General features: G+C 70.7%; 202 protein-coding genes, 2 tRNA genes, 4 pseudogenes and 1 riboswitch (1 of these 209 running past the window's edge). Of the genes and pseudogenes, 120 read left to right on the forward strand and 88 right to left on the reverse strand.

The features are described from left to right. From ACIQBL_RS00735 to ACIQBL_RS00755, 5 genes and pseudogenes are all read left to right on the forward strand, one after another. Positions 1-405: pseudogene (locus ACIQBL_RS00735) on the forward strand (hypothetical protein); the annotation flags it as partial. Next, on the forward strand, positions 402-1,331 hold the full coding sequence (locus ACIQBL_RS00740; RefSeq protein ID WP_401935348.1) for a 4-(cytidine 5'-diphospho)-2-C-methyl-D-erythritol kinase: 930 nt from the start codon (positions 402-404) through the stop codon (positions 1,329-1,331). The pseudogene ACIQBL_RS00735 and the gene ACIQBL_RS00740, both read left to right, overlap by 4 nt. Positions 1,332-1,523: 192 nt before the next feature. Continuing rightward, positions 1,524-2,303 carry an MHYT domain-containing protein gene (locus ACIQBL_RS00745; RefSeq protein WP_401935350.1) on the forward strand — a complete coding sequence of 260 codons (780 nt, stop codon included), beginning with the start codon at positions 1,524-1,526 and terminating at the stop codon, positions 2,301-2,303. Between the two features lie 153 nt (positions 2,304-2,456). Further along, positions 2,457-4,454 carry a nitrate- and nitrite sensing domain-containing protein gene (locus tag ACIQBL_RS00750; protein ID WP_401935352.1) on the forward strand — a complete coding sequence of 666 codons (1,998 nt, stop codon included), beginning with the start codon at positions 2,457-2,459 and terminating at the stop codon, positions 4,452-4,454. A gap of 240 nt (positions 4,455-4,694) precedes the next feature. Further along, positions 4,695-5,729, forward strand: coding sequence for an N-acetylmuramoyl-L-alanine amidase (locus ACIQBL_RS00755; protein ID WP_401936953.1), 1,035 nt, complete (start codon positions 4,695-4,697; stop codon positions 5,727-5,729). Here the strand turns inward: ACIQBL_RS00755 and ACIQBL_RS00760 are convergent. From ACIQBL_RS00760 to ACIQBL_RS00770, 3 genes are all read right to left on the reverse strand, one after another. Continuing rightward, positions 5,707-6,159, reverse strand: a complete 453-nt coding sequence (locus ACIQBL_RS00760) for an NUDIX hydrolase (protein WP_401935354.1) — start codon at positions 6,157-6,159, stop codon at positions 5,707-5,709. The two genes, ACIQBL_RS00755 and ACIQBL_RS00760, sit on opposite strands and share 23 nt — an antisense overlap. A gap of 347 nt (positions 6,160-6,506) precedes the next feature. Then, complete coding sequence (locus ACIQBL_RS00765) at positions 6,507-6,725, reverse strand: hypothetical protein (protein WP_401935356.1); 219 nt, start codon at positions 6,723-6,725, stop codon at positions 6,507-6,509. After that, entirely contained in the window at positions 6,722-6,925 is a 204-nt protein-coding gene (locus ACIQBL_RS00770) for a hypothetical protein (RefSeq protein ID WP_401935357.1), read from the reverse strand. Before ACIQBL_RS00770 ends, ACIQBL_RS00765 begins: the two co-directional genes overlap by 4 nt. A 166-nt stretch (positions 6,926-7,091) precedes the next feature. Here ACIQBL_RS00770 and ACIQBL_RS00775 point away from each other — a divergent pair, with 166 nt between their 5' ends. The 6 genes from ACIQBL_RS00775 (at position 7,092) to ACIQBL_RS00800 (ending at position 15,375) form a co-directional block, all read left to right on the forward strand. Continuing rightward, positions 7,092-7,847, forward strand: coding sequence for a DUF6879 family protein (locus tag ACIQBL_RS00775; RefSeq protein WP_401936954.1), 756 nt, complete (start codon positions 7,092-7,094; stop codon positions 7,845-7,847). A 9-nt stretch (positions 7,848-7,856) separates the two neighbouring features. Beyond that, complete coding sequence (locus ACIQBL_RS00780) at positions 7,857-8,708, forward strand: helix-turn-helix domain-containing protein (protein WP_401935359.1); 852 nt, start codon at positions 7,857-7,859, stop codon at positions 8,706-8,708. A gap of 168 nt (positions 8,709-8,876) precedes the next feature. After that, positions 8,877-10,679, forward strand: a complete 1,803-nt coding sequence (locus tag ACIQBL_RS00785) for an ABC-F family ATP-binding cassette domain-containing protein (RefSeq protein WP_401935361.1) — start codon at positions 8,877-8,879, stop codon at positions 10,677-10,679. A 191-nt stretch (positions 10,680-10,870) separates the two neighbouring features. Further along, positions 10,871-12,640, forward strand: coding sequence for a PQQ-binding-like beta-propeller repeat protein (locus ACIQBL_RS00790; protein ID WP_401935363.1), 1,770 nt, complete (start codon positions 10,871-10,873; stop codon positions 12,638-12,640). A gap of 43 nt (positions 12,641-12,683) precedes the next feature. Further along, positions 12,684-14,444 (forward strand): PQQ-binding-like beta-propeller repeat protein, encoded by a 1,761-nt coding sequence (locus tag ACIQBL_RS00795; RefSeq protein WP_401935365.1) that lies wholly within the window; start codon positions 12,684-12,686, stop codon positions 14,442-14,444. Positions 14,445-14,682: 238 nt separating this feature from the next. After that, complete coding sequence (locus ACIQBL_RS00800) at positions 14,683-15,375, forward strand: LuxR C-terminal-related transcriptional regulator (RefSeq protein ID WP_401935367.1); 693 nt, start codon at positions 14,683-14,685, stop codon at positions 15,373-15,375. Between the two features lie 18 nt (positions 15,376-15,393). Here ACIQBL_RS00800 and ACIQBL_RS00805 read toward each other — a convergent pair whose 3' ends face one another. Continuing rightward, on the reverse strand, positions 15,394-15,672 hold the full coding sequence (locus ACIQBL_RS00805; RefSeq protein WP_401935369.1) for a DUF397 domain-containing protein: 279 nt from the start codon (positions 15,670-15,672) through the stop codon (positions 15,394-15,396). Positions 15,673-15,680: 8 nt separating this feature from the next. Next, on the reverse strand, positions 15,681-16,532 hold the full coding sequence (locus ACIQBL_RS00810; protein WP_401935370.1) for a helix-turn-helix domain-containing protein: 852 nt from the start codon (positions 16,530-16,532) through the stop codon (positions 15,681-15,683). Positions 16,533-16,759: 227 nt separating this feature from the next. On the opposite strand from ACIQBL_RS00810, the gene ACIQBL_RS00815 reads away from it, so the two are divergent. Together ACIQBL_RS00815 and ACIQBL_RS00820 are read left to right on the forward strand one after the other, a co-directional pair. Next, on the forward strand, positions 16,760-17,173 hold the full coding sequence (locus tag ACIQBL_RS00815; protein ID WP_401935372.1) for an ATP-binding protein: 414 nt from the start codon (positions 16,760-16,762) through the stop codon (positions 17,171-17,173). Between the two features lie 42 nt (positions 17,174-17,215). Beyond that, a pseudogene (locus ACIQBL_RS00820) lies at positions 17,216-18,093 on the forward strand (hypothetical protein). Positions 18,094-18,147: 54 nt separating this feature from the next. Here ACIQBL_RS00820 and ACIQBL_RS00825 read toward each other — a convergent pair. Next, entirely contained in the window at positions 18,148-18,480 is a 333-nt protein-coding gene (locus tag ACIQBL_RS00825; RefSeq protein WP_401935374.1) for a hypothetical protein, read from the reverse strand. 21 nt (positions 18,481-18,501) lie between these two features. Then, entirely contained in the window at positions 18,502-20,190 is a 1,689-nt protein-coding gene (locus ACIQBL_RS00830) for a sodium:solute symporter family protein (protein ID WP_401935376.1), read from the reverse strand. Positions 20,191-20,337: 147 nt separating this feature from the next. Here ACIQBL_RS00830 and galT point away from each other — a divergent pair, with 147 nt between their 5' ends. Genes galT through galK form a run of 3 tightly spaced genes read left to right on the forward strand, consistent with a single transcriptional unit; the run spans position 20,338 to position 23,550 of the window. Then, a complete protein-coding gene (galT, locus tag ACIQBL_RS00835) occupies positions 20,338-21,420 on the forward strand; it encodes a galactose-1-phosphate uridylyltransferase (RefSeq protein ID WP_401935378.1) in 1,083 nt (360 codons plus the stop codon). Next, positions 21,420-22,382, forward strand: a complete 963-nt coding sequence (galE, locus tag ACIQBL_RS00840) for a UDP-glucose 4-epimerase GalE (RefSeq protein ID WP_401935380.1) — start codon at positions 21,420-21,422, stop codon at positions 22,380-22,382. Before galT ends, galE begins: the two co-directional genes overlap by 1 nt. Positions 22,383-22,407: 25 nt before the next feature. Next, positions 22,408-23,550, forward strand: coding sequence for a galactokinase (galK, locus tag ACIQBL_RS00845; RefSeq protein ID WP_401935382.1), 1,143 nt, complete (start codon positions 22,408-22,410; stop codon positions 23,548-23,550). A 324-nt stretch (positions 23,551-23,874) separates the two neighbouring features. Here galK and ACIQBL_RS00850 read toward each other — a convergent pair whose 3' ends face one another. The 4 genes from ACIQBL_RS00850 to ACIQBL_RS00865 all read right to left on the reverse strand — a co-directional run bounded on the left by ACIQBL_RS00850 (position 23,875) and on the right by ACIQBL_RS00865 (position 31,419). Beyond that, positions 23,875-27,852, reverse strand: a complete 3,978-nt coding sequence (locus ACIQBL_RS00850; protein WP_401935384.1) for a polymorphic toxin-type HINT domain-containing protein — start codon at positions 27,850-27,852, stop codon at positions 23,875-23,877. A gap of 185 nt (positions 27,853-28,037) precedes the next feature. Continuing rightward, positions 28,038-28,763: a DUF6193 family natural product biosynthesis protein gene (locus tag ACIQBL_RS00855; protein WP_401935386.1), complete on the reverse strand. Its 726-nt coding sequence runs from the start codon at positions 28,761-28,763 to the stop codon at positions 28,038-28,040. A 63-nt stretch (positions 28,764-28,826) separates the two neighbouring features. Next, positions 28,827-30,986: a trypsin-like serine protease gene (locus tag ACIQBL_RS00860; RefSeq protein WP_401936957.1), complete on the reverse strand. Its 2,160-nt coding sequence runs from the start codon at positions 30,984-30,986 to the stop codon at positions 28,827-28,829. Between the two features lie 55 nt (positions 30,987-31,041). Beyond that, on the reverse strand, positions 31,042-31,419 hold the full coding sequence (locus tag ACIQBL_RS00865; RefSeq protein WP_401935387.1) for a hypothetical protein: 378 nt from the start codon (positions 31,417-31,419) through the stop codon (positions 31,042-31,044). A gap of 493 nt (positions 31,420-31,912) precedes the next feature. Between ACIQBL_RS00865 and ACIQBL_RS00870 the strand changes: the two are divergent. Beyond that, a pseudogene (locus tag ACIQBL_RS00870) lies at positions 31,913-32,101 on the forward strand (galactokinase); the annotation flags it as partial. Between the two features lie 43 nt (positions 32,102-32,144). Here ACIQBL_RS00870 and ACIQBL_RS00875 read toward each other — a convergent pair. The 4 genes from ACIQBL_RS00875 to ACIQBL_RS00890 form a co-directional block, all read right to left on the reverse strand. After that, positions 32,145-32,618 carry a hypothetical protein gene (locus tag ACIQBL_RS00875; RefSeq protein ID WP_401935389.1) on the reverse strand — a complete coding sequence of 158 codons (474 nt, stop codon included), beginning with the start codon at positions 32,616-32,618 and terminating at the stop codon, positions 32,145-32,147. Positions 32,619-32,685: 67 nt separating this feature from the next. Further along, a complete protein-coding gene (locus tag ACIQBL_RS00880) occupies positions 32,686-33,054 on the reverse strand; it encodes a sulfotransferase (protein ID WP_401935391.1) in 369 nt (122 codons plus the stop codon). Beyond that, the gene (locus ACIQBL_RS00885) at positions 32,988-33,530 is read right to left on the reverse strand and encodes a sulfotransferase (RefSeq protein ID WP_401935393.1); all 543 of its coding nucleotides are present in this window, start codon (positions 33,528-33,530) and stop codon (positions 32,988-32,990) included. The genes ACIQBL_RS00880 and ACIQBL_RS00885 overlap by 67 nt, the downstream gene beginning before the upstream one ends. A gap of 139 nt (positions 33,531-33,669) precedes the next feature. After that, a complete protein-coding gene (locus tag ACIQBL_RS00890; protein WP_401935395.1) occupies positions 33,670-34,125 on the reverse strand; it encodes a GNAT family N-acetyltransferase in 456 nt (151 codons plus the stop codon). 261 nt (positions 34,126-34,386) lie between these two features. Between ACIQBL_RS00890 and ACIQBL_RS00895 the strand changes: the two genes are divergently transcribed. Continuing rightward, on the forward strand, positions 34,387-35,154 hold the full coding sequence (locus ACIQBL_RS00895; RefSeq protein WP_033284298.1) for a response regulator transcription factor: 768 nt from the start codon (positions 34,387-34,389) through the stop codon (positions 35,152-35,154). Here ACIQBL_RS00895 and tamR read toward each other — a convergent pair. Next, the gene (tamR, locus tag ACIQBL_RS00900; protein WP_019066624.1) at positions 35,113-35,610 is read right to left on the reverse strand and encodes a MarR family transcriptional regulator TamR; all 498 of its coding nucleotides are present in this window, start codon (positions 35,608-35,610) and stop codon (positions 35,113-35,115) included. The two genes, ACIQBL_RS00895 and tamR, sit on opposite strands and share 42 nt — an antisense overlap. Before the next feature lie 89 nt (positions 35,611-35,699). On the opposite strand from tamR, the gene ACIQBL_RS00905 reads away from it, so the two are divergent. Next, entirely contained in the window at positions 35,700-36,515 is an 816-nt protein-coding gene (locus tag ACIQBL_RS00905; protein WP_401935397.1) for a trans-aconitate 2-methyltransferase, read from the forward strand. A 3-nt stretch (positions 36,516-36,518) separates the two neighbouring features. Further along, positions 36,519-36,899, forward strand: a complete 381-nt coding sequence (locus tag ACIQBL_RS00910) for a VOC family protein (RefSeq protein ID WP_401935398.1) — start codon at positions 36,519-36,521, stop codon at positions 36,897-36,899. On the opposite strand, the gene ACIQBL_RS00915 is transcribed toward ACIQBL_RS00910, so the two are convergent. Genes ACIQBL_RS00915 through ACIQBL_RS00930 form a run of 4 tightly spaced genes read right to left on the reverse strand, consistent with a single transcriptional unit; the run spans position 36,874 to position 39,105 of the window. Further along, complete coding sequence (locus tag ACIQBL_RS00915) at positions 36,874-37,122, reverse strand: type II toxin-antitoxin system RelE/ParE family toxin (protein ID WP_401935400.1); 249 nt, start codon at positions 37,120-37,122, stop codon at positions 36,874-36,876. The two genes, ACIQBL_RS00910 and ACIQBL_RS00915, sit on opposite strands and share 26 nt — an antisense overlap. After that, entirely contained in the window at positions 37,119-37,373 is a 255-nt protein-coding gene (locus ACIQBL_RS00920) for a type II toxin-antitoxin system Phd/YefM family antitoxin (protein WP_329251290.1), read from the reverse strand. The genes ACIQBL_RS00915 and ACIQBL_RS00920 overlap by 4 nt, the downstream gene beginning before the upstream one ends. 41 nt (positions 37,374-37,414) lie before the next feature. After that, a complete protein-coding gene (locus ACIQBL_RS00925) occupies positions 37,415-38,092 on the reverse strand; it encodes a TetR family transcriptional regulator (protein ID WP_401935402.1) in 678 nt (225 codons plus the stop codon). Next, the gene (locus tag ACIQBL_RS00930) at positions 38,089-39,105 is read right to left on the reverse strand and encodes an acyl-CoA desaturase (protein ID WP_401935404.1); all 1,017 of its coding nucleotides are present in this window, start codon (positions 39,103-39,105) and stop codon (positions 38,089-38,091) included. The genes ACIQBL_RS00925 and ACIQBL_RS00930 overlap by 4 nt, the downstream gene beginning before the upstream one ends. 304 nt (positions 39,106-39,409) lie before the next feature. Between ACIQBL_RS00930 and ppc the strand changes: the two genes are divergently transcribed. Beyond that, on the forward strand, positions 39,410-42,142 hold the full coding sequence (gene ppc, locus ACIQBL_RS00935; RefSeq protein ID WP_401935406.1) for a phosphoenolpyruvate carboxylase: 2,733 nt from the start codon (positions 39,410-39,412) through the stop codon (positions 42,140-42,142). Between the two features lie 64 nt (positions 42,143-42,206). Here ppc and ACIQBL_RS00940 read toward each other — a convergent pair whose 3' ends face one another. The 6 genes from ACIQBL_RS00940 to ACIQBL_RS00965 form a co-directional block, all read right to left on the reverse strand. Continuing rightward, positions 42,207-42,653 (reverse strand): hypothetical protein, encoded by a 447-nt coding sequence (locus tag ACIQBL_RS00940; protein ID WP_401935407.1) that lies wholly within the window; start codon positions 42,651-42,653, stop codon positions 42,207-42,209. A 63-nt stretch (positions 42,654-42,716) separates the two neighbouring features. Continuing rightward, positions 42,717-43,319, reverse strand: a complete 603-nt coding sequence (gene pth, locus ACIQBL_RS00945; protein WP_401936959.1) for an aminoacyl-tRNA hydrolase — start codon at positions 43,317-43,319, stop codon at positions 42,717-42,719. A 113-nt stretch (positions 43,320-43,432) separates the two neighbouring features. Beyond that, entirely contained in the window at positions 43,433-44,017 is a 585-nt protein-coding gene (locus ACIQBL_RS00950) for a 50S ribosomal protein L25/general stress protein Ctc (protein WP_401935409.1), read from the reverse strand. A 193-nt stretch (positions 44,018-44,210) separates the two neighbouring features. Further along, positions 44,211-45,191 (reverse strand): ribose-phosphate diphosphokinase, encoded by a 981-nt coding sequence (locus tag ACIQBL_RS00955; RefSeq protein WP_401935411.1) that lies wholly within the window; start codon positions 45,189-45,191, stop codon positions 44,211-44,213. Between the two features lie 77 nt (positions 45,192-45,268). Further along, positions 45,269-46,714 carry a bifunctional UDP-N-acetylglucosamine diphosphorylase/glucosamine-1-phosphate N-acetyltransferase GlmU gene (gene glmU, locus ACIQBL_RS00960; RefSeq protein WP_401935412.1) on the reverse strand — a complete coding sequence of 482 codons (1,446 nt, stop codon included), beginning with the start codon at positions 46,712-46,714 and terminating at the stop codon, positions 45,269-45,271. Positions 46,715-46,889: 175 nt separating this feature from the next. Further along, positions 46,890-46,961, reverse strand: a tRNA-Gln gene (locus ACIQBL_RS00965). Between the two features lie 194 nt (positions 46,962-47,155). Here ACIQBL_RS00965 and ACIQBL_RS00970 point away from each other — a divergent pair. Continuing rightward, positions 47,156-48,472: a sensor histidine kinase gene (locus ACIQBL_RS00970; RefSeq protein WP_401935414.1), complete on the forward strand. Its 1,317-nt coding sequence runs from the start codon at positions 47,156-47,158 to the stop codon at positions 48,470-48,472. Positions 48,473-48,677: 205 nt separating this feature from the next. Here the strand turns inward: ACIQBL_RS00970 and ACIQBL_RS00975 are convergent, their stop codons facing one another. Both ACIQBL_RS00975 and ACIQBL_RS00980 read right to left on the reverse strand, forming a co-directional pair. After that, positions 48,678-49,172 (reverse strand): SUKH-3 domain-containing protein, encoded by a 495-nt coding sequence (locus ACIQBL_RS00975; RefSeq protein WP_401936960.1) that lies wholly within the window; start codon positions 49,170-49,172, stop codon positions 48,678-48,680. Positions 49,173-49,257: 85 nt separating this feature from the next. Then, positions 49,258-49,794, reverse strand: coding sequence for a YwqJ-related putative deaminase (locus tag ACIQBL_RS00980; RefSeq protein ID WP_401935416.1), 537 nt, complete (start codon positions 49,792-49,794; stop codon positions 49,258-49,260). Between the two features lie 248 nt (positions 49,795-50,042). On the opposite strand from ACIQBL_RS00980, the gene ACIQBL_RS00985 reads away from it, so the two are divergent. The 3 genes from ACIQBL_RS00985 (at position 50,043) to ACIQBL_RS00995 (ending at position 55,124) form a co-directional block, all read left to right on the forward strand. After that, positions 50,043-51,068: an SMI1/KNR4 family protein gene (locus ACIQBL_RS00985; RefSeq protein WP_401935418.1), complete on the forward strand. Its 1,026-nt coding sequence runs from the start codon at positions 50,043-50,045 to the stop codon at positions 51,066-51,068. Between the two features lie 8 nt (positions 51,069-51,076). Beyond that, the gene (locus tag ACIQBL_RS00990) at positions 51,077-54,025 is read left to right on the forward strand and encodes an SUKH-4 family immunity protein (RefSeq protein ID WP_401936963.1); all 2,949 of its coding nucleotides are present in this window, start codon (positions 51,077-51,079) and stop codon (positions 54,023-54,025) included. 211 nt (positions 54,026-54,236) lie between these two features. Beyond that, the gene (locus ACIQBL_RS00995; protein WP_401935420.1) at positions 54,237-55,124 is read left to right on the forward strand and encodes a cellulose-binding protein; all 888 of its coding nucleotides are present in this window, start codon (positions 54,237-54,239) and stop codon (positions 55,122-55,124) included. A gap of 98 nt (positions 55,125-55,222) precedes the next feature. Here ACIQBL_RS00995 and ACIQBL_RS01000 read toward each other — a convergent pair whose 3' ends face one another. From ACIQBL_RS01000 to ACIQBL_RS01020, 5 genes are all read right to left on the reverse strand, one after another. Beyond that, complete coding sequence (locus ACIQBL_RS01000; RefSeq protein ID WP_401935422.1) at positions 55,223-55,801, reverse strand: hypothetical protein; 579 nt, start codon at positions 55,799-55,801, stop codon at positions 55,223-55,225. Then, the gene (locus ACIQBL_RS01005; RefSeq protein WP_401935424.1) at positions 55,798-57,507 is read right to left on the reverse strand and encodes a PHP domain-containing protein; all 1,710 of its coding nucleotides are present in this window, start codon (positions 57,505-57,507) and stop codon (positions 55,798-55,800) included. The genes ACIQBL_RS01000 and ACIQBL_RS01005 overlap by 4 nt, the downstream gene beginning before the upstream one ends. A 148-nt stretch (positions 57,508-57,655) precedes the next feature. Continuing rightward, complete coding sequence (locus ACIQBL_RS01010) at positions 57,656-59,269, reverse strand: cation acetate symporter (protein WP_401936966.1); 1,614 nt, start codon at positions 59,267-59,269, stop codon at positions 57,656-57,658. Between the two features lie 32 nt (positions 59,270-59,301). Further along, the gene (locus ACIQBL_RS01015) at positions 59,302-59,736 is read right to left on the reverse strand and encodes a DUF485 domain-containing protein (RefSeq protein ID WP_401935426.1); all 435 of its coding nucleotides are present in this window, start codon (positions 59,734-59,736) and stop codon (positions 59,302-59,304) included. Positions 59,737-59,922: 186 nt separating this feature from the next. Next, positions 59,923-61,419 (reverse strand): MFS transporter, encoded by a 1,497-nt coding sequence (locus tag ACIQBL_RS01020; protein WP_401935428.1) that lies wholly within the window; start codon positions 61,417-61,419, stop codon positions 59,923-59,925. Positions 61,420-61,820: 401 nt separating this feature from the next. On the opposite strand from ACIQBL_RS01020, the gene ACIQBL_RS01025 reads away from it, so the two are divergent. The 3 genes from ACIQBL_RS01025 (at position 61,821) to mfd (ending at position 69,006) form a co-directional block, all read left to right on the forward strand. Next, positions 61,821-62,609: an ABC transporter ATP-binding protein gene (locus ACIQBL_RS01025; RefSeq protein ID WP_033284318.1), complete on the forward strand. Its 789-nt coding sequence runs from the start codon at positions 61,821-61,823 to the stop codon at positions 62,607-62,609. Continuing rightward, positions 62,606-65,179: an ABC transporter permease gene (locus tag ACIQBL_RS01030; protein ID WP_401935430.1), complete on the forward strand. Its 2,574-nt coding sequence runs from the start codon at positions 62,606-62,608 to the stop codon at positions 65,177-65,179. The genes ACIQBL_RS01025 and ACIQBL_RS01030 overlap by 4 nt, the downstream gene beginning before the upstream one ends. Positions 65,180-65,451: 272 nt before the next feature. Continuing rightward, complete coding sequence (gene mfd / locus ACIQBL_RS01035) at positions 65,452-69,006, forward strand: transcription-repair coupling factor (RefSeq protein WP_401935432.1); 3,555 nt, start codon at positions 65,452-65,454, stop codon at positions 69,004-69,006. Positions 69,007-69,067: 61 nt separating this feature from the next. Here the strand turns inward: mfd and ACIQBL_RS01040 are convergent, their stop codons facing one another. After that, positions 69,068-69,676, reverse strand: a complete 609-nt coding sequence (locus ACIQBL_RS01040) for a TetR/AcrR family transcriptional regulator (RefSeq protein ID WP_401935434.1) — start codon at positions 69,674-69,676, stop codon at positions 69,068-69,070. Between the two features lie 118 nt (positions 69,677-69,794). Here ACIQBL_RS01040 and ACIQBL_RS01045 point away from each other — a divergent pair, with 118 nt between their 5' ends. Beyond that, positions 69,795-70,703 (forward strand): hypothetical protein, encoded by a 909-nt coding sequence (locus tag ACIQBL_RS01045; RefSeq protein WP_401935436.1) that lies wholly within the window; start codon positions 69,795-69,797, stop codon positions 70,701-70,703. 220 nt (positions 70,704-70,923) lie between these two features. Continuing rightward, positions 70,924-71,676, forward strand: coding sequence for an HNH endonuclease family protein (locus ACIQBL_RS01050; RefSeq protein WP_401935438.1), 753 nt, complete (start codon positions 70,924-70,926; stop codon positions 71,674-71,676). A 166-nt stretch (positions 71,677-71,842) separates the two neighbouring features. Here the strand turns inward: ACIQBL_RS01050 and ACIQBL_RS01055 are convergent, their stop codons facing one another. Together ACIQBL_RS01055 and ACIQBL_RS01060 are read right to left on the reverse strand one after the other, a co-directional pair. Next, positions 71,843-72,607 carry a hypothetical protein gene (locus ACIQBL_RS01055; protein WP_401935440.1) on the reverse strand — a complete coding sequence of 255 codons (765 nt, stop codon included), beginning with the start codon at positions 72,605-72,607 and terminating at the stop codon, positions 71,843-71,845. 171 nt (positions 72,608-72,778) lie between these two features. Continuing rightward, positions 72,779-73,495, reverse strand: coding sequence for a hypothetical protein (locus tag ACIQBL_RS01060; RefSeq protein WP_401935442.1), 717 nt, complete (start codon positions 73,493-73,495; stop codon positions 72,779-72,781). A 239-nt stretch (positions 73,496-73,734) separates the two neighbouring features. On the opposite strand from ACIQBL_RS01060, the gene ACIQBL_RS01065 reads away from it, so the two are divergent. The 6 genes from ACIQBL_RS01065 (at position 73,735) to ACIQBL_RS01090 (ending at position 81,201) form a co-directional block, all read left to right on the forward strand. Then, positions 73,735-76,110: an N-6 DNA methylase gene (locus ACIQBL_RS01065; protein WP_401935444.1), complete on the forward strand. Its 2,376-nt coding sequence runs from the start codon at positions 73,735-73,737 to the stop codon at positions 76,108-76,110. A 131-nt stretch (positions 76,111-76,241) separates the two neighbouring features. Then, positions 76,242-76,832 carry a hypothetical protein gene (locus ACIQBL_RS01070; protein WP_401935446.1) on the forward strand — a complete coding sequence of 197 codons (591 nt, stop codon included), beginning with the start codon at positions 76,242-76,244 and terminating at the stop codon, positions 76,830-76,832. A gap of 38 nt (positions 76,833-76,870) precedes the next feature. Beyond that, complete coding sequence (locus ACIQBL_RS01075; RefSeq protein ID WP_401936968.1) at positions 76,871-78,358, forward strand: protein kinase; 1,488 nt, start codon at positions 76,871-76,873, stop codon at positions 78,356-78,358. A gap of 83 nt (positions 78,359-78,441) precedes the next feature. Further along, complete coding sequence (locus ACIQBL_RS01080; RefSeq protein WP_401935447.1) at positions 78,442-79,269, forward strand: glycoside hydrolase domain-containing protein; 828 nt, start codon at positions 78,442-78,444, stop codon at positions 79,267-79,269. Between the two features lie 147 nt (positions 79,270-79,416). Continuing rightward, positions 79,417-80,064, forward strand: coding sequence for a SurA N-terminal domain-containing protein (locus tag ACIQBL_RS01085; RefSeq protein ID WP_401935449.1), 648 nt, complete (start codon positions 79,417-79,419; stop codon positions 80,062-80,064). A gap of 87 nt (positions 80,065-80,151) precedes the next feature. Further along, positions 80,152-81,201, forward strand: coding sequence for a nucleoside triphosphate pyrophosphohydrolase (locus ACIQBL_RS01090; protein WP_401935450.1), 1,050 nt, complete (start codon positions 80,152-80,154; stop codon positions 81,199-81,201). A gap of 108 nt (positions 81,202-81,309) precedes the next feature. On the opposite strand, the gene ACIQBL_RS01095 is transcribed toward ACIQBL_RS01090, so the two are convergent. Next, a complete protein-coding gene (locus tag ACIQBL_RS01095) occupies positions 81,310-82,044 on the reverse strand; it encodes an alpha/beta hydrolase (protein ID WP_401935452.1) in 735 nt (244 codons plus the stop codon). 444 nt (positions 82,045-82,488) lie between these two features. On the opposite strand from ACIQBL_RS01095, the gene ACIQBL_RS01100 reads away from it, so the two are divergent. From ACIQBL_RS01100 to ACIQBL_RS01130, 7 genes are all read left to right on the forward strand, one after another. Further along, the gene (locus tag ACIQBL_RS01100; protein ID WP_401935454.1) at positions 82,489-83,853 is read left to right on the forward strand and encodes a cytochrome P450; all 1,365 of its coding nucleotides are present in this window, start codon (positions 82,489-82,491) and stop codon (positions 83,851-83,853) included. 126 nt (positions 83,854-83,979) lie between these two features. Then, positions 83,980-84,954, forward strand: a complete 975-nt coding sequence (locus ACIQBL_RS01105; protein ID WP_401935455.1) for a transglycosylase family protein — start codon at positions 83,980-83,982, stop codon at positions 84,952-84,954. Positions 84,955-85,147: 193 nt separating this feature from the next. Further along, positions 85,148-85,320: riboswitch (cyclic di-AMP (ydaO/yuaA leader) on the forward strand. Between the two features lie 9 nt (positions 85,321-85,329). Then, on the forward strand, positions 85,330-86,025 hold the full coding sequence (locus ACIQBL_RS01110) for a transglycosylase family protein (protein WP_401935457.1): 696 nt from the start codon (positions 85,330-85,332) through the stop codon (positions 86,023-86,025). Positions 86,026-86,346: 321 nt separating this feature from the next. Then, on the forward strand, positions 86,347-87,633 hold the full coding sequence (gene eno, locus ACIQBL_RS01115) for a phosphopyruvate hydratase (protein ID WP_033284339.1): 1,287 nt from the start codon (positions 86,347-86,349) through the stop codon (positions 87,631-87,633). A gap of 117 nt (positions 87,634-87,750) precedes the next feature. Beyond that, entirely contained in the window at positions 87,751-88,227 is a 477-nt protein-coding gene (locus ACIQBL_RS01120) for a septum formation initiator family protein (protein WP_401935459.1), read from the forward strand. Between the two features lie 35 nt (positions 88,228-88,262). Then, the gene (locus ACIQBL_RS01125) at positions 88,263-88,883 is read left to right on the forward strand and encodes a DUF501 domain-containing protein (RefSeq protein ID WP_401935461.1); all 621 of its coding nucleotides are present in this window, start codon (positions 88,263-88,265) and stop codon (positions 88,881-88,883) included. Further along, positions 88,880-89,857, forward strand: a complete 978-nt coding sequence (locus tag ACIQBL_RS01130) for an exopolyphosphatase (RefSeq protein WP_401935463.1) — start codon at positions 88,880-88,882, stop codon at positions 89,855-89,857. The genes ACIQBL_RS01125 and ACIQBL_RS01130 overlap by 4 nt, the downstream gene beginning before the upstream one ends. On the opposite strand, the gene ACIQBL_RS01135 is transcribed toward ACIQBL_RS01130, so the two are convergent. Continuing rightward, entirely contained in the window at positions 89,854-90,855 is a 1,002-nt protein-coding gene (locus ACIQBL_RS01135) for a zinc-binding dehydrogenase (RefSeq protein WP_401935465.1), read from the reverse strand. The two genes, ACIQBL_RS01130 and ACIQBL_RS01135, sit on opposite strands and share 4 nt — an antisense overlap. 554 nt (positions 90,856-91,409) lie before the next feature. Here ACIQBL_RS01135 and ACIQBL_RS01140 point away from each other — a divergent pair. Together ACIQBL_RS01140 and ACIQBL_RS01145 are read left to right on the forward strand one after the other, a co-directional pair. Continuing rightward, complete coding sequence (locus tag ACIQBL_RS01140; protein ID WP_401935466.1) at positions 91,410-92,807, forward strand: NAD(P)/FAD-dependent oxidoreductase; 1,398 nt, start codon at positions 91,410-91,412, stop codon at positions 92,805-92,807. Positions 92,808-93,018: 211 nt separating this feature from the next. Further along, a complete protein-coding gene (locus tag ACIQBL_RS01145; protein ID WP_401935468.1) occupies positions 93,019-94,311 on the forward strand; it encodes a class I SAM-dependent methyltransferase in 1,293 nt (430 codons plus the stop codon). 66 nt (positions 94,312-94,377) lie between these two features. Here ACIQBL_RS01145 and ACIQBL_RS01150 read toward each other — a convergent pair whose 3' ends face one another. Continuing rightward, entirely contained in the window at positions 94,378-96,906 is a 2,529-nt protein-coding gene (locus ACIQBL_RS01150; RefSeq protein WP_401935470.1) for an ABC transporter permease, read from the reverse strand. Positions 96,907-96,999: 93 nt separating this feature from the next. Then, positions 97,000-97,770 (reverse strand): ABC transporter ATP-binding protein, encoded by a 771-nt coding sequence (locus ACIQBL_RS01155; protein ID WP_401935472.1) that lies wholly within the window; start codon positions 97,768-97,770, stop codon positions 97,000-97,002. A gap of 461 nt (positions 97,771-98,231) precedes the next feature. Here ACIQBL_RS01155 and ACIQBL_RS01160 point away from each other — a divergent pair. Then, positions 98,232-98,315: transfer RNA gene (locus ACIQBL_RS01160), tRNA-Leu, on the forward strand. A gap of 25 nt (positions 98,316-98,340) precedes the next feature. Here ACIQBL_RS01160 and ACIQBL_RS01165 read toward each other — a convergent pair. Together ACIQBL_RS01165 and ACIQBL_RS01170 are read right to left on the reverse strand one after the other, a co-directional pair. Further along, on the reverse strand, positions 98,341-98,580 hold the full coding sequence (locus tag ACIQBL_RS01165; protein ID WP_401935474.1) for a hypothetical protein: 240 nt from the start codon (positions 98,578-98,580) through the stop codon (positions 98,341-98,343). Positions 98,581-98,775: 195 nt separating this feature from the next. Further along, positions 98,776-99,171 carry a helix-turn-helix domain-containing protein gene (locus ACIQBL_RS01170; protein WP_401935476.1) on the reverse strand — a complete coding sequence of 132 codons (396 nt, stop codon included), beginning with the start codon at positions 99,169-99,171 and terminating at the stop codon, positions 98,776-98,778. A 253-nt stretch (positions 99,172-99,424) separates the two neighbouring features. Here ACIQBL_RS01170 and ACIQBL_RS01175 point away from each other — a divergent pair, with 253 nt between their 5' ends. The 6 genes from ACIQBL_RS01175 to ACIQBL_RS01200 all read left to right on the forward strand — a co-directional run bounded on the left by ACIQBL_RS01175 (position 99,425) and on the right by ACIQBL_RS01200 (position 105,335). Next, positions 99,425-99,640: a hypothetical protein gene (locus tag ACIQBL_RS01175; RefSeq protein ID WP_401935478.1), complete on the forward strand. Its 216-nt coding sequence runs from the start codon at positions 99,425-99,427 to the stop codon at positions 99,638-99,640. Positions 99,641-99,708: 68 nt separating this feature from the next. Next, positions 99,709-99,927: a hypothetical protein gene (locus ACIQBL_RS01180; protein ID WP_401935480.1), complete on the forward strand. Its 219-nt coding sequence runs from the start codon at positions 99,709-99,711 to the stop codon at positions 99,925-99,927. Between the two features lie 107 nt (positions 99,928-100,034). Beyond that, complete coding sequence (locus tag ACIQBL_RS01185) at positions 100,035-101,957, forward strand: hypothetical protein (RefSeq protein ID WP_401935482.1); 1,923 nt, start codon at positions 100,035-100,037, stop codon at positions 101,955-101,957. Positions 101,958-102,220: 263 nt separating this feature from the next. Next, positions 102,221-102,907 carry a hypothetical protein gene (locus ACIQBL_RS01190; protein ID WP_401935484.1) on the forward strand — a complete coding sequence of 229 codons (687 nt, stop codon included), beginning with the start codon at positions 102,221-102,223 and terminating at the stop codon, positions 102,905-102,907. 172 nt (positions 102,908-103,079) lie between these two features. Further along, a complete protein-coding gene (locus tag ACIQBL_RS01195) occupies positions 103,080-104,276 on the forward strand; it encodes a 4-hydroxybenzoate 3-monooxygenase (RefSeq protein WP_401935486.1) in 1,197 nt (398 codons plus the stop codon). Between the two features lie 171 nt (positions 104,277-104,447). Then, entirely contained in the window at positions 104,448-105,335 is an 888-nt protein-coding gene (locus tag ACIQBL_RS01200) for a Bax inhibitor-1/YccA family protein (RefSeq protein WP_401935487.1), read from the forward strand. A gap of 95 nt (positions 105,336-105,430) precedes the next feature. On the opposite strand, the gene ACIQBL_RS01205 is transcribed toward ACIQBL_RS01200, so the two are convergent. Continuing rightward, positions 105,431-105,661 carry a DUF4287 domain-containing protein gene (locus ACIQBL_RS01205; RefSeq protein ID WP_026151524.1) on the reverse strand — a complete coding sequence of 77 codons (231 nt, stop codon included), beginning with the start codon at positions 105,659-105,661 and terminating at the stop codon, positions 105,431-105,433. A 102-nt stretch (positions 105,662-105,763) separates the two neighbouring features. Between ACIQBL_RS01205 and ACIQBL_RS01210 the strand changes: the two genes are divergently transcribed. Then, complete coding sequence (locus ACIQBL_RS01210) at positions 105,764-106,075, forward strand: hypothetical protein (protein ID WP_329553369.1); 312 nt, start codon at positions 105,764-105,766, stop codon at positions 106,073-106,075. A gap of 151 nt (positions 106,076-106,226) precedes the next feature. Here ACIQBL_RS01210 and ACIQBL_RS01215 read toward each other — a convergent pair whose 3' ends face one another. The 3 genes from ACIQBL_RS01215 to ACIQBL_RS01225 all read right to left on the reverse strand — a co-directional run bounded on the left by ACIQBL_RS01215 (position 106,227) and on the right by ACIQBL_RS01225 (position 109,864). Further along, positions 106,227-107,006: a hypothetical protein gene (locus ACIQBL_RS01215; protein ID WP_401936970.1), complete on the reverse strand. Its 780-nt coding sequence runs from the start codon at positions 107,004-107,006 to the stop codon at positions 106,227-106,229. Positions 107,007-107,289: 283 nt separating this feature from the next. After that, the gene (locus ACIQBL_RS01220; protein WP_401935490.1) at positions 107,290-108,510 is read right to left on the reverse strand and encodes an acetyl-CoA C-acetyltransferase; all 1,221 of its coding nucleotides are present in this window, start codon (positions 108,508-108,510) and stop codon (positions 107,290-107,292) included. 283 nt (positions 108,511-108,793) lie between these two features. Then, entirely contained in the window at positions 108,794-109,864 is a 1,071-nt protein-coding gene (locus tag ACIQBL_RS01225) for an SGNH/GDSL hydrolase family protein (RefSeq protein WP_401935492.1), read from the reverse strand. Between the two features lie 148 nt (positions 109,865-110,012). Here ACIQBL_RS01225 and ACIQBL_RS01230 point away from each other — a divergent pair, with 148 nt between their 5' ends. Next, positions 110,013-111,404, forward strand: coding sequence for a cystathionine beta-synthase (locus tag ACIQBL_RS01230; RefSeq protein WP_401935494.1), 1,392 nt, complete (start codon positions 110,013-110,015; stop codon positions 111,402-111,404). A gap of 354 nt (positions 111,405-111,758) precedes the next feature. Here the strand turns inward: ACIQBL_RS01230 and ACIQBL_RS01235 are convergent, their stop codons facing one another. After that, a complete protein-coding gene (locus tag ACIQBL_RS01235) occupies positions 111,759-112,586 on the reverse strand; it encodes a helix-turn-helix transcriptional regulator (protein WP_401935496.1) in 828 nt (275 codons plus the stop codon). A gap of 149 nt (positions 112,587-112,735) precedes the next feature. On the opposite strand from ACIQBL_RS01235, the gene ACIQBL_RS01240 reads away from it, so the two are divergent. After that, positions 112,736-113,497, forward strand: coding sequence for an SDR family oxidoreductase (locus ACIQBL_RS01240; RefSeq protein WP_401935498.1), 762 nt, complete (start codon positions 112,736-112,738; stop codon positions 113,495-113,497). 12 nt (positions 113,498-113,509) lie between these two features. Here ACIQBL_RS01240 and ACIQBL_RS01245 read toward each other — a convergent pair whose 3' ends face one another. The 7 genes from ACIQBL_RS01245 to ACIQBL_RS01275 all read right to left on the reverse strand — a co-directional run bounded on the left by ACIQBL_RS01245 (position 113,510) and on the right by ACIQBL_RS01275 (position 119,853). Then, positions 113,510-113,941, reverse strand: coding sequence for a hypothetical protein (locus tag ACIQBL_RS01245; RefSeq protein ID WP_401936972.1), 432 nt, complete (start codon positions 113,939-113,941; stop codon positions 113,510-113,512). Between the two features lie 19 nt (positions 113,942-113,960). Further along, positions 113,961-115,559 carry a SulP family inorganic anion transporter gene (locus tag ACIQBL_RS01250; protein ID WP_401936975.1) on the reverse strand — a complete coding sequence of 533 codons (1,599 nt, stop codon included), beginning with the start codon at positions 115,557-115,559 and terminating at the stop codon, positions 113,961-113,963. 44 nt (positions 115,560-115,603) lie between these two features. Beyond that, positions 115,604-116,269, reverse strand: coding sequence for a carbonic anhydrase (locus ACIQBL_RS01255; protein ID WP_401935500.1), 666 nt, complete (start codon positions 116,267-116,269; stop codon positions 115,604-115,606). A 154-nt stretch (positions 116,270-116,423) separates the two neighbouring features. Beyond that, positions 116,424-117,359, reverse strand: coding sequence for an ABC transporter substrate-binding protein (locus ACIQBL_RS01260; RefSeq protein ID WP_401935502.1), 936 nt, complete (start codon positions 117,357-117,359; stop codon positions 116,424-116,426). A 150-nt stretch (positions 117,360-117,509) separates the two neighbouring features. Next, positions 117,510-118,181 carry an ABC transporter permease gene (locus ACIQBL_RS01265; protein ID WP_401936977.1) on the reverse strand — a complete coding sequence of 224 codons (672 nt, stop codon included), beginning with the start codon at positions 118,179-118,181 and terminating at the stop codon, positions 117,510-117,512. After that, entirely contained in the window at positions 118,181-118,822 is a 642-nt protein-coding gene (locus tag ACIQBL_RS01270; RefSeq protein WP_401935504.1) for an ABC transporter permease, read from the reverse strand. Before ACIQBL_RS01270 ends, ACIQBL_RS01265 begins: the two co-directional genes overlap by 1 nt. After that, positions 118,819-119,853, reverse strand: a complete 1,035-nt coding sequence (locus ACIQBL_RS01275; RefSeq protein WP_401935506.1) for an ABC transporter ATP-binding protein — start codon at positions 119,851-119,853, stop codon at positions 118,819-118,821. The genes ACIQBL_RS01270 and ACIQBL_RS01275 overlap by 4 nt, the downstream gene beginning before the upstream one ends. Before the next feature lie 142 nt (positions 119,854-119,995). Between ACIQBL_RS01275 and ACIQBL_RS01280 the strand changes: the two genes are divergently transcribed. From ACIQBL_RS01280 to ACIQBL_RS01290, 3 genes are all read left to right on the forward strand, one after another. Beyond that, complete coding sequence (locus ACIQBL_RS01280) at positions 119,996-121,534, forward strand: aromatic amino acid ammonia-lyase (RefSeq protein ID WP_401935508.1); 1,539 nt, start codon at positions 119,996-119,998, stop codon at positions 121,532-121,534. Positions 121,535-121,596: 62 nt separating this feature from the next. Next, the gene (locus ACIQBL_RS01285; RefSeq protein WP_401936980.1) at positions 121,597-122,439 is read left to right on the forward strand and encodes a MurR/RpiR family transcriptional regulator; all 843 of its coding nucleotides are present in this window, start codon (positions 121,597-121,599) and stop codon (positions 122,437-122,439) included. 136 nt (positions 122,440-122,575) lie between these two features. After that, the gene (locus ACIQBL_RS01290) at positions 122,576-123,169 is read left to right on the forward strand and encodes a hypothetical protein (protein ID WP_401935510.1); all 594 of its coding nucleotides are present in this window, start codon (positions 122,576-122,578) and stop codon (positions 123,167-123,169) included. Between the two features lie 13 nt (positions 123,170-123,182). Here the strand turns inward: ACIQBL_RS01290 and ACIQBL_RS01295 are convergent, their stop codons facing one another. The 5 genes from ACIQBL_RS01295 to ACIQBL_RS01315 all read right to left on the reverse strand — a co-directional run bounded on the left by ACIQBL_RS01295 (position 123,183) and on the right by ACIQBL_RS01315 (position 126,903). Continuing rightward, a complete protein-coding gene (locus ACIQBL_RS01295; protein ID WP_401935511.1) occupies positions 123,183-123,557 on the reverse strand; it encodes a hypothetical protein in 375 nt (124 codons plus the stop codon). Between the two features lie 22 nt (positions 123,558-123,579). Further along, positions 123,580-124,092, reverse strand: coding sequence for a roadblock/LC7 domain-containing protein (locus tag ACIQBL_RS01300; protein ID WP_401935513.1), 513 nt, complete (start codon positions 124,090-124,092; stop codon positions 123,580-123,582). 34 nt (positions 124,093-124,126) lie between these two features. Next, a complete protein-coding gene (locus ACIQBL_RS01305; RefSeq protein WP_401935515.1) occupies positions 124,127-124,945 on the reverse strand; it encodes a transcriptional regulator in 819 nt (272 codons plus the stop codon). After that, positions 124,942-125,340, reverse strand: a complete 399-nt coding sequence (locus ACIQBL_RS01310) for a hypothetical protein (RefSeq protein ID WP_199827530.1) — start codon at positions 125,338-125,340, stop codon at positions 124,942-124,944. Before ACIQBL_RS01310 ends, ACIQBL_RS01305 begins: the two co-directional genes overlap by 4 nt. Positions 125,341-125,523: 183 nt before the next feature. Next, the gene (locus tag ACIQBL_RS01315) at positions 125,524-126,903 is read right to left on the reverse strand and encodes a diaminopimelate decarboxylase (protein WP_401935517.1); all 1,380 of its coding nucleotides are present in this window, start codon (positions 126,901-126,903) and stop codon (positions 125,524-125,526) included. A gap of 174 nt (positions 126,904-127,077) precedes the next feature. Here ACIQBL_RS01315 and hutU point away from each other — a divergent pair, with 174 nt between their 5' ends. The 5 genes from hutU (at position 127,078) to ACIQBL_RS01340 (ending at position 133,293) form a co-directional block, all read left to right on the forward strand. Beyond that, on the forward strand, positions 127,078-128,757 hold the full coding sequence (gene hutU, locus ACIQBL_RS01320) for a urocanate hydratase (RefSeq protein ID WP_401935518.1): 1,680 nt from the start codon (positions 127,078-127,080) through the stop codon (positions 128,755-128,757). Positions 128,758-128,882: 125 nt separating this feature from the next. Beyond that, on the forward strand, positions 128,883-130,097 hold the full coding sequence (locus tag ACIQBL_RS01325; RefSeq protein WP_401936981.1) for an allantoate amidohydrolase: 1,215 nt from the start codon (positions 128,883-128,885) through the stop codon (positions 130,095-130,097). After that, a complete protein-coding gene (locus tag ACIQBL_RS01330; RefSeq protein ID WP_401935520.1) occupies positions 130,094-131,452 on the forward strand; it encodes a formimidoylglutamate deiminase in 1,359 nt (452 codons plus the stop codon). The genes ACIQBL_RS01325 and ACIQBL_RS01330 overlap by 4 nt, the downstream gene beginning before the upstream one ends. Positions 131,453-131,535: 83 nt before the next feature. After that, positions 131,536-132,711, forward strand: a complete 1,176-nt coding sequence (hutI, locus tag ACIQBL_RS01335) for an imidazolonepropionase (RefSeq protein WP_401935522.1) — start codon at positions 131,536-131,538, stop codon at positions 132,709-132,711. Between the two features lie 171 nt (positions 132,712-132,882). Next, the gene (locus ACIQBL_RS01340) at positions 132,883-133,293 is read left to right on the forward strand and encodes a hypothetical protein (protein ID WP_401935524.1); all 411 of its coding nucleotides are present in this window, start codon (positions 132,883-132,885) and stop codon (positions 133,291-133,293) included. A 271-nt stretch (positions 133,294-133,564) separates the two neighbouring features. Here the strand turns inward: ACIQBL_RS01340 and ACIQBL_RS01345 are convergent, their stop codons facing one another. The 3 genes from ACIQBL_RS01345 to ACIQBL_RS01355 all read right to left on the reverse strand — a co-directional run bounded on the left by ACIQBL_RS01345 (position 133,565) and on the right by ACIQBL_RS01355 (position 135,892). After that, positions 133,565-134,749: a serine hydrolase domain-containing protein gene (locus ACIQBL_RS01345; RefSeq protein WP_401935525.1), complete on the reverse strand. Its 1,185-nt coding sequence runs from the start codon at positions 134,747-134,749 to the stop codon at positions 133,565-133,567. An 88-nt stretch (positions 134,750-134,837) separates the two neighbouring features. Further along, positions 134,838-135,032: a DUF397 domain-containing protein gene (locus tag ACIQBL_RS01350; RefSeq protein WP_401935527.1), complete on the reverse strand. Its 195-nt coding sequence runs from the start codon at positions 135,030-135,032 to the stop codon at positions 134,838-134,840. A gap of 8 nt (positions 135,033-135,040) precedes the next feature. Further along, positions 135,041-135,892: a helix-turn-helix domain-containing protein gene (locus ACIQBL_RS01355; RefSeq protein ID WP_401935529.1), complete on the reverse strand. Its 852-nt coding sequence runs from the start codon at positions 135,890-135,892 to the stop codon at positions 135,041-135,043. A 191-nt stretch (positions 135,893-136,083) separates the two neighbouring features. Here ACIQBL_RS01355 and ACIQBL_RS01360 point away from each other — a divergent pair, with 191 nt between their 5' ends. From ACIQBL_RS01360 to ACIQBL_RS01370, 3 genes are read left to right on the forward strand one after another with little or no spacing between them, the layout of a single operon-like run. Continuing rightward, on the forward strand, positions 136,084-136,485 hold the full coding sequence (locus ACIQBL_RS01360) for an ATP-binding protein (RefSeq protein ID WP_401935531.1): 402 nt from the start codon (positions 136,084-136,086) through the stop codon (positions 136,483-136,485). Between the two features lie 42 nt (positions 136,486-136,527). Next, the gene (locus tag ACIQBL_RS01365; protein WP_401935532.1) at positions 136,528-137,451 is read left to right on the forward strand and encodes a hypothetical protein; all 924 of its coding nucleotides are present in this window, start codon (positions 136,528-136,530) and stop codon (positions 137,449-137,451) included. A 3-nt stretch (positions 137,452-137,454) separates the two neighbouring features. Then, positions 137,455-137,706 (forward strand): hypothetical protein, encoded by a 252-nt coding sequence (locus tag ACIQBL_RS01370; protein WP_401935534.1) that lies wholly within the window; start codon positions 137,455-137,457, stop codon positions 137,704-137,706. Here ACIQBL_RS01370 and ACIQBL_RS01375 read toward each other — a convergent pair. The 3 genes from ACIQBL_RS01375 to ACIQBL_RS01385 form a co-directional block, all read right to left on the reverse strand. Then, positions 137,675-138,433, reverse strand: a complete 759-nt coding sequence (locus ACIQBL_RS01375; RefSeq protein WP_401935535.1) for a DUF5995 family protein — start codon at positions 138,431-138,433, stop codon at positions 137,675-137,677. The genes ACIQBL_RS01370 and ACIQBL_RS01375 overlap by 32 nt on opposite strands. Before the next feature lie 91 nt (positions 138,434-138,524). Continuing rightward, the gene (locus tag ACIQBL_RS01380) at positions 138,525-140,021 is read right to left on the reverse strand and encodes an RICIN domain-containing protein (protein WP_401935537.1); all 1,497 of its coding nucleotides are present in this window, start codon (positions 140,019-140,021) and stop codon (positions 138,525-138,527) included. 218 nt (positions 140,022-140,239) lie between these two features. After that, positions 140,240-141,124: an RNA polymerase sigma factor SigF gene (locus ACIQBL_RS01385; RefSeq protein ID WP_401935538.1), complete on the reverse strand. Its 885-nt coding sequence runs from the start codon at positions 141,122-141,124 to the stop codon at positions 140,240-140,242. Between the two features lie 280 nt (positions 141,125-141,404). Between ACIQBL_RS01385 and ACIQBL_RS01390 the strand changes: the two genes are divergently transcribed. From ACIQBL_RS01390 to ACIQBL_RS01450, 13 genes are all read left to right on the forward strand, one after another. Continuing rightward, positions 141,405-141,776, forward strand: a complete 372-nt coding sequence (locus ACIQBL_RS01390; RefSeq protein WP_401935540.1) for an STAS domain-containing protein — start codon at positions 141,405-141,407, stop codon at positions 141,774-141,776. A gap of 130 nt (positions 141,777-141,906) precedes the next feature. Continuing rightward, positions 141,907-142,434, forward strand: coding sequence for an ATP-binding protein (locus tag ACIQBL_RS01395; protein WP_401935542.1), 528 nt, complete (start codon positions 141,907-141,909; stop codon positions 142,432-142,434). Positions 142,435-142,620: 186 nt separating this feature from the next. Beyond that, positions 142,621-143,313: an LPXTG cell wall anchor domain-containing protein gene (locus ACIQBL_RS01400; RefSeq protein ID WP_401935544.1), complete on the forward strand. Its 693-nt coding sequence runs from the start codon at positions 142,621-142,623 to the stop codon at positions 143,311-143,313. Positions 143,314-143,347: 34 nt separating this feature from the next. Beyond that, on the forward strand, positions 143,348-144,193 hold the full coding sequence (locus ACIQBL_RS01405) for a hypothetical protein (protein ID WP_401936983.1): 846 nt from the start codon (positions 143,348-143,350) through the stop codon (positions 144,191-144,193). Continuing rightward, complete coding sequence (locus ACIQBL_RS01410) at positions 144,190-145,296, forward strand: hypothetical protein (RefSeq protein WP_401935545.1); 1,107 nt, start codon at positions 144,190-144,192, stop codon at positions 145,294-145,296. The genes ACIQBL_RS01405 and ACIQBL_RS01410 overlap by 4 nt, the downstream gene beginning before the upstream one ends. 38 nt (positions 145,297-145,334) lie before the next feature. Beyond that, positions 145,335-146,618 carry a hypothetical protein gene (locus ACIQBL_RS01415; protein WP_401935547.1) on the forward strand — a complete coding sequence of 428 codons (1,284 nt, stop codon included), beginning with the start codon at positions 145,335-145,337 and terminating at the stop codon, positions 146,616-146,618. Between the two features lie 1,017 nt (positions 146,619-147,635). Beyond that, complete coding sequence (locus ACIQBL_RS01420) at positions 147,636-148,007, forward strand: holo-ACP synthase (RefSeq protein WP_401935549.1); 372 nt, start codon at positions 147,636-147,638, stop codon at positions 148,005-148,007. A 137-nt stretch (positions 148,008-148,144) separates the two neighbouring features. Continuing rightward, the gene (locus ACIQBL_RS01425) at positions 148,145-149,581 is read left to right on the forward strand and encodes an NAD(P)H-hydrate dehydratase (protein ID WP_401935550.1); all 1,437 of its coding nucleotides are present in this window, start codon (positions 148,145-148,147) and stop codon (positions 149,579-149,581) included. A 185-nt stretch (positions 149,582-149,766) separates the two neighbouring features. Beyond that, positions 149,767-150,663 carry a L,D-transpeptidase family protein gene (locus ACIQBL_RS01430; RefSeq protein ID WP_401935552.1) on the forward strand — a complete coding sequence of 299 codons (897 nt, stop codon included), beginning with the start codon at positions 149,767-149,769 and terminating at the stop codon, positions 150,661-150,663. A gap of 63 nt (positions 150,664-150,726) precedes the next feature. After that, the gene (alr, locus tag ACIQBL_RS01435; RefSeq protein WP_401935554.1) at positions 150,727-151,968 is read left to right on the forward strand and encodes an alanine racemase; all 1,242 of its coding nucleotides are present in this window, start codon (positions 150,727-150,729) and stop codon (positions 151,966-151,968) included. Continuing rightward, entirely contained in the window at positions 151,965-153,203 is a 1,239-nt protein-coding gene (locus tag ACIQBL_RS01440; protein WP_401935556.1) for an alpha/beta fold hydrolase, read from the forward strand. The genes alr and ACIQBL_RS01440 overlap by 4 nt, the downstream gene beginning before the upstream one ends. After that, entirely contained in the window at positions 153,169-153,690 is a 522-nt protein-coding gene (gene tsaE, locus ACIQBL_RS01445; RefSeq protein WP_401935558.1) for a tRNA (adenosine(37)-N6)-threonylcarbamoyltransferase complex ATPase subunit type 1 TsaE, read from the forward strand. Before ACIQBL_RS01440 ends, tsaE begins: the two co-directional genes overlap by 35 nt. A gap of 138 nt (positions 153,691-153,828) precedes the next feature. Beyond that, on the forward strand, positions 153,829-153,999 hold the full coding sequence (locus tag ACIQBL_RS01450) for a hypothetical protein (RefSeq protein ID WP_401935560.1): 171 nt from the start codon (positions 153,829-153,831) through the stop codon (positions 153,997-153,999). 12 nt (positions 154,000-154,011) lie between these two features. Here the strand turns inward: ACIQBL_RS01450 and ACIQBL_RS01455 are convergent, their stop codons facing one another. Continuing rightward, positions 154,012-154,569 carry a hypothetical protein gene (locus ACIQBL_RS01455; protein WP_401935561.1) on the reverse strand — a complete coding sequence of 186 codons (558 nt, stop codon included), beginning with the start codon at positions 154,567-154,569 and terminating at the stop codon, positions 154,012-154,014. A 110-nt stretch (positions 154,570-154,679) separates the two neighbouring features. Here ACIQBL_RS01455 and tsaB point away from each other — a divergent pair, with 110 nt between their 5' ends. From tsaB to ACIQBL_RS01485, 6 genes are read left to right on the forward strand one after another with little or no spacing between them, the layout of a single operon-like run. Further along, positions 154,680-155,333 (forward strand): tRNA (adenosine(37)-N6)-threonylcarbamoyltransferase complex dimerization subunit type 1 TsaB, encoded by a 654-nt coding sequence (gene tsaB, locus ACIQBL_RS01460; protein ID WP_401935563.1) that lies wholly within the window; start codon positions 154,680-154,682, stop codon positions 155,331-155,333. Continuing rightward, the gene (gene rimI, locus ACIQBL_RS01465; RefSeq protein ID WP_401935565.1) at positions 155,330-155,857 is read left to right on the forward strand and encodes a ribosomal protein S18-alanine N-acetyltransferase; all 528 of its coding nucleotides are present in this window, start codon (positions 155,330-155,332) and stop codon (positions 155,855-155,857) included. Before tsaB ends, rimI begins: the two co-directional genes overlap by 4 nt. Then, positions 155,850-156,941, forward strand: a complete 1,092-nt coding sequence (gene tsaD / locus ACIQBL_RS01470) for a tRNA (adenosine(37)-N6)-threonylcarbamoyltransferase complex transferase subunit TsaD (RefSeq protein WP_401935567.1) — start codon at positions 155,850-155,852, stop codon at positions 156,939-156,941. The genes rimI and tsaD overlap by 8 nt, the downstream gene beginning before the upstream one ends. Before the next feature lie 14 nt (positions 156,942-156,955). Then, positions 156,956-157,195, forward strand: coding sequence for a hypothetical protein (locus ACIQBL_RS01475; protein ID WP_401936984.1), 240 nt, complete (start codon positions 156,956-156,958; stop codon positions 157,193-157,195). A 24-nt stretch (positions 157,196-157,219) separates the two neighbouring features. Then, positions 157,220-157,492 (forward strand): hypothetical protein, encoded by a 273-nt coding sequence (locus ACIQBL_RS01480; protein ID WP_401935568.1) that lies wholly within the window; start codon positions 157,220-157,222, stop codon positions 157,490-157,492. Beyond that, positions 157,489-157,881 (forward strand): type II toxin-antitoxin system VapC family toxin, encoded by a 393-nt coding sequence (locus ACIQBL_RS01485; RefSeq protein ID WP_401935570.1) that lies wholly within the window; start codon positions 157,489-157,491, stop codon positions 157,879-157,881. The genes ACIQBL_RS01480 and ACIQBL_RS01485 overlap by 4 nt, the downstream gene beginning before the upstream one ends. Positions 157,882-157,895: 14 nt before the next feature. Here ACIQBL_RS01485 and ACIQBL_RS01490 read toward each other — a convergent pair whose 3' ends face one another. The 4 genes from ACIQBL_RS01490 to ACIQBL_RS01505 are packed head-to-tail and all read right to left on the reverse strand — an operon-like array spanning position 157,896 to position 163,347. Then, positions 157,896-160,208 carry a glycoside hydrolase family 3 N-terminal domain-containing protein gene (locus ACIQBL_RS01490; RefSeq protein ID WP_401935572.1) on the reverse strand — a complete coding sequence of 771 codons (2,313 nt, stop codon included), beginning with the start codon at positions 160,206-160,208 and terminating at the stop codon, positions 157,896-157,898. Between the two features lie 34 nt (positions 160,209-160,242). Further along, a complete protein-coding gene (locus ACIQBL_RS01495) occupies positions 160,243-161,142 on the reverse strand; it encodes a carbohydrate ABC transporter permease (RefSeq protein WP_401935574.1) in 900 nt (299 codons plus the stop codon). A gap of 4 nt (positions 161,143-161,146) precedes the next feature. Further along, entirely contained in the window at positions 161,147-162,022 is an 876-nt protein-coding gene (locus ACIQBL_RS01500; protein WP_401935576.1) for a carbohydrate ABC transporter permease, read from the reverse strand. Beyond that, a complete protein-coding gene (locus tag ACIQBL_RS01505; RefSeq protein WP_401935578.1) occupies positions 162,019-163,347 on the reverse strand; it encodes an ABC transporter substrate-binding protein in 1,329 nt (442 codons plus the stop codon). The genes ACIQBL_RS01500 and ACIQBL_RS01505 overlap by 4 nt, the downstream gene beginning before the upstream one ends. A 108-nt stretch (positions 163,348-163,455) precedes the next feature. Between ACIQBL_RS01505 and ACIQBL_RS01510 the strand changes: the two genes are divergently transcribed. From ACIQBL_RS01510 to ACIQBL_RS01535, 6 genes are all read left to right on the forward strand, one after another. Next, complete coding sequence (locus ACIQBL_RS01510; protein WP_401935580.1) at positions 163,456-164,514, forward strand: LacI family DNA-binding transcriptional regulator; 1,059 nt, start codon at positions 163,456-163,458, stop codon at positions 164,512-164,514. Between the two features lie 137 nt (positions 164,515-164,651). Beyond that, positions 164,652-165,986, forward strand: a complete 1,335-nt coding sequence (locus ACIQBL_RS01515) for an endo-1,4-beta-xylanase (protein ID WP_401935582.1) — start codon at positions 164,652-164,654, stop codon at positions 165,984-165,986. Between the two features lie 121 nt (positions 165,987-166,107). Next, complete coding sequence (locus ACIQBL_RS01520) at positions 166,108-167,160, forward strand: LCP family protein (RefSeq protein ID WP_401935584.1); 1,053 nt, start codon at positions 166,108-166,110, stop codon at positions 167,158-167,160. A gap of 119 nt (positions 167,161-167,279) precedes the next feature. Further along, positions 167,280-168,617 carry an FG-GAP-like repeat-containing protein gene (locus ACIQBL_RS01525; RefSeq protein WP_401935585.1) on the forward strand — a complete coding sequence of 446 codons (1,338 nt, stop codon included), beginning with the start codon at positions 167,280-167,282 and terminating at the stop codon, positions 168,615-168,617. A 208-nt stretch (positions 168,618-168,825) separates the two neighbouring features. Then, positions 168,826-169,182 carry a YciI family protein gene (locus ACIQBL_RS01530; protein WP_366316481.1) on the forward strand — a complete coding sequence of 119 codons (357 nt, stop codon included), beginning with the start codon at positions 168,826-168,828 and terminating at the stop codon, positions 169,180-169,182. Positions 169,183-169,281: 99 nt separating this feature from the next. Beyond that, positions 169,282-170,553, forward strand: a complete 1,272-nt coding sequence (locus tag ACIQBL_RS01535; protein WP_401935587.1) for an RNA polymerase sigma factor — start codon at positions 169,282-169,284, stop codon at positions 170,551-170,553. A 106-nt stretch (positions 170,554-170,659) separates the two neighbouring features. Here ACIQBL_RS01535 and ACIQBL_RS01540 read toward each other — a convergent pair whose 3' ends face one another. After that, the gene (locus ACIQBL_RS01540; protein ID WP_401935589.1) at positions 170,660-171,898 is read right to left on the reverse strand and encodes a methyltransferase domain-containing protein; all 1,239 of its coding nucleotides are present in this window, start codon (positions 171,896-171,898) and stop codon (positions 170,660-170,662) included. A gap of 101 nt (positions 171,899-171,999) precedes the next feature. On the opposite strand from ACIQBL_RS01540, the gene ACIQBL_RS01545 reads away from it, so the two are divergent. The 4 genes from ACIQBL_RS01545 (at position 172,000) to groL (ending at position 176,100) form a co-directional block, all read left to right on the forward strand. Beyond that, complete coding sequence (locus ACIQBL_RS01545) at positions 172,000-172,953, forward strand: polysaccharide deacetylase family protein (protein ID WP_401935590.1); 954 nt, start codon at positions 172,000-172,002, stop codon at positions 172,951-172,953. Then, entirely contained in the window at positions 172,950-173,678 is a 729-nt protein-coding gene (locus tag ACIQBL_RS01550) for a hypothetical protein (protein ID WP_401935592.1), read from the forward strand. Before ACIQBL_RS01545 ends, ACIQBL_RS01550 begins: the two co-directional genes overlap by 4 nt. Positions 173,679-174,050: 372 nt before the next feature. Further along, positions 174,051-174,359 (forward strand): co-chaperone GroES, encoded by a 309-nt coding sequence (gene groES, locus ACIQBL_RS01555; protein ID WP_401935594.1) that lies wholly within the window; start codon positions 174,051-174,053, stop codon positions 174,357-174,359. A 115-nt stretch (positions 174,360-174,474) separates the two neighbouring features. Then, positions 174,475-176,100 (forward strand): chaperonin GroEL, encoded by a 1,626-nt coding sequence (gene groL, locus ACIQBL_RS01560; protein ID WP_401935596.1) that lies wholly within the window; start codon positions 174,475-174,477, stop codon positions 176,098-176,100. Between the two features lie 83 nt (positions 176,101-176,183). Here groL and ACIQBL_RS01565 read toward each other — a convergent pair whose 3' ends face one another. The 3 genes from ACIQBL_RS01565 to ACIQBL_RS01575 form a co-directional block, all read right to left on the reverse strand. Further along, positions 176,184-176,891 (reverse strand): ester cyclase, encoded by a 708-nt coding sequence (locus ACIQBL_RS01565; protein WP_401935598.1) that lies wholly within the window; start codon positions 176,889-176,891, stop codon positions 176,184-176,186. A gap of 71 nt (positions 176,892-176,962) precedes the next feature. Further along, complete coding sequence (locus ACIQBL_RS01570) at positions 176,963-177,736, reverse strand: SDR family NAD(P)-dependent oxidoreductase (RefSeq protein ID WP_401935600.1); 774 nt, start codon at positions 177,734-177,736, stop codon at positions 176,963-176,965. Positions 177,737-177,844: 108 nt separating this feature from the next. Further along, positions 177,845-178,513 (reverse strand): MOSC domain-containing protein, encoded by a 669-nt coding sequence (locus ACIQBL_RS01575; protein WP_401935602.1) that lies wholly within the window; start codon positions 178,511-178,513, stop codon positions 177,845-177,847. An 80-nt stretch (positions 178,514-178,593) separates the two neighbouring features. Between ACIQBL_RS01575 and ACIQBL_RS01580 the strand changes: the two genes are divergently transcribed. Continuing rightward, positions 178,594-179,493, forward strand: a complete 900-nt coding sequence (locus ACIQBL_RS01580) for a LysR family transcriptional regulator (protein WP_401935604.1) — start codon at positions 178,594-178,596, stop codon at positions 179,491-179,493. A 77-nt stretch (positions 179,494-179,570) separates the two neighbouring features. Here the strand turns inward: ACIQBL_RS01580 and ACIQBL_RS01585 are convergent, their stop codons facing one another. After that, complete coding sequence (locus tag ACIQBL_RS01585; RefSeq protein WP_401935606.1) at positions 179,571-179,900, reverse strand: WhiB family transcriptional regulator; 330 nt, start codon at positions 179,898-179,900, stop codon at positions 179,571-179,573. A gap of 381 nt (positions 179,901-180,281) precedes the next feature. Here ACIQBL_RS01585 and ACIQBL_RS01590 point away from each other — a divergent pair, with 381 nt between their 5' ends. From ACIQBL_RS01590 to ACIQBL_RS01605, 4 genes are all read left to right on the forward strand, one after another. Then, the gene (locus tag ACIQBL_RS01590) at positions 180,282-180,893 is read left to right on the forward strand and encodes a response regulator transcription factor (protein WP_003948568.1); all 612 of its coding nucleotides are present in this window, start codon (positions 180,282-180,284) and stop codon (positions 180,891-180,893) included. 266 nt (positions 180,894-181,159) lie between these two features. After that, positions 181,160-181,747: a sigma-70 family RNA polymerase sigma factor gene (locus ACIQBL_RS01595; RefSeq protein WP_262056184.1), complete on the forward strand. Its 588-nt coding sequence runs from the start codon at positions 181,160-181,162 to the stop codon at positions 181,745-181,747. A 190-nt stretch (positions 181,748-181,937) separates the two neighbouring features. Next, on the forward strand, positions 181,938-183,443 hold the full coding sequence (gene guaB / locus ACIQBL_RS01600) for an IMP dehydrogenase (protein ID WP_401935608.1): 1,506 nt from the start codon (positions 181,938-181,940) through the stop codon (positions 183,441-183,443). Between the two features lie 105 nt (positions 183,444-183,548). Then, positions 183,549-184,673, forward strand: coding sequence for a GuaB3 family IMP dehydrogenase-related protein (locus tag ACIQBL_RS01605; RefSeq protein WP_355923078.1), 1,125 nt, complete (start codon positions 183,549-183,551; stop codon positions 184,671-184,673). Between the two features lie 669 nt (positions 184,674-185,342). Here ACIQBL_RS01605 and ACIQBL_RS01610 read toward each other — a convergent pair. Both ACIQBL_RS01610 and ACIQBL_RS01615 read right to left on the reverse strand, forming a co-directional pair. Next, positions 185,343-185,918: a hypothetical protein gene (locus ACIQBL_RS01610; RefSeq protein ID WP_401935610.1), complete on the reverse strand. Its 576-nt coding sequence runs from the start codon at positions 185,916-185,918 to the stop codon at positions 185,343-185,345. A gap of 136 nt (positions 185,919-186,054) precedes the next feature. After that, positions 186,055-187,263 carry a nucleotide sugar dehydrogenase gene (locus ACIQBL_RS01615; protein ID WP_401935612.1) on the reverse strand — a complete coding sequence of 403 codons (1,209 nt, stop codon included), beginning with the start codon at positions 187,261-187,263 and terminating at the stop codon, positions 186,055-186,057. Positions 187,264-187,534: 271 nt separating this feature from the next. On the opposite strand from ACIQBL_RS01615, the gene ACIQBL_RS01620 reads away from it, so the two are divergent. Next, positions 187,535-189,250 carry a glycerol-3-phosphate dehydrogenase/oxidase gene (locus ACIQBL_RS01620; protein WP_401935614.1) on the forward strand — a complete coding sequence of 572 codons (1,716 nt, stop codon included), beginning with the start codon at positions 187,535-187,537 and terminating at the stop codon, positions 189,248-189,250. A gap of 76 nt (positions 189,251-189,326) precedes the next feature. Here ACIQBL_RS01620 and ACIQBL_RS01625 read toward each other — a convergent pair whose 3' ends face one another. Further along, positions 189,327-190,517 (reverse strand): serine hydrolase domain-containing protein, encoded by a 1,191-nt coding sequence (locus tag ACIQBL_RS01625; protein WP_401935616.1) that lies wholly within the window; start codon positions 190,515-190,517, stop codon positions 189,327-189,329. A 170-nt stretch (positions 190,518-190,687) separates the two neighbouring features. Between ACIQBL_RS01625 and ACIQBL_RS01630 the strand changes: the two genes are divergently transcribed. The 6 genes from ACIQBL_RS01630 (at position 190,688) to ACIQBL_RS01655 (ending at position 200,868) form a co-directional block, all read left to right on the forward strand. Continuing rightward, a complete protein-coding gene (locus tag ACIQBL_RS01630) occupies positions 190,688-193,210 on the forward strand; it encodes a protein kinase (RefSeq protein WP_401935618.1) in 2,523 nt (840 codons plus the stop codon). 164 nt (positions 193,211-193,374) lie between these two features. Next, complete coding sequence (locus tag ACIQBL_RS01635) at positions 193,375-196,611, forward strand: protein kinase (RefSeq protein WP_401935620.1); 3,237 nt, start codon at positions 193,375-193,377, stop codon at positions 196,609-196,611. A 157-nt stretch (positions 196,612-196,768) separates the two neighbouring features. Beyond that, positions 196,769-198,514 carry a protein kinase gene (locus ACIQBL_RS01640; protein WP_401936986.1) on the forward strand — a complete coding sequence of 582 codons (1,746 nt, stop codon included), beginning with the start codon at positions 196,769-196,771 and terminating at the stop codon, positions 198,512-198,514. A 29-nt stretch (positions 198,515-198,543) separates the two neighbouring features. After that, the gene (locus ACIQBL_RS01645; protein WP_401935622.1) at positions 198,544-200,271 is read left to right on the forward strand and encodes a serine/threonine-protein kinase; all 1,728 of its coding nucleotides are present in this window, start codon (positions 198,544-198,546) and stop codon (positions 200,269-200,271) included. A 34-nt stretch (positions 200,272-200,305) separates the two neighbouring features. Further along, positions 200,306-200,524, forward strand: coding sequence for a hypothetical protein (locus tag ACIQBL_RS01650; protein ID WP_401935624.1), 219 nt, complete (start codon positions 200,306-200,308; stop codon positions 200,522-200,524). Next, positions 200,521-200,868, forward strand: a complete 348-nt coding sequence (locus ACIQBL_RS01655) for a hypothetical protein (protein ID WP_401935625.1) — start codon at positions 200,521-200,523, stop codon at positions 200,866-200,868. Before ACIQBL_RS01650 ends, ACIQBL_RS01655 begins: the two co-directional genes overlap by 4 nt. A 7-nt stretch (positions 200,869-200,875) precedes the next feature. Here the strand turns inward: ACIQBL_RS01655 and ACIQBL_RS01660 are convergent, their stop codons facing one another. Then, positions 200,876-201,772 carry an AraC family transcriptional regulator gene (locus tag ACIQBL_RS01660; protein ID WP_401935627.1) on the reverse strand — a complete coding sequence of 299 codons (897 nt, stop codon included), beginning with the start codon at positions 201,770-201,772 and terminating at the stop codon, positions 200,876-200,878. 102 nt (positions 201,773-201,874) lie between these two features. On the opposite strand from ACIQBL_RS01660, the gene ACIQBL_RS01665 reads away from it, so the two are divergent. From ACIQBL_RS01665 to ACIQBL_RS01680, 4 genes are all read left to right on the forward strand, one after another. Further along, on the forward strand, positions 201,875-202,768 hold the full coding sequence (locus tag ACIQBL_RS01665) for an MBL fold metallo-hydrolase (RefSeq protein WP_401935629.1): 894 nt from the start codon (positions 201,875-201,877) through the stop codon (positions 202,766-202,768). A 44-nt stretch (positions 202,769-202,812) separates the two neighbouring features. Beyond that, positions 202,813-204,384 carry a serine/threonine-protein kinase gene (locus ACIQBL_RS01670; protein ID WP_401935631.1) on the forward strand — a complete coding sequence of 524 codons (1,572 nt, stop codon included), beginning with the start codon at positions 202,813-202,815 and terminating at the stop codon, positions 204,382-204,384. Positions 204,385-204,532: 148 nt separating this feature from the next. Next, positions 204,533-206,164 (forward strand): succinic semialdehyde dehydrogenase, encoded by a 1,632-nt coding sequence (locus ACIQBL_RS01675; protein ID WP_401935633.1) that lies wholly within the window; start codon positions 204,533-204,535, stop codon positions 206,162-206,164. Positions 206,165-206,236: 72 nt separating this feature from the next. Continuing rightward, entirely contained in the window at positions 206,237-208,015 is a 1,779-nt protein-coding gene (locus tag ACIQBL_RS01680) for a GMC oxidoreductase (protein ID WP_401935635.1), read from the forward strand. A 114-nt stretch (positions 208,016-208,129) separates the two neighbouring features. Here ACIQBL_RS01680 and ACIQBL_RS01685 read toward each other — a convergent pair whose 3' ends face one another. Further along, entirely contained in the window at positions 208,130-209,140 is a 1,011-nt protein-coding gene (locus ACIQBL_RS01685) for a cell wall protein (RefSeq protein WP_401935637.1), read from the reverse strand. Between the two features lie 176 nt (positions 209,141-209,316). On the opposite strand from ACIQBL_RS01685, the gene ACIQBL_RS01690 reads away from it, so the two are divergent. Beyond that, positions 209,317-210,486: a hypothetical protein gene (locus ACIQBL_RS01690; protein ID WP_401935639.1), complete on the forward strand. Its 1,170-nt coding sequence runs from the start codon at positions 209,317-209,319 to the stop codon at positions 210,484-210,486. Positions 210,487-211,127: 641 nt separating this feature from the next. On the opposite strand, the pseudogene ACIQBL_RS01695 reads toward ACIQBL_RS01690, so the two are convergent. Further along, positions 211,128-211,388 (reverse strand): annotated as a pseudogene (locus tag ACIQBL_RS01695) (chorismate mutase); the annotation flags it as partial. A 468-nt stretch (positions 211,389-211,856) separates the two neighbouring features. Between ACIQBL_RS01695 and guaA the strand changes: the two are divergent. Further along, a complete protein-coding gene (gene guaA / locus ACIQBL_RS01700) occupies positions 211,857-213,425 on the forward strand; it encodes a glutamine-hydrolyzing GMP synthase (RefSeq protein WP_401935640.1) in 1,569 nt (522 codons plus the stop codon). A gap of 13 nt (positions 213,426-213,438) precedes the next feature. On the opposite strand, the gene ACIQBL_RS01705 is transcribed toward guaA, so the two are convergent. Beyond that, positions 213,439-213,912 carry a pyridoxamine 5'-phosphate oxidase family protein gene (locus ACIQBL_RS01705; RefSeq protein ID WP_401935642.1) on the reverse strand — a complete coding sequence of 158 codons (474 nt, stop codon included), beginning with the start codon at positions 213,910-213,912 and terminating at the stop codon, positions 213,439-213,441. A gap of 119 nt (positions 213,913-214,031) precedes the next feature. Between ACIQBL_RS01705 and ACIQBL_RS01710 the strand changes: the two genes are divergently transcribed. After that, a complete protein-coding gene (locus ACIQBL_RS01710; protein WP_401935644.1) occupies positions 214,032-214,826 on the forward strand; it encodes a class II aldolase/adducin family protein in 795 nt (264 codons plus the stop codon). A 20-nt stretch (positions 214,827-214,846) separates the two neighbouring features. Here ACIQBL_RS01710 and ACIQBL_RS01715 read toward each other — a convergent pair whose 3' ends face one another. Continuing rightward, positions 214,847-215,740: a DUF4429 domain-containing protein gene (locus tag ACIQBL_RS01715; protein WP_401935645.1), complete on the reverse strand. Its 894-nt coding sequence runs from the start codon at positions 215,738-215,740 to the stop codon at positions 214,847-214,849. Between the two features lie 218 nt (positions 215,741-215,958). On the opposite strand from ACIQBL_RS01715, the gene ACIQBL_RS01720 reads away from it, so the two are divergent. Next, on the forward strand, positions 215,959-217,239 hold the full coding sequence (locus ACIQBL_RS01720; protein WP_401935647.1) for a hypothetical protein: 1,281 nt from the start codon (positions 215,959-215,961) through the stop codon (positions 217,237-217,239). 134 nt (positions 217,240-217,373) lie between these two features. Beyond that, positions 217,374-217,904, forward strand: coding sequence for a DoxX family protein (locus ACIQBL_RS01725; protein ID WP_401935649.1), 531 nt, complete (start codon positions 217,374-217,376; stop codon positions 217,902-217,904). Here ACIQBL_RS01725 and ACIQBL_RS01730 read toward each other — a convergent pair whose 3' ends face one another. Together ACIQBL_RS01730 and ACIQBL_RS01735 are read right to left on the reverse strand one after the other, a co-directional pair. Beyond that, on the reverse strand, positions 217,905-218,147 hold the full coding sequence (locus tag ACIQBL_RS01730; protein WP_401935651.1) for a hypothetical protein: 243 nt from the start codon (positions 218,145-218,147) through the stop codon (positions 217,905-217,907). It abuts the gene before it with no gap. Continuing rightward, positions 218,134-219,555, reverse strand: a complete 1,422-nt coding sequence (locus ACIQBL_RS01735; RefSeq protein ID WP_401935652.1) for a PspC domain-containing protein — start codon at positions 219,553-219,555, stop codon at positions 218,134-218,136. The genes ACIQBL_RS01730 and ACIQBL_RS01735 overlap by 14 nt, the downstream gene beginning before the upstream one ends. Before the next feature lie 155 nt (positions 219,556-219,710). On the opposite strand from ACIQBL_RS01735, the gene ACIQBL_RS01740 reads away from it, so the two are divergent. Beyond that, positions 219,711-221,003, forward strand: coding sequence for a PspC domain-containing protein (locus ACIQBL_RS01740; protein ID WP_401935654.1), 1,293 nt, complete (start codon positions 219,711-219,713; stop codon positions 221,001-221,003). Continuing rightward, positions 221,000-221,719 (forward strand): LuxR C-terminal-related transcriptional regulator, encoded by a 720-nt coding sequence (locus ACIQBL_RS01745; RefSeq protein WP_401935656.1) that lies wholly within the window; start codon positions 221,000-221,002, stop codon positions 221,717-221,719. The genes ACIQBL_RS01740 and ACIQBL_RS01745 overlap by 4 nt, the downstream gene beginning before the upstream one ends. Positions 221,720-221,732: 13 nt before the next feature. Here the strand turns inward: ACIQBL_RS01745 and ACIQBL_RS01750 are convergent, their stop codons facing one another. Then, the gene (locus tag ACIQBL_RS01750; protein WP_401935658.1) at positions 221,733-222,815 is read right to left on the reverse strand and encodes an NlpC/P60 family protein; all 1,083 of its coding nucleotides are present in this window, start codon (positions 222,813-222,815) and stop codon (positions 221,733-221,735) included. Between the two features lie 414 nt (positions 222,816-223,229). Between ACIQBL_RS01750 and ACIQBL_RS01755 the strand changes: the two genes are divergently transcribed. Beyond that, positions 223,230-223,583, forward strand: coding sequence for a hypothetical protein (locus tag ACIQBL_RS01755; protein WP_401935660.1), 354 nt, complete (start codon positions 223,230-223,232; stop codon positions 223,581-223,583). On the opposite strand, the gene ACIQBL_RS01760 is transcribed toward ACIQBL_RS01755, so the two are convergent. Further along, complete coding sequence (locus ACIQBL_RS01760) at positions 223,561-223,734, reverse strand: hypothetical protein (RefSeq protein WP_401935662.1); 174 nt, start codon at positions 223,732-223,734, stop codon at positions 223,561-223,563. The two genes, ACIQBL_RS01755 and ACIQBL_RS01760, sit on opposite strands and share 23 nt — an antisense overlap. Before the next feature lie 143 nt (positions 223,735-223,877). Next, the gene (locus ACIQBL_RS01765) at positions 223,878-224,726 is read right to left on the reverse strand and encodes an NlpC/P60 family protein (RefSeq protein ID WP_401935664.1); all 849 of its coding nucleotides are present in this window, start codon (positions 224,724-224,726) and stop codon (positions 223,878-223,880) included. Positions 224,727-224,959: 233 nt separating this feature from the next. Here ACIQBL_RS01765 and pcrA point away from each other — a divergent pair, with 233 nt between their 5' ends. Further along, a protein-coding gene (pcrA, locus tag ACIQBL_RS01770; protein ID WP_401935665.1) for a DNA helicase PcrA crosses the window boundary here: on the forward strand, positions 224,960-227,356 show its 5' portion. 105 nt of this gene lie beyond the right edge of the window; the window shows 2,397 of its 2,502 coding nt (coding positions 1-2,397); the start codon lies at positions 224,960-224,962; the stop codon falls past the right edge of the window.

Consider the following 227,356-nt stretch of genomic DNA (forward strand, 5'->3'; position numbering starts at 1 on the left):
GCTCAGCGCGAGGCCCGTGCGGCGGAGGTCGTGGGCGACGCCCAGGCCGGCAGTGCTCTGCGCGAGGCCGGTCCGGCGGAGTCGGCGAGCCCCGGTCGGGCGGGCAACGCCCCGAGCGCGAGCCGTGCGGCGGAGACCGCGAACACCGTCCGATCCGGCGACGCTCAGCGCGAGGCCCGTGCGGCGGAGGTCGTGGGCGACGCCCAGGCCGGCAGTGCTCTGCGCGAGGCCGGTCCGGCGGAGTCGGCGAGCCCCGGCCGGGCGGGCAACGCCCCGCACGAGGGACGCCCGGCGGAGGCAGTGAGCGACGCCCAGGCCGGCAACGCCCTGCGCGGGGCCCACCCGGCGATGCCCACGAGCGATGCCCACGCCGACGACACCCAGCCCGAGGAGCCCCGTAAGTGAGCGTCACCGTCCGCGTCCCCGCCAAGGTCAACGTCCAGCTCGCGGTCGGCGCCGCGCGCCCCGACGGTTTCCACGACCTGGCCAACGTCTTTCTCGCGGTCGGCCTGTACGACGAGGTCACCGTGACCCCGGCCGACGGACTCCGCGTCACCTGCGCGGGCCCGGACGCGGCCGAAGTACCGCTGGACCGTACGAACTTGGCGGCGCGGGCGGCCGAGGCGCTCGCCGCGCGGTACGGCCGTAGCGGCGCCGTGCACATCCATATCGCCAAGGACATCCCCGTCGCGGGCGGTATGGCGGGCGGCAGTGCGGACGGCGCGGGCGCGCTGGTGGCGTGCGACGCGCTGTGGGGCACCGGTGCCTCGCGGGCCGAACTGCTCGACATCTGCGCGGAGTTGGGCAGCGATGTGCCGTTCAGCCTGGTGGGCGGGGCGGCGTTGGGCATCGGGCGGGGGGAGAAGCTCACGGCCATGGAGGTCGGCGGCACCTTCCACTGGGTGTTCGCGATGGCCGGGCGGGGGCTGTCGACCCCGGCGGTGTTCCGGGAGTTCGACCGGCTGGGGGAGGGGACCGGCATCCCGGAGCCCGTGGCCTCCCAGCCGCTCCTCGACGCGCTCGCGAAGGGCGACCCGGACGCGCTCGCCGCCGCCGTCTCCAACGACCTTCAGCCCGCCGCCCTTTCGCTCTTCCCGGAACTGGCCGACACCCTCGCCGCGGGCCACACCGCGGGCGCCCTCGCCGCGCTGGTCTCCGGCTCGGGCCCGACGACGGCGTTCCTCGTCCGCGACCCCGAGTCGGCGGCGAAGGTGGCGCAGGCGCTGGCGGCCTCCGGGACATGCCGGACGGTACGTACGGCGGCGGGGCCTGCGGCCGGGGCGACCGTGATCGACCGACCTTCACACGAGGTCCACGAATCACCCGCCTGACCTGCATAAACATACGTGCGGGGTGTTATCCAAACCACAGTGAATTAATGTTCATCAATCGACCCCATGGTCCCTTTCGCGCCCTCTGTCCCAGAGGAACGGCTGGCATGATCAGCCGACCCCGGTCCTAGTTACCGGCGGTACTCCCTGCGCGCGCGGTCTCGCCGCGCCACGCCCGAGAGGAACCTCCCCATGGGCCACATGGACCACTTCAGCGCGGGCTGGGTCACCCCGGTCCTGTCCTACGCGATGGCCTGCGTCGGCGCCGCGCTCGGACTGCGCTGCACCGTAAGGGCACTTGAGGCGGACGGCGCCTCCAAACGGAACTGGCTGACCCTCGCCTCCGTCGCCATCGGCTCCGGCATCTGGACCATGCACTTCGTGGCCATGCTCGGCTTCAGCGTCGAAGGCACCCCCATCCGCTACGACGTCCCGCTCACCGTCCTGAGCCTGCTGATGTCCATCGGCGTGGTCGCCGCCGGCGTCTTCACCGCCGGCTACGGCCGCTCCCGCGTCACCTCGGTCGCCTTCGGTGGCATCGGCACCGGCCTCGGCGTCGCCGCCATGCACTACACCGGCATGGCCGCGCTCGACCTGCACGGCGAGATCGACTACGACCCCCGGCTGGTCATCGCCTCCGTCGTGATCGCCGTCGTCGCCGCGACCGCCGCGCTCACCCTCACCCTGATCGTGCGCGGTCCGGTCCTCGCCACGCTCGCCGCCCTCGTCATGGGGCTCGCGGTGAGCAGCATGCACTACACCGGCATGTACGCCGTGAGCGTCACCCTCGCCCCCAGCGGCGCGACCCTGGCCGGCGCCACCGCCACGGAGTTCATCTTCCCGCTCGCCGTCGTCCTCGGCTCCTTCCTCTTCCTCGCGTCCGCCTACGTCGCCCTCTCCCCGACCGGCAAACGCCACGAGTCCGCCATCGCCGCGGAGTTGCTCCGCGAGGTCGAACTCGCCACGGTCTGAACCGACTTGGGCCACCCTGACTTCAACTTCCCTGACTTCAACTGCCCTTACGGCAACGGCCCCCGCCTCTCCGGGGTGTGGGTGCCGACCGTCGATCGGTAGATCGAACGCGCCGTACGAACCACCCCGCACTTCCCCCGAACGAGGTCCCTCATGCGTGTCCTGCGCGCGCCGGCCCGACTGCGCCCCAGATCGGTCCGCGCGAAGATCGTCGCCCTGCTGATGCTGCCCATCGTGTCCCTGATGGCCCTGTGGGGCTTCGCCGCGGTGACGACCGCGTCGAGCATCGCCGACACCGAGACCGCCAAGGACGTCAACTCCGAACTCCTCACCCCCGTCGCCGAGTTCGTCACCGCGATCCAGGGCGAGCGGACCGCCGCCCTGCGTCACGCGGACGCCCCGGCCGCCTTCAGGGCCGCCGCCGCGGCCACCGACAAGGCCGCCGCCGCCCTGCGCGGCGGCGTCAACGACTCCAGTTCGGACGCGGCACTGATCGACTCCACGCTGCCGGGCCGTATCGACAAGCTGGAGACCGACGCCGACGGACTGGCGGCGCTGCGCGCGGAGGCCACCGCCAAGGGCTCCAAGTCGACGGCCACGTACGGCGGTTACTCGACGATCGTCGAGCACGGCTTCTCCGTCACCGGTGCGCTCACCGACGACAGGACCGCCTCCGACGCCTCCGACGCCCGCGTGGTGCTCGAACTGTCCCGGGCCCGCGAGGCCCTCGCCCAGGAACAGGCGCTGCTCGGCGCCGCCCGCACCGGGGGCGAGCTGACGAAGGAGCAGTACGCGCTGTTCGTCGGCGCCGTCGCCACCCAGCGCGCACTGCTCGCCCCCGCGGTCGCCGACCTCAAGCCCGAGCACCGGACGGCGTACCGCACACTCCTCGGCAGCACCCAGTACACCCGACTCCAGGCGGTCGAGAACCGGGTCCGCAGCGCGGGCCCCGGCACCTCCGCCGCGTCCGCGGGCTTCCTGCGCGGCTGGGACGCCACCGCGAGCGGAGTCCTCACCGGCCTCGACGCGGCGGAGACCGCGGCCGGTACGGGAGCCACGGCCGCCGCCGACCCGTTCGGCTGGGACACCCTCGGCGCCTCCGGGATCGCCGTCGTGCTGGGCCTGGTCGGCGTGCTGCTGTCGCTGCTGGTCTCCGTGCTCGTCGGCCGCGGCCTCATCGTCGAACTCCTCGACCTGCGCAACTCCGCCCTCGAAGTGGCCGGCCGCAGCCTCCCGCGGGCCATGCGCCGACTGCACGCCGGCCAGGGCGTCGACATCGACGCCGAGGCCCCCATGCGCCGCCTCGCCGGTGACGAACTCGCCCAGGTCGGCACCGCGTTGACCGCCGTCCAGCGCGCCGCACTCAAGGCCGCCTCCGAACGCGCCGAACTCCTCAGCGGCATCTCCGGCGTCTACGTCAGCCTCGCCCGCCGCAGCCAGGTCCTCCTGCACCGCCAACTCGACCTGCTCGACGGGATGGTGCGCAGACAGCGCGACCAGGCCGAACTCCACGACCTCTACCGCGTCGACTACCTCGCCACCCGCATGCGCCGGCACTCCGAGAGCCTGCTGATCCTGTCCGGGATCGCGCCCGGCCGGGGCTGGCGGGACCCGATCCCGCTGGCCGACATCCTGCGCGCGGCCGTCGCCGAGATCGAGAACTCGACCCGGGTGCGGATCTGGGCCGTACCGAAGGTGTCGCTGACCGGCGGTTCCGTCGCCGACGTGATCCATCTGCTCGCCGAACTCGTCGAGAACGCGACCGCGTTCTCACCGCCCAGCACCCAGGTGCAGCTGCGCGCGGCCCGGATGCGGGAGGGCGTCCTCATCGAGGTCGAGGACAGCGGCTTCGGCATGAACGAGGACGCGATCGCCGACGCCAACCGCAAGATCCAGTCCGAGAAGGTCGACCTCCTCGACGCCAAGCAGATCGGCCTCTTCGTGGTCAACCGGCTGCGCGAACGGCAGGGCCTGCGCGTGGAGATACGCCACTCGCAGACCGGCGGCGTCACGGCCGCCGTGCTCATCCCCGAGGGCGTGATGCGCGACGACATGCCGGTAGGGGAGCAGCAACACGCCTCCGGAGGCCGGGGGTTGGCGCCCGCGTCGGCCCTGGTCCCGCAGCAGCGGCTGCGCGGGGCGGGTGCCTGAGGCCGGGGCATTCTTCGCACCATCTCCACACAGATGTACCGCGATCGCAGTACAGGTGGGGCGGAGGGGACGGATAGGTTCGTTTGATACTTCAAGTGCACTGCTGGAAGGGTCAGTTCCGTGTCCGAAACCCCCACACCGCCGTCCCCCACACCGCCGTCCCCCACACCGCCGTCCCCCGCACCGCCGTCCCCCGCACCGTCCCACCGCAGGAAGCGGTCCCTCTCGCGTCGCGGCGCGATAGGGGCCGCCGGCGCCGTAGCCGCCGGAGCCGCCTTGACCCCGGCGGTGTTCGCGGCCACCGACTCGGGCTCCACCCCCGACCCCACCCCCTCGGGCACGACGCCGGAGACCTTCCCGGCCACCCGCACCGAGACCGCCACCGGCACCGCCCCGGCCACCACCGCCTTCGCCGCGTCCTACGTCGGCCTGCGCTGGACCGGCGACCAGGACGGCGCGGGCATCCGTTTCGCGGACGGCGCCTGGCAGAGCACCGGCACCGGCTGCGCGACCGTCGACGGCGGCGGTACGGCCCTGGTCGCGGCCGACGCGGCCACCAGCTACGAGGTGAGGGCACCGGCGGGCGCGACCGACGTCCGCACGGTCGCCATCGACTGCACCCGCGGCCCCGACCGCACCTTCCACGTGCCGACCGAGGCGACCCGCGTCCGCGGCGTCCGCTACCTCTCGCGCCCGGCCTGGGGCGCCGACGAGTCGAAGCGGTACAAGGACGGGCAGGTCAACTCACCCGAGAAGTACTACCCACTCCAGTCGATCACGGTCCACCACACCGACACCCCGAACGCCGACCCCGACCCGGCCGCGACCGTCCGCGGGATCTACGAGTACCACGCGGTCACCCTCGACTGGGGCGACATCGGCTACCACTTCCTGATCGACGAGGCGGGCGTCGTCTACGAGGGCCGCTACTCCGGCGACGACCTCGTCCCCGCCTTCAACCCCGACGGCAACCTGGTCACCGCCTTCCACACAGCGGGTTTCAACTCCGGCAACCTCGGCATCGCCCTGCTCGGCACCTTGGTGGCCCAGCCTCCGACGGACGCGGCAAAGGCCTCCCTGATCCGCCTCATCAAGGTCATCGCCCGCTTCAAGGGCCTCGACCCCCAGGCCGAGATCACCTACACGAACCCGGTGAACGGCGTAAAGAAGGACAACGAGACGATCAGCGGCCACAGGGACTGGCTCCAGACGGATTGCCCCGGCCAGACGATGTACGACCTCCTGACAGAGGTCAGGTCAGCAGCGGCCCGCTGACCTGCTGGGCGAGCAGCAGTGCCAGGGGGCCGCCCTGGAGCAGGAAGCGTCCCTCTGCGGCAGCCTGGATCGCATCGTCCATAGGCCACCACATCAGCTTGAAGTCCGCTTCGCTCGGCATGAGTTGCTGCGGTCCCAGGGTGAGACCCTCGGCCAGGAAGAGGTGGATGCGGGCGGTGGAGTTGAGGGTGATGGCGTACGCGCCGAGGGGGCGCCAGGTTTCGGCGATGACGCCGGCTTCCTCGCGCAGCTCGCGTCGCGCGCACTCTTCCGGGCTCTCGTCACCTTCGCGGCGTCCCCCGGGCAGGAACACGTACTCGCCGCCGTGCTCGGGGAATTCGGCGGTCAGAACGGCGACCATGCCGTCCGCGTCCCGGGCCACGATGACGGAGGCGTCGCGCATCGGCCGCCGCTGGGATGGGTCGTTCATGGGCCGGGAGCGTAGCTTCTACAGGGCGAGCGTGGCGGCGAACGGCGCGTTCAGCAGGGTGGGAAGTGCGACATGGGCGAGTGCGACATGTGAGGCGGACCTCAGAAAACGAAGCCCCGCCGGGACTCAACACCGGCGGGGCGTCGCGTTGCCGGGGCGTGGCGACGCGTCAGCCTTCCTGTACAGATGGCACGTGCATCCGCACCGCTGCTGAAGCAGCAGACCGCCACCGTGGGGGAGCGGGATGTCCTTGGTCTGAGTGCACAGGTCGTGCACCTCGCCGTAGCCGCGCCGCTGTCCGACGGTGCACTCCGGGGACAGTTCGACGTCATCGGCCGTCGACGCGCTCACAGCTCGCCCCGGCTCCGCGCGTTGGCCACGGCCACGCCCGCCGACAGCCGCTCGGCATCCGTCGGAGGCCGCAGCGGACCGGACGCGTCCCACTCGCGCCCTCCACCGACCGGCCGGAGCTGCCGGTACGGACCCTCATGCCCCATCATCCGGCCGACCTGACGGGTCGCCTCGTCGAACACGAGATCGCCGACCTCCGGCGTGAACTCGCTCATGCGCACCCCTGGCGCAGAGCGTCAGCGAGCCGGAGCGCGACGTCCGCACGCACCCGCCCCAGCTCGATCAGGTTCAGGTCGGGGGAGGCCGTGTCGGCTCCCAGGGACGGCAGGACGATCCCCGCCGCCGTCAGCGCTCCGCGCAGCACTTCGACCGCCTCGACGGCTTCGGCTGTGCCCGACTTCTGTGCAGTGGTCATGAACTCACCGTCGCGGCGGGGCAGTTGAGTCGGCTAGCGGATATTCATGGATATTCTTGGGTAGGGGTGAAGAATTCACAGGGTTTCTGATGTCGCGGCAGGTCAGGCGTAGCCGACGAGCAAGCGGTGGCGCAAGGCTGATCCGAAACCCTATGAGAGGGGCACGATCATGAGGCGATTGCGCTTCAACGGAACCGGCAGCGGCGAGGGCGGCTGCCCGTCCGTGCACGAAGACGTGGACAGCGGCGAGGTCATCGTTCACGGCCCGCCGCTCACCGACCCCGACGACATCGCTCAGCTCCGGCACCTCGGGGAGGGAGAGGTGCCGATCGTCGTACCTCGTGAACTGATCGTGGACTGGGGGCCCAAAGACGTGACGCGTGACGCGAGGATCATCGATCTGGACGCGTTCGGACAGCTCTTCGAGCGGTTCGAGCACACCGCCTGGCGGCTGGAGACCCGGCGCCGGTACGCGTCGGACGAGGCGACCGACACGTGGACACAGTTCGTCCAGGGCGAGGTAATGACGTGGGACCTGACCACGCCGTGGTCGGTGACGGTCCGTGAGAAGACCGCAGGCGGCGCGCGGGTCGGAAGGGTGCGCATCGTCGACGATCCGGCCACCCAGGGACAGCGCTATCTGCTCGCGTACGCCGAGAAGAACACGGCCCTGGGCGAGGACATCCGCAACCTCTCGCGGGCCGAGGCTGATCGCCTGAGCCTCCCGGCCGAGGATTTCTGGATCTTCGACTCCCGGCTCGTTGCGCTGCTCCGCTTCGACGCCGACGACAACTTCACCGACGTGGAGCTGATCACCGAACCGGCCGAGGTGGTCAGGTACGCCATGGTCCGGGACGCGGCCATGCACCACGCTGTCCCGTACGAGGAGTTCGTGGCCGGTATGAGCACCAGGGAGCAGTGATCAGGACCGGTGAGCACCGACTTCCAGCAGGCCCGCGCGGCGCTCGGTGAGCGTCTCCGCGAGCTGCGCGAATCCGCCCCCGGCGGTCGGCTCACCGGCACAGTTCTGGCGCAGCGGCTGGGCTGGCCCCAGTCGAAGATCAGCAAGCTGGAGAACGGCAAGCAGACGGCCACGGCCGACGAGCTGAGGGCCTGGGCCGAGGCCACCGGCCGGCCGGAGGCGGACGGGGAACTCCTGGCCCGCCTCCGGGGACTTGAGTCACACATCCGCTCATGGCGGCGCCAGCTCGCCGCCGGCCACAAGGCCGTCCAGGACGCGCACAACGAGGCTCAGGCGCGGGCGGCGGTGCTGCACGCATGGGAGTCGTCGTGGATTGTCGGCGTGCTCCAGACGCCCGATTATGCGCGCGCGATTCTCAGCCGATTCACCGAACTGCACGGCTCCGTCCGGGACATCGAGGAAGCCGTACGCTCCCGCATGAAGCGCCAGGAGGGCCTCTACAGCGGCGGCCGGAGGTATCACATCCTCCTCTGGGAGCCCGTGCTGAGCGTGTTTATCTGTCCGCCCTCGGTGCTGGCCGCGCAACTCGACCGGCTCTCCGGCGTGATCGGCCTGGACACGGTGGAGCTCGGGATCGTACCCATCGGCGCGTCTCTGAAGATCCCGCCCGGCGGTGGCTTCTGGGTCTACGACGAACAGCGGGTCGTCGTCGAGAACTGGCACGCGGAACTCTGGCTCGACGACGGGGACAGCGTCGCCACGCACCTCAAGGTCTGGCGCACCCTGCGCGAGTCCGCCGTCTTCGGCACCGACGCCCAGAACCTGATCAGCCACGCGCGCCGGGCGCTCACCGTCGCCTGACAGGCACCCGCCCGTCTGATCACCTACGCCCGTGCGGCTCCGCCACACGGGCGCGACCAGCCGCAACGGAGCCGCAGACACCCGCCGGCCCCCCTGACCTGCACGGATCCCCAGCCCCCCGCCGCGCATTACCCTGGGAGGCTGACCGTCCCCCCTGTCAGGAGAGAAATGGCCGTCAACCTGGTCAATGTCGAGAACGTCAGCAAGGTGTACGGCACCCGTGCCCTGCTCGACGGTGTCTCGCTCGGTGTCTCCGAAGGGGACCGGATCGGGGTCGTGGGCCGCAACGGAGACGGCAAGACCACGCTCATCCGGATGCTCGCCAAGCTGGAGGAGTCCGACACCGGCCGCGTCACCCACTCCGGAGGACTCCGCCTCGGCGTCCTCACCCAGCACGACTCCCTCGACCCGGAGGCGACCGTCCGCCACGAGGTCATCCGGGACATGGCCGACCACGAGTGGGCGGGCAACGCCAAGATCCGCGACGTACTGACGGGGTTGTTCGGCGGGTTGGACATGCCCGGCTTCCCGCAGGGCCTCGACACCGTCATCGGCCCGCTCTCCGGCGGCGAGCGCCGCCGTATCGCGCTCGCCAAGCTGCTCATCGAGGACCAGGACCTGGTCGTCCTCGACGAGCCGACGAACCACCTCGACGTCGAGGGCATCGCCTGGCTCGCCCAGCACCTGCGCGAGCGCCGTTCCGCGCTCGTCTGCGTGACGCACGACCGGTGGTTCCTGGACCAGGTCTGCACCCGGATGTGGGACGTGCAGAAGGGCGACGTCTACGAGTACGAGGGCGGCTACACCGACTACGTCTTCGCCCGCGCCGAGCGCGAGCGCATCGCCGCCACCGAGGAGACCAAGCGGCAGAACCTGGTCCGCAAGGAGCTGGCCTGGCTGCGCCGGGGCGCCCCCGCCCGTACGTCGAAGCCGCGCTTCCGCGTCGAGGCCGCCAACGAACTGATCGCGGACGTGCCGCCGCCGCGCGACACCAGCGAGCTGATGAAGTTCGCCTCCTCGCGCCTGGGCCGGACCGTGTTCGACCTGGAGGACGTGACCGTCCAGGCCGGCCCGAAGGTGCTCCTGAAGCACATCACCTGGCACCTCGGCCCCGGCGACCGCATCGGCCTGGTCGGCGTCAACGGCGCCGGGAAGACCTCCCTGCTGCGGGCCCTCGCCGAGGCCGCCCGCAGCGACGGCGACACCCAGCCCGCGGCCGGCAAGGTCGTCGTGGGGAAGACGGTGAAGCTCGCCTACCTCTCCCAGGAGGTGGCCGAACTCAAGCCCACGCTGCGGGTGTTGGAGGCCGTGCAGCAGGTGCGCGAGCGCGTCGACCTCGGCAAGGGGCGGGAGATGACCGCCGGGCAGCTGTGCGAGACGTTCGGTTTCAACAAGGAGAAGCAGTGGACGCCGGTCGGGGACCTGTCCGGCGGTGAGCGGCGCCGGCTCCAGCTGCTCCGCCTCCTCATGGACGAGCCGAACGTCCTCTTCCTCGACGAGCCCACCAACGACCTCGACATCGAGACCCTGACCCAGCTGGAGGACGTCCTCGACGGCTGGCCCGGGTCGATGATCGTGATCTCCCACGACCGGTTCTTCGTCGAGCGCACCACCGACAAGGTGTACGCCCTCCTCGGCGACGCCACGCTGCGGATGCTGCCGCGCGGAATCGACGAGTACCTGGAGCGGCGCCACCGTATGGAGGAAGTGGCCGCCGCGGCCGTCCCGCTGGTGGAGAAGGCCGCGCCCGCCGTGAGCGCCGCCGACCAGCGGGCCGCGAAGAAGGAACTCCAGAAGATCGAGCGGCAGTTGGACAAGGTCTCCGAGAAGGAGGCCAAGCTGCACGCCCAGATCGCCGACAACGCCACGGACTTCGCGAAAGTGGCCGAACTGGACGCCCGGCTGCGGGACTTGGGCGGCGAGCGGGACGAGCTGGAGATGCGGTGGCTGGAACTCGCCGAGGACGCGTGAAGGGTGCGTGAAGGCGCATAACGGGGCCATCACGGGCCGGTCCTCCCTTGGGAACAGGGGAGAACCGGCCCGTTGTTCGTGGACAGCCGAGTGATAGAAAGGGCCGTCTGAGACCTGTTTGAACGCGCCTCCGGGTCCTTCGCGGAACCTCGGGGCGTGGCTAGAAGTCAGTGAACGAGGGGGAACCGCTGATGACGCAGCCGCCCGACCAGCCGCCGTCCGGCGGTTACGGAGCGCCGCCGAACCAACCGCCACAGCCACCGCCGGGCGGCTTCGGCGCCCCGGTTCCGCCGGCGCCGGGCTACGGCTACCCGCAACAGCAACAGCAACAGCCGGGCCCGTACGGCCAACAGCCCGGCCCCTACGGGCAGCCGCACCAGCCCGGCCCCTACGGGCAGCCCCAGCAACCCGGCCCCTACGGGCAGCCCCAGCAGCCGGGCTCCTACGGTCAGCAGCCCCCCTACGGCGGCTACGGATACCCGCCGCCCCAGCCGCAGTTCAGCCCGCCCCCGCCCCCGCCCCCGCCTCCCGGTGGCGGCCCCTTCAAGGGGAAGCCCGCGCTGGTGATCGCGGCGGCCGTGGCCGGACTGCTCGTCGTGGGCGGCACGGTGTGGGCGGTCACGAGCGGCGGCGGCGACAAGAAGCCGGTGGCGGAGCGGAGCGGCAGCCCGAAGCCCACCGGCGGCAGCGACGACCCCGCCAACCCCGGTGACGGCAGCGGTGACGGCGGCAAGGACCCCGAGAACCTCAACGCGGGCCGCAAGTCCGGCGAGGCGAAGGTGCTCTGGTACAAGGAGGCGCCGGACGCGCCCGGTTCCGGCGCCGACGCCCCCGGCATGTGGATCACCGGCAAGACGGCGGTGAAGGCCGCGTACAAGGAACTCGTCGCCTACAACGTGGGCAACGGCAACCCGACCTGGCCCACGATCACCTTCCCGCAGAAGATCTGCGCGGTCACCCCGCAGAAGTCGGCCGACGACAAGATCGTCGTGGCGTACGAGAGCGGTGTCAGCGACAACGCCAAGTGCAACCACCTCCAGCAGATCGACCTGAACACCGGGGCGAAGGGCTGGGCCGGGACGGTCGCGGACGGTGCCCTGTTCGACAGCGCGATCACCGTCGGCCTGTCCCTCACCGGCAGGACGCTGATGGTGGGCCGCTCGGAGTCCGGGGTCGCCTACGACCTCGACACCGGCAAGCAGCTCTACGAGAAGAAGAAGTACGGCTCGGCCTGCTTCCCGGGCTCGTTCGCGGGCGGCGCCAGGCTGATCTCGGTCGCGTCCTGCGGGGCGGGCACCTCGACCGAGCACGACGAGGTGCAGGAACTGGACCCGGCGACCGGGAAGGCCAAGTGGACCAAGGCGATCCCCAAGGGCTGGACGGTCGCCCGCACGTACTCCGTGGACCCGGTCGTCCTCTACATGACCGACGCGGACAACAAGCACTGGAACATCTCGACGCTGAAGAACGACGGTTCGGTGCGGTCGCAGGTCGACTCCAAGGCCGCCTTCGCGCCCTCGTGCGGTCTGACGATCCTCGACCGGGACCTCCAGGGCTGCCAGGGCGTCGCGGTCGACGCGACCTCCCTGTACCTGCCGACGCGGGCGACGACCGGCGCCAACCAGATCGTCGCGATCAGCCTCGCCACCGGCAAGGAGGAGTGGCGGGTCAAGTCCCCCGCGGACGAGTCGATGGTGCCGATCAGGGCCGGGGGCGGCAAGCTCCTCGCCTACGTCGAGCCGTCGTACGACGCGGGCGGCCGGATCGTCGCCGTCCCGACGACCGGCTCCTCGCACCCGACGACGAAGCTGCTCCAGATGCCGGCGGCCACCGCGCAGATCGAGTCGAGCTTCTACTCGCGGGACATCGACTACGTCGGCGGACGCTTCTACATCTCGTCGACCCGGCTGAACGGCAATGACGACACGAAGGAGAAGTTGATGCTCGCCTACGGCAAGTAACCCTTTCCTGCGCTTCCGTCGACCCGTCCCCGAGGTACTCGTCATGACCCAGCCGCCCCCGCCCCCACCGAACCAGCCCCCGCAGCAGGGCGGCTTCGGCCCGCCCCAGGACCAGCCCCCGCAGCAGCCCCCGCCCCCACCGGGCTACGGCTACCCGCAGGCACCGCCCCCGCCCCAGCAGCCGGGTTACGGCTACCCCGGCCAGCAGCCCAACCCGTACGCCCAGCCCCCGCAGCCGCCGTACGGGCAACCGCCCAACCCCTATGGCCAGCAGCCCGGTTACGGCTACCCGGGGCCGGGGTACCCAGGGCAGCCGACCATGCCGCTGCACCCGCAGCCGGGCCAACCGGCGGGCGGCGGGCGGAAGTTCGGGGCGCCCGCGGTGATCATCACCGCCGCGGTGGTGGCGATCGCGCTGATCGTCGGCGGCGGGATCTGGTACGCGTCCTCGTCCGGCAAGGGCGGCAAGAACGACGACAAGAAGAACAGCGCTGATGCGACCGGCGGCACCAAGAACAAGGGCGGCACCACCTCCGGCGGCAAGGAGAAGGTGCCCGCCGACACCGCCTCCAAGGTCCTCTTCCAGGTCCCGATGCCCAAGGTCGGCGACACCATGGTGACGTCCGGCTCCTGGCTCACCGACAAGGTGTACGCCAAGAGCGGGGCCGCCGAGGTCGACGGCTACGACCGTGCCACCGGCGCCAAGAAGTGGACGATCAAGCTCCCCGGCCCGGTGTGCCAGGCCACGAAGCACACCACCACCGACGGCAGGACGGCGATCATCTACGAGCCCGCCATGCCGACCAAGGACAAGCCCTCCCACGGCTGCAGCCAGATCGCCGCGATCGACCTGAACGCGGGCACCAAGCTGTGGACGAAGACGGCCGACTCCGGTGACCAGCCGATCAGTTTCGAGAACGTCACCGTCAGCGCGAACACGGTCGCCGTCGGCAGCACCGACGGCGGCGCCGCCTTCGACATCTCCACCGGCAAGGTCCTGTGGAGCCCGAAGGTCACCGACTGCTACGACGCCGGCTACGGCGGCGGCGCCAAACTGGTCGCGGTGCGCAGGTGCGGGACGTACGACTCGCCCACCCTCCACATCCAGACCATCGACCCGGTCTCCGGGAAGGTGATCTCCGACTACAAGATGGCCCAGGGCATCGAGTACGCGAGCATCGTGTCGACCGACCCGCTGGTCGTCGCGGCCGACGTCGGCAACAGCGCGGGCGACGGCAGCGGCATCTCGGACTTCTTCTCCATCGACAACGGGACGGGTGCGCTGCGCGCGCACATCCCGGCGCCGGGCAAGCAGTACGCGGGCCGCTGCGACGGCATCACCCGCGTCGAGTACTGCACCGAACTGGCCGTGGGGAACGACCGGTTGTACGTGCCGACCGAGCAGCACGACGGCTCCGGCGACTCCTACAGCAAGACCAACGAGATCGTCGCCTTCGACCTCGCCACCGGCAAGCAGACCGGCCAGCGCGCCGACGCGGGCGACGGCTATACCATCACCCCGCTGCGTATGGACGGCAGCAACCTCCTGGCCTACAAGTCCCCGCCCTACGACAAGGGCGGCCAGATCGTCAGCGTCGACGGCACCTCCTTCAAGGAGACGAAGCTGCTGGAGAACCCGAGCACGGAGACGGTACGGGCCACGGAGACCAGCTTCCTGCCGGACTACGCGGAGATCCTCTACGCGCAGGGGCACCTCTACATGTCGGCGGTCTACGCGGACAAGGCCTCGTCGTCGTCCACCGAGGACAAGGACCTGGCGATCGCGTTCGGCACAGCAGGCTGACCCCCCACCACTACCCTCACTACTCCCGCTACCCCCACCACCCCCATCACTCCCGAATGGCAGGAATGCGAAAAAGTCCATCGATCCGGGGCACTTCTCTCCAGTAGGGGCAGCGCAACGTCGAACAAGCGTGTAGCTTCCGGGGGCATGAAGAGCGGGGGTGCTGGGGGCCCTCTGTTCTCGGTGACCGGTGGGCAGCCATAGTGGGCATCCATTGGGGGGACTGGGGGGTTGCTCGATGGGAGTGCGGCTGATGGTGGTCGACGACCACCGATTGCTCGCCGAGGCACTGGCCTCGGCACTGAAGCTGCGGGGACACCGGGTGCTCGCGGCGGCGGCGCCCGCGGCGGGCGCGGCGGAACTGGTGATCACCCGCGCACCCGAGGTGTGCCTGATCGGTACGGCGACACCGGCCGAGCCGGGCATCTTCGACCCGGTGGTGAAGATCAAACGCGAGCGTCCGCAGGTCGCGGTCCTGGTACTGGGCCCTGTCCCCAGCCCCCGCGGCATCGCGGCGGCCTTCGCGGCAGGCGCCTCGGGTTACGTACGGCACGACGAGCGCATCGAGGGCGTGGAGCGCGCGATCATGAAGGCGAGGGCGGGCGAAGCGGCCGTAGCACCGCAGTTGTTGCAGGGCGCCTTCAGCGAACTCCTGAACCCGGCGGCCCAACCCGACGACGAGGGCCAACGCCTGTTGCAGATGCTGACGCCGAGGGAGGTGGAAGTCCTGGTCAGGGTGGCTGACGGCGAGGACACCCGCCTGATCGCGGCGGGCATGGGCATCGCCCCGTCCACGGCCCGCACCCACGTCCAGCGCGTCCTGATGAAACTGGGGGTGGGTTCGAGGCTGGAGGCGGCGGCGCTGGCGGCGAGGACGGGCCTGCTGGACAGGGCGGGCCCACTGAACAGCACCGCCGGGACCGACTTCTGAGGGGCGCGGGGAAACGGGTCAGCCGTGATGGTCGACACGGTCGGCGGTCAGTGTTCGGGACCGTATGCCGTGGAGGAGGGCGGCTAGGGCTGTGGGGGTGGTGGTGAGGTGCGTCGCGGGGGCGTCACTTTCGCGGAGGTGGAAGGCGGTGGGGGTGGTGGCGAGTTCGAGGCAGGCGTTGCCGTCGCCGCCGCCGGAGAAGGACGACTTCTGCCAGGTGCTGGCGAGTTCGATGCAGTTGTTTCCGTCGCCGCCGCCGGAGAATGACGACTTCTGCCAGTTGGCCGGGGGTGTCATGGTGCGCCTCACAGTTCCTTCGTCAGCCTGTGGATGAAGTCACGCGAGCGTTCGGGGTCGAGTGACACACCCTCCACTCTACGGAAAAGCGTTCGAAAGCTGCCGAGTTGTGCCTCGGAGTCGACGAAGGCAGAACCATGGGGTGCGTCCTGCACGACCGTGTCCAGCTTGAGCATGGTGCCACCCACATACATCATGGCGCTTCCGGCATCGATGAATCCGTCCAGGTCGAACGGGATGACACGTACGGTCACGTGGTCCGCTTCCGAGAGTTCCAGGATGCGGGTGAGCTGAGCTCGTGACGCGGCACGGTCGCCGACCCGGATCCGCAGGGCCCCCTCGTGCACTACGGCTTCGTACGGCGTCGGTTGGGCACCCTCGATGATGCGGTGTCGCTTCATCCGGTGTTCGGCCCGCAGTTCGAGGTCTCTCGGGGGAAGCGCGGGCACTCTGTGCGAGAAGACTGCGCGAGCGTAGTCCTTCGTCTGGAGCAGGCCGGGGACATGGAGGAAATCCACGTCCCAGCGGTAGGTGGCGTGGTGCTCCAGCTCGGACAGGTCCAGGAACGACGTGGGCAGCAGTCCCCGGTACTCCTCCCACCAACCGCATGTCCGATCGGTGGCCATTGCGACCAGCGCATCGATCAACTCCGTGTCCTCGCAGGAGTAATTGGCGGCGAGGCTGCGTACGCGTTCCTCGCTCACTCCTGCGATTCCGGACTCCATCTGACTCATCTGGGCGGAGTCGGACCCGACCAGCGTGGCGGCTTCCCGTGCTTTGAGTCCTGCTGTCTCACGCAGCTTCCGCAGTTCAATGCCCAGGCGTTCCTGGCGCGCGGTGATTTGTCGTCTGCGTGGCATGGCTTCCTCTCTCACCCCAACTGCCGTGGGGCGGTGACTCGTTCGGGGGGCAGATTACGACAACGACTTGCACTGTTCCAAATTTTACCCGTACCGTCGGTGACGCGACGCACACCCTGCGGAACCCCGGGACCCCGGAAGCGCACCACCCCGTCCTGCCATGACGGCGTGACAGGCCACCGCCCGTGAACCGCATCAACTCCCCACACCGCCAACGGAGTTCACGCATGCCCGAAACCGAGCCCGAACCCTGGGAGTACTCCCTCTCCGTCCCGCACGACCGCCGTGCCGTCACCGTCTGCCGCCGTACCCTGCGCCTGGTCCTCACCGTGCATGGCCTCATCCGGGTCGCGGACACCGCTGAACTCGTCGCGACGGAGCTGGTGGCCAACGCCGTACTGCACACGAAGGGACCGGTCATGCTCCGCGTGAGCTGGTCGGCGGGGGTGCTGCGCGTCGGCGCGTGGGACGCGGACCCCGAACCACCCGAACCGCCGGGCCAGTTGACGAACCTCTTGGAGGCCGAGGCGGGGAGAGGCCTCGCGTTGGTGCGGGCCTGCGCCGATCTCTGGGGCTGGCAGCCGCTGTCGAGGAACGGCCGGCACGGCAAGTACGTGTGGTGTGACCTGAACGCCGCCTAGATCGTTGATCACCTCGAATAGATCGGACAGAAAGGAGAGCTGATGGTCGGCTCGACGCACGAGGCGCTGCACCGGAGAAGGATCCCGCGCTTCTGACCCGTGCCCTACAGAACGTCTTAGGGATCCCCTTCCCCGAGCCGCGCGACTTCGCCGCCATGAACGTGGATCTCACGGAGATCGAACCGGTCGAGAAACGGGTGGACACGTTGCTCCGCGCGGAGACCGACGACGGGGCCTACCTCCTGGTCGTCGAATCGCAGGGCAAGCCGGACAAGCGGAAGCGCGGCAGTTGGCCGTACTACCTCAGCTACCTGCACGAGAAGTACCACTGCGAACCCGTACTCATCGTCATCACCCAGAGCCACGCCACGGCCCGCTGGGCGGCGGAGCCCATTCATCTCGGGGTGCGCGGGTGCCCCTCGCTGACGGTACGACCCTTCGTCCTCGGTCCGGACAACGTGCCGGTGATCGCGGACGAGCGGGAGGCCGAACGGGACGTACCCCTTGCGGTGCTTTCGGCGATGACACATGGCAAGGGTCCGCAGGCCGCCGTCATACTGGAATCCCTGGCAACCGCCCTGCGGACCATCGACCCGGACAGTGCCGCGGTCTTCGTGCAGTTCGTCGACTCATGCCTGGCCGACCGCCAGGCCCAGCAGATGTGGAGGGACCTGATGACGGCGATCCAGTACTTCTGGCGGCACCCGCTGGCGGAGCAGGTGCGGGAGGAAGGACGCGAGGAGGGGCGCGTCCAGGCGACGGCGGAGATGCTTCTTCGTATTTTCGGGTGGCGTCAGATCGACGTCCCCGAGTCCATCCGCGACCGCATCCTCGCCTCCACGGACCTGGACGAACTCAACGCCTGGCTGGACCGCGCGAACCACGTCACCGACGCGTCGGAACTGTTCGTGGGGGAATGAACGGAAGCGGAAACGGGGCCGGGAGCGAACCCCGGCCCCAGCCTCGCGCCGCTGTTACTCGGTGGGCCGTTCCCCGTCCGGAACCGGCACCGGCACCGTAGGCCGCAACTTCACCCACCCCAGAAAGAAGATCCCCAGCAACAACATCGCGATCCCGGTCCACAGATTGATGTTGACGCCCTCGGACTTGTCCAATGACGAGTCCGACGGGTTGATCCCGGCGATCGTGACGATGACGCCGTAGACGACGAACAGCCCGCCGATGATCACGCGCAGGTCGAACAGGCGGGACGCGGTCGTGGACTTGCTCTCCAGCTCACTGACCTCACGCTGGACGTCCTGCCCGGAGCGCTCTGCGTGTCCTGACTGTCCTGAGTGTTCAGACATGGTCTCTCGATCCTCCCGCGGCTAGAACGAGAACGGGATGTAGCAGAGGGCGGCCAGGGCCACCGCGCCCCAGCCGAGCAGGGCCGGTCGCCGGTACCACGCGTCGTCGCCGGCGGCGGGCGCCTCGGTCATGCCGGGGGACGTCGTGCCGTAGACCAGCCCCTGGAGCTGTTCCGCCGGCTTGGGCCGGGTGAACAGGGACACCACGAACATGACCACCGCACCGGCGACGAACCCGGCGATCGCGGAGACGAAGTTCGCGCCCTGGTCGGAGGGGATGGAGATGATCCCCCGCTTGTAGATCCAGAAGTAGTTCACCATCGCGGTGACCGTGCCCGCGAGCAGGCCCCAGAAGCCGGACTTCGGGGTGGCGCGCTTCCAGAACATGCCGACGATGAAGACGACGAACATCGGCACGTTGAAGAAGGAGAAGAGCGTTTGGAGGTAGCTCATGATGTTCGAGAACGACGAGGCCAGGAACGCCGTGCCTACCGACGCCGCTACGCCGATCACCGTGATGAGGCGGCCGAAGCGGACGTAGTACTCGTCCTCGCGGCCGGTGACGACGTACCGGCCCCAGATGTCGTTGGTGAACACGGTGTTGAAGGACGACACATTGGCGGCCATGCCCGCCATGAACGCCGCCAGGAGACCCGTCACCGCGATGCCGAGGACGCCGTTGGGCAGCAGCTCCTGCATCAGGTACGGGATGGCGTCGTTGTACTGGAGGTCCGAGCCGCTGGTGCCGATCTTCGGGACGAGTGCCGCGGCGACCAGCCCCGGGATCATCACCAGGAAGACGATGAAGACCTTCGGGTACGCGGCGATCAGCGGGGTGCGCTGGGCGGCGGACAGGTTCTTCGCGGAGAGGGCGCGCTGCACCTCCGCGAAGTTGGTCGTCCAGTAGCCGAAGGAGAGGACGAAGCCCAGGCCCAGCACGATGGTCAGCCAGTTCGCGCCGAGCGGGTTGACGCTGCCGATGCCGGTGCCGCCCCACGCGGTGGTGAAGTTGTGGCCGTGGGCCGCGTCGAGCCTGTCGGTCAGCCCGTCCCAGCCGCCGACCTTCTTCAGGCCGAGGTAGGAGAGGGGGATGAGGGCCGCGAGGATCACGAAGAACTGGAGCACTTCGTTGTAGATCGCCGACGACAGACCGCCGAGGGTGATGTACGCGAGCACGAAGGCGCCGGCGACGACGATCGCCACCCACTGCGGCCAGCCCAGCAGCGCCTCGACGACGATCGCGAGGGCGTACAGGTTCACGCCGGCGATCAGGATGGCGGCGAAGGCGAACAGGACCGAACTCAGCAGATGCGCCCACTTGTCGAAGCGGAGGAGGAGGAACTCCGGGACCGAGCGCACCTTCGAGCCGTAGTAGAAGGGCATCATCACCAGGCCGAGGAAGACCATCGCCGGGATGGCGCCAATCCAGTACCAGTGCACGGTGTACGCGCCGTACTGCGCGCTGTTGGCGGCCATGCCCAGGATCTCGGTGGCGGCCAGGTTGGCCGAGATGAAGGCGAGACCGGTGATCCACGCGGGCAGGGAGCGCCCGGAGAGGAAGAAGTCGAGGCTGGTCCTCACCGATCTGCGGGCGGCGAAACCGATGCCCAGGACGACCACGAAGTAGATCGCCAGGATCGTGTAGTCGAGCCCGTTCGTGGGGAGTCGGAGCCCGGCGGCGAGAGAGGTGGGGGGCTGCAGGGTCTGCATCAAGCGCTCACCTTGGTCGATGTTCTCCGGTTGGTGTTCTTTGTTTGATTTTGGTGGTGACGGCTGGGGGGATCGGTGGTTTGATGTGTTTAGTTCTGTGTGAAGCCCGGATGCGGCGTGGATGTATGTACGGATGGAGAGCCCGGCGTGAAGAAGACCTCGACCCGGTTGGCCGACGGTCGTGAGCTCATCTACTACGACCTGCGGGACGACACCGTGCGCGACGCGGTCGACCGACGCCCGCTGGAGCGCACGGTCACCACTTCGGAGGTACGGCGGGACGTGCTGCTCGGCGACGCGGTGGCGATCGCCTCGCACCGCCAGGGCCGCACCTACCACCCGCCGGCCGACCAGTGCCCGCTCTGCCCGACCACGGGCGACCGGCTCAGCGAGATCCCGGACTCGTCGTACGACGTCGTCGTGTTCGAGAACCGTTTCCCCTCGCTGGCCGGCGACTCCGGCCGCTGCGAGGTGGTCTGCTTCACCTCCGACCACGACGCGTCCTTCGCCTCGCTGACCGAGGAGCAGGTGGCCCTCGTCCTCGACGCGTGGACCGACCGGACGTCGGAGCTGTCGCATCTGCCCTCCGTCGAGCAGGTCTTCTGTTTCGAGAACCGCGGCGAAGAGATCGGTGTGACCCTCGGTCATCCCCACGGCCAGATCTACGCCTACCCCTTCACCACCCCGCGCACCGCCCTGATGCTGCGCTCGCTCGCGGCCCACAAGGAGGCGACCGGCGGGGAGAACCTCTTCGACTCGGTCCTGGAGCGTGAACTCGCCGGTGAGCGGGTCGTCCTTGAGGGTGAACACTGGGTCGCCTTCGTGCCGTACGCGGCGCACTGGCCCTACGAGGTCCACCTGTACCCGAAGCGCCGGGTGCCCGATCTGCTCGGTCTGGACGAGGCGGCCCGCACAGAGTTCCCCAAGGTCTATCTGGAACTCTTGAGGCGCTTCGACCGGATCTTCGATGGGCGCGATGGAGGGAAAGAAGGGGCGGGCGAGCCTCCGACGCCGTACATCTCCGCCTGGCACCAGGCGCCGTTCGGCACACTGGAGGAGTTCGACGGGGTGAGCAGGGACGACTTCGCTCTCCACCTTGAGCTTTTCACCATTCGCCGCACTTCCGGCAAGCTGAAGTTTCTCGCGGGCTCCGAGTCCGGCATGAGCGTGTTCATCAACGACGTGCCGCCGGAGCGCGCGGCCGAGCGACTGCGAGAGGTAGCGAGTTGATGAGCGGTAAGTACCTGGTGACGGGCGGCGCGGGTTACGTGGGCAGCGTGGTCGCCCAGCACCTGCTGGAGGCGGGCCACGAGGTCACCGTCCTGGACAACCTCTCGACGGGCTTCCGCGAGGGGGTACCGGCGGGCACCACGTTCATCGAGGGCGACATCAGGGACGCGGCCAAGTGGCTGGACCCGTCCTACGACGCCGTCCTCCACTTCGCCGCGTTCTCCCAGGTCGGCGAGTCGGTCGTCAAGCCGGAGAAGTACTGGGAGAACAACGTCGGCGGCTCGATGGCCCTGCTGGCGGCGATGCGCGAGGCGGGCGTCCGCACCCTCGTCTTCTCTTCCACGGCGGCCACGTACGGCGAGCCGGAGGAGGTCCCGATCGTCGAGACGGCCCGCACCTCCCCGACCAACCCCTACGGTGCCTCCAAGCTGTCGGTCGACTTCATGATCACGAGCGAGGCGCAGGCCCACGGTCTCGGCGCCGTCTCCCTCCGCTACTTCAACGTCGCGGGCGCGTACGGCAGTTGCGGCGAGCGGCACGCCCCCGAGTCGCACCTCATCCCGCTCGTGTTGCAGGTCGCGCAGGGCAAGCGGGACGCGATCTCCGTCTACGGCGACGACTACCCGACGCCGGACGGCACCTGCGTCCGTGACTACATCCACGTGGCGGACCTGGCCGACGCGCACCTGCTCGCGCTGAAGGCCGCGAAGCCCGGCGAGCACCTGATCTGCAACCTCGGCAACGGAGAGGGCTTCTCCGTCCGCCAGGTCATCGAGACCGTCCGCCAGGTCACCGGGCACCCGATCCCCGAGGTCGTCGCCCCGCGCCGCGGCGGCGACCCGGCGACCCTGGTCGCCTCGGCGGCGCGGGCCAAGGAGCGCCTCGGCTGGAACCCGTCCCGCGCGGATCTCGCGGGCATCGTCGCGGACGCGTGGGCGTTCGCGCAGAACGTATCGAACTGACTGATCGAAGGGCTGGGGATAGCACGTGGGTGTACGTGAGGGCTTCGAGGAGCTGTACGGGACCGCTCCCGAGGGCGTCTGGGCCGCGCCGGGCCGGGTCAACCTGATCGGCGAGTACACCGACTTCAACGAGGGCTTCGTGATGCCGCTCGCCCTGCCGCACACGGCGGTGGCGGCGGTGTCCCGCCGCAGCGACGGCGTCCTGCGCCTCCACTCGGCGGACATCGAGGGCCCGGTCGTGGAACTGCACGTGGCGGAACTCGCCCCGCGCACGAACACCAGCTGGGCCGCGTACCCGGCGGGAGTGGTGTGGGTGCTGCGCGAGGCGGGCCACGAGGTAACGGGCGCGGACATCCACCTCTCCTCCACGGTCCCGACGGGCGCGGGCCTGTCGTCGTCGGCCGCCCTGGAGGTGGTCACGGCCCTCGCCCTGAACGACCTGTTCGAACTGGGCCTGTCCGCACCGGAGTTGGCGCGCTTCTCGCAGCGCGCGGAGAACGACTTCGTCGGCGTCCCCTGCGGCATCATGGACCAGACGGCCTCGGCCTGCTGCGAGGAGGGCCACGCGCTCCACCTCGACTGCCGCGACCTGTCGATCCGTCAGATCCCCTTCGACCTGGCGTCGGAGGGGCTGTCGTTGCTGGTCGTCGACTCCCGCGTGAAGCACGCCCTCGGCGACGGCGCGTACGCCGAACGCCGGGAGGGCTGCGAGGAGGGCGCCCGCCAACTGGGCGTGCCGTTCCTGCGGGACGTGGCCTACGAGGACCTGGAGTCCTCCCTGGCCCGCCTGTCCGACGAGCGCATCCAGCGCTACGTCCGCCACGTCGTCTCCGACGACCACCGGGTCGACCAGGTCATCGGCCTCCTCGACGCGGGAGACGTACGGGCGATCGGCCCGGTCCTCACCGAGGGCCACGCCTCCCTCCGCGACGATCTGCGCATCTCCTGCCCGGAGTTGGACCTCGTCGTCGACACGGCGGTCGGCGCGGGGGCGCTCGGCGCCCGGATGACGGGGGGCGGCTTCGGCGGCTCCGCGGTCGTACTGGTGGAGGCCGCGGACGCGGACACGGTCACGAAGGCGGTGGAGGAGGCGTTCGCGACCGCCGGGTACACGGCACCCCGGGTGTTTCCCGCGGTGCCTTCGGCGGGGGCGCGGCGGGTGGAGTGAACGGTCGCGGCGAAGACGCCCCGGGCTGACCGGGGCGTCCAGCTCACCTGGGTATGTCGTCGCAGAACTCTCCCCGGGGCGCTTACGCAGGACTCTGGCCAGACAGCTGAGGTAACCGGTGAGGTGGCGCGGAGCCAGGAGGCCGTGGACGGTACGGCTGTATGTTCAGGCCCCGGACGGGTTCACGAGCCGCACCTGGATCGTCGGTGAGCCGGAAATCCGGAACCGGATCATGGCCGGTGCGCTGCTGCTGTTCGTCGTCGCGTTGGCTGCCGCGCCCGGCGGGTGGGGCAGCGACCCTGGCGGGACGCTGCCCCGGCGTGCTTACTCGGGCGGGTCGATGTCCACCTTTTTGCCGTTGTCGTCATAGAAGGTCACATTGTCCCAGTCCAGAACGCCCCTCTTCTTGTATTTCGCGATCTGGGCCATCTCCCATTCCGCGCCACGCCAGATACCTCCCGGTTGTCCGTTCGCCACGGCACGGTCGAACCTGTCTTGATACGAGACGCCGTCGAAGCCCTTCAGGCTCACGGCGACCTTGCCGTTGTCCCGCAGCACGCCGTCGACTTCGGACATCCACCTGGTGTACGGAATGCCGCCGGGCAGGTAGGCCTGCACTTCCAGGTAGCGGTCGTCCATGAGGTTGTAACCCTTGAGCTGCGTCGTCAGGTCCCCGACGTTTTCCCTCGTGCCGAGAACCAGGGGCTTGCACTCGGAGTTGTGGACCAGGACCGGGGTCTTCCCGGCCAGGACGTAGAAGGAGTGCAGCCCCGCGACCGTGAGGCTGTATGTGACGGTTGTACGGGTGTAGGGGCGGTTGGCGAGCACGGTGGCGGTCCCGCCGCTGTCCGTGCGCAGGGTGTCGCCGGGGCGCAGGTCCTCGGCGGGCACCCAGGAGTAAAGAGCGGTGCTCCAGAAAGGGTGCTCGTAGGTGGCCGAGAGCTCGTTGACGTCGCCGGTCGGTCCTCGGATGGTGAGGGCCGCGAGGTACTTGTCGTCGTACTCGGTGACGATCTGCTGCGTGACCCGTCGGGCCGCGGTCTCGCCGGTCTCCGGGTCGGTGGCCCGGACCAGGTCACCGGCCTGGATCTTCTCGATCGGCTCGGTGCTGCCGTCCGACATGAGGACCCGGGTGCCGGGCAGGAAGCACTGGGTGCAGCCGCGCCGCAGCACTTGCAGCGTCCGGTAGGCGGCGCCCAGCATGCGGAACTTGGACGCCATGATCGCATCCTTGTTCAGCTCCCAGCACGCTTCGAGATCGCCCTTACGGGCGCAGTTCTCCAACTCGGTGAGCCCGGTGATGGCGTTGATGATGTCGTTCAGCTGCTTCATGCTCGCCTCGAAGGCGGGTCCCTGGGAGAGCACATCGCAGTAGGCGTCGTGGTGCTGGCACCACCGGCCGGGGTTGTCGATCGCCTCGCAGCCGAGGATTCCGCACCGGTAGAGCTCGGCTGCTGTGACGCCGTCCTTCTCCTGGGCCTCCTTCGCGGCGACGGCCGCGCGACGGCGGGTCTCCTCCTCCTCACGGTACTTCTGGACGGCGGTCACGAACGCCTCGGTCGCGGCGGTCGCCGCCTCGGCCGCGCTCTTGCCGGCCTGCTCCGCCGAGGTCTGGGCCTGGGCGGCCGAGGCCCACGCCGACCCGGCGGAGGTCTGGGCGAGTTCCGCGGACATGGTCGCGTCGCTGGCGGACCTGGCGGCATTCTGCGCCGCCGTGTCGGCCCGGTTCGCCGCGGCACGTGCCGTCTTCGCCGATTCCGCCGCCTGTGCCGCGGAGGCCGCGGCGTCCTTGGCGTACTGGTCTGCCTGCGCGGAGTAGCCGTCGGCCTTTTCGGATGACGTCTTCGCCTGCGCCGCCCAGTCCTTCGCCTCGGCCGACGCCTTGCGGGCTGTCGCTGCGGTGGCCTGGGCGGTGGCGGCGTCGTGCTGTGCCTGCGCGGCCACCTGGGCGGCCTCGGTGACGAGCTGCTGGACCTGCAGCTGGTGGGTCAGGGACAGGAAGTCCTTGCGCTGGGCGGTGTACTGCCCGGACTGCACGAACCGGTGCAACAGGTCGGCGGGGCCCTCCAGGGCGATCCTCGCGGCGGACTTCACCTCCGGGTCGCCGCTGTCGACCAGCTGCGCGGCGGTCACCCGGTCGTCCTGCACCTGGGCCTCGGCCAGGGTCTTGGTGAGGAAGGTGCGGAAGGCGTCGATGGTGCCGGCGCTCAACGCCGCGCGCGCCTTGTCCTGGACGTTGGGGCCGCCGACGTCGGCCGCCTGAGCGATCGCCACCCGGAACGCCTCCCGGCCGGCCTCGTACTGCCCCTCCTTCAGGAACGCGCTGACCGTGGCCGCGTCACCGTCCAGCGCGGTCTCCGCCGCGTCCCGCACCTCCTCGACGGAGCTCTCCTCGGCGAGGCGCTCCACCTCTGTGCGGTCGTCCTGGGCCTTGGCCTCGGCCCGGCCGGTGCGGACGTACGCGACGACTCCGGCGGTGTCACTGCCCAGTGCCTCCTGAGCGGCCTCGCGCAGCCAGGCCTCGCCGTTCTTCATGTCGAGCAGGGCGAGGTGACGGCCCTGCTCCGCGATCTCCTCGTCGTCGGTGCCGGCCTGAGCCGCCTGCGCCAACTGCTCAGCGCTGGCTTGCTGTTCGGCGAGGTCGGCGGCTTCCTGCTCGCGCTGTTCCTGCTCCTGCGTCTCCTGCGCCTTGAGGTCGCGGGCGTTCTCGATGCCGGCGTTGGTCCGGCCGAGCAGCTCCTCCGCCTCGACCTCGCGGGCCAGTGTGTAGACGGTCTGAGCCTGTGCGGCGGCCGCGGTGGCGACCTTCGCTGCCTCGGTGGCCGCGTTGGCGTGGGCGGTGGACTTTGCGGCTGCGGTGGACGCGTCGACCGCGCTGTCTGCGGCCTCCTGCGCGGCCTTCGCCGCGTTCCTGGCGTGTTCGGCGGCCGACCGTGCCGCGTCCCGGGCGTCGCCGGCCGCTGTGGCCGCCTTACGGGCGAGCGACTCGGCCTGGCCAGCGGCCCGGTTGGCCTCGGCGGCCTGCCGGTGCGCCGAGGCCGCGGCGGCCCGGGCGTTCGCCGCCGCGGAGCTCCCCGCACCGGCGTACTGGCTGGCGGTCACCGCCGCGTCGGCTGCCGCGGCGGCGTTGGTGCCCGCACTGGCGGCGGACGCCGCGGCGTCACCGGCGGCGTTGGCGGCCTTCACGGCCTGGTCGGCGGCGTCCGCCGCCTTGTCCGCGCCCTTGGCGGCGTCACTGGCCTTGGTCGCGGCCTTCCTGGCGGCGTCCGCGTTGGCGGCGTCCGTCGAGGCGGCGGCCGCCGCGTTGCGTGCGTCGGAGGCCGCGTTGGCGGCGCCGACCGCGGCTGCTGCGGCCTGGGCCGCGGCTGCCGCCGCCGTCCGTGCGGACTGCTCGGCGGAGTTGGCCGCGGAGATGGCCCGCTGCGCGGCCTTCGCTGCTCCGGACGCGGCGCTCGCCGCCCGGTTCGCTGCGCGTGCCGCGTCCTCGGTGTCAGCCTGGGTGGCCTCGGCCTCCGCGGCTGCCGTCTGCGCGGCTTTTTTCGCCTGTGCGGCGGCTTCGACGGCCTCTTTGGAGGCATCCTCGGCCTTGGCGGTCTCCGCCGTGGCGAGCTTGCCCGCCCGCTCCGCCTGGGCCGCGAGTTCCGCGACGCTCGCGTGCTCCTCGTCGCGGTTGCGGGCGACGAACTGTCCGACGTCCAGGAACTCCCGTACGTCGTCGATGGTGCCGCTCAGTGCGAGCCGTCCGGAGGCCCGCACGTTGGTGCCGCCGGCGGCGATGAGCTGGGCCAGCAGGACCCGGTCGTCCTGTTCCTGGGCCTCCGTCAGCCCCGTGTCCAGGAAGGTCTGGATGTCCTCGGTGGTGCCGGCGAGCGCGGTCCGGCCACGCTCCTGCACCTCGGGGCCGCCCACGTCGATCGCCCGAGCGACCAGGACCCGCTGGTCCTGTTCCAGAGGCTCCTTCCAGCCCGACTTCATGAAGGCGGCGAGGTTGCCCTCGCTGCCGGTCAGCGCGGTGCGTACGGCTTCGAGGGTGTTCTCCCCGCCGATGGCGGCCAGTTGGGCCGCCTCGACCCGGTAGTCCTGTACCTGCTGGTCCCCGTAGTTCGTGAGGAAGGCGGCGATGTTGTCAGCGCTGCCCACCAGAGCGGCTTCGGCGGACGCCCGGACCTCGGTGCCGCCGGACGCCCAGACGTCCACCGCCTGCTGACGGAAGGTGCGGGATATCGGTACGACGGTGTCGTCGGCCGTGTCGGCGGCGGCCGGATACGCGGCAAGCAGCCCCGCCAGCACGGCCAGGGCCACGGAACCGGCTGTGCGTCTGAAAGCGCCCCTGCGTATGCCGGAGCGCCCCGGTTGTTTTCCTCTCACAAACGCCCTCTTCTATTCCATGAATAGCGGCCGAATCAGGCTGCTATTTCCTTTTTTCGAACACTGGATATTGCCATGGAAAGCATAACCAGATGAGCGTGGAAAAGGGCTGAAGAAAGTCAGCGATGCCTTCCGGTGAAACCAGCCACAGCCGGACCGACAGATTCCGGGAGATGCGCCAGGGCGAGCGCCACCGCCTCTTCCACGGTGGGTACCTCGGCGATCATCCCGACGTTGGCGTGTTGGAGGACGATGTACGGTCGGCCGGGCTGCGGGGCGATCGCGATCTCGTCCCGGTAGGGACGCCCGGTGCAGGAGCTGAAGGCGACCGTCCAGTGGCTGGTGAACGGGAAGAGCTGCCGTAGCCGGGGTTCTTCGTACGCCACCTCCACCAGTCGGCCGAACTCGCCGAAGTCCGGAGCGCCGACCGCCTGCTCCCGCAGCTGGTCCCACCGCGCCGCGACCGCTGCCTCGGGGCCGCGTTCATGGGCCTCGGCGAGCTCGTCGAACAGAAGGAAGGGCTGTGTGCCGCGCATGAGCGACGCCGGTGTGCCCGCCGCCCAGGCCGCGCCCGCCCGGACGATCTCCCGGAGCTCGTCCGTCTCCCCTCTGACGATGTCGACCTCTCCGGACCGGCCGATGACCTGGAAGCCACGAATGTCGGTGCGGAGGAAGATCGTGAGCGGCTGTCGTCCGGGAGCCGTGGTGGCGATACCGACCGAATCTGCTATTTCCTTTCGGCCAGGAACGAGAACGAGAGGGATATCGAGATCGGTCGCCATTTGCTTTAGAGCGTTCGCCAGGCCGCCGGCCTCGATCACGTCCGCATAGAATTCAGAATTCACTCGGACATTATGTCACCGCGGAACCGGCCGTACCACCCGCTCGGTGGTACAGCCGGAATACTTTTACCGTGCCGCGTAACCGAAACTGACGTCCGCAGCCGGCAGATCGCCCGCACCCGGCTGGTACGTCGTGACCGCGGCGACCGTGCCGCCGGCTGTCACGTTGGACAGTGGAAGGGCGTACAGAGTGCCGTAGATCGACGGACCGTAGGGCAGCCCGACGTACAGGTTCGTACCGGTGTAGTGGATGCTGCTGCCGAGGTGCTGGCCCGCAGCCGCGGTGCCGGGGATGCCGTCGCCGTCGCCGATCTCGGTCCAGCGGTCGTTGGCACCGGGCGAGCCGAGCAATGAGAAGGTGCTGAACGCGCCCGCGCCCGCCGTGGTGCCGATGGCTTCGTCCGGGATACCGACGGCCAGTTTGAGGGTGTCGGTGGTGCTCACCGCGCGGGGTGCGGTGTTCACCGCGCTCAGGGTTTGGCCGAAGTGGTCCCCGACCTCGGAGGTGCCGGACACGTCGTCGCTGTCGGTCCCCGACTGGTACGAGTTGAGCTGGGTGTAGGTTCCGGTGGAGGCGATCTCGAAGGTCAGGACGTTGCCCACCTCGGCCTTGGCGACGGAGTCGATGGTCAGGCCCTCGCCCGGCGAACCGACAGCGAGGATCGACTCGTTGGCCGTGGCGGCCCCGGACGGGCGGTAGGGCACGAGCGCCACCGAGCGGCCGAACTCGTCACCGGACTCAGCGCTCCCGCTCACCGTGTCCAGATCCTGGTCGAGGCCGAACAGCGGGGTCGGGCGGCTCTCGGCGTTCAACGCGTTCGGGTCGAAGACGGCGAGGTTGCCGGCGCCGGTGGCTGCGGTGCCGATGGTCTCGCCCGGGGCGCCGATGACGATGTGGTTGGAGTCGGCCGCGACGGCGCCGCCGAAGCCGTCGTTCGGCTCCACGGAACCGGGGACGTCGAGACTGTCCTGGTGGACGGAGACGTTGGCGCTGCCGTGGACGTAGAAGGCCTCGCCGGCGTCGGCGGAGGTGCCGAGGTCCTCGCCGGGGCTGCCGATCACCACGAACGGTTCACCGGCGTTGGTGACTCCGGCCGCGAGCGAAGCGCCCAGCTGGTCGCCTGTCTCGTAGCTGGAGGCGGCCAGTGAGCCGGTGCCCAAGCCCTGCTGGAGGTTGGTGTCCGTCACGGTGCCGGTGCCCAGGCCTCCGGTCGCGCCGTACAGGATGTCGGCCATACCCGCGTCTGTGGCGGTGCCGAGGTCTTCGGCCGGGGTGCCGACGACCAGGTCGGTGCAGCCGTCCGCGTCGTAGTCGACGGCGTCGATGGCCTGGCCGAACCCGTCGCCGGCCTCCGCGCTGCCATTGACCCAGTCGAGGGCCTGGTTGATCTCGGCGGTGCCCTTGCCGCCGCCGTAGACGATCCGGACCAGGCCCGCCTTGGCGTTGCCGCTCACGGTGGCCTCGGGGTCGGAGATCGCGATGTCCTCGACGCCGTCGCAGTTCAAGTCGGTGACGGGCGCTGGGCCGGTGGTGGCGGTCACCCAGGACGACAGATCGTCGGCGCGGGCGACGACGGCGCCTGTGCGGGTCTCCGTCTCGCCCATGCAGCCGCCCTGCCAGGACCGGCTGCCGACGCCGATCAACTGGACGGTGCCGCTCGTCTCGCGCAGCAGGGGGCCGCCGGTGTCGCCCTGGCACAGTGCGCTGTCCAGGCCGGTGACATTGAGGTCGTCGGTGCCTACGGCGTCCACGCCGAAGGTGGTGGTGTGCGGGCTGTCCGGCACCCACTCGGCCGCGGTACGGCCGTAGCCGACCGCGCGCAGCTGGTCTCCCGTGGTGGGCGCGGTGGAGGCGACGGTCACCGGTGTCACACCGGTGGCGGGCCGTGCGAGGCGGGCCAGCACCAGGTCACGGCCGGACTTCGGCACCAGCTGCACCACGGTGCTCGTCCTCCCGCCGACGGTGGCGGTGGCCGCCATGGCGGGCTTGCCCGCCGCGACGGTCGGCACCTCGGGGTCGGTGGCGAAGCAGCTCGCCGCAGTGAGGATCCAGTCCGAGGCGACGAGGGCGCCGCTGCACGCGCGGGCAGTGTCGTCGGCGCCGAGGGACACCTTGGCGGTGAAGGCATAGGAGCCGGCCGTCACGGTGTCGCCCGCGACGGCATGGGCCGGTACGGCGATCAGGGCGCCGGCGGTGGCGACGGCCGCCACCAGGGCCGCACCCATGGAAGAACGCAGGAGGGTCACGTTTCTCGATTCCTTGACGCTGGGCACGGCCGGGTCAGCCGGTGACACGGATCTCGACGAGCACAGAGCGGGCGCCGTCCGAGGTGCCCTCGCCGACGCTCTCGAAGCCGCCCTCGGCGACATCGACGGTGGTCGTGGCACCGTTCGCGGTCAGGTCGGCGCTGATGGGGTGGTCGCCGGTCTGCAGGGCGAAGACGCGGGGCAGCGAGAGCGTGAGATAGCCGGACGCGGCCGTGGCCTTGAAGCAGTAGTCGCCCTTGCGGCCTACGGTGCTGTCCTTGACCGTGTAGACCCGGATCTGGTCGGCGGAGCCGTCGCAGGTGGCGAGCAGGATGTGTCCGTCACCCTTTTTCAGTTCGATGCCCTCCGACGTGAGAATGCCTGCCGCGCCGGGATAGGAGAACTGCTCCACCGCGATGGGCGGAGTGTCGGCCGCAGAGGCTGAGGAATCATCGGCGACTGCGAGAGGAACGGCTATCGCCGTTCCCAGAGATACAGCCAGCCCTGCAAAAAGAAGATTTCGAGCACGGAAAAACACCGCACCCTCCTTTCGGGTGCGGCAATTCCATGCCGAAAGCCGCTCCCCCCGTGAAACTGGATCACCAACGACGAGTCATAAGTTAACCGTAAGTAAGTAAACCGTCAACGTAATTAACTCGCGACTATTACGCTGGTTGTGTAAGTAAGAGTGCAGTATGCAAACATATAGCTAGATAGCCGCTAGATTTTGATATGAGGCATTTGTCGAGTGGGCGAGTGGAACCCTTGCTTCGAACGGACTCGAAGGCGTTGGCCGGGGATGCGCCACGGCCGCTTCGAGTTCCATGAGGTGGTCCGGTGATGCCGTTGCGGCCGACGAGCCGGTGGTGTTGGACATCACTGAAAATGCCTATGAGTGCGGCACTTTGGACACGGCGGTCGGCGCGGGCGCCCTCGGCGCCCGGATGACGGGCGGCGGCTTCGGCGGCTCGGCGGTCGTCCTGGTCGAGGCCGCGGACGCGGAGACGGTCACGAAGGCGGTCGAGGAGGCGTTCGCCACGGCGCCACGGGTGTTTCCGGCGGTGCCTTCGGCGGGGGCACGACGGGTGGAGTGAGGTCCGTCGGCGAAGACGCCCCGGGCGAACCGGGGCGTCCCGCTCACCGAGGCATCCCGGCTACGTCCTCGCGCACGGGATCCCCGGCGGAGACGCTCTTGCCCAGCCGGTGCAGCGCGCCGTGGGCCACTGCGCGCAGTCGCGCCGCGGTCAGCGTGGACGCGGGGTCGTAGGTGAGGATCCGCACGACGTCGACGCGCAATCGGTCGACCTCGCCGAGAGCTGGGAGACCGGCGAGCAGCTCATGGCCGGGCCGCTTCGTCACCGCGTCGCCCATGTCGGCCAGCCGGAGCCGCCCGATCAAGTCCGATGTGTACGGCCGCCCTTGGGCCATCGCGTCCAGCACGAGGGAATGGATGCCCAGCGCGAGCAGCGTCCGCACCACCGCGTCGCCCGAATCCGGGTGGACCCACCAGTCCTCGTATCGCCGGCGCCGTATGTGACGGTAGCTGGGCAGCAGTTCGGCGGCCGCCAGGAGGCGACGACTCCACGCCGAGCAGTCCGACCAGACGTCCACGGATGTTCCTTGCCTTCGTCGACAAGCCGTGACCGAGCGATGAAGTGAGCGTCGCAGCAAGGGGAGTTCAGAGGTACCCCCACGCCCGGCACATCGCCCGCAGCGCCTCCGGGATCTCCTCCGGCGCCGGGGTCGGGCGGTCCGGCTGGACCTGGCCGGTGCGGATCTTGTCGGTCCAGTCGCCGAAGCCGACGCCCAGGACGGCGCCCTCCAGGCTGCTGCCGTAGTCCGTCATCCCCGGTTCGTAGGGGAGGTCCAAGTAGGCGCAGAGGGACCGGAGTTCGGCGGTGGGGTCGGTGGTGAGGTCCTCGTAGCGGAGGATGTGGCCGCCCAGTTCCGCGTGGGCCTCTTCCATGGACTCCATGTATTTCAGGACACGTTGGGCCGCCTCCTCGCGGGTCCGGTCGGGTACGGCCTTGTGCCAGGAACGGGCCACCGCGCCCGGGTGCCGCCGCAGGAAGACGAAGCGCGCGTCGGGCCAGGTCTCGGCGATGCGGCGCCATGGAAGGCGTTGCCCGGGGTCTTCTCCACGATGAACTGCTTGCCGGACTTGACCAGTTCACGGTGCAGGGCCCGGTCCCAGAGCAGGCCCTCCAGCTGTTCGTGGCCCAGGCCCAGGGTGCGCAGGGAGCGTTCCGTGGGGGTGCCCGACTTGAAGTAGACCTCGATACCGGTCAGATGGAGTTCGTGCGCCGCGTGCAGCCGGGGGTGCGCCCCCAGCATCATGCGCAGCAGCGTCGACCCGGAACGTACCGAGGTCAGGATGAACACCGGGCGCTCCAGCAACCGGTCGACGGCCGGGTCCACCGTCGCCGTCTCCGGTACGGGTTCGGGGCGCGCGGGGCGTGAACCGCGCGGCGCGGGAATCGCCCCCAGGAAGCCCGCCGTCGTCGCCGTGGGTGGTGTGGGCACCCGGCGTATCTGGTAGCCGGTCGCTCGGCGAGCTTGGAGTTCAGCTTCCGCAGCATGCTCATGGCGGGCACGGTAAAGGGGGTGTCTGAGACTGGGCTGGGTGTCCCGTTGACCCCGGAGGTGTTCACCCCCGGTTCGGTCACCCCAGGTTCTTGGTGAGGGTGTACTCCGTGACCCCCGGCGGATAGTCCCGGATCACGCACACCACCTCGTACCCCCGCTTCTTGTAGAACTCCGGCGCCTGGAAGTCCCACGTCTCCAGCCGGGCCGCGCCGCAACCGCGCTGCTCGCGGGCGATGCGCTCCGCCTCCGCGAGCACCCGGGAGCCGAGTCCCGTCCCGCGGTGGCGGCCGTCCACCCACAGGTACGTCACATGGAGCCAGTCCGCCCAGGTGTGGCAGACCGCGCCGCCCGCCAGATCGCCGGCGGCGTCCAACGCCCAGACGTGAAGCGGAACTTCACGTTCGCGAGGGGTTCCGCGCAGCGCCCGCAGCACCGGTGACGCGGCCGTGTTGGTCTCGAGCAGCCGGGCGCGGAGCAGATCGCGTCGCTCTCTGTCTACTTCCGTCTCAATACGAAACATGCGGCTCACCATAAACGGGCCGGACAGTCAGTTCTGCAAATTGGGTTCCGCTGCCGCGCCCCGGCCGTACGCTGTGAACAGCACCGGTGGGGGCCGGTGCTGATCAGGGGGCGAGACAAGTCGGGTACGACGCCCGATGTGGGGGTAGCAGTGTCTGCACGGCGGCGGCCGTGCGGCTTCGGCCGCTCCCGGGCGTCGTACCCGCAACCATCGCTTCGTCTCCCGACGATGAGGTATCCCCTGCTCCACCAGGAGCCTGGGGAAGGGGGTTTCGTGGTTCGCATCCGAGTCCTGGTCGTCGACGACCATCGCATCTTCGCCGAATCGCTCGCCGCGGCACTGGCCGCCGAGCCCGATGTCGACGTGTCCGCGGCCGGCAGCGGTCCCGCCGCGCTGCGCTGCATGGAGCGCGCGAACGCCGAGGGCCGCAGATTCGACGTCCTGCTCGTGGACGCCGACCTGGGCGGCAATGTGCCAGGTGTCCGGCCCGCGGTGCCCGTACAGGCGGGGAACGAGGACGGGCTGGTGGACGGGATCTCCCTGGTCGCCGGGGTCCGTTCCGCCCAGCCGAGTGTACGGATGGTCGTGCTGGCGGAGAAGGACGATCCGCGCCGGGCCGCGCTGGCCCTCCAGGCCGGTGCCTCCGGCTGGGTCGCCAAGGACTGCTCGCTGTCCAGGCTTTTAACCGTCATCCGAGGTGTCCTGCGCGACGAGACGCATCTGCCGCCGGCCCTGCTGACCGGGGTCCTGCGCGAGCTGACGGCCGCGCGCAAGCACCGCACCGAGAGCGAGCGCCTGGTGGAGTCCCTCACGCCGAGGGAACGCGAAGTGCTGCGCTGCATGGTGGCCGGACTGGGACGCAAGGCGGTCGCCGAGCGGCTGTTCCTCTCCCCGCACACAGTCCGGACGCATATGCAAAACGTGCTCGGCAAGTTGGGCGTCCACTCGACCCTGGCCGCGGTGGCTCTCGCCCGGCGCGCGGGCGTCGGGCCCGTCGACCTAGCCGGGGATGTTGTCGAACGGGGCGGTCAACTGGCGTAGCAGTCCGGCCAGTTCGCCCCGCTGGGCGCGGGAGAGTTCCGCGAGGATCGCGCGCTCCTGGGCGAGCAGGCCGGCCAGTGCCTGGTCCGCGCGGTCCTGGCCCTCCTCGGTGAGGCGGACCAGCACACCCCGGCGGTCACTGGGGTCGGGGAGCCGCTCGACCAGGCCCTTCTTCGCGAGGCGGTCGATACGGTTCGTCATCGTGCCGGACGTGACCAGCGTCTGCGTCAGCAGCTGGCCGGGGGAGAGCTGGTAGGGGCTGCCCGCGCGCCGGAGCGCCGTCAGCACGTCGAACTCCCAGGGCTCCAGGCTGTGCTCGGCGAACGCCAGCCGGCGGGCCCGGTCCAGGTGCCGGGCCAGTCGGCTCACCCGGCTGAGCACCTCGAGTGGCTCCACGTCGAGGTCCGGGCGCTCCCGGCGCCACGCTGCGACAAGCCGATCGACCTCGTCCTCCATGACGATCAGTGTAGTGGTTGTGTCGATGTGAAGTCTCTTGATGTCAAGTCTCTTGACATCAAGAGACTTGGCGCGGAAAGGTGTACGTCATGACTTTCGCCTCGCCCGTGTGGGACCCCGCCCAGTACCTCCGCCACGCCGACCACCGCGCCCGCCCCTTCACCGACCTGCTGGCCCGGGTCACCGCGCTGCCCGCGGAGCGCCCCCGCGTCGCCGACCTCGGCTGCGGCCCCGGCAACGTGACCGCCGTCCTCGCCGACCGCTGGCCCACCGCGCACATCACCGGCTACGACAACTCACCCGAGATGCTGGCGAAGACCGCGCCCTACGCGGGCCCCACGCCCGGCGGCGGCAGCCTCGACTTCGCCCACGCGGACGCGGCGAACTGGACGCCGACGGAGCCGTACGACCTGATCGTGTCGAACGCGGCGCTGCAGTGGGTGCCGGGGCACCTGGACCGGTTCGGCGACTGGGTGGCCGCGCTGGTGCCCGGCGGCACCTTCGCCTTCCAGGTGCCGGACAACATCGACGCGCCCCTGCACGCCCTGATGCGCGAACTCGCCGCCACCGCCCGCTGGAAGAGCCGGCTGGGCGAGGTCCTGCGCCACGAGGACTCGGTGCACACACCCGGTGTCTATCTCGACCGCCTGGCCCGCCTCGGCTGCGCGGCCGACGTCTGGCAGACGACGTACGAGCACATCCTCCCCGGCGCCGACCCCGTCCTCGACTGGGTCAAGGGCACCGGCCTGCGCCCGGCCCTCACCGCCCTCGCGGACGACCCGGAGGCGCGGGACGCGTTCGTGGCGGAGTACCGCGACCTGCTCCGCGAGGCGTACCCGACGGCGGAGTACGGCACGGTGCTCCCCTTCCGGCGGCTGTTCGCGGTGGCCCGCAAGGGGGCGTGAGGGATGCTCGCGGCCGTGGACCATGTGCAGTTGGCGGCTCCGGCGGGGTCGGAGGACGCGCTGCGCGCCTATTACGTCGACGTCCTCGGCATGACCGAGATCCCGAAGTCGGCAGCACTGGCGGCGCGGGGCGGGTGCTGGTTCGGGGCGGGGGCCGTGCAGCTGCACCTGGGGATCGAGGCCGACTTCCGGCCCGCGAAGAAGGCCCACCCCGGGCTGCGCGTCACCGGCATCGAGGCGTACGCGGCCCGGCTGAAGTCCCTTGGGGCGCCCGTCACTTGGGACGACGATCTGCCGGGGTACCGGCGTTTCTACTCGGCGGATCCGGTGGGGAACCGGCTGGAGTTCCTGGAGGCGGTCAGGCCGTCCGGCCCAGGTGGGTGACGAGGATGTGGATCACTTCGTCGTCGATGACGTACAGGACGCGGTAGGCGCCGACGCGGAGGCGCCGGATGCCGACGCCGTAGGCGACGGAGTTGACGGGGCGGGGGTTGTGCGCCAGCTCGTCGATCGCGTCCAGGGCCGCGGACAGGCCCTTAGGGTCCTCTTCCAGGAAGCGAGTGGCGGCGTCGAGGGCGTGAGGCTCGAAAATGATCTCGTAAGTCACTTCTTCTCAAGCCCCAGTCGCCTGCGCACCTCGGCCATGGGGATGCCCGGACCCAGCGTGCCCTCCGCCTTGCGCCGCTGGTAGTCCGAGACGGCGAGGGCGTCCTCAAGATCCTCTATCACCTGCGGAGAGACGAGCAGCGCGGCCACGTGCCCGTGGTCCGTGAGGGCGATGGTCTCGCGGCTGTGGGCGGCGCGGCGCACCAGGTCGCCGAGCTGGGCGCGGGCGGCGCTGATCGTGATCTCAGTCATGAATCCAGTGTGGCACAAGGTTAATCTAGAGGAATGTTCATTCACTGCTTCCGTCGCCCTATCAGGTGAGGCTTCGCCTCCAGCCCGTCCAGCCCGTGCCACGCCAGGTTCACCAGATGGGCCGCCACCTCCGCCTTCTTCGGGCGGCGGACGTCCAGCCACCACTGGCCGGTCAGCGCGACCATGCCGACCAGGGCCTGGGCGTAGAGCGGGGCGAGTTTCGCGTCGAAGCCGCGGCTCTTGAACTCGCGGCCCAGGATGTCCTCGACCTGCGTCGCGATGTCCGAGATCAGGGACGCGAAGGAGCCCGTCGACTGGGGGATGGGGGAGTCGCGGACCAGGATGCGGAAGCCGTCCGTGTACTCCTCGATGTAGTCGAGGAGGGCGAAGGCCGCCTGTTCGCAGAGTTCGCGGGGGTGGCCGGCCGTCAGCGAGCTGGTCACCATGTCGAGGAGGCGGCGCATCTCGCGGTCCACCACCACCGCGTACAGGCCCTCCTTGCCGCCGAAGTGCTCGTACACCACCGGCTTGGAGACCCCGGCCTTCGCCGCGATCTCCTCCACCGACGTGGCCTCGAAACCCTTCGCCGCGAAGAGCGTGCGACCGACTTCCAGCAGCTGGGCCCGGCGTTCCGCTCCCGTCATCCGGGTGCGGCGCGCGCGTCGGGGCTTCTCAGTGCTCGGGGTACTGCTGGGATCGGTCGCCACGGCGTCAATCATGCCGCCTCCGCCGACTCCTTCCGGGGCCGAGAGCTGTCCGGACCGGAGATACGGCGCGAATCGATACGCGAGCGTGACGGCCAGCGCACGTCAGAGGCCCAGCCGAGCTGCTCGCACCAGCGGATGATCCGCGCCGAGGAGTCCAGCTGGCCGCGCTCCACACCGTGCCGCGCGGACGTCGGGTCGGCGTGGTGCAGGTTGTGCCAGGACTCGCCGCAGGACAGGATCGCCAGCCACCACACGTTGCCGGAACGGTCCCGCGACTTGAAGGGGCGCTTGCCGACCGCGTGGCAGATCGAGTTGATCGACCACGTGACGTGGTGCAGCAGCGCCACCCGGACGAGCGAGCCCCAGAAGAAGCCGGTGAAGGCGCCCCACCAGGACATCGTCGCCAGGCCGCCGATCAGCGCGGGCAGCGCGAGCGACAGCATCGTCCAGTAGATGAACTGGCGGGAGATCGTCCGGATCGCCCGGTCCTTGATCAGGTCCGGCGCGTACTTGTCCTGCGGGGTGCGCTCCTCGTCGAACATCCAGGCGATGTGCGCCCACCACAGGCCCTTGATCAGCGCCGGCACCGTCTCGCCGTAGCGCCACGGCGAATGCGGGTCGCCCTCCGCGTCGGAGAACTTGTGGTGCTTGCGGTGGTCGGCGACCCAGCGCACCAGCGGCCCCTCGACCGCCATCGACCCGGCGATCGCCATGGCGATCCGCAGCGGCCGTTTCGCCTTGAAGGAGCCGTGCGTGAAGTAACGGTGGTAGCCGATCGTCACGCCGTGGCAGCCGAGGTAGTAGAAGAACACCAGCAGGCCGAGGTCCAGCCAGCTCACACCGCCCCAGCTCCACGCCAGCGGCACCGCCGCGAGCAGGGCCAGGAACGGGACGGTGATGAAGAGGAGAAGAGTGATCTGTTCCAGCGACCCCTTCCGCTCGCCGCCCAGGGTGGCGGCGGGGAGCGGAGTGCCGTCGTCGTTCGCCCGCGGGGCGTCGTCGATCACATCGGAGCTCGTGGTCATGGGCGTCCCCTGTGGGGTTCGGAGATGGAGGCGGAGCTTCGGACTGCGGGAGCCGAGTACGAGTTCACCATGGACTTCCCTACGGTTCCGTAACCTACGGCAACGTAAGTATGGCAGTGCGTCGACCGGTGGACGAAGCCCGTGAGACCGCGCGTCAGAGTGGACACCTATCCTTGGTGTCGGTCGGACAGCGCGGTCCGCTCTGTTTTCTTCCCGGATGTCCGTCCCGTATGCGGCAGCCGCCGCGGGACCGCCGTCCGGGTTCCCTCCAGACGAGCTTCAAACACTGCAAGGAGCCGCACCTGTGAGCAGTGCCGACGACCAGGCCACCACGACCAACAATGAGTTGCGCGCCGACATCCGGCGACTGGGCGACCTGCTCGGCGAGACCCTCGTCCGCCAGGAGGGCCCCGAGCTGCTCGAACTGGTCGAGAAGGTCCGCCGCCTCACCCGCGAGGACGGCGAGGCCGCCGCCGAGCTGCTGCGCGGCACCGAGCTGGAGACCGCCGCCAGGCTGGTCCGCGCGTTCTCCACCTACTTCCACCTGGCCAACGTCACCGAGCAGGTCCACCGGGGCCGTGAGCTGCGCGCCAGGCGTGCCGCCGAGGGCGGTCTCCTCGCCCGTACGGCCGACCGCCTCAAGGACGCCGACCCCGAACACCTGCGCGAGACCGTCAAGAACCTCAACGTCCGCCCGGTCTTCACCGCGCATCCGACGGAGGCGGCCCGGCGTTCGGTCCTGAACAAGCTGCGGCGCATCGCCACGCTCCTGGAGACCCCGGTCATAGAGTCCGACCGCCGCCGCCACGACACCCGGCTGGCCGAGAACATCGACCTGGTGTGGCAGACGGACGAGCTGAGGGTCGTACGGCCGGAGCCCGCCGACGAAGCCCGTAACGCCATCTACTACCTGGACGAGCTGCACGCCGGCGCCGTCGGTGACGTCCTGGAGGACCTGACGGCAGAGCTGGAGCGCGTCGGCGTCAAGCTGCCCGACGACACCCGCCCGCTCACCTTCGGCACCTGGATCGGCGGCGACCGCGACGGGAACCCGAACGTCACCCCGCAGGTCACCTGGGACGTGCTGATCCTCCAGCACGAGCACGGCATCAACGACGCGCTGGAGACGATCGACGAGCTGCGCGGCTTCCTCTCCAACTCCATCCGCTACACGGGTGCGACGGAGGAGCTGCTGGAGTCCCTCCGGGTCGACCTGGAGCTGCTGCCGGAGATCAGCCCCCGCTACAAGCGCCTCAACGCCGAGGAGCCCTACCGGCTGAAGGCCACCTGCATCCGGCAGAAGCTGGAGAACACCAAGAGCCGCCTGGCCAAGGGCACCCCGCACGAGGACGGCCGCGACTACCTCGGCACCGCCGAGCTGCTGCACGACCTCACCCTGATCCAGACCTCCCTGCGCGCCCACCGCGGCGGCCTCTTCGCCGACGGCCGCATGGACCGTACGATCCGCACGCTCGGCGCGTTCGGCCTTCAGCTCGCGACCATGGACGTACGCGAGCACGCGGACGCCCACCACCACGCGCTGGGGCAGCTCTTCGACCGGCTCGGTGAGGAGTCCTGGCGGTACTCCGACATGCCCCGCGAGTACCGCGCCAAGCTGCTCGCCAAGGAACTGCGGTCGCGCAGGCCGCTGGCTCCGACGCCGGCGCCCGTCGACGCGGCCGGGGAGAAGACCCTCGGTGTGTTCGAGACGGTCAAGAAGGCGCTCGCCGTGTTCGGGCCCGAGGTCATCGAGTCGTACATCATCTCGATGTGCCAGGGCGCCGACGACGTGTTCGCCGCCGCCCTCCTGGCCCGCGAGGCCGGGTTGATCGACCTGCACGCCGGGTGGGCGAAGGTCGGCATCGTGCCGCTGCTTGAGACCACCGACGAGCTGAAGGCCGCCGACACGATCCTGGAGGACATGCTCTCCGACCCGTCCTACCGGCGGCTCGTCGCGCTGCGCGGGGATGTCCAGGAGGTCATGCTCGGGTACTCGGACTCGTCGAAGTTCGGTGGCATCACGACGTCGCAGTGGGAGATCCACCGGGCGCAGCGGCGCCTGCGTGACGTCGCCCACCGGTACGGCGTACGTCTGCGGCTCTTCCACGGTCGCGGCGGAACCGTCGGCCGCGGTGGCGGCCCGTCCCACGACGCGATCCTCGCCCAGCCCTGGGGCACGCTGGAGGGCGAGATCAAGGTGACCGAGCAGGGTGAGGTCATCTCCGACAAGTACCTCGTGCCGTCACTGGCGCGGGAGAACCTGGAGCTGACGGTCGCCGCCACCCTCCAGGCCTCCGCCCTGCACACCTCGCCCCGCCAGTCCGACGAGGCGCTGGCCCGCTGGGACGCGGCGATGGACCTGGTCAGCGACGCCGCCCACGCCGCCTACCGCCGGCTGGTCGAGGACCCGGACCTGCCGACCTACTTCCTCGCCTCCACGCCGGTGGACCAGCTCGCCGATCTGCACCTGGGCTCGCGGCCCTCCCGCCGCCCCGGCTCGGGCGTCTCGCTCGACGGACTGCGCGCGATCCCGTGGGTGTTCGGCTGGACCCAGTCCCGGCAGATCGTGCCCGGCTGGTACGGCGTGGGTTCAGGGTTGAAGGCGCTGCGCGAAGCCGGTCTCGACACCGTGCTCGACGAGATGCACGAGCAGTGGCACTTCTTCCGCAACTTCATCTCCAACGTCGAGATGACGCTGGCCAAGACGGACCTGCGGATCGCCCAGCACTACGTCGACACCCTCGTCCCGGACGAGTTGAAGCACGTCTTCGACACGATCAGGGCCGAGCACGACCTGACCGTCGCCGAGGTGCTCCGCGTCACCGGTGAGACCGAACTCCTCGACGCCACCCCGGTGTTGAAGCAGACCTTCACCATCCGCGACGCCTACCTCGACCCGATCTCCTACCTCCAGGTCACCCTCCTCAAGCGCCAGCGCGACGAGGCGGCGGCCGGCGCCGAGCCCGACCCGCTGCTGAGCAGGGCCCTGCTCCTCACCGTCAACGGTGTGGCGGCGGGCCTGCGCAACACCGGCTGAGCAGCACGGAACAGGGTGCCCCCGAGCTGTCGTAGCGGCTCGGGGGCACCCTCGCTTTCGTCCGTCAGAGTGCTACGAAGGCTGCCGTCAGCAGGGCGATTCCCGAGCCGGCCAGCACCCATCCCGCCCGGGGCAGGCGCAGGCCGCCGGCGACGACCACCGAGGCCAGCAGGAGGGCGCCGCCGAGGGGGACCCAGGCGTAGAGGATCCCGGCGGGGCCGGAGCGCATGACCTCGTCGGTGCCGGGCTTCACGACGACGGAGTACGTCCGGCCCTTCTTCACCGCGACGGTGTGGTCGATGACGACCTTGGCGCGGGCCTTCGACCCGGCCGAGACCGGAGTGTAGGGACCCGTGCAGGTGTCGTCGCCGCACGCGGTGACCTCGATGGTGCCGCTCTCGCGGCCCTTGGTCAGCATCACGTTGTGCGCGGTCGGCCAGGAACCCCACACGCCGGCGATCAGGAGCAGCACGGTGACCGTGCCCATCGCCGCGAGCCGTCCGAAGTTCATGGCGGGGATCATTGGCCATACCCGCACACGCGGTCAACTCCGGTGACCGACAAGTCGGTCGAGTCAGGAGTTGTACGCGCTCTGCGCCCGCTCCAGGCCCTCGCTCACCAGACACTCCACCGAGTCGGTGGCGCGGTCCACGAGGAAGTCCAGTTCCTTGCGCTCCGTGGACGAGAAGTCCTTCAGCACGAAATCGGCCACCTGCATACGGCCCGGCGGGCGCCCGATCCCGAACCGCACCCGGTGGTAGTCCGGGCCCATCGCCTTCGTCATCGACTTCAGGCCGTTGTGGCCGTTGTCACCGCCGCCCAGCTTGAGGCGCAGGGTGCCGTAGTCGATGTCCAGCTCGTCGTGCACGGCGACGATGTTCGCGAGGGGCACCTTGTAGAAGTCGCGCAGCGCGTTGACCGGACCGCCCGACAGGTTCATGTACGACGTCGGCTTCACCAGCACGACCCGGCGGCTCGCCGGACCCGGCGCCCCGATCCGGCCCTCCAGGACCTGCGCCTGCGCCTTCCCGGCCCGCTTGAACTTCCCGCCGATCCGCTCGGCCAGCAGGTCGGCCACCATGAAGCCCACGTTGTGCCGGTTGTTCGCGTACTCCGGACCCGGATTCCCGAGCCCCACGATCAGCCACGGGGCGTTGGCGTCGGTCGTCACGTCGATGTCTCCTTGCTGCGTTCTCCCGGGGGCGGTCCCCCGGCCCCCCAGCAGCCAGCCGCTGCTCCCGTACCGGTGGAGGACGGGAACAGCGGCTGACACCGCGATGAAGGTGAGGATCAGGCCTCGGTGCCCGCGGCCTCGGCGTCGGGCGACGCCTCCTCGGCCTGCGCGGCCAGGACCTGGAGGACGACGGCGTCCTCGTCGATCGCCAGCGTGGTGCCCTTGGGGAGCGGGATGTCCTTGGCGGCGATGGAGGCACCGGCCTCCAGGCCCGCGATGGACACGGTGACCGACTCGGGGATGTGCGTGGCCTCGGCCTCGACGGTGATCGTGCTCAGCACGTGCTCCAGCAGGAAGGAGCCCGGGGCCAGCTCGCCCTCGGTGTGGACGTAGACCTCGACGGTGACCTTCTCGCCGCTCTTCACGGTGAGCAGGTCGACGTGCTCCAGGAAGCCCTTGATGGCGTCACGCTGGACGGCCTTCGGGATCGCCAGCTGGGTCTTGCCCTCGATGTCCAGGGTCAGCAGGACGTTCGGGGTACGCAGGGCGAGCTGGAGCTCGTGGCCCGGCAGGGTGATGTGCAGCGGGTCGACACCGTGGCCGTAGACCACGGCGGGGACCTTCTTGTCACGGCGGATACGGCGGGCGGCGCCCTTGCCGAACTCGGTGCGGGTCTCGGCGGCGAGCTTGACGTCGGCCATGGTCACTCCTCGTAGAAACGTTGGGGAAGGTGGTCACCCGGCCGAACATCGGCCTGCTACGAAGAGCGCGTCGATAACGGACCGCCGTACCTGGATATCGGTACGGCCTCCCTCGCCGAGCAACTTGGGCAGCTTACTCGGCGGGGAGGCCGTAACAGAAATCGATCTAGGGATCGATCTATGACGTGCGGGGTCAGTGCTCGTCGAAGAGGCTCGTCACCGAGCCGTCCTCGAAGACCTCGCGGACCGCGCTCGCGATGGTGGGGGCGATCGACAGGACCGTGATCTTGTCGAGGTCGGCGCCCACCTCGCCCGGGGTGGGGAGGGTGTCGGTGAGGACGAACTCGCTGACGCGGGAGTTCTTCAGGCGGTCCGCGGCGGGGCCGGAGAGCACGCCGTGGGTGGCCGTCACGATGACGTCCTCCGCGCCGTGCGCGAACAGGGCGTCCGCTGCGGCGCAGATCGTGCCGCCGGTGTCGATCATGTCGTCGACCAGGACACAGACGCGGCCCTTGACCTCACCGACGACCTCGTGGACGGTCACCTGGTTCGCCACGTCCTTGTCGCGCCGCTTGTGCACGATCGCGAGCGGCGCGCCGAGGCGGTCGCACCAGCGGTCGGCGACGCGCACGCGGCCGGCGTCCGGGGAGACGATGGTCAGCTTGTCGCGGTCGACCTTGCCGCCCACGTAGTCCGCGAGGAGCGGGAGGGCGAAGAGATGATCCACGGGGCCGTCGAAGAAGCCCTGGATCTGGTCGGTGTGCAGGTCGACGGTGAGGATGCGGTGCGCACCCGCCGTCTTCATCAGGTCCGCGATGAGCCGCGCCGAGATCGGCTCACGGCCGCGGTGCTTCTTGTCCTGCCGGGCATAGCCGTAGAACGGCACGATCACCGTGATGGAGCGGGCCGACGCGCGCTTCAGCGCGTCGATCATGATGAGCTGCTCCATGACCCACTGGTTGATCGGAGCCGTGTGGCTCTGGATCACGAAACAGTCCGCCCCGCGCACCGACTCCTCGAAACGGACGTAGATCTCGCCGTTCGCGAAGTCGAAGGCCTTGGTCGGGACGACCCCGACACCCAGCTGCTGGGCGACCTCCTTGGCAAGCTCGGGGTGGGCGCGGCCGGAGAAGAACATCATCTTCTTCTCGCCGGTCGTCTTGATCCCGGTCACAGCACTGTCTCCTCAGAGGTCATTCAACTGGGTGTGCGTTTATCACGGTACGCCGTGTTCGACGCGCCCGTTTCCGGTCAGTTCTCGCTCTCGCCCTGGCGGGAAGCCGTTTCCGCGGCCTTCGCCGCCGCGCTCCCCGGACGCTTGCGGGCCACCCAGCCCTCGATATTCCGCTGCTGGCCACGGGCCACGGCCAGCGAACCGGGCGGTACGTCCTTCGTGATCACGGAGCCGGCGGCGGTGTACGCGCCGTCCCCGACCGTGACGGGTGCCACAAACATATTGTCCGAACCCGTGCGGCAATGCGACCCGACGGTGGTGTGGTGTTTGTCCTGTCCGTCGTAGTTGACGAACACGCTTGCCGCTCCGATGTTGGTGTATTCGCCGATCGTCGCGTCCCCGACGTAGGAGAGGTGCGGGACCTTCGTGCCCTCGCCGATGGCGGCGTTCTTGGTCTCGACATACGTCCCGATCTTGCCCTTCGCGCCGAGGCGGGTGCCGGGGCGGAGATAGGCGTACGGTCCGACGGTCGCCTGCGCCCCGACGTGCGCGCTGTCGGCGACGGTGTTGTCGACGCGGGCGCCGGCTTCCACGACGGTGTCCTTGAGGCGGCTGTTGGGGCCCACCTCGGCACCTTCACCGATGTGGCTGGTGCCCTGCAACTGTGTGCCGGGGTGGACGATCGCGTCCTGGCCGAACGTGACGGTGACGTCGATCCAGGTCGTCGCCGGGTCGATGACGGTGACCCCGCCGAGCATGGCCTCGGTCAGCAGCCGGTCGTTCAGGATGCGGCGGGCCTCGGAGAGCTGCACGCGGTTGTTGATGCCGGCGATCTCACGGTGGTCGCCCGCGACGGAGGCGCCGACGCGGTGCCCGGCCTCGCGCAGGATGCCGAGCACGTCGGTGAGGTACTCCTCGCCTTGGCTGTTGTCCGTCCGCACCTTCCCCAGCGCGTCCGCGAGCAACTGCCCGTCGAACGCGAAGACCCCGGAGTTGATCTCGCGGATCGCCCGCTGCGAGTCGGAGGCGTCCTTGTGCTCGACGATCGCGGTCACCGCGCCGGACGCGCCGTCGCGGACGATACGGCCGTAGCCGGTCGCGTCCGGGACCTCGGCGGTCAGCACGGTCACCGCGTTGCCGTCGGCGGTGTGGTGGGCGGCGAGGGCGCGCAGCGTCTCACCGCGGAGGAGGGGGGTGTCGCCGCACACGACGATGACGGTGCCGTCCACGGTGCCGAGTTCTTCGAGTGCCATGCGTACGGCGTGGCCCGTGCCGTTCTGCTCTGCCTGGACCGCGGTCCGTACGCCGGGGTCGGTCTCGCCGAGGTGGGCGGTCACCTTCTCGCGGGCGTGACCCACGACGACGACCAGGTTCTCCGGCTCCAACTCGCGGGCGGCGGCCAGCACATGACCGACGAGGGTCCGGCCACAGATCTCGTGCAGGACCTTCGGTGTGGCCGACTTCATACGGGTGCCCTCACCCGCTGCGAGGACGACGACGGCTGCCGGGCGAATGGCGCTCACGGGTTTGCCCTTCGGCTTCGGAATGCTGGGGGGTGGACATTCGCAGGATACCGGGGCGTTTCATGGGGGACATGAGAGTGGGCCCTGACAGTGCTGTCAGGGCCCGAAGAGGGGTGCTGGGAGAGGGGGTTGGTCAGTTGTCGATCCGTTGTCGCTCAGTCGCGAGCGGATTTTGCTCCCCCGCCAGGACTCGAACCCGGACAAATGGCACCAAAAGCCACGGTGCTGCCAATTACACCACGGGGGATCAAACTCGTGAGAACCGGACATTTAGCCTGGTCGCCGAGTGGGCACAGAACACTATGCCGTACGCGATGGGTTCCGTGCGACGGTACTTGTCGTGGGTGATCGGTTTCGTCACTGTTCGGCTACGCGCGGTGGTGTAGGCCAGTCGTGGAAACTCGCCGGAAAAGCGGGGCCCGGCGCCCGTAGGCTGGAGGCATGACCACGACGGGGGAAGACCATGCCACGGCCCGGGGAGGGCCGTGGTGGTGGACCAGGTGGCGAAGTGCGGTGCTGGACGCGGTGCTCGCGGTGGCGTCCGCGGCGGAGTGCGGTGCGGAGGGGGTGCGGTTCGCGCGGGACGCGGGGGTTCCGGCGGCCGTGGGGGTCGTCTTCGGGGTGCTGGCCGGGTCCGCGCTGATCGTCCGGCGGAAGTGGCCGATCGCCGTTGTCCTTGTCTCTATTGCCATCACCCCGGCCCAGATGGGCTACCTGATGGGCATCGTGGGGCTGTACACCCTCGCCGCGTCCGAACTGCCGCGCCGGATCATCGGGTCGCTGGCCGGGATGTCGTTCCTCGGGATGCTGATCGTCATGTTCGTGCGGGTACGGCAGGACATGCAGCGGGGGACGTGGGAACTGGGGGACTGGTTCGTCCCGTTCGCCTCCATCACCACCGCGGTCGGGATGACCGCGCCGCCCGTGCTGCTCGGGCTGTACGTGGGTGCGCGGCGGCGGTTGATGGAGAGTCTTCGGGAGCGGGCCGACAGTCTGGAGCGCGAGCTGCAACTCCTCGCCGAGCGCGCCGAGGAGCGGGCCGAGTGGGCGCGGGGTGAGGAGCGGACCCGGATCGCGCGGGAGATGCACGACGTCGTCGCGCATCGGGTGAGTCTGATGGTCGTGCACGCGGCGGCTTTGCAGGCCGTTGCCCGGAAGGATCCGGAGAAGGCCGTCAAGAACGCTGCCCTGGTGGGAGACATGGGGCGGCAGGCGCTCACCGAGTTGCGGGAGATGCTCGGGGTGTTGCGGAGCGGGGACGGGGCGGGTGCGCGGGAGCGGGCCGCGGTGCCGCTCGTCGCGGTGGGGGTGGCCGCCGCCGCGGCGGCCTCTCGGGCCGTCGACCAGGAGGGTGCGGCCGAGGGGCCCTGTCTGTCGGACGTCGACGAGTTGCTCGGGCAGTCCGCGGCGGCCGGGATGGTCGTCGACCTGTCGGTGGAGGGGGAGACCCGGTCGTACGCGGCGGAGATCGAGCAGACCGCGTACCGGGTGGTGCAGGAGGCGTTGACGAACGTCCACAAGCACGCGGCGGGTGCGAAGACGCATGTGCGGCTCGCGCACCGGGTGTCGGAGATCGCGATGCAGGTCGAGAACGAACCGCCGCCCGAGCTCGCGTCCGCGTCGGCGGCGCGGTTGCCGTCGGGGGGTAATGGGCTGGTGGGGATGCGGGAGCGGGTGCTCGCGCTGGGCGGGGTGTTTGTTTCGGGGCCTACGGATGCGGGTGGGTTTCGGGTGTCCGCGGTGATTCCGGCGGCTTGAGGGTGCGGGTTTCGGCGGGTGCGGCTTTGCGCCTGCGGTTCGGTGGTGGGTCGGGGCCGCGCCGGGGGGTGTCCGTCCTCGGAACGGCGCGGAATCGGGTGCCTACCAACGCGCTCGCGTTGACGCGCCAACCGCTGCGGGCGGACACCCCCCGACACGGCCCCTTCTCGCCGTACGCGGCTGACTGCCCGCGCTCCCGACGGGGTCAGCCTGCTGTCAGGCGTACTGGCTCGATGCCTGAGACGAGTGCCGCCAGGGCCTGGTCGATGTCCGGGCCGAGGTACCAGTCGCCGGTGTGGTCCAGGGCGTAGACGCGGCCCTCGGTGTCGATGGCCAGGAGGGACTGGGTGTCGGGTTCCTCGCCGAGGGGGCTGACGTCGGTGTCCAGGGCGCGGCCGAGGTCGCCGAGGGTGCGGGCCATGTGGAGGCCGTGCAGGGGGTCGAGGTGGAGGGACGCGGGGGCGATCTGGCGGCCGGGGCCCGTGGGGGTGATGTGCAGACCGCCGAATTCGGCCCAGACCTCCACGGCTGCCGGGAAGACGGCGTGCTGGTGGCCGGCGGGCGAGGTGTGGTCGCGCAGGGTGTCCGCCCAGATCTCGGCCTGCTTTATGTCCCAGCGGCCGGGCTGCCAGCCGGCGGCGCGCAGGGCGGCGTCCACGGGTACGGAGAAGCGGGTGGTGGAGTGGCGGTCGGCGTGCATCTGCCCTTCGATCGTCGGCGACATGGGTCACGTGCTGGTGCTGGTGCTGGTGGTGGTGGTGCTTCGTGCGGAGAAAGGAGGGGTGTCAGCCGTTCTCTGTCGTGGGGTCCACGACTCGGACGCCGAAGTGGGCGCTCAGGGCTGTGCAGGCCCGGCACGGTGTGGCGAAGCTGCCGTGCAGGGGGTCGCCGTCCTCGCGGATGCGGCGGGCGGTGAGCTTGGCCTGCTTGAGGGTCTTGCGGGCCTCGCCGTTGGTCATCGGCTTGCGCGCGGCGCGCTTGCTGCGGTCGGCGTCGGCGGCGGCGATGTGGCGGGAGATGAGGATCGCCTCGGCGCAGCGGCCGGTGAACCGGTCGCGCTGGGCGCTGGTGAGGGTGTCGAGGAAGTCCTGGACGAGCGGGTGCAGCTCCGGTGCCTGGTCGCTGCGGGCGGCGGTGCCGGTGAGGGTTTCGCCGCGCACGGAGAGGGCGGCGGCGACGGTCGGGAGTATGCCGTCGCGGCGGTGGTTGAGGGCGGGCGCGTGTGCCGCCCCGGTGGCGCTCCAGCCGACCCGTGGGTCGCCGGACGGCCCGGTGTGCGCCCCCGTGGGCGGTCCCGTCTGCGTCGCGTTCATGATCGTCATCCCCTCCCGTGCATCCCCCGGAAGGACACAGAGTGCCAAATGCCGTGGCGGGTGCGGAAGCTGGGGCGCGCGACACGCCCGGGCTTCGGCGGGCTGTCACGACGGGGTGACGGCTGGTCACGGAGGAGGGGGTGCGGCCGAACACCGCCGGTGACCGGTGTCCCCGTACCGCATAGGCTGTCCGCACCGCGATCCGCGCGGTCGACGCGTGGAGACATTCGTACTGAGTGCCGCAGGGGGCAACCGCCATGACGACAGGTCGGCTCGGGCAACAAGCCGCGCCACCGAACGCGGCCTACGCCGGGCAGGTCGTGCACTTCCCGGACCCGGTCCGGGCGGCCCGTCACCCGAGAGGGGTGCGGATGGACGAGCACGGCTACCCCGAGTTCTCGCCGTACGCGCGCGCGGCTGCGGAGATCGCCGAGCCGCCGGAGGGCTTCGGGGTCGACGAACTGCGCCTGACGGACTACGTGTCGGCGAACGCGGCGCTCGCCGCGACCGGGCACGAGCTGTGGGACACGGTGCCCGCGGTGGCCACCCCGCACGGCTGGACCTGGCACCACGTGGTCGGCACCCGGCGCCTCGAACTCGTCCCCGTGGACGTGAAGGCGCTGCTGCGGCACCACGGCGGGATCGCCACGGCGGCCGTCGACCACGACAAGCGCGGCACCCGCCCGCTCCAGGAGACCCGCCCCGCGCACTTCGGACTGCCGAAATCCTCGGTGTCGGTCACCGAGGCGCAGGTGCAGGGCGTCGAGGAGGACCTCGGCTACCGACTCCCGGGCGCCTACCGGTCGTTCCTCAAGGCGGCCGGCGGCTCCGCGCCCGTCGGCACCGCGCTGGACGCCGAGCTGGGGCTCCTGATCGACCAGCCGTTCTTCACGGTCCGCGACGAGGCGGCCGTCAACGACCTCGTCTACGTCAACAAATGCCTGCGCGACCATCTCACCAAGGACTACCTGGGTATTGGGTTCGTCCAGGGCGGGCTGCTCGCCGTCAAGGTCAAGGGCCAGCGGATCGGTTCCGTGTGGTTCTGCGCCTACGACGACGCCCGCGACGTCGACCCGTCCTGGGCGCCGGCCGCCCGCGTGGAGCGGCTGCTGCTGCCCGCCGGGGACGACTTCGATCAGTTCCTGGCCCGACTCGCCGGAAATCCACCGGAGTTGGAGACGGTGGCGAACCTGATGGTGGACGGCGGGTTCGCCCGGTCCGTTCCGGTGTCGTCCGCGGCTTCGGCGGCTTCGGCGGCTTCGGCGTCTTCGGTGGGGGAGTGAGCGAGACGATGGTGACCTTCGCGCAGGCGCAGGAGCGCGCCGAGGAGTGGATCAACGGCGACGTGCCGTCGTACCAGCATCGCGAGGTGCGGGTGCGGGAGTTCGAACTCGGCTTCGTGGTCTGGGCCGAGGACCGCGCCGACGGGCCGCGTTCGGACGGCGGCGCGCAGCGGCTGGTGCTCGCCCGTGACAGCGGCGAGGCCACACTGTGGCCCGCACTGCCGGTGGGCGAGGTCATCCGCCGCTACGAGGAGGAGTACGGCCGCCCCGACGAGGTCGCCGACGCGGTACCGGTGCCGGCGGCCCGGGTGGACCTCAACCAGACCTCGTTCCTGCTGAGTCCGCCGGAGTGGTTGCAGGAGGCGGCGGACAAGCTGGGGATCGCGGACCGGCGGGGGGCGGGAACTTCCGCCGGGGGGGCGGGGGTTGGGCCCTCGGCTCCCACTTCGGCTCCGGCGCCCGCTCAGGCTCAGGTTTCGGCTCCCGCTCCGGTGCCCGCCGCCCGTTCGCTTCCGGAGACGCAGGCCGGGGTGCCGGCCGCTTCGGCTTGGCCGGACGCCGGGGGAGTTGGGGTGCAGGACGCGCATCGTGTGCCTGACGGTGCCACTCCGTGGGCGGGCACCGACACCAACGCGGATGCCGGCGAGGACCGTTCGGTACCGCTGCCCGCGACCGTGTTCGCGCCGCCGCTGAACGAGAACGACGACTCGACCCCGGCCGACGCCCAGACCGCCCTGATGCCCGGCGGCAGCCAACTCCCGCGCACGGCCGTGGCACCGGCGATGGGGGAGCCCAACGCCGGTGGTGGGGTGGGGGGTTCGCGGCAGCAGCACGGTGCGGGTGCTCCGCAGGGCAGCACGCCTCCGGCTCCGGCCGCTCCGCCGTCGTACGGGTATCCCCAGGGGCAGGTACAGGGACAAGGGCAGGGGCAGGGGGCGCCTGGTGTTGCGGCGCCTCCGGGGGGTCCGCAGGGGGCGCCTTCGGGGGGGCCGTCGTCGTACGGGTATCCCCAAGGGGACGGTGCTCCGGGGACCCCGCCTCCTCCCGGTGGTCCGCAGGGTGCGTCCTCGCCGGGGGCGTCGTCGTACGGGTATCCCCAGGGTGCGCCTTCGCCGGCGCCGGCCGCGTACGGGTATCCGCAGGGGCCGGGCGGTGCCGGTAACGTGCCGCCTCCTCCCGGTGGGCCGGGTGTGCCGGGGCGGGCGCTCGCGGCCAACGCCGAGGACATCGCCGACGCCGCCACCAGCAAGGCGGCGCCTCCGCCGCGCCGGGCGCGGGGTGGTGGTTCGGTCACGCCTCCGCCGCCGGGTGCGCCGGGGACGCCGGGTGCGCGGCCGGGCGGTGCGCCCGCGTCGCCTCCTCCGCCGCCGCCCGGTGGGTATGTGCCGACGCAGATGGTCTCGGCGCTCGGTCCTGAGGGGCCCGAGGGGGCGGTCGGTCCCGGGGCTCCGCAGCCGCCCGGCCCGCCTGGTGCGCCGGGTGCGCCCGGTGTGCCGAATACGCCCGGCGGTCCGCCTCCGGGTGGGGTTCACCATGCGGCGACGATGTTTGCCGACCCGGGGCGGAGTGGGCCCGCGGGGCCGGGTGTGCCGCAGCCGCCGGGTGCCCCCGGTGCCCCTGGTGTGCCGTACGCGCCCGGTGCTCCTGGTGGGCCCGGCGCGCCTCAGGCGCCGGGCGCCCCCGGGATGCCCGGTGCGCCCGGTGCTTCCGGTCCGCAGGGTGGCGCCCCCGGTGTCGTACACCATGCGGAGACCATGCTGGCCGGGCCGCCGATGGGTGGGCCCGGGGCGCCTCCGGCGCCGCAATTCCCGGGTGCGCCCGGTGCGTTGGGGGCGCCGGGTATGCCTCCGGGGGCTCCGCCGCAGGCGATGCCGCCGGGTGCGGTGCCTCCCGGCGCCGTGCCGCCGCCCCCGGGACAGCAGCTGCCCGGTCAGCCCTTCCCCGGTCAGCAGCAGCCTGCCTACGGCTATCCGCAGCAGGGGCAGCCGACCGTGGGACCGGGGTATCAGGCCGTGTTGCGGTACCGCGCGCCGGACGGTTCCGAGCAGCAGCTGATCCGGCGGTCCGCGCCGGGGACGCCGCACCCGGAGTGGCAGATCTTCCACGAGCTGCGCGGCATGAACATCCCGCCGGACCAAGTCCTGGAACTGCACACGGAGTTGGAGTCGTGCGAGCTGCCGGGCGCGTACTGCGCGCGGATGATCCGGGAGCAGTGGCCGCAGGCGCGGATCGCGAGCATCGCGCCGTACGGCACGGATCACGCGAGCCGGCAGCAGGGGATGCGGGAACTCCTCGCCCACCAGGGCGAGTTGCACCAGGTCGCCGACGGGCCGGCCCGACTCGCCCCGGTGCGGGCGCCGTTGCCGCCGGTGCAGCCGACGCCGCCGATTCCGCCGGAGGCGATCGCGCAGGAACTGGCGGGCGCGTTCGGGCCGGGCGTGTTCCGGTTCGAGCAGGCGGCGGTGTCCCGGCAGGGCGTACCGCCGATCGTGGCGCACACGCTGGTCGCTGCGGGGCTGCCGATGGACATGGGCCCGTTCTTCTGGGCGCAGGCACAACCCGGGCGCCCGGTACCGACGTTGGCCGAACTCGCGCAGGAGCGCGGGGTGCGGCCGTCCGCCGACGCGGGCTCGTACCTCGTCATGGGCAGCGACTTCGGCCGGGCGATCTGCGTCCAGTACGGTACGGCGAACATCGTCGCGGTGCCCGTGGAGGCGGGGCCGGGCGGTGCCGCCGTACCGCCGCAGTTCGTGAACACGGGGCTGCCCGAGTTCGCGCGCTGTCTGGCGCTGCTGGGCCGGATGTGGCGGCTGCGGTACGGGCTCAACCAGGAGCAGGCGGGCCGCTGGACCGTCGACTTCCAGGCGCAGCTCGCCTCGCTGGACCCGGCGGCGCTGGGGTCGCCGGAGAGCTGGTGGTCGGTGTTGCTGGAGCAGATGTGGGACGGGTTGCTGTGACCCCGGTCCGCTGAACAGGCTGTAGGGAAGAAGGGTCGGACCCGGTCGTGTGATCGGGTCCGGCCCTTTTGTGTGCGCGGGTGGCCGTTCACGTTCGCGTGATGCCCGTGACCTGTCTGCGGAGTGTCGCGTTATGAACCCTTATGCCCGATACATCAAGATGTGCGCGAAATCGTCATTTCATGTCCGTCGGGTGGAGAGGGGTTCCAGGATGAGCAGCGCATCGGTGTCGCCACGTGGCTTCGTGGCAGTACGGGGGCGCGGCTACCGCCCCGACCAGGTCGACGCGTACGCGGCGGCGCTCTCGCGGCACCGGGACGCCGCGTGGGAACGGGCCGCGCGGCTGACCGTACTGGCCAAGGACATGGAGGCGGACGCCGAGCGGCTGCGGGAGACGGTGGCGCGGCTCGCCCCGCAGACGTACGAGACGCTCGGCGAGCGGGCGCGGCGGTTGTTCGAGCTGGGGGAGGAAGAGGCCGCCGCCGTACGGGAGTCCGCGCGGCTCGCGGCGCGGGAGGAGGTCGCGCGGGCCGAGGCGCACGCCGCGAGCGTGCTCCAGGCGGCGCGTGAGGACGCGGACGCGCTCCGCGCGGAGGTCGAGGAACGTGCCCGTCAGCGGCTCCTCGCGGCGCGTGCCGAGGCCGACGACATTCGCATCGGCGCGCGGCGTGAGGTGAAGGAGGGGCGTACGGAGGCGCTGTCCGCGTTGCGTGAGGTGCGGCAGCGGACCGGCGGGATGCTGGGGGACCAGGCGAAGGAGCATGCGGAGCGGTGGGCCGCGGTGGAGCGGTTCGAGGAGGAGCGGGTGGCTGCGGTGGATGCGCGGTGCGCCGAGCGGGTGGCTCGTGCGGAGGCGGCGCTCTCCGAGGCGCAACAGGCTTTTGCCGAGGCCGAGTTGTCGGATCGGCGGCGGCAGGAGGAGGCGGCGGAGCGGGCGGCGGAGGTGTTGGCGGAGGCTCGGGTGCGGGAGGAGCGGGTTGCTCGGGAGACGGAGCGGGTGCTGCGCGAGCATGGGGAGACGTGGGATGTTGTGCGGGCGCATATGGATCATGTGCGGAGTAGTTTGACCGCGCTTACTGGGCGGGCGGCGGCGGAGTGACTGGGTGGGTGCGGTTGTCGTCATAGTGCGGGTGCGTGGGGGCTGGGCGCGCAGTTCCCCGCGCCCCTAGGTGGGGACGGTCGTCCAGCGCTCCCAGGTCACCCGTGATCTGCGCAGCACGGTGTCGGGTTGGGGACCTCGAACGGGGTCAGGGTGTTGCCCGGTGCCGGGACCAGGGCCAGTACCAGGTGGCCCTCGCGCCATTCCGGGCGTACGTGGTCCTGGGTGTGTACGGGGGTGACGGGGGCCGGGGTCTCGCCTGATGTGGCGCCGACCACGATCACTCGGTCGATGGCCGTTCGTTCCAGCAGGTCGGACAGGGGGATTGTCCCCGTGAGGTGTTCCGCGCCGGGGAACAGGACCGCTCGGCCCGAGCGGCGGGCGGTGTGTTCGGCGGCTGCCTCGGCGGCGGCCTGCTGGTCGCCCTGGGGAGTCTCGGACTCCGTGAGGTGCCGCCAGGCTTCCGCGGCCGATTCGGGGTCCGGGAGTTCCAGTGATACGGCCGTTCCGCGGCGCGTGTCCGTGCGGATCAGGTGGGTGCAGGCCACCGTGCCCGGCGGTAGCGCGAGCGAGGTCGTCAGGTCGCGGATCAGGTGGTCGGCCTCGCGGAGGGTCGTCGTGCCGGCGTCCACCCCGATGACGGGGTGGACGCCGGACGGGTCGTAGGACGTGGTCATGCGGGGAGGACCCACATCGGGTTGGAGTAGAACCAGAGGTCCTTCCACGGGTCGGCGTCGCCGAGGACGTCCATCGCGGGGCCTACGGGGTCTACGGCCGCGCCGCCGACGCCCACGGCGGAGCGGTTGCCGTCGGTGCCGCGGAGGCGGACGTAGACCGGCTTGTCGAGGCGGCCGAGGGAGTACGTGAGGCGGACGGTGCCCGACGACTTGTCGATCTCGAAGGACTTGACGACCTTCGTCTGCGGGGTGGCGAAGGTGTCCTTGTCCGTGACCGGTCCTGTGACATCGCCCTGGACGACGTCGACGCGGGCCAACGAGGGCTGGAACTGGGCCCAGTTGGGGCCGTTGGCCAGGCTGATGCGGATGACCAGGTCGACCTGGGCGCCCCGGCGGACGTGCAGTGAGCCGCCGAGGGTCGTCTCGCGGCCACCGGAGACCAGGCGGGCGTCGAGGGCGCTGATCAGGCCGCCGTGGTCGACCCAGACGCGGCCCGCGCGGATGCCGTCCATGACCGCCTTGTAGGCGAAGGAGGACGCGCCGACGTGGGTGCGGGAGTACTGGCCGGGCCAGAAGTCGGTGTCGGTGAGGCTGATGCCGCCGCCGTAAACCGGGTCGTTGTAGCGGCCGTTGGCGTTGAAGTCGCCGCCCGGGCCGCGCAGGGCGGTGTCGGCGTAGACGTTGTGGGAGTCGGAGTTGGCGGTGATCCACCAGGGCTTGCCCTCGGCGAGGAGGCTGTCCCACAGGCCGCCGACCGTGGCCGTCATCCAGTCGAAGCCGCCCCAGGTGCGGTAACTCTCCAGCGGGTAACCGGGGAAGGAGTCGGCGCTGGGGCTGTTGTCGTAGATGCCGCGTCCGCTGCCCGGGCCGTTCGGCTTGGGGATGCCGCCTGCCTGGTGGCCGGGGGCGCCCTCCATGCCGACGGCGATCGTGGGCTGCGCGTCGCGCCAGCCGCGGATCTCGTGCGGGGAGTCGATGCCCTTGCGCGCCGGGTGGTTGGCGAGGAACAGGGCGTCCTTGACCTTGCGGCGGCGGACCTGGTCGGCGAGGAAGTCGACGCCCGCGATGGCGAGGGCCTCGTTGGCGGGCGAGTTGCCGCTCGCGCCCTTGACGCTGCCGTCGAAGGAGTTCTCGAACTCCTTGAGCACGGCGACCTCGTGGGAGCCGGGGTGCACGAAGACCGTGCCGTGCTCGGCGCCCGGGATGTTCCACTCCAGACCCTGGAAGACGAGGGTGTCCCCGGTCTGGTCGCGGGCGGCGACGATGTCCGGATTGACCTTCTCCACACCGATCTTGGCGTGTGCGACGCTGCCGTGGTCGGTGATGACCATCCAGTCCAGGCCGTGCGCGTTCGCCTGGCGTACGTGGTCGATGACCCGGTACCTGGCGTCACTGCTGTACTGGGTGTGGATGTGGTGGTCGCCGGCCAGCCACAGGTAACCGCTGTTGCCCTTCGGTGACTTGGCCGTGTGCTCCTGGACCGACGCGGCTGCCTCCCCCGCGCCGGCGAGCACACTGCCCGCCGCGAGTCCCGCGCCGAGCAGGCCCGTTCGGCGCAGCATGCCTCTTCGGGACAGCTGACTGGGCGTCAACTCCTCGTCCGGTACGGACGTGTCGAGGGCGGGCGGCAGCGACGAGCCGTCCCCGTCCCCGTGGTGGTGGTGATGGTGGTGACCGTGATCGCCGTGACTGTGGCCGTGGCTCATGCTCAACTCCCGCTGAATGCAGGGACCTTCACGCTCGGACGTGCAGAGTCTGAAAAGGACCGGTGAACGGCGGGAGTCGGGGCGGTGGTGTGGCAAAGAACGAGTCATGCACGGCTACAGCGCCGGTCATGTGAGGCTCTGCGGTCGGTCATCCGGCGTCGCGCCGTACCGCTCCCGCCAGGATCCAGCCCTCCAACGCCTCGTACCGGCGGCGCTGTTCCTCCTCCTTCTCCCGGCCCGAGGCGACCGTACCGAGCCAGCCGAAGGCGAAGCCGAGGGGGATGGTGACCAGGCCCGTCGTGGTGAACGGGAACCAGTTGAAGTCGGCGTGCGGGAAGGCGGCGGTCGCCGAGCCGGAGACCAGGTTCGTGCCCGGCATCAGCAGCAGCACGGAGAGGGTGCCGCCAATGAGCGTGCTGAGCAGGCCCGTTCGGGTGTAGCGGCGCCAGAAGAGGCTGTAGACCAGGGCGGGCGCTATGGCCGAGGCGCCCAGGCAGAAGGACAGGGTCACCAGGGGTTGCAGGCCCCGGTGCTGGACCAGTGTCGCCAGCAGGATCGCCGGGACGCCCACCGCCAGCGCCGAGTAGCGGGCCAGTGTCATCTCGCGGCGGACCGGCATCTCCTGGACGCGGGTCGCGAAGACGTCGTGGGCCAGGGAGTTGGCGCAGGCGAGGATCATCCCGGCGACCGAGGCGAGCAGGGTCAGGAAGACGGCCGTGGTGACGGTGGTGAACAGGAGGGTCTCCGTCGTCGACACGTCGGCGCCGAACACCGCCCGCGAGCCCAGCAGATACGCCGTGTTGCCCTGCGGGTCGGCCTGCGCGATCGCCGCGCGGCCGATCAGCGCGGTGGCACCGAACCCGACGATCGTCACGATCACCACGAACAGCGCCACGCTCGACACCGCCCACGACATCGAGCGCCGCACCTGCCGGGCACTCGACGCCGTGTACATGCGCATGGTGATGTGCGGGAGGCAGGCGCCGCCGAGGACGACCGTGAGCTGTGAACTGATCATGTCCAGCCGGGGACTCGGGCCTCCGGCGAACTCGAGTCCCGAGTGCAGGAAGGCCGGTCCGACCCCGCTCTGTCGTGCCGCCGTGTCGAAGAAGGCGCCCAGGTCCCAGTGGAAACGGTTCAGTACGAGGACGGCGATCACCGCTCCCGAACCGAGCAGCATCACGATCTTCAGGATCTGGATCAGCGCGGTGCCCTTCATACCGCCGATCGCCGCGTAGCTGATCATCAGTGCGCCCAGGCCGATGATGCAGCCGGTCTGGAGGAAATCGCTGGAGAACCCGAGGATGAACGCCAACAGCTGTCCGGCGCCCGCGAGTTGGACCAGCATCAGCGGCAGCAGCGCCACGATGGTCACCGCGCACGCGACGACACGTACCGACCGGCCCGGCATACGGCGGGCGAGCGCGTCGCCCATCGTGAACCGGCCCGCGTTGCGCAGCGGTTCGGCCAGCAGGAACATCAGCAGCATCAGCGACAGGGCCGTACTGAGGGCGAGGACCACCCCGTCGTAGCCGCACAGCGCGATCACCCCGCCCGTGCCCAGCACGCTCGCCGCGGAGATGTAATCACCCGCTATGGCAAGGCCGTTGCGCAGCGGGGAGAGGGAACCGTACCCCGTGTAGAACTCGTCGAGGTCGTCGCGGTCGGGGCCCGTCATCACACAGAGCAGGAGCGTGATCGTGGCGACGGTGGAGAACGCCACCAGCGACATGGTCTGCGAGGAGTCCCTGAGGCCGGTCATCGCGGTCGGCACGGCCGCGGTCGGTGGCGCGGTCATCGTGCCGCCTCCCGTCTGGCGTCCAGTTCGGCCTGCTTGCGGATGCGGTCCGCGAGGGGGTCGACGCGCCGTCGGGCCGTGTGCTCGTAGAGCGCTATCGCCAGCCAGGTGACGGGCAGTTGGACCAGCGCGAGCAGCAGCCCGGTGGGCACACCGTCGGTGACGGTGCTCGACATCAGCGAGGGCGCGAACGCGGAGAGACCGAGGAAGAGGCAGAAGTAGCCGAGCGCGGTGAGGGTCGCCACGCGCCGCTGACGGCGGTACGCGCCGCGCAGGACGCGCAGATCGCGGTGGTTGCCGAGGGCGGGGCGACGGGGCGGGCGGCGGCGTTCGGGCGGGGGCGGGGGTGGCTGCCAGGGGTAGGTGAGGCGGGGCGGGGGCGGGTCGTGCGGGGCGTACGAATCATGCGGAGGGTACGGGTCGTAGGACATCCCGTGCTCCTTGCGTGGCTCGGGTCCGTGGCGGCGGACCGCAGGGAGTGGGCGGCGCGAGCCACGCACGTTACTCGCCGGTTGGGGGATGTGGGTGCTTTTCGCCGAACTGGGCGGTCGGTACGTGCCGCCGTCTCAGCGCCCGCTGACCTCGGGTATTACCGGGATTGACCAACTCGGCCCGTTTCACTGCTCGTTGAGGACCGGGAACCTTCGTGGTGCCAGGAACAGCAGCGCCAGGAAGGCCACGCCGGCGGCGCAGCCCGCGCCGATGTACACCGCGTGCACGGCGTCCGCGATCGCCCGCCTTGTCGCCTCGGGCACCGCGCCCGCGGCGAGGCCCCGCGTCACCGAGTCCAGGTCGCTCGCGCCGCCGAGCCGGGACGCCAGTACGCCGTTGGCGACCGCGCCGAAGACGGACGCGCCGATCGTCTGGCCGGTCTGGCGGCAGAACAGCACGGACGCGGTCGTCACGCCCCGCTCCTCCCACCCGACCGTCGACTGCACCCCGACGATCAGGGGCAGTTGGAAGAGCCCGAGGGCCGCGCCGAGCAGCAGCATCAACGTCATCGGCTGCCAGGCCGCGCCCGGATACGGCAGGAACGGGAACGCGAACAGGATCAGCGTCGCCGTCCCGATCCCCAGCATCGCCGTGTTGCGGAAACCGATCCGCCGGTACACGTGCTGGCTCAGCGCCGCCGACACCGGCCAGCTCAACGTCCAGACGGACAGCACGAATCCGGCCATCACCGGCGCCAGACCGAGCACCGACTGCGCGTACGTCGGCAGGAACACACTCGGCGCCACCATCAGCAACCCCAGTGCGCCGAGGGCCAGGTTGACCGCCGCGATGGTGCGGCGCCGCCACACCCATCCGGGGATGATCGGTTCCGCCGCCCGGCGTTCGATCACGACCACCAGTCCGGCCAGGCCAAGTCCCGTACCGAACAAGGCCATTGAGGGCGCCGACAGCCAGGGCCACGCCACACCGCCCTGCACCAGGGCCGTGATCAGTACGCCTCCGCAGGCGAACACGGCCAGCGCGCCCGCCCAGTCGACGCGGGGGCGGGAGTCACGGGTCCGTTCGGGTTCGTGCAGGTGGCGGACGATCAGCCACAACGCCACCGCCCCGACAGGGAGGTTGACGAGGAAGATCCAGCGCCAGCCCGCGTACGCGGCGAGCAACCCGCCCACACCCGGGCCCGCGACCGCCGACACCGCCCACACCGTGGACAACTTCGACTGGATCTTGGGGCGTTCCTTCAGCGGGTACAGGTCGGCGGCGAGCGTCTGCACCGTGCCCTGCAACGCCCCGCCGCCCAGGCCCTGCACGATGCGGAACGCGATCAACGCGCCCATGTTCCAGGCCGACGCGCACAGCAGCGAACCGGCGAGGAAGACCGCCGCGCCCGTGATCAGCACCGGTTTGCGGCCGAAGGTGTCGGAGAGCTTGCCGTAGACGGGGAGCGTGACCGTCACGGCCAGCAGATAGCCGGAGAACAGCCAGGAGAAGACCGAGAAGCCGCCGAGATCGCCGACGATCTGCGGTACGGCCGTGGCGACGATGGTCGAGTCGAGTGCGGCCAGGGCCATCGCGAGCATGAGGGCCGCGACGACGGCGCCCCGCCTGTCCGGCGTGGTTCCCTGCGCGGCCGCACGTATCGCGGGTCTCGTGTTGCCCACGCGGATTCCTTCCCCCTGCATCTATCTGCCGGACGACACTCTCCCACTTGACCCTCACGTAGCGGCAGGGCGGAACCTGGTCGGGCCGGTGGGTGGACCGGACCCCGAGACCGACTCCACCCGGCGGTGGAGACCCCCTAAGGGTCTCTCCGTACTACGTCCCGGGGACGGTTCGTACCGGCGGAGGAGGAGAAGGGTGAGGGGGCGTCCTTAACCTGGCTTTATGCCGCTGGGGGGCGGCACACCGCACCGGCGGGGGTGGGGTTTTCCCCAGGAAAAGACTGCGCTGAGCACCAGCGCGCCGGACCCCCTCCCCCCGACAGACTCATCGTCGTCACCACTTGAACCGCATCGACCGGGCACCGGCACGCTCGTCTGCCGACCGACTTAGGAGACATACCGTGACATCGGCTGTGACCATTCCCAGGCACGGGGGCACTGGAGGGCGTACGGCCGTTGCCGCGCGAGCGCGGCAGGTCGTCAAGGCGTACGGGGCCGGGGAGACCCGCGTCGTCGCCCTCGACCATGTCGACGTGGACATCGCCCGCGGCCAGTTCACCGCGATCATGGGCCCCTCGGGGTCCGGCAAGTCCACGCTCATGCACTGCCTCGCCGGGCTCGACACCGTGACGTCCGGGCAGATCTACCTGGACGAGACCGAGATCACCGGCCTCAAGGACAAGAAGCTCACCCAACTGCGCCGGGACCGGATCGGGTTCATCTTCCAGGCCTACAACCTGCTGCCGACGCTGAACGCGCTGGAGAACATCACCCTCCCCATGGACATAGCCGGCCGCAAGCCGGACAAAGGGTGGCTGGCGCAGGTCGTGGAGACGGTCGGGCTGTCCAGCCGGCTCAAGCACCGGCCCAACCAGCTCTCCGGCGGCCAGCAGCAACGCGTCGCCGTGGCACGGGCGTTGGCGGCCCGACCCGAGATCATCTTCGGTGACGAGCCGACCGGAAACCTCGACTCCCGTGCGGGCGCAGAGGTGTTGGGCTTCCTGCGCCGGTCCGTCGACGACCTCGGCCAGACCATCGTGATGGTCACGCACGACCCGGTGGCCGCCTCGTACGCGGACCGTGTCCTGTATCTCGCGGACGGCCGGATCGTCGACGAGATGTTCAAGCCGACCGCCGACACCGTCCTCGACCGCATGAAGGACTTCGACGCGCGGGGGCGTACGTCATGACCGTCGTGAAGACCTCGATGCGCAACTTCTTCGCGCACAAAGGGCGGATGGCGCTCTCGGCGATAGCCGTGCTGCTGTCGGTGGCGTTCGTGTGCGGCACGCTGGTGTTCACCGACACGATGAACACGACCTTCGACAAGCTCTTCGCGGCCACCGCGTCCGACGTGACGGTCCTGCCGAAGACGGCCAAGGCCGACGGCGGCACCCCGCAGAACGGACTGCCCGAGTCGCTGCCGGCCGCCACGGTCGCGCGGGTGGCGAAGGCCCAGGGCGTCAAGTCCGTTGAAGGCGCCGTCAGTTCGATGAACGTGACCGTCGTGAACAGCGCCAACAAGAACATGGGCTCGTCGACCGGAGCGCCCACCATCGCGGGCAACTGGACGAAGAACGACCTGCGTTCGATGGAGATCACCTCCGGCCACGCCCCGCGCGGCCCGACCGAGGTGATGGTCGACGCCGACACCGCCGACAAGCACCACCTGAAGATGGGCGACTCGCTGCGCACCATCTCGCAGACCGGTGACTTCACCGCGCGGATCGTCGGCATCGCCACCTTCAAGGTGACCAACCCCGGTGCGGCCGTCGTCTACTTCGACACCGCCACCGCCCAGCGCGAACTCCTTGGCGCCACCGGCCGGTTCACCCAGCTCGGCGTCACCGCCGCGAGCGGTGTGACCGACACGCAGCTCAAGCAGAACGTGGCGCGGACCCTCGCCCCGTCGGGGACGTACAAGATCCAGACGGCCAAGGAGAACGCCGACGAGAACCGCCAGGGCGTCGGCCAGTTCATGAACGTCATCAAGTACGCCATGCTCGGCTTCGCCGGGATCGCGTTCCTGGTGGGCATCTTCCTGATCATCAACACCTTCTCGATGCTGGTCGCCCAACGGACCCGCGAGATCGGCCTGATGAGGGCGATCGGCTCCTCCCGCAAGCAGGTCAACCGTTCGGTGCTGGTCGAGGCGACCCTGCTCGGGATCGTCGGCTCCATCCTGGGCGTGGGTGCCGGTGTCGGGATCGCCGTGGGCCTGATGAAGCTGATGAGCGCGGCGGGCATGGACCTGTCGACGCGGGACCTGACCGTGAAGTGGACAACTCCGGTGCTCGGCCTGCTCCTCGGTGTGATCGTCACCGTCCTCGCCGCCTACCTCCCGGCCCGCCGGGCCGGCAAGGTCTCCCCGATGGCCGCGCTGCGCGACGCCGGTACACCGGCCGACGGCAAGGCCGGCTGGATACGGGGGCTGATCGGCCTGGTGCTGACGGGGGCGGGTGCCGCGGCCCTGTTCGCGGCGGCCACCGCGAAGAAGGCGACGGACGGTTCACTGGTCCTGGGCGCGGGTGTCGTGCTCTCGCTGATCGGCTTCGTGATCATCGGCCCGCTGCTCGCCAACGGGGTCGTACGGGTCATCAGCGTCGTCCTTCTGCGGGGCTTCGGACCGGTGGGGCGCCTGGCCGAACGCAACGCGCTCCGCAACCCCAGGCGTACGGGTGCTACGGGTGCGGCCCTGATGATCGGCCTCGCGCTCGTCGCCTGCCTGTCGGTGGTCGGCTCCTCGATGGTCGCCTCGGCGACGAGCGAACTGGACAAGTCCGTCGGCGCCGACTTCATCGTCCAGGGCAACCAGCGGATCGTGCCGCAGGCGGAGAAGGCGATGGAACAGGCGCCCGACCTCGTCCACGTCACCCGCTACAAGGTCCTCGACGCCACCCTCACCTCGCCCGACGGACAGAAGGACACCGACGGCCTCACCGCCGCCGACCCGTCCTACGCCCAGGACCTGCGCCGCGCCACCACGGCCGGCGACCTGTCCGCCGCCTACGGCACCAACGCGATGTCGGTCGGCTCCAAGTACGCCAAGAAGCACGGCGTCCACGTCGGCGACACGATCAGCGTCGCCTTCAAGGGCGGCGGGACGGCGAAGCTGAAGGTCGCGGCGATCACGGACGACGACGTGGCCATCGACCAGGGGGCGCGGTACACCAGCATCGCGACGATGAAGAAGTACGTCCCCGCGAACAGGATCCCGCCCAACGAGATCATGTTCGCCAAGGCCAAGGACGGCCAGGAGAAGCAGGCGTACGCGGCCCTGAAGAAGGCCATGGAGCCGTACCCGCAGTACCAGGTGCGCGACCAGACCGACTACAAGCAGGAACTCAAGGACCAGATCGGCCAGCTCCTGAACATGGTCTACGGTCTGCTGGCCCTGGCGATCATCGTGGCGGTCCTGGGGGTCGTGAACACCCTGGCCCTGTCGGTCGTCGAGCGGACCCGGGAGATCGGCCTCATGCGGGCGATCGGCATGTCCCGTCGCCAGCTCCGCCGGATGATCCGCATGGAGTCGGTCGTGATCGCCCTCTTCGGAGCGCTGCTCGGCCTCGGCCTGGGGATGGGCTGGGGCGCCACCGCCCAGCAGCTGCTCGCCCTGGAGGGGCTGAAGGTCCTGGAGATCCCCTGGGGCACGATCATCGCGGTCTTCGTCGGGTCGGCGTTCGTGGGCCTGTTCGCCGCGCTGGTCCCGGCGTTCCGGGCGGGCCGGATGAACGTCCTCAACGCGATCGCCACGGACTAGCCACCGCCTACGGGGGAGCCCGGCGCCGAGAAGTCACGGGGGACTTCTCGGCGCCGGGTTTGTTCGTTGTCCGTTGAGGGCGACTTTTCGGTTGGCAGTAAACGGGTGGTGGGCGGGCAAAGGCTTTTCGGGGGTCCAGGGGGCGGAGCCCCCTGGTACGCGAGCACCAACCCCGGCCGAGCCACCGTCGTCGTACGCTGGAAGCCCCCGGCCCACAACACCCCGCGTCGGGCCCTTCGTGTTGCCCACCCCCCGGACGGAAGCGCCCCTCCATGAGCCTGCACGGTCTGCTCGACGCCGTAGTCAAGGACCCCGCCCTCGCGGAAGCGACCAAGGCGGCGACCGACGGCAACCGCATGCACGTCGACCTGGTCGGCCCCCCGGCGACCCGCCCCTTCGCCGTCGCCGCGCTGGCCCGCGAGACCGGCCGCACCGTCCTCGCGGTGACCGCGACAGGGCGTGAGGCGGAGGACCTGGCGGCAGCCCTGCGCTCGCTGCTCCCGCCGGACGGCGTCGTGGAGTACCCGTCCTGGGAGACCCTCCCGCACGAGCGCCTGAGCCCGCGCAGCGACACCGTGGGCCGCCGCCTCGCCGTGCTGCGCCGCCTGGCCCACCCGAGGGACGACGACCCGGAGACGGGCCCGGTCTCCGTCGTCGTAGCGCCCGTGCGGTCCGTGCTGCAGCCGCAGGTCAAGGGGCTGGGAGACCTGGAGCCCGTCGCCCTGAGGACCGGCACGACGGCCGACCTGAACGCGGTCGTGGACGCGCTCGGCGCCGCCGCGTACGCGCGCGTGGAGCTCGTCGAGAAGCGCGGCGAGTTCGCCGTGCGCGGCGGCATCCTGGACGTGTTCCCGCCCACCGAGGAACACCCCCTGCGCATCGAGTTCTGGGGCGACGACGTCGAGGAGATCCGCTACTTCAAGGTCGCCGACCAGCGCTCCCTGGAGGTCGCCGAACACGGCCTGTGGGCACCCCCCTGCCGTGAACTCCTGTTGACGGAAGACGTCCGTACGCGCGCGCGTGCCCTCGCCGAACAGCACCCCGAACTGGGCGAGCTGCTCAACAAGATCGCCGAGGGCATCGCCGTGGAAGGCATGGAATCGCTGGCCCCGGTGCTCGTCGACGACATGGAGCTGCTGCTCGACGTGCTGCCCAAGGGCGCGATGGCCGTCGTATGCGATCCGGAGCGGGTACGCACGCGTGCCGCCGATCTCGTCGCCACCTCGCACGAGTTCCTGCAGGCATCCTGGGCGGCCACCGCGGGCGGCGGCGAGGCGCCCATCGACGTCGGCGCGGCCTCCCTGTGGGCCATCGCGGACGTACGGAACCGGGCACGCGAGCTGGACATGATGTGGTGGTCCGTCTCGCCCTTCGCCGCCGACGGAGAGCTCACGGACGTGTTTGCCGCTGACGCGGCGGGGGACACCCTCAAGCTCGGCATGCACGCCCCCGAGACCTACCGCGGCGACACCGCGAAGGCCCTCGCCGACACCAAGGGCTGGCTCGCGGACGGCTGGCGCACGGTCTTCGTGACCGAGGCCCACGGCCCCGCCGCCCGCACCGTGGAGGTCCTCGGCAGCGAGGGCGTCGCGGCCCGCCTGGAGACGGACCTCGGCGAGATCGCCCCCTCCGTGGTGCACGTGGCGACCGGCTCGATCGACTACGGCTTCGTCGACACGGCGCTCAAGCTCGCCGTCCTCACCGAGACCGACCTCTCCGGGCAGAAGGCCGCCGGCAAGGACGGCGTCCGGATGCCGGCCCGCCGCCGCAAGACCATCGACCCGCTCACCCTGGAGGCGGGCGACTACATCGTCCACGAGCAGCACGGTGTGGGCCGCTACATCGAGATGGCGCAGCGCACGGTGCAGGGCGCCACGCGCGAGTACCTGGTCGTCGAGTACGCCCCCGCCAAGCGCGGCCAGCCCGGCGACCGGCTGTACATCCCCACCGACCAGCTGGAGCAGATCACCAAGTACGTCGGTGGCGAGGCCCCGACCATGCACCGCCTGGGCGGCGCCGACTGGACGAAGACCAAGGCGCGCGCCAAGAAGGCCGTCAAGGAGATCGCGGCCGACCTCATCAAGCTGTACTCGGCCCGGATGGCGGCCCCGGGGTACGCGTTCGGCGCGGACACGCCCTGGCAGCGCGAGCTGGAGGACGCCTTCCCGTACGCGGAGACCCCCGACCAGCTGACCACGATCGCCGAGGTCAAGGACGACATGGAGAAGTCGGTCCCCATGGACCGGCTGGTCTGCGGCGACGTCGGCTACGGCAAGACCGAGATCGCGGTCCGGGCCGCCTTCAAGGCCGTCCAGGACGGCAAGCAGGTCGCGGTCCTCGTCCCGACGACTCTCCTGGTGCAGCAGCACTTCGGGACGTTCAGTGAGCGGTACTCGCAATTCCCGGTCAACGTAAGGGCGTTGAGCCGCTTCCAGACCGACACCGAGGCGAAGGCGACCCTGGAGGGCCTGCGCGAGGGCTCCGTGGACCTCGTCATCGGCACCCACCGCCTGTTCTCCTCCGAGACCAAGTTCAAGGACCTCGGCCTGGTCATCGTCGACGAGGAGCAGCGCTTCGGCGTCGAGCACAAGGAGCAGCTGAAGAAGCTGCGCGCCAACGTCGACGTCCTGACGATGTCCGCCACCCCGATCCCCAGAACCCTGGAGATGGCGGTCACGGGCATCCGCGAGATGTCCACGATCACGACGCCCCCGGAGGAGCGTCACCCTGTGTTGACGTTCGTCGGACCCTACGAGGAGAAGCAGATCGGTGCCGCGATCCGCCGCGAACTGCTGCGCGAGGGCCAGGTCTTCTACATCCACAACCGGGTCGAGTCGATCGACCGCGCGGCGGCGAGGCTGCGCGAGATCGTCCCGGAGGCGCGGATCGCCATCGCCCACGGCCAGATGACGGAACAGGCCCTGGAACAGGTCGTCGTCGACTTCTGGGAGAAGAAGTTCGACGTCCTGGTGTCGACGACGATCGTCGAGTCGGGCATCGACATCTCCAACGCGAACACGCTGATCGTTGAACGAGGCGACAACTTCGGTCTGTCGCAGCTGCATCAGCTGCGCGGCCGAGTCGGGCGTGGTCGCGAGCGTGGCTACGCCTACTTCCTGTACCCCCCGGAGAAGCCCCTCACGGAGACGGCCCACGAGCGCCTCGCGACGATCGCCCAGCACACGGAGATGGGCGCGGGCATGTACGTCGCCATGAAGGACCTCGAAATCCGGGGCGCGGGCAACCTGTTGGGCGGCGAACAGTCCGGCCACATCGCGGGCGTCGGCTTCGACCTGTACGTCCGCATGGTCGGCGAGGCGGTCGCGGACTACCGCGCCTCCCTGGAGGGCGGGGTCGAGGAGGAGCCGCCCCTGGAGGTCAAGATCGAGCTTCCGGTCGACGCCCACGTCCCGCACGACTACGCCCCCGGCGAGCGGCTGCGCCTCTCCGCCTACCGGTCCATCGCCTCCGCCAACACGGAGGAGGACATCAAGGCCGTACGCGAGGAACTCGTCGACCGCTACGGCAAGTTGCCCGAGCCGGTGGAGAACCTGCTGCTGGTGGCGGGCCTGCGCATGCTCGCCCGCGCGTGCGGCGTCGGCGACATCGTCCTCCAGGGCACCAACATCCGCTTCGCACCGGTGGAGTTGCGCGAGTCGCAGGAACTGCGCCTCAAGCGCCTCTACCCGGGCACCGTGATCAAGCCGGCCGCCCACCAGGTGCTGGTACCGCGTCCGAAGACGGCCAAGGTGGGCGGGAAGCCGTTGGTCGGGCGGGAATTGCTGGGATGGGTGGGGGAGTTCCTGGCTTCGATCCTGGGCTCGTAGTCGTAGTCACAGGGGTCGTAGTCACAGGGGTGCCGGCCGGGCGTCCGGGGGCGTGGCGGAGTCAGTCGGGGGCGGGCCGGAACAGCATGCCCGCCAGTTCCCGGAACACCTCCTCCGGGTCCCGCTCACCCACCGCCGCGTCCAGGTTGTGGCCCAGGAGCAGCGTCGCGAAGCCGTGGGCCAGGGACCAGGCGGCGACACCGGCGAGGCGGGTGTCGGGGCCGCGGCCCTCGGGGGGCACGGCGGAGACGGCGTGCCCCAGGGCGTCGGCGGCGAGGGCGCGGGCCGTGGTGAGTTCGAGGTCGCCGCCGCGCAACAGCTCCGGCGCGAACATCACCTGGAAGTGCGCGGGACGCTCGCGCGCGAAGCGCACGTACCGCACGCCCGCGTCCTTCAGGTCCGCCGCCTTCCCGATCGCGCCCGCCAGCAGCCCGAACCCCTCCGCAGCGATCGCGGTCAACAACCCCGTTCGATCCTTGAAGTGATGCGCGGGCGCCGCGTGCGAGACACCGGCACGGCGGGCGAGGTCGCGCAGGCTCAGCGCGGACGGGCCGTCGGCGGCGATGGCGTCGAGCGCGGCGGTGAGGATGGCGCGGCGCAGATCACCGTGGTGGTACGGGCCCTTGGCGGGCCTGGGCGCAGGTGGGTTCGCGGGCTCGGTCGTACTCATGGGCAGCAGCGTACGCCGAATCTAGGCATTGACAAGTTCGGGCGGCTCGGGCAATCTTGTCAGTGTCAAGTTGCGGGCGGCCGGGATGCGCCGAAGAGTCACGACGAGGAGTTACGCCATGTCGGAAAACGTGCGTGAAGTGGAGACCGCGACAAGCCCCACCCCCGTGGAGCCGGGCCGCGTGCGCCAGCTCTGGCACCTGCTCGAACCCCTGCACGCGGTGCTGTACTACGCGCCGGAGGTCGTCGAGGAGGCCGCCGCACTCGGATACGGCACCGAGGAGCGCTGGCCGAGCTACTTCCCGCTGCGCGCCGCCCCGTTGGGCCCGGTCGGCGGCGAGCGCGTGACCTCCGCCTTCTACAGCTTCAGCCCCCGCATGGTCGCCGAGCACATCGGCCCGGCGTGGAGCGTCGCGAGCCCGGACGCCGTACTGAAGGCGCGGCTGCGCGGAATGGACCGGGCCTACCGCGCGATATTCGGCGACCGTGTCGACAGCCCCGAGCTGGCGGAGGCCGCCGCCCTCGCCCGCCGCGCCGCAGAGTCGGCCGACACCGCGGGCCGCCCGCTCGCCGCGGCCAACGCCGAGTCGGCCTGGCCGGAGGAGCCCCACCTCCAGCTGTGGCACGCGGCGACGATCCTGCGCGAACACCGGGGCGACGGCCACCTCGCCGCCCTCCTCGTCGCCGGCCTCGACCCCGTAGAGTCCCTGGTCTCCTTCGCCGCGATCGGCGCCGCCTCCGTCCAGCGCTTCGAGAGCAGGGGCTGGAGCCCGAAGGAATGGACGGCGGCACGCGAACGGCTGGTCGCGCGCGGCGTGATAGACGACATGGGTACGGCGACGAGGGCGGGCCGCGACCTGCGCCAGGAGGTCGAACACCGCACCGACCGACTGGCCGCCGCGCCCTGGCAGTTCCTCGGCCGGACCGACACCGACCGACTCGGCGACCTGCTGGGGGAGTTCTGGGTCGCCGTACTGGGTTCCGGGCTGCTGCCCTCGGAGTCGACGTTGGGCATCGGCAAGGTCTGAAGGGGGGGCGTCTGCGGGGGGTGTTGGGGAGGGAGTGCGGGAAGGGAGTGCGAGGTGGGGGCGCCTTCACCCACTCGGTCGCGGCCATACACCCCAGTTGTGCGCCATATGCCTCCGGGCCCCATATGTCGGCGACATCTCCGCCGCTAACGTGGGCACCAGGTCACTATCCGCCCCCGCAGGGGCGGGGGCCGGGTGAACAAGGGGAGGGGCGCACGTGATGCGTCTGAGGGGTGGGGCGGCGATCGCCGTCCTGATCATGCTGTCCGTCGCGGGCTGCAAGCAGGACACCACGGGAAAGGGCGGCTCCGAGCACGAGGCGACGGCCGGCGGGAACACCGGCGGCGGCTCCGGCGGGGGCTCCGGTGGGGGCGCGGCCCTGACCGCCGCCGAGTCCCTGACGGTCAAGGGGCGGGCACCGAAGACCGGATACTCCCGCGAACGGTTCGGCACCGCCTGGGCCGACACGGACTCCAACAGCTGTGACACCAGGGACGACATCCTCAAACGGGACCTGAAGCAGGTGAAGTTCACCGGCGGCACCTGCAAGGTGTCGTACGGCGTCCTCGCATCCGATCCGTACTCCGGCAAGGAGGTCACCTACCAGCGGGGCCGCAGCCTCGTCGACATAGACCACCTCGTCGCCCTCTCCGACGCCTGGCAGAAGGGCGCCAAGTACTGGGACGCCAGCAAGCGCATAGCCCTCGCCAACGACCCCCTCAACCTCCTCACCGTCGACGCGAGCGCCAACCGCAGCAAGGGCGACGGCGACACGGCGACCTGGGTACCGCCCAACAAGGCGTACCGCTGCACCTATGTCGCCGCGCAGGTCGCCGTGAAGAAGAAGTACGGGCTGTGGGTCACCGCGGCGGAGAAGGCCGCGATGGTGAAGGTCCTCTCCACCTGCTCGGGGCAGAAGCTCCCGACGGGGGGCAACCCGACGAACGCGCCGGCCAGGTTCCACGCGAACTGAGCTGACCCGGCCGCGACTTGACTTGACGCCGGGGCGCGCTGGGGCGCCCGGTGGCGGGATGCCCGGCGCGGACGTGCCCGGCTTCGTGCCCAACGGCCTTGTGGGCGACGCCCTGTGAACGTCCAGTAGGCGCAAGCCCGTTGGGGCACCTCAGTCGCTCAGTCGGTCAGTCGGTCAGCGCGTCCAGGTCCAGGATCTTGCCGGCGGGCTTCTTCGCCGGCACGGGCTTCTCGTACTCGCCGAACGCGAGTGTCCCCGGGTCCTTGGCGGAGACGCTGTCGATGCGCAGCACATACGGCTTGCCCTCGGTCGCCACGTACAGCGTGTAGGTGTCCTTGCCGTCCTTCTCGTGCAGGACGATCGCCGGGGTGCCGTCGACGGTGGTCGTCTTCCCGCGCGTCGCGTCCGAGGTGCCGTCCTGGGCGCCGCCGAGCACCGAGCCGAGGTCGCAGAAGCTCGCGATGTCCTTGGCGTCCTTGCCCTTCGCGGACATCTTGGTCCACTTGCCGGCCATCATGTCCACGACCGCCTGGGTGTCCGCCTTGGACTCACCGTCGCTCTGCGCGCGCAGGAACGCCTCGTCGTACTTCATGTAGATGGTGTCGCCGGTCTTGATCAGCTCGGCCGTGCCCTTGCCCTTGCCGCCCATGCTCAGCGTGCCGGCGCACTCGCCCTTCTTGTTCAGCGCCATGTCGATCACGATCGTGCCGCCGCTCTCGTCGTCGGCCACATCGCCCTTCATCCGCAGCGACGCGGCACCGGTGGTGGCGGTCATGGACCGGTCGACGATCTCGCCCCCGGTCAGCCCGGCGAACGGTCCCTTCGGCGTGCTGGGCTTGCTGTCCGCCCTGTCCGCACCGGGCAGACACCCGGTGAGTCCCGCGGCGGTCACGGCGGTGAGGCAGAGAGCGGCAAGTGCGGTACGACGCATGACAGTTCCTTGATGACGAGGTGAGAGGCGAGAGGTGAGAGGTGAAGCGATGCTGAGGAGGCGAAGGGGTGGCCCGAGGCGAGGCCCGGCGAGAGGACGAGAGAACGCGAGAGGGCAAGAGAGCGAGAGGGCAAGAGAGCGAGAGGGCAAGAGAGCGGGAGAGGGCGAGAGTCAGCCCGTTTTCGTCCAGCCCTTGCAGCCCGCCGTCTTGAAGTAGGCGTCCTGGGCGCTGATCGTGACGACGGCCGTGCCGGTCACGTTGTCGTTCGCGAGGATCGAGTTCGGCCCGTGCTCGGCGTCCTTGGTGCGCTCCCAGTAGCACAGGTCATCCGTGTTGCCGCTGGACTTGTAGGTGCCGGGGGCGATGTCCACGCCGACTCTGAACATGCCGCCGTCGCCGGCCATCCTCGTGGCGGGGGAGCCCTGCGCCTTCGCGCCGACGGCCTCCCAGTCCGTGCAGCCGCTCGACTTGAAGAACTTGTCGGTGGCCTTGACGGTGACGTAACCGGTGCCGCTCACCTTGTCGTTGGCCAGCAGCGAGTCCGTGTCGCCGGAGGAGTCCTCGGCCCGCTCCCAGTAGCACACGCCGTCGGTGTTGCCGCTGCTGCGATACGTACCGGGCTCGATGTCCGAGCCGACCCGGAAGTCGCCGTCCCCCTGGAACGCGGGCTTCTTCTTCCCGGCGGTCTCTGCCGTGCCCGAGTCCTTCTTGCCGGCGGTCTTGTGCTCCGCGGGCGCCGAAGAGCCCTTGCCGCTGCCAGTGGAACCGCCGCTGTCGCCGCCGTCCCGACCGCCCCCGCCGTTGCCATTGCCGGCGTTCGCCGAGACGACCCCGATGACGACGACCCCCACGACGGCGCTCAGCGCGAGCCTGCCCTTCATGCCCATGGCTGTCCCCTCCCCGATGTGGCGACCACCTCCCCGGCGGGCGCCCGTTCGCTGGGTCAATAAGAACAGGGGCTGTGAATCGAGTCAACACGATTCACGGGTTGGGGTGTGTACACGACTGTGAAGGGTCAGATCTTGTGTGCGTCGGTATGCTCGGCGTCACAGGCGGGACGACAGGCGCGACAGCAGGCGCAATGGGGTCGGCGCAATGCGTCGGCGCGACGAGGGGAGCGGGGCCGGTGCAGGACAACGCGACAGAGGTGACCGCCGCCGGTATCGCACGGCTCGCCGGCGTGGGCCGGGCCGCCGTCAGCAACTGGCGCCGTCGCCACGCCGACTTCCCCAAACCGGTCGGCGGTACCGAGACCAGCCCCTCCTTCGCCCTCGCCGAAATCGAGTCCTGGCTGCGTGAGCAGGGCAAACTCGCCGAGGTGCCGTTGCGGGAACGGGTCTGGCAGCAACTCGTCGGCCACCCTGAAGGCCCGGTCACCGCCCTGGTGTACGCAGGCTGCGCCCTCCTGCTCATTCATGAACGCCCCACTGTCTGGCTGGACGTGAGCGCCGGTTCCGACGAGCGGTTGGCCGCGATGCTGCCGGGTGAGTTGGAGCAGGTGATCGTGCCACGCTTCGGCGCGGGGCGCGGACGCGGTGTTCACAGCGGGCGAGGGGCAAGCGCGGACGCGGCTGTGAACACCCCGAACACCCCGAACACCCCGAACGCTGTGAACTCGCCGAACGCGGTCGACCCGTCGGCCGGCACGACAACGTCACCGGCCTCCGTGAACACCGCACCGGCCGCGCCCGCTGTGAACACCGCGCCCGCTGTGCCCGCCGTGAACACCGCGCCCCCTGTGAACACGTTCCCGGCCACGAACACCGCCCCCGCTGTTCACGCACCGCCCGCCGTGAACCCGGCCTCCGCCATGAACCCCACCCCCACCACGCCCTCCACCCCCACCACGCCCTCCACCCCCACCCCCGCCGTTCACACCCCCACCGGCCCCCAGCTCCTCCCCTCCGCCCCCCTCCTCCGCGGTGCCGCCGAACTCGCCGCCGAGACGGGTGCGCGGCAGACCTTCGAGTTCCTGCTCGGGCGCCATCTCGACGCCAACCCGCGGCAGTACACGCTCACCCCGGCCGAACTCGCCCGCCTCATGGCCGAGTTGGCCGGCCCGGCCGGTACCGTGCTCGACCCTGCCTGCGGCACCGGCGCCCTGTTGCGGGCCGTCGCCCCCCGCCCCGGCCAGCAGCTGTACGCCCAGGACAACGCCCCCGAACTCGCCGCGCTCACCGCGCTCCGGCTCGCCCTGCACGCGCAGGTCACCGTGCGCGGCACGGCCGGCGACACGCTGCGCGCCGACGCGTACCCGGCGCTGCGGGCCGACGCCGTCCTGTGCCATCCGCCGTTCAACGAGCGGAACTGGGGACACGACGAACTCGCCTACGACCCCCGCTGGGAGTACGGCTTCCCGGCGCGCAACGAGTCCGAGCTGGCCTGGGTGCAGCACGCGCTGGCCCGGCTCAAGGACGGCGGCACGGCGGTGCTGCTGATGCCGCCGGCCGCGGCCTCCCGGCGTTCGGGCCGCCGTATCCGGGCCGACCTGCTGCGGCGCGGGGCGCTGAAGGCGGTCGTGGCGCTGCCGATCGGGGCGGCGCCGCCGTACAACATCCCGCTGCATCTGTGGGTGCTGCGGCGGCCGGAGCGGGCGCCCGCGCAGCCGGAGGTGCTGCTGGTGGACACCGGGCGGTTCGCCACCGAGGGGCGGGGCGGGCCGGACTGGCAGGCCGTGCGGGGGGCGGTGCTCGACGCCTGGAAGGCGTTCGACCGGGCGGGACGGTTCGACGAGGAGCCGGGGCTGGCGCGTTCCGTGCCGGTCATCGAACTCCTCGACGACGACGTCGACCTGGCCCCGGCCCGCCACCTCCCGCCCGCGACCGCGGCCGACGGCGCCGACCAGCTCACGGCCGTCCGCGAGCGGCTCGGTGAGACGCTCCGGCTGACCGCCGACCTCACCCCGCCGCCCGTCGACCACTCCGCCGACCCCGCACCGCCCACGCGCTGGCCGCTCACCACGATCGGTGAACTCGCGCGCGGGGGCGCCCTGGTGATGCGTACCGGCGGAAACGGCGGGCACGCGCGCGTGCCCGTTCTCACCGACCACGACGTCCTCGCCGGAACGGCCCCTTCCGGGATGCTCCCCGAGAGCGACGAGGAAGCCGTCCTCACCGAGCCCGGCGATGTCGTCGTCCCGGTGCTCGGCGGCGGCTCGATGGCGCGCGTCATCGACGACACGACCCGGGGCGCCGCCCTGGGCCGCAGCCTGGTGCTGCTGCGGCCCGACCCCGCGTCGCTGGACCCGTGGTTCCTCGCCGGGTTCCTGCGCGGCACCGCCAACAACCGCCAGGCCAGCAGCTACGCGTCGACGGCCACCCGACTCGACGTACGCAGGCTCCAGCTGCCGCGGCTGCCCCTGGACGAACAGCGTCGCTACGGCGCCCGGTTCCGCGCTCTGGAGGACTTCGAGCGGGCGCTGCGGCAGGCGGGCAGGCTCGGCGAGCAGCTCGTGCGCGGGATGTACGACGGGCTGACGGACGGGACGGTCGCGCCCGGCTGAGGAGTCGTGGGAGTCGTGGGAAGTGATCGGCACGACAACGGTTCGGTGCAACCCGGGACCGTTGTCCGTGTCGGCCTATACGCTCGGACCCTGCACTTACGTTCGTCCCATTCAGGTCTCCAGGAGCAGCCATGCAGGGCCAGGGCTACGCCCCGCCTCCGCCGCGTCGACCCTCGACCGCGGTGTTGGTCGTGCTGCGTGTGATCTTCGCGGCGGTGCCGATCCTCAGCATCGGATTCCTGGCGTGGGTGGCGACGCTGCGGGCCGCGATCGTGACCCGCAGGCGTGCCGACTGGTGGATCTTCGTCGGATCGTTGGTGGTCCTCGGTATCAGTTTCGCCTTCCTCAGCACCGACGACACCGACGACTTCAGCACGCCGAACGGCAACGCGGGCATGGCCATCCTGCTGTTCAACGCCGTGGCCTGCACCGCCTACTACCTGTACGCGGACATACGCCACCACCAGCCGCACCCCACCGGCTATCCGGCGCCCCCCGCCCAGGGCGTGGGCTACGGCTACCCGCAGCCCCCGTCGCCGTACGCGGCCACGTACCCGCAGGCCCCGACGGCACCCACCCCCGCGCCCAACGCCCCCGCCCCCAACACCTTCGCACCGCCGCCCCCGCAGCAGCGCCCCGCACCCGCCCGTATCGACCAAGTGCGCGCCGAGCTCGACGAGTTGAGTGACTATCTGCGCAAGCACGACGAGGGCGGACGGTGACCGTGGCGACAGGACGTGTCGTCGCCGACCGCTACGAACTGTCCACGCTCATCGGGCAGGGCGGCATGGGCCAGGTCTGGACGGCGTACGACCGGCGGCTCGACCGGCGCGTGGCGGTGAAGCTGCTGCGCCCCGACAAGGTGGCGGGCCAGGAGGCCGACGAGCTGCGCCGCCGCTTCGTGCGCGAGTGCCGGGTGACCGCGCAGGTCGACCACCCCGGCCTGGTCACGGTGCACGACGCGGGCAGCGAGGGCGAGGAGTTGTTCCTCGTCATGCAGTACGTCGACGGCGCCGACCTCTCTGACCACCTCGCCGAGCACGACCCGTACCCGTGGCAGTGGGCGGTCTCGGTCGCGGCCCAGCTGTGCGCGGTGCTGAGCGCCGTGCACGCCGTGCCGATCGTCCACCGCGACCTGAAGCCGCGCAACGTGATGGTGAAGCAGGACGGCACGGTCACCGTCCTCGACCTCGGTGTCGCCTCCGTCATGGACGCCGACACCACCCGCCTCACGCACACCGGCACGCCGATCGGCTCGCCCGCCTACATGGCCCCCGAGCAGGCGATGGGCGGGGCGGTCGGCCCGTACACCGACCTGTACGCGCTCGGTGTGCTCCTGCACGAACTCCTCAGCGGGGACGTGCCGTTCGCGGGTTCGACGGCCCTCGGCGTGCTGCACCGGCACCTGTACGAGCCGCCGGTGCCCGTCCGCCGTATCCGCCCCGAAGTCCCCGAGTCGCTGGAGGCGTTGGTCCTGCACCTCCTCGCCAAGGACCCACAGCACCGTCCCGGCTCCGCACAGGAGGTCTACGAGCGCCTGGCGCTGCTGCTGCCCGCGCGCGGGATGCCCAGCGGGGCGCCACTCGACCCGACGCGCCCGTTCCTGCGCCCGCACGCCCCCTGGCCGGACCGCGCCCGCACGTTCGCGCCGCAGCCCGCCCCGCTCGCGCCGCCCGCCGCCGAGAAGCCCGATGTCGCCGCCGCCGTCGACGAGGTCAAGCGGCTGCTCGGCGAGGGCCGTATCACGCAGGCCGTCGACATCCTCGGCGCGATCCTGCCCACGGCCGCCGAGCAGCACGGCGTGCACTCCCCGGTCGTCCGCACCCTGCGCAAGCAGTACGCGGCCACGCTCATGGACGACGGCCAGTACCGGCGCGCACTGCCCGAACTGCGCCGCCTCGCCGACGAACGCGCCGCCGAGGCCGGCCCGTCCGACCCGCAGTCCCTGCGCTACCGCTACGAGGCCGCCCAGTGTCTGGAGTCGCTCGGCGAACCGGCCGCGGCCCTCGCGGAGTACCGCGCGCTCCTGCCGTACTACGAGAACCAGTACGTGGCCGGCGACCCCGAACTCGCCCACGAGGTCCGCCGCCGCATCGGCCACCTGCTGCTCGCGCTCGGCGACCGGGGCGCGGCCCACGAGACCCTCGCCCGCCTCCTGGTCGACGTCGAACGCCGCCACGGCCCCGGACACCCGCTCGCGGGGGACATCCGACGGACGTTGCAGTGGCTGGGGCAGGTGCGGGGCTAGCGCACCGGGCAGCTAGATTCTGCTCAGCAGGAACGCTTCAGCCAACACATACCAACGCGCACCGACCAGGGGTGGGGTCTTTTATGTCCGAGCACAGGCAGTCGAAGAAGCGCAGATACATCGCCTGGGGCGTCGCCGGTGCCGCCGTCGTCGCCGGAGGCGGTATCGCCGCGCAGACCTCGATGGCAGCCACCGCCTGGCCCGCGCAGAAGACCTACACGGGCCGCGCGTTCGACACCTGCGCCGCGCCCTCCCTCGCCGCGATGAAGGCCTGGCACACCGACGGGGCCTACGGCGCCGCCGCCGTCTACATCGGCGGCAAGAACCGCGGCTGCAGCCAGCCCAACCTCACCGCCTCCTGGGTCAAGACCCTCAGCACGGTCGGCTGGAAGTTCATCCCGCTCTACGTCGGCTCGCAGCCGTCCTGCGGTTCCGGCGGCTCGGTGAAGATCAGCGCCTCCACCGCCGCGTCCGTCGGCAAGTCCGAGGCGGACGACGCGGTCGCCAAGGCCGCCGCGCTCGGCATGAAGGCCGGCAGCCCGATCTACCTGGACATGGAGTCGTACGACACGACCAACACGGCCTGCAACAACGCCGTCCTGACGTACGTGCGCGCCTTCGACAAGGAACTGCACGCCAAGATCTACCGCACCGGCTACTACGGCTTCACCAGCTCCAGCGCCAAGGCGATCGCGACCGCCACCGACAAGACGGACCTGCCGGGCAACCTCTGGTACGCGCTGTGGGACAAGACGTACACCACCACCTCGGACTGGCCCTGGGGCTCCACCCAGTTCACCAACCACAGCCGCGCCCACCAGTACCTGGTCAACAGCAAGGAGACGCGCGGCGGTTACACGATCACCGTGGACCGCGACGCGTGGGACGCGCCGGTGGCCATCACCGGCTGAGCCCCACGCGCGCGTGCCCCGTGCGTGCCGGTGCCCGAAGTCCCGGTGAATCGTTGGTCGAATGGGTTGGCCACAGGCGACCCACTGCCTAACATCGATCACCGCAAGACTTTGTGCACCGTCGCACAATCTCCTCAGGAGGCTCCCTTGCACAGCCGCCGTCGCACCGCGCTCGTCCTCACCGCCGTGATCGCCGCTACGGCACCCGCCCTGACCGCCTGCGGAAGCGACGCGCATCCGGGCGCGGCGGCCGTCGTGGGCGGGCAGCGCATCACCGTCGGGCAACTGCAGAGCAGGGTCAACGAGGTGCGCACGGCCCAGCGGGCGGCCGTACAGGACCAGGCACAGTACGAGCGGGCCATCGCCACCACCGGGGGTCTCACCCGCGAGACGCTCTACGGCATGGTCTTCGACAAGGTCGTGCACCGCGCCGCGCAGGACGCCGGAGTCACGGTCACCCGCAAGGACATCCAGGACATGCGGGCAGGCCTCGCCCAGCAGGCGGGCGGTTCCAAGGCCCTGGAGGCGACCTGGCTCGCCCAGTACGGCGTCCCCCCGAAGCGCCTCGACGAGAACCTCCGCCTCCAGGTCGAGGGCCGCAAACTCGCCGCCCGGCTCGGCACCGACACCAGCCAGCCCGCCTTCTGGAAGGCCCTCTCCACCGCCTCCAAGGAACTCCACGTCGACCTCAACCCGCGCTACGGCACGTGGGACGTGGAGAAGAGCAGCCGGGTGGACGCCAAGACGCCGTGGGTACGGGAAGTCACCGCGACGCAGAGCCGGCAGTCGGCGTAACGGTACGGCGGGCACGATGCCCGCACGCTGATCACCGGCCTGTGGATAACTTGAGGGGCTGTCGGCGGCGTGGGTTACGTTCGGAGGGTGAACGCAACCAGTGCCAGCCCCGCTCCCGAGGGCACCCCCGCCCCCACCCCCGGCCGCGTCGTCCTGCTCACCACCAGCCACCGCGTCGCCCCCGGCCTGCTGTCCTGGCCCGCCTGGCAGGCGCTGCGCGACGCCGACCGAGTGCTGTGCGCGGACGGTACGCATCCGCAGCTGCCGTATCTGCAGGAGGCCGGGATACAGGTGGACGAGGCGTCCCCGACCGCCGAGGAACTGGTCGCGGCCTGCGCGGGCGGCCACACGGTGGTCGTGATCGCGTCGGGCGAGGGCGAACCCGCCCTCACCGACGGCCTGGCCCGCCTCGCCGGCTCCGGCCGGGTCCAGATGCCCGAGCTGGAACTCCTCCCCGCCTCCTACGACCTGCCGGGCGCCCGCCTCCTCGACCTCGTCCAGGTCATGGACCGCATCCGCGCCGAGTGCCCGTGGTCCTCCCAGCAGACCCACAAGGGCCTCGCGAAGTACGGCATCGAGGAGGCGTACGAACTCGTCGAGGCGATCGAGGACGGCGACCGCGACGAACTGCGCGAGGAGCTGGGCGACGTCCTGCTCCAGGTCGTCTTCCACGCCCGCATCGCCGAGGAGGACCCCGACACCCCCTTCTCCGTCGACGACGTGGCCGCCGGCATCGTCACCAAGCTGATCCACCGCCACCCGCACGTCTTCGGTGATGAAACCGCGTCGACTCCCGAGGAGGTCAAGGCGCATTGGCTGCGCACGAAGGCCGAGGAGAAGCGCCGCACCTCCGTCACCGAGGGCGTCCCGATGGGCCAGCCCGGCCTCGCCCTCGCGGCGAAGCTGGCATCACGCGTGCGGACGGCGGGACTTGAGGTGCCGCTGCCGAGAGGCGACGACGGCATCGGGTACGAGTTGCTGGCGTTGGCGGTGCGGGCGGAGGCGGACGGGGTCGATCCGGAGGCGGCGTTGCGGGCGGCGGGGCGGGCTTATCGGGATGCGATCAGGGAGAGGGAGAGGGAGAGGGAGAGGGAGAGGGAGAGGGAGACGGGTACGGGTACGGGGACCGAAGGCTGACCACGACGTCTGCCGTCTGCCGCCGTCGAGGAGGGCCGGGGCGCGTCCTCGACGGCGGCGGTCAGGCCGACGCCGCCCGGCGTCCGGTCCTGGCCCGACGGTCCGGCCCTACTTCAGGTGCCGGGTGAAGAACTGGGTCGCGGAGTCCCCGGCGAACTGCGGGACGCCGGTGTGCCCGCCCATGTTGGCGTGCAGGGACTTCTCCTCGGAGCCGAAGGCGTCGAACAGGTCCAGGGCCGCCTGCCGGTCGTTGCCCTCGTCGTCCCACTGCAGCAGGACGTGCAGGGGAATGGTGACCCGGCGGGCCTCCTCGAACATGGCGCGAGGCACGAGACTCCCGGCGAAGAGACCGACGGCCACGATGCGCGGCTCGACCAGCGCGAGCCGGATTCCGATGGAGATCACTCCCCCCGAGTACCCGACCGGGCCGCCGATCTCGGGCAGCGACAGGAGGGCGTCCAGGGCGGCCCGCCATTCCGGGACCGCCCTGTCGACCAGCGGCAGGACGAGGGCGTCGACGATCTCGTCGCTGACCGGCCCGCCGGCCTCCATCGCCCGGCGAAGGGCGGCGCGGGCCTGCTCGGCGGCGTCCCAGCGGGGCCGGTCGCCGCTCCCGGGGAGCTCGATGGTGGCCGTGGCGAAACCCTCCGCGGCGGCCTGCCGGGCCCGTGCCACCAGCCGGGGGTACATCCTGCGCAGTCCGAGCGGGGGGTGGCCGAGCAGGATCAGCGGCGCCGGTGAGGAGGAGGATGCGGGCGTCCACAGGATGCCGGGGATCTCGCCGAGGGTGAATTCGCGTGCGAGGACGCCGTCGTCGAGGCGTTGTTCGGAAGTGAAGCGCATGGTCATGCCTTTCGGGAGCGCTCGGAGCGGCGCTCCCGGACGACCTATCGCCCGGCCGTGACCCCGGAGGGGAGCACCCACGTCGATACTGTGTCCACGGGTACCACCTCCTCGTTCTCTCGCACGGCCTCCCGGAAAGTAGCAGCGGTCGCCGTGGCCCGCCAACGGGTTTTCGCGCGCCGGGACGTACGCACGACGTACGTATGTAGAGGGGCCCGTCCGGTACGGACGGGGGTGGCGAATCCGCCGGCGGCCGGGGCCCAGTTCCGCGAATGTGACACTCCCGGTGGGAAGTGTCACATTTTCGGCGACAGCATCCAGGACCCCCGGCACGCACTCACGGTGACCCGGATCGCCGAGGCGGAATCGGCCCACGGCATCCGATGCGGAGGAGCCCCTCCATGTACCGGAGGAGCACTTCCGCCCGCTGCATAAAGTCGGGCCATGCACCACGACGAGCCCCGCGCCGCCCCCGAACTCTTCACCTGGGAGTTCGCCACCGACCCCTACCCCGCCTACGCCTGGCTCCGCGAGCACGACCCCGTGCACAGGACGCGGCTCCCCAGCGGGGTCGAGGCCTGGCTGGTCACCCGGCACGCCGACGCCAAGCAGGCCCTCGCCGACCCGCGCCTCTCCAAGAACCCCGCGCACCACGACGAACCGGCGCACGCCAAGGGCAAGACCGGTATCCCGGGCGAACGCAAGGCCGAGTTGATGACGCATCTGCTCAACATCGACCCGCCGGACCACACCCGCCTGCGCCGGCTGGTCAGCAAGGCGTTCACGCCCCGCCGGGTGGCCGAATTCGCCCCGCGCGTGCAGGAGTTGACGAACGACCTCATCGACCGCTTCGCGCGGACCGGTTCCGCCGACCTCATCCACGACTTCGCCTTCCCGCTCCCCATCTACGCCATCTGCGACCTGCTCGGCGTCCCCCGCGAGGACCAGGACGACTTCCGCGACTGGGCGGGCATGATGCTGCGACATACAAAAGCAGGCCACGGCGGCGGACCGCGGGGCGGGGTCGCCCGGTCCGTGAAGAAGATGCGCGACTATCTCGCCGACCTCATCCACCGCAAGCGCGAGGCCCTCCCCGACAGCCCGGAACCCCTCCCCGGCGAGGACCTCATCTCCGGCCTCATCCGCGCCTCCGACCACGGCGAACACCTCACCGAGAACGAGGCCGCCGCCATGGCCTTCATCCTGCTCTTCGCCGGGTTCGAGACGACCGTCAACCTCATCGGCAACGGCACCTACGCCCTCCTCACCCACCCCGAGCAGCGCGCCCGCCTCCAGAAGTCCCTGGCCGCCGGCGAACACGGCCTCCTCGAAACCGGCGTCGAGGAACTCCTGCGCTACGACGGCCCGGTGGAGCTGGCGACCTGGCGCTTCGCCACCCGCCCCCTCACCCTCGGCGGACAGGACATCGCGGCCGGCGACCCCGTACTCGTCGTCCTGGCCGCCGCGGACCGCGATCCGGAACGGTTCGCCGATCCCGACGTCCTCGATCTGGGACGGCGTGACAATCAACACCTCGGCTACGGCCACGGCATCCACTACTGCCTCGGCGCCCCGCTCGCCCGCCTGGAGGGCCAGACCGCGCTCGCCACCCTCCTCACCCGCCTCCCCGACCTCCAACTCGCCGCGGACCCGGCCGACTTGCGCTGGCGCGGCGGGCTCATCATGCGCGGACTGCGCACCCTGCCCGTGGAGTTCACCCCCGAGCGGGCACTCCGCCCCGGTGAACCCGAACCTGAACCCGCAATCCCACCCCGTAAACCCGAAGATGACACTTCCTCAACTCTGTGATCTTCACGTGATCTACGTGGCATTGACTTGTGACAAGTGATCGAGTGCGGCTACGTTCACGTACCAGCGCGGCGCCCCGCACCACCCGCCGCGCGGTCCCCCCGCCGTCACGCGAAAGGCCTCCGCATGCTCTCCGGGAACGGTCGTCACCGTCGCCCCCGTCAGGCTCCGGCACTCCTCGTCGCGGCCGGCGTCACCGGCTCCGCCATCGCCATCCCGCTCCTCGGCGCCGCCGCCGCGAACGCCGCCGACGGCACCACCTGGGACAAGGTGGCCCAGTGCGAGAGCGGCGGCTCGTGGAGCGAGAACAGTGGCAACGGCTACTACGGCGGCCTGCAACTGTCCCAGGACGACTGGAGCAAGTACGGCGGCCTCGACTACGCCCCGAGCGCCGACCTGGCCAGCCGCTCCCAGCAGATAGCCGTCGCCGAGAAGATCCTCGACGACCGGGGCACCTCGCCCTGGATGACCTGCTCCCTGCTCTCCGGTCTCACCACGACCTCGGGTTCGACGAACGTCGACACGGGCGTCGCGAGCGACTCGCCGTCGACCGGCACGACGGACTCCTCCGGCTCGACGGACTCCTCCGGCTCGACGGACTCCTCCCCTTCCTCGGCGTCCTCCGGACTGTCCGACTCCAGCAACACGGACTCGACTTCGTCCGATACGTCCGACTCCTCCACCGGCGACCCGTCGAGCAGCCCCTCGCCCGCCGCGACGAAGGACTCCGCGAGCTCCGCCAAGTCCGACAAGTCCGCCGCCCCTTCCGTGAGCGACGACTCGGCGACCGCATCTCCGAAACTCGATGAATCGGACAACTCGGCGCAGGCGGCGGGCAAGTGGAGCCTCGTCGACACCGGTGCGCTCGGGAGTGGGTCGAGCGCAGGCAAGCACCGCGGAGCCGGTGCCGAGGAAGGCGTCACGGCGCAGACGTACACGGTCCGCGCCGGTGACTCCCTCGCGTCCATCGCCGACTCCCTTGGCTACGACGGCGGATGGCGTGCGCTCTACGCCGAGAACAAAAAGGTGATAGGCGCCGATCCGACCCGGATCGCCGCCGGTCAGACCTTGGACGTCGGTACGGAAACGGGCGAAAAGTAGCAGGAGGGCAGCGGGAGTTCACGTCACGCTTCGCGTCGAATGTCCGGTTTGATCAAAGTGTGGGATGAGTCTCAGAAGCCCTGATCGTCTTTGAAATTCCGCCGATTCCGTGTCTACGGTCAAGGCCGCTCGTCACCACGAGCCCCGGCTGCCGCACACGCCGAGTCCTGCCAGCGGCCTCCGGGAACATTCGTCGCGTCAAGCGCCGTAGGCAGGAGCGGGGGACCCAAGGTAAGCGCCGGGCCCGGGAGTCGAGAGACACCGGAACCGGCTTGGGGTTAAGCCGCGCACCGAGAGGTGTGCGGCCGGGCAACTCACACGGCCCGAACCCGACAGCTCACCTCGTAGGCGTCGGTGAGGGGATTGGGATTTTCCATGCTGTTTTCCAGCAAGGGCAAGCACCGCCGTCCGTCCAAGGCCACTCGCGTCGCCACGCTCGCCGGCGTGACCGGCGTCGCCATCGCCGCCCCGCTCATGGCGGCCAGTGGCGCCTCCGCCGCCACCGCGTCCGAGTGGGACACGGTCGCCAGCTGCGAGTCCGGCGGCAACTGGTCCATCAACACCGGCAACGGCTACTACGGCGGCCTGCAGTTCTCCGCCTCGACGTGGGCCGCGTACGGCGGCACCGCCTACGCCTCCACCGCGAACCAGGCCTCCAAGTCCCAGCAGATCGCCGTCGCCGAGAAGGTTCTCGCGGCCCAGGGCAAGGGCGCCTGGCCCACCTGCGGCACCGGCCTCTCCAGCGCCACCTACTCGGGCGGCAGCTCCTCGAGCGGCAACAGCTCGTCGAGCGGCAGCTCCTCCAGTGGCAGCACCAGCACCCGCTCGACGGACACGACGGCCTCCCGCTCCGCCGAGCGCCCGGCCGCCAAGAAGACCGTCACCACCCCGACCGGCAAGAAGGTCAAGAAGGGTGACGGCGAGTACAAGGTCGTCAAGGGCGACAGCCTCAGCTCCATCGCCGAGAAGCACAAGGTGAAGGGCGGCTGGCAGCAGCTGTTCAAGCTGAACAAGGACATCATCGACGACGCCGACGTCATCTTCCCGGGCCAGCAGCTCCACCTGAAGTGACATACGCGGCTCGTAGCTTAACCACAGCGCCCTCACAGCCGTGGTGTCCACTATGGAGACCTCGTGAGGGTCACCCCCGTCCCCCACGGGCTCCCCGCTCCGGTGCGTGTTCCCCCGTACGCACCGGGGCGGGGCTTTTTTTGTGCCCGCCGGTGATTTTGTGCGCTCTTTGGCGAAGCGCTTTGTTCCGTTCGGAAACAATTTACTCTCGGTTCTGTCCATCAGGCGGCCGACCGGATGGCCAATCGCCCCGAGCCGGTTAGGCTCGTCTCGCAGAGCCGCTGCGGTGTTGCCGTAGCCGCGTCAGATCCCAAGAAGGAGATGCTCGTGCCGTCCATCGACGTCGTCGTAGCCCGGGAAATCCTGGACTCCCGAGGCAACCCCACGGTCGAGGTCGAGGTCGGCCTCGACGACGGCAGCACGGGTCGTGCCGCCGTTCCGTCCGGCGCCTCCACCGGTGCCTTCGAGGCCATCGAGCTGCGTGACGGTGACCCGAACCGCTACGGCGGCAAGGGTGTCGAGAAGGCCGTCCTCGCCGTCATCGAGCAGATCGGCCCGGAGCTCGTCGGCTACGACGCCACCGAGCAGCGTCTGATCGACCAGGCGATGTTCGACCTGGACGCCACCGACAACAAGGGCTCCCTCGGCGCCAACGCCATCCTCGGCGTCTCCCTCGCCGTCGCGCACGCCGCCTCCGAGGCGTCCGACCTCCCCCTCTTCCGCTACCTGGGCGGCCCGAACGCGCACCTGCTGCCCGTTCCGATGATGAACATCCTGAACGGCGGCTCGCACGCCGACTCGAACGTGGACATCCAGGAGTTCATGATCGCCCCGATCGGCGCGGAGTCCTTCTCCGAGGCGCTGCGCTGGGGCGCCGAGGTCTACCACACCCTCAAGAAGGTGCTGAAGACCAAGGGCCTGTCCACCGGCCTCGGCGACGAGGGCGGCTTCGCCCCGAACCTGGAGTCCAACCGCGCCGCCCTCGACCTCATCATCGAGGCCATCAAGCAGGCCGGTTACATCCCCGGCGAGCAGATCGGGCTCGCGCTCGACGTCGCCGCGTCCGAGTTCTACAAGGACGGCAAGTACGAGTTCGAGGGCAAGTCCCGCTCGGCCGCCGAGATGACCGAGTACTACGAGGAGCTCGTCTCCGCGTACCCGCTCGTCTCCATCGAGGACCCGCTGTACGAGGACGACTGGGCCGGCTGGAAGGTCATCACCGACCGCATCGGCGACAAGGTCCAGATCGTCGGCGACGACCTCTTCGTCACCAACCCCGAGCGTCTCGCCCGCGGCATCGAGGAGGGCACCGCCAACGCCCTGCTCGTCAAGGTGAACCAGATCGGCTCGCTGACCGAGACCCTGGACGCCGTCGAGATGGCCCAGCGCAACGGCTTCAAGTGCATGATGTCCCACCGCTCCGGCGAGACCGAGGACACCACCATCGCCGACCTCGCCGTCGCGGTGAACTGCGGCCAGATCAAGACCGGCGCCCCGGCCCGCTCGGACCGCGTCGCCAAGTACAACCAGCTCCTGCGCATCGAGGAGATCCTCGACGACGCGGCGGAGTACGCGGGCCGCAGCGCGTTCCCCCGCTTCAAGGGCTGACCCCACCGGATTCCCGGGGATCCACCGGGTCAATCCTCAGCCAGTCGTACGTACGTCCCCGCACCCGGTCCCGTACCGTGTGCGGGGACGTACGCACGTGTGAAGGGGAGGCGGGACATGGCCGTGAAGGACCGGGACCGGTTCTCCACCGCGACCAGGCTGAAGCTGCTCGGCGAGCAGACGGCGGCCCGTGTCTACCGTTCCCAGACCAAACGGCAGGCCCGCCGTTCCCGGCTGACCGGCCGAGCGGCCCTCCTCGCCCTGGTGCTGTGCTCGCTGATCGTGGCGCTGGCGTACCCGATAAGGCAGTACGTCTCCCAGCGCGCCGAGATCTCCGATCTCCAACGGCAGCAGGAGCAGGCGCGGCAGCGCGTCGAGCAGCTGCGCGACCTCAAGGCACGCTGGCAGGACGACGCGTACGCGGAACAGCAGATCCGCCAGCGGCTGCACTATGTGATGCCCGGGGAGACGGGCTACATCGTGATCGACCCGGACGCGGCGAAGCAGTCGCGCGCCGAACTGGGGGCGGCCGACCGTCCCTGGTACGCGAACGTGTGGGACGGCGTCGACAAGTCCGACGCCTCCGACCGGTGAACCGACAGACACTTCAGAGAGACTCTCGTACAGGCATGGACACGCCCCCGCCGCCCACCCCGCGCACCGAGCCCACCGTCGCCGACGTCGCGGCCTTCCAGCAGCAACTCGGGCGCCCGCCGCGCGGGTTGCGCGCGATCGCACACCGTTGCCCGTGCGGACAGCCGGACGTGGTGGAGACGGCCCCCCGCCTCCCCGACGGCACGCCCTTCCCGACGACGTACTACCTGACGTGCCCGAAGGCCGCTTCGGCGATCGGCACCCTTGAGGCGAACGGCGTCATGAAGGACATGACGGCGAGGCTGGAGTCGGACCCCGAACTGGCCGCCGCGTACCGCGCCGCCCACGAGGACTACCTGGCCCGCCGCGACGCCATCGAGGTCCTGGAGGGCTTCCCGAGCGCGGGCGGCATGCCGGACCGTGTGAAGTGCCTGCACGTCCTCGTGGGCCACTCCCTGGCCGCGGGCCCGGGCGTCAACCCGCTGGGCGACGAGGCGCTCGCGATGCTGCCGGAGTGGTGGGCCAAGGGGCCGTGCGTGAGAGTGCCCGGGGTACCGCCGACCGGCGACGGTTGGGAGACCGTGACGTCCGAGGACGGCAAGGGCTACTTCTCGTTCAAGCCCGTCGAGGCGCAGGCGAAGGAGGACGACCAGTGACCCGTGTCGCCGCCATCGACTGCGGTACGAACTCGATCCGCCTCCTCGTCGCCGACGTGACCCCGGAGACCGGTGAACTCGTCGACCTGGACCGGCGGATGACGATCGTCCGGCTCGGCCAGGGCGTGGACAAGACCGGCCGCCTGGCCCCCGAGGCGCTGGAGCGCACCTTCGCGGCCTGCCGCGACTACGCGACGATCATCAAGGAACACGGCGCGGAACACCTCCGCTTCGTGGCCACGTCCGCCTCCCGCGACGCCTCGAACCGCGACGACTTCGTCCGCGGGGTCCTGGACATCCTCGGCGTCGAACCCGAGGTGATCACCGGCGACGAGGAGGCGGAACTCTCCTTCACCGGCGCGACGGCGGAACTGACCGGCCGGGACGACCTGGCCCTCGCCAAGCCCTACCTCGTCGTGGACATCGGCGGCGGCTCCACGGAGTTCGTCGTCGGCGACGACCAGGTCCGCGCGGCCCGCTCCGTGGACATCGGCTGCGTCCGCATGACGGAGCGCCACCTGGTCCGCGACGGCAAGGTCACGGACCCGCCGACCCCGGACCAGGTCACGGCGATGCGCGCGGACATCGAGGCGGCCCTGGACCTCGCCGAGAAGACGGTCCCGCTCCGCGAGGCCCGCACCCTGGTGGGCCTGGCCGGCTCGGTCACCACGGTCTCGGCGATCGCCCAGAACCTCCCCGAGTACGACACGGAGGCCATCCACCACTCCCGCGTCTCCTACGACCGCGTCCGCGAGATCACCGAGTCCCTCCTCCGCTCCACCCACGCCGAACGCGCCGCCATCCCCTCCATGCACCCGGGCCGCGTCGACGTCATCGGCGCGGGCGCCCTCGTACTCCTCTCGATCATGGAGCGGGCCGGGGCGACGGAGGTCGTGGTGAGCGAGCACGACATCTTGGACGGGATCGCCTTCAAGGCAGCGGAAGCGGCCGAGGGCGACAACCGGGAGGGCTAGCGCCGGACCCGCACCACCAGCTTCCCCGTGGCCCGGTCGTGCTCCATGTCCTCGTGGGCCCGCGGTACTTGCTCCAGGCCGTCGTACACGCGGTCGACGGGGAAGGACAGCTGGCCGGTGGCGACCGCGTCGAGGATCTCCTGGAAGGTCTCCCGGGGCAGGTCGGACGCGTCGCCGAAGTAGCCCGCGAGGCGTACGCCCCTCGGCAGGTACTCGTTCGGGGAGAAGTCGCGCACCGTCCACTGGTTGGAGAGGCTGCCGCCGAAGCAGGCCGTGCCGTGGACGCGTACCGCGCGCAGGGTGTCGGGGAGGGTCGGGGTGCCGACGAGGTCGAGGGCCGCGTCGACTCCGGACGGGTACAACTCCCGTACTGCGGGCGCCACTTCACCCGTGTCCAGCAGCGGGTGGTCGACGCCGTGTTCCTTCAGCAGGGCGAGGCGGTCGGGGCGGCGGGTGGTGGACAGCACCGTGGCGCCGCGCCGGCGGGCCAGCGCGGCGGCTGCCAGGCCCACCGAGGAGGTGCCGCCGCGGATCAGCACGGACTGGCCGGGCTTCAGGTCCAGGCCGACGGTGAGCGAGCCGTAGGCCGTCTGCACCATCTCCGGCAGGGCGCCCAGGACTTCCCAGGGCAGGTCGGTGTCGACGGGGATGACCTGCGGCAGCGGCACCGATGTGTACTCGGCGTAGCCGCCGTCGTAGGTGCGCCCCATGTCTCCCATCATCGCGACGACCTTCTGCCCGGGAGCCAGTCCGCTGCCGGCCGGGGCCGCGTCGACCGTGCCGGCGGCCTCGATGCCCGGTACCCGGGGGAAACCGACGCCCTCGCTCACCCCCAACCGGAGCTTCAGCTCGGAGCGGTTGAGGCCGAACGCCTCGACACGGATACGCACCCAGCCGTCCCGCTCGGGCGGCAGCGGGAGCGTGGTCAGCCGCAGGTTCTCGACGGGGCCGGGGGCGGAGAGCTGGACGGCGCGCATGGTGGTCGGCGAGGACGTCATGGGGCTGCCAACGCGCGGTCGCGGCGGCTTCATTCCCGACTCGCCCTGGGGAGGGGGTCGGTAAGCGGAGGGACGGTATGCGGAGAAACCGCTGTGCCGGACCCTCGGCACCCCGAATTATTACTGGCCGGTACTAAACTCCTGAGCAGCCCATATAACGTATGAGCGGATGCAGGGGCGCTCGTCGCCCCCCTCCGGAACACGTCCGTAAGAAAGTTCGTGAAGTTCTTCACAAGGAATTCTGTCCCGTTGGCGGACGAGACCGCCCCGGTTGGCCCTTCCGGGGACTCGGCGGGGTCGGGGGCGTGCTCGGCGGGGTGGTACGGGAGTGATTCGGGGGAGTTTCGGGAGGGTGTCGGCGAGGTGTGGTCCAGGGGGTCCGACGGGGCAGAGCGGCAGCTCACGCGGCCTTGACAACGGGGCGAACCGACCCGTGGTTCCCCTCCCGTGACGTGACCTGGATCATGCGAGTCGCGGAGGATAACACAGACCCTGTGCAAGCTTGTGAAGGGGCGCACGAGCGACCCCCCAGGGGCAGGTGGATACTCGATGGCATGAGCACCACGGAGCGTCCCAGGATCCTCGTAGTAGGCGGTGGGTACGTAGGCCTGTACGCAGCTCGGCGCATTCTCAAGAAGATGCGCTACGGCGAGGCGACCGTCACGGTCGTCGACCCCCGGTCGTACATGACCTACCAGCCCTTCCTCCCCGAAGCCGCCGCCGGCAGCATCTCCCCTCGGCACGTCGTCGTCCCGTTGCGACGCGTGCTGCCGAAGGCGGAGGTCCTCACCGGCCGGGTCACCACCATCGACCAGGACCGCAAGGTCGCCACGATCGCCCCCCTCGTGGGCGAGGCGTACGAGCTGCCTTTCGACTACCTCGTCATCGCGATGGGCGCGGTCTCCCGCACCTTCCCGATCCCCGGCCTCGCCGAACAGGGCATCGGCATGAAGGGCATCGAGGAGTCCATCGGCCTGCGCAACCACGTCCTTGAGCAGCTCGACAAGGCCGACTCCACCACCGACGAGGAGATCCGCCGCAAGGCGCTCACCTTCGTCTTCATCGGCGGCGGTTTCGCCGGTGCGGAGACCATCGGTGAGGTCGAGGACATGGCCCGGGACGCGGCCAAGTACTACAGCAACGTCTCCCGCGAGGACATGCGCTTCGTCCTCGTCGACGCCGCCGACAAGATCCTCCCCGAGGTCGGCCCCAAGCTCGGCCAGTACGGCAAGGAGCACCTGGAGAGCCGCGGGATCGAGATCTACCTCTCGACCTCGATGGACTCCTGCGTCGACGGTCACGTCGTGCTGAAGAACGGCCTCGAGGTCGACTCCAACACGATCGTGTGGACGGCCGGCGTCAAGCCGAACCCCGTTCTCTCCCGCTTCGGCCTGCCGCTCGGCCCGCGCGGTCACGTCGACGCCCAGCCGACCCTCCAGGTCACCGGCACCGACTACATCTGGGCCGCCGGCGACAACGCCCAGGTGCCCGACATCGCCGCCCGCAAGGCCGGCGTCGAGAACGCCTGGTGCCCGCCGAACGCCCAGCACGCGCTGCGCCAGGCGAAGGTCCTCGGCGACAACGTGATCTCCGGTATGCGGGGCTTCCCGCAGAAGGAGTACGCGCACGCCAACAAGGGTGCGGTGGCGGGTCTCGGCCTCCACAAGGGCGTCGCGATGATCGTCATGGGCAAGATGAAGATCAAGGTCAAGGGCCGCCTCGCGTGGTACATGCACCGCGGCTACCACGGTCTGGCCATGCCGACCTGGAACCGCAAGATCCGCATCTTCGCCGACTGGACCCTCGCGATGTTCCTCAAGCGCGAGGTCGTGTCGCTCGGTGCCATGGAGAACCCCCGCGAGGAGTTCTACGAGGCCGCCAAGCCGGCGCCGGCGCCCGCCGCGGCCGAACCCGCTGCGGGCAAGACCGAAGTGAAGGCCAAGGCCTCCTGACCCCCTCCGGTCACCCCTGAAACACCCCCGAAGGGGCCGTCCGCCATCCGTGGTGCGGACGGCCCCTTCGGCGTTCCCGGACCGCCCCACCTCCATGGCCGCTACACCTGTTTTGCCTACTCGTAACGCTCAAGCAGGACTGCGACCGGCCCTGGCCGGTGTTTACGTAGTGATGGACAATTCCGGGATCCGCGTCACGGAGGTGTGCGCCATGGCTGATGCCGCGCTGCGGCTCAAATCCCTCTTCGAACAGCTACTGGGAACCCCGGTCCCGGTGCGCATCCGCGCCTGGGACGGTTCCGCGGCGGGGCCGCCGGATGCGCCGACCCTGGTCGTACGCAACCGCCGTGCCCTGCGCCGACTCCTCTGGAAGCCCGGCGAACTCGGCATGGCGCGTGCCTGGGTCTCCGGAGACCTGGAGATCGAGGGCGACCTGTACGCGGCCCTCGACGCGCTGTCCGAGCTGGTGTGGGAGCGCGGCGACGACGCCCGCACCCTCGCCCAGGCGCTGCGCGACCCCGAGGTGCGGTCCGCCGTACGCGGACTGGTCAAGCTCGGCGGGCTCCCGCTGCCGCTCGCCCCGCCCCCGGAGGAGGTCCGCCGCAGCCGCGCCCACCTCCACACCAAGCGCACCGACAGACGCGCCATCGGCCACCACTACGACGTCGGCAACGACTTCTACGAGATCGTCCTCGGGCCGTCCATGGTCTACTCGTGCGCCTACTGGGAGTCCCCGGACGGCACGTTGGAGGACGCGCAGCGCGACAAGCTCGAACTCATCTGCCGCAAGCTGGAGTTGACACCCGGTCAGCGACTCCTCGACGTCGGCTGCGGCTGGGGTTCGATGGCGATCCACGCGGCCCGCGAGTACGGCGTGAGCGTCGTCGGCGTGACCCTCTCGCAGGAACAGGCCGCCTACGCCCGTAAGCGCGTCGCGGGCGAGGGACTCACCGACAAGGTGGAGATCCGGGTGCAGGACTACCGGGACGTCACCGACGGGCCCTACGACGCCGTCTCCTCCGTGGGCATGGCCGAACACGTGGGCGCCGAACGGTACTTGGAGTACGCGGAAGTGCTCCACTCGCTGCTCAAGCCCGGCGGGCGGCTCCTGAACCACCAGATCGCCCGCCGCCCGCACCGCGACGAATCCGCCTACAACCTCGACGAGTTCATCGACTCCTATGTCTTCCCCGACGGCGAACTCGCCCCGATCGGCACCACGGTGACCCAGCTGGAGCGCGCCGGCCTGGAGGTCCGCGACGTCGAGGTGATCCGCGAGCACTACGCGCTCACCCTGCGCCGCTGGGTCGCCAACCTGGAGGCCGACTGGGCCCGCGCGTCGCGGCTCGCCGGGGCCGGCCGCGCCCGCGTCTGGCGCCTGTACATGGCCGCCTCCGCCCTCGCCTTCGAACGCAACCGCATCGGCGTCAACCAGGTCCTGGCCGTCCGCACCCCGGACTCCGGCGACTCCGGCATGCCGCTGCGCGCCCGCACCTGGAACTGAGCACACTGCAAGGCGAACAAGAAGGGCCCCGTTCCGCACCGGAACGGGGCCCCACCTCATGTGCCGCTACTCGGACTTGATGGCCGACAGCATGTTCAGCTTGGCCGCGCGCCGGGCCGGCCACAGCGCCGCGAGGACGCCGACCGTGCCCGCCAGGAGCAGGAAGAGCGCCATCCGGGCCCAGGGGACGACCAGTTCGTAGGTCGCCATCTTCGCGCCGATCAACTCACCGGCCGCCCAGCCGAAGAAGACTCCCAGACCGATGCCGAGCACCCCGCCGAAGAGCGAGATGACCAGGGACTCCAGGCGGACCATCCGCTTGATGCCCTTGCGGTCCAGGCCGATCGCGCGCAGCATCCCGATCTCCTGCGAGCGCTCGAAGACCGACATGGCGAGGGTGTTGATGACCCCGAGGACCGCGACGATCACCGCCATGGCGAGCAGGCCGTAGACCATGTTGAGGATCAGGGTGAAGACCTGCGCGATGCTGTCGGAGAGGTCCTGCTTGTCCTGGACCTTGACGGCCGGGTTGGAGCCGAGGGCCTTCTCCAGCTTGTCCTTCGTCGCACTCGACACGCCGTCCGCCGTCTTGACCAGGATCTGCATGTCGGCCGGCTCGGTCTGGTGCGGGGCGAGTGTCGCGTTGTCGAGCATGATGCCCCGGATCACCGCGTTGCCCTCGTAGACCGCGGAGACGGTCAGTTGCTGCGCCCTGCCGTCCTCGTAGTGCGTCGTGAAGGTCGAACCGGCCTTCCAGCCATGGGACTTGGCCGTGTCGTCGTCCACGACGACCTGCGTCCCGGCGACCTTGAAGGTGCCGCTGTCGACCTTGAGGTCGGTGAGCTTGCCGATCGCGGAGCCGTTGACGCCCGTCAGGGCCTCGGTCGTGCCGTCGATGCGCGAAGGGGCGTTGCGCAGCGGGCTGCTGGCGGTGACGCCGGACGTGGTGGTGAGCGTCTTGTCGACGTCGGGGGAGAGCTGGTTGCCGTTCGCCATCGAGACGATGTAGTCGGCGCTGATCGCGGACGAGGCCATCCTGTCGATCGCCTGCTGGAGGCTGCCCGCCATCACCGTCATGCCGGTGATGAGGGTGAGGCCGATCATCAGCGCGGACGCGGTGGCGGCCGTACGGCGCGGGTTGCGCACCGAGTTCTGGCGGGCCAGCTTGCCGGAGATCCCGAAGATCCGCAGCACCGGGGCCGCCGCCGCGATCAGCGGGCGGGACAGCAGCGGGGTCAGGATGAACACCCCGATGATGAGGAGTACGGCGCCGATGCCCATGGGTGCCTGGCCGTCCGAGCCGTTCATCGACGTGGCCGCGATGACGACCGCGACGCCCGCGCCGGAGAACAGCGCGCCGAGCGTGTTGCGCAGCACCAGCGACTTGGTGGTGGCCGTCGCGTGCACGCTGCTCATCGCGGCGACCGGCGGGATCTTCGCGGCCCGGCGGCCGGGCAGCCAGGCGGCGAGCATGGTGATGAGGACGCCGACCGCGAGGGCGCTGAGCACCGTGCCCGAGGTGATGACCAGCGGGCCGTCCGGGACGGTCGCGCCGATCGTGCCCATCAGGCCGCGCAGCCCGGCGCCGATACCGATACCGGCGACCAGACCGGCCACCGCGGCGATCGCGCCCACCACGAACGCCTCCAGCAGCACCGACCGCGTGACCTGCCGCCGGGAGGCGCCGACCGCGCGCAGCAGCGCCAGTTCCTTGGTGCGCTGGGCGACCAGCATGGTGAAGGTGTTGGCGATGATGAACGTGCCGACGAAGAGCGCGATCCCCGCGAAGACCAGCAGCCCCGACTTCAGCCCGCTCATCGACGCGGCGATCGTCTCGGCCTGGTCGGCGGCGAGCTTCTTGGCGGTGGTGGTCTCCGTCTGCCCCTTGGGCAGGGCCAGGTCCAGCTGCGACTTCAGCGCCGCCTGACTCGTCCCGGCCGCGGCCTTCACATCGATCTCGTCGTACGTCCCCGCCTTGCCGAACAGCTTCTGCGCGGTCGCCGTGTCGAAGAGGGCGAGGCTGCCGCCGGCGGCGACATTGCCGTCGTCGGTGGTGAAGATGCCGGTGATCCTCGGGCTCAGCACCGGCCCGTCGACCGACAGACGTACGGTGTCGCCGACCTTGTACCCGGCGCGCTTCGCGGTCTCGGAGTCGATCGCGACCTCGCCCGAACCGTGCGGCGCGGTACCGGACTTGAGGGGATAGCGGGCGTCCTTGGCCCCCCAGTAGTTGCCGCCCTCGGACTGGAAGCCGCCGCCGATGAGCTTGCCCTTCTTGTCGGCTATGGCGGTGAATCCGTTGACGACGCCGGTCGCGGACGCGGCGCCCGGCACCTTCGCGCTGGTGGCGAGCATGGCCCGGGTCAGCTCGGGCGTCTTGCCGACCGTGTCGCCCTTGTCGTTCTGGGACTTGGCCCGCACGGCGACGTCGACCTGGCCGAAGCCCTTGGCCGAGCTGTTCTGGAAGGCGTTCGAGATGGTGTTGGTGAAGACCAGGGTCCCCGAGACGAACGCGACGCCGAGCATCACGGCGAGCACGGTCATGAGGAGCCGGGCCTTGTGCGCGAGCACGTTGCGCAAGGCGGTTCGGAACATGGGTCTACTCAGTCCAGGTGTAAGAAGAGGTGAGCCGGGCGGCGAAGTCGGTTGCCGGGAAGGTGACGTGAGGGACCGTCAGGAGACTTGCGGTCAGCTGGTGCGGCCCTTGGCGTCGAACCGCTTCATGCGGTCGAGCACCGAGTCCGCCGTCGGCTCGAAGACCTCGTCGACGATGCGTCCGTCCGCGAGGAACACCACCCGGTCCGCGTACGCGGCGGCCACCGGGTCGTGGGTCACCATGACCACCGTCTGCCCCAACTCCCGTACGGAGTTGCGGAGAAAGCCCAGCACCTCGGCGCCGGAGCGCGAGTCGAGGTTTCCGGTCGGCTCGTCGCCGAAGATGATGTCGGGGCGGGAGGCCAACGCCCGTGCCACGGCGACGCGTTGCTGCTGGCCGCCGGAGAGCTGGGAGGGCCGGTGCTTGAGCCGGTCGGCGAGACCGATCATCCGGATCACCGAGTCCAGCCATTCCTTGTCGGGCTTGCGGCCCGCGATGTCCATGGGGAGCGTGATGTTCTCCAGGGCCGTCAGCGTCGGCAGCAGGTTGAACGCCTGGAAGATGAAACCGATCTTGTCCCGGCGCAACTTGGTGAGCTGCTTGTCCTTCAGGGAGCCCAGTTCGGTGTCACCGATGCGCACGGAACCGGACGAGAAGGTGTCCAGGCCGGCCACGCAGTGCATCAGGGTGGACTTGCCGGACCCCGAGGGGCCCATGATCGCGGTGAACTCGGCCTGCCGGAAGGCGATCGAGACCCGGTCGAGGGCGACCACCTGGGTCTCGCCCTGTCCGTAGACCTTCGAAAGATCCGTGGCACGCGCGGCCACTGAGGTGGTCCGGTCGGCGATGGGGGTGGTGGTCACGGAAGGCGCTCCTGTCGGGACGACGGTGTTGCTGGGGACGTGTCCCATCCTTCCGGCCCGGTCCCGCCGTGTAGTCAGCCGCTGTTCCGGTTCCGAGGGCAGCCTCCAGGCGGACTGCGCTCCGCGCTGTCATACCTGGGGATGAGGACCGTCCCTGAGACCGCCTCCGCGTCCGTCCCCGAGACCGCCTCCGCGTCCGCCCCCGAGACCGCCTCCGCGTCCGCCCGGCGGCGGATCCCGTCAAGAACCGGTGGAGCACCCTCGTTCGGGCGGTGAAATTACGTCATTCCGCACCCGCGCCCCCGGACCGCGCGCAAGGCTGTTGGCAAGTGCTGATGGCTCTTTCCAGGGTCTGATGAACCCTCAGACATCAATAAAATAAGACAACATCGGTCCGCCTGCCCGCTGTTGGGGAGACGTGCCCCGATAGGCTCGTGACTTCGATGCGGAGCCCACGGCCTGCCCGGATGGTGGAATGCAGACACGGCGAGCTTAAACCTCGCTGCCCCTTCGCGGGCGTGCCGGTTCAAGTCCGGCTCCGGGCACCTCCGACCTCACTCTCACGGATGGTCAGCCTTCATAGACGGTCAGTACGGCGCCGTCGATCTCCACCCGGCGCGGTGCGCGCAGTTCGCCCCGTCTGAGGGATTCCAGGCAGCGGCGGAACAGGTCGAGTTCCTCGGTGTCCAGGACGGCGGCGGCGAGGTCGAGGAGTTCGTGGACGGAGTCCTCCGTCAGCACCTCGGGCAGCTCGCCGGAGAGCAGGGCGACCGATTCGCCGGCCGGTCCGCGGACCACGGCGGTGGTCATTCCGCCATGTATGAACAGCACTTCTCACCCCTGGGGCCCGTGGTCGCGCGGCTCACCCGCTCGGGCAGGACGAGAGATTAGCCGTCGGTCTCCGCGTTCCCGGGGTGCTCTGCAATCTTTGTCCGAGAAGGTGCCGGATGCGACATCGAGTGGCACGGCGCGGGCACGTGGGGCGTCCGGGGTGGACGGTTCGCGTCAGTTCTCGCGCGGGGCGCGGTCGAGCAGGGACTCCACGAGGGCGGCCACGTGTCGGCGGTCGTCGTCGGACAGTCGTTGGACGCTGGCGATCAGCAGGTCGACCTCGGAGTCGGCGGGTCTGTGGGACGCGTCGGTGCCGGGAGCCGGCCCGGTGCCGTACACGTGGATGCCGCAGGCTTCGGCGGCGGCGCGGCGCACGGTGTCCAACGGCAGGTCGAGGCCCTTGGACAGGCCCTCCAGGGTGGCCGGCTGGGGCATCCGGACCGCGCGCTCCGTGGTGGCCAGGTGGTGGACCGTGGAGCGCGGGATGCCGCCGCGTCGCGCCACGTCGCCGTAGGACCAGCCGTTGCGGTCGAGGTGCTCACGGATGATCTGCTGCAGTGCGTTGGCCACCGATGGTCACTTCCTGCTCGCCGCCGGGCGGAGTCCCGCGGGATGGCGGAACTGCGGAATCTGCGCGTCGGCCCGATTCTACGGGCGCCTTCGTCAATGGCCGAGAGCGGATTTCCCGAACGGGTTGCGCTCGGGTCCCTCCAGCCCCTAGTGTCCAATCTCGTTGGACAGAACGTCCGACCAGATTGGACGGAGTCGGGGGGGAACCTGACACCGTCCGACCGCAATTGCCCATCCCTGAGGGGGAACTGACATGTTGGACGCCCGTGAGCTCGACGCCGAGTCCGCCGACCTGCTGCCCGGCCGTGAGGCCCTCGGCCGCCTGAAGTTCGGCTTCGGCAAGACGGTCAACGTCACCAAGCACGTCGCGCACATCTCGGCGAGCAACTCCTCCGCCGCTCTGAACGACCACTCCCTGGGCTCGGTCGCCGACTCGGGTGCCGCCCAGGCCATCGACGTCGTTCAGTAACGCACCCCGCACACCGCTCACCCCCGCACCCGCCATCCACGCCAGAACACTTCGAAAGGACCATCACCATGAGCATGGACATGCACGAGCTGGACTCCGAGTCGGCCGACCTGCTTCCGGGCCGTGAGGCCCTCGGCCGCCTGAAGTTCAGCTTCGGCAAGACGGTCAACGTCACCAAGCACGTCGCGCACATCTCCGCGAGCAACGAGTCGGCCGCCCTGAACGACCACTCGCTGTACTCCGACGCGCAGTCCTCGGCCAGCCAGAGCATCAGCGTCACCCAGTAACCCGCCAGCACCGCCGCCTCGGCGGCACGGGGGCGGACCGCACAGGGATGACGCGGTCCGCCCCCTGGGGGGGAAACCGGGGGAGAACTGGGGGGAGGACCACAGAGATGACGGTGCTCGGAGACGGGACGAGGGCCCTGTACGACACGGGGACACCGGTCCCGGGTCCCGGCGGCTGGCCGGTGACCTACGAGCAGGTCGTGACCGGCAGTCTGCCGGTCGTCGAGGCACCGGCGGGGCCGCGGTGGATTCCGCGGCTCAGCGCCGGGCTCAGACTGCACGGCGAATACCAGGGGTCGGGCTTCACCGAACCCAAGTACATCGCCCGTCGGGGGGACGGGCAGGTCGTGCAGCTGTCACGGCTGCTCTATCTCGTCGCCTCGTCGGTCGACGGCTTGCGCGACGAAGAGGTCATAGCCCACCGGGTCAGCGCCCGCTTCGGGCGCGAGGTCAGCGGCGAGAACATCCGCTACCTGGTGGAGAAGAAGCTGGAACCGCTGGGCGTGACGGTTCCCGAGGGGCAGGAGGGCGACGAGGTCGACGCCCCGCGCTCCGACCTGCTGCTGGCGCTCAAGGGCCACCGGGTGATCTTCGACGAGCGCCGGACGTCCCGGATCGCCCGCACCCTCGCCTGGCTGCACCGGCCGGCCGTCGTCGCGCTGGTGCTCGCCTCGGCACTGGCCATGGACGTCTGGCTGTTCGGCTTCTTCGGGGCGATCGATCCGGTCCTGCAGGTCCTGGACCAGCCGGTGCTGATCCTGCTGGTCTTCGTCCTCACCGTGGCCTCGCTCGTCTTCCACGAGTTCGGACACGCCTCCGCCTGCAGATACGGCGGGGCGCGGCCCGGCTGCATCGGCTGCGGGCTGTTCCTCATCTGGCCGTCGATGTACACCGACGTCACCGACGTCTACCGGATCGGCCGCGGCGGACGGATCCGCACCGACCTCGGCGGGGTCTACTTCAACGTCGTCTTCATGCTTGCCATGGCCGGGGCGTACTTCGCGACGGGCGCGCAGTTCTTCCTGGCCGCGGTCTATCTCGGGCACTTCGAGATCCTGGAGCAGCTCATGCCGGCCGTCCGTCTGGACGGCTACTACATCCTGGGCGACCTGGCGGGCGTGCCCGACCTCTACGGCAAGATCAAGCCGATCGTGCTGAGCCTGGCGCCCGGCGCGAAGGGGCGGGCCGCGCGCAAGGAGGTCGCCGGGCTCAAGAAGTCGGCGCGGACCATCGTCGCCGCCTGGGTGCTGACGATGGTGCCGCTGATCATCGGCGAGCTGAGCTACGCGCTGTGGAACCTGCCGCGGATCCTCACCACCATGGTGCGCTCACTGACCGAGCAACTCGTGGGCACAGGGGCCGCGTTCGCGGACGGGCGGATCGTCGAGGGACTGGTCGGCGTGATCGGCTCGGTCATGCTGCTGTGCCCGATGGCCGGCGTGGTCTATCTGTCGGTCAAGCTCGGCGGCCGGCTCTTCCGGGCCGCCAAGCGCTCCACCTCGGGCAGGCCCGGACTGCGTGTCGCGGTCTGCGCGCTCGCCCTGGCCGGCCTCACCGGCCTGAGCTACGCGTGGGTGTCCGGCCTGACCCCGCAGCCGCTGCCCAAGCAGCCGCCGATCGCGCCGATCCTCCAGCCAGGGGTCTCCACGTCACCACCACCGGCACATCAGGCGTCGACCCCGGACGGCAAGGGCGCGGAACCGTCCGCCGCACGGTCGGCGTCGCCCGGTTCCGCCTCGGCCTCGGCCGGCGCGGGCTCACCGGGCGCCTCGGCCGGTGCGTCGCCCGGCGTCTCCACCAGCCCGTCCGCCTCACCCGGCTCGTCGAGTGCCACCTCCCCGTCCCCGACCGGCGGTTCCTCCTCGAAACCTGCCCCGAGTGAGGACCCCGCCCCGTCGTCGGCCTCGTCTCCGTCGGACGGCTCGGCAGCCCCGACCCCCGAGCCGTCGCCGTCGGTCTCGTCGGCACCGCCTCCGTCGGACACCGCGGCACCGTCGCCGTCCGCCTCGCCCAGTCCGGCGGTTTCCTGACGCGGGCTCCCGCGCGGGAGCGGGGCCGTCGGCCGGGACGGGAACCGGTCGGCCGATCCACCGGCCCTGTCCCGGTGCCGCACCTCCTCGGACGGGTGCCGGCACCGGGACCGCGCCCCCGGGTCCCCGCCCACGGCGGTCGTACGGCTTCGTACGGCTCGTCCCACGGCAGTCATGCGGCTCGTACGGCGCGTACGGCTTCGCCCTGCGGCGGTCGTACGGCCCGTAGGGCCTCGGCTGCCCCAACCATCGCAGGAGAACTCGTGAACAACCATCGCAAACCACGCGCCGCCAAGAGCGCGCTCACCCAACGGGCCGTCCGGGTGGGGCTGTTCGCCGCCGGGGTCGCCGGTGTGGCCGCCGCGGTGCCGGCCCAGGTCGCCAGTGCGGCGACCGACGGGAGCGGGCACGTCGCCGTCGCCTCCGACCATGTCTTCACCCATGCCGACCGGGCGCACCACACGCAGGCCCGGGACTCCTTCAGCGTCCGTCGGTTCGGCACGGTCAACGCCGCCGGTGTGCGCAACCAGGCCAACGCCGTCTCGGCCGGCTGCTCGGCGGACGACGCCTGCCGTTCCGTGGCGCTGTCCTTCCAGATCGTCACGATCGCCGGGGAGCACACCCATCTGAACGCGGTGAACCTCAGTGACGCGACCAACAAGAAGTGCACCGGCTGCCAGACCCTGGCCGGCGCCTACCAGTTCGTCGTCTCCACGCCGAGGCCGCTCGACCTCGACGACGCCACCCAGCGGCAGCTCGCCGACGTCCACCGTCGGCTGGACGCGCTGACCCGCTCCTCGCTGCCGGCCGCCGACCTCAGGCAGCAGGCGGACGGCCTGGCCTCGGAGGTCACCGGCATCCTGCACGACGCGGTGGCCAACGCCCCGAAGGGCGCCGACCAGCCCCAGGTGACCATGCACCGCGACCTGGACGGCTGGCCCGGCCACTGACGAGTGGGGGCCGCCCCCGGTGGGCGGCCCCCGACCGTTGACAGCGGGCGTGCCCGGCCGGAGACTTGAGCCGGAAGATCCTGGTGAAGGAAATTTCACCAGCCGAACAAGAGGTGGTCGACGCCAGACCGCCACCGCAGGCACAACGGCTCACGCTCGAAGGGACCACCCGATGCGTACCACCGTCGGCATCATCGGAGCCGGCCCCGCCGGACTCCTCCTCGCCCGGCTGCTGCACCACGCCGGTATCGACTCGGTCGTCCTGGAGAGCCGCGACCGCGCCTATGTCGAGCACCGCCAGCGCGCCGGCATCCTGGAGCAGGGGACGGTCGACGTGCTGCGCGCGGCCGGGGCCGGTGAGCGGATGGACCGGGAGGGGCTGCGGCACGACGGGATCGAGCTGCGGTTCGACCGGAAGCGGCACCGGGTGGACTTCCCGGCCCTCACCGGCGGTCGTAGCGTCACTGTCTACGCCCAGACCGAGGTGTGCAAGGACCTCATCGCCCTTCAGCTCAAGGAGGGCGGGCCGCTGCTGTTCGAGGCGGAGGCGCTGGCGGTGGAGGACGCGGACACCGACCGCCCCCGCGTCCGCTTCCGGCACCAGGGCGTCGAGGACGTCCTCGACTGCGACTACGTCGTCGGCTGCGACGGCTTCTGGGGCGTGGCCCGCGACGCCATCCCCGCCGAACTCACCCGCGTCTTCGAACGGTCGTACCCCTACGCCTGGCTCGGCATCCTTGCCGACGTCGCCCCCTCCCACGACGAGCTCGTCTACGCCCGCCACGACCGCGGCTTCGCCCTCCTCTCCATGCGCTCCCCGTCCGTCTCCCGTCTCTACCTCCAGGTGGAGGAGGGTGCCGACGCCGACAGCTGGAGCGACGACGCCGTCTGGGACGAGCTGGAGCGCCGGTTCGAGACCGAGGACGGCTGGACCCTCGACCGCGGCCCCATCACCCAGAAGTCCGTCACCCCCATGCGCTCCTACGTCCACGAGCCCATGCGGCACGGCCGGCTCTTCCTCGCCGGTGACGCCGCGCACATCGTGCCGCCGACCGGCGCGAAGGGGCTGAACCTCGCCGTAGGGGACGTCGTCACCTTCGCGAGGGCGCTGACGCACAAGAAGGAGACGGGGAGCGACGAGCTGCTCGACGGGTACTCCGCGACCTGTCTGCGGCGGGTGTGGCAGGCCGAGCGGTTCTCCTACGACATGACGAGCCTCCTGCACAGCGCGCCCGGCGCGGCGCCCTTCGAGGGGCGGCTCCAGCTGGCCCGTCTGGAGCGGATCGCGTCCTCGCGGGCGGCCGAGACGGACCTCGCGGAGGCGTACACCGGGTTCCCCCTGGACGAACAGGGGGACAGGCGGGGATAAGGGGCCTCTAAGGGGGGCGTCACGGGTTGGTACCAGTGTTCACGGGGGGTGCGGTCCACCGCGTACCGTGGCAGGAGGAGGGGAAGATCCTCCCCAAGAGGTAGGGTCAATCCTTTGCCTACCTATTACTCTTGAGGCCAAGGCCGCGCGAGGCGGCCATGGAGGAGTGAAATGAGGAGCAGAAACCCGGTCTTCTCGCGACGGGGGTTCAGCCGCGACACCGGCTACGCGGGCTTCAACACCGCGCCGCAGGCCGGGGGCCCCGCCGTAGGTACGCAGGGCAACCCCTACGCGGGCGTCAACCCGTACGCGCAGAACCCGTACGCCCAGCAGGACCTGCAGCAGGGCGCACCGCCCCAGGCCCCGGCCACCACCGGCCGGATGACCATGGACGACGTCGTCCTGCGCACCGGCACCACCCTCGGCACGCTGATCGTCACGGCTGCGCTCGCCTGGGCGCTGCTCCCGGTCGACGACGCCAACATCAGCCGTTCGTACGGCATCGGGATCGGCGCCGCGCTGGTCGCGATGGTCCTGGCGTTCGTCCAGTCCTTCAAGCGCAAGCCCGTCCCGGCGCTGATCCTGTCGTACGCCGCCCTGGAAGGCGTCTTCCTCGGCGTCGTCTCCAGCGTCGTCGACAACCGCATCGCGAGCGGCGCGGCCATGCAGGCCGTGATCGGCACCATGGCGGTCTTCGCCGGCGTGCTCATCGCGTACCGCGCGGGCTGGATCCGCGTCAACCGCCGTTTCTACGGCTTCGTGATGGCCGCCGCGCTCGGCTTCGTGCTGCTGATGGCCGTGAACCTGCTGTTCGCGGTGTTCGGCGGCGGTGACGGCCTCGGCTTCCGCAGCGGCCCGCTCGGCATCTTCTTCGGTGTCGTCGGCATCATCCTCGGCGCGTGCTTCCTCGCCCTCGACTTCAAGCAGGTCGAGGACGGCATCGCCTACGGCGCCCCGAAGGAAGAGGCATGGCTGGCGGCCTTCGGGCTCACGCTGACGCTGGTGTGGATCTACATGGAGTTCCTGCGGATCATCTCGATCCTCAACAGCAACAACTAGCGACTCCACCAGCGGTCGCGCCGATCCGCGCGAAAGGGCCCCGGGTTCGTTCCCGGGGCCCTTCGTCGTCTCGTGGTCATGTCAGCGGTGCGCGCCTAGAGCAGTTTGCGCGCGGCCCTCCTCAGGTCGTACTCGTGGATGATCGCCTTGGCGTGGCCGTACGCGAGGTCGTGCTCGGCGCGGAGCCAGCTGACCTTCTCCTCGAAGCGGAAGAGGGCGGGGCCTTCGTCGACGGTGCGCAGCCAGTCGGACACTTCACGACCGGTGCAGTGGGGGATACGGGCGAGCATGTTGCGGTGGGTCTCCTGGGAGAACACTTGGGACATCGGCGCCTCCGGACGCATGGGGTGTAAGCCGGTCCTTCAAGTCACCGTGCCTGAGCGTTCGCCCGTTGGCAACAGTCCCGGTACGGCGCGTAGTCTCGCGGCGTGGTGGATACGACGCGGTTGACTCAAGCGGTGGATCACTTCGCGGACCGGCTCAGGGCTGCGCCGCAGAGCCGTTTGCAACGGGGCGCTGCCGCGGAGGCGCTGGCGCTGGCCAGGGAAATGACTCGGCGGGCGCAGTTGGTGGAGGAGCCCGGGGTGGAGCCCCGGGAGATGCCTGACGCGGGGATGTTTGCCGCCGCCGACCAAATCACCGTTGCGGTGCATGACTTCGCGCTCGTGCTGGTGAATGACGCCGAAGTCGATGAGGCGTTGGAGTTGGTCGCGGAGGCGCAGAAGAGGGCGGGGGTCTGAGGTGCGTTGGCGGCCTGCGGTGCGTTGTGGCTGGTCGCGCAGCTCTCCGCGCCCCTGAAAACTGGGCCCGAGTGACGAAGGGGCGCGGGGAACTGCGCGACCAGCCCCCACCGGCCCGCGCTCGAAAACGAACCGGCGCACCCCCGAGAAATCAGAGTGACGCTATGACCCTGTCCGCCAGGATGTAGACGTTCTCCTCGCCGCACGCGAACGTCAGCGTGTACGCGCCGGAGACACCCGAGCCGCCCAGCAGGAACGGGGTTTCGCCCGCGCGGAGCGCTGCCGCGAGGCGTTCGGCGGTTTCGCGGTGGCCCGGGGTCATGCAGAGGGTGGTGCCGTCGGCGAACACGTAGACATCGAGGGTGCCCAGGGGGCCGGGCCGGACGTCGGCCAGCTCCACGGCGGACTCGGCCAGCTCCTCCAGCGTCGCCACCGTACGTTCGTGGTCGTTCCCCACGGGCGACTGGGCCGGTACGAAGTCCGGGTGGGAGGGGTGGCGGCGACGGGCCGCGGCCAGTTCGGGGGACTCGCCGGCGAACTCGTCGGCGTCCGCGAACGGCTCGGTCACCGGCTCCAGCGGTTCGAGGCCCACGAAGTCGCTCTGACGGGGCAGGAACAGCTCGCTGTCGGGCAGACCCAGCAGAGTGGGCACCTCGGTGTCGCGGGACTCCTGGGCGGCCCAGAAGGCCCGCGCCTCGGCCAGTTCCCGCTCCCGCTCCTCGGCCAGTGCCTCGGCGACGGCGGCGCGTATCTCATCCGCGTCGCTGTGGGTGCGGGCGGCGGGCACCAGCGCGCGTACGGCGGCGGCCCGGCCCTCGGCCAGTTCGGTGTGCAGGGCCGCTACCTGGCGACGCAGCACCAAGAGGGTGCGCAGGACGGCGACGCCCACGGCGCCTGTGGCGGCCGTGGTGAGCAGCAAAGCGATCGGCATGGCGCTCACTGACGTACTCCCGGTTCAAAGTCGACCCCCGACTTCCTACATCAGCTTGAAGGGCGGACTAACCAGCTGTCAGTGCGTAACGTCACGAAACGGGCAGGACTTTGGGCCCGATGTTTGGTGGTGAAACGGTCCTGACCTGGGAAAATGCCTCCCCGAAGGGAGATAGGTCACATCCTGGGGGAGATTGGATCACAAATCGGCCCAGAACCCAGGTGTTTGCTGGGTTCCGGGCCCGAGGGTGACACAAAGTTCCCCTGCGACTACGGGGAGTTGGTCAGCTGAGGCGCTCGATGACCATCGCCATGCCCTGGCCGCCGCCCACGCACATCGTCTCCAGACCGAACTGCTTGTCGTGGAACTGGAGGGAGTTGATCAGCGTGCCGGTGATGCGGGCGCCGGTCATGCCGAAGGGGTGGCCGACCGCGATCGCGCCGCCGTTCACGTTCAGCTTCTCCAGCGGGATGTTCAGGTCGCGGTAGGACGGGATCACCTGGGCGGCGAACGCCTCGTTGATCTCGAACAGGTCGATGTCGTCGACGGTCAGGCCCGCGCGGCCCAGCGCCTGCTTCGACGCCTCGACCGGGCCGAGGCCCATGATCTCGGGGGAGAGGCCGGAGACACCGGTCGACACGATCCGCGCCAGCGGGGTCAGGCCCAGCTCGCGGGCCTTGGTGTCGCTCATGATGACGACCGCAGCGGCGCCGTCGTTCAGCGGGCAGCAGTTGCCGGCGGTGACCAGGCCGTCGGGGCGGAAGACCGGCTTGAGGCCGGAGACGCCCTCCAGGGTGACGCCGGCGCGCGGGCCGTCGTCCTTGCTGACGACCGTGCCGTCGGGCAGCGTCACCGGGGTGATCTCGCGCTCCCAGAAGCCGTTCTTGATGGCTTCCTCGGCGAGGTTCTGGGAGCGGACGCCGAACTCGTCCATGTCCTGGCGGGTGACGCCCTTGATCCGGGCGAGGTTCTCCGCGGTCTGGCCCATCGCGATGTACGGGTCGGGGAGCAGGCCGTCCTCACGCGGGTCGTGCCACGTGGAGCCCTCGGACGCGGCGGTGGCGGCGGTGCGGGCCTGCGCCTCTTCGAAGACCGGGTTCGTGGTGCCCGGGAGACCGTCCGAGCTGCCCTTGGCGTAGCGGGAGACCATCTCGACACCGGCCGAGATGAAGACGTCGCCCTCGCCGGCCTTGATGGCGTGCAGGGCCATGCGGCTGGTCTGGAGGGAGGAGGAACAGTAACGGGTGATCGTGCAGCCCGGCAGGTGGTCCATGCCCATCTGTACGGCGACGATCCGGCCCAGGTTGTAGCCCTGCTCGCCGCCGGGGAGGCCGCAGCCGAGCATCAGGTCCTCGATGAGCTTCGGGTCCAGCTCGGGGATCTTCGCGAGGGCGGCCTGGATGATCGTGGCGGTGAGGTCGTCGGGGCGCAGGTCCTTGAGGGAACCCTTGACGGCGCGGCCGATGGGGGAGCGGGCGGTCGAGACGATGACGGCTTCGGGCATCACGGCTCCAGGCAAGAAGGGGCGGCGCGTAGCGCCTCGTTGAGGGGTGATGGTCGGGTGGCGGGTGGGAGTGTCTACGGTGTGATGTGCAGGGCTCCTTGGGAAGTTACCCGTACGTATGGCCTCGGTCACGGGAAGCGCGGTGTGACCCTGACCGCAATTGTCTAAGCGCTTGCTTGGCCAGCTGACCGTCCCGGGGGGACCTGTGTCCACCCACCGCCCGTCTCGGTGGGTGGAAAGGTGCGCCACTCTCAGCCCGTCCGGCGTCTGAGGACGAGGCCGTTCAGGCCGACGGGGGGCCGGGGGCGTAGCCCCCGGGGACGGTGGACCGAGCCGCGGGTGCCGGCTCTGGTTCCGGGACCCGGCGTCGCTTCCGCCGCTTCAGCAACGCCCAAGGCCCGCGCGGCCCCGTCGGCATCGCCGCCGTGACCTCCGTACCCGGCTCCGACGCCGCCTCCGCGGCGGCCCGTGCCACCGGCAGGAAGCCCTCGCGGCGGGACGCGTCCGGGCGGTCCTCCTCGGCCGGCCAGAGGCCCAGCGCGGCACAGACGGTCGGAAGGACCGCCATCGCCGCCGTCGCGTAGCCCTCCGCCGAGGGGTGGAAGTTGTCCGGGCCGAACAGCTCGCGGGGGTTCGCCGCGAACTCGGGGCCCAGCAGGTCGCCCAGCGACACCGTGCGCCCGCCCTGCTCGACCGTGCCGATCGTCTGGGCCGCCGCCAGCTGCCGGGAGGCCCGGCGGGCCAGCCAGCGCAGGGGCTGCTGGACCTGCTCCACCGTCCCGAGGTCGGGACAGGTGCCGACGACCACCTCGGCGCCGGCCGTGCGCAGCCGCCGTACCGTCGCCGAGAGGTGGCGGACCGAGCGGGTCGGGTGCATGCGGTGGGTGACGTCGTTCGCGCCGATCATGATCACGCAGACGTCGGGTACCCGGGAGGTGTCCGCGAGGGCGAGCGCCACCTGGCGGTCGAGGTCGTCGGACTGGGCGCCGGGGAGGGCCACGTTGCGCAGCTCGACGGGGCGTTCCGCGACCGCGGCGAGGCCCGAGGCCAGCAGCGCGCCCGGGGTCTGGGCCGCCCGGTGGACACCCTGCCCGGCGGCCGTGGAGTCGCCGAGCATGGTCAGGCGGAGCGGGGGTTCACCCGGGGTGTCGTAGGCATGGCCGTAGCGGCCGTCGGCGCTCGGCACATGGTTGCCGCCCGCGCCGTGGCCGTTGCCCACGTGCCGCTTCACGAAGCGGACCTCGGCCAGCACCAGTCCGACGGCCGCCGCGCCCACCAGCCCGACCCCGCCACCGCCGTACGCCGCACCGGCCGCGATCCGCCGGGCCACCCGCGCCCTCGACATCTTCGTCATACGCCGCCGCCACCTCCTCTGAGCCGTCACCCACTCCTTGCCCCGAACAGCACGTGGCCCAATCTCAACAGGCGGTGAACGCGCAATCCGGGCCTTAGGCTGGCGGAACCAATTACGACCACTTCTTTTGCAGCAACCGGAGACAACGGTGCAATTCCACGACTCGATGATCAGCCTCGTCGGCAACACCCCGCTGGTGAGGCTCAACAGCGTGACCGCGGGCATCCAGGCGACCGTTCTGGCCAAGGTGGAGTACTTCAACCCCGGCGGGAGTGTGAAGGACCGCATCGCCCTGCGCATGATCGAGGCGGCGGAGCAGAGCGGGGCGCTGAAGCCCGGCGGCACCATCGTCGAGCCGACCAGCGGCAACACCGGCGTCGGCCTGGCCATCGTGGCCCAGCAGAAGGGGTACCACTGCATCTTCGTGTGCCCCGACAAGGTGTCCACCGACAAGATCAACGTGCTGCGCGCGTACGGCGCCGAAGTGGTCGTGTGCCCGACCGCCGTGGACCCCGAGCACCCGGACTCGTACTACAACGTCTCCGACCGGCTGGTCCGTGAGACGCCGGGAGCCTGGAAGCCCGACCAGTACTCCAACCCGAACAACCCCCTCTCCCACTACCACTCGACCGGCCCCGAGCTGTGGGAGCAGACCGAGGGGAAGATCACCCACTTCGTGGCGGGCGTGGGGACCGGAGGGACCATCTCCGGCACCGGGCGTTATCTGAAGGACGCCAGTGACGGTGCGGTCCAGGTCGTCGGCGCCGACCCCGAGGGGTCCGTGTACTCCGGCGGCTCCGGGCGGCCGTACCTCGTCGAGGGCGTCGGTGAGGACTTCTGGCCGACCGCCTACGACCGGACCGTCGCGGACGAGATCGTCGCCGTGTCCGACAAGGACTCGTTCCAGATGACCCGGCGGCTGGCCAAGGAGGAGGGGCTGCTCGTCGGCGGTTCCTGCGGGATGGCCGTCGTCGCCGCGCTGCGGGTCGCGGAGCGGCTCGGGCCGGACGACGTCGTGGTCGTGCTGCTGCCCGACAGCGGGCGTGGGTACCTTTCGAAAATCTTCAACGACGAATGGATGGCCGACTACGGCTTCCTGGAGGACGAGGGCCCCAGCGCCCGCGTCGCCGACGTCCTCAACGACAAGGTGCACGGCGCCATCCCGTCCCTCGTGCACATGCACCCGGACGAGACGGTCGGCGAGGCCATCGAGGTGCTGCGCGAGTACGGCGTCTCGCAGATGCCGATCGTGAAGCCGGGCGCCGGGCACCCGGACGTCATGGCGGCGGAGGTCGTCGGCTCGGTCGTCGAACGCGAGCTGCTGGACGCCCTGTTCACCCAGCGCGCCTCCCTGACCGACCCGCTGGAGAAGCACATGTCGGCCCCGCTGCCGCAGGTCGGCTCCGGTGAACCGGTGGGCGACCTGATGACCGTGCTGGGCGCGGCCGACGCGGCGATCGTCCTGGTCGAGGGCAAGCCGACCGGTGTCATCAGCCGGCAGGACCTGCTGTCCTTCCTCGCCAGGGGCGGGAAGCAGTAGGAAACGTCCGGTGAACGGGCCGTGACGGCGGCGACTTTGCGGTTGCCTACCGAATCGGTGGACTTCGTCGAAGTGGTACGAGCGCGTCACGTCCACGCAGCACCCGCTTAACACGGGTACGGCAGATTAGTGGGTGTCGGCAGGGCGGGAGCGGCTCCCCGCCTCGCCGACACAAAAACGGCGTCACGGACCTCCGGAGCGGCTCCCGGACCTCCACCGACGCCTAGGACGCGCACGCCCGGCCCTGACCCGGCACGCGTCCCTCGCGGGGACCGCCGTCGTCCCGCCCTCCCGGCAACGGGGGGTGCGGCGGTCCCCGCGCATAGCCTTTTCACGGGCGCACGGGCACATCGTCTACGACGCTGTTGTCGCCCAACTCCCCAGCAGCGCAAGCCGTTCCGCCGTCTCCGAACCCGGCTCCGGCGTGTAGACCACCAGCGTCTGCTCCAACTCCCCCGGTACCGCCAGTGTTTCGTACGGCAGGGTGAGCAGGCCCGCGATCGGGTGCCGGACGCGCTTCACGCCGTAGGCGCACTCCTTGACCTCGTGGTCGGCCCACAGGCGGCGGAAGTCCTCGCTCCTGACGGAGAGTTCGCCGACGAGAGCGCTCAGCTTCGGGTCGTCGCCGTTGCGGCCGGAGCTCACCCGCAGGTTCGCTACGGCCTGCGCGGCGACCGCGGCCCAGTCGGGGTAGAGGTCGCGCGCGGCCGGGTCGAGGAACACATGGCGCGGGATGTTGCGGACGGCGACGGGCATGCGGCTGAAGCCGCTCAGCGCGTCGGCGAGGGTGTTCCAGGCCAGCACGTCCATCCGGTGCCCCAGCACGAACGCCGGTATCCGGTCCATGCCGTCCAGCAGCACCTGGACACCGGGGCGGACCCGGGGCACGGGCGTCCGGTTCTTCCTGGCGCGGTCGGGACGGGCCACCGTACGCAGGTAGTCGTGTTCCGTGTCGTCCAGGCGCAGGACGCGGGCGATCGCGTCGAGCACCGTGTCCGAAACGCTTGGTCCCCGGCCCTGTTCCAGGCGGATGTAGTAGTCGACGCTCACTCCGGCCAGCTGCGCCACCTCCTCGCGGCGCAGCCCGGGGACGCGGCGGCGCCCGTACGAGGGCAGCCCCACCTCCTCGGGCTGGATACGAGCCCGGCGCGAGCGCAGAAAGTCTCCGATGTCCCCGTCCATGAGTTCGATGCTAGGCGCTCGGCCGCTTCCGAACCTGGTACTGGCAGACCCAGGAAAAACGCATCTCTGGGTAGGGGCAGGCGGGCGGCGCACGGTGGTGGACGTCGCCGGGGAAGTGCCCCGGCGGGCAACCCACCGAGGAGCACCCCATGTCGTACGAGAATCTGGCCGGACGTACCGCCGTCGTCACCGGGGCCGCCAGCGGGATCGGCGAGGCCGTCGCCGTTCAACTGGCCGCGAACGGGGCGCGGGTGGCGCTGCTGGCCCGGCGCGGGGAGCGGCTGGACGCGCTCGCCGGGAAGATCCGGGCCGACGGGGGACAGGCCCTCGCCGTCGTCGCCGACGTCACCGACGACGCGTCCGTGGAGGCCGCCGCCGGGCGGGTCCACGACACGTACGGGTCCGTCGACCTCGTCGTCAACGCCGCCGGTGTCATGCTGCCGCACCTCGTCGACGACGGGCGGATCGACGAGTGGCAGCGGATGCTCGACACCAACGTGGCCGGGGTACTGCGGGTCATCCGCGCCTTCACCGGGGACCTGGTGGCCGCGGCGGCGGACGGCCGTAGCGCGGATCTGGTGAACATCTCGTCCATCGGCGCGCACGTCACGTTCCCCGGCTACGCCGTCTACGGGGCCACCAAGGCCGCCGTCACCTACATCTCCCAGTCGCTGCGCTCGGAGCTCGGGCCCCGTGACGTACGGGTGACCAACATCGAGCCGGGGCTGACCGACACCGAGCTGGCGAGCCACCTCGGCAGCGAGGAGATGGCCCGTCAACTGGCCGAGCTGTTCGGGGCGTTGGGCGGGCTGTCCCCCGAGGAGGTCGCCGACGTCGTGGCCTACGCGGCGAGCCGCGCCCGGCACGTCAACCTGCGGCAGATCGTGGTGCTGCCCACCCGCCAGGCGTGACCGGCGTGGTCGTCAGTCCTCCCACTCGCTGTCCTGGGAGGCCTTCCCGCGTCGCCCGCCGAAGAGTCCCGGGGTGATGCGGGCGGCCTGGACGGCGTTGACGCCGACGATGCCGGCCCAGGCCACCAGGAGGCCGGGGAGGTGGGCGATGCCGCCGCCGATCGCGGACAGCGGGATCGCCAGGACCATCGAGACGATGCCGAAGCCGAACCGCTCGCCCCAGGAGTCGGTGGGCTTCGGCCCGCCGCGTGAGCCGCGGGCGACCACCATCTGGTGCTCGGCCATCTGCCGGCGCACCCGGCGCTCCACCGCGCCGTCGATCCGCTGGTCGACCTTCTCCAGGAACGAGTCGACCAGCGCCGACTCGTACTCGTCGCCCAGTTCCCCGCGTGCCTGCAGGGTGGCGTTGAGTTCCTTCTTGAGTTCGGCGTCGTGCGCGTCCATTCCCGTCATGCGCATCAGATTAGGGAGCCGTCGCGCCCGCTGCACTGGGGATAGCCCCCCTGTCGGACGTCGGGTTCACCGGGAGTACCCCCAGCGACTCCAGCACCCTGCGATGACCGTGCTCGACGCCCGTGATGCGGACCTCGATACCCCGGTCGCGCAGCTCGCCCACCGCGTCCTTCAGCGCGAGCGCGCCCGTCGCGTCGACCGCTGTCAGGCCGGAGAGGCGTAGGTCCACGGCCGTCACGTCGTGGACGTCGGCGAGGCTGCGGCGGAAGCGGTGGGCGGCGGCGAACAGGAGCGGGCCGTCGAAGCGGTACGTCACCGTGCCGGAGGCGTCGGGGCGTTCATCAGTCGCGGCCGGAGTCAGGCGCGTGCCGCGCGTCGCCGCGCGCAGGGCCAGCAGGACCGAGACGCCGAGGCCGATGAGGACGGCCCGCACCAGGTCCAGGGCGAGGGTGCCGGCCGCCGTGAGGACCAGGACCAGGGCGTCCCCGTGCGTCGAGCGGGCCATCGCGCGGACCGCGTCCGTCTCCACCATGCGCACGGCCGTCGCCAGCAGCACTCCGGCCAGCGCGGCCAGCGGGATACGGCCCACCAGCGGGGCCGCGACCGCGACGATCCCGGCGAGGATCACGGCGTGCGCGAGCGCGGCGAGGCGTGAGGTGGCGCCGGTGCGGACGTTGACCGCCGTGCGCGCGATGGCGCCGGTGGCGGGAACCCCGCCGAAGAGCGGGGCCGCGAGGTTGGCGATGCCCTGGCCGAAGAGTTCCTTGCCGGGGTCGTGGCGCTCGCCGGGGCGCATCGCGTCCGCTACGGAGGCGGAGAGGAGGGATTCCAGGGCGGCCAGCGCCGCCACCGCCGCGGCCGGGAGGAGCAGGGTGGGGATCCGGGAGACGTCCAGGAAGGCGAGGGAGGGCGCGGGGAGCGAGGCCGGGAGCGCGCCGAGGCGGGTCACGTCGAGGTGCAGGGCCTCGGCGACGACCGTCGTCACGCCGACCGCCGCCAGGGAGAAGGGAACCGTCGGCTTCCAGCGCGCCCCGGCCAGCATCAGCGCGGCCGAGCCGAGGGCCAGGAGCAGGGCCGCCCAGTGCGGGGTCGCGTCGAACTCCTCGGCCGCCCGTGCCGCGACCACCGCGACCTGGTCGCCGTGCGGGGTGGGCACGCCGAGCGCCGACGGCACCTGCTGGAGCCCGATCACACACGCGATGCCGATGGTGAAACCGGCGATCACCGGCGCCGGGACGTACGCCATCGCCGCCCCCGCGCGGGCGAACGCGAGCCCGAGGAGCAGCACGCCGGCGATCAGACCGACCGTCAGGACGCCGTTCGCGCCGTACTCGTGGACGATCGGGACGAGGACGACCGTCATCGCGCCGGTCGGCCCGCTGACCTGGCGCGCGGAGCCGCCGAACAGCGCGGCGAGCGAACCGGCGACGATCGCGGTGATCAGCCCGGAGGCCGCGCCGAGACCGGACGTGACGCCGAAACCGAGGGCGAGCGGGAGGGCCACGACGGCGACCGTGAGGCCGCACAGCAGGTCGCGGCGCGGGGCGCGGGTCATCGTACGGAAGTCGGCGGGGGAGGGCAGGACGGAGAGCACGCCGTTCATGGGCATGGGCATGGGGATGGCTCTGCGCTTCTTTGCGTGGGGGGAAGGGGTTACGGCAGCAGGGACACGAGCCCCGTGTCGAGGTCGAAACGGGCCGCCACCACATGGGCCGACATGAACGCGGGGTCGGCGCGGATCGCGTCCCTGACCCAGGCCGTGTGGGCGGTCATCGTGTGCTCGGCCCAGTCGCCGGGCAGCGCCCGGGTGCGGCGGGCGGCCGGGCTGATCTCGTCCACGAGGAGGGCGAGGTGTCCGGGGACGGGCGTGCCGGTCTCCAGGTGCGCGAGCGTGGCCGCCACCGCCCCGCAGCGCTCGTGGCCGAGCACCAGCACCAGGGGGATGCGCAGTTCCTCGACGCCGTACTGGATGGACCCGAGCACCGCCTCGTCCAGGACCTCGCCGGCCGTCCTTATGCACAGCAGGTCGCCGAGGCCCTGGTCGAAGACCAGCTCGGGCGGCACCCGGGAGTCGACGCAGCCGACGATCACCGCGAACGGGTGCTGTGCGGCGGCCAGTTGGTGGCGCAGCCGGCGGCTCTCGTCCGGGTGGCGGGAGTGGCCGGTGGCGTAGCGGCGGTTGCCGTCCAGGAGTTCGGCGAGCGCGGCGGGGGCGGTGGCCGGGTGGGGGCGTGGGCCGGCGGCGGTGGCGGTCGTGGGGGTGGCGGCCAGCGCGCCGACGGCGGTGGCCGTCAGGAAGGCCCTGCGGTTCGAGGCCATGCGTTTCCTCAGGTGGTGTGCTTGTCCAGCACGTGGTGCACGTTGTGCTTGTAGCGTTCAATCACCCTACGCATGCGATCAGTTACTGAGAGTGCCGATTTAACGACACTTGACTGATCCCTCGTCAGATCATCGATCAGTCATCAAGGGGCCATTACTTCGTGATGCCGTGCTGCTTCGCGTACGCGTTCGCCACGTCCTCCGGGTCCTTCTTGTCCTTGTCCACCTGACGGTTCAGCTCCGTGAGTTGGGCCGTGGTGAGGAGGTTGCCGAGGCGTGCGAGGGCCTTGCGGACCACGGGGTCGGCCACCCGGTCCGCGATGAGCGGGACGATGTGCTGGCTGGGGATCAGGGTCTTGGGGTCGGACAGGACGACCCAGTCGTTGGCCTTGATGTCGGTGTCGGTGGTGAACAGGTTCGCCACGTCCACATCGCCCTTCTTCAGGGCGCCCTTCACCAACGGCCCGTCGGAGTCAAGGGACTTGAACTCCTTGAACTCGACGCCGTAGACCTCCTTCAGCCCTACGACACCGACCTGACGGGTCTTCACCTCGGCGGAGGCGCCGAGGATCAGCTTGCCGTTCTGCTTCTTCAGGTCGGCCAGCGAGGACAGGCCGTACTTATTGGCGGTCTCGCGGGTGACGGCGAAGGCGTCCGCGTCCTCCGCGATGCCGTAGGGCAGGACCTGGAGGCCGGAGGGGAGAGCGAGGGTGAGGGCGTTCTGCATCTCGCCCGCCTCCGCGACCTTGGACTTGGGCTGGAGGTAGGTGAGCAGGGCGCCCTGGTACTCGGGGAGGAGGTCGAGGTCGCCGCTCTTGAGGGCGGGGAAGATGATCTCGCGGGTGCCGAGGTTGGGGCGGACCTTGACCTTCACGCCGGCCGCTTGGAGGGCGGCGGCGTAGAGGTAGCCGAGGACCTGGTTCTCGGTGAAGTTGGCGGTGCCGATGGTCACGCCGTTCTTGCTGGAGGCGCTGCCACCGCCGGCGGAGCCCCCGCCGTCGAGGGAGGTGACGCCGCTCGCGCAGGAGGACAGGACGGGGACGGCGACGGCCGTTCCGGCGAGGGCGCCGAGGAGGGTACGACGGTTCATTTCGGGTTCCTTCAGGTTCGGCGCGCCCCAAGGGGCGCGGGGCCGTGCCGCTGTCCGGCTACCGCCGCGATGGGGGTCCCCCCGGTCGAGCGAAGCCGAGAGTGGGGGAGCGGCCAGCCACGACGAAGCCGCAGACGACAGACGGCACAGTCAGCGAAGCGCCGCCGTGCGGTGGCGGAAGAGGAAGCGCTGGAGGGCGGAGAGGCCCAGGTCGAGGACGACGGCGACGAGGGCGACGAGCACCGCTCCGCCGAGCACCTGCACGAGGTCGCGCTGGGCGAGTCCGTCGAAGACGTAGCGGCCCAGGCCCCCGAAGGAGACGTAGGCGGCGATCGTGGCGGTGGCCACCACCTGGATGAGGGCGAGGCGCAGGCCGGTCATGATCAGGGGGAGCGCGAGCGGCAGCTCGACCTGGAACAGCACCTGGTGGCCGCGCATGCCCTGGCCGCGTGCCGCGTCCTTCACGTCCGGGTCGACGGCGGTCATGCCGGCGTAGGTGTTCGTCACGATCGACGGGACCGCGAGGGCGACCAGCGCGATGTACACCGGCCACATGGACAGGCCGCTCGCCAGGAAGACGAGGACGACCAGGCCCACGGTCGGCAGCGCGCGGCCGAAGGAGGCGAGGTTGATCGCGAGGAACGCGCCCTTGCCGGTGTGCCCGATCAGCAGGCCCAGCGGGAGACCGATCACGGCCGCGATGAGGGTCGCGAGGAGCGAGTACTGGAGGTGCTCGGCGAGGCGGTGCGCGATGCCGTCCGAACCGGCCCACTGGGAGCCGCTGGTCAGCCACTTGCCGAGGTTCTTGAAGAGTTCGAACATCAGGCTCGCCGCCTCTTCCACGGGGTGAGTACGTACTGGAGGCCGACCAGGGCCGCGTCCGCGACCACGGCGAGCAGCAGGGTGAGGACCACGCCCACGATCACCGGGGTCGGGAAGTCGCGCTGGAAGCCGTCGGTGAAGAGCTGGCCGAGGCCGCCGTCGCCGATGTAGGTCGCGACGGAGACGAGGGAGATCGACATGACCGTGGCGATGCGGACGCCCGCCATGATGACCGGGAGCGCGAGGGGGAGTTCGACGGTGAGGAGCGTGCGCAGCGGGCGCGTGCCCATCGCCTTCGCCGCCTCCTTCGTCTTCGCGGGGACCGAGTCGAGGCCCTCGACCGTGTTCCGCAGCAGCACGACCAGCGTGTAGACCGTCAGGCCGATCACGGTGGTGGTGCGGGTGAGGCCGCTGATCGGCAGCAGGAGCACGAAGATCGCGATCGACGGGATCGTGAACAGGACGTTCGACAGGCCGAGCAGGAAGCCCCGGAGCGGGCGGACCCGGTGGGCCACGACCGCCAGCGGGAGCGAGATCAGCAGGCCGAGGAAGACGGCGGTCATCGCGGCCTGGAGATGCGACAGCGTGAGGCTGGTGAGGTCGTCGGTGTGGTCGCCGATCCACGACCAGTCGACGCTCACGCCGCCACCCGTGCTTCCGCGTGGGCCTGGCCCGCGTGGGTGTGGATGTCGTCGCGGGACGAGACGCCGGTGAGGACGCCGTCGGCGTCGACGCGGGCGATCAGGCCGTTCGGGGAGGCGACGGACTCGTTGAGGGCGGCGAGCAGGGAGTCGCCGTCGTGGAGCGGTCGTACGGGCAGCTCGACGTCCTTCGCGGCCCAGTGCAGGGGCTTGCGCGCCTCGTCCACGACCAGGGTCCAGGTGTCGCCCTCGGGGGCCGGGCCCTGCGGGACCTCGGCGAGGGTGGTGAGGGAGAGCAGCTTGAGGCCGCGCTCGGCGCCGAGGAAGTCGGCGACGAAGTCGTCGGCCGGGCGGGCGAGGAGTTCGGCGGGGGCCGCGCACTGGACGAGGTGGCCGCCGGTGCGGAAGATCGCGATGCGGTCGCCGAGCCGTACGGCCTCGTCGATGTCGTGCGTGACGAAGACGATGGTCTTGTTCAACTCCTTCTGGAGCCGCAGCAGTTCGTCCTGGAGCTGGGTGCGCACGACCGGGTCGACCGCGCCGAACGGCTCGTCCATCAGGAGTACCGGCGGGTCGGCGGCGAGCGCGCGGGCCACGCCGACGCGCTGCTGCTGGCCGCCGGAGAGCTGGTGCGGGTACCGCTTGCCGGCGTCGGCGGCGAGGCCGACGGTCTCAAGGAGCTCGGCCGCGCGGGCCCTGGCCTTCTTCCGGCCGTGGCCCAGCAGGAGCGGCACGGTGGCGATGTTGTCGAGGACCGTGCGGTGCGGGAAGAGTCCCGACTGCTGGATGACGTACCCGATGGAACGGCGCAGTTCGGCGGCGTCCTGCTGGGTGACGTCCTTGCCGCCGACCTTGATGACGCCCGAGGTCGGGTCGATCATCCGGTTGATCATCCGAAGGGTGGTCGTCTTGCCGCAACCGGAGGAACCGACCAGTACGGTGACCCCGCCTTCCGGCATCTCCAGGGAGAGGTCGTGAACTGCTGTCGTGCCGTTGGGGAAGCGCTTGTGGACCGCGTCGAACTGGATCATGAGTTGTCCCTTGCCCGGCTGTATAACGTCATGCAGAGTTCTCGGTGTCTGAATAGTTTGTCAATGTCTCCGTGTTAATCCGAGGTAACGGATGCCCGGTGGGCAAGATCCAGTGTCCTGTTTGATGGGAGTTTGAGGCTATATGTCGTCTCAGATCGCGGACGCCACCGATGCGGTGGTGTCCGGGAACTCCGACCTCGTCGTCCTCGACGGAGTCGGCTTCGGGGTCGCCGATGTCGTCCGGCTCGCCGACGGGGACGCCCGGCCGGTCCCCGGCACCGACGCGATGAAGCGGGCCACCGACTCCTGGGACGCGGCCCGCCAGATCGCCGCGACCGGCCGCGTCTACGGCCGCTCGACCGGCGTCGGCGCCAACCGGAACGAGGACGTACCCACGGAGGCGGCGGCCGAGCACGGGCTCAGGCTGCTGCGCAGCCACGCGGGCGCGATCGGCGACGAACTCCCGGCCCGGGAGGTCCGCGCGATGCTCGCGGTCCGCGCGAACCAGCTGCTGGCGGGGGGCGCCGGGCTACGCCCGACGGTCATCACGGCGCTGTGCGAGGCGCTGGAGAGCGGGGTGTATCCGGTCGTCAACGAGTTCGGGTCGGTGGGGACGGGGGACATCGCCGCGCTGGCTCAGGTGGGGCTGGCGTTGGTGGGGGAGCATCCGTGGCGGGGAGTCCCGGGTGATCATGATCTTGTGGGCGTCCCCGAGCCCCAGCCCCTCGACAACAACGACGCCCTCGCCCTGATCAGCAGTAACGCGCTCACCCTCGGCCAGTCCGCGCTCGCCCTGCACGAGTTGCGGGGGCTCATCGGGGCCACTCAGGTCGTCGGGGCGTTGTCGTTGCTCGCGGTCGACGGGTCGCACGAGCCGTTCGCGGCGCCGGTGCATGCCGCTCGGCCGCATCGGGGGTCGAGTGAAGTCGCCCGGCGGATGCGGGAGTTGATCGGGGCCGCCGACCGGCCCACCCCTCCCCTCGGGCGGATCCAGGACCCGTACGGGTTCCGGTGTCTGCCGCAGATCCACGGGCCCGCGCACGACGCGGCAGACGCGTTGGAGGCGGTGCTCGCGATCGAGATCAACGCGGCTTCCGAGAACCCCTTCATCTCCGCCGAGGACATGACCGCCTACCACCACGGCGGCTTCTACCAGGCCCAACTCGCCCTCGCCCTGGACCACTTCAGGCTCGCGGTCACCCAGGTCGCCCGCCTGTCGACGTCCCGGCTCTCCTCGCTCAACGAACCCGCGTTCACCCGCCTCAAGCCCTTCCTCGCCGACAACGAACCCGCCTCCTCCGGCGTGATGATCCTGGAGTACGCCGCCGCCGCCGCCCTCGGCGACCTGCGCGCGTTCTCGGCTCCCGCCTCGCTCGGGCACGCTGTACTCTCCCGGGGCGTCGAGGAACAGGCCAGCTTCGCCTCGCTCGCCGCACGTCAGACACTGCGCGCCTGCCGCGCGTACCGTCTCGTCGTGGGCTGCGAACTCGTCGCCGCCGTACGGGCGTTGCGCCAGCGCGACCTGCGGCCCGACCCGGAACTCCCGGTCGGCCGCGCGCTGGAGCTCGCCGAGTCGGTGCTCGACGACGGGACGGCGGACCGGCCGCTCACGGACGACGTGACGGCGGCGGCCGGACTGCTGGACCGGTTCACGGAGATCTGGAGGGGGAGCACGTCATGAGCGTGGACAGGAGCGTGGCCGTGACGGCGGACGCGACGGTGGACGGGACGGCGGACAGGGGTATGGACGTGACCGACAGCGCGGCCGGGCGGCTGCAGGCGCTCTTCGAGGGGCACCGGCTCACGCCGACCCAGCGGCGCATCGCGCACAGCATGGTGCGCCGCGCCGCCGACGTGCCGTTCCTGTCCAGCGTCGAACTCGCCGAACTCGCCGGCGTCAGCCAGCCCTCCGTGACCCGCTTCGCGGTCGCCCTCGGCTTCGACGGCTACCCGGCGCTGCGCAAACACCTCCGCGAGGTCGCGCCCTCCGAGTCGGCCCCCGACACGGCGTCGTACAACGAGTACCAGCAGGCCGTGGAAGCCGAGATCGAGAACCTCAGGCACCTCTCGGAGATACTGGCCGACCCCCGCCCGGTCGCGAAGGCGGGACGCCTGCTCGCCGCCTCGCGCCCGCTGCCCGTGCTCGGGCTGCGCGCGGCGGCCTCCCAGGCGTACGGCTTCGCGTACTTCGCCGCCAAGGTCCACCCGGACGTACGGCTGCTCAACGAGGGCGGCACGATGATCCACGACCGCATCGACGCGGCCGTCCGCGCCGGCGCCACCGCCCTGCTGTGCTTCGCGCTGCCCCGGCATCCCCGGGAGGTCGTGGACACGCTGGCATACGCGAAGGACGCGGGCCTGACCGTCGTCACCGTCGCCGACTCGGCGTTCGCCCCGGTCGCCAAGTTCTCCGACCTCCTCATCCCGGCCGCCGTCGGCACCGGCCTCGCCTTCGACACGGCGTGCGCCCCGATGCTGCTCGGCCGGGTCCTGTTGGAGGCGATGTGCGACGACCTGCCGGACGCACAGGCCCGCCTGGAGGAGTTCGACGCGGGGGCGGCGGCGCGGGGGCTGTTCGTGGAGTGACGGGCAGGGTGGGGGCGGGGGCTGTTCGTGGAGTGGGACGTCCCGTCCCGGCCGCTGTGTTCTCAGACTCGTCTCACGTTCGCTGACTAGTCTCCCGGCCCTACGGAACTGTGCCGGGACGACCAGGAGGCGGGACGTGGCACGCGGAGATCGCAGAGTCCAGGGGCTGGCCCGAGTGGCAGTCGTCGTACGGGCCGGAGCCGCCCCGCTGTGGTGGTTCGGGGTGCTGGCGGCGGGTGTCGGGGTGCTGCCGTCGGGCATCACCGGGCGCCGGATCGGGGTGATGGCCGGGGCCGCGCTGTTCATCGTCACGGCGGCCGTCGTGTCGTACGCGCGCCGCAAGCGCTACACCGCCCTCGCGCGCGGTGCCGTCCGGGCCGGGAAGCACGACGTGCTCCAGGACCGCGCGGTGTCCGTACGGAACTGGCGCCGCGCCCACCGCTGGTGGGTGGTCCTCGCCTTCGTGGCCGCGCTGGGGAGTTCGTTCGCCGTGCCCGCGGCCGGTGGCATGCTGCTCGCCGGCGCCGGTGCCGGGCTGCGCCTGAAGGCCGCCTGGCTGGGCCGCCGGGAACGGGCCGACGACGTCCTGCTGTGGATCCGCGTGGACTGGCTGGACAGGCGCCACGGCGGCCCTGCCGGCAAGCCGGTCAAGGGCTACCGCTCCACCGGCATCGCCGCGGGCGACGCGACCCCGGGCGGGGCGCGCCGCCGCGGCGACGTCTTCGCGTAGCCGGGCTCGGGACCTACACCTCCAGGTCCGCCTCGATCTTCTTCAGCTGGTGGCGGGCCATCGCCAGGTTGGCCCGGTTGGCGTCCAGCACCAGGTAGAGGAACAGGCCGTTGCCGCCGCGCCCCTTGAGCAGGCGGATCAGGTGGTACTGGTTGGACAGGGTGATCAGGATGTCCTCGATGTCGCCCTTCAGGCCGAGGTGCTCCATCGTGCGCATCTTGGAGCGCACGACATCGGTGTTCCCGGCGGCGGCGACGCCGAGGTCGAAGGTCTTGCTGCCGCCCATCGTGCCGAGCGCCATACCGCTGGTGTAGTCGACGAGCGCGACGCCGGTCGCGCCCTCGATGGAGGTCAGCGCCTCTTTGAGCGAGGTTTCGGTGTTGGCCATGACAGTGCTCCTTTGGGTCCGTTCAACTTTCCGTGGTGGTGCGCGCGTTGGTGGTCGCGGTGGTGCGTGGTGCGCGCGCTGTTCTCGTTCGTGCGGTGGTGGTCTTGGTGGGCGCCTCGGCGGGCGCCGCTCCGGCCTGTTCCTCGGCCTCGGCCCGGGCCGCCGCCTCGGCGTCGACCAGTTCCCCGATCCGGGCCCCCGCGCGGCGGCCCTCCAGCAGCAGCCGGCCGACGTTGACCCGGTCCTGGGCGAGCACGGTCAGTACGGCGCCCCGGCCCGCCGCGTAGGTCGCGACATAGCCGTAGACCCCGCGCACGATCAGCTCGCGGAACTCGCCCTGCCCGGTCGCGTCCGCCATCCGTACGGCCACGCCGAGCGCCGTCACGGTCAGCGCCGCGACCCGCTCCGGCTCGACGCCCGGGGTGTCCTGCGCCAGGACGAGACCGTCGACGCCCGCGGCCAGCGCCCCGGTCAGCTGGGGCACGCGGGCCCTCAACCGGCGCAGCTCGTCGAGGATCTCTGCCTCGGAGGCCATCGGCTCTCTCCTCTCGGCGCGTGCTCGCTGCCACTCAAAGGGCCTCCAGCGCATCCCTGAGCCTCTTCAGCAATGTGATGTCGGGATCGTTGACGGCGGGCAGCGGCGCGGCGGCCGGCGCGGGCGGCCGGGGCGACACGAGCCCCGCCGACACCAGCCGCCGGACGTCCAGCAGGGTGGGGAACGCCCGCCGGCCCAGCGCCCGCGCGATGTCCGTCGCGGTGCGTACGCCGTCCACCTGGGCCAGTACCGAGGCCTGCCGGGCGGTGATGGGCGGGGGCGCGGCGGGCTCGGCCCGCACCAGCGGCGCGCCGTCCGTCGCCGCGTCCGGCCAGACGCGGTGCAGCAGATCGCGCCGGCGCAGCGTCTCGCGCTCCAGCGCGGCCACCGGAACCGGCCGCACACCGCCGAGCGGATGCGTGACCCCGTACCGGAAGCGCCCCGGGGTACTGCTCGGCGCGAGCACGAAGTACGCCGCGTCGTACAGCGCCCCGAGATGGCACAGTTCCAGCGCGCCCGAACTCAACAGGCCGCCGTCGAGCAGCAGTCGGGTCGTGGCGTGCCGGTCGTCGGTCGCCTCGGCGGCGGCCTGCCAGGCCTCGGTGCGCAGCGTGCCGCGCGCGGTGAGGAGGAGGTCGAGACCGGGTGCGGACGGGCTCTCGGCGTGCACCACATGGCCCGCGACGAGGTGCAGGCTGCCCCGCTCCCGGACAAGGACCCCGGTGGCCTCCTCCGCCGCGAGCCGGGTCAGCATCGGCGAGACCCCGCCCCAGCCCCGGTCACCGGCGGCGACCTTGTCCCGCACGGGCAGCCGCGGCGGCGGGGTGGCCGGTGTGGTCCTGACGGCGGTCATCCCAGCACCAGCCGTCCGGCCATCTCGCCGAGCCGGATCCGGGCCAGCGCCAGATTGCCCTCCGTGCGGGCCAGCCACAGATGCAGGAACACACTGCTCTCGAACGACGTCCGCACGAACCGCAGCACGTGATAGCTGTCCCGGTTGCTGACGATCAGATCCTCCAGCGGAGGATCGTCGGCCTCCTCCCCGTCCTCCCCGACGGACGCGAACGCCCGGTGCTCGGCCGCCAGCCGCGCCAGCTCAGCGGCCTCGGCCGCACTGGCCTCCTGGTCACCCCCGGGCGACTCTCCCACGACGCCCAGGGCCAGCCCGCTCGTCCAGTCGACCAGCGCGGCTCCCCGGGCACCGGGCAGTCGCATGGCCTCCAGTAAGCACTCGTCGATTCCGGGCACCGTGGCTCCCCTCCCGCCTGCGGTTCGGCTGAGTGACGACGAAGCTACGCACCGTACGGCCGAGGGGTGAGGGATCTGGCATTTTCCAGTGGAACATGCACCCGAGTGACTAAGGTGGGTCAACTGACCCCGTTTTCACACCAGTTGCATGGGTCAGTTCAACCCTGCCCGCACCGGTGTGCGTCAACGGCGCCCGGGTGCGCGCAGGGTGGTGAGCGCGGCGGCGTGCGCCCCTCCGGATTCGGTCACGATCTCGGCCACCGTCTGCGGCCTGCGCACGGTCGCGAACGCCACGCCCCCGGAACCGTCCGGCACGAAGCCGTAAACCCCGGGCCGGGCAAGGGAGTTGTAGGCGTAGTGGGCCGCGAAGTAGTACGCCCCGGTGTCCAGCGCCGCCGCGTAGTCACCCTGTTCGAGCAAGGGCAGCGCCTGCCCCTCGGCCAGCAGATCCCCCGCGAAGCACGCGGGCCCGGCGACGTCCTGCACCACGTCCGCCCCCGACTTGGGCCGCCCCTTCCCGTCGTAGGCGGCGATCCGCAGCGGCCACGACTGCGGCGCGTACACCGTCCGCGTCGCCACCTGCACGCCCGCGTGCGTGATCGCGATCGGCCGCCCGCCGGCGCTCTTCGTGTACTCGACCCGGGCCACCACCGTGCCCTGCTTGGCCAGCATCGACCGCCCGAACTCGGTCACCAGCCCGTACCGCCCGTCGAACAGCCCCGGCACCGCCTCCTTCAGCAGCCGCGCGTAGTGCGCGTAGGTCGGGGTCGTCGCGTCCGAACCGAAGTTCACCCCCAGGCCGCCGCCGATGTCGAGCGTGTCGATCTGCGGCCGTCCGATCCGCGCGTTGATCTCCTCTGCCAGCGCGTACGTCTCCGCGACGCCCCGGGCCAGCAGCGACAGCGGGATGCCCTGCGACCCGGTGTGCGCGTGCAGCCGGGTCAGCCACGGCCGCTCGGCGTACGCCCGCACCACCCACTCGCGCGCTCCCTCGTCCCGCAGCGCCACTCCGAACTTCGAGGTCGCCGTGGCCGTGGAGAGCGCGGCGATCGACCCGCCGCCGATCTGCGGATTGACCCGGAGCCCGAGCGGCGAACGACTGCTCGCCGACCTCATCAGCCCGTCGATCCGGTCCAGCTCCTGCGGGTTGTCGGCGTTCACCGCGATCCCCAGCGCCAGCGCCTCCCGCAACTCCGCCGCCGTCTTCGCGGGCGCGTCGAACACCGTCTGCTCCGGCCGTACGCCCGCCGCCCGCGCCAGCGCCGACTCGCCCGCACTGGCCACCTCGGCGCCGATGCCCTCCTCGCGCAGCAGCCGCAGCACCGGCACCAGCGGGCTCGCCTTCACGGCGAACGCGTGCAGCACCGGCGTCCCCGGCGCCGTCACCTCGGCGAACGCCGCCCGCAGCGCCGCCGCCGACTCCCGGACGCCGGTGACGTCCAGCAGCGCCACGATCGGGGCGCCCGGCCCCAGCAGCCCCTGCTCCACGGCGGCCCGCACCGCCTGATCCCGGCGCGCGGTCCGCTCGGCGCCGTCCGTGTGACCCTGGTGTACGTCGTTCACCGTGTCCCCCGTCGTGTCGTTGTCATGCCGTTGCCCGTGGTCGGTACATCCAGCCAAACATCCAGAGACTTCCCACAGGGACACCGTCATGTATTGACTAGTTCTATTCACGGCGCCAGGATGTGAATAGCTACAGTAAAAATCCGCTGAGAGCAGTCCGCTAGGAGGCAGACCATGTCAGGACCCCGCCCCGTACGAGCACCGCGCGGTACGGAACTGAGCGCCCTGGGATGGCAGCAGGAAGCCGCCCTGCGGATGCTGCAGAACAACCTGGACCCCGAGGTCGCCGAACACCCCGACAAGCTCGTCGTCTACGGCGGCACCGGCAAGGCCGCCCGCGACTGGCGCTCCTACGACGCCATGGTCCGCACCCTGCGCACCCTCAAGCAGGACGAGACGATGCTCGTCCAGTCCGGCCGCCCCGTCGGCGTCATGCAGACCCACGAGTGGGCCCCGCGCGTCCTCATCGCCAACTCCAACCTGGTCGGCGACTGGGCCAACTGGGAGGAGTTCCGGCGCCTTGAGGCCCTCGGCCTCACCATGTACGGCCAGATGACCGCCGGTTCCTGGATCTACATCGGCACCCAGGGCATCCTCCAGGGCACCTACGAGACCTTCGCCGCCGTCGCCGCGAAGAAGTTCAACGGCACCCTCGCCGGGACGATCACGTTGACGGCCGGCCTCGGCGGCATGGGCGGCGCCCAGCCCCTCGCCGTGACCATGAACGACGGCGTCGCGATCTGTATCGACGTCGACCCGCGCGCCATCGAGCGCCGCATCGAGCACCGGTACCTCGACGTCCGCGCGGACTCCCTCGCGCACGCCCTCCAGCTCGCCGTCGAGGCCCGCGACGCCCGCCGCCCGCTCTCCATCGGCCTCCTCGGCAACGCGGCGGAACTGCTCCCGCAGATGCTCGCCGAGGGCGCCCCCATCGACATCGTGACCGACCAGACCTCGGCCCACGACCCGCTGGCGTATCTGCCGGTGGGCGTGGCCTTCGAGGACATGGCCGACGCCGCCGCCAAGGACCCGGCGGGCTTCACCGTCCGCGCCCGTGAGTCCATGGCCAAGCACGTCGAGGCGATGGTCGGCTTCATGGACGCCGGCGCCGAGGTCTTCGACTACGGCAACTCGATCCGCGGCGAGGCCCAACTCGCCGGATACGAGCGGGCGTTCGCCTTCCCCGGCTTCGTCCCCGCCTACATCCGCCCGCTCTTCTCCGAGGGCAAGGGCCCCTTCCGCTGGGCCGCCCTGTCCGGCGAGGCCTCCGACATCCACAAGACGGACAAGGCGATCCTCGACCTCTTCCCGGAGGCTGAATCTATTCAAAACGCGTCCCTGCACCGCTGGATCAAGCTGGCCGGTGAGCGCGTCCACTTCCAGGGCCTCCCGGCCCGCATCTGCTGGCTCGGCTACGGGGAGCGCGACAAGGCCGGCGAGCGCTTCAACGACATGGTGGCGAGCGGCGAGCTGGCGGCGCCCCTGGCCATCGGCCGCGACCACCTCGACTGCGGCTCCGTCGCCTCCCCGTACCGCGAGACCGAGGCCATGCTCGACGGCTCCGACGCGATTGCGGACTGGCCGCTGCTGAACGCGATGGTCAACGTCGCCTCCGGCGCGTCCTGGGTCTCCATCCACCACGGCGGCGGCGTCGGCATGGGCCGCTCCATCCATGCGGGCCAGGTCTCCGTCGCCGACGGCACGAAGCTCGCCGGTGAGAAGATCCGCCGGGTACTGACCAACGACCCAGGCATGGGCGTCATCCGGCACGTCGACGCCGGCTACGACATCGCGGAGCGGGTCGCCGACGAGCGGGGCGTGCGGGTGCCGATGCGCGAGGGTGACGACGCGTGACCCTTCCGGGAGACGAACGGGGCGGCGACTCTTCGGCGGGGGCGGGTCTCCCGTCGCCGGGTGCCGGTGCCGGTACGGGTGCGGGTGTTGATACCGCCGTGGTGGCCGGTGACTCCTTCCACGAGATGTGGCGCGAGTTGCTCCCCATCGGCCGGCACCCCGACTCCGGCGGCTATCGCCGGTTCGCCTGGACGGCCGCCGACGCCGAATGCCGGACCTGGTTCGAGGAGCAGGCCAAGTCACGAGGCCTGACCTACGAACTCGACCGCAACGGCAACCAGTGGGCCTGGCTCGGCGACCCCACCGCCGGGGATGCCGTCGTCACCGGGTCGCATCTCGACTCGGTGCCGGACGGCGGGGCCTTCGACGGTCCCCTCGGCGTCGTGTCGTCCTTCGCCGCGCTCGACGAACTACGCGGCAGGGGAGTGCGGTTCACCAAGCCGCTCGCCCTCGTCAACTTCGGTGACGAGGAGGGCGCCCGCTTCGGGCTCGCCTGTGTCGGGTCACGGCTGACCGCCGGGCAGCTCACCGTCGAGCAGGCGCACCGGCTGACCGACGGCGACGGGGTCACCCTCCCGCAGGCCATGACGGCCGCCGGGTACGACGCCGACGCCATCGGCCCCGACCCCGAACGGCTGGCCCGCATCGGCGCGTTCGTCGAACTCCACGTCGAACAGGGCCGCGCGCTGGACCTGTCCGGTGACCGGGTGGGCATCGCCAGCGCCATCTGGCCGCACGGACGCTGGCGGTTCGACTTCCGGGGCGAGGCCAACCACGCCGGCACCACCCGGCTGGTGGACCGCCGCGACCCGATGCTGTCGTACGCCGAGACCGTGCTCGCCGCCCGCCGCGAGGCCCAACTCGCGGGCGCCGTAGCCACGTTCGGGAAGATCGCCGTGGAACCGAACGGCGTCAACGCCATCCCCTCCCTGGTGCGCGGCTGGCTCGACTCCCGCGCCGCCGACCAGGACACCCTGGACACGGTGGTCACCGGCGTCGAGAAGGCGGCCCGCGAGTACGCGGAGGCGCACGGCATCGACCTCGACATCGTCCGGGAGTCCTTCACCCCGGTCGTCGAGTTCGACCACGCCCTGCGCGACGAACTCGCCCGAGTCCTGGGGAAGACCAACGGCCAGGACACGCACCTGAACGTCCCCGTCCTCGGCACCGGTGCCGGACACGACGCCGGAATCCTCTCCGGGAGCATCCCGACCGCCATGCTGTTCGTGCGCAACCCGACGGGCGTCTCGCACTCCCCAGCCGAGTTCGCGGCCGAGGACGACTGCGTGGCCGGGGTGACCGCACTCGCCGACGTACTGGAAGGGCTGGCCTGCAGGTGACGCACCCCACCACGCACCCCACCACGCGGACGTACTGGCTGGAACACGCCTGGCTCGACACCAACGTCGAGCCGGGCGTCGCCCTGGAGGTGAGTGACGGACGGATCGCGGCTGTCCGCACGGGCATCGAGGGTCCGCCCCCCGGCGCCGAGATCCTCCGAGGCCTCACCCTCCCCGGGCTCGCCAACGCCCACAGCCACGCCTTCCACCGCGCCCTGCGCGGCACCGTCCAGGTCGGCTCGGGCACCTTCTGGACCTGGCGCGAGCTGATGTACTCCTTCGCCGACCAGCTCACCCCGGACACCTACCACGCACTGGCCCGCGCGGTGTACGCCGAGATGGCGCTGGCCGGGATCACGGCGGTCGGCGAGTTCCACTATGTGCACCACGCGCACGGCGGCACCCCGTACGCCGACCCCAACGCCATGGGCGAGGCCCTCATCGCCGCCGCCTCCGAAGCCGGTATCCGCATCACCCTCCTCGACACCGCCTACCTTTCCTCCGGCTTCGGACAGCCCCCCAACCACCACCAGCTCCGCTTCTCCGACGGAAGCGCGGACGCCTGGGCGGAACGCTGTTCACTTCTCAAGGAACGGGATCACGCGAGGATCGGTGCCGCCATCCACTCCGTACGGGCCGTGCCCGCCGGTGAGTTGGCGACGGTGGCCCGCTGGGCCGAGGAGCGGCGGGCCCCGCTGCACGTCCACCTGTCCGAGCAGACCGCCGAGAACGACGCCTGCCGCACGGCCCACGACTGCACGCCGACCCAGCTCCTCGCCGACCACGGGGTACTGGGCCCCCGCACCACCGGCGTCCACAACACGCACCTCACGGACGAGGACATCGCGCTGCTGGGCTCGACCGGCACGGGTACCTGCATGTGCCCGACGACGGAACGGGACCTGGCCGACGGCATCGGCCCGGCGGTCGCCCTCCAGCGAGCCGGCTCCCCCCTCTCCCTCGGCTCGGACAGTCACGCGGTCATCGACCTGCTCGAAGAGGCCCGGGCGATGGAGCTGAACGAGCGCCTGCGCACCCGCACCCGGGGTCACTGGACGGCGGCGGCCCTGCTCGGCGCGGCCTCGGCCGACGGCCACGCGGCGTTGGGCTGGGAGGCGGCGGGCACCCTCGAACCGGGCGCGCTCGCGGACTTCACCACCATCGCGCTCGACTCGGTCAGGACAGCGGGCCCGGTACCCAGGCTCGGCGCCGAGACGGCCGTATTCGCGGCGACGGCAGCGGACGTACGGCATACGGTCGTGGGCGGCCGGCACGTCGTACGCGACGGGGCGCACACGCTCGTACCCGATGTGCCGCAGGCCCTCGCGCAGGCGGTCGAAGCCCTGCGCGCGTAGAGACGAACGCCGACCCGCGCATCCACGAGGACACGGTCCCCCGCACCCGCGAGGACAAGCTCCCCCGCACCCACGAGGACACGATGAGCAGCACCACTGTCATCACCAACATCGCCACGCTGGTCACCAACGACCCCTCCCTGGGTGACGGATCCCCTCTCGGTCTGATCCAGGACGCGGCCGTCGTCATCGACGGCGACCGCATCGCGTGGACCGGTGAAACAAGCAAAGCACCCGCCACTGACAATCGGGTCGACGCCGGTGGGAGGGCGGTCCTGCCGGGCTTCGTGGACTCCCACTCGCACCTCGTCTTCGCCGGCGACCGCACCCAGGAGTTCAACGCCCGCATGTCCGGGCGGGCGTACAGCGCGGGCGGTATCCGTACGACGGTCGCGGCGACGCGCGCGGCGAGCGACGCGGAACTGGAGGCGAACCTCACCCGTTACCTGGACGAGGCGCTCCGCCAGGGCACGACGACGTTCGAGACGAAGTCCGGCTACGGCCTGACGGTCGAGGACGAGTCCCGCGCGCTGCGGATCGCTGCCGCGCACACGGAGGAGGTCACCTATCTAGGCGCGCACATCGTCTCGCCGGACTACGCCGACGACCCCGCCGCGTACGTGGCCCTGGTGACCGGCGAGATGCTCAACGCCTGTGCCCCGCACGCCCGTTGGATTGACGTCTTCTGCGAGAAGGGCGCGTTCGACGGCGATCAGGCGCGCGCGATCCTGACGGCGGGGCGGGCGAAGGGGTTGCACCCGCGCATCCACGCCAATCAGTTGTCGTACGGTCCGGGCGTCCAACTCGCCGTGGAGCTGGACGCGGCGAGCGCGGACCACTGCACGCATCTGACGGACGCGGACGTGGACGCGCTGGCGGCCGGCCGGACGGTCGCGACGCTGCTCCCCGGCGCGGAGTTCTCGACGCGCGCGGAGTGGCCGGACGCGCGTCGGTTGCTGGACGCCGGCGTCACGGTCGCGCTGTCGACGGACTGCAACCCGGGTTCGTCCTTCACGTCCTCCGTCCCCTTCTGTATCGCGCTGGCGGTGCGGGACATGGGGATGACGCCGGACGAGGCGGTGTGGTCGGCCACGGCGGGTGGGGCGGCGGCGCTGCGGCGGGATGATGTGGGGCGGGTGGCGGTGGGGGCGCGGGCGGATTTGGTTCTGCTGGACGCGCCGAGCCATGTGCATCTGGCTTATCGGCCGGGGGTGCCGTTGGTGAGGGGGGTGTGGCGGCGGGGGACGCGGGTGGTCTGACCAGGAGATCTCAGCGGATCTCAGGGGATTTCGGGGAGTCTCATACGTCCCCTGTCCGCTGAAAGCGGGTTGAGGGCGTCGTGAAACCGGGTGGGCGCAGGCTCTGTTCCAGAAGGACGGCGATGCGAGCCCCGACGTGGGGCCGCGGTCGATACGAAGGAGCAGATCACCATGGCCATCACCCTCACCGACCAGGACAAGAACACCCTGCGTACCGCCGCGTTCGGCGCCGTCACCCTCCTGGCCGCCGCCGGTGCCGTCGCCGGTTCGCCGCACCGGATCGCCACCCAGGGCAGCCTCGCGCTGGGCTCGGCGACCGGTCAGGTCGGGTACGTGCTCGCCGAGAACACGAAGATCGAGAACCTGAACGGCAAGTCCGTGGCCGAGATCGCCGACCACGTGCTGCCGGCCCTGACCACCGCGATGAGCCTGCTCAGGAAGCAGGATCCCGCGGAGGCCGACAACTTCCGCGGCACGGTCCTGGTCGCCGTCGAGGCGGCCGTACGACCCAAGAAGGGCGAGGTCAGCCCGGTCATGACGGAGATGGTCCGCAAGATCACCGCTGCCCTCGACGCCGCGTGATCGGGTGACCGCCGGTCGAGAAGGCCGCTGGTACCGGGGCGACTGCCATGTGCACTCGGTGTCTTCCGGTGGGCAACGGGTGGGTGTCGGCGGGCAGTTGGAGAGCGGCGAGGGGCCGGTGGTGCCTCGGGTGGGTGTGCGTGGTGCCTTCGGGGGCGGGGGCGGGGGAGTGTGGCGTACCGGTGCGCGGGAGCCGGCGTTCGTCCGAGTCAAGGTGCGTCACCCCGGTGGGAGCATGGCGGCGCTGGGCAACCCGGTAACTCTGCTCTGATCACGGTGTGTTGGGAACCCTGGCGCACAACGCGTCGTCGATCAGGGCGCTTGCCGCCTTCTCCTGGGCCAGGATGTGCTCCAGGGTGTCGCCGCGTGCCTCGGACATGGAGACGACGGCACTTCGCCCGCCGTCGTCGGTGACGCCGTTGAGGGTGATGTAGCCGCCGTCTCCGCCCTCGTGACTCCAGTAGGTTCCTCCGCAGCTCAAGGGGCGTTCGGCCAGGCCGAGTCCGTATCGGCCGCCGGGCCAGAGCTGTTGCACTTCCGCGCTCACGGGGACGGTGTGCTTCATCTCGGCCAGCTGTCGTGGCGGCAGCAGGCGGCCCGCGAGCAGTGCGCGGAGGAAGGCGTTCTCGTCCCGCGTGGTCGTGACGAAGGAGAGGTTCTCGTAGTCCACCGGTATCTGGTCGGTGACGTCCACCACGGAACCGGGGCCGAAGAGCTGGTAGGCCTTGGCGTGCGGCCGGGGCAGGGTGGGCGAAGTACCGCGCCACCGGGTGTGGTTGAGGCCGAGCGGACGCAGGACGCGGTCTTCGATTTCCTGGTGGGCGGGTTGGCCGGTGGCTTTCCGGATGATGGCGCAGAGCAGGGCGTAACCGGTGTTGGAGTAGTTCCAGCCCTCGCCGGGCGGGAAGTCCGGCGCGTGGGCCATGGCGCGGGCGACCAACTGCTCGGGGCTGTAGACGATGTGGCGCTGCTGGTAGTACTCCTCCGGTGTGGTGTATCCGGGGAGGTCGTCGTGGATGCCGCTGGTGTGCTGGAGCAGTTGGCGGATGGTGATGCGGCTGCCGTCGTTGCCGTTGCCCCGCACTACTCCTGGCAGCCAGTGGTCGACCGTGTCGTCCAGGGACAGCCTGTTCTCGGCGTCCAGTTGGAGGACCACGGTGGCGACCAGCGTCTTGGACGTGCTGGCCATGCGGAAGTAGCCGTCGGAACGCACCGGGCGGCCGGTGTTCAGGTCGGCGGTGCCGCTGGTGGCGACCGACTCACGGCCGCCGGGCGCGACCACGCGGGCCTGCACCCCGCTGACACCGAGCGCGTGGATCGCCTCGGTGTCCTGACGTAACTGCCCCGCAGGGGAGAGTCGGCCGGCGGGCTGGGCTACGGCGGTACCCACCTCGGCGGCGAGCAGCGTGACGATACCGAGTGCGATGGCGAGGTGCTTCCGCAGGGCCGAAGTCATGGCTGAACGCTAGTTTCGTTCTTCGGCGGGGCGCGATCCGGTGTACCGGAGGACCGGGGTGGGGGATATCCCCCCAGCGCGGGCGGGCTCAGGGGCGGAACTGGCCTGACTTGATGCGGTGTATGAGGTGGGTCAACGGGGTGGCGGTGGTGGTGAGTTCGGTGTTCGGGGTGTCGCTTTCGCGGAGGTGGAGGGTGGTGGGGGCGGCGGCGAGTTCGACGCAGGTGTTGCCTTCGCCGCCACCCGAGAAGGTGGACTTCTGCCAGTGCAGGGCATGGGTCATGACGTGCCTCACAGCTCCTTCACCAAACGGTGGATGAGGTCTCGTGACGCCGTGGGGTCCAGCGACGCCGTTTGTACCCTACGGAAGAGTGTTCGGAGTCGATTCAACTCCGCCTGCGCATCGATGAACATCGTCCCCGTGGGAGCGTCGAGCAGCCCTGTGTCCAGTCGGGGTAGTGGACCGCCCATATGCATCATCGAGGCGTCGGCACCGCCAAAGCCGTCCTGGTCGGTCGGGATGACGCGAACCGTGGCGTGTCCCTCCTCGATCTCGGCAAGGATGCGGCGGAGTTGAGCGATGGATGCCTGGCGGTCCGCCACGCGGATGCACAGTGCGAACTCGTGGATGATCGTCTCGTACGGCGTCGGGTTGTCGCCCTCGATGACCGCTCGCCGTTTCATCCGGTGGTCCACCCGGGGTGTCAGTTCGCTCTCGGGCAGTTCCGGACGCATGTACCCGAAGACCGCCCGCGCGTAGTCCGGCGTCTGGAGCAGCCCGGGGACGTGCGTGATGACGACTTCCCGCAGGAACTTCGCATGGTGCTCCGCCTCGGCCACGTCCAGGTTCACCTGGGGCAGGACTCCCTTGTACTCGTCCCACCACCCGCGTGTGCGCTCGGTCGCCATCACCACTAGGGCCTCGATCAACTCCTCGTCCGTGCAGGCGCAGTGGGCCGCCAGTCTGCGCAGCCGTTCCTCACTGATCGCTGAACTACCGGCTTCGATCTGGCTCATGTGTGCCGAACTCGACCCAAGGAGCCCGGCGATCTCTTTGGCCGGCTTGCCTGCGGCCTCCCGCAGTTTGCGCAGCTCGGAACCCAGGCGCACGTGTCGGGCGGTGGGCTGGTTCCGCATGGTCATCCGAGTAACTGCCTCTCTGGGACTCCTCGTTCGGGGTCAGATTACGCGAGGCGGTTGCGAGGGTACGAATTTACACCCTACTGTCGGTGATGCCACGCACACACTGCGGAAGCGCACCGCTTCGCCCTGCCATGACGGATGCGGCACTGCCACCGCCTGCGACTCATCGAGCCCACCTCTGGAGCTGACCCATGCCCGAACCCTGGGAGTACTCCCTCTCCGTCCCGCACGACCGCCGTGCCGTCACCGTCTGCCGCCGTACCCTGCGCCTGGTCCTCACCGTGCATGGCCTCATCCGGGTCGCGGACACCGCTGAACTCGTCGCGACGGAGCTGGTGGCCAACGCCGTACTGCACACGAAGGGACCGGTCATGCTCCGCGTGAGCTGGTCGGCGGGGGTGCTGCGCGTCGGCGCGTGGGACGCGGACCCCGAACCACCCGAACCGCCGGGCCAGTTGACGAACCTCTTGGAGGCCGAGGCGGGGAGAGGCCTCGCGTTGGTGCGGGCCTGCGCCGACCTCTGGGGCTGGCAGCCGCTGTCGAGGAACGGCCGGCACGGCAAGTACGTGTGGTGTGACCTGAACGCCGCCTAGATCGTTGATCACGTCGAATAGATCGGACAGAAAGGAGAGTTGATGGTCAGCTCGTCGCACGAGGCGCTGCACCGGATCTTCCAGAAGGATCCCGCGCTTCTGACCCGTGCTCTGCAGGGCGTGTTGGGGATCCCCTTTCCCGAACCACGTGAGTTCGCCGCGATGAACGTGGACCTCACCGAGATCGAACCGGTCGAGAGGCGCGTGGACACCTTGCTCCGGGCGGAGACCGACGACGGGGCGTACCTCCTGGTCGTCGAGTCGCAGAGCGATATCGACAAGCGGAAACGGGGCAGCTGGCCGTACTACCTCAGCTACCTGCACGAGAAGTACCACTGCGAACCCGTACTCATCGTCATCACCCAGAGCCACGCCACGGCCCGCTGGGCGGCTGAGCCCATTCATCTCGGGGTGCGCGGGTGCCCCTCGCTGACGGTACGGCCGTTCGTCCTCGGTCCGGACAACGTGCCGGTGATCGTGGACGACCGGGAGGCCGAACGGGACGTACCCCTTGCGGTGCTTTCGGCGATGACGCATGGCAAGGGTCCGCAGGCCGCCGTCATACTGGAATCCCTGGCAAACGCCCTGCGGACCATCGACCCGGACAGCGCCGCGGTCTTCGTGCAGTTCGTCGACTCATGCCTGGCCGACCGCCAGGCCCAGCAGATGTGGAGGGACCTGATGACGGCGATCCAGTACTTCTGGCGGCACCCGCTGGCGGAGCAGGTGCGGGACGAAGGCAGGGAAGAAGGTAAGGAAGAGGGGCGGGAAGAAGGCCGGGAGGTGGGGCGGGCCGAGGGGTGGTCGGCGGCCATTCTCCGTACCCTCCAACGACGTCAGATCGACGTCCCCGACGGCGTCCGCGACCGCATCCTCGCCTCCACCGACCTGGACGAACTCGGCACCTGGCTCGACCGCTCCCAACAGGTGACCGACGCGACGGATCTGTTCGGCGACGACTGCTGAGCCGTGCGGAACATCCAGTACTTCTGGCGCCACCCGCTGGCGGAGCAAGTACGGGCGGAAGGGCGCGCCGAAGGGTGGGCTGAGGCCATTCTGCGCGTCCTCCAACTGCGTCAGATCGACGTCCCCACCCCCACCCGCGACCGCATCCTCGCCTCCACCGACCCCGACGAGCTCGCCACCTGGCTCGACCGCTCCCACGAGATCGCCGACGCGCGGGAGTTGTTCACCGCACCGCGCTGTCCAGACGAGCGATGACAGCAGGCACGTCATCGCTCTCGGCGTGCCGGATCAGTTCCAGCGCCGGGCGGACCAGCGCGCCCGGGCGGGCTATCAGCCGGGCGAGTACGGCGGCCCGCACGTCGAGGCGCTCGATCGTCGCCGCGCGCTCACCCTCGCTCTGCCCCGCCAGCAGCACCGCGTTGTGCCACGCCTCCGCACGGGACTGGACGATGCTGAAGTCGAGGATCTGCTCGTCGGTACGGCCGCCGACCCGGTCCAGCAGGGACAGGAGCGGCGATACGGCGTCGACCGGGTCCTGTACCGCCAGCACCACCCTCGCGAGGATGTCGCTGATCAGCAGGAAGTCGTGCCGTAGCGCCTGGATGTCCTTGCCGGTGTCGGTCCGCGCGGCGGCGACGGCCAGGTCGAGGTTGATGTGCGCGTTCACGCCGAGGATCAGGTGCTGGACGATGACCGTGTCGGAGTCGTCCAGCAGGCCGAACGTCTCGCGCCAGCAGCGCGGCCCGCTCCGGTCGCGGCGCCAGGCGTCGTACGCGGCGAAGTAGCGGTTGCCGAAGAGCGTGTCGAAACGGTCCATCCGTGGGCCGTCCTCGAACCGCCCCTCGTGGATGGCCTTACGGATCTCGACGGTCACCTGTCGGTACAGGGCCGCGAAATGCCCGATCCGGTCACCGGCGCGGGTCGCCTCCCGCACGATCCCCGCGAGCCCGTCCACGACCTCGTCGGTGTTCTGTGCCGCCATCCCAACTCCCCTTTGGCGGAGCCACAGTTCGGGCTGTCAAGTCTCACCGACAAACGCCCGCTCCGGTACGGCTGCTCCGCACACGCGTGCCTCACCCCGCCCGCCACCGCTGTTCCGCGCCCCCGCTCAACGGCACCAGCGAAACCCCGGCACCGCCCTCCGGCGTCATCCCCGTCAGGATCGCGATCGCCGGGCGGATCACCCCGTCGCCGTCCACCGTGAACCGCAGGTTCTCGCCGTGGCTCCCGTCCACCGCGTCGCACTCCCAGATACCGACGCCCTTGTCCACGGACCCCCGGCTGTCCAGGCATAGACCGGAGTCGGCGGCCGACTGCACCACCCCGCGCGCGGAGTCGACCCGCCACCGTTGGGTGTCGGAGGAAGTGCAGGGTGCCGTGATCACATCGGTGCCCTCCGTCAGGTCGCCGTCCCGGATGTCCAGGCACCGGCCCGTGGAGACGTTCACGACCTGCGCGTAGGTGCCGTCGGGCGCGTGAGTCGTCGGAGTCGGGGAGGGGGTGGGGGTCGCGGAGTGCGTCGGCTTCGAACTCCTCGCCGGAGACGGTGACTTGGAGGGTGACACGGACGGCGTCACCGGGACCGTCGCCGTCACCGTCACCTCGGACGGACTCGACGGAATCGCCCCTGCCCCCGCCGCCGAACCGGGATGCGCCGTCGGCCCACCTGGCCGCAACAGAAAGAACAGCAGCGGCACCAACGCCACCCCCAACGCAGCCGAAGCCAGCACCAGTCGGCGCGAGGGCGACCAACTCGCCGGAGAACCAAGAGTGTTGCCCTTCACCTCCTCCCGACTCCTCATCGCGTACGACGATCCCGCCCACGGCAGCAATCCCTCCGCCAGCGTCGCCCGCGGCGCGTCCCGGAGTGCTGTCAGTTCCTCGTACGCGCCCGTGCAGTGGACGCACTGCGCCATGTGGGCGTGCAGGTCGGCGCTGTCGCGGGGGGTGTCGGGGCGTACCGACTCCTCGATAAGGCGCCGGAAGTCACCGCAGCGCGGGTCGTCGGAGGCGGCCAGGCGGGACTTCAGGCAGGCCTGGGCGAGGGACTGGAGGGCCTGGTCGGTGCCGTAGACGACGTCCTCGCGGGCGAGGCCGAGGAAGGCGGCGGTCACGGTTTCCGGTTCCTGGTCGACGATGCCGTACCAGACCAGGCCCTGTGTGCGGGAGGGGAGTGAGAGGAACGCCGGGAGCATGGACGGTGCCGGGTCCGTCGTGTTCAGGAGCAGGAGGAGGCCGGGGTCCAGGCCGGTCGAGCGGTCGTCCTGGCACCAGGACGCGGCCACCCGGCCTGTCAGCAGCAGGAGTTGGTGCCGCCAGGGGAGAGCCGGGTCCACACCGCGTGCCGTCTCGCGGGCCGCGAGGGTGAACGCCTGCGCCGCCAGCTGCCGTGCCGCCGACTCGCTCGTCGTGCACAGGCGGGCGTAGGAGAGGACGGAGGGCTGGTGCCGGGTGCGGAGTTCCCGCAGGGCCGCGTAGACCGTGGACGTGTCGGCGCGCAGCAACTCCGTGAGCCGGGCGTCGGACGCGCCGGCGTGCGTGCTGCCGTCGTCCTCGTCGGAGCGAACCATTCACCCGCCTCCTCGCACCCGCGCCGTGCCGTCCTGACGTACCGGCCAGTTTGTCGGGTGACCATAGTGGTGGAAGGCGACCGGTGGGGAAAGAGGTTTCTGTGGGTAACCCGGTAGGCGCAGGGCCAGGACACGCCTGAGCGCGGCGCACACACGCACGCGCGCCGCGCTCAGTGCAGGCAAAGGGAGATCGACTCCCCGATGGGCCGGGGGGAGTCCTACTCCTCGACCGTGAGTCCCTTCCGCAGCCGCACCAGCGTCCGTGACAGCAGCCGCGACACATGCATCTGCGAGATGCCCAGTTCGTCGCCGATCTCCGACTGCGTCATGTTGGCGACGAAGCGCAGGGAGAGGATCTGCCGCTCCCGGTGCGGGAGTTCGGCGATCAGCGGCTTCAACGACTCGACGTACTCGATGCCTTCGAGTCCGTGGTCCTCGTAGCCGATACGGTCCGCCAGCGCGCCCTCGGAGTCGTCCTCCTCGGGCTGGGCGTCAAGTGAGCTGGCCGTGTAGGCGTTTGACGCCGCCATGCCTTCGACGACCTCGTCCCGGGAGAGCTTCAGGCGCTCCGCCAGCTCGTCCACGGTGGGGGCGCGGTCGAGTTGCTGGGCCAGTTCGTCGCCGGCCTTGGCCAGGTCGAGCCGGAGTTCCTGCAGCCGGCGCGGGACGCGCACGGACCACGAGGTGTCGCGGAAGAAGCGCTTGATCTCACCGACGATGGTCGGCATCGCGAAGGTGGGGAACTCGACGCCGCGACTGAGTTCGAAGCGGTCGATCGCCTTGATCAGGCCGATCGTGCCGACCTGGATGATGTCCTCCATCGGCTCGCTGCGCGAGCGGAAGCGGGACGCGGCGAACTTGACCAGCGCGAGGTTGAGTTCGACGAGCGTGTTGCGGACGTACGCGTACTCGTACGTGCCTTCCTCGAGCGACTCCAGCCGCGCGAAGAGGGTCTTGGAAAGCGCCCGTGCGTCGACGGCGCCGACCTCGTCGTACGGGGGGATCTCGGGGAGTCCCTCGATGATGGGATTGGGATCCAGTTGTGCCGGTGGGGGTGTCGACGTCGCTGCCTGGGTAGGCGATGCGTCGAGCCGGGGTGACATGGCGTCCTCCATCGTTCTCGGCATATGGCTGCCGAAGCCGGTGCGTGCACTGCGGAGTGCGGCGCCTCCAAAGCCGGTCGTGTCGGGCGGTCGGTCGGTCGTATCGAATGTGCAAATACGTGTCCCTACTAGCCCTATCCGCTTTCCGGAGCCCACCGCAAGTGCACTCTGCACCCATATGTCCATTAATGGGCGATTGTTCGGGTGTTGGAGAGTGTGAGGAAGGCGTAGTGTTCCAGGGCGAACGTCAACAGCCACGACCTCGGGAGAGAGAGACGGCATGGACCGCGGGACGGTCGGCAGCGCACAGTCTGGCCGGCTTCTGGTCGAGGTGCGGAAACAGGGCCTCAGCGCTGTCGTGACACCGGCGGGTGAGTTGGATCACCACACCGCCGACCTGTTGCGCGAACCACTGGAGGACCTGCTCACCCATGGGTACGCACGGCTCGTCGTGGACTGCTCGCGGCTGGAGTTCTGCGACTCCACGGGCCTGAACGTACTGCTCGGCGCGCGCCTGAAGGCGGAAGCCGCGGGGGGCGGAGTGCACCTCGCGGGAATGATGCCCGCGGTGGCGCGCGTGTTCGAGATCACCGGGGCGGACGCGGTCTTCACCGTTCACGACAGCCTTGAGTCTGCTCTCGGCGACGAATAAGGGGTGTTTTGCCGGTTCGCCAGGGCAGGAGAACATCTGAACCTGTCGGGAACCAGAGCGACGAAAATGCACCTGATCCACGTACTGACTCTTGAATCGTGAACCGGTGAATCGGTGAGGTGAAGCGCTGATGAGCACCACCCGGCCCTACCCGCCGGGCGACCGCCCGGAGCCCGGTGGCGCTTCGGCGTCGCCCGCCGGGGGCGCTTCCGTGCCGTCCGCCGGGGACGGCGCCGAACCGTCCGCGGGCCGGCACGCCCGCAGGCTCGGGTTCGCGGGTGAGAGCGGGGTCGTCCCGCTGGCCCGCGACTTCGCCCGCCAGGCCCTGTACGCCTGGGGCTGGCTGCCCGCCGACGGCGCCGACCGGCGCGCCGCCGCCGAGGACGTGCTCCTGGTCGTCTCCGAACTGGTCACCAACGCCTGCCTGCACGCCGAAGGTCCCGACGAGATGCGGATCAGCTGCGACAACAAGGTGATCCGCGTCGAGGTCTCCGACCGCGGCACGGGCCAGCCCGCCCCCAGAACCCCGCACCGCGCGGGCCGCCCCGGCGGCCACGGCATGTTCATCGTGCAGCGGCTCTGCCTGGACTGGGGAGTCGTCCGCACCCCGGGAGTCACCGGCAAGACGGTATGGGCGGAACTGGGCGCACCAGCCTAGGAACCTGCTCGGCTGACGCCCACCTCGGGTTACCCCCGGTCACCCCGTCCACCGACCACCCCCCTCGCACACGCCGGATCGTCACAACTCCGGCGTGCGCCTTGTCTTCCCTCCTCACGACCCCGGGCGTACCTTGACGGCCGATCTGATGTGCCGTCAGGAATGGCGGTCGGGAATGAGGGGACCGTGTCGTACCAGAAACGAACCGCAGCGCTCGCGTCCGTCGCGGCCCTGGCCGGCTCGGCGGTATTCATGGCCGCCCCCGCAGCCGAGGCCTCCGTCGTCAATGTCGACTACAAGTGCCAGACGCCCATCGGCGTCAAAACCGCCGTCTCGCCGATCGACATCAAGGGTGTCAAGAGCGGCAGCGGCTACAAGCTCACCATGTCCTGGCAGAAGGGCGTCTCCTCCAGCCCCGTCGAACTCGGCAAGGGCGCGATGAGCCCGAGCGCCACCATCAGGCTGGGCGGCGCGGACAACGGCACCGTCTCGGTGTCGGGCCCCGCCAACCAGGCCGCGATCCCCGCCAACACCCCCATCAAAATCAACGACTTGACGGGCACGTACACCCCGAAGGCGTCCGGCAAGGTCACGTTCACGGCGGCCGTCCTCACCATCAAGGCCCTCGGTACGACGACGACCTGCACCCCCACCAACAGCCCCGGCCCGTCCCTCACGCTGAACGTCACGGCGGCGAGCGGCTCATCCGGCTCCACCAGTTCCGGCACGGGTACGGACTCCGGCGGCACGCTCCCGAAGACCGGCCCCGACGACTCGGTCATCGCCCTCGGCACGCTCGGCGGCACGGTCCTGCTCGCGGGCGCGGCGGGCACCCTGTGGCTGACCCGGCGCAACCAGACGGCCCGCGCCCGCCGCTGACAGCCACCCCGTAAGCCCGCTGGAGCCGCCCATGCTGTCGTCGACCGCCCGTGTCCTGGGCCTGTCCCTCCTCGCCCTCCTGACGGCCGCGCCGACCGCGACGGCCGCCGGGGGATGGTCCCTCGCGCCCGCGGGCGGCGGACGCCCGACGTTCTACGCGGAGGGCGACCCCGGCACGACCCTCCAGGACACGGTGTCCGTGACCAACCCCACCACCCGGCCGGTCACCGTACGACTGCACGGCACAGGCGTCCCGATCACCTTCGCCAGCACGGGAGTTCGGGTGCCGGCCCGCACCCGGGCGGACATCCCGTTCACCGTGAACGTCCCTGCGACCGCCACCCCGGGCGACCGCACCGGCACGATCGTCGCGCGGGACGCGGAGGGCCGACAGGCGACGGTACGACTCCAACTCCACATCACCGGACCGAGGTTGTCCGCCCTGACCATCGAGCACGTGGCCGTCCGCGGCGACCGCATCACCTACGACCTGGTCAACCGCGGCACGACACCCCTCACCCCGAAACTGGCCGTCCACGTCACCGGAGTCCTCGGCACGCTCATCGACCACCCCGCACGCACCCTCCCCGTCCAACTGCCCCCGGGCACACGCCTGAAGCTCACCGAGCCCTGGCCCGGCCGACCCGCCCTGGACGCGGTCGACATCCACCTCACGGTCACGGCGACGGGCGGCGCGCACGCCACGGCGACGGTGTCGGCCCGGTTCGTGCCGTGGGCCGCGGTGGCGGGGATCGGGGGAGCGGCGGCTGCCGGAGGCGTCCTGTTTCTCGTACGACGAGGTCGGCGCCGTAGGGACGACGATGGTCGAGCGACCGAACGCCCGTGTACGGAAGTCGAGTTGACGGGAGCGGTGACGTGAGCGGCAAGGTGCGGATTCCGGCGCTGGTGGCGGTGCTCGCGCTGCTTCTGCTGCCGTTGGCGGGGACGACGCCTGCTGTCGCCGCGGACGGCCCTGCGGTCAGACTCTCCAAGTCGCAGGCGGGGGCGGGCGGTTCGCTCACCGTCTCCGGCAGCGGCTGGCGGGCGCACGCCCTGCTGATGGTGCTGATCTGCGGACAGGCCACGCCCGCGCGCGGCGTGATCGGCGGGACCAACTCCTGTGCGAACGCGGACGGCAGGGCCGTCACGACCGACGCCAAGGGCGTCTTCAGCAAGAAACTGCCGGTGTCCGAGCCGCCGGTGCCGTGCCCGTGCGTGGTGCATGTGGCGACGGTGACGGGGGCGAGCGCGTCGGCGGACGCGGTGTTCCAGGTAGCGGGCCATGCGGTCGAACCACTCCCGGCGGAACCGTCGACCGGACGGCTGTCGGTCCTCTCCGACACCCGGCTGGACGGTTCGAACGGCCTGTTGACCTGGTTCGGGGCACCCCCGTCCCGCACGCTGGTCTTCACCGTCGGCAACGCGGGCTCGTCCCCCGTCAAGAACCCGGTGTTCCAAGTCGGCACCTCCCACGGGGTGTTCGCGCCGCAGTGGGACGACCAGCAGTTCAACGGCACGATCGCGCCCGGCGGCAAGGCGGAGATCAAACTCCCCGTCGAACTGTCGGCCGGAGCACACGGCGACTACACCGTCTCGATGAAGTACGGCGGCCGGGTACTCGCCGAGGAGCCGTGGGGCGTGGGCCGCCCCTGGGGCGTGACCCTGTTCTGGATCCTGGTCTGCGTGGTCGTACCGGCGGCGCTGTTCCGCGTCGGAATGGCCGTCGTGGACCGGATACGACCGCGCCGCGCGGGCCGCAGCACGGGCCCGCCCCGGCACCGGAGCCTGCGCCTGCCCACCCAACTCGCCCTGCGCATCCCGAAGTTCGGCACGGCAGCCGCGCAGGAAGCAACAGCATCCCCGACTTCGACCCTGCCGTGGTTCACCCCGGACTCCGATCCGGGCACGGCCGGCCGGCTCTCCGCACCGCACGACGACAGTCCGACGAGTCCCACGACTCCCACCAGGAAGGGTCCTACGTGAGCAAGCGAAGGAGAGTCATACCGGTCGGCGGACGGAGAGTGAGCGCGGCGGGCGCCGCGTTGATCCTCGGCGCCGCGGGCGTCCTGCTCGGCGTGAGCGCTGGTTCCGCGCAGGCCGCCGAGGTGTCGTACGCGACGCACTGCGTGCCGCCCGCGGGCATCACTCCCGTCGACGGCACCACGAAGGTCGACATCACCGCGCCTGCCACGGCGAAGGTCGGCGACACCGTCACCGTCGTGTGGAAGTTCACGCAGGCCGCGTCGAAGAACCCCGACATCGTCGACCTCAAGGCCAACTCCGTTCAGCCGTCCGGGACGTTGAAGGCGGCCGGCGCCCAGACCGCGAACATCGCGATGCAGGGCCCGCGCGAGAACCCGGCGATTCCCAAGGGCGCCGCCATGGTCCTGTCCAACATGAAGGGCACCCTGAAGCTGACGACGGCGGGGACGGTGACGCTGACACCGGACGCGTACACGGTCAACGTGCTGAGCACGGACACAGTGTGCACCCCGACGCAGACCGTGCCGTCGGCGGCGACGATCGCGGTGACGGCGGGGGACGGCGGCTCGGCGAGCACGTCCCCGACCCCGTCGGACTCGACGTCGGCATCGGCGTCGGTATCCGCCTCGGAGTCCGCGTCGCCCAGCGACTCGGCGTCCGCATCCACATCCGCGTCCGCATCGGCGAGCGCCAGCCCAAGTGACGGCACCGGGACCGGTCAGACGGACTTCACGGGCAAGGAGGTCTCCGTCCCGTACGCGTGCAAGACGCCGCTCGGTGACAAGAGCGCGACCTCGGTCGTGCAGATCAACGCCACGAAGAACGGCGGGAGTTACGACCTCACCGTGCAGTTCAAGAAGTCGGTGATGGACAGCCCGGCCGACATCCCCGCGGACTCCGTGAAACCGTCGATGGAGGTCGTCCTGGGCGGCGCCGACAGCGGCACGGTCCACGTGGAGGGCCCCACGAACTCCGCCGTCATCAAATCCGGCGACCCGATAGAGATCCCGGACCTCACCGGCACGTACAAGCCCGGCGCGAGCGGCTCGTCGACACTGGCACCCGGAGTCCTGACGATCGAGGCCCTCAGCACGAAATCGATATGCACGCCGACAAAGTCCGAGGTCTCACTCACCCTGGACACCACCGAACAGGCGAGCGGCGCGTCCGGAAGCTCCTCCACATCGACCTCCGGCGGCTTGGCGGAAACCGGCTCCAACTCCCACGGTGGCCTCAAGGCTCTCGGCCTTGTCTCCGGCACGGCGATCCTGTTGGGCGTGGCGGTGTTCACGTTCATGCCGGGGCGGAGGCGACTGCGCTAGCCAGGCGCGGGTTGGCCGCCCGCTTCTTTGCCAGTGTCGGGATTGCGTGAGCCGAGTAAAGGGCGCTCCGCTGCGCTGCGCGTCGCCTGCGGCGATGACCCTTCGGGTCACCCTTGACTCGTCTCACGCAATCCCGGTGGAGAAGCGAGCGGGCGGCCCGGAGGGATGGGTGGCCAGGCGGGTAACCCGTGGGGTGGGCTGTGCTGCGGGCCGGGGTGGTGGGGGCGCGTTCGCGTCTCGCCTGCACGCCGGGTGGGCTTAGCGGCCAACGCCCGGTGGGGACACCCGCATCGGGGGGATGCAAGTGGTGGGCGATGGGCGATTGGTGGTGGGCGATGGGTGGTGGGTGGTGGGTGGTGGGTGAATTGGCAGATCCGGGCCACGGGGATCGGTCAAGGCTCCGGGCCGTTCGCGGATGGCGGTGGGGTGGTGGGGTGGTGGTCTGGGTGGCGGCCCGCATCTGCCCCGTTGCCACTCCGCCCGGGGCTCACTTTGCCGCTCGCCCCCACCCCCTACCGCCGCCTACCCTCTGCAGGCTGGGGTCATTTCTAACCGCTCACACGGCATGCGAGTGGTTAGTCCAGCACCCAGCTTCCAGCACCCCCCCGCCACCCCGACCTTCTCCCGCCCGCCCCCACCCACTCGCGGTTGGCCGCTAAGCCGGCCCGGCGTGCTGGCGAGACGCAGACGCGCGTCCATCCACTCGCGGTTGGCCGCTGAGCCGGCCCGGCGTGCTGGCGAGATGGGAGTGCGCCCCACGGCGCCGGGCGGCGACGTAGCTCAGGCAGGGGGATTCCTGCCTGGGCCCTCGTTCTTTCGGGCCGCTCGCTCGCTTCTCTCGCGGGCTGGAGCGGGCCGAGTCAAGGGTGGAGCGCAGCGGAATCGGCGTAGCCGACGCGACCGTAGGGAGCGCCCTTTACTCGGGGCGTGGAAGCCCGACACTGGCTAAGAAGCGAGTGGCCCAACGGTCACTTCGTGGTCGGGGGTGGGGAGTCCCACGGCCGTAGGGTGCTCCGCATGAGCATCATCGGGGTTGGTATCGACGTGGCCGAGATCGACCGGTTCGCGGCGTCGCTGGCACGTACGCCTGGGATGGCCCAACGGCTCTTTCTGGAGAGTGAGTTGTTGCTGCCGAGTGGGGAGCGGCGGGGGGTTGCCTCCCTCGCGGCGCGGTTCGCGGCCAAGGAGGCGCTTGCCAAGGCGTTGGGGGCGCCGGCCGGGCTGCACTGGACGGATGCAGAGGTGTATGTCGAGGGCAGTGGGCAGCCTCGGTTGCGGGTTACGGGGACGGTTGCGGCTCGGGCGGCTGTGCTGGGGGTGCGGTCGTGGCATGTTTCGTTGAGTCATGACGCGGGGGTGGCTTCGGCGGTGGTGATCGCGGAGGGGTGAGAGGGGGAGAGGGCGGGGAGAGGCGGGGAGAGGGGGGAGCTTTACGGCTTCGGCTTTGGCCTTGTTCTTGTTCCTGCCCGCGCCACTCGCGGCCGCCCGGGTGCGGTCCCGGTCGCCTACGGGGCAGACTCGACCGCATGCGTACTGCGTACAGCGTCGAGACGGTAAGGGCAGCCGAGCGGGAGTTGATGGCGCGGCTTCCGGACGGGGTCCTCATGCAGCGTGCCGCCGCCGGACTGGCCGTCGCCTGCGCCCAGTTGTTGGGGCGGGTCTACGGCAGTCGGGTCGTGCTGCTGGTGGGGAGTGGGGACAACGGGGGCGATGCCCTGTACGCGGGGGCGCGGTTGGCTCGGCGCGGGGCCTCGGTCGTGGGTGTGCTGCTGGCGCCCGAGCGCACTCACGCCGGCGGGCTTGCCGCGCTGCTTCGCGCCGGGGGGCGTACCGTCGCGCCGGGTGATGCCGAGGAGCCGGTTCTTCGTGCCGATCTCCTCCTCGACGGGATCGTCGGGATCGGGGGGAGGGGCGGGTTGCGGCCGGACGCCGCGCGGCTGGCGGGGCTTGCCTCGGATTCCCGGGGCGTTGTCGTCGCCGTTGATCTGCCGAGTGGGGTAGAGGCGGACAGTGGTGAGGTGCGGGGGGCGGCTGTGCGGGCCGATCTCACTGTCACCTTCGGGGCTCATAAGCCCGGGTTGTTGATCGATCCTGCGCGGGAGTACGCCGGGTCCGTGCGGCTCGTCGACATCGGGCTCGGGGGTGAACTGCCTGACGAGCCCGCGTTGGAGGCGCTTCAGCATGCGGATGTGGCGCGGCTGTTGCCCGTGCCGGGGGCCGCGAGTGACAAGTACCGGCGTGGGGTCGTGGGGATCGCCGCCGGGTCCGGGCGGTATCCGGGGGCGGCTGTGCTTGCCGTCGCCGGGGCGTTGCGGGGTGGGGCGGGGGCCGTGCGGTATGTCGGGCCGGCCTCGGATGCGGTGATCGCTCGGTTTCCTGAGGTGCTGGTGTCGGAGGGCGGGCCGCTCAAGGCGGGGCGCGTGCAGGCGTGGGTCGTGGGGCCGGGGGCGGGTGATGATGCCTCGACCGTGGCGGATGTGGTGACCGCCGATGTGCCTGTGCTCATTGACGCGGACGGGTTGCGGTTGGTCGATGCGGATGCCGTGCGGGGGCGTATCGCGCCGACGCTCATGACTCCGCACGCGGGGGAGGCCGCCGCATTGCTCGGGGTGGCGCGGGAGGAGGTCGAGGGGGCTCGGCTGGAATCCGTGCGGGAGTTGGCGGGGCGGTATGGGGCGACGGTTCTTCTCAAGGGGGCGACCACGCTTGTTGCCGACTCGGGGGGCGGGGCGGTGCGGGTGAATGCGACGGGGACCGGGTGGCTGGCTACGGCGGGAAGTGGGGACGTGTTGTCGGGGCTCGCGGGGTCCTTGCTGGCGGCGGGGCTGTCGGCGTTCGACGCGGGGAGCGTGGGGGCGTATCTGCATGGGCTGGCGGGGAGGTTCGCTGCGGACGGGGCGCCGGTGGGGGCGCACGATGTCGCGGAGGCGGTGCGGGTCGCCTGGCGGGATGTGCTGGGCTGATTTTCCTCGCCCCCGCCGCCCCTACCCGTCCCGTCACCAGGGGGCTCCGCCCCCTGGACCCCCGTCGGTCCTGAAGGGGCCTCGTCCTCAAACGCCGGACGGGCTGATACCGAACGCTCGTCAATAAGGGTGACCCCTCCGCGCGGCACCTGTGTCCCGTCGTATCGCCGCGTTTCTCTGATCGCATGATCAGTACACGAATCGCGTACAGAAGCATCGCGGTGCTGCTCACCGCGGTGATCGCCCTCCCCGTCGGGGCCGGGACCGCCGCCGCCGACGGGCCGGTGCCGCCGGCTGGCGGGCCCGGTGAGACCGAACTCGTGCCGGGTGTGCCGCCGGGGCCGTATCAGCCGTGGCAGATCGACACACCCGATCAGGCGCTCGCGCCGAAGGTCTACACGCCTACCGCCGAAGAAGACCGGGTCGAACCTAGGGACGCCGCCGCGGGGACGTACGCGCTCGTCGAGTACGTGCCGATCGGGGACGCCGTCGCGAAGGTGACGTGCAGCAAGCAGACCGGGCCGTACCAGCGGGGCGTGGAGCGGTGGTTGAGGCTGAAGGTGGACGGCAGGCAGTCGGGCGCCGACTGCAAGGCCATCCGGGCGTTTCAGAAGAAGCAGGGGATCAAGCCCGCGATCGGGTTCGCGGGGCCTGTGACCTGGGCGCGGATGCAGCTGATCGCCGCGAGGAAGAATCCGAACGCGGCCGGGAAGTGTCCCGTCCGCTCGTACCGGGTCGCCTGTGTCGATCTCGATCGGCAGCTGACCTGGGTGCAGAAGGGGAAGAAGGTCGTCTTCGGGCCGGTGCCGATGCGCAGTGGGCGCAGTGGGCATGTGACCCGGGGTGGCTGGCACAAGATCTACTGGAGGCACAAGAATCATTGGTCGACGCTCTACAACAGCCCTATGCCGTATGCCCAGTTCTTCGACGGCGGCATCGCCTTCCACGCCGTCTACGGCAGCATCTACACCACCGTCGGCTCCTGGGGCTGCGTCAACCTGCGGCTGGCCGACGCCCGCAAGCTCTGGGGCGTGCTCAAGAAGGGCGACCGTGTCTATGTGTGGGGACGCCGGCCCGGCTGATTCATCCCTGAAACGAGGAGGGCTCAGAGGGGTGTCAGTCCCCTCTGAGACACTGGGGGTGCCATGAACGAGACAGCAACTCAGCCCACCGCACCGCTGCGCGCCCGCGCCGAGATCGATCTGGGCGCCCTGCGGGCCAATGTGCGGGTCCTGCGCGCCCTCGCGCCGGGCGCGGCCCTCATGGCCGTCGTGAAGTCGGACGCGTACGGCCACGGGGCCGTGCCGTGTGCCCGCGCGGCCGTCGAGGCGGGGGCGACCTGGCTCGGTACGGCCACGCCCGAGGAGGCCCTCGACCTGCGGGCCCGTGCCGGGCTGCCGGACGGGGTGCGGATCATGTGCTGGCTGTGGACCCCGGGCGGGCCCTGGCGGGAAGCGATCGAGGCCGGTCTCGATGTGTCGCTGAGCGGGATGTGGGCTCTGCGGGAGGTCGTGGACGCTGCCCGTGCGGCTGGGCTCCCCGCGCGCGTGCAGCTCAAGGCCGACACCGGGCTCGGGCGCAACGGGTGTCAGCCGGGCGACGACTGGGCCGAACTCGTCGGTGCGGCCCTGCGCGCGGAGGCCGAGGGGCTCGTCCGGATCACCGGGCTCTGGTCGCACTTCGCCTGCGCCGACGAACCCGGGCATCCCTCCGTCGACGCCCAGCTCGCCCTCTTCCGCGAGATGGTCTCGTATGCGGAGGAGAGCGGTGTGCGGGCCGAGGTGCGGCATATCGCCAACTCGCCTGCCACGCTCACCCGGCCCGACTCCCACTTCGATCTCGTCCGTACCGGCATCGCCGTCTACGGCATCTCGCCCAGCCCGGAGGTGGGGTCCTCGGCCGACTTCGGGCTGCGGCCGGTGATGTCCCTGAAGGCGTCCGTCGCCCTGGTGAAGCAGGTGCCGGGCGGGCACGGCGTGAGTTACGGGCATCACTACGTCACCCCGGGACGGACCACCCTCGGCCTCGTCCCCGTCGGTTACGCGGACGGTATCCCGCGGCACGCCTCCGGCACCGGGCCGGTACTGGTCGGCGGCAAGTGGCGGACGGTCGCGGGGCGGATCGCCATGGACCAGTTCGTCGTAGACCTGGGAGGGGACGAGCCGGAGGCCGGTGCGGAGGCGATTCTCTTCGGGGCCGGCGACCGCGGTGAGCCCACCGCCGAGGACTGGGCGCAGGCCGCGGGCACCATCGCGTACGAGATCGTGACCCGCATCGGAACACGCGTTCCCCGCGTCTACGTCAATGAGGTCGTCGTCCCCGAGATCCTCGGGTATGAGGAAGACGACGTAGCGCAGGGTCTTGACGTGAAGAGGAGCGGCACGTGAGCGAGAGCAGCGCGGAGGCGGTCGCCGCGGTCGCCTCCGCTGCCACGGGGGTGGCCGGCAACTGGCGGAAGGCGACCGGTATCGCGGGCGCCGCGATAGGCGTGATCGCCGCCGGTGCCGCGGCCGGTGTCGCCATAGAGCGGATGACCGTCGGGCGCGGTATGCGCGAGCGGGCCCGGCTGGCGCTCGACTCCACCGGGCCGTACGGGTCGTTGCGCGGCACCCCCGGTACGGCGCGGGCCGACGACGGCACCGAGCTGTACTACGAGGTCGACGACATCGAGCCGGAGGTCGCCGTCACGCCCAAGCGGCGGCGGCTGTTCGGGCGCAAGGCCCCGGCTCCGGTCACCGTCGTCTTCAGCCACGGCTACTGCCTCAACCAGGACTCCTGGCACTTCCAGCGGGCGGCCCTGCGCGGGGTCGTGCGGACCGTGCACTGGGACCAGCGGAGTCATGGGCGTTCCGCGCGCGGGGTCGCGCAGCTGGAAGACGACATGCCGCTCACCATCGACCAGTTGGGCCGCGACCTGAAGGCCGTGCTCGACGCGGCCGTGCCGGAGGGGCCGATCGTGCTCGTCGGGCACTCCATGGGCGGCATGACGGTGATGGCGCTCGCCGACCAGTACCCGGAGCTGGTCCGTGACCGGGTCGTCGCCACCGCGTTCGTCGGTACGTCCTCCGGGCGGCTCGGCGAGGTCAACTTCGGGCTGCCCGTGGCCGGGGTCAACGCGGTGCGGCGGGTGCTGCCCGGGGTGCTGAAGGCGCTCGGACAGCAGGCGGCGCTGGTGGAGCGGGGGCGGCGGGCCACCGCCGATCTGTTCGCCGGGATCATCAAGCGGTACTCGTTCGCGTCCCGGGACGTCGACCCGGCGGTCGCGCGGTTCGCCGAGCGGATGATCGAGGGCACGCCCATCGATGTCGTCGCCGAGTTCTATCCGGCGTTCACCGACCACGACAAGACCGCCGCCCTCACCCACTTCAAGGACATGCCGGTGCTCGTGCTGACCGGGATCGGCGATCTCGTCACGCCCAGTGAGCACAGCGAGGCCATCGCCGACCTGCTGCCGGACGCCGAGTTGGTGCTCGTGCCGGACGCCGGGCACCTGGTCATGCTGGAGCACCCGGAGGTGGTCACCGACCGCCTCGCCGACCTGCTCACCCGCGCGGGTGCGGTGCCGGCAGGGGCTACGGTAAGCGGCTATGGAAGCACCAGCAGCACCGCACGACGCGGCTGAGCCCCTGTCCGTATCGATCACTGTCAACTCCCCCGAGCAGATGCGGGAGTTGGGACGCCGCCTCGCCAAACTGCTGCGCGCGGGCGACCTCGTGATGCTCACGGGTGAGCTCGGCGCCGGCAAGACGACACTGACCCGGGGACTGGGGGAGGGGCTCGGGGTGCGGGGGGCGGTGACCTCCCCGACCTTCGTCATCGCGCGCGTGCATCCCTCGCTGGGGGACGGGCCGCCGCTCGTCCACGTCGACGCGTATCGCCTCGGCGGCGGGCTCGACGAGATGGAGGACCTCGACCTCGATGTCTCGCTGCCCGAGTCCGTGATCGTCGTGGAGTGGGGCGAGGGCAAGGTAGAGGAGCTGACGGACGACCGGCTGTCGCTCGTGATCCACCGCGCCGTGGGGGACACCACGGACGAGGTACGACATGTCACCGTCACCGGGCTCGGTGCGCGGTGGGCCGCGGTCGAACTGGGTGTGCTCGGCGCCTGACCGGGTGACGCGGGGCGGGTGGGTTCCGACAAGGTGTCGGCAAGATGTTGCGTTCGGGGTCTCGCACGTGGTCACATGGTATCCAGTACGTAGTTAGGTCTACCTAACTACGTCTGCCCCAGGCCCCGGGAGGCGTCCATGTCGGCTTCGTCGGCTTCACAGAACCAGGACCGTCCGCAGCCGCGTGTGTTCGCCGGGGTGTCGATGCGGGAGTTGTTGGCGGCGGGGGCTGCGGCGAAGGCGGTCTCGACACCGCCGCGCGCACCGGAACCCGTGGAAACACCGGCCGAGCAGCGCAAAGCGGCCTAGCCGCCCAGTGGCCTAGCGGATCACCACGACCGACTGGCCGATCGTCGCGAACTCCCACATCGCCGCCCCGTCCTCGACCGACTCACGGATGCCGCCCGACTTCACCGTGGGATCCGGCTCCCGCGTCGCGCCGCTCACCGCCGCGCTGAAGCCGATCGCGATGCCGCCCGTGTTGGTGAAGCGGACGACGTGCTGGATGGGGGTGCCGTCGGTGCCGGTGATCGCGTTCGAGCGGGACGTGACCGCGTAGGAACCCGTGGCCGGGTCCACCGTGCCGGGGGTGACCTTGAACGTGCGGTTGACCTTGTTGTTCTCGGCGACCAGCCACACCCGGTCGTCGTCGACCGAGTACACGACCCGCTCGCCCTTGCCGGAGGCGGGAGGCAGCGCGGCGGGGTTCTTCCTGTCCCGGGGTGCCTTCGAGGTGGCGATCGCGGGCGAGGCGCTCGCACGGGCCGTGTCCCCCAGCCCGGCGGGGACGCTCGCCGACGCCTGATAGGCGAGGAAACCGACCGCGGCGACCGCCGCCGCGGTGAGCCCGGCCACGATTCCCGAGCTGCTGCCGGCCATCGGCGCCCACCTCCGTGTCTTGTATGTCCTGTACGTGCGGTGACGGTAGCAGCCGGGCCGGGCCGCCCGGGGCGGCCGTGCCCGGGGCGTCGGAGCCGTAGGCTGTTTGCGTGCTCTTGCTCGCTCTGGATACCGCCACCCCAGCCGTCACCGTCGCCCTGCACGACGGCGAGGCCGTCATCGCCTCGTCGAGTCAGGTGGACGCGCGCCGCCACGGTGAGCTGCTGCTCCCGGCCGTCGACCGCGTCCTCGCCGACGCCGGGCTCACGCTCGACGCCGTCACGGGAATCGTCGTCGGCATCGGCCCCGGCCCCTACACCGGGCTGCGCGTCGGGCTGATGACCGCCGACACCTTCGGGCTCGCGCTCGGGGTGCCCGTGCACGGTGTGTGCACGCTGGACGGCCTCGCCTACGCCGCCGACCTCGACGGCCCCTTCGTGGTGGCCACGGACGCGCGGCGCAAGGAGGTGTACTGGGCGCGCTACGCCGACTCCCGCACCCGGGTCACCGGCCCGGCCGTGGACCGGCCCGCCGACATCGCCGACGAGGTGGCGGGGCTGCCCGCCGTCGGCGCCGGCGCGCTGCTCTACCCGGACACCTTCCCGTCCGCGCACGAGCCGGAGCACGTGTCCGCCGCCGCGCTCGCCTCGCTGGCCGCCGAGCGACTCGCGGCGGGCGTCGAACTCCCCGCGCCCCGGCCGCTGTACCTGCGCCGCCCCGACGCCCAGGTGCCCAAGAACTACAAGGTGGTCACCCCCAAGTGACCGAATCCGTGAGCCCTCGACTGCGCGAGATGCGCTGGTGGGACATCGATCCCGTGCTGGAGCTGGAGAAGGACCTCTTCCCCGAGGACGCCTGGTCCCGGGGCATGTTCTGGTCCGAGCTGGCACACGCGCGGGGGGCGGACGCGACCCGCCGGTACCTGGTGGCGGAGGTGACCGGTGCGGAGACCGGGAGCGGCGTCCGGGTCATCGGCTACGCGGGCCTCGCCACCACCGGCGAGCAGGCCGACATCCAGACCATCGCCGTCGCCCGCGACCACTGGGGCACCGGCCTCGGCGGCACTCTGCTGACCGAACTCCTCAGCGCGGCAAGCGAGTTCGAGTGCGCCGAGGTCATGCTCGAATGCCGCGTCGACAACGTCCGCGCGCAGAAGCTGTACGAGCGCTTCGGCTTCGCCCCCATCGGCTTCCGGCGCGGCTACTACCAGCCGGGCAACGTCGACGCCCTGGTGATGCGCCTGACCGACCCGTCAACTTCCGTACAAGGAACCGAGATCAATGGCTGACGAACCGCTCGTCCTCGGCATCGAGACCTCCTGCGACGAGACCGGCGTCGGCATCGTCCGCGGCACCACCCTGCTGGCGGACGCGATCGCGTCCAGCGTCGACGAACACGCCCGCTTCGGCGGGGTCGTCCCGGAGGTGGCGTCCCGCGCCCACCTGGAGGCGATGGTCCCGACGATCGAACGCGCGCTGAAGGACGCGGGCGTGAGCGCCCGTGACCTCGACGGCATCGCGGTCACGGCCGGCCCCGGGCTCGCGGGCGCCCTGCTCGTCGGTGTCACCGCGGCCAAGGCCTACGCGTACGCCCTGGGCAAGCCGCTCTACGGCGTGAACCACCTCGCCTCCCACATCTGCGTCGACCAGCTGGAACACGGCCCGCTGCCCGAGCCGACGATGGCGCTGCTGGTGTCCGGCGGCCACTCCTCGCTCCTCCTCTCCTCGGACATCACCTCGGACGTACGGCCGCTGGGCGCGACGATCGACGACGCGGCGGGCGAGGCCTTCGACAAGATCGCGCGTGTGCTGAACCTCGGCTTCCCTGGCGGGCCTGTCATCGACCGGTACGGGAAGGAGGGCGACCCGAAGGCGATCACGTTCCCGCGCGGGCTGACCGGTCCGCGCGACCCGGCGTACGACTTCTCCTTCTCCGGGCTGAAGACGTCCGTGGCCCGCTGGATCGAGGCGAAGCGGGCGGCGGGGGAGGACGTGCCGGTGCGCGATGTGTCGGCGTCCTTCCAGGAGGCGGTCGTCGACGTACTGACCCGCAAGGCCGTACGGGCCTGCAAGGACGAGGGCGTCGACCACCTGATGATCGGCGGCGGTGTCGCCGCCAACTCGCGGCTGCGGGCGCTGGCGGCGGAGCGCTGCGAGGCCGCCGGTATCCGGCTGCGCGTCCCGCGCCCGAAGCTGTGCACGGACAACGGCGCGATGGTCGCCGCGCTCGGTGCGGAGATGGTGGCCCGGAACCGGGTCCCCTCGGACTGGGACCTCTCGGCGGACTCGTCCCTGCCGGTGACCGACCCGCACGTGCCGGGTCACTCCCACGATCACGTGCACGAGGTCGGCAAGGAGAACCTGTACTCGTGACGACGGTCGCGTTGATGTGGGAGGCGCGGGCGGTCCCGGGGCGGGGGCATGAACTGCTCGCCTGGGCGCGGGAGCAGAAGCTCCCGGCCGAGCCGCTGCGCCGGGAGTTCCTCAGCGCCCCCCAGGACCGGGTCCTCGTCATCACGTGGTGGGACGCGGAGTACGACGCGGAGCTGCCCGAACTTCCCGAGCCGGAGGGGGAGTTGGTGAGCCGGGCGGTGCATCGGTGGCGGTTCGAGTCGGTGGGCGAATAACAAGAGTTTTGTTAAAATGGGGTCATGGCTGATTCTCCCGTGCCCGGCGAGGGACCCGTCCGCCCGGTGTCGGTGTCGCTCCACGAGGGCACCATCGCCGCCCTCAAGGCGCGCACCGGCAAGCGAGGCATGTCCGCCTACGTCGAAGCACTCATCCAGCGCCAGCTGGAGCGCGACCGGCTGCGTGAACTGATCGAGGACGCGGAAGCCGCGCACGGTCCGGTGGACCCGGCCGCAGTCGAGGCCAAGCGGGCCGCCCTGCGCGGTGGCTCGGCCGGCTCGGCCGACGCCGCGTGAGCGGCACGCTCGTCCTCGACTGCGAGGGCCTGTCCAAACTCGTCCGGCGCACTCCGGAACTCACCGAGTGGCTCGCTGCGGCCGAGGCCGAGGACATCCGCGTGGTCGTCAGCTCGGTGACCCTCGTCGAGGCCCGCGACCCCAGGACCCAGCAGGCCCGCTTCGACCACGCCGTCTCGCGTGTCAACGTCGTCCCGCCCAGCGAAGCAATCGCCCGCCAAGCGAGCAGGCTCCTCGCTTCGGCCGGTCTGCACGGGCACAAGTACGCTCTCGATGCGATCGTCGCCGCGACGGCGCTCGCCTCGCCCGCACCCGTCACGGTGCTGACCTCGGACCCCGAGGACCTTCGGGATCTCTGCGGTACCGGCGCCCATGTGATCAAGGTCTGACCTGCGGGCCGGTGTCACCCCTCCACCTGCACCTCCGTCTCACACCGCAGCCGCCGATCCGCCCCCAGCACGCGTTCCGGTCCCCTCAGCGTCACTCGTGTCGTATGCCGTACCTCCGCGCTGGAGACCCCCAACCTCAGCTCCAGCGCCCCCGGTTCGACCACCCGCCGCCCCGCACGGTCCGTGAACGCCGACAGGTCCGCGTGGAAGTGGAAGGTCACACGGGAGGCCTCGCCGGGCGCCAACTCCAGCCGCTGGTAAGCGATCAGGCGGACGTCCGGGCGGGTCACCGAGGCGACCGGGTCGTGCAGGTACAGCTGGACGACCTCCGTACCCGCGCGGTCGCCGGTGTTGGTGACGGTGAGTGCCAGGTCGTAGGAGCCGTCCGTGTCGATCACGGGGTCCGCCGGCGCCGACGCCTCCGCCTCCCACGCGAACGTCGTGTACGAGCGGCCGTGGCCGAAGGCGTACAGCGGGGTCGGGTCGAGGCTGCTGACCTCGTCGGCGAGGCCCAACGGGGGCTGGAGATACGTCCAGGGCTGGCCGCCCGGCACCTGCGGGACGCTCACCGGGAGCCGGCCGGACGGGTTGACGCGGCCCGACAGCACTCCCGCCACCGCCGGGCCGCCCTCCTCCCCCGGGAAGAACGCCTGGACCACCGCACCCAGGCGACCGTGCCAACGGCCCAGCGCGTAGGGGCGGCCGGTGAGCAGGACCAGCACCACCGGGACACCCGTCGACACGAGCGCGTCCAGCAAGTCCGCCTGGACACCGGGGAGTTGGAGGTCCGCCACATCGCAGCCCTCGCCCGACGTACCGCGTCCGAACAGGCCCGCGCGGTCGCCGAGCACCGCCACGCACACATCCGCCTCCGCCGCCCGCGCGACCGCCTCCTCGAAACCGGAGATGTCCGGGTCGGAGACATCACACCCCTCCGCGAACGTCACCTTGGCGTCCGGGAGTTCGGCCCGCAGCGACTCCAGCACCGTGGGGATGCCGATGCCCATCGGCACCTCGGGGTGGTGGACGCCCACATGGGACGGGAAGGAGTAGCAGCCCAGCATCGCCAACGCGTCCGTCGCCCTCGGGCCGACCACCGCGATCCTCGCCTCCGGAGGCAGCGGCAGCAGTCCGTCCGGGTTGTCGAGCAACACCACTGACTCCTCCGCGAGTTGGCGGGCCAGGGCGCGGTTCGCCGCCGAGTCGAGGTCGATCCGCCCGGTCGGCTCCGGCGACCAGTCCTCGTCCAGGAGTCCCAACTCGGCCTTCTGCAACAGCACTCGACGCGCCGCCCGCTCGACCAGCGCCTCCGGGACCTCCCCCGCCCGCACCGCCTCCACCAACGGCTTCCCGTAGCACTTCAACGTCGGCAGCTCCACGTCGATCCCCGCCGCCAGCGCCGCGTGCGCGGCCTGCGCCGGGCTGCCCGCCACCCGGTGGAGCGTCTCCAGGAAGCCGATGCCGAAGTAGTCGGCGACCACTGTCCCCGTGAACTCCCAGTCGTCACGCAGGAGTTCGGTCAGCAGGCGCGGATCCGCCGACGCCGGGACACCGTCCGTCTCGTTGTACGCGGCCATCACCGAACGCGCCCCGCCCTCCCGCAGCGCCATCTCGAACGGCGGCAGCACCACGTCCGCGAACTCCCGCACCCCGGCCCGCACCGGCGCCAGATTCCGCGCCCCCACCGAGGACGCGTACCCGGCGAAGTGCTTCAGCGTCGCGACGACCCCGGCCGACTCCAGCCCCCGCACATACGCGGCACCGATCGTCCCCACCAGGTACGGATCCTCGCCGATCGTCTCCTCGACCCGGCCCCAGCGCGGATCCCGTACGACGTCCAGGACCGGGGCGAGACCCTGGTGGACGCCGGCCGCGCGCAGGTCGGCGCCGATGTGCCGGGCCATCTCCTCGACCAGCGGCGGATCGAAGCTCGCGCCCCACGCCAACGGCACCGGGTACGCCGTCGCGCCCCACGCGGTGAACCCCGCCAGGCACTCCTCGTGGGCGACCGCCGGGATGCCGAACCGGCCCGCCGCCGCGATCCGCCGTTGCGCGCGGGCCAGCGCCTGCGCGCCCAACTCCGGGTCCACCGGCGCCGTACCGAAGGAACGGGTCAGCTGGCCCAGGCCCTGGGTGATCAGTTCGTCCCAGTCGTAGTCCGAGGTCATCTCCCGTTGCAGCGGGGCGACTCCCTCGCCGTCCGTGTCGGCGCCCACCCACACGCCGTACAGCTGGGCGGTCTTCTCCTCCAGGGTCATCCGGGCGAGCAGGTCGTCGACGCGGGCGGCGGCGGGCAGGGCGGGGTCGCGCCAGGGGGCGGTGGTCATGAAACTCCGTTCGGAAAAGGTGAGGTGGGGCAGCTCACTTGCCGCCCACGCCCATCAGGCCGCCGATCAGGGCGCGCCGGGCCACCAGGTAGACGGCGAAGATCGGGATGCCGGAGAGGACGACAGAGGCGAGCAGGGCCGGGATGTTCACGCCGAACTGGCTGACGTAGTTGAAGAGTCCGAGGGTGAGGACGCGGGGGCCGTCGGACTGGGTGAAGATCAGCGGGAAGAGGAAACCGTTCCAGGCCTGGAGCGCCGTGTAGATGACGACCGTGCTGATACCGCCCTTGGTCAACGGGATGACCAGCTGGAACAGCATCCGGGTCGCCGAGGCGCCGTCGAGTGCCATCGCCTCGTACAGGTCCTCGGAGATGTCCCGCAGCGTGCCGGTCAGGATCAGCACGGAGACCGGCATCGCGAAGGCCGCCGTCGGCAGGATGACGGCCAACAGGCTGTCGTAGAGGTTGAGTTTGGCGATCATCAGGTAGAGGGGGACCACGACCGCCTGGGCCGGAATCGCGACTCCCAGCAGGAACAGGCGGAAGGCCGCGCCAGACCAGACCGTCTTTGTGCGTACGGCCACGTAGGCGAGCGGCACGCACAGCACGAGCACGATTCCCACGACCGCCGCCGCCACGAGGGCCGTGTTGGCGAGGAAGTGACCGAAGCCGTTGTGCAGGACGGTGTTGTAGTTGGCGAAGGTCGGATCGGTGGGCGGCTTCAGGGCGTTGTTGCCGAGGGCCTTGTCCTGGCGGGTGAGCGAGGCCGAGATCATCGCGTAGATCGGGACGATGACGACGGCGAGCCAGAGGAGGGAGCCCAGCCCGGCGAGGGGGTTGGGGCGCCTGCTCCAGTGCCGGCGCCTGCGGGTCGGCCGCTCCGGCACGGGTTCCTCCGCCGTCTTCACCGGACGCGGCAACGTGTCGTGTGACACTCCGTCACATCCCTTCGCGGGTACTGCGCATGGCGCCGAAACCGGTGAGCCGGACCAGCACGAGGGACAGCGCGGTGGCGGCGACGACCAGGAAGGTCGCGATCGCGCTCGCGTAGCCGAAGTCGTAGCTCTTGAAGCCGGCTTCGTACATCAGGTACGGCAGGATCGCCGTGTCCGTGCCGGGGCCGCCCTGGGTGAGGATCAGGACGGTCTCGAAGTAGGTGAGCGAGCCGACGATCATCAGCACGCTGGAGGTCGTGGCCGTGTTGCGGAGCTGGGGCAGCGTGATCGAGAAGAACTGCCGGTAGCGGCCCGCGCCGTCGATCGCCGCTGCCTGGTAGAGGACTTCGGGGATCTGTCGGGCCCCGCCCTGGTAGATCAGGGTGTGGAAGGGGATGAACTGCCAGCCCCCGACGAACACGATCGCGAGAAACGCACCACTCGTCGAGCCGAGCGTGTCCTGGTGGATGACCCCGAAGTTCGGGTCGAGCAGCGCGTAGAAGAGCAGCGCGATGGCGGTCGAGGAGAGCAGGAACGGCACGAAGAAGATCGCGGAGAGGATAGCCCGGTTGCGCTGCCGCCCGGCCGCCCAGACCCCGAGGAGCAGGGAGACCACTGTCTGGAACGCCCAGCTCGTCACCGTCAACAGGACGGTCACGGTGAGGGATTGGGTGAGCCGATCGTCGTGCAGCAGCTTCTGCCAGTTGGCGAACCCGACGGGCTTCGGGTCCCCGAGCCCGTTCCAAGTGGTGAAGGAGAGATACACGGCGAGAACCATGGGGGCCACTGCGAAGAAGACAAAAAAGAGGACCCCGGGCACAGCCCAACCGACGTGAGGTGCAGCGCCCTCATAGGGGCGCGGGGAACTGCGCGACCTCACTTCAACCCCTTGAGCGCCGACACGAACTGCGCCGGCGAACTCTTCCCCACGAACAGCTTGTTGATCTCCGTCAGCATCGGCGTCGACACAGCCGGATCCACCGCCTGATCCCAGCTCAACGTGAACGCCGGTGCCTGCTGCACGAGTTGGTACTGGAACTTGGCGAACTCCGGGTTGGGCGAGGAGTCCAGCAACTTCTCCGCGTTGGCGGTGGTCGGAATGTCCCCGTTGGCGACGAGATCCTTCGCGTACGCCTCCGACGCACAGTCCCGCAGAAACGCGATCGCCGCGTCCTTGTTGCCCGTACGGGCGTTCACGGACCAGTAGTTGGTGGGATTGCCGACCACGTTACGGATATCGCCCGAGCCGCCTTCGTACTTCGGGAAGGCGGACCACCCCAGATTGTTCTTGGCGAAGTCGGGGAACTTGCCGAGCTGCGTCGAGTACTCCCACGACCCCATCAGATGCATCGCCGCCTTGCCCTTGGCGAACACCGCGGGCGCACCCCCGTTGACGTACGACACGGAACTGAAGCCCTTGCCGAAGGCGCCGTCGTCGATCAACTGCTTCACCGTCTCGGCGGCCTTGAGGACAGCCGGGTCGCCCCAACCGGACGCGTCACCGTTCTTGATCTTGTCGAAGACATCGGGACCGCCGATCCGGTCGACCAGATACTCCAGCCACATCAACTCGGGCCAGATATCCGCGCCCCCGAGCGCGAACGGAGTGATGTTCGCGGCCTTCAGCTTCTTGTTGATGTCGAGCAACTCGGCCCAGGTGGTGGGCGGCTGGAGCTTCTGCGCGGCGAAGACCGACTTGTTGTAGAAGAGGATCACCGGCTGCATGCCGCGCATCGGTATGCCGTAGTTCTTGCCCTTGAGCGCGCCCGCCGCGAGCACCGACGGCAGGAAGCCGTTTGCCAGGACCGGGTCGCCCTTGATGGTCGCGGTGAGGTCGACCAGCTGGTTGGCCTCCTGGTACGCCTTGATCGAACCGCCGCCCCAGTTGAAGAAGACGTCCGGCGCGTTCGGTGAGCCCATCGCCGTGCGCAGCTTGGCCGGGTAGTCGGTGCCGGGCACCTTCTCCAGCTTGATCTTGCCCTTGGCCTTCTTGGCCGCGGCCGACGCGTTGAACCGGGTGACGGCCTTGACCTGCACCTTCGCCGCGTCGTCGCCGTAGGTGAAGGCGGTGACCGTGCTGCTGCTGCCGGTGCTGTCACTGGAGCCGCAGGCCGTGAGCCCGGTGGTGAGCAGGGTGGTGGCACCGGCGCCGAGCACCCAGCGCCTGCTGAACGTACGCCCGCCGTTGGACGTGTTGGGCTCCATGGACAGCACCTCTCGTGCGAATGTTTCGAGCCGTTCTACGAATGTTCCGGGAACGTAAGGCGCGCGAAGGGGTTCGTCAAGGGGTCGCGCAGGGATACGATCGCCGCCATGACAGCCCCGGATTCCGCCGAAACCCAGATGGCACGTCGGCCGACCCAGACCGCGACCCTGGCCGAGATCGCCCGCGAGGCCGGAGTCTCGGCTCCGACTGTTTCGAAGGTCCTCAACGGCCGCGCCGACGTCGCCCCCGCCACCCGCACCCGCGTCGAGGACCTGCTGCGCGCCTACGGCTACCGGCGCCGCCGTGCCGAGGCGACCCGCTCACCGCTGATCGACCTGGTCTTCCACGAGCTGGAGAGCGCCTGGGCGCTGGAGGTCATCCGGGGCGTGGAGAACGTGGCGCGCGACGCCGGGCTGAGCGTGGTGCTGAGCGAGAGCGCGGGACGGCTGGTCCCCGGCCGCACCTGGGCCGACCAGGTCGCCGCCCGCCGCCCGCACGGTGTGATCCTGGTCCTCTCCGGGCTCGACGAGTCGCAGCGCGCGCTGCTGACCAGCCGTTCCATCCCGTTCGTGGTGATGGACCCGGCCGGCGACCCGGGCGCGGACGTGCCGTCGATCGGCGCGACGAACTGGCAGGGCGGCCTCGCCGCCACCCGGCACCTGGTCGAGCTGGGCCACACCCGGATCGGCGCGATCAGCGGACCCTCGCGGATGATGTGCAGCCGCGCCCGTGTGGACGGGTACCGGGCCGCGCTGGAGACGGCCGGGCTGCCGGTCGACGCCTCGCTGATCGTCACCGGCGACTTCCACCACGAGGCCGGCTACCGGCTCGGCCTCGATCTGCTGCGCCGCCCGGACCGGCCCACCGCCGTCTTCGCCGGCAACGACCTCCAGGCCCTCGGCCTGTACGAGGCCGCGCGCGAACTCGGGCTGCGCATCCCGGAGGACCTGAGCGTGGTCGGCTTCGACGATCTGCCGGTCGCCCGCTGGGTGGGCCCGCCGCTGACGACCGTACGACAGCCCCTCACCGAGATGGCCGAGGCGGCGGCGAAGCTGGTGCTCGACCTCGCGCGCGAGGAGGAGACCTCGGCGGCACGGCGGGTGGAGCTGGCGACGAGCCTGGTGGTGCGCAGCAGTACGGCTCCGCCGACGCCGTCGGCTCCCTGACGCGGGCGGTACGGCGGTTTCCGGTTCCGCGCGTGACGCCGGTGGCCGGAAGATGACGTATTGACGAGTGGGGTGAGCCGCCCCACACTCCTCCGAAGCCAATCGGTTGCACAACCGAAACTTTCGGAGGCACCCGCATGAGATCTCTGAGAACCGGCGTGTCCCTGGCGGCCCTGTTCACGGGCGCCGTCATGCTCTTCGCGGCACCCACCGCGCACGCCGCCGACACCCCGCTGCGCGACCTCGCCGCCGCGAAGGGCAAAGTCGTCGGCACCGCGGTCACCGGCTCCAAGCTCACCGGCAGCTACGGCGACATCGCCGGCGCCCAGTTCAGCTCGCTCACCCCCGGCAACGCCATGAAGTGGGGGACCGTGGAGCCGACGCAGGGCAGTTTCAACTGGTCGGAGGCGGACCAGATCGTGGCCTTCGCGCAGGCCCACAACCAGCAGGTGCGCGGCCACACCCTGGTCTGGCACAGCCAGAACCCGAGCTGGCTGACGAACGGGACATGGACGTCCGCCCAGCTCGGCAGTCTGCTGCAGAACCACATCAGTACCGAAGTCGGCCGCTACAAGGGCGAGATCGCCGCCTGGGACGTGGTCAACGAGCCGTTCAACGAGGACGGCACCTACCGCTCGACGCTCTGGTACAACGGCCTCGGCGCCAACTACATCGCCCAGGCGCTGACTTGGGCGCACGCCGCCGACCCGGCCGCCAAGCTCTACATCAACGACTACAACGTCGAGGGCGTCAACGCGAAGTCCACCGCCCTGTACGACCTGGTCAAGTCCCTGAAGGCGGCGGGCGTTCCGATCGACGGGGTCGGCCTCCAGGCCCACCTCGTCCTGGGGCAGGTTCCGGCCACCCTCCAGCAGAACATCCAGCGCTTCGCCGACCTGGGCGTCGACGTGGCGATCACCGAACTCGACGTACGGATGGCACTCCCGGCGGACAGCGCGAAACTCGCCCAGCAGAAGGCCGACTTCAACAGCGTGGCCGCCGCCTGCGCGGCCGTCACCCGCTGCGTGAACATCACCGTCTGGGGCTTCACCGACGCCGACTCCTGGGTGCCGAGCACCTTCCCGGGCTACGGGGCGGCGACGCCGTACGACGAGAACTACGCGCCGAAACCGGCGTACTACGGCATCGCCGAGGCGCTCGGCGGCACCCGGTCCACGACCGGCTGCGCGGCGACGTACAGCGTGACCAGCCAGTGGAACACCGGATTCACCGGGCAGGTGACCATCGCCTGCTCCGGCAACGCGCTGTCGTCCTGGAAGGCGACCTGGACGTACGGCGCCGGCCAGCAGCTCACCCAGTCCTGGAACGCCACCTGCACCCAGTCCGGGACCGCTGTGACCTGCGCGAACGCCACCTACAACGGCACGGTCCCGGACGGCGGCTCGGTGAGTTTCGGGTTCAACGCGTCCTGGACCGGAAGCAACCCGGTACCGGTGATGACCTTGGGATGAGGGAGGCGAGGGAGGCGAGGGGGGTGAAACGGGGCTGAGAACCGTGAGATTTTCCGCAGAAAACCGTCTCGCGCCGTCTCCCCTAACTTTCTCCTAATAATTCGGACTTACGTTCCTCCCCGTGACGGACACAGAGAACGCCGACGACGACAGACGAGTGGGCCGGCGATCCAGAGTGCTGAAGATCGCCGGCCTCACTCTGGCGGGTGCCCTCGTCCTGGGCGTCGCCACGGCGGGCTGGGCCTACTGGCACCTCAACAACAACATCAAGAGCGTCGACATCGACAGCGCGCTCGGCACGGGCCGCCCCGCGAAGGCGGTGACCACCCCCTCCGCCGCGGCCTCCGCGTCCGCCTCCCCCGTGCCGACCGGCTCCGTGAACATCCTGGTCCTCGGCTCGGACTCGCGCAGCGGCAAGGAGAACAAGGCGCTCGGCGGCGGCGACAGCTCCGGCGCCCGCTCCGACACGGCGATGGTCGTGCACCTCGACGCGGGCCGCAAGAAGGCCACGATCGTCAGCATCCCGCGCGACACGCTCGTCACCCGGCCGTCCTGTCCGCTGTCGTCGGGCGGTTCGACGTCGGTGGCGTACAACGCGATGTTCAACAGCGCGTATTCGGTGGGCGGCCCGGTCTGCGCGGTCAAGACGGTCGAGTCGATCACGGACGTCCGCATGGACCACTACATAGAGATCGACTTCGCGGGCTTCGCGAAACTGGTCAACGCGCTGGGCGGTGTCACCGTGACGACCACCGAGGACATCGACGACAACGACAGCCACCTGCACCTCAAGAAGGGCACCCACCACCTCAACGGCAAGCAGGCCCTGGCGCTCGCCCGCACCCGGCACGGCATAGGCGACGGCAGCGACCTCGGCCGCATAGGTCTCCAACAGATGCTCGTGAAGGCCCTGTTGGAACAGATCGCCTCCCACGACCTGCTCACCGACCCCGCCAAGCTCTACGAGGTCACCGACGCCGTCACCGACAGCCTCACCACCGACACCGGCCTCGACTCCCTGAGCGAACTGATCAGCCTCGGCGAGAGCCTGAAGGGCCTGTCGGCGGACGCGGTGAAGACGGTGACGATGCCGGTCGTCACGGCACCGTCCGACCCCAACCGGGTGGTCGCGAAGGAACCGGCGGCGAGTGATCTGTGGAAGTCGCTGAAGTGACCGGCGACTACAACCAAAGCGCGCCCTGAGCGGTCTCGTGCGGTGAAGTGTCACCGTAACGAGGGGGTAGCCCGGTGTTCTCCGCGCGTTCGTACGTCCGTTGGGCGGGACCGCTCGCAATGGGCCTTGCAGTACTGGGAGTTGCGCCGTCGTCCGCGCACGCGACGGCGGCCCCCGTCCACGACGACTTCAACGGCGACGGCTACCAGGACCTTGTCGTGGGCGCGCCCCGGGCCACCGTCGGCGGTCTGGGCCGAGCGGGCGAGGTGGCCGTGATGTACGGCGGCCCGCACGGCCTCTCGACCGGCCGACGGACCGTCATATCCCGTGCCACCAGCGGCATTCCGGGCAGCCCGGTCAAGGGGGAGGACTTCGGGGGGCAGGTGTCGAAGGGCGACCTGAACGGTGACGGGTACGCGGACCTGGTGATCGGCGTGGGATCGGCGGCCGGCAGCGCGGTGATCGTCTGGGGCGGCCCGCACGGCCTGTCCGGTACGGGCACGTCGATCCCCGCCTCCAACACCCAGACCGGCGACTTCGACGGCGACGGCAGGCTGGACCTGGCCCTGTTCCGCACCGGATACAGCCAGATGGACGACCCGTCCGGTACGACGGGAACGCTCTGGAAGGGCCCGGTCACCCGCACCGGCAAGCCGTCCGGGACCACCGCCATCGACCCCGGCGGATACCTCGGGGTCATCGACGTCTGGGACGGCAGCACCGGGGACGTCAACGGCGACGGCCGCGACGACCTGGCACTGGAGGCGTACTGCGGCGAGGGCAACTTCTGCGTCGAGTTGTACGTCGGTTCGCCCTCGGGTCTGGTGCGCGGCGGCGAGGACCCGCTGCGCGGCTCGGTCGCGGCGCTGGGCGACGTCAACGGCGACGGTTACGACGACCTGGTCAGCGGGGACCCGGGGAACGAGCGGATCGTGGTGGCGAACGGCTCGGCGAGCGGCCTCGCCCCGGCCGCCACCTGGAAGTCGTACACGCAGAACACCCCCGGTGTACCGGGCGCGAAGGAGGAGGGCGACGGCTTCGGGGCGGCGGTGGCCGTCGGCGACATCACCGGCGACGGCATCGACGACGTGGCCGTGGGCGCGCCGGCCGAGAGCCTCGGCTCCGTCAGGGGCGCGGGCGTGATCGACGTCCTGCACGGCACCCGCACCGGCCCGACGGGCGCCGGCGCCCAGGCCATCACCCAGAACACCCCTGGAATTCCCGGCACTTCGGAACGCGACGACGCCTTCGGCGCCACGGTCCACCTCCTCGACACCAACGCCAACGGCCACGCCGACCTGGCGACCGCGGCGCCCAACGAGAACGGCGGGGACGGGGCCGTGTGGGAGCTGCGGGGGCGCGCGTCGGGGATCGTGGCGGACGCGGCGCTCGCCTTCGGCGGGAAGGCGATCGGGGCGGCCTACGCGAAGGCGGGGTTCGGGTACGAACTCAAGTAGTACGGGTCGTACGGGTCGTACGGGTCGTACGGGCCGAGCGTCCGGCATCCGCCCCGGCCTGCGGACATCCGCCCCGACCTGCGGAAACGGGCACCCGGGAGAATTCTTCGGGGAATTCCGGCGAGTGTGTCGATCCGGCGCCCCCTCGTTCGACGCATGGTTGGAAGGCCGGGAAGGACCCGGCCGCCGCCCGACCCGAGGAGTCACCATGCCCCGCTACCTCTCCCTCGTGCAGATCGACGAGAAGACCGCCCCCGCCGAGGGCCCCAGCCCCGAGCTGATGCAGCGCATGGGCGAGCTGATCGAGGAGATCACCAAGGCCGGGGTGATGCTCGACACCGCCGGCCTCACCCCGACCGCGCAGGGCGCCCGCGTCCACTGGGAGGGCGGCAGGATCTCCGTGACCGACGGCCCCTTCACCGAGTCCAAGGAGGTCGTCGGCGGCTACGCGCTCATGCAGTGCAAGGACATGGCCGAGGCGATCGAGTGGACGAAGCGGTTCCTGAAGGTGCACGAGGAGTTCTGGACGGTGACGTGCGAGGTGCGGGAGATCGCGGAGGGCTGAGCCCGGCCTGTGGGCCTTCCTTGGCCTGAGGGCACCGGAGGTGTTCGATGGTGGGTTGTGGAACCGGAAGCACAACCCACCGCCTCGCCCGCCACCGCCATGGAAACCTCCAGGGAATCCGCCATGGACACCTCCCTGGCAACCGCCCTGGAGACCGTCTTCCGCATCGAGTCCCCGCGCATCATCGCCGCCGTCGCCCGCATAGTCCGCGACATCGGCATCGCGGAAGAACTCGCGCAGGACGCGCTGGTCGCCGCCCTTGAGCAGTGGCCGAGGGACGGCGTGCCCGACAACCCGGGCGCCTGGCTCATGGCGACGGCCAGGCACCGCGCCGTCGACCTGATCCGGCGCCGGGAGAACTACGCCCGCAAACTCCAGGAGATCGGCCGCACCCTGGAGACGACCGCCCCGCCCGAGGAGCCCTCCGCCCCCGACGACATCGACGACGACCTCCTGCGCCTGGTCTTCACCACCTGCCACCCGGTCCTGTCCCCGGAGGCCCGCACCGCCCTCACCCTCCGCCTCCTCGGCGGCCTGACCACCCCCGAGATCGCCCGCGCGTTCCTCGCCCCCGAACCGACGATCGCCCAGCGCATCGTCCGCGCCAAACGCACCCTGGCCACCAGGAACATCGCCTTCGAGGTCCCCTACGGCCCCGACCGCGAGGCCCGCCTCGGCTCCGTCCTCGACGTCATCTACCTCATCTTCAACGAGGGTTACGCGGCGACGGCGGGCGACGACTGGCTCCGCCCGGGCCTCTGCGAGGACGCGCTCCGCCTGGCCCGCCTCCTGGCCGGCCTGATGCCGAAGGAACCCGAAGTGCACGCCCTGGCCTCCCTGTTGGAGTTCCAGGCCGCCCGCTCGGCCGCCCGCACCGCCCCGAACGGCGACCCCGTCCTCCTCAAGGACCAGAACCGCCGCCGCTGGAACCGCCTCCTCGTCGCCCGGGGCATCACCGCCCTCGGCCGCGCCGACACCACGTCCACCGGCGCCCCCGGCCCCTACGCCCTCCAGGCCGCCATCGCCGCCTGCCACGCCCACGCGTACACCTACGACGAGACCGACTGGCCGACCATCGCCACCCTGTACGGCCTCCTCGCCACCCGATCCCCGTCCCCGGTGGTCGAGTTGAACCGCGCGGTGGCCGTCTCGATGGCGGAGGGCCCGGCCCCGGCCCTGGAGATCGTCGACACCCTCGCCGCCGAACCCGCCCTGCGCGACTACCACTTGCTGCCCAGCGTCCGCGGCGACCTGCTCCTCCGCCTCGGCCGTACGGCGGAGGCGAAGGCGGAGTTCGCACGAGCGGCGGGGTTGGCGCGCAACGAACGCGAACGCCAACTCCTGCTGCGCAGAGCCGAAGAGGCGACCTAGGGCTGTCCGGCGGATCCTGTCGCAGACGCGGGGGCTGGCACGCCCACCTGCGGCGCTCCGCGTCGCCGCCCGCCTCCGCCTTGCAGGTGGACGCACCAGACCCCGCTCACCGGCAACGATCAGGCCCCGCGTCTTCCCTGCGACCCGACCCGCCGGACAGGGCCTGGACCGGCCGCCCGATCAGCATCGTCGGCGCCCCCGCCACCCGAGTGAGGAACACCGTCGCCGAGTTGGGTCCCTGGGGCTTGACCTTCCGCCGCAGTTCCTCCGGCTCGACGGCCGACCCCCGCTTCTTCACGGTGAGGATGCCCACCTCCCGCTCCCGCAGCAACGCCTTCAACTTCTTCACGCCGAACGGGAGTTGATCGGTGATCTCATAGGCGGAGGCGTACCCGGTCGGCCGTAGTCCGTCCGCCGTGACGTACGCGATGGTCTCGTCGACGAGCCCGCCGCCGACCTCCTCCGCCACCTCGGCGACGAGATGCGCGCGGATGACGGCGCCGTCGGGCTCGTACAAGTACCGCCCCACGGAACGGACTTCGGGGTCGGGCAGTCCCCGTCCGTGCAGAACTCGCGGTCCGGGCAGGAGAGTTGCGCGCACGGCCCCCGGCCGCACCCCGGTACCGAACCACAGCACCGCCTCCTTCACGTCCCCCCCGTCCGAGATCCACTCCGCCTCGGCCTCCGCGGGGATCGCCTCGTGCGGCACCCCGGGTGCGATCTTCAGCGCGGCGACCCGGGCCGTCGTAGCGGCCCCCACGGCCCAGGACAGCGGCGGCGAGTACGCCTCGGGATCGAAGATGCGCCCCCGGCCGCCCCGCCGTGCGGGATCGACGAACACGGCGTCGTACGCGGACGTGTCCACCTCCGTCACATCCGCCTCCCGGACCTCGATCAGGTCGGCCAGGCCCAGCGCCTCCGCGTTCGCGCGGGCCACCGCGACCGTCAGCGGGTCGCGGTCCACGGCCAGTACGCGCACCCCCGCCCGCGCCAGCGCGATCGCGTCGCCGCCGATTCCGCAGCAGAGGTCGGCGACGGAGGTCACGCCCATGGCGAGCAGCCGGCCGGCGCGGTACGTGGCGACGCTCGCCCGGGTCGACTGTTCGAAGCCGTTCGGGGTGAAGAACATGCGTGAGGCGTCGTCGAGGGCGAACTTCGCCACCGCCGCCCGCTGCCGCAGCCGTTCCTGCCCGAGCGCCGCCGAGACGAGTTCGGCGGGGTGCTCGCGGCGCAGCCGGGTGGCGACGGCGAGTTCCTTGGCCGGGTCGGTGCCGCGGACCTCGTCGAGGAGGGCGCGGCCCTCGGGGGTGAGCAGGGCGGCGAAGGCGAGTACGGGGTCGTTCACCCGGTCATTGTGGGCCAGTCGGTGGACGGTGTGCCTCCGCCGGCGGTGTCTTCGCGGTGTCGGCGCGGGATCGTGGCCGGGGCCTGAAAGGATCCGACCCCATGCGAGTAGTCGTACAAAATGACATCAATCGGGCGCACGGGAGCCGCGGAACCCGAGGTCGGAGGACGGGCGCCCGTGGCGCGCTCGCCGCCCTCACGCTCGCCGCCGTCGTCTCCGGCTGCACCCAGCCCGGCGCCGAGAAGGCCGTTCCCCCGGCCCACGGCGCGCAGCCCCTGCACGCGCCCCCGGCCCGCGCGCTGGACTCCTACGCGAGCAGGCTGCGCGCCGCCTACGCGGCCCGGGTCGCCGCGGCGAAGCGCTGGGGGCTGGCGAAAGTGCCCCTCCAGGCCCCGCCGGCCCCGGCGCACAAGCCGGAGATCACCGCGCGCAAGGGATTCGAGGTGGACGACCAGGAGGAACTGAACCTCCCGCCGGTCTTCACCACCATCCCCACCAAGCAGAAGATCGTGTTCCTCACCATCGACGACGGCGAGGAGAAGGACCCCGCGTTCCTGCGGATGATGAGCGACCTGAAGATCCCGTACACGGCCTTCCTCAGCAACTACCTGGTGAAGGACGACTACGGCTACTTCCGGAAGATGCAGTCCGAGGGCCACACGGTCAACAACCACACCCTCACGCACCCGTACCTGCCCGGCCTCTCCTACGCCGAGCAGAAGCGCGAGATCTGCGGCATGCAGGCCGTCATGAAGAAGCAGTTCGGCAAGGCCCCGACGGTCTTCCGGCCGCCCTACGGCAACTACAACCACGACACCCTCGTCGCCGCCAAGTCCTGCGGCATCAAGTACGCCCCGATCTGGGACGAGGAGGTGTACGTCGACCACTGGGAGTACCGCGAGGACGACCAGGAGCTGCACCCCGGCGACATCGTCCTGACCCACTTCCGGGGCCGCGCGGACTGGAAGGGCACGATGGTCGACGACATGCGCCGCTTCCTCGGCAAGGTCACGGCCGAGGGCTACGCGGTGGCCCGCCTAGAGGACTACCTGTGAGGCTCGCGAACCTGCGGACACCGGTGGCCGTCGCCCTGGCGGCCACCCTTCTCACCGGCTGCGCCCAGTCCGTCGACCCCATCGAACGGCTGGGCAAGAAGGCCGCCCAACGCGTGCACCCGCACGGCCCGTCCCGCGAACAGCCGTACCGCCACTGGGGTTTGACCGCTCCACTTGCCCCCGCCCCCAAACCCTCCCCCCTCCAGGCCCCCCGCTCGGCGGGCCCGGACCTCCCGCCCGTCGTGGACCACGTCCGCACCCACGACAGGGTCGTCTTCCTGACCTACGACCACGACGCGGGCGCGCGCCGGGACCCGAGGTTCGCGGAAATGGTCCGCGAACTACGCCTGCCCGTCACCGAGTTCGGCACGACACCGGACCACCGCCACTTCACCGGCCGCCCGTACGCCGCCCAACGCACCGAGATCTGCGGCCGGCATCCCCGCCCCGACTCCCGGCATCCCCGCCTCAACTCCCGGCTGCTCAGGCCCCCTTACGGCACCTACGACACGACGACCCTCCGCGCGGCAGCCGACTGCGGCATCTCCGCACTGGTCCTGTGGCGGGCCTCCACGACAGCCGGCGCCCTGACCTACACCCAAGGCCCCCACCGCCTCGCCCCCGGCGACATCGTCCGCCTCGCCCCGACCGCCGGCACGGCCCGACTGCTGCGCCGCATCCAGGAGCGGGGGCTGACGGTGGGCCGCTTGGAGGACTACCTGTAGTTCGAGCTGTAGTTCGAGTGCGGAGCCTTGCGGGTCCTTTCGGGCGCCGGTGGGCAATCCCAGCCCGTCCGGCGCTTGAGGACGAGGCCGTCCAGGCCGAAGCGGGGGTCTGGGGGCGCGGCCCCCCGGGACGGCAACACCAAGACAGGCCCACCACAGAGCCCAGGGCACCTGAAAAATTCCGCTCCAGCGCCGCGGGCATTGGCACTCCGCTTGACCGAGTGCTAATCGCAGTCATAGTCTCAGGTCTGGCACTCCCCCCTGGAGAGTGCCAATAGCGACGGGCAGGTCCGGCACCCGCGACGACGGATCCACCTGGTCGCCACCTCAGACAGTTAACCCCGTGAGATCTCCGAAGGGGGAGGTCGGATCGTGACGACCACCAGCTCCAAGGTTGCCATCAAGCCGCTTGAGGACCGCATTGTGGTCCAGCCGCTCGACGCCGAGCAGACCACGGCCTCTGGCCTGGTCATCCCGGACACGGCCAAGGAGAAGCCCCAGGAGGGCGTCGTCCTGGCCGTTGGCCCGGGCCGCTTCGAGAACGGCGAGCGTCTTCCGCTCGACGTCAAGACCGGCGACATCGTGCTGTACAGCAAGTACGGCGGCACCGAAGTGAAGTACAGCGGCGAGGAGTACCTCGTCCTCTCGGCCCGCGACGTGCTCGCGGTCATCGAGAAGTAATTCGCTTCACATTCTGTATGTGAGCTACGCCCCTGGCCCCCGCGACCTTATGAAGCCGGGCGTCAGGGGCGTAGTTCGTTTCACCCACGTTTTCCGAGAGGGCTGAACCGCTCCCATGGCGAAGATCCTGAAGTTCGACGAGGACGCCCGTCGCGCCCTCGAGCGCGGCGTCAACAAGCTTGCCGACACGGTCAAGGTGACGATCGGCCCCAAGGGCCGCAACGTCGTCATCGACAAGAAGTTCGGCGCCCCCACCATCACCAACGACGGTGTCACGATCGCCCGCGAGGTCGAGCTCGACGACCCGTACGAGAACCTCGGTGCCCAGCTGGTGAAGGAGGTGGCGACCAAGACCAACGACATCGCGGGTGACGGCACCACCACCGCCACCGTGCTCGCCCAGGCGCTCGTACGCGAGGGCCTGCGCAACGTCGCCGCCGGCGCCTCCCCGGCCTCCCTGAAGAAGGGCATCGACGCCGCCGTCAAGGCCATCTCCGACGAGCTGCTCGCCACCGCGCGCCCGATCGACGACAAGGCCGACATCGCGGCCGTCGCCGGTCTGTCCGCGCAGGACAGCCAGGTCGGCGAGCTCATCGCCGAGGCGATGGACAAGGTCGGCAAGGACGGTGTCATCACCGTCGAGGAGTCCAACACCTTCGGTCTGGAGCTGGACTTCACCGAGGGCATGGCCTTCGACAAGGGCTACCTGTCGCCGTACTTCGTGACGGACCAGGAGCGCATGGAAGCGGTCCTCGAGGACCCGTACATCCTCATCCACCAGGGCAAGATCAGCTCCATCCAGGACCTGCTGCCGCTGCTGGAGAAGGTCATCCAGGCCAACGCCTCCAAGCCGCTGCTGATCATCGCCGAGGACGTCGAGGGCGAGGCCCTGTCGACCCTGGTCGTGAACAAGATCCGCGGCACGTTCAACGCGGTCGCGGTCAAGGCCCCCGGCTTCGGCGACCGCCGCAAGGCGATGCTCGGCGACCTCGCCACCCTCACCGGCGGTCAGGTCATCGCCGAGGAGGTCGGCCTCAAGCTCGACCAGGTCGGCCTGGACGTGCTGGGCTCCGCCCGCCGCGTGACGGTCACCAAGGACGACACGACCGTCGTCGACGGTGCCGGCGACTCCTCCGAGGTCGCGGGCCGCGTCAACCAGATCAAGGCCGAGATCGAGAACACCGACTCCGACTGGGACCGCGAGAAGCTCCAGGAGCGCCTCGCGAAGCTGGCCGGCGGCGTGTGCGTGATCAAGGTCGGCGCCGCCACCGAGGTGGAGCTGAAGGAGAAGAAGCACCGTCTGGAGGACGCCATCTCCGCGACCCGCGCCGCGGTCGAGGAGGGCATCGTCTCCGGTGGTGGCTCCGCTCTGGTGCACGCCGCCAAGGTCCTGGAGGGCAACCTCGGCAAGACCGGCGACGAGGCCACCGGTGTCGCGGTCGTGCGCCGCGCGGTCGTCGAGCCGCTGCGCTGGATCGCCGAGAACGCCGGCCTGGAGGGTTACGTCATCACCGCCAAGGTCGCCGAGCTCGAGCAGGGCCAGGGCTTCAACGCCGCGACCGGCGAGTACGGCGACCTGGTCAAGGCCGGCGTCATCGACCCGGTCAAGGTCACCCGCTCCGCCCTGGAGAACGCCGCCTCCATCGCCTCCCTCCTCCTCACGACCGAGACCCTGGTCGTCGAGAAGAAGGAAGAGGAGGAGCCGGCCGCCGGTGGTCACAGCCACGGCCACTCCCACTGAGTCACCCCGCACGAAGAAGCCCCCGTTCCGGTGCGGAACGGGGGCTTCTCCCTTCGCGGGCGGTCCTGTGGCCGGGGCCCTGCTCAGCGCTCCAGCCCGTCCAGCGCCCCCAGTTGAGCCATCAGCCCCAGCCGGTCGTACTGCCACCAGGCCTCGGCGATCCGGCCGTCGTCAGCGCACCGGTGGATCGTCACGCCGGTCATGACGACGCGTTTCCCGGTCGCCGGGAGCCCCATGAAGTCGCCGGTGTGGGTCGCGTTCCAGGTCCACCGCGTGCACACCCGGTCGCCCTCGGAGATCTGGTCCTCGATCACGAAGCCGAAGTCGAACCCGCTCCGCCACGTCCCGACCACGCGCCGCAGCTCGGCCACCCCGACGGTGTCCTGCTCGTTGGACGGATCGTGGTCGCGATAGTCCTCGGCGACCAGATCGTCCAGCGGCGGCAGTTCGCCCGGCACGGCGGCCGTCTCGAAGAACCGCCGTGCGGTGGCCGCGTACAGCGCCTCGTCCCGCACCACGTCCAGGTCGGTGAACGTCGGCGTCTCGTCGCACAGGGCGACCATCTCCCGGAATATCCGGTCGGTCTCCGGCAGCTTCGAGTTCCGCATCGCCTCCTCGTACGAGGGGAACTCCACGATCTCCACGAAGTGCGAGGCGTCGGAGCGGTCCTTGCCGATCACGCTGTGGGCGGCGGTCCGCTTCCCTTTGGTCTGCTCGACCCAGGTGTCCATCAGCCGGTTCATCTCGTCGAACCGGCTGGTCTTGCAGTCGATGAGCTGTACGAACGTCATGACACCGCCTCCGGCCCCCCTGGGTCCGGTAGATGAGCCCATTGTCCCACCGGAGCGGCGCCCTCACCCCGTCACTGCGGCCCGTACTTCCGCCCGGTCTTCGACGTGATCCCGCCCAGCACCGCCTGCGGAGTGATCTTCACCAGGCCCATCAGCGCCTTGTAGCGCGGGTCCGGGATCGACAGCGACTTGCCGCGCGCCAGATCCGCGAGCGCCGCCGCGACCAGCTTGTCCGCGTCCAGCCACATCCAGTTCGGGATGTTGTCCGTGCCCATCCCGGCCCGCTCGTGGAACTCGGTCCGCACGAACCCGGGCGCCAGCGCCATCAGCCGTACGCCCGTACCGGCCAGGTCCTTCGCCGCGCCCTGCGTGAACTGCACCACCCACGCCTTCGACGCGCCGTACGTCCCGCGGGGAACGAAGGCCGCCACCGACGCCACGTTGACGACACCGCCGCGCCCGCGTTCCCGCATCGCCTCGGTCGCCGCGCCGGTCAGCCGCAGCACGGCCTCGCAGTGCACCTTGAGCATCTTCAGCTCGTCGGCCATCGGTACGTCGAGATAGCGGCCCTTGTTGCCGAAGCCCGCGTTGTTGACCAGCAGGTCGACGGGGTTCTTGCGGTCGGCGAGGCGGGCGGCCACCGTCTCGATGCCCTGGTCCGTGGCCAGGTCGGCGGTCAGCACCTCCGCCTCGATGCCGTGCCGGTCGTGCAGTTCGGTCGCCTGCTCCCCGAGCCGCGCGGTGTTCCGCGCCACCAGCACGAGGTTGTGTCCGTCCGCCGCGAGCCGCCGCGCGAAGGCGGCACCGATCCCCGCGGTCGATCCCGTAATCAATGCCGTTGTCATGGCGCAAGATTAGTGACCCGGAGCGGGCGGGCCCGATCTCTGCACAGGCCCTCCCGATCCGTGACGCACACGTGTCGAACAACGTGTCGAACAAGCCGTGACGGCAGGTCAGCCCGCGTACTCCGCGACATACTTCCGCGCCTGCGCCAGCGCCTCCGGATGCAGCGCCTCGCCCGCCGGGAGCAACCGCGGCAGCAGCTCCCGCTCGGTCGTCACGGCCCGGAACTGCAGGGCCACCGTCACGTCGTGGGCGGGCCGGTGCACGATCTCGATCGCGTCCCCCGCCCGGATCTCACCGGGTTCGATCACCCGCAGATACGCCCCCGGCGCCCCCTTCAGGGTGAACCGCCTCACCCACCCCCGCTCGCCCAGATGGTCCTGGAACGTACGGCACGGAATCCGCCCGCAGGTGACCTCCAGAACCACCTCGGGCCCGATGCGCCAGCGCTCGCCGATCCGCGCGCCGGACACGTCGAGACCCTGGGTCGTCAGGTTCTCCCCGAAGGAGCCACTGGCCAGCGGGCGCCCCAACTCCCGCTCCCAGTCGTCGAGATCCTCGCGCGCGACCGCGTAGACCGCCTGGTCGTCGCCGCCGTGGTGCCGCCGGTGACACACCGCGTCCCCGGCCAGCCCGCTCCCGGCGACGCCCTTCGGCCCGGGCGCGCTCACCCGTACGGCCGCGCCGGTCGGCCGCTTGTCGATGCCCGTCACACCGTCCGGCTGGTCCGTGTACGGCACGGCCGTGGCGCGCCCCAGATTCAGCGAGAGAAGCTTCATGGAGGCACGGTAGGCGAGAGCACCCCAAAGGCGCGACGCATTATTCACCCTCCCACCCAAGGATGACTTATGCTCGCCTTATGATCGAGGCCCGTCATCTCCGCGTGCTGCGCGCCGTCGCCGCCACCGGCTCCTTCTCGGCGGCCGGGCGTGAGCTGGGCTGCACCCAGCCCGCCGTGAGCCAGCAGATGAAGGCCCTGGAGACCTCGGTCGGCACCCCGCTGCTGATCCGCACCGGCCGCGAGATGCGCCTGACCCAGGCGGGCGAGGCCCTGGTCCGGCACGGGGCCGGCATCCTCGCCGGTCTGACGGCGGCCGAGGAGGAGGTCGCCGCGATCGCCGGCCTGCGCGCGGGCCGGGTCCGCCTGGTCTCCTTCCCCAGCGGCAGCTCGACGCTCGTCCCCACCGCACTGGCCGCCCTGCGCGCCGCGCACCCCGGCACCCGCGTCTCCCTGGAGGAGGCCGAGCCGCCGAACTCCGTCGACCTGCTCCGCGAGGGCGACTGCGACATCGCACTCGCCTTCCGCTACGAGACCGCGGCGGGCGCCGAGGACTGGTCCGACCTGGTGGTACGACCCCTGCTCGGCGACCGCCTGGTCGCCCTGGTCCCGGAAAGACACCGCCTCGCGCGCGCGGGGTCCGTCGCCATCGCCGACCTCGCCCGCGAACCCTGGATCGCCGGCTGCCCGCGCTGCCGCGGTCAGTTGGTCGAGGTGTGCGAGAGCGCGGGCTTCACCCCGCGCATCGACTTCGCGACCGACGACTATCCGGCGGTGGTCGGCCTGGTGAGCGCGGGCCTGGGCGTCGCCGTACTGCCCCAGCTCGCCATCGAGTCCGTACGGCCCCGGGGCGCGCGGACGGTGACCCTGGAACCGGCGGTGCGGCGGCAGATCGTCGCGCTGACCCTGCCCGACCTGGCGCGGGTGCCCGCCGTGGCGGCGACGCTGGACCAGCTGGAGCGGGCGGCCCGCGAAAAATAGCGGGGCACGCGCACGCGTGCCCCGGTCGGAGAACTTGTCAGTGGGCTTGTTGGTGAACCCGTTGAAGAAACGTTCCTTCAGTTGTTCGAAGCGATGCCCCCGGCGGTCGCCGAAGCCGACACCAGCCGGTTGCGGGCCCGTCCCATCAGTTCTTCGCGCTCGTCCTCGGTGAGGCCGCCCCAGACGCCGTACGGCTCGCGCACCGCCAGCGCGTGCGCCGCGCACTGTGCACGGACCGGGCACCTCATGCAGACCTCTTTGGCCGAGTTCTCACGAGCGCTTCGTGCCGCACCGCGCTCGCCCTCGGGATGAAAGAAGAGCGAGCTGTCGACCCCTCGGCAGGCAGCCAGGAGCTGCCAGTCCCACAGGTCCGCGTTCGGTCCGGGAAGGCGGGAGAAATCTGCCATTGCGTGACCCCTTGTAGCCGTTATGGGCGGATACGGTGTCCACGACCGTACAACTACGATCTAAGGAGATGAAAATATGACTCATTGCGAATCTAGCCTCAGACACCAGCAAAAGGGAAGAAATAGGGCTGAATGGGGCACTGGTTGTGATGAAAGCTTGAGGGTCGGCCCCGCATGCCTCCACCGTGTCCGCACCCTCACGTAGAGTGCCGAAGATGGCACACGGCCCCGTAACTCTTTCGAGTGACCGTCGTTGAGAGTGCGAGGCGGTTGAAAACAACAAGTGCTCGGGCAGGCGTCCGAGTCGGTCGACCGCACAGGTGACGATTTCGTACCAGCCTGGAGGCTCAAGGTGACGCGCATCAGTTGCGGAGGGCGGCCATGACATCCGTCCTCGTCTGTGACGACTCCCCGCTTGCCCGAGAGGCGCTCCGCCGCGCGGTCGCGACCGTGCCCGGTGTCGAGCGCGTGACGACGGCGGCCAACGGCGAGGAAGTCCTCCGCCGCTGGGGTGCCGACCGCTCGGACCTCATCCTGATGGACGTACGCATGCCCGGACTGGGCGGTGTCGAGACCGTGCGGCGGCTGCTGTCCGCCGACCCGGGCGCACGCATCATCATGCTCACCGTCGCCGAAGACCTGGACGGCGTGGCCCTCGCGGTCGCGGCCGGCGCCCGCGGCTATCTGCACAAGGACGCCTCGCGCGCCGAACTGCGGGCCACGGTCACCCAGGCCCTCGCCGACCCGACCTGGCGGCTGGCCCCGCGCCGGCTGCGGTCCGCCGAGATGGGCGCCGCGCCGACGCTCACCGCGCGCGAGATCCAGGTCCTCGAAGGCATGAGCCACGGCCGCTCGAACGCGGAGATCGGCCGTGAGCTCTTCCTCTCCGAGGACACCGTCAAGACACACGCCCGGCGGCTCTTCAAGAAACTCGGCGCCTCGGACCGGGCGCACGCCGTGGCGCTCGGTTTCCGCTGGGGCCTGGTCCGTTAGGACGAGGTCAGTGGGTCGCAGCGGGGGTACGACAATCCCCGCCTACCTCATGGTGGGCGGGGGCGGCAAAAGGGCCCACCGGGTGCCCGCTGCTCGTTTCGCCGCGGATGCCGCATCCTTGAGGTGTGGAGTTCCTCGGGGACGAGTCGGTCGAGCGGGAGGGGAGGGCGCAGGAGATGAGTTCCGGCGCACCTGCTCATAACGCTTCGGTGCACAACAACGGACGCGGTGCCACGGACCCTTCGGCCGCAAGGCACCATGGACCGATGCGTGACGACGAGGGGGCCAGGGCCCAAGGGGCGATTGGTGGACTCGTCCTTCGCGCGGTCGACGGAGACGAGCAGGCAACGCACGACCTGCTCGCCCACGTACACCCACTGGCGCTGCGCTACTGCCGCACCCGTCTGTCCCGACTCCCGGGTGACGCGCGGCACTTCGTGGAGGACCTGGCCCAGGAGGTCTGCGTCGCCGTCCTCCTCGCACTGCCGCGCTACAAGGACACCGGTCGCCCCTTCGAGGCGTTCGTCTTCGCCATCGCCGCCCACAAGGTCGCCGACCTCCAGCGGGCCGCGATGCGCCACCCGGGTTCGACGGCGGTCCCGTCCGACGAGATGCCCGAGCGGCCGGACGACTCCCTCGGCCCCGAGGAGCGCGCCCTGCTCAGCAGCGACGCCGAATGGGCCAAGAAACTCATGGCCAACCTGCCGGAGAACCAGCGCGAGCTGCTTCTGCTGCGCATCGCCGTGGGCCTCACGGCGGAGGAGACCGGTCAGATGTTGGGAATGTCACCCGGCGCGGTCCGGGTCGCCCAGCACCGCGCGCTGAGCCGGCTTCGGGCACTGGCCGAGCAGTAACGCCCGTGGGGGCGCTGCCTTGAGCGGCAGCGCCTTGTGGCGGTGCCTTTCTTGAACAGTCGGCCGACGGCATCCGTACGAACATACGAAGCCCGGAGCGAGCCGTAGCCGTGGAATCGTGGAATTTGGTGACCGCGCTTCCCGTTAGCATGGACATCCGCACCGATCAAGGCCATTTGGGGAAGGTGTCATGACTGCCAACGTCGACGGAGTGCCCGCCAAATTCGCGACACTAGGGCTGACCTACGACGACGTGCTGCTGCTGCCGGGCGCGTCCGACGTGCTGCCGAACGCGGTCGACACCTCGTCCCGCATCTCGCGCAACGTCCGGGTCAACATCCCGCTGCTCTCCGCGGCGATGGACAAGGTGACCGAGTCCCGGATGGCGATCGCGATGGCCCGCCAGGGCGGCGTCGGCGTCCTGCACCGCAACCTGTCCGTCGAGGACCAGGTCAACCAGGTCGACCTCGTGAAGCGCTCCGAGTCCGGCATGGTCACCGACCCGATCACCGTGCACCCGGACGCCACGCTCGCCGAAGCCGACGCCCTGTGCGCCAAGTTCCGCATCAGCGGCGTCCCGGTGACCGACGGCAACAAGAAGCTGCTGGGCATCGTCACCAACCGCGACATGGCCTTCGAGACCGACCGCTCCCGTCAGGTGCGCGAGGTCATGACCCCCATGCCGCTGGTCACCGGCAAGGTCGGCATCACCGGCGCCGACGCCATGCAGCTGCTGCGCCGCCACAAGATCGAGAAGCTGCCCCTCGTCGACGAGGCCGGCATCCTCAAGGGCCTCATCACGGTCAAGGACTTCGTCAAGGCCGAGCAGTACCCGCACGCCGCCAAGGACGCAGAGGGCCGCCTCATCGTCGGCGCCGCCGTGGGCGCCAGCCCCGAGGCACTGGAGCGCGCGCAGGCCCTCGCCGAGGCCGGGGTGGACTTCCTGGTCGTCGACACCTCGCACGGCCACAACAGCAACGCCCTGAACTGGATGGCGAAGATCAAGTCCAGCGTCGGCGTCGACGTGATCGGCGGCAACGTCGCCACCCGCGACGGCGCCCAGGCCCTGATCGACGCCGGTGTCGACGGCATCAAGGTCGGCGTGGGCCCCGGCTCGATCTGTACGACCCGCGTCGTCGCCGGCATCGGCGTCCCGCAGGTCACCGCGATCTACGAAGCGTCCCTCGCCGCCCGCGCGGCCGGCGTCCCGCTCATCGGTGACGGCGGCCTGCAGTACTCCGGCGACATCGGCAAGGCGCTCGCCGCCGGTGCCGACACGGTGATGCTGGGCAGCCTGCTCGCGGGCTGCGAGGAGTCGCCGGGCGAGCTGCAGTTCATCAACGGCAAGCAGTTCAAGTCCTACCGCGGCATGGGCTCGCTCGGCGCGATGCAGTCCCGCGGCCAGGGCCGGTCGTACTCCAAGGACCGCTACTTCCAGGCCGAGGTCGCCTCCGACGACAAGCTCGTGCCCGAGGGCATCGAGGGCCAGGTGCCCTACCGCGGCCCTCTGGCCAACGTGCTGCACCAGCTCGTCGGCGGTCTGCGCCAGACCATGGGCTATGTCGGCGCGGCCACCATCGAGGAGATGGAGACCAAGGGCCGCTTCGTCCGGATCACCTCCGCGGGCCTCAAGGAGAGCCACCCGCACGACATCCAGATGACGGTCGAGGCACCGAACTACAGCCGCAGCAAGTAGTCGGCAGGCTTCCCCAGGGGCGGCTCCGGACACACCGGGGCCGCCCTTGTCGTGCCCGTCGGCGATACTGGAAGACGCTGAGACGCAGAAGGAAAGGCCACACACGTGACTGAGATCGAGATCGGGCGCGGCAAGCGCGGTCGGCGGGCGTACGCCTTCGACGACATCGCCGTCGTCCCCAGCCGCCGTACGCGGGACCCGAAGGAGGTCTCGATCGCCTGGCAGATCGACGCCTACCGCTTCGAACTGCCGTTCCTGGCCGCCCCCATGGACTCGGTCGTCTCCCCGGCCACCGCGATCCGCATCGGCGAGCTCGGCGGCCTCGGCGTGCTGAACCTCGAAGGCCTCTGGACGCGGTACGAGGACCCGCAGCCGCTGCTCGACGAGATCACCGAGCTGGACGCGGACGCCGCGACCCGCCGCCTCCAGGAGATCTACGCGGCTCCCATCAAGGAGGAGCTGATCGGGCAGCGCATCAAGGAGGTGCGCGACTCGGGCGTGGTCACCGCCGCCGCGCTCTCCCCGCAGCGCACGGCCCAGTTCTCCAAGGCCGTCGTCGACGCGGGCGTGGACATCTTCGTCATCCGCGGTACGACGGTCTCTGCGGAGCACGTGTCGGGCTCGCACGAGCCGCTGAACCTGAAGCAGTTCATCTACGAGCTGGACGTCCCGGTGATCGTCGGCGGCTGCGCCACGTACACGGCGGCCCTGCACCTGATGCGCACCGGCGCGGCCGGCGTCCTCGTCGGCTTCGGCGGCGGCGCCGCGCACACCACGCGCAACGTCCTGGGCATCCAGGTCCCGATGGCGACGGCCGTCGCCGACGTGGCCGCCGCCCGCCGCGACTACATGGACGAGTCCGGCGGCCGGTACGTCCACGTCATCGCCGACGGCGGTGTCGGCTGGTCCGGCGACCTCCCCAAGGCGATCGCCTGCGGCGCCGACGCGGTCATGATGGGCTCCCCGCTCGCCCGCGCCACGGACGGCCCCGGCAAGGGCCACCACTGGGGCATGGAAGCGGTCAACGAGGAACTCCCGCGCGGCAAGAAGGTCGACCTCGGCACGGTCGGCACGATCGAGGAGATCCTCACCGGCCCGTCCCACATCCCCGACGGCTCGATGAACATCTTCGGCGCGCTGCGGCGGGCGATGGCGACGACCGGGTACAGCGAGCTGAAGGAGTTCCAGCGCGTCGAGGTGACGGTGGCGGACTCGCAGCACAAGCGGTAGGCGTACGACGCTCTTAAGGGCCCGGACCTGGGTGGTCCGGGCCCTTTCGTGTGCTCAAGTGGGGCTGGTGGGGCGCGTGTTGGACCTAGGGGGCGCACGGTTGCGTTCGGGGCGATTGTGAGCCGTATGGCCGTGTCGGGCGGCTAATGTCCTTGATCGGCGGCCCAGTTCTTTTGGGTCGCCCCCTTCCAGGGACATGGTTCCGGACCCGGGCTCTCGGGGCCCGGCCCGAGTTCCGACGAGCCGCCTACCGGGTCAATGGGTGGCGTCGTGGAAGGGGGCGCACCCATGGGTCGTCACCGCAAGCCCACCCGCTGGGACCGGATCCGTCTTCGGATGGTGAAGCAACGGAGGAGGTGGATCTTGTGGATTCACGGCGGAAAGTGAGCGGCCACCCCTATATGAACTAGGGGTGGACACTCCGTCCACTTTTCAGGAGCCTGCCGCAGTGACCGCTGCGGTGGGCTCCACCTCGTTGGCGGAAGGTGAGCGGCCGTCCCTGCAAAGACCAGGGGCGGGCACTCCATCGTCCTCCACGAGCCTGCCGCAGTGCCCGCTGCGGTCGACTCCACCTGCTTCCGTACGGTACCGGCGCCGCGTGCCACACGCCACCAGCCCCCGACGCACACCCCGCCCCAAGCGCCCCCCTGCACAACCCGTGCGCCGGGGTCAGAGCGCGGCCTTCTTGGCCCCCGAGAACGCGGCGAACGCGGCGATGGCGAAGAAGACGAAGGTGAGCGGGTCGGCGTCGGCCTTCCAGGCGTCCTGGACGACGTCGAAGTGGTCGAAGAAGACCTTGCTGAAGTTCACGCCCAGCTCGTCCGCGCCGATCATCGCCTCACCGACCAGCTGGCCGAGGTAGACCGCGCCGAGGGCCAGGGCGGCGCTGACCACGGGAAGCACGGGGTTGCGCCCGCCGAGCCTGCCCGCAGCCAGGCCGATGACGAAGCCGACGCCGACCGCCGCCCAGCCGATCTCGTGCTTGGTGGTGCCGATGACGACGCCGTAGATGCCGGCGGCGACCAGTGCGGCGACGACGGCGGTCACCAGGCCGAGCGCGATGTTGTTCTTCAGGGGAGCGGGCGGGGCGTACGGAGCCGGGGGCGGCGGTGGTACGGCGCCGGGCTGCTGGGCGTACGGGTTGCCGTCGACCGGCTGCGGGTGCGGCTGTACGGGCGCCTGCGGCTGGGACTGCGCCTCGGGCTGCGGCTGTGGCGGCTGCGGTGGCGTGGCTGACTGGCTCATGACAGAAATCCCCCCACGGGATGCGAAGACAGGAAAGGTGAAGCGGAGATGCGCGCGCACGGATATGCGACACCTGTGCGACGAGTGTGGGGAGATTAGCAGGTTGATGTGGCCCGGTGACCAGTCGTTTTCGTGCTCAGAGCCGGTGTGCGGCCCCGGTCGGTGTGGCTCCCCGCGTGTCCAGCAGCAACTGCGCCTTCACCGACAGGCCTTGGAGGTCGTACGTCCGGTGCTGCTGGAGCAGGATCGTCAGGTCGGCGTCGGCCGCCGCCTCGTAGAGGGAGTCCGCGCGGGGGACCGGGCGGTCGAGGACGCTCCAGGACGGGATGTGCGGGTCGTGGTAGCTGACGGAGGCGCCGAGTTCCATCAGGCGGATCGCGATCTCCTGGGCGGGGGTGGCCTGTTGGTCGGCGAGGTCGGCCTTGTAGGTGACGCCCAGCAGCAACACCCGTGCTCCGCGCGCGGACTTGCCGTGCTCGTTGAGGAGCGTGGCGGCGCGCTGGATGACGTAGCGGGGCATGTGGTTGTTGACCTGCTGGGCGAGTTCGACCATGCGGAGTGGGCGCCCCCCGTGTGCCGTCAGGTCCTGGGGGACGGCGTGGCCGCCGACGCCGGGGCCGGGGCGGAAGGCCTGGAAGCCGAACGGCTTGGTCTCCGCGCAGCGGATGACGTCCCAGAGGTCGACGCCCAAGTCGTGGCACAGGACGGCCATTTCGTTGACGAGGGCGATGTTGACGTGCCGGAAATTGGTCTCCAGTAGCTGCACGGTTTCCGCTTCGCGCAGTCCACGCGCGCGTACCACCTTGTCGGTGAGACGGCCGTAGAAGGCGGCGGCCGACTCGGTGCAGGCGGGGGTCAGGCCCCCGATCACCTTGGGGGTGTTGGCGGGGGTGAAGTCGCGGTTGCCGGGGTCGACACGGCTGGGGGAGTAGGCGAGGTGGAAGTCGCGGCCCGCGCGGAGGCCCGATCCCTCTTCGAGGAGGGGGCGGAGGAAGTTCTCGGTGGTGCCGGGGTGCACCGGTGACTCCAGGATCACCGTGGTGTGCGGGCGCAGGTGGGCCGCGAGGGCGCGGGCGGCCGTCTCCACCTGGCTGAGGTCGAGGCCGCCGTCCGCGTTCGGCGGGGTCGGCGCGCAGATCACGGCGGTGCGTACGCGGCCGAGTTCGGCGGGGTTGGTGGCCGGCCGGAAGCCCCCCGAGAGCATCCGGCGCAGTTCGGCGGGGCTGATGGAGCCGACCTCGGGGCCGGTCTTGAAGCCGGCCGTGACGATGCCGGCGGCGACAGCGGCCTGGGCCAGGGGCAGGCCGAGAGGACCGAGTCCGATGACGGCGAGATCTGCGGGCATGGCGTGGGCCGTCCTTCCCAGTAACCGAAGCGGGACAGGTGCGCAAGCCCTGTGGACAGAACGAGCGAGCGCAATGTCAGACTAGGAGTAAATATGACCGTTATGCGGGATTGGATGGCTGTGTTTTTCGGCAGTCCTGTGATTGTTGTCCACAGGCTGGGGGCGAGTGGTGGCTGAAGTCGGGCATCCCGGTCAGAATTTGGGCAGGAGGGATACGAACCGGGCTTCGCCGAACGGGTGCGGCCGGCGCTACCGATAGCGGGAGGCAGCGGTGAGGACAGCGACACTGGGTCCGGCGCAGCGGGCCGAGGCACTGGCGGGAATGGCCGAGGGCGAACTGGACGTGCTCGTCGTGGGCGGAGGCGTGGTCGGCGCGGGCACCGCCCTGGACGCCGTGACACGTGGCCTGTCGACGGGACTGGTCGAGGCGCGCGACTGGGCCTCGGGCACGTCGAGCAGGTCGAGCAAGCTCATCCACGGAGGTCTGCGCTATCTGGAGATGCTCGACTTCGCGCTCGTCCGCGAGGCCCTCAAGGAACGCGGACTGCTCCTGGAGCGGCTCGCCCCGCACCTGGTGAAGCCGGTGCCGTTCCTGTACCCGCTCCAGCACAAGGGCTGGGAGCGCCTCTACGCCGGCTCGGGTGTCGCGCTCTACGACGCGATGTCCATGGCCCGCGCCCATGGTCGCGGCCTGCCGACGCACCGTCACCTGAGCCGCCGTCACGCGCTGCGCGTGGCACCCGCCTTGAAGAAGGACGCCCTGGTCGGGGCGCTTCAGTACTACGACGCCCAGATGGACGACGCCCGCTATGTGGCCACCCTGGTGCGCACGGCCTCGTCGTACGGCGCGAAGGTCGCCAACGGCGCGCGCGTGACCGGGTTCCTGCGCGAGGGCGAGCGGGTGGTCGGCGCCCGGGTGCAGGACGTCGAGGCGGGCGGGGAGTACGAGATCCGCGCGAAACAGATCGTGAACGCCACGGGCGTGTGGACGGACGACACCCAGGCGATGGTCGGCGAGCGCGGACAGTTCCACGTCCGGGCCTCCAAAGGCATCCACCTGGTCGTGCCCAAGGACCGCATCAACTCCACCAGCGGGCTGATCCTGCGCACCGAGAAGTCCGTGCTGTTCGTCATCCCGTGGGGCCGGCACTGGATCGTCGGCACCACCGACACCGACTGGGACCTCGACAAGGCCCACCCGGCCGCGTCAAGCGCCGACATCGACTACCTCCTTGAGCATGTGAACTCGGTGCTCGCGGTGCCGCTGACCAGAGACGACGTGCAGGGTGTGTACGCGGGACTGCGTCCGCTGCTCGCCGGCGAGTCCGACGCCACCAGCAAGCTGTCGCGCGAGCACACCGTGGCGCATCCGGTGCCGGGGCTCGTCGTCGTGGCGGGCGGCAAGTACACGACGTACCGGGTGATGGCCAAGGACGCCGTCGACGAGGCGGTGCACGGGCTCGACATGCGGGTCGCCGAGTGCGTCACCGAGGACGTGCCGCTGCTCGGGGCGGAGGGCTACCGGGCGTTGTGGAACGCGCGGGCGCGGATCGCCTCGAAGACCGGCATCCATGTGGTGCGCGTGGAGCACCTGCTGAACCGTTTCGGGTCGATGGCGGAGGAGATCCTCGACCTCATCGCCAAGGACCCCGCGCTCGGCGAACCCCTCCAGTTCGCCGACGACTATCTGCGCGCCGAGGTCGTCTACGCCGCCTCGCACGAGGGCGCGCGCCATCTGGACGACGTCCTCACCCGCCGCACCCGCATCTCGATCGAGACCTTCGACCGGGGCACGCGCAGCGCCCGTGAGGCCGCCGAGTTGATGGCACCGGTGCTCGGCTGGGACAAGGACCAGATCGAGCGCGAGGTCGAGCACTACGAGAAGCGGGTCGAGGCCGAGCGGGAGTCCCAGCGCCAGCCCGACGACCTGACGGCGGACGCGGCGCGGTTGGGGGCGCCGGACATCGTGGCGTTGGAGGGCGACTGAGGATCCGTCGGGTCCCGGGTCGGCTTCACTCGAACGAGTGTCGTGAGCTGGGATCTTTGTGCGGAACCCGGCCGTTCTACGAGGTGCGGGGGCAGAACTCGGCGGCGAGCAGGGCCGGTTCGAGTCCGGGGTCCGCTATCCCGCTCGTGTTCACACGGAAGGTGAGGACGCGACGACCGCCGACGGTGGCTGCGGTGCGCACGTAGCTTCCCGAGATCCGGCCGTTGTGCCCCCACACCGTGATGCCGCACGGGAGTTTCACCGGGAACACACCCATGCCGTACGAGCCGTGTGCGGTACGGGTGTTGAGCATCTCGCGCAGCCAGTGCGGGGGCAGGAGCGCGCCGCCGAGCAGGGCCGAGTAGAAGCGGTTCAGATCGGCGAGCGTGGTCACCAGCTCGCCCGCGGCGCCGGCCACCCGCGGGTCGAGATCGGTGACGTCGGAGCCGTCGGTGGCGTAGGCGCGGCCGTGCGGTGAGGGAAGAGTGGTGCGGGAGCCCGGGAAGGAGGTGCCCGTCAGACGCAGCGGAGCGATGATGCGGCGCTCGGCCTCGGTGGCGTACGAGTGGCCGGTGACCTGCCGGACGACCAGGCCGAGCAGCACGTAGTTGGTGTTCGAGTAGGAGAAGCGGCCTCGATCGGCCGGAGGGTGGGTGAGGGCTATAAGGACAGCCTCAGTTGGGGAGACGGGGATCGTGCCCCCGGTCGCCGCGGCGAAGTCGTACAGACCGCTGGTGTGGGTGAGCAGGGAACGGAGGGTCAGCGCGCGCCCGTCGTTGCCCGCTCCGCGCACCAGGCCCGGCAGGTGCTGCTCCACCGTGTCGGACAGGGACAGGCGGTGTTCGGCGGCCAGTTGGAGGACCACCGTCGCGATGAAGGTCTTCGTGATGCTGCCGGCGCGGAAGTGGTCGGCGCGGCTGATGCCTGTTCCGGCCTGTGTGTATTCCGTCCTGCCGGATGCGTAGGAACTCTCGGCCCGCGCGAGGTGCGTCTCGGCCTGCGAGTGATCCGTCCCGGCCTGCGAGAGGTCGGTCTCGGTTCGCGCGTGATCCGTCCCGGGCCGCGCGTGATCCGTTCCGGACCAGGTGCGGCGGAAGCCCGTTCCAGCGTGGGCCAGTAGTGCCGCGGCGGGGGCTCTGCCTCGGGTGACCAGCAGTCGGACCAGGGTGTTCGTGGCCGGTGCCGGGCCGGCTTGCGAGGCGGCGGTGGACAGGCAGAGGAAGGCCAGGGACACCGGAATGGCCAGGAGTGTCCGAGGTGTGGGCATCGCGATCCTCCGTTCTCGCGGGTCATCCTGCCGGACTTGGCTGTGTGACCTGCGGCGGATGCGCGAGGGGCGGTGTCCTCGGTGCGCGGGGAGAGGCCCCCTGGGCGTTGGGCACTTGTTCGGTGGGGGACAATGGAGGCTCTGTCAGGGCGGGTTGCATGAGGGGACGCATGTCGGAGGCGGAGCGGGCGGGGACATCCCGTCAGGACACTCGTCGGGACAAGAACGAGCGTCTTCTCGCCGGGCGGTACCGGTTGGGAGAAGTGCTCGGCCGCGGAGGCATGGGCACGGTGTGGCGTGCCGAGGACGAAACCCTGGGCCGGACGGTCGCCGTCAAGGAGTTGCGGTTCCCGTCCAGCATCGACGAGGACGAGAAACGGCGGCTGATCACGCGGACGTTGCGCGAGGCCAAGGCCATCGCGCGGATCCGCAACACCAGCGCGGTGACGGTCTTCGACGTGGTCGACGAGGACGACCGGCCGTGGATCGTCATGGAGTTGGTCGAGGGCAAGTCGCTCGCCGAGGCCATCCGGGAGGACGGCCTGCTCGAACCCCGGCGTGCGGCGGAGGTCGGCCTCGCGATACTCGACGTCCTGCGGTCCGCGCACCGCGAGGGCATCCTGCACCGTGACGTGAAGCCGTCGAACGTGCTGATCGCCGAGGACGGCCGGGTCGTGCTCACCGACTTCGGTATCGCGCAGGTCGAGGGCGACCCGTCGATCACCTCCACCGGCATGCTTGTCGGCGCGCCCTCGTACATCTCCCCGGAGCGGGCCCGAGGGCACAAGCCCGGTCCGGCGGCCGACCTGTGGTCGCTCGGCGGCCTGCTGTACGCGGCGGTCGAGGGCGCACCGCCGTACGACAAGGGTTCCGCGATCGCCACGCTCACCGCGGTGATGACCGAGCCGCTGGAGGAGCCGAAGAACGCCGGGCCGTTGAAGGACGTCATCTACGGCCTGCTGACCAAGGATCCGGCCCAGCGCCTCGACGACGCGGGCGCCCGGGTGATGCTCAACGCGGTGATCCACGCGCCGGAGCCCAAGGCGGCCGACCCGGAGCCGGTGCCGCCGGCGGACGCGACGAGGGTGGTGCCGCTGCCCGTGCAGCCGGGGCCGGCCGAGTCCGGCGGTAGGAAGAGCGGTGGCGGTGGCGGGAGTTCGGCGGGGGCCGAGCGGTTGCGTGGGGCGTTGCGGTCCATGCGGAAGGCCGCCGGGGGTTCGGCGGCGGCCGGGGCGGCCACTTCGGCGGCTGCGGATGCCGGTGGCGGTGCGGGGGCGGGTGCCGCTTCCCGTGTGACTTCAACTCCCGCTCCTGTGAAGGCGGGTGGCTCGGGCGCGGGTTCGGCGGGTACGCCGGGTGCGGGTGCGGGTGCGGGTGCGGGTACTGGAGCGGGTGGCGCGGTTGGCGTCGTTGGTTCTTCGGGTACGAGTGGCCCCGGTGCTTCCGGTGCTTCCGGTGCTTCCGGTGCTTCCGGTGGTTCGGGGGCCGGTGGTTCCGGTGATGTGAAGGGTGCGGGGGCTGTCGGCGCGGGTTCCGGGGCTGTTGCTGCCGGGCCTCGGGCGCCGGGGGTGCCTGCGGCCAGGTCGGGTGTCGCGTCCGGTGTGAGTGCCGCGTCCGGTTCGGCGACCCGTTCCGGGGTGTCGGAGGGTTCCGGTGCGGCGGGTGTCTCCGGGGCGTCGGGTGACGCCGGTGTGTCGGGCGGCCCGGCGGCGAAGGCCGGGGTTTCGGACTCGGGTGCGCGTGACTCGGGTGCGCGTGACTCGGGTGTGCGGGAGTCGAGTCTGCGGGACTCCGGTATCAGGGACACGACCACGCACGAGGTGGGTGCGCGGGGGGCCAACTCGGCTTCCGGTGGGCGGAGTTCGGGGTGGCCCGTGATGACGCCGCCGGATCTGCCGCCGCGGTCCGTGCCGAGGGCGCCGATCACCGACGTGGTGCCGAAGCGGACGCTGGTGATCATCGCGGTCGTCATCGTGCTCGCGGTGCTCGGTGTCGTGCTGGCGTTCACGCTGGGTGACGGTGACAGCGGCTCGAAGGGCTCGAAGCACAACGGCGGCGCCAAGGCGGGCAGCAGTGCCAGTGCCAGTGCCGGCGCGAGTGCGAGCGCCGACACCAAGAAGGACACCGGCGACACCGCGAGCGGCGACGGCGCGCAGGCCGACTCCACGGCGACGGTACCGGCCGCGGGGAGCACGGCGAGTCCGGGTGCGAGCGCGTCCGGCGGGACCGGTGGCCAGGCGAGCGGCACCTCGGGCGGTGCCGCGGTGGTGAAGACGTACAAGGGGAGCCAGGGGTTCTCGATAGGCCTGCCCGCCGGGTGGTCGTACCAGTCGACCGACTCGGCGGGGGTCCGGCTGGCCGGGCCCGACGGGCAGAAGCTGCTGATCGCCTGGACCAGTACGCCGAAGGGTGACGCGGTGGCGGACTGGAAGAACCAGGAGCAGGGCATGACGCGCTCCGGGTACACGCGGATCCGAATAGAGGGGGTGAGCTACCGGGGCTGGAACACGGCCGACTGGGAGTTCACCTATGAGGACGGCGGGACGAAGTACCGCACCATCGACCGCGGGTTCGTCGTCAACAGTCATCTCGGATATGCGCTCATGTACACCGCGAAAGCGGCTAATTGGGACACCGAACTGCGCAAGGACACCTGGGCGACGCTGACGAAGACGTTCGAACCGAAGCCGTGAGGCGGGTGGGTCCGGGTTTGGCGCGCCAGATACGTCAACCCCTCTTTGCGGGTTGCCTCCGGCACGTATCGTGAATGGTTGCGGACCGTAGGCATCCAGGTATGCGTGCGGAACGGGGCGCAAGGCGAACGGAATTGACCAACCGGGCGGCCGGGGGAGGCAACGTGGACGACTATGCGGGTCGGGTGCTCGCCGACCGCTACCGCCTGCCGCTGCCGCCCTCCGACGAGTACGAACTCACCGAGACCCGCGCCTTCGACACCTACAGCGGGCAGGAAGTCCTGGTACGCCAGGTGCCGTTGCCGGAGGTCGTCGAGGCGGAGGTGCTCGGCGAGGACGGGCTGCCCGACGGGTTCACCGCGCGGGATCGCGGGGCGCGACGGCCGGCCACGGCGCGGACGGCCACCCGGCGGCCGAGCGATCCGGCGGTACGGCGTGCGGTCGAGGCCGCGCAGGCCGCGGCGCGGATCCCCGACCATCCCCGGCTGGACCAGGTCTTCGACGTGTTCGCCGAGGGCGGTTCGCTCTGGATAGTGAGCGAACTGGTGTCCGCCCAGACGCTGGCCGCGCTGCTCGTCGAGAAGCCGTTGTCGCCGTACCGGGCGGCCGAGGTCGCCGCCGACGTACTGATGGCGCTGCGGGTGCTGCACGCGCACGGCTGGGTGCACCGCAACATCACCGCGCGCACGGTGCTCGTCTGCGACGACGGCCGCGTGATGCTGACCGGGCTCGCGGTCGGCGCGGCGGAGGAGGCACTGTGCGGCTACGACCCGGTGCCGCCCCAGGACGGTGAGGACAGCGAGGGCGGGGGCGCGGCGCGCGGACAGCATGGTGGCGCGGCTGTGGTCTCCGCGGCTTCGGCCGGTTCTGCGCGTTCCGGCGGCTCTACGGTTCCTGCGGTCCCCGGTGATTCCCGTGCCGGTGGCGGGGCGATCGGCTTCGGGGGCGCGGGGGGCGGACCCGGCGCCGCTGCCGCCGCTGCCGTAAGCCCTGTTGATGTGGATCCCGAGGCCGCTCGGCGGGCCGCGATCGAGGCGCGGGCCGCCGGTGGGCTGCCCGGAGTCGGTGTGGAGGGCGGTGGCGGGGGTGGTTCCTCCGCCGCGCTGGCCCGCAGGGAAGCGGACGGCGTCGGTGACATCCGGGCCGCGCGGGCCGGGGCGATCGCCGCGTACCGCGCGGGCGCGCGAGCCGCTGCGCGGGTACAGGAGGCCCAGCAGGCGGGACGCCCGGCGCTGCCCGGCGCACGCCCCGCCCCCGCGGGTGAACACGGCACCGCGCAGCCGGGCGGCGCGGCCCCGCTGCCGTACGCCGGCGGCAACGGCGTCGAGCACCCGGCCGGCACCACGCCCCCGGGCCAGATAGCCGACCCCTACGGCGTCCGCAACACGGCCTGGCACGGCGCGGCACCACGTCCCGGCGCCGGCGGTACGGCCCCGGCAGTGCAGGGCGACCGGGCATTTCCTCCGCAGGCGGGCGGCGCCGGCACACCGTCCCCGGGCGGAACAGGCACGTTCCCCGGCGCGGATCCCTCGGGAGGCCCGTTCGGCGCGGACACTTCCGGACACCGCGCGGATGCTCCGGCCCAGGGCGGAGACACCTCGGGTCGTGGTCAGGGCCCCTCGGGTTACGGCAGGGACGCCTCGGCCTACGCGGGGGACAATGCCCCGCCTCACGGCACCGATACTTCGGGCTATGGCGCCGGTACCCCGCCTCATGGAACGAACACCTCGGGCCATGGTCAGGGCCCCTCGGGCTACGCGGGGAACAACGCCCCGCCTCACGGCACCGGCATCCCGGGCTACGGCAGGGACGCTTCGACCTACGCCGGGGACAATGCCTCGCCCCAGGGCACCGATGCCTCGGGCTACCGCGCCGGCCCCCCGCCTCACGGCACCGACGCCGCCGGCTACCGCGCCAACACCCCGCCTCACGGCACGAACACCCCACCCCGCGGCGCTGACCCCACCGGCTACGGCGCGCTCACCGCCGCCGGTCAGCCCGGCGTAGCCGCCTCCGGCAACCCCCGCCTCCCCGGTCTCGACGGATCCGTCCCGTCGCCCGGCCCCGGTGACTCCCCCCAAACCCCCTCCCGCTGGGACGAGTTGGCCGCCGCCGGAGTGCCCGCCCGCCGTGGGCCCGCCACCGCGTTGGCCGCCGAGCGGGCTCGGCAGGTGCGGATGACGGTTGTGGGGCCGGTGACCGAGCGGTGGGCGCCGGAGCAGGCCGTGCCGGTGCATGAGAACTGGCAGTTGGCCGCGCCGATCGGGCCGGCCACCGACCTGTGGGCGCTGGGCGCGCTGCTCTTCAGGGCCGTGCAGGGGCATGCGCCCTATCCGGAGGAGTCGACGGCCGAGCTGGTGCAGCTCGTGTGCGCGGAGCCGCCCGCGTTCGCGGAGGAGTGCGGGCCGCTGCGGCCGGTGGTGGAGTCGTTGCTCCGGCAGGACCCGACCGAGCGGCTCGACTTCGAGGAACTGCGGGGCTGGCTGCGGTCGTTGGTGCGTTCGGCGCCCGAGCCCGAGGCCGGTACGTATGTCGTCGCCACCCCGCCGACCGACCCCCGGCGGCTGCCGATCGTGCGGCGGCGCGGCGAGTTGGTGCGCAGGCGCCGGGCCGGGTTGCCCGCGACCAGTCCGCACGGGCGGCACAAGCGGGCCAAGGAAGAGGTCGGAGGGTCGCCTCGGAGGCTGGGCCGGACCCTGCTCATTCTTATTTTCCTTCTGCTGGCCGGTGCCGTCGCGTACGCCATGCTCTTCATGCCCAAGTCCGGGGAGAGCACCGGGGCCGGGCAGGGGGACAAGACCGGGGCCGCCGGGGACGTAAGCCCCGCGCCCTCCCAGTCGTCGGCCGCGGCGAGCAGCCGGCCGCAGCCCGACCAGACCTCGCCCGCGGCCCACAACAGCCCTTCCACATCCGCCAGTTCGACCCCGACACAGACCGGCTCGAACGTTGCCGACGGGTTCGTGCTGCGCAAGGACCCCGAAGGGTTCCAGATCGCCGTCGCCAAGGGCTGGACCCGTACGCCGAAGAACGGGAGCGGCCAAGTCGTCTACTCCCACGGCGACTTCGAGCTGATCGTCGTGCCGGGGCGGGACAGCGCCACGGCGAACGGCAGCGACCCGATGGTGTACCAGCGGGACAAGGAGCGGGAGTTGGCGCCCTACCGTGCGTCCAGCTGGGCCACCGCCACCGGGCTGCGGACCATCACCGTGGGCGGAAAGACCATGGCCGAGGGGCAGTTCACCTGGACGGACAGCCAGGGCGGCGACCTGTTCGTACGCAACATGGCGTTCCTCATCGACGGCAGGTACCACATCGTGCAGGTACGCGGCCCGGAGGCCCAACGGGACGAGGTGACACGGCTGTACGAGCAGGCGTCGTCGACCTATCAGTACACCGGGTGACCTGCGGAGGCGGCGCGCCGAAGCCCGATGGTTCCCGTTCGGGCGCAGAAGCGACAACCGTCACAGTGCGGTCTCCGTGGTACCCCGCTGGTTCCCTGGACGAGGGCCGGTCCTTACGCTGAGCCTGTCAAGAGCATTGCGGGGAAACGTGAATCAGATGCAGGGCCTGCTCCTCGCGGGGCGCTATCGGCTGGCCGAGTCGATCGGCAGCGGCGGCATGGGCCGGGTGTGGCGTGCGCACGACGAGGTGCTGCACCGGGCCGTCGCCATCAAGGAGTTGACGGCCGCGCTCTATGTGTCCGAGAGCGACCAGCCGAGACTGCTGGCGCGCACCCGCGCCGAGGCGCGCGCCGCCGCGCGCATCAACCACTCCGCCGTCGTCACCGTGCACGACGTACTGGAGCACGACGGCCGCCCGTGGATCGTCATGGAGCTGGTCGAGGGCAACTCGCTGGCCGACGAGGTCAAGGAGCAGGGCCGGATCGAGCCGGCCGAGGCCGCGCGCATCGGCCTGTGGGTGCTGCGCGCCCTGCGCGCCGCGCACACCGCCGGCGTCCTGCACCGCGACGTCAAGCCCGGCAACGTACTGCTCGGGCAGGACGGGCGGGTGCTGCTCACCGACTTCGGCATTGCGCAGATCGAGGGCGACTCGACCATCACGCGCACGGGAGAGGTCGTGGGCTCCGTCGACTACCTCGCGCCCGAGCGCGTCCGCGGCGCCGACCCGGGACCGTCCTCCGACCTGTGGGCGCTGGGCGCCACGCTGTACACGGCGGTCGAGGGCCGCTCGCCGTTCCGCCGCACCTCGCCGCTGTCCACGATGCAGGCCGTCGTGGAGGAGGACGCGGGCGAACTGCGGTACGCCGGTGCGCTCGCGCCCGTCATCGCCGCGCTGCTGAACAAGGACCCCGCCGCACGGCCCAGCGCGGACCAGGCCGAGCAGATGCTCGCGGAGGCGGCGGAGGGGCGACGGCCCCGGTCGGCGGAGGAGTGGCTGCCCACGCAGCAAGTGGGCTCGCGCCAGGCGGGGTTCGCGCAGGACACGCCCGGTACGGGTGCGACGCCGTACCCGTCGGGGGCCGCTCCGACTCCGTATCCGTCGGGGGCCGCTCCGACTCCGTATCCGTCGGGGACCGGGCAGACGCCGTACCCGTCGGGGGCCGGGCAGACGCCCTATCCTCCGGTTGCCGGGCCCACGTCGTACCCGACGCCCGTCGTCGCCCTCGCCACCCCCGCGCCGGTTGCGCCGAAGCGCCGCAGGCTCCGTTCCATCGTCCTGGTGGTCGTCCTCGCCGCGCTCGTCGGCGGCGGTACGGCGCTGGGGCTGCAGAAGTGGAACCAGGACCGGGACCAGGGCGGCACCCCGTCCGCCTCCGTCTCGAAGAGTCCTGCGGCGACCAGCGCACAGCCGGCCTCGCCGCAAGGTTCGGATACCGCCAACTGGCAGGTCCACCAGGACCCTTGGGGCTTCGACATATCCCTCCCCAAGGGCTGGGAGCGGAAGGTCTACGGCGACTCCGGCGGTATCAAGCAGGTCGACTACTCGCCCGACAACGAGAAGCACTTCGTGCGCATCGCCATCGACACCTCACCGGACTTCCCCACCGCGTACGCCCACCAACTCGACCTGGAAGTGCAGCTCCAACGCCTGGTCGACTACCGCCGGGTGACGCTGGAGGAGAACACCTTCCGCGACCGCCCGGGCTCCCTGTGGGACTACACCTGGACCGCGCAGGCCAAGGACACGCCCTACCCGGGCCCCCGGCGCGCGATCGAGGAGACGTACATGTCCCGTGACGGCGTCGAGTACGCGATCTACATGTCCTCTCCCGCCGCCGACTGGGCGACGACGAGCAAGCAGTTCAAGTCGGTCCTGCAGAGCTGGAGTCCCCACTCGGGCTGAGGGCTTCCGGTTGCGTCATGATGGTGCGCATGGGGACCGAGGGGGACAACGTCCGGGTGATCGCCGGGCGTTACCGACTGGAGAAGCGGCTCGGGCGCGGTGGCATGGGCATCGTGTGGCGGGCGACCGACCAACTCCTGGGGCGGCAGGTCGCCGTCAAGGAGATCGCCCAGGACGACTCCCTCTCCGAGGAGGAGGCCCGCCGGCAGCGCGACCGTACGCTGCGCGAGGCACGGGCGGTCGCGCAGTTGCGGCACCCGCACATCATCGTCGTGCACGACGTGGTCGAGCAGGACGAACGGCCGTACATCGTCATGGAGTTGATCGACGGCGGCTCGCTCGCCGACCGGATCTCCGCGCGCGGCCCCGTCGACGCCGCCGAGGCCGCGCGGATCGGGGTCGCCCTGCTCGGCGCGCTGCGTACCGCGCACGAGGCGGGCGTCCTGCACCGGGACATCAAACCGGCCAACGTGCTGCTGGGTGCGGCCTCCGACCGGGCCGACTCCGACCGGGTCGTCCTGACCGACTTCGGTATCGCACAGGTCGTGGGCGCCACGACGCTCACCGGGAGCGGCGAGTTCGTCGGCTCGCCCGAGTACACCGCGCCGGAGCGGATGTCGGGCCTGCCGACCGGTCCCGCGTCCGACCTGTGGTCGCTGGGCGCGCTGCTGTGCACGATCCTCAGCGGTGAATCGCCGTTCCGGCGCGACTCGTTGGGCGGCATCCTGCACGCGGTCGTCTTCGACGAGATCCGCCCGCCCGACGAGACCCGGCCGCTGCTTCCCGTCGTACGAGGACTGCTCGAACGCGATCCGGAACGGCGGTTGGCGGCGGCGGAGGCGGAGCGGATGCTGCGGGCCTTTCTGGACACGGGGCGCACGCCGGCCTCGGCCTCGGCTCCGGCATCCACGTCGGCATCGGGGCGTACGCCGAGGGGACGCACGCTGAAGCTGACGTCCGGCCGTGCGGCCAAGCCGGTGCCCGGTTACACGCCGACTCAACAGGACGTTCCCCGGCGGCAGTTGGAGACGTCGTCACCCTCGACCCCGCTGCCGTCGCCGACGCCCTCCGCCACGGCGGAGCAGCCCCCTCGGCGTTCCACGCGCGGTGTGCTCGTGGCCGCGTTGCTGGTCGCGGCGATGGCGGGGGCGGGGGTGTCGGCGGCGGGGCTGTTGATGCGGGGGGACGGGGACGGTGGCAGTGCGGGGGGTGCCTCGCCGGTGAGTTCGGCGCCGTTGACGTCCACGAGTGCCAGTACGCGGCCCTCGCCGTCCCCTTCGCCTTCGGCCACGGTCGGCACGTCCAACACCCCCACCGCGCCCTCCGGTTACCGCACCGCCCGCGACCCCGACGGCTTCTCGCTCGCCGTACCGGAGGACTTCGTGCGGGTACCGCAGGGCGAGCGCATCTTCTACATGTCGCCGGGGGAGACCTTCCGCCTGGGCATCAAGATGTCCGATCCCGAAACGGGCGGCCCGCTCGCGGTGATGAAGAGCGCGGCGGCCAAGGGGGCGGACACGAACCCCGGTTACCACGACGGCAAGGTCACCGACACGACCCACTACGGACACCCCGCCGCGCTCTGGGAGTTCAGCTGGAACGGCTTCAGCACGGCGGAGGGGCCCCGGCACACGTACGACATGTGCTGGGAGGAGGGCGGCCGGATGTACGACGTATGGGTGTCGGCGCCGGTCGGGAAGGTGCGGGAGGCGAAGGAGTACTTCGATGTCGCGCTGGACACCTTCGCGCACACGTAAGCGGGAGATATGCCGCAAGCCCGGTCACGGGTCTGTGACCGGAAAGCGTTCCCTGTGGATACGGGGGCGGTCGCCGCGATATGCATGGACCCATGAGCGGCGACGGGGGACGGGGCGGCCAGCCCGCACGTCGGACAAGGGGCACTGGGGCACGTACACCGATCCGAGCGGCAGTATCTGGTTCTTCCTGAGCCTCGACAAGAAGTCCGAGGACACCAACGGCTGCATCGACCTCGACATCGACACCCTGTGAACCGCGCCGTGGACGCCGACCTCGCGGTCATGAGCGTGCGCGCGCTCGGCGACCGCGGTCTGCCGGGCGATGTGATCGACGTGTACGCCGCCTGCCGCCACTACTCCGTGATCGAGCTGGAGCGGTTGGCGCTCGCGGACGACCCGACGGACTTCGACCTCTTCGGGCTGCGGGACCGGCTGGAGGGCGTGGTGTGGGTGAGCGACGAGGAGTTCGCGGCCCACGGACTCGACGCGCGGGAGACCGCCGAACTGAGGCACTGGGCCCTGGAGTGGGAGTCGGACCTGGGCCTGCGGCTCGCGGAGGAGTACGACGAGCCGGATCTCCCTGACGCCTGGACCTAACGAAGCACTACTGGGTGCGGACGTCTCCGCGATACCTCCCCGGCGTCATCCCGAACTCCCGGCTGAACGCGTGCGACAGCGCGTAGGGGCTGCCGTAGCCCGCCTCCCGGGCGACCGTCGCCAGCGGGGCGTCCGTGTCCCGCAGTCGCGTCGCCGCCAACGTCAGCCGCCACCACGTCAGATACGCCATCGGCGCCCGCCCCACCAGCGCGGTGAACCGGCGGGCGAGCGTCGCCCGGGACACCCCGGCCGCCGCGGCCAGCCGGTCGTTGGTCCAGGGCGCGGCCGGGTCGGAGTGCAGGGCCCGTAGCGCGGCGGTCGTCACGGGGTCGTTCAGAACCGACGGCCAACTGCCCGTCTCCGCCTCGGACATCCACGCCCGCACCAGGTAGATCAGCAGCAGGTCGAGCAGGCTCGGGAGCGCCAGGCAGGCACCCGGCCGCCGTTCGTCCAACTCCTGGGCCAACAGGTCCACGGCCGACCGCAGTTCGGGGTGACGGCCGACCCGGTTCGGCAGATGGACCACGTCCGGCAGCTCCGCCATCAGCGGATGCGTCCGGCTCCGGTCCAGCCGGTACTTCCCGCACAGCAGCTCGACCTCCGGCCCGCCGTCCCCGGCCGGCCGGCGCATCTCCTCGAACGGCACCGCCCGCCCGGTGTCGCCGGGCGAGTCCGCCAGCACGTGTCCCGCTCCGTGCGGCAGCAGGACGACGTCCCCCGCGCCCAGCGTCACCGGCTCGCCGCCCTTGTCGGGCACCAGCCAGCAGCTGCCCGCCAGCACGACATGGAACCCCGCGCCCTCGTACGGCGCGAGCCGCGTGCACCAACTGCCGCTCACCCGGAGCCGGTTGGAGGAGGGCCGCCCGGTCCGTACGGCGGAGATCGCGTCGCTCACCACATCCATACGGTCACGGTACGCCAGAGGGGCAGAGGTGAGGTGTGCACGTATTCAGATGAGGCATTCACGCATTGAGACGCTCAACACGGACTCCCTACGCTCGTTTCCATGACCGAGGACAACACCCAGACCTTCCCGATCGGCGACGTCGAAGTCGTCCGCGTCGTCGAGTGGCACCGGCCCTTCGCCCCCACCCGCACCCTCGTCCCGGACCTGGCCCCCGAGGTGTGGCAGGACCACCGCGAACTGCTCGCCCCCGACCACTGGGACCCCGAGAGCGACCGCGCGGTCGTGGCACTCCAGACGTGGGTGCTGCGCAGCGCCGGGCGGACCGTGCTCGTCGACACCGGGGTCGGCAACGGGCGGGAGCGGCCCGGCAATCCGCTGTTCCACATGAGCCAGGGCGACCTCCCGGGCCGGCTGGCGCGGGCCGGCGTACGGCCCCAGGACGTCGACGTCGTCGTCAACACGCACATCCACGGCGACCACGTCGGCTGGAACACCCATGATGTGGAGGGGAGTTGGCAGCCGCTGTTCCCCAACGCGCGCTATCTCCTGCCCGCCGCGGACGACTTCCACTTCGGCCCCGAGAACCGCTACGGCGGCGCGGTGACACCCGATGACCGCCTGACCTACGAGGACAGCGTCGCGCCCGTGCACCGCGCCGGTCTGGCCACCCTGTGGGACGGCACGTTTCGGATCGACGAGCACCTGACGTTGGAGTCCGCGCCCGGTCACACCCCCGGCTCGTCCGTCCTCCGGGTCGCCTCCGGCGGTGAACGGGCCGTGTTCGTGGGGGACTTGCTGCACAGCCCCGTCCAGATCGCCCATCCCGAGTGCAGCAGCTGCTTCTGTCTCGATCCCCGGCAGGCCGCGGACAGCCGCCGGCGCGTGCTCGAACGGGCAGCAGATGAAGGGGAGTTGGTGATTCCGGCGCACTTCGGCGGCACCGGTGTCGCGCGGGTACGGCGGGCCGGCGACACACTGGTGCTCGGGAAGTAGGACGCGCGTCGACAAGGCCGTATCCGGCGCGGTACTGATGGGGCATGAGCGAAGTCGGCGAACAGGTGCGCGACGGACGGCTGGTCGGCGGTCGCTACCGGTTGCTCGAACGGATCGGTTCCGGCGGCATGGGCACCGTGTGGCGGGCGTTCGACGAACTCGTGGACCGCGAAGTCGCCGTCAAGCAACCGCGGTTGCCCGGCGACCCGGAGGACGAGGAGTTCCGGCGGGCCGCCCACCGGCTCTACCGCGAGGCCCGCGCCGCCGCTCGCGTCGACCACCCCTCCGCCGTCGCCATCCACGATGTCGTCATCGAGGACGAACTCCCGTGGATCGTCATGGAGTTGGTGCGCGGCGAGTCCCTGCACGAACTGCTCGGGCGCGGCCCCCTCGCCCCCGCCGCCTCCGCCCGCATCGGCCTCGCCGTCCTCGGCGCCCTGCGCGCCGCCCACGCCGTGGGGATCGTGCACCGGGACGTGAAACCCGCCAACGTCCTCCTCGGTACGCACGACCGCGTCGTCCTCACCGACTTCGGCATCGCGCACATCCAGGGCGAGGAATCCCTCACCGCCAGCGGGGAGTTCGTCGGCTCGCTCGAATTCATCGCCCCCGAGCGCATGTCGGGCACCGGCGCGGGCCCGGCCTCCGATCTGTGGTCCCTGGGCGTCCTCCTCTACGCGGCCGTAGAAGGAGCGTCCCCCTTCCGCCGTACGACCGTGGAGTCCACCCTCGGCGCGATCCTCGCCGGCGACCCGCCCGAACCGACCCGTGCGGGACCCCTCGGACCGCTGATCATGCGGCTGCTGGCGCGGGACCCGGAGGCGCGGCCGGCGGCGGAGGAGGTCGGCGCGGTACTGGAGGCGGTGGCCGAGGGGAAGGACGTACCGGAACCACCGATCACCGTCCAGGACGCGCCGCCCGACGAAGAGCCCGACGAAGAGCCAGACGAGGAGCCAGACGAGGAGCCCGACGAAGAGCCCGACGAAGAGCCTGGCGAGGAGCCCGACCGGCAGACCGAGGGCGCCGTACCGGAGCCCGAACCGGAACCGGATCCCAAGCCCCGCCTCCTACGCCTACGCCCCCGCCGCACCCTTCTCCTCACCCTCGGGGCACTCCTCCTGGCGGGTCTGGTCTTCGGTACCGTCGTCGACAGCCTCCTGGGACGGGACAGCACCAAGAGCCCCTCTTGGACCCCGCACCCGGAGAAGGAGATGTCCGCCGTCCTCTCCCTCCCGTCCCGGTCCCGGCGGCTCGACGCGCAGGCGGGATCCGGCAGACGTACCGTCACCTACGGCACCGGCACCCTCCGGGTCCGCCTCACCGAGTGGGACGCAGCCGCCGGCTCGCCGCTCACCGAAGCGCACTCCCTGGGTCAGGGCACGTCCCACCCGCGGTACATCCGCACCAGTTTCCGGGGAAACAAGGACGCCGTCCTCGCGGACACCGTCTACGACCAGTCCGGCATCCCGACCCGCGTCATGGCCCTGATCATCCGTACCGCGGACCACCGTATGTACGAGCTGCGCGTGGACATGCCCAAGGGCACCCCGGATGAGAAGAAGGGCACCGCGCTCTTCAAGGGCGCCCGCGACCGGCTCGCCCTCACGGAAAAGTGATCCGGTGGTGATTCGGCCGTGATCATTCACGTACAACGCCCTGATCAGCACGTTCGACGCCAGTGATCACTGGCGCTATGTGGGTACGCGGTGAATCCCGATTACCGACGGGTACCCAAACCTCCCGTCGCGGCATACCCTGCCGCACATGACGGACTCGCAGGCCCCGGAAAAGACCGGTACGGAAACGACGACCGGCACGAACCCCCTCGCGTCGGCTCCCACAGGCGCCCGTACCGCCGCCGATGTGGTCACCCCGGAGCTGGTCGCCCAGCTCACGAGGGGTGTGGTCGGCTCCGGCCGGACCGCCAACCACACGCCGTTCACCGGTGAGAAGCTCGCCGACCTGCCCGAGTCCACCCCCGAGGACGTGGCGAAGGCCTTCGACGCGGCCCGCGCCGCGCAGGCCCTGTGGGAACAGACTCCGGTACGCCGGCGCGCGGCCGTCCTGCTCCGCTTCCACGACCTCGTGCTCGCCCGGCAGGCCGAGGTCCTCGACCTGATCCAGCTGGAGACCGGCAAGGCGCGGCTGCACGCGCACGAGGAGGTGCAGGCCGTCGCCGTCGCGGCCCGCCACTACGGCCGCAAGGCCCCCGCCTACCTCCGCCCCAAGCGGCACACCGGCGCCGTCCCGACCCTGACCAAGGTCACCGAACTCCGCCACCCCCGCGGGGTGGTCGGCCAGATCGCCCCTTGGAACTACCCCCTCGAACTCTCCGTCGGCGACGCCCTCCCGGCCTTCGTCGCGGGCAACGCGGTGGTGATGAAGCCGGACACGGAGACCTGCCTGACCGCCCTCTGGGCCCGCGACCTCCTCATCGAGGCCGGTCTGCCCGCCGACGTCTTCCAGGTCGTCCTCGGCGAGGGCCCGGTCGTCGGCCCCGAGGTCGTCAAGCACGCCGACTACGTCTCCTTCACCGGCTCCACCCGCACCGGCCGCGAGGTCGCACAGGGCGCGGCGGCCCGGCTGGTCGGCGTCTCCCTCGAACTCGGCGGCAAGAACGCCATGTTGGTCCTGGCGGACGCCGACATCGAGAAGGCGGCGGCGGGCGCCGTCCGCGCCTGCTTCTCCTCCGCCGGCCAACTCTGCATCTCCATCGAGCGGTTGTACGTACACGAGTCGATCGCCGACGCCTTCCTGGACCGCTTCGCCGCCCGCACCAAGGCCATGCGCCTCGGCACGTCCCTCGCGTACGGCGCCGACATGGGATCGCTGGTGGGGGAGCGGCAGTTGGAGACGGTGACCCGGCACGTGGAGGAGGCCGTGGCGAAGGGCGCGAAGGTCGTCGCGGGCGGCGTCGCCCGCCCGGACATCGGCCCGTACTTCTTCGAGCCGACCATCCTCGACGGCGTCGAGGCCCCCATGTCGGTCTGCGGCGAGGAGACCTTCGGCCCGGTCGTCTCCATCTACCGCTTCAAGACCGAGGACGAGGCGGTGGAGCAGGCCAACTCCACGCCGTACGGCCTGAATTCCTCGGTCTGGACGAAGGACGGCCGCCGCGGCCGTGCGGTCGCCGCCCGCCTCCGCACCGGCACGGTCAACGTCAACGAGGGCTACGCCCCCGCCTACGGCAGCGTCCAGTCCCCCATGGGCGGCATGAAGGACTCCGGCCTCGGCCGCCGCCACGGCTCCGAGGGCATCCTCAAGTACACCGAGGCTCAAACGGTCGCCCAGCAAAGGTTGTTGCCGATGGCTCCCTCGCTGGGCATGGACGACGAGGCGTACGCGAAGTTCATGAGCACGAGTCTCCGGGTGATGAAGGCATTCAGGCTGCGGTAGTTACCCCAGGGGCGCGGGGAACTGCGCGCTCAGCCACACACAACCCGCACGGACACTCAAAGAGGAGCCAACGTGCCCCAGGACACCTACGACTACGACGTCATAGTCGTCGGTTCCGGCTTCGGTGGTTCAGTAACCGCCCTCCGCCTGACCGAAAAGGGCTACAGCGTCGGCGTGTTGGAAGCCGGCCGCCGCTTCACCCCGTCGACCCTCCCGAAAAACTCCTGGGACCTCAAGAACTACCTGTGGGCCCCCAAGCTCAACCTGTTCGGCATCCAACGCATCCACCTCCTCGGCAACGTCATGGTCCTCGCCGGCGCAGGCGTCGGCGGCGGCTCCCTGAACTACGCCAACACCCTGTACGTCCCGCCGAAGCCGTTCTTCGAGGACCCCCAGTGGCGCGACATCACCGACTGGGAGGAGGAGTTGGGCCCGTACTACGACCAGGCCCGCCGCATGCTCGGCGTACGGCTCAACCCGACGATGACCCCGTCCGACGTCCATCTGAAGGCCGCGGCCCAGCGGATGGGCGTCGGCGACACCTTCCACATGGCCCCGGTCGGCGTCTTCTTCGGTGACGGCGAGGACGCCGAGGGCACCACGAAGGCCAGGCCGGGCGAGCAGGTGGCGGACCCGTACTTCGGCGGGGCGGGCCCGGACCGCACGGCGTGCACCGAGTGCGGCGAGTGCATGACGGGCTGCCGGCACGGTGCCAAGAACACCCTCAACGAGAACTACCTCTACCTCGCCGAGAAGGCGGGCGCCGAGGTCCACCCGATGACGACGGTCGTGTCGGTCACCGACGACTCGCAGGGCGGCTACGCGATAGCCACCCTGCCCACCGACGCGCGCCGCACGTCGGAGGGGAGGACCTTCAAGGCCCGCCGGGTCGTCCTCGCCGCCGGCACCTACGGCACCCAGACCCTCCTGCACCGCATGAAGGCGGGCGGCCAACTGCCTTACCTCTCCGAGAAGTTGGGCGAACTGACCCGCACCAACTCGGAGGCGCTGGTCGGCGCCCAGACCAACAACCGCCGTTACCGCAAGGCGACGGGCGAGCGGCAGGTCGACTTCACGCGCGGAGTCGCCATCACGTCCTCGATCCACCCCGACGGGAACACCCACATCGAACCGGTCCGCTACGGCAAGGGCTCCAACTCGATGGGCGGCCTCTCCATACTCCAAGTCCCCTACGCGGAGGGCTCGTCGAGGGCACTGGCCTGGCTGGCGAACGCCGCCCGCCACCCCCTCCTCGTCCTGCGCTCCCTCTCCAACCGCCGCTGGTCCGAGCGGACCATCATCGGCCTGGTGATGCAGTCGCTGGACAACTCCCTGACGACGTACCTGAAACCGGACGGCGTGGGGAAGGGACTGCTGACGGCCCGTCAGGGGCACGGCGCCCCCAACCCCAAGCAGATCAGGGCCGCTTCGGAGGGCGCGGCGGCCATCGCCGCCGAGATCAACGGCTTCGCCGGCTCGAACGTCGGCGAACTGATGGGCACCCCGCTCACCGCCCACTTCCTCGGCGGCTGCCCCATCGGCGCCTCCCGCGAGACCGGCGTGATCGACCCGTACCACCGCCTCTACGGCCACGCCGGCATCTCGGTCGTCGACGGCTCGGCGGTCTCCGCGAACCTCGGCGTCAACCCGTCCCTCACCATCACGGCGCAGGCCGAGCGCGCGATGTCGTACTGGCCCAACAAGGGCGAGCCGGACCCGCGTCCGGAGCAGGGGCTGGCGTACGCACGCCTGAAGCCGGTGGAGCCGCGGCAACCCGCGGTCCCCGAGAGCGCGTTCGGCGCGCTGAGGCTGCCGTTCCTGGGGATGCCGACGGTGCCGCCGAAGCCGTAGCGAAGCATTGTCCGTAGCAAGGCATTCAGCACGAACAGAAGGACCTGCGCCCCCCTCCGAGCGCAGGTCCTTCTTCGTCGAGCCGAGCTACGTGTCAGGCGCGCTCTCCGGTGTTCAGGCGCTCTCTCCGGTCTTGCGGCGGCGCACCATGACCACCGCGGCGGCGCCCGCGACGACCGCGGCACCGCCCACGAGGCCGATCACCGGGAGCGCGGAACTGGAGCCGGTCGCGGCGAGGTTGCCGGTCGGCAGGTCGGAGACCTCGCCCTGCGGCCTCTTCACCGAGGTGTCCTTGCCGCCGTCGCCCGGCGTGGCGGTGCCCGGGGCGGGGTTCGCGGAGCCGGCCTTCAGGACCTCGAAGTCGTACTCGGCCCAGCCCTCGGCGATGCAGTCCTGGCCCTTGATGTTGTCGAGGTAGGCGCCGGAGCCGAAGGAGTAGGCGTCGCCGGCCGGGGCCTTCGCGCTGATGCTGACGCGCAGGTCGACGGTCTCGCTCTTCCCGGACTTCAGGGCGTCGACGTAGAAGAAGTAGTCACCGGCCCACTCGTCGTCGCCGATGCGGTCCCAGGAGCCGGACTCGGGGTTCTTGAACTCCAGGTCCACGTACGGGCTCAGGAACTTCGACTCGTCGACCTCGTAGTTCTCGACCTCGGCGTAGAAGGCGACGCCGTCGACCGTGGTCTTCGAGTCGTTGGTGACGGTCAGCTCGAAGGTGTGGAAGCCGTCGCCCGCGACGATCTTGCCCGGCAGGCCCTTGATGTCCGCGGACACCTTGGCGTCGGAGAAGTCCTCGTCCAGGTCCTCGCAGAACGGCACGTCCGGGTCCGTCGGCTCCTCGCTCGGCTCGGCCGAGGTGGAGGGCGTGGCCGACGTGGACGCGCTGGCGCTCGCCGAGGGCGAGGCCGAGTCGCTCGGCAGCGTGCTGCCGGACGGCGAGGCGGAGTCGGACGGCGTCGCCGAGGTCGTGTCCGACGGCGACGCGGACGGCGACTCGCTCACGCTCTCGGTCGGCGTCGCCGACGGCGAGGACGACTCGTCCGCGAAGGCGGCCGGCGCCGACAGCAGGGCGAGCGGAGCGATGGCGGCGGTCGCGGCGGCCGCGGCGATGGCACGGCGAAGCTTCATGAAGTCCTCGGGGAGTCCGGTGTGCTGCGCAGGCGCGGCACGCTGGGCGGAGGGCTCCGCGTGTGGGGCGCGGGTGTGGCCCTTGGTTGTGCAGGTGAGACCCGGGAAGCCTGTGAACGGTTGTGCTCACTCTCACCAAACTCTTATGTGGGCTGTGTCACACCCAGGTTCTTCTTGTGAACACGCTTTCGAACGCCTACAACTACCAGGTGTCTGACAAACCGTCCGAGGAACCGTCCTCGACCCCGGAGATCCCCGACGACGTCTGGGACAAGTTCGCCCGTGACACGGAGCGCGACATCCGGGCCTCCGCCCAGAAGGAACCGTCCGCGCGCGCCCGCCAGGTGACCGAGCGGCTGAAGAAGGGCGAGCAGCCCGAGGGCTGGCGCACCGGTCCGGCCTGGCAGGAGATGAACGGGCGGGCCCGGCGCAGGCGTCGGCTGTGGGCCGTTCTCGGTGTCCCGCTCGCCATAGCCGTCGCCGTGGTCGCGATGAGACCGTCGCTGCTGCCCGGCGACCCCTTCGCCAAGGCCGGTCATGCCGCCGCCTCGGTGTCCCCGCTCCCCCCGGAGACCGCCGCCCCGACCGCGGCGCCCTCCGCCGTGGACCCCCAAACCCCCACCCTGGACCGGCCGTTCGCCGGTTCGCCCGCGCTGAACTGGGCGGACGGCGCGGCCGGCATCGTCCTGCCGAAGGCGAAAGCCGTGGGATCGATATCGAGGGACCGGGTCGAACTGGCCCTCCAGGAGACGAAGATCCTGCTCGTCGCCGCCAACCTCGACCCGAAGACGATCGGTGGCGCCCGCCCGTCCGCCGCCCTCGCGGTACTCGACCCGAAACAGCCCAAGCTGCTCGACGACCTGAACGCGTCCCTCGCCGCCCCGAGCAGGACGCAGGACCCCACGATGCTCTTCAGCCGCTTCGCCCCCAAGGACGTACGGCTGGTCGGCAAGGTCGTGAAGACGCGAGGACGCATCACCTTCGCGAAGGACGCGCGCGGGGACGTCACCGTGCACACCGACTACACCTTCGTCTACCCGCTGGTCCGCACCGACGGCTCCACCGAGGTCGCCCGCACCATCGTCCGCCGGGTGATCGACGTCCGGATCCTCGACCCGGCCCGCTACCAGGTCACCCCCGGTCTGCTGAGCCTCAGCTCCTACAACGCGGAGTTCGGCAACTCGGCCTGCGACGTCTACGACGGCTATCTGCACCCGGAGTTCCACTCCGACGCCGCGTCCCCCACGGGCCCATCGCCCTCGGGCCCGACGACGGACCCGTACGACCGGAGCAAGAGCATCGGCCAGGGCGACAACGCGACCTGCGGGACGGTGAGCCGGACCTGAGGTCTGCGGCTTGGACCTGAGGTCTGCGGCTTGGACTTGAGGTGAACGGAAGCGAAGGGCCCCGCGGGACGGAGCCGCGGGGCCCTTCTCCGTCAGCACCGACGTCAGGGCAGCGCCGGTGCCTGGGAAGCGGCGCCGGGGGGTTGCGCCGCTGGTCTCAAGTTGTCTGGAGTGCTCCGGGTCAGTGCTCCGGGTCAGTGTCCTGGGTCGGCGCCCCGGCGCACGCGGGGCGCACGCTTGGTCTCGACCTTTGGCAGTGGGACGGTGCACCGCAATGCGGTTGACTGCGTGGGGACTTGGGGCTCGGGAGGGGGCCCGGGGACTCTCTACGCATCGTGCTGGATGGACGCGGCCTTCGCAACCGTTCGATCCGCCTTTGTGCATTTTTGCAGTTTCCGCCGGGCGGCCCCGGGCGTCCCCGGAGCCGACCGTTCTCTTGGGTGACCGGGCTGCTGTCCCCTGCCGTCCGGTCACGACCCTGGAGCGAGGTCCCACGACATACGGCACGATCCGTACGTCTCATCGCCCCAGCGAGCCACGCGTGGTTCTTTCGGGCCCGCCCCTGGCTGGCACGGACATCCCCACCAACGAAGCGGTGCGCGCGGCGGTCACGCGCCGTACGGGTGAGACGGGGCTCGAACTCAGATCCGCCCCCGGGACAGTTCGAGCAGCGTCATGGCGAGGGCGGTGCCGGGCCGGCCGAGGGCGTCGCTGTAGTGGCTGAGGATCTCGTTCTCACGGGACAGGTGCACGCGCCGGCCGCCGGAGGCGATCCGCGTCTCCTGGACGACGGCGGACACGGCGACCCGTTCCTGGATGAGACCGATGATCCGGTCGTCGAGCGCGTCGATGCGCTCGCGGGCGTCGGCGATGGTCTGTTCGGGGGTGGTGGTGCTCATACGGGGCTCCTTGTGGCTGGAGCGCGAGGACCGACCGACCCGGGAAACGACAGGCGCCCCGGGCCTTGTCGGCCCGGGGCGCCTGGGAAGTCGCTTGTCAGTAACTCAAGCAGCACGACCATGGCAGCCGGCGGGCCGGTTGCCATAGGTAAAGAGGAAGGTCGGGTGCGTGAGCATGGGGCGAGTATGGCACAGGGTTTTTCGAGGGGGGTCCGAGGGCGCCCTGCCAGCCCACGGAGTGGGGCGGCGAGGGTGCCTTTCCAGCCCACCGAGCCGCGTGGTGACGGTGCCCTTTCAGCCCACCGAGCCGGCCGATGACGGTGCCCCTTCCAGCCCGCCGAGTCGGGCGGTGGGTGGGCACAGGTCCGGGGGGCTGGGGGCGGAGCCCCCAGGACGACCAGGTGTCCGACGCCGACCCCGTTAGAATCGGTACCCAGACCCCCCGCCCCACCGCCGGAAGGCCCCGCTCCCGTGTCAGCGACCCCCGCCCCCGACACCGTCCTGGTCGTCGACTTCGGCGCGCAGTACGCCCAGCTCATCGCCCGCCGCGTCCGCGAGGCCCGGGTCTACAGCGAGATCGTGCCGAGCACCATGCCGGTCGCGGAGATGCTCGCCAAGAACCCGGCGGCGATCATCCTCTCCGGCGGCCCCTCGTCGGTGTACGCGGAGGGCGCCCCCCGCCTGGACCGCGCGCTCTTCGACGCCGGCGTCCCCGTCTTCGGCATGTGCTACGGCTTCCAGCTGATGGCCACGACCCTGGGCGGCACGGTCGACAACACCGGCGCCCGCGAGTACGGCCGTACGCCACTGCACGTCTCCCGCTCCTCCTCCACCCTCTTCGAAGGCACCCCCGACGAGCAGTCCGTCTGGATGTCGCACGGCGACGCCTGCTCCGCCGCCCCCGAGGGCTTCACGGTCACCGCGTCCACGGACGTCGTCCCGGTCGCCGCCTTCGAGAACGACGAGAAGAAGCTCTACGGCGTCCAGTACCACCCCGAGGTCATGCACTCCACGCACGGCCAGCAGGTCCTGGAGCACTTCCTGTACCGGGGCGCGGGCCTCACCCCGGACTGGACGACCGGCAACGTCATCGACGAGCAGGTCGCCCTCATCCGCGAGCAGGTCGGCGACAAGCGCGCGATCTGCGGCCTGTCCGGCGGTGTCGACTCCGCCGTAGCCGCCGCGCTCGTCGCCCGCGCCATCGGCGACCAGCTGACCTGCGTCTACGTCGACCACGGTCTGATGCGCAAGGGCGAGACCGAGCAGGTCGAGAAGGACTTCGTGGCCGCGACCGGCGTCAAGCTCGTCGTCGTGGACGCGGAGGAGCGGTTCCTCGGCGCGCTCGCCGGGGTCTCCGACCCCGAGCAGAAGCGGAAGATCATCGGCCGCGAGTTCATCCGCGTGTTCGAGCAGGCGCAGGCCGAGATCATCGCGGACGAGGGCCCCGAGGTCGCGTTCCTGGTGCAGGGCACGCTCTACCCGGACGTCGTCGAGTCGGGCGGCGGCACCGGCACGGCCAACATCAAGTCGCACCACAACGTGGGCGGACTCCCGGAAGACCTCGAATTCAAGCTGATCGAGCCTCTCCGCAAGCTCTTCAAGGACGAGGTCCGGATGGTCGGCCAGGAGCTGGGCCTCCCGGACGAGATCGTCCAGCGCCAGCCCTTCCCCGGCCCCGGCCTCGGCATCCGCATCGTCGGCGAGGTCACCAAGGAGCGCCTCGACCTGCTCCGCGACGCGGACGCCATCGCCCGCGAGGAACTGACGGCGGCCGGCCTCGACCGCGACATCTGGCAGTGCCCGGTGGTCCTCCTCGCCGACGTCCGCAGCGTCGGCGTCCAGGGCGACGGCCGCACCTACGGCCACCCGATCGTCCTGCGCCCGGTCTCCAGCGAGGACGCCATGACGGCCGACTGGTCCCGCCTGCCGTACGAGGTCCTCGCGAAGATCTCGACCCGCATCACGAACGAGGTCGCCGACGTCAACCGGGTCGTCCTCGACGTCACGTCGAAGCCGCCGGGGACCATCGAGTGGGAGTGAGCCTTCTTGGGGCTCAGGTCCGCTTGACGGTGCGCACCGCCGCTCCAGGCGTCCAGACCTGCACGACCAGGTACGTCTCGTCCTCGACGTAGGTCCGCACGACCTCCGTCAGCTCGGTGCGGAAGAGGTGGAACAGCTCCGGCGGTTCCACCTCTTTGCTGTACGCCCCCTTCACCCCGGCGTCGGTGACCTCCACCGCCCGCCCGGTGACCCGCACATCCCCGCCGCCCATCTCCGTACCCGCCCCCGGATTCGCCTGGAGCGCGAACCGCGGGTCCCGCCGCAGATCCAGCGCCTTCAGCGAGTCGGGCATCATCCCGAGCCACAACTCACCGTCCAGGAAGCGCACTTCCAGCCCGGTGGTACGGGGTGACCCGTCCTTGCGCAGGGTCGCGAGAACATGGTGGGTGAAGGCCCCGAAGCGCTCCTCGACGGTCGCGGCGAGGTCAGGTTCGGCGGCGGTGAAAGCGGCCCAGTTCGCTGTCATACGGCGAGTGTTCCGCCGATAACAGACATCCTCTGTCCTCTTTACAGACCGGCACTGCCCTTTTCGACCGACCGGCGGTAACTTCTCGCCCTTACAACAACCCCAGTGCTGGAGGACCGATGCCCGGGCCGACGCCGCCCTCCCCCCTGTCCACCGACCGGCTGCAGTTCGCCATGCCGCCGATGCACGAGTCGGTCGAGGACGAACGCCGGCACCGCAAGGAACGGCTCGCGGGCGCCCTGCGCCTGTTCGGCCGGCTCGGCTTCGAGGACGGGGTCTCGGGGCACATCACCGCCCGCGACCCCGAGTTCAGCGACTGCTTCTGGGTCAACCCCTTCGGGATGCCCTTCCGGCACGTCACCGTGAGCGATCTGGTGCTGGCCAACTCGGACGGCCAGGTCCTCCAGGGCCGCCACCACGTCAACCAGGCCGCCTTCACCGTGCACTCCCAGGTCCACGCCGCCCGCCCGGACGTCGTCGCGGTCGCCCACTGCCACTCCGTGCACGGCCGCGCCCTCTCCGCCCTCGGCGACTTCCTCGACCCGATCAGCCAGGAGAGCTGCGCCTTCTACGAGGACCACGCGCTCTACGACGCCTACAGCGGCGTCTCCGTCGACGCCGAGGAGGGCAAACGCATCGCCGCCGGACTCGGCTCGCGCAAGGCGCTCGTGCTGCGCAACCACGGACTGCTCACCGTGGGCGACTCCGTGGACGCGGCGGCCTGGTGGTTCCTGTCCATGGAACGCTCCTGCCAGGTCCAGCTCCTCGCCAAGGCGGCCGGCAGACCCATTCTCATCGACCACAAACTCGCCGTCGCCACCCGCGAACAGACCGGCGGCGACCTCGTCGCCTGGATCAACTACCAGCCCCTGTGGCAGGACATCAGCCGCACCGAACCGGACCTCCTCAGCTGACGCCGACCGGTCGACGCGGCTCAGTTGAATCCCCGCAGCACGGCCGCCTTGGTCATCCTGAACTCCTCGTCCGTGAGCACCCCTTCCCGGTGCAGCTCGCCCAACTCCCGCAGTCTGCGCAGGAGTACGTCGTGATGGTCGGCCGGAGGCGGAACAGTGGCCAACCGCCGAGAGCGGTCCGGGAACTCCCCGTTGTCGAGTTCCCGGACCGACGGATGCGGCAGCCGCGCGGTCACCGCCGTCGCCACCAGCGCGGTGAGCAGATCACGGCGGGTGCTGCCCCACAGATCGAGGGCGTACGGGTCCTTCTCCGGCGGCAGTTTGGAGAACACGGTCTCGCGCGTCACGAACCGCATGAACCCGTCTTCGTAACCGGAGTTGGGCAGCCACTCCACCTGGACGAGATCGCCCACGGCGACTATCCGCGGCCCGGTCGCGCGCTTGACGCGCTCGGAGGTGTCGGCCCAGTCGATGCGCACCTGGGCGCCGTCGAAGGACACCGTGCCGTCGGAGGAGCGGACGGAGACCGGGACCGGCGGGCCGGGGAGGAGATAGGCCTTGGTGGGTTCCTTGGGGATCTGGTCGAGGAGCAGCGCGTGCCGGATCTCCTCCGCCACGTACTCGGCGACCCCGGACCGGTCGATGTCCACGATCAGCCGGTACGGATCCGCCGGGTCCGGCAGCCGTCCGCCGGTCGCCTGCAGCAGCGGGTCGGCGCCCTCGCGCAGTCTCAGACGCAGTCGGCCACGTTTGCGTTCGGGTTCGTAGACGACGCCCGCGACGGCTTCGAGGGGCACCGCGATCTCGCCGTACGTCTGCCGGAACAGTGGCACGGAGCGGTGAAGTCCCGGCGTGATACGGACCGTTGTGCCGTCGAAGGCCCAGGTCCCGTCGCGCTGGATGATCTCGGCCATACGCGAATTCTCGCAGCCGGGTCAACACGGCGGCGCTCACTTCACCCGCGCTGACCAGACCTGCCGGACGCGGGCCGTGTCCCGTAGGGCACAATCCGCTGTTGTCGTGCGGGAGTTGCAAGGCGGTGGCCAAAGGCTTCGGAGCCGGCCGCCGAACGTCAGGGCCCGGGGTCGCGGGCCGAGGTCCATGAGGGTCATGGGGAAGGCAGGCGTCGGGCGTGGCGGTGCAGGAGGCGAGACAGGGCGGCGAGCATGCCGGTGCCCACGGAGGCGGCTGTGCCTGCGGGGACTGCCCGCACGGGGCACGCGAGGGGCATCGGCGCGCGGTCGCCGCGTTCCTCGTCAAGCGGGACGGCTTCGCGGCCGGGGAGGGGCTGCCGGCGGCGGTGGCGCACTCGGCGTCCGCCTCCCGGCAGTGGGTGTCGGACGAACTGACCCAGTCCGCCGACGCCGTCGCCGAACGCGGCCGGGCCGAGGGCGGCGCCTGGCTGGCGCGCCTGTGGCACCGCACGGCGTTCGCGGTGTGGGGCGCCTTCGTGGTGCTGCTCCTGGTGCAGTCGTTCACCGCGATCGGCGCGGGCTGGACGGCGGCACGCACGGCCGGGATGCTGGCCGCGCTCGTGGTCGCCGGCGCGGTGACGGCCGCCTCCTGGTTCCACCGGGCGCGCGGCGGGGCGCTCGCCCCGGTCATCGGTGAGGACAACCGGCTGTCGACCTCTCGTGCCGTGGCCGTGTCCTGGGTGCTGTTCGTGGCGTACGCGGTGCTGGTCCTGGCCGGCCGCCTCGCCGCCGCCTCCGACCACGCCGAACGCGACGCCCTCATCTCCGGCCTCGAACTCGCCCGGGGCGCCGGTGTGGTGACCGTCCTCGCCGTGGTCTGCGCGATCGCCGTGCTCGTCCGCCGGGTCGTCGGCCTGCGCGTCCTCGGCCAGCGCCTCCAGAAGCTCCCCGCCGACCGCCCCCGCGCGGCCGACCTCCTCACCGACGACGCGGGCCGCGGCACCTTCGCCGACATCCAGTACGTCGCGATCAGCGCCGTCGCCCTTGTCTTCGTCGCCGTCCGCCTGGCCCGCCGCCCCGACCAACTGCCCGACCTGCCCTGGGGGTTGGCGGTTGTAGTACTGATCTCAGCCGCGACATACCTGGCCGGCAAGTACGCGGAGGGCGGCCGTCCGGTCATCCTCTCGGTGGTGCGCTCCCGCGAGGCCGGCGATCTCGACGCCCCCATCCGCACCGGCGACGACATCGAGATCCGCGGCGCCGGCTTCGTACCCCCCGGCGCCCAGACCGCCGACCGGCTCTCCCGCATGGTCGTCCGCATCGGCCCGGTCAACGTCCACGTCCCTCTCGTCCCGGTCACCGGCGGCTTCTCCAACCCCACGGACACCCTTCTGACCGTCCCCGTCCCGGTCGACGTGGAACCCGGCCGCGTCGAGGTACAGGTCGTGACGGCGGCGGGCGTGGAGACGAACGCGTGCGTGGTCGAGGTGACGGACTGACCGGACTCCTGTACGAGTGGATACGGGCCGGAGCTGGAAAAAACTGGCTGACTCATGGTTGAGCGGGTCCCCCTATTCGTACGTATGGTCTGTTGAGGGGTCACGGCACGGCGGGCGAGAGGCGGCTAAGGGCGATGACTCACGGCACTCGGATGGATACGCAAACCCCGTACCTCGACGGCGATCGGAGCTGGCGGGACACCGCCACCCGATATGCCCTGCTTCCCCTGCGCGTCTTTCTCGGCGTCACCTTCATCTACGCCGGCCTGGACAAACTCACCGACAGTGCCTTCATGAAGTCCTCCGGCGCCGGCTCGGTCGGCGAGACGATGCGCGCGGTCCGTGACTCCTCGGCGATCCCGGCCCTGGTCGACCTGTCCCTGAAGAACCCCGTCGGCTTCGGCTACGCCATCGCCTTCGGCGAACTCGCCGTCGGTATCGGCACGTTGATCGGCCTCCTGGCCCGCCTCGCCGCACTCGGCGGCGCGCTGATCTCGCTCAGCCTGTGGCTGACCGTGAGCTGGCAGTCCGACCCGTACTACTACGGCAACGATCTCGCCTACCTGATGGCCTGGCTGCCCCTCGTCCTCGCGGGCGCCTCCGTGTTCTCCCTGGACGCGGCGCTACGCGCGAGGCGAAGGCAGCGGGCGGGAGGCTACCGGTAGTCAGCCGGATATCTCAGGACCGGGGTCGGCCGTGCTCGGACGGCCGACCTTTCGGCGTCTGCGGACCGCCCCGTTGATGCCCGCCGCCACACCGGCCAGGATCAGGCCGACCGTGACGAGGGGGATCACCGCGAACCACTCGGTCACCCACAGCCCGCCCGCGTCCCCGGCGTAGAGCACGCCCGCGGCGACGAGGAAGAGACCGGCGACCAGCTTCCCGGGCTGGAACTCATGACGCAGCACGGCTGACCTCCGCCTGTCCGACGCCGACGTGGAGGTCCAGATCCACCGTGCCGGTGCTCTTGACGCCCGTCGCCGGGGACAGAGTGACCTGCTTGTGCTTGCCCGGCTCCACGTCCACGTCCTTCTTGTCGTCACCGGGCAACTGGATGTCCCCGACGCCCACGTCCACACTCAGTTTCACCGTCACGTCCGACGGCACGATCACCTTCAGGTGCCCGACGCCCACCTCGGCGTCCGTGGCGACCGTCTGCCCCTTGGCCAGTCGCAGCCCGGTCAGGTCGAGCGTGCCCACCCCGTTCCCCAGGTCGTACTTCTGCTGGACCTCGGCCACCGCCGTGGGCTGCCACGTGACGCGGTCCCAGTGGGTGGTGAGGTCCTTGGGCAGCGCCGCCGACGCGGCCAGCAGACCGGCGGTGACGATCGCCAGGAACACCGAGCCCGCCCCCGTACGCCCCAGGAACGCGCTGAGCGCGATCCCCAGGCCGAACACGACGAGCGCACAGGCCAGGCCCGCCTGAAGGCTGGTGCCGAGCGCCTGGTCGTCCCACTTCGCGGCGGTGCCGAGGCCACCCGCGAGCAGCGCGAGGAGGAACACCCAGCCGCCGATCCACCGCGGGCCACGCGGCCTCGGGGGTGCCGGGCGCGGGGGCCGCTGATCCTCCCGCCAGTGCGGGTACGAGGGGCCGAGGCGGATGTCGATCACGTCCGCGATGTCACGGTCGCGGGAGTCTCCCGGGCCCCACAGATAGCCCGTGCCACCGACGTGCGTGCCGTCCTTGACGATTGGATCGCGCCACCAGGAGGGGTAGGCGGCCGGCACCGGCGGCGCCTGGGCCTCCGGCGGGGCGTCGGCGACGGCCTGCGCGGCCAGCGGGTCGGGGTCGGGGGCGCCGCGCTGCTGCGACCAGTACCCCGCGCCCGCCAGCAGGAGGGAGAGGACGACGGCGAAGGTCAGCACGCTGGCGTTGCTCAGCATCGACAGGAACACCCCGCAGCCGACCAGCGCGAACAGCACGGCCGCCAGGGCCTGGCCGTCGACGCGGCCGGTGAAGAGCTTGCGGACCTCGTTCTCCTCCTCGTCGTCGTACGGGACGAAGAGCCAGGCGAAGCCATAGAAGATGAGGCCGATGCCGCCCGTCGCCGACAGCACGGCGAGCGTGATCCGGAAGATCACCGGGTCCATGTCGCACTGCCGCCCGAGCCCCGCGCACACCCCCGCGAGCACCTTGAACCGCCGGTCCCGCCGGAACCGGTGCGGGGGCGCGACCGCGGTCGAGTCGCCGGGTGCGGCACCCGGCGCCGACGCGGCACCCGCGGCGGGCACGGCGTCCCGCGGCCCGCCGCCCGCTCGCGGGCGCGGGCCGGAGCCGGGTCCCGGACCCGTCGCGGCGTGCTCGTGATCTGTCATGCGTCCATGCTGCCCGGCGCGAGCCGCCGATGGCAGTCGGGACGACCCTGGCCGAACCCTGAAATCCGCCCGCGGCGGGTCGTTTTCGAAGATCAGGGGAGTCTCGGGGGTCGACCCTGATGCTCCGGACGGCGGGGCGTGTGAACATCGGTGGCATGCCGGACGCCGCAGCATTGCCAGTCGAGGACCCGCGGCCGCCGCGCAAGCTCTACCGCAGCAGTGACGGACGCTGGCTCGGTGGTGTGGCGCGGGGGCTCGCCGGGCATCTCGGGCTGCCGGTGATCTGGGTGCGGCTGGTCTTCGTGGGGCTGTTCCTCGCGGACGGACTCGGCGCGTTGCTGTACGCCTCGTTCTGGTTCTTCGTGCCGCTCGGTGTCGGCGGTGTCGCCGGTCAGCGGCCCCCCTCTCTCGTCTCCACCGAGACCTCGCCGGACGGCCGCCGCAGACTCGTCGCCCGCAAGCCGGACAAGGGCCAGATCGTCGCCCTGCTCCTCATGGTCGTCGTCGCGCTGGTCTTCGTCGGCAATGTGAATCTGGGCAGTGGCGCCAAGGCCTATCTCTTCCCGACCGTCCTCGTCGGCGCGGGCGTCGCCCTCGTCTGGCGCCAGGCGGACAACGCCCGCCGGGCGCGCTGGGCCGAGGTCGGCAGCCGCCGCCGTACGCTCAGCCTGCTGCGCGCGGGCGGCGGGGTCCTGCTGGTCACCGCCGGTGCCACCGCGATCTTCGTGCTGCAGGGCTCCGCCGACCACCTCGGCTCGGTCCTCCAGGCGGCCCTCGCGGTCCTCGTCGGCATCACGCTGCTCGCCGGCCCGTACCTCGTGCGGATGACCCAGGACCTGTCCGAGGAGCGGCTGATGCGCATCCGCGCCCAGGAGCGCGCCGAGGTCGCCGCCCATGTCCACGACTCCGTGCTGCACACCCTGACCCTGATCCAGCGCAACGCGGAGAGCCCCAGCGAGGTGCGCCGCCTGGCCCGTGCCCAGGAGCGCGATCTGCGTGCCTGGCTCTACAAACCGGAGGGCACCGGCAAGGACGAGGCCGACGAACCCGACACGCTCGCCGAGGCGGTGCGGCGCAGTGCGGCGGAGGTCGAGGACAAGCACGGCGTCCCCATCGAGGTCGTGATCGTCGGCGACTGCCCGCTCGACGACGGGATCGGTGCCCAGATGCAGGCCGCGCGCGAGGCGATGGTGAACGCGGCCAAGTACGGTGGCGAGGGCGGCGCCGTGCAGGTCTACGCCGAGGTGGAGGGGAAGAAGGTCTTCGTGTCCGTCCGCGACCGCGGACCGGGCTTCGACCTCGACTCGATACCCGCCGACCGCATGGGCGTCAGAGAATCGATCATCGGCCGTATGGAGCGCCACGGCGGTACGGCACGCCTGCGCGCGGTGCCGGACGGCGGTACCGAGGTCGAGTTGGAGATGGAGAGGGCGGAGAAGACGTCATGAGCGACACGACCGAGACGAACGAACCGGCGGAGCCGACCGGCGGGAGCGCGGGCGGGCGTCACGTGCGCGTGGTCCTCGTCGACGACCACCGCATGTTCCGTACGGGAGTCCAGGCCGAGATCGGCCGCACCGAGGAGACCGGTGTCGAGGTGGTCGGCGAGGCCGCGGACGTCGACCAGGCGGTCACGGTCATCACCGCGACCCGCCCCGAGGTGGTCCTCCTGGATGTCCACCTCCCGGGCGGCGGCGGGGTCGAAGTCCTGCGCCGCTGCGCCCCGTTGATGAGTGACGCCGAGCAGCCCGTCCGCTTCCTCGCCCTGTCCGTGTCGGACGCGGCGGAGGACGTGATCGGCGTGATCCGCGGCGGTGCGCGCGGCTACGTCACCAAGACGATCACCGGCACGGACCTCGTCAACTCGATCTTCCGGGTCCAGGAGGGCGACGCGGTCTTCTCCCCGCGCCTGGCCGGGTTCGTCCTCGACGCGTTCGCGTCGACCGACGCCCCGCCGGTCGACGAGGACCTCGACCGCCTCACCCAGCGCGAGCGCGAGGTGCTCCGCCTCATCGCGCGCGGCTATGCCTACAAGGAGATCGCCAAGCAGCTGTTCATCTCGGTGAAGACGGTCGAGTCCCATGTCTCGGCGGTGCTGAGGAAGCTCCAGCTGTCGAACCGGCACGAGTTGACGCGCTGGGCGACGGCCCGCCGACTGGTGTGACCCGTAAGGGAGTTCACACCACGCGGGTCGCCCCCGCGAACGGCATCTGGTCGATCGGTGCCAGCCGTACCGGAGCCGTCGGGTTCGGGGCGTGGATCATCTGGCCGTCGCCGACGTAGATGCCGACGTGGCTGATGCCGGAGTAGAAGAACACCAGGTCGCCGGGGCGCAGTTCGGACCGGGAGACCCGCTGGCCGGCGTTGATCTGGGCGTAGGTCGTGCGGGGGAGGGAGACCCCGGCGGAGTTGTAGGCGGCCTGGACGAGGCCGGAGCAGTCGAAGGCGTTGGGGCCCGTGGCGCCCCAGACGTAGGGGCTGCCGAGCTTCTGGTAGGCGTAGGAAACGGCAGCCGCCGCACGGGAGTCGGGGGCGTCGGCCGCGGCGGCGGAGGAGCTGGGCGCGGCCAGTGCGCCCCGTGCCGTCGTGGAGGACCGTGACGCGCGTCCTGTGCCGCCGCCGGTCGTGCCGTCCCCGACCTGGGCCCGTTGCTGCGGGGTCAGTCCGGACAGCAGGCGGCGTGCCTGGTCCAGCTTCCCGTTGATGGTCTTCTTCTGCCTGCCGAGCTCCGCCTGGCGTGACTTCAGCGAGGTCAGCTCGATGTGCGCGGCGCCGCGCAACTGCTCGATCTCCCGCAGCTGTTGCCGTACGAGGGCGACGGCCGCCGTCTGCCGGTGGCCCACCCGGTCGGCGAACTCGGCGCCGTCCAGATACTGTTCGGGGTCGTCGGAGAGCAGGAGCTGCACCGAAGGGTCGATCCCGCCGCTGCGGTACTGCGCCGCGGCGACATGACCCAGCGCCTCCCGGGCCGAGTTGAGCTTCTCCGTCCTGCGTGCCGCCTCGTCCCGCAGGGTGCCCAGCTTCTTCTCGGCCGCGTCCGCCTTCTCCTTCGCGCCGTCGTACTTCTCGGTCGCGACCTCCGCCTCCTGGTACAGCTGGTCCACCTTGGCCTTGACCTGCGTCGGTGTCAGCTGGGGCTCGGCGTGCGAGGTTCCGTCGAAGCCCGTCGCCGTCGCCGCGCCCGCCAGGGCGATCGTGGCGGCCGTACGGGCCGTATTGCCGCTGAGCGAGCGCTGTCGGGGCTTGCGGTGCGCTGCCACGTGGACTGCACGTCCTTTCGTACGACCGCCGGGGGAGCGGGCGGTTGCGCGTCCGGCGGCGGCCCGCACAGGGGGAGCGGGCCGCCGCCGGACCTTCTCGGCGGTGGTGTCCGACGGCCGCCCCTGGTCCGGGCGGCGGTGGGGAGCCGGTCACCTGGTGGAGGACGCTAAACCTGACGATGACGGCCCGGTAACGCATGTACGGAACTGACGTGAGGTGATCGAGAAATGGCCGTGAGTGACCGCGATCCCGGTCCGGGGCCGCCGACTTGACGCGGTGCGCTGACCGATGGGGCGGTTCCGGCGCGGCGGGGAACGGCGCGGTGCTATGGGCCGCATATATGCAAGGTCGGGGAGCCGCTAAAGAGGGGCGGTGTCGGTCGGCCCCGGAGACCCTGATTAGGCTCCGGCCCCATGGGCGTACTCATCCATCTCTTCGTCGGCCTGCACATCATCGGCATCGCGGCGCTGCTCGGCGGTTTCCTCACCCAGATGAAGGCGATGGGCCAGGGCACGGCCCGCTTCGTCCCCGGCATGCTGCACGGCGCGCTGACCATGCTGGTCACCGGCGCGATCCTGGTCGGCCTCAACCAGGCCGACGATCAGCACGTCAACAACATCAAGATCGGCGTCAAGCTCGCGCTGCTGATCGTGATCCTCGGGCTCGTCTATGTGAAGCGGGACGAGGAGACCGTCGACAAGAGTCAGTTCGCGCTGGTGGGCGGGCTCACCATGGTGAACATCTTCATCGCGGTCCTGTGGACGTGACCCCGGACGTGGCGGCGAGGGAGAACCGGACCGTCCCCGCGGCGACCACCGGCCAGGCCGCCACCGCGATCCACAGCACCACCTCCCGGGGCGTCCGCAGCCACGAGACGTCCAAGGCGGTGCCCACGGAGAGCGTGGTCGCCGCCGTCATCCCCAGCGGGAACACCGTCGACCAGCGGCGCACGTCGTAGCGCGGCCGGGGCCCGCTAAGGAGCCACCTCGGAGCCGATGGTGGGCCACGCGCGCGTGGAGCTCAAAACACCTGCACGCGTGCGTGCCCCTCGGAGCCTCGGCTCAGGCCGGCCGCACCACGCTGTGGACGATCGACGTGCCGCCGTGGTGGATCGACTCCTCGCGGACGTAGGTGCCGGGCTTCGGGGCGTGGATCATCATGCCGTCGCCCACGTAGAGGCCGACGTGGCTGATGTCGTCGTAGAAGAAGATCAGGTCACCGGGTTCGGCGTCGGCCGGGGAGACCGTCGTGCCGGCGTTCGCCTGGTCGGCGGTGGCGCGCGGGAGGGTGACGCCGGCGGCCTTCCAGGCGGCCTTGGTGAGGCCCGAGCAGTCGTACGAGTCGGGGCCGGTGGCACCGCAGACGTACGGCTTGCCGACCTGGGCGCGGGCGAAGGCGATGGCCTTGGCGGCCTTGGTGGCGTACGAGGAGTCGGAAGGGGCGCTCTGCGGGGTCAGCCGCGACAGCACCTCACGCGCGGTGGAGAGCTTCCTCTGGACGGCGGCCTTGGCCGTCTTCAGGTCGCCCTGCGTGTCGTTGAGGGGTCGGAGGCTCCCGGTCGCCTCCTGGCGCAGCGGGGCGTCCGCGCGCACGAAGGCCGAGGTGTCCGGGGCGGCGGCCCCGGTGCGGTACTGCGCGGCGGTGAACGAACTCAGCCGCTCCCGCGCGGCGTTGATCCTCCGCGCGCGCTCGGCGCCGTCGTCCAGGCGGGGGTCGACGCGCTTGCGCTGCCTGGGCGCCCTCTCCTTGCCCGCGTTGTACCTCTCGGTCGCCGAGTCCGCCTGCCGGTAGAGGTCGTCGACCTTCCTCTCGACCTCTCCGAGGCGCGAGGTGCCGTCGTCGGCGGCGGGGGTCCATATGCCTGCGATGCGCGAGCCCGTGGAACGCGGCTTGCGGTGCGACGACGCCAAAGGAGGCGACTCCTTCTCATGCTGGAGGGGGTGTGGAGCTTGATCGAACGCTAACCAACTCGTGTGGTTCGTGTGAAGGTTGATGTTCGATATGCCCGACATGTTTCCGTGACCTCCGTCATGCGCGAGACCGGTCGTCGCTGATCGTGACGGGACGGTTCTGGACCGTGAAATGTGCCGAGTTCTCGGGGTGGCGGCCGGTTGTCAGTGGGGCGCTCTAAACTCGGAGGGCGATGAGCAGCCTCTTTGACGACAGCTTCCTGGCGGATCTTCAGGGCCCTCGGGCCCACGACGAGGAACCCCCGCCACCGCCCGAGGACGAGCACGGACCGGAGCCGGTTCCGGACGACCTGTTCGGCGGCAGGTTCGACGTGCCCGCGAGCAGAGACGCCTACTACCGGGACGGCGCCCCGCGCCCCGCGGTCGACCCGGCGGCGCTCCTGGACGGGCTGAACGAGAACCAGCGCGCGGCCGTCGTCCACTCCGACACCCCGCTGCTCATCGTGGCCGGCGCCGGCTCCGGCAAGACCCGCGTGCTCACCCACCGCATCGCCTACCTGCTCGGCGAGCGCCATGTGCACCCCGGCCAGATCCTCGCGATCACCTTCACCAACAAGGCCGCGGGCGAGATGAAGGAGCGCGTCGAGCAGCTCGTCGGCCCGCGCGCCCACGCGATGTGGGTCATGACCTTCCACAGCGCGTGCGTACGCATCCTGCGCCGAGAGTCGAAGAAACTCGGCTTCACGTCCTCGTTCTCGATCTACGACGCCGCCGACTCCAAGCGCCTCATGGCCCTGGTCTGCCGCGACCTGGACCTCGACCCGAAGCGCTTCCCCCCGAAGTCCTTCAGCGCCAAGATCAGCAATCTGAAGAACGAGCTGATCGACGAGGAGGACTTCGCCGCCCAGGCCGGCGACGGCTTCGAGAAGACCGTCGCCCAGGCCTACGCGATGTACCAGTCGCGGCTGCGCGAGGCCAACGCCCTCGACTTCGACGACCTGATCATGACCACGGTCAACCTGCTGCGCGCCTTCCCGGACGTCGCCGAGCACTACCGCCGCCGCTTCCGGCACGTCATGGTCGACGAGTACCAGGACACCAACCACGCCCAGTACGCCCTGGTGCGCGAGCTGGTCGGCACCTCGGAACACCCGGTCGACGTCCCGCCCGGCGAACACGACCTGCCGCCCGCCGAGTTGTGCGTCGTGGGCGACGCCGACCAGTCGATCTACGCCTTCCGGGGTGCGACGATCCGCAACATCCTCCAGTTCGAGGAGGACTACCCGAACGCGACGACGATCCTCCTGGAGCAGAACTACCGCTCCACACAGACGATCCTCTCCGCCGCCAACGCGGTCATCGAGCGCAACGAGTCCCGCCGCCCCAAGAACCTGTGGACCAACGCGGGCGCGGGCGCGCAGATCACCGGCTATGTCGCCGACACCGAGCACGACGAGGCGCAGTTCGTCGCCGAGGAGATAGACCGTCTCACCGACGCGGGCGAGGCCAAGGCCTCGGACGTCGCCGTCTTCTACCGGACGAACGCCCAGTCCCGCGTCTTCGAGGAGATCTTCATCCGCGTCGGCCTGCCCTACAAGGTCGTCGGCGGCGTCCGCTTCTACGAGCGCAAGGAGGTCCGGGACGTCCTGGCCTACCTCCGCGTCCTGGCCAACCCGGAGGACACGGTCCCGCTGCGCCGCATCCTCAACGTCCCCAAGCGCGGCATCGGCGAGCGCGCCGAGGCGATGATCGACGCCCTCTCCCAGCGCGAGAAGATCAGCTTCCCGCAGGCGTTGAAGCGCGTCGACGAGGCCTACGGCATGGCCGCGCGGTCGACGAACGCGGTCAAGAAGTTCAACACGCTGATGGAGGACCTCCGTACGATCGTCGAGTCCGGCGCGGGCCCGGCGACGGTCCTGGAGGCCATCCTCGAACGCACCGGCTATCTCGCCGAGTTGCAGGCCTCCACCGACCCGCAGGACGAGACCCGCATCGAGAACCTCCAGGAACTCGCCGCCGTGGCGCTGGAGTTCGAACAGGAGAACAGTTCGGGCGACGGCGAGAGCGAGACACCCGTCGGACTCGCCGCCTTCCTGGAGCGGGTGGCCCTGGTCGCCGACTCCGACCAGATCCCCGACGAGGACGAGGACGGCTCCGGAGTCATCACCCTCATGACTCTGCACACCGCCAAGGGACTTGAGTTCCCGGTCGTCTTCCTCACCGGCATGGAGGACGGCGTCTTCCCGCACATGCGCGCTCTCGGCCAGGCCAAGGAGCTGGAGGAGGAGCGGCGCCTCGCCTACGTGGGCATCACGCGCGCGCGTGAACGCCTGTATCTGACGCGGTCGTCGCTGCGCAGCGCCTGGGGACAGCCCTCGTACAACCCGCCCTCCCGCTTCCTGGAGGAGATCCCGGCGGCGCACGTGGAGTGGAAGCGGACCGGCGCGATGGCGGCTCCGCCGTCCACGGGTCCGGCCTCGGGCATCGCGTCCTCGCTGTCCTCGTCCCGTTCGCGTTCGTCGGCGTCGGGTGCGTCGGGCTTCGCCACGCGCAGGACCTCGGAGAAGCCGGTGGTTGCGCTGGCCGTCGGCGACCGGGTCACGCACGACCAGTTCGGCCTCGGCACGGTC

Origin of the sequence: Streptomyces sp. NPDC088350, assembly GCF_044753545.1 — a bacterium.
Classification (GTDB): Bacteria; Actinomycetota; Actinomycetes; order Streptomycetales; family Streptomycetaceae; genus Streptomyces.

Bases quoted from the DNA above. Each gene is read 5' to 3' on its own strand.
- ACIQBL_RS00745 (WP_401935350.1), top strand. From the start codon at position 1,524: ATGGGCCACATGGACCACTTCAGCGCGGGCTGGGTCACCCCGGTCCTG.
- ACIQBL_RS00750 (WP_401935352.1), top strand. From the start codon at position 2,457: ATGCGTGTCCTGCGCGCGCCGGCCCGACTGCGCCCCAGATCGGTCCGC.
- ACIQBL_RS00760 (WP_401935354.1), bottom strand. From the start codon at position 6,159: ATGAACGACCCATCCCAGCGGCGGCCGATGCGCGACGCCTCCGTCATC.
- ACIQBL_RS00765 (WP_401935356.1), bottom strand. From the start codon at position 6,725: ATGAGCGAGTTCACGCCGGAGGTCGGCGATCTCGTGTTCGACGAGGCG.
- ACIQBL_RS00770 (WP_401935357.1), bottom strand. From the start codon at position 6,925: ATGACCACTGCACAGAAGTCGGGCACAGCCGAAGCCGTCGAGGCGGTC.
- ACIQBL_RS00785 (WP_401935361.1), top strand. From the start codon at position 8,877: ATGGCCGTCAACCTGGTCAATGTCGAGAACGTCAGCAAGGTGTACGGC.
- ACIQBL_RS00790 (WP_401935363.1), top strand. From the start codon at position 10,871: ATGACGCAGCCGCCCGACCAGCCGCCGTCCGGCGGTTACGGAGCGCCG.
- ACIQBL_RS00795 (WP_401935365.1), top strand. From the start codon at position 12,684: ATGACCCAGCCGCCCCCGCCCCCACCGAACCAGCCCCCGCAGCAGGGC.
- ACIQBL_RS00800 (WP_401935367.1), top strand. From the start codon at position 14,683: ATGGGAGTGCGGCTGATGGTGGTCGACGACCACCGATTGCTCGCCGAG.
- ACIQBL_RS00805 (WP_401935369.1), bottom strand. From the start codon at position 15,672: ATGACACCCCCGGCCAACTGGCAGAAGTCGTCATTCTCCGGCGGCGGC.
- ACIQBL_RS00810 (WP_401935370.1), bottom strand. From the start codon at position 16,532: ATGCCACGCAGACGACAAATCACCGCGCGCCAGGAACGCCTGGGCATT.
- ACIQBL_RS00815 (WP_401935372.1), top strand. From the start codon at position 16,760: ATGCCCGAAACCGAGCCCGAACCCTGGGAGTACTCCCTCTCCGTCCCG.
- ACIQBL_RS00825 (WP_401935374.1), bottom strand. From the start codon at position 18,480: ATGTCTGAACACTCAGGACAGTCAGGACACGCAGAGCGCTCCGGGCAG.
- ACIQBL_RS00830 (WP_401935376.1), bottom strand. From the start codon at position 20,190: ATGCAGACCCTGCAGCCCCCCACCTCTCTCGCCGCCGGGCTCCGACTC.
- galE (WP_401935380.1), top strand. From the start codon at position 21,420: ATGAGCGGTAAGTACCTGGTGACGGGCGGCGCGGGTTACGTGGGCAGC.
- ACIQBL_RS00860 (WP_401936957.1), bottom strand. From the start codon at position 30,986: ATGGGTGCGGCCCTGGTGGCGGCCGTCGCCACCGCCGGCGCCCTGATC.
- ACIQBL_RS00890 (WP_401935395.1), bottom strand. From the start codon at position 34,125: ATGGTGAGCCGCATGTTTCGTATTGAGACGGAAGTAGACAGAGAGCGA.
- tamR (WP_019066624.1), bottom strand. From the start codon at position 35,610: ATGGAGGACGAGGTCGATCGGCTTGTCGCAGCGTGGCGCCGGGAGCGC.
- ACIQBL_RS00905 (WP_401935397.1), top strand. From the start codon at position 35,700: ATGACTTTCGCCTCGCCCGTGTGGGACCCCGCCCAGTACCTCCGCCAC.
- ACIQBL_RS00910 (WP_401935398.1), top strand. From the start codon at position 36,519: ATGCTCGCGGCCGTGGACCATGTGCAGTTGGCGGCTCCGGCGGGGTCG.
- ACIQBL_RS00920 (WP_329251290.1), bottom strand. From the start codon at position 37,373: ATGACTGAGATCACGATCAGCGCCGCCCGCGCCCAGCTCGGCGACCTG.
- ACIQBL_RS00925 (WP_401935402.1), bottom strand. From the start codon at position 38,092: ATGATTGACGCCGTGGCGACCGATCCCAGCAGTACCCCGAGCACTGAG.
- ACIQBL_RS00930 (WP_401935404.1), bottom strand. From the start codon at position 39,105: ATGACCACGAGCTCCGATGTGATCGACGACGCCCCGCGGGCGAACGAC.
- ACIQBL_RS00940 (WP_401935407.1), bottom strand. From the start codon at position 42,653: ATGAACTTCGGACGGCTCGCGGCGATGGGCACGGTCACCGTGCTGCTC.
- ACIQBL_RS00950 (WP_401935409.1), bottom strand. From the start codon at position 44,017: ATGGCCGACGTCAAGCTCGCCGCCGAGACCCGCACCGAGTTCGGCAAG.
- ACIQBL_RS00970 (WP_401935414.1), top strand. From the start codon at position 47,156: ATGACCACGACGGGGGAAGACCATGCCACGGCCCGGGGAGGGCCGTGG.
- ACIQBL_RS00975 (WP_401936960.1), bottom strand. From the start codon at position 49,172: ATGCACGCCGACCGCCACTCCACCACCCGCTTCTCCGTACCCGTGGAC.
- ACIQBL_RS00980 (WP_401935416.1), bottom strand. From the start codon at position 49,794: ATGACGATCATGAACGCGACGCAGACGGGACCGCCCACGGGGGCGCAC.
- ACIQBL_RS00985 (WP_401935418.1), top strand. From the start codon at position 50,043: ATGACGACAGGTCGGCTCGGGCAACAAGCCGCGCCACCGAACGCGGCC.
- ACIQBL_RS00990 (WP_401936963.1), top strand. From the start codon at position 51,077: ATGGTGACCTTCGCGCAGGCGCAGGAGCGCGCCGAGGAGTGGATCAAC.
- ACIQBL_RS00995 (WP_401935420.1), top strand. From the start codon at position 54,237: ATGAGCAGCGCATCGGTGTCGCCACGTGGCTTCGTGGCAGTACGGGGG.
- ACIQBL_RS01000 (WP_401935422.1), bottom strand. From the start codon at position 55,801: ATGACCACGTCCTACGACCCGTCCGGCGTCCACCCCGTCATCGGGGTG.
- ACIQBL_RS01005 (WP_401935424.1), bottom strand. From the start codon at position 57,507: ATGAGCCACGGCCACAGTCACGGCGATCACGGTCACCACCATCACCAC.
- ACIQBL_RS01010 (WP_401936966.1), bottom strand. From the start codon at position 59,269: ATGACCGGCCTCAGGGACTCCTCGCAGACCATGTCGCTGGTGGCGTTC.
- ACIQBL_RS01015 (WP_401935426.1), bottom strand. From the start codon at position 59,736: ATGTCCTACGACCCGTACCCTCCGCATGATTCGTACGCCCCGCACGAC.
- ACIQBL_RS01030 (WP_401935430.1), top strand. From the start codon at position 62,606: ATGACCGTCGTGAAGACCTCGATGCGCAACTTCTTCGCGCACAAAGGG.
- mfd (WP_401935432.1), top strand. From the start codon at position 65,452: ATGAGCCTGCACGGTCTGCTCGACGCCGTAGTCAAGGACCCCGCCCTC.
- ACIQBL_RS01040 (WP_401935434.1), bottom strand. From the start codon at position 69,676: ATGAGTACGACCGAGCCCGCGAACCCACCTGCGCCCAGGCCCGCCAAG.
- ACIQBL_RS01045 (WP_401935436.1), top strand. From the start codon at position 69,795: ATGTCGGAAAACGTGCGTGAAGTGGAGACCGCGACAAGCCCCACCCCC.
- ACIQBL_RS01050 (WP_401935438.1), top strand. From the start codon at position 70,924: ATGCGTCTGAGGGGTGGGGCGGCGATCGCCGTCCTGATCATGCTGTCC.
- ACIQBL_RS01055 (WP_401935440.1), bottom strand. From the start codon at position 72,607: ATGCGTCGTACCGCACTTGCCGCTCTCTGCCTCACCGCCGTGACCGCC.
- ACIQBL_RS01060 (WP_401935442.1), bottom strand. From the start codon at position 73,495: ATGGGCATGAAGGGCAGGCTCGCGCTGAGCGCCGTCGTGGGGGTCGTC.
- ACIQBL_RS01070 (WP_401935446.1), top strand. From the start codon at position 76,242: ATGCAGGGCCAGGGCTACGCCCCGCCTCCGCCGCGTCGACCCTCGACC.
- ACIQBL_RS01080 (WP_401935447.1), top strand. From the start codon at position 78,442: ATGTCCGAGCACAGGCAGTCGAAGAAGCGCAGATACATCGCCTGGGGC.
- ACIQBL_RS01095 (WP_401935452.1), bottom strand. From the start codon at position 82,044: ATGCGCTTCACTTCCGAACAACGCCTCGACGACGGCGTCCTCGCACGC.
- ACIQBL_RS01100 (WP_401935454.1), top strand. From the start codon at position 82,489: ATGCACCACGACGAGCCCCGCGCCGCCCCCGAACTCTTCACCTGGGAG.
- ACIQBL_RS01105 (WP_401935455.1), top strand. From the start codon at position 83,980: ATGCTCTCCGGGAACGGTCGTCACCGTCGCCCCCGTCAGGCTCCGGCA.
- ACIQBL_RS01110 (WP_401935457.1), top strand. From the start codon at position 85,330: ATGCTGTTTTCCAGCAAGGGCAAGCACCGCCGTCCGTCCAAGGCCACT.
- eno (WP_033284339.1), top strand. From the start codon at position 86,347: ATGCTCGTGCCGTCCATCGACGTCGTCGTAGCCCGGGAAATCCTGGAC.
- ACIQBL_RS01120 (WP_401935459.1), top strand. From the start codon at position 87,751: ATGGCCGTGAAGGACCGGGACCGGTTCTCCACCGCGACCAGGCTGAAG.
- ACIQBL_RS01125 (WP_401935461.1), top strand. From the start codon at position 88,263: ATGGACACGCCCCCGCCGCCCACCCCGCGCACCGAGCCCACCGTCGCC.
- ACIQBL_RS01135 (WP_401935465.1), bottom strand. From the start codon at position 90,855: ATGACGTCCTCGCCGACCACCATGCGCGCCGTCCAGCTCTCCGCCCCC.
- ACIQBL_RS01140 (WP_401935466.1), top strand. From the start codon at position 91,410: ATGAGCACCACGGAGCGTCCCAGGATCCTCGTAGTAGGCGGTGGGTAC.
- ACIQBL_RS01145 (WP_401935468.1), top strand. From the start codon at position 93,019: ATGGCTGATGCCGCGCTGCGGCTCAAATCCCTCTTCGAACAGCTACTG.
- ACIQBL_RS01150 (WP_401935470.1), bottom strand. From the start codon at position 96,906: ATGTTCCGAACCGCCTTGCGCAACGTGCTCGCGCACAAGGCCCGGCTC.
- ACIQBL_RS01165 (WP_401935474.1), bottom strand. From the start codon at position 98,580: ATGACCACCGCCGTGGTCCGCGGACCGGCCGGCGAATCGGTCGCCCTG.
- ACIQBL_RS01175 (WP_401935478.1), top strand. From the start codon at position 99,425: ATGTTGGACGCCCGTGAGCTCGACGCCGAGTCCGCCGACCTGCTGCCC.
- ACIQBL_RS01180 (WP_401935480.1), top strand. From the start codon at position 99,709: ATGAGCATGGACATGCACGAGCTGGACTCCGAGTCGGCCGACCTGCTT.
- ACIQBL_RS01185 (WP_401935482.1), top strand. From the start codon at position 100,035: ATGACGGTGCTCGGAGACGGGACGAGGGCCCTGTACGACACGGGGACA.
- ACIQBL_RS01195 (WP_401935486.1), top strand. From the start codon at position 103,080: ATGCGTACCACCGTCGGCATCATCGGAGCCGGCCCCGCCGGACTCCTC.
- ACIQBL_RS01200 (WP_401935487.1), top strand. From the start codon at position 104,448: ATGAGGAGCAGAAACCCGGTCTTCTCGCGACGGGGGTTCAGCCGCGAC.
- ACIQBL_RS01205 (WP_026151524.1), bottom strand. From the start codon at position 105,661: ATGTCCCAAGTGTTCTCCCAGGAGACCCACCGCAACATGCTCGCCCGT.
- ACIQBL_RS01215 (WP_401936970.1), bottom strand. From the start codon at position 107,006: ATGCCGATCGCTTTGCTGCTCACCACGGCCGCCACAGGCGCCGTGGGC.
- ACIQBL_RS01220 (WP_401935490.1), bottom strand. From the start codon at position 108,510: ATGCCCGAAGCCGTCATCGTCTCGACCGCCCGCTCCCCCATCGGCCGC.
- ACIQBL_RS01225 (WP_401935492.1), bottom strand. From the start codon at position 109,864: ATGACGAAGATGTCGAGGGCGCGGGTGGCCCGGCGGATCGCGGCCGGT.
- ACIQBL_RS01235 (WP_401935496.1), bottom strand. From the start codon at position 112,586: ATGGACGGGGACATCGGAGACTTTCTGCGCTCGCGCCGGGCTCGTATC.
- ACIQBL_RS01240 (WP_401935498.1), top strand. From the start codon at position 112,736: ATGTCGTACGAGAATCTGGCCGGACGTACCGCCGTCGTCACCGGGGCC.
- ACIQBL_RS01245 (WP_401936972.1), bottom strand. From the start codon at position 113,941: ATGGACGCGCACGACGCCGAACTCAAGAAGGAACTCAACGCCACCCTG.
- ACIQBL_RS01250 (WP_401936975.1), bottom strand. From the start codon at position 115,559: ATGCCCATGAACGGCGTGCTCTCCGTCCTGCCCTCCCCCGCCGACTTC.
- ACIQBL_RS01255 (WP_401935500.1), bottom strand. From the start codon at position 116,269: ATGGCCTCGAACCGCAGGGCCTTCCTGACGGCCACCGCCGTCGGCGCG.
- ACIQBL_RS01260 (WP_401935502.1), bottom strand. From the start codon at position 117,359: ATGAACCGTCGTACCCTCCTCGGCGCCCTCGCCGGAACGGCCGTCGCC.
- ACIQBL_RS01265 (WP_401936977.1), bottom strand. From the start codon at position 118,181: ATGTTCGAACTCTTCAAGAACCTCGGCAAGTGGCTGACCAGCGGCTCC.
- ACIQBL_RS01275 (WP_401935506.1), bottom strand. From the start codon at position 119,853: ATGATCCAGTTCGACGCGGTCCACAAGCGCTTCCCCAACGGCACGACA.
- ACIQBL_RS01280 (WP_401935508.1), top strand. From the start codon at position 119,996: ATGTCGTCTCAGATCGCGGACGCCACCGATGCGGTGGTGTCCGGGAAC.
- ACIQBL_RS01285 (WP_401936980.1), top strand. From the start codon at position 121,597: ATGGACGTGACCGACAGCGCGGCCGGGCGGCTGCAGGCGCTCTTCGAG.
- ACIQBL_RS01295 (WP_401935511.1), bottom strand. From the start codon at position 123,557: ATGGCCAACACCGAAACCTCGCTCAAAGAGGCGCTGACCTCCATCGAG.
- ACIQBL_RS01300 (WP_401935513.1), bottom strand. From the start codon at position 124,092: ATGGCCTCCGAGGCAGAGATCCTCGACGAGCTGCGCCGGTTGAGGGCC.
- ACIQBL_RS01305 (WP_401935515.1), bottom strand. From the start codon at position 124,945: ATGACCGCCGTCAGGACCACACCGGCCACCCCGCCGCCGCGGCTGCCC.
- hutU (WP_401935518.1), top strand. From the start codon at position 127,078: ATGTCAGGACCCCGCCCCGTACGAGCACCGCGCGGTACGGAACTGAGC.
- ACIQBL_RS01325 (WP_401936981.1), top strand. From the start codon at position 128,883: ATGTGGCGCGAGTTGCTCCCCATCGGCCGGCACCCCGACTCCGGCGGC.
- hutI (WP_401935522.1), top strand. From the start codon at position 131,536: ATGAGCAGCACCACTGTCATCACCAACATCGCCACGCTGGTCACCAAC.
- ACIQBL_RS01340 (WP_401935524.1), top strand. From the start codon at position 132,883: ATGGCCATCACCCTCACCGACCAGGACAAGAACACCCTGCGTACCGCC.
- ACIQBL_RS01345 (WP_401935525.1), bottom strand. From the start codon at position 134,749: ATGACTTCGGCCCTGCGGAAGCACCTCGCCATCGCACTCGGTATCGTC.
- ACIQBL_RS01350 (WP_401935527.1), bottom strand. From the start codon at position 135,032: ATGACCCATGCCCTGCACTGGCAGAAGTCCACCTTCTCGGGTGGCGGC.
- ACIQBL_RS01355 (WP_401935529.1), bottom strand. From the start codon at position 135,892: ATGACCATGCGGAACCAGCCCACCGCCCGACACGTGCGCCTGGGTTCC.
- ACIQBL_RS01360 (WP_401935531.1), top strand. From the start codon at position 136,084: ATGCCCGAACCCTGGGAGTACTCCCTCTCCGTCCCGCACGACCGCCGT.
- ACIQBL_RS01365 (WP_401935532.1), top strand. From the start codon at position 136,528: ATGGTCAGCTCGTCGCACGAGGCGCTGCACCGGATCTTCCAGAAGGAT.
- ACIQBL_RS01375 (WP_401935535.1), bottom strand. From the start codon at position 138,433: ATGGCGGCACAGAACACCGACGAGGTCGTGGACGGGCTCGCGGGGATC.
- ACIQBL_RS01380 (WP_401935537.1), bottom strand. From the start codon at position 140,021: ATGGTTCGCTCCGACGAGGACGACGGCAGCACGCACGCCGGCGCGTCC.
- ACIQBL_RS01385 (WP_401935538.1), bottom strand. From the start codon at position 141,124: ATGTCACCCCGGCTCGACGCATCGCCTACCCAGGCAGCGACGTCGACA.
- ACIQBL_RS01390 (WP_401935540.1), top strand. From the start codon at position 141,405: ATGGACCGCGGGACGGTCGGCAGCGCACAGTCTGGCCGGCTTCTGGTC.
- ACIQBL_RS01395 (WP_401935542.1), top strand. From the start codon at position 141,907: ATGAGCACCACCCGGCCCTACCCGCCGGGCGACCGCCCGGAGCCCGGT.
- ACIQBL_RS01420 (WP_401935549.1), top strand. From the start codon at position 147,636: ATGAGCATCATCGGGGTTGGTATCGACGTGGCCGAGATCGACCGGTTC.
- ACIQBL_RS01425 (WP_401935550.1), top strand. From the start codon at position 148,145: ATGCGTACTGCGTACAGCGTCGAGACGGTAAGGGCAGCCGAGCGGGAG.
- ACIQBL_RS01430 (WP_401935552.1), top strand. From the start codon at position 149,767: ATGATCAGTACACGAATCGCGTACAGAAGCATCGCGGTGCTGCTCACC.
- alr (WP_401935554.1), top strand. From the start codon at position 150,727: ATGAACGAGACAGCAACTCAGCCCACCGCACCGCTGCGCGCCCGCGCC.
- tsaE (WP_401935558.1), top strand. From the start codon at position 153,169: ATGGAAGCACCAGCAGCACCGCACGACGCGGCTGAGCCCCTGTCCGTA.
- ACIQBL_RS01450 (WP_401935560.1), top strand. From the start codon at position 153,829: ATGTCGGCTTCGTCGGCTTCACAGAACCAGGACCGTCCGCAGCCGCGT.
- ACIQBL_RS01455 (WP_401935561.1), bottom strand. From the start codon at position 154,569: ATGGCCGGCAGCAGCTCGGGAATCGTGGCCGGGCTCACCGCGGCGGCG.
- tsaD (WP_401935567.1), top strand. From the start codon at position 155,850: ATGGCTGACGAACCGCTCGTCCTCGGCATCGAGACCTCCTGCGACGAG.
- ACIQBL_RS01475 (WP_401936984.1), top strand. From the start codon at position 156,956: ATGTGGGAGGCGCGGGCGGTCCCGGGGCGGGGGCATGAACTGCTCGCC.
- ACIQBL_RS01480 (WP_401935568.1), top strand. From the start codon at position 157,220: ATGGCTGATTCTCCCGTGCCCGGCGAGGGACCCGTCCGCCCGGTGTCG.
- ACIQBL_RS01490 (WP_401935572.1), bottom strand. From the start codon at position 160,208: ATGACCACCGCCCCCTGGCGCGACCCCGCCCTGCCCGCCGCCGCCCGC.
- ACIQBL_RS01505 (WP_401935578.1), bottom strand. From the start codon at position 163,347: ATGGAGCCCAACACGTCCAACGGCGGGCGTACGTTCAGCAGGCGCTGG.
- ACIQBL_RS01510 (WP_401935580.1), top strand. From the start codon at position 163,456: ATGACAGCCCCGGATTCCGCCGAAACCCAGATGGCACGTCGGCCGACC.
- ACIQBL_RS01515 (WP_401935582.1), top strand. From the start codon at position 164,652: ATGAGATCTCTGAGAACCGGCGTGTCCCTGGCGGCCCTGTTCACGGGC.
- ACIQBL_RS01525 (WP_401935585.1), top strand. From the start codon at position 167,280: ATGGGCCTTGCAGTACTGGGAGTTGCGCCGTCGTCCGCGCACGCGACG.
- ACIQBL_RS01530 (WP_366316481.1), top strand. From the start codon at position 168,826: ATGCCCCGCTACCTCTCCCTCGTGCAGATCGACGAGAAGACCGCCCCC.
- ACIQBL_RS01535 (WP_401935587.1), top strand. From the start codon at position 169,282: ATGGAAACCTCCAGGGAATCCGCCATGGACACCTCCCTGGCAACCGCC.
- ACIQBL_RS01545 (WP_401935590.1), top strand. From the start codon at position 172,000: ATGCGAGTAGTCGTACAAAATGACATCAATCGGGCGCACGGGAGCCGC.
- groL (WP_401935596.1), top strand. From the start codon at position 174,475: ATGGCGAAGATCCTGAAGTTCGACGAGGACGCCCGTCGCGCCCTCGAG.
- ACIQBL_RS01565 (WP_401935598.1), bottom strand. From the start codon at position 176,891: ATGACGTTCGTACAGCTCATCGACTGCAAGACCAGCCGGTTCGACGAG.
- ACIQBL_RS01570 (WP_401935600.1), bottom strand. From the start codon at position 177,736: ATGACAACGGCATTGATTACGGGATCGACCGCGGGGATCGGTGCCGCC.
- ACIQBL_RS01575 (WP_401935602.1), bottom strand. From the start codon at position 178,513: ATGAAGCTTCTCTCGCTGAATCTGGGGCGCGCCACGGCCGTGCCGTAC.
- ACIQBL_RS01580 (WP_401935604.1), top strand. From the start codon at position 178,594: ATGATCGAGGCCCGTCATCTCCGCGTGCTGCGCGCCGTCGCCGCCACC.
- ACIQBL_RS01585 (WP_401935606.1), bottom strand. From the start codon at position 179,900: ATGGCAGATTTCTCCCGCCTTCCCGGACCGAACGCGGACCTGTGGGAC.
- ACIQBL_RS01590 (WP_003948568.1), top strand. From the start codon at position 180,282: ATGACATCCGTCCTCGTCTGTGACGACTCCCCGCTTGCCCGAGAGGCG.
- ACIQBL_RS01595 (WP_262056184.1), top strand. From the start codon at position 181,160: ATGCGTGACGACGAGGGGGCCAGGGCCCAAGGGGCGATTGGTGGACTC.
- guaB (WP_401935608.1), top strand. From the start codon at position 181,938: ATGACTGCCAACGTCGACGGAGTGCCCGCCAAATTCGCGACACTAGGG.
- ACIQBL_RS01610 (WP_401935610.1), bottom strand. From the start codon at position 185,918: ATGAGCCAGTCAGCCACGCCACCGCAGCCGCCACAGCCGCAGCCCGAG.
- ACIQBL_RS01615 (WP_401935612.1), bottom strand. From the start codon at position 187,263: ATGCCCGCAGATCTCGCCGTCATCGGACTCGGTCCTCTCGGCCTGCCC.
- ACIQBL_RS01625 (WP_401935616.1), bottom strand. From the start codon at position 190,517: ATGCCCACACCTCGGACACTCCTGGCCATTCCGGTGTCCCTGGCCTTC.
- ACIQBL_RS01630 (WP_401935618.1), top strand. From the start codon at position 190,688: ATGTCGGAGGCGGAGCGGGCGGGGACATCCCGTCAGGACACTCGTCGG.
- ACIQBL_RS01640 (WP_401936986.1), top strand. From the start codon at position 196,769: ATGCAGGGCCTGCTCCTCGCGGGGCGCTATCGGCTGGCCGAGTCGATC.
- ACIQBL_RS01645 (WP_401935622.1), top strand. From the start codon at position 198,544: ATGGGGACCGAGGGGGACAACGTCCGGGTGATCGCCGGGCGTTACCGA.
- ACIQBL_RS01660 (WP_401935627.1), bottom strand. From the start codon at position 201,772: ATGGATGTGGTGAGCGACGCGATCTCCGCCGTACGGACCGGGCGGCCC.
- ACIQBL_RS01665 (WP_401935629.1), top strand. From the start codon at position 201,875: ATGACCGAGGACAACACCCAGACCTTCCCGATCGGCGACGTCGAAGTC.
- ACIQBL_RS01670 (WP_401935631.1), top strand. From the start codon at position 202,813: ATGAGCGAAGTCGGCGAACAGGTGCGCGACGGACGGCTGGTCGGCGGT.
- ACIQBL_RS01675 (WP_401935633.1), top strand. From the start codon at position 204,533: ATGACGGACTCGCAGGCCCCGGAAAAGACCGGTACGGAAACGACGACC.
- ACIQBL_RS01685 (WP_401935637.1), bottom strand. From the start codon at position 209,140: ATGAAGCTTCGCCGTGCCATCGCCGCGGCCGCCGCGACCGCCGCCATC.
- ACIQBL_RS01705 (WP_401935642.1), bottom strand. From the start codon at position 213,912: ATGACAGCGAACTGGGCCGCTTTCACCGCCGCCGAACCTGACCTCGCC.
- ACIQBL_RS01710 (WP_401935644.1), top strand. From the start codon at position 214,032: ATGCCCGGGCCGACGCCGCCCTCCCCCCTGTCCACCGACCGGCTGCAG.
- ACIQBL_RS01715 (WP_401935645.1), bottom strand. From the start codon at position 215,740: ATGGCCGAGATCATCCAGCGCGACGGGACCTGGGCCTTCGACGGCACA.
- ACIQBL_RS01725 (WP_401935649.1), top strand. From the start codon at position 217,374: ATGACTCACGGCACTCGGATGGATACGCAAACCCCGTACCTCGACGGC.
- ACIQBL_RS01735 (WP_401935652.1), bottom strand. From the start codon at position 219,555: ATGACAGATCACGAGCACGCCGCGACGGGTCCGGGACCCGGCTCCGGC.
- ACIQBL_RS01740 (WP_401935654.1), top strand. From the start codon at position 219,711: ATGCCGGACGCCGCAGCATTGCCAGTCGAGGACCCGCGGCCGCCGCGC.
- ACIQBL_RS01745 (WP_401935656.1), top strand. From the start codon at position 221,000: ATGAGCGACACGACCGAGACGAACGAACCGGCGGAGCCGACCGGCGGG.
- ACIQBL_RS01755 (WP_401935660.1), top strand. From the start codon at position 223,230: ATGGGCGTACTCATCCATCTCTTCGTCGGCCTGCACATCATCGGCATC.
- ACIQBL_RS01760 (WP_401935662.1), bottom strand. From the start codon at position 223,734: ATGACGGCGGCGACCACGCTCTCCGTGGGCACCGCCTTGGACGTCTCG.